Consider the following 230,686-nt stretch of genomic DNA (forward strand, 5'->3'; position numbering starts at 1 on the left):
CGTGTGCCGGCATCGGGCGGGCAATGGCATAGCCCTGGGCGCAGTCGCAACCGAGCTGGAGCAGCAGCTTGCCGTGTTCGACACTCTCGACGCCTTCTGCAATCACTTCGCGATGGAACGCCCGCGCCAGACCCAGTACGCCCTCGAGGATCGATAGATCGCCCGGGTCGTGCAGCATGTCGCGCACGAAACTCTGGTCGATTTTCAGCACGTTGACCGGGAGGCGTTTCAGGTAGGTGAGACTCGAATAACCGGTGCCGAAGTCGTCGAGCGCGAATCGAACGCCCAGATTCGCGCAGGCCGAGAGCACTGAGGACACGCGTTCGATGTCTTCGAGCGCGCTGGTTTCGAGCACTTCCAGTTCGAGTCGCTTCGGCGGTACGTCCGGGTGTGCCTTGAGCAGCGCGTCCAGACGGTCGACAAAATCAGCCTGCTGAAGATGGTTGGCACTGATGTTCACGCTCACAGGCAGATCCAGGCCGTGGGTTCGCCACTGGGCGATCTGGTTCAGGGCCGTATCGATGACCCAGTCCCCCAGTTCGCTGCCGGCACGATGATTCTCCACATCAGGCAAGAAGGTGCTCGGACCGAGCAGACCGAGTTCCGGATGTACCCAGCGGATCAGCGCCTCGGCGCCCACCAGGGTGCCATCGCGTAAATTGACCTTGGGTTGATAGTACAGAACGAGTTCCCCATGCCTGATGGCCCGGCGAATGCGTTCGATGTTTTCATGGCGACCACGCACCGCGCGGTCCTGCTCGGCATCGAACACGTGGAAACGGTTCTTGCCCGACTGCTTGGCCTGATACATGGCCTGGTCGGCCTGGCGGATCAGCTGATCCGAGTCCAGATCGGTCTCGCCCACGAAATGCACCAGCCCGATGCTGCCGGAGACCTGATAGGTGCTTTCCTCGAAGTGGATCGATTCGCTGATCACATCGAGCACACGCCGCACCAGCACCTGTTGCCGGTCGCCTCCAGGCGGGTCGAACAACACGATGACGAACTCGTCACCGCCGACACGGGCGACCGTATCTTCTTCGCGCAGAACCCGCTTGAGACGGTTGGCAATCTCGATCAGTACGCGGTCTCCCTCGTCGTGACCGTGAGTGTCGTTGATCTGCTTGAAGCCATCCAGGTCGAGGTAGGCGAGGCCGATCTGCAGGTTGCCGCGGCGCGCCCGGGCCATGGCCTGGCCAAGCCGGTCCACCAGCATGACCCGGTTGGGCAGGCCGGTGAGATCGTCGTAGTAGGCCAGGTGCTCAAGCTTGCGTTCGTATTCCTTTTGACGGCTGATGTCGGTGAACACCGCCACGAAGTGCGAGGTGTGACCATCCTCGTCCTGAACGCCAGCGGCAGTCAGCAGCTGCGGAAAGATGTCGCCATTCTTGCGGCGGTTGTACATCTCGCCTTCCCAGACGCCTTTTTCATGCAAAGCCTGCCAGAACGTGGTCAGGTTCAGGTCCGGGTTATGTTCGGTCTCGAGCAGTTGTGCCTTCTTGCCGATCGCTTCGGCCCGGGAATAGCCGGTGATGCGTGAGAACGCTGTGTTCACATTGACAATCTCGCCATCGGCGTTGGTGATGATGATCGCCTCGCGCGCGTTGGCAAATACGCTGGCCGTCAATTGGAGTTCGAACTGGCTTTCCTTGGTGGCGCTGATGTCGATCTGGATGCCGGAGATCTGTCGCGGCGTGCCGTCGGCCGCCCGTTCGATGATCTTGCCGCGCTGGAGTAACCAGACCCAGTGACCGGCCTTGTGGCGCATGCGGATTTCACAGGTGTAGTGGTCGACAGCGCCGTCCAGATGCGCCTTCATGAGCGCCCGGGCACGACGGAAGTCGCTTGAATGACTCAGGGCCCGGCAGCGTTTGAGATCGATGGGGGCCAACTCGTCGGGGCCATAGCCGAGCATGGCACTGAAGGTCGCGTTCGTGGTCAGGCGGCCGGTGACAAAGTCCCACTGCCAGGTGCCGGCCCGGGTGCCCTCGATGATGCCTTCCAGGCGCGCCTGATGCCGGGTGAGTTCGTCCGTCTTGCGTCGAACCACATACCGCAAGCGCATGTTGGAGAGCAGGATCAGGACCGTCAGTGCCAGGGCACCGAGCACATAGGGCCACAGGCTGAGCCAATGGATTCGCTGGGTCTGCAACGGCGCACCCAGCCACTTGGCACTGATGCGTTCAAGGGCGCCGCTGGCGCGCGCGCGCGCAATGCCCTTGTCGATGATCGACTGCAGCAGGTGGTTGCCTTCGATCACTGCCATCGAATTCTGGCCGACGTAGAGCGGCTCGCCGACCCGCTTCATCAGACTGTTGAGATTGTTGCGGTACAGAAAGTGGAGGACGATCTGCTCGTCGCCGATCAGCGCGTCGGCCCTGCCTTCCAGCACGGCCTGGCTGGCCTCCTCGAAACTGCTCGTGGGCACGAGCACAAAACCGACGCCCTTTTCCTTGAGGAAATGTTCGGCGTAATCGCCACGCTGGATGGCGATTCGCTTCCCGGCCAGATCGTCCAGCCCGGTAATGTCCGGTCGATCGGCAGCAACGAACAGGGTCGCGGGGATTTCATACACGGTTTGTGTGAAATCAAAGGTCCTGTCGCGGGCTTCACTGAAGAAGAAGCTGGTCAGGACGTGGGCCGAGCCGGCCTGGATGGCCTTTTGCGCATCCATGAAATTGGTGTCGCGAAACTCAGCGTGAAAGCCGAATTCGGTGCTGATCCAGCTGGCCAGTTCGACCATCATCCCGCTCCGGGCGCCGGTGACCGGGTCGATGAATTCGAAAGGGGGGTAAGAGGTCTGGCTGATGAAGACCACGGGGCCGCCCTCGGCCAGAAACTGCTGTTCCTGATCATTGAGTTCGGTGTCGATGCGCGAACGCGCCACGGCCCCAGTCGCGAGGCACAGGGTCGTGGCGGTGAGTATCAGGGCAACAAGAAAAGAACGAACGGAGTTGCGGCTAAGGTCCATCAGGGCAGGCGGTCAAAAGTGGGCGCCATTCGGCACGTCAGACTTTTGTAACGTCCGTTTGACCTAAGCCTTTAGTGAGATGACTGCGTTTGATTGCCGTTCTCTGCCTCCGGGTGTGACAAAGATCATCATTCAGCACGCGGTGGAGTCATGGAGCGCTCACTGCCGGTCAACGGCACTGGCGTCCTGACCGAACATGACCTTCTTGGCGTCTTCGTCCATGACCGGCTTCTGATTGATTTTGTCTGCCAGTGCGTAGGCCCGCCGGGTTGCCGGTCGGTCCGCAATGCTGTCGAACCACCGCTGCAGGTGCGGGAAGCGGGTCATGTCCTGCTGCTGTCGCTCGTGAGGCACGACCCAGGGGTAGCAGGCCATGTCGGCAATGGTGTAGGCGTCGCCAGCAAGAAATGCGCGGTCCGCGAGGCGCTTGTTCATGACCGCATAGAGGCGGGCGGTCTCTTTGACGTAGCGCTCCATGGCATACGGGATTCGTTCGGGCGCGTACTGAACGAAATGATGGTTCTGGCCGGCCATCGGGCCGAGCCCGCCCATCTGCCAGAACAGCCACTGGGAGGTTTCGGTGCGCCCGCGCACATCGCTGGGCAGGAACTGACCGGTCTTCTCGGCCAGATACATGAGGATGGCGCCCGATTCGAACACCGGGATCGGAGTGCCCCCATCGGCCGGGGCCTGATCCACGATGGCCGGAATTCGATTGTTGGGGGCAATCTTGAGAAATGCCGGATCGAACTGGTCACCCTTGCCGATGTTGATGGGGTGAATCTCGTAGGGCAGCCCCGTTTCTTCAAGAAAGAGGGTGATCTTGTGACCGTTCGGGGTGGTCCAGTAGTAAAGGTCAATCATGTCGGTGTCCTCGGTTGCGGGGCGATGAGGTTTCGATGGCGGATCGCGTTCGAGGTTCCGGAATGCCCCGATCATTCCAGTAATTTCTGAAACGACGCCGGCAGCATGAGTGTATGGAGACTGCGTTGTGTAAACAGGTAGCGCCCATCCACACGAAAGCCGAGCGCCTCCCATGGAACCGTTTCATTCAGCAGGCGGACAGCCTCATCAAGATTCATCCGCTCGGTGCGTGGAAACAGGGCGAGGATGGAACCGTCGTACGCGGTGGCCGGATGCGTGAAGAAGGGCTGTGCCCGGCGGGTGCGCGCATTCACGTAGATGCGTGGCGCGTCGGTTTGCGGGTAGTTGCGCCCCCAGGTCCACCAATTGCGTTCATCGAAGCGTTTGATGCGTCGGCCAAGCAGCGCGCGTTTGCTGGGCTCGAGTGCTTGATGGGGCACGTTGTAGAGCATGCGTCGGGTTGAACGGTTGTCGATCGTTTTGGAGTAGACGAATTCGACGTTGCCCTCGGGGTGTTCGAAAAGTCGATCGGCGCCCGAGACGGCCCCCACCTTGACATCGAAGAGTGATGCGAGCGGGATGGTGAGCGTGTCGGGAGCAAAGACGAGTTGTCCATCCATTTCCACGAAGCGTCGCTCGCACCATTGCTCGTCGTCGAGGTTGCGCAACCGCGTGATGCGGGAGTAATTGCCCCGCTCGAAGCGGAAGATGGCGCAATTGGGAACGGCACCGGCGAAAATGCGGGTGTCACCGGTTTCGATCCAGTGGGTGATGGTGCCCTGGTCGTAGATCCAGCGATTGAGTTTGCGCGCTGCCGTCAGCTTGATGAACTCGCGCGGCACGATGAAGATCAGTTCGCCTTCGTCGTCCAGATGCCGGATGGCCTTCTCGATGAAGAACAGAAACAGGTTGCTGCGCCCGTCAAAGTGGCGCATGTCGATGTGCTGGCGAGTTTCGGGCGGAATGTCCTGAAACCGGACATAGGGCGGATTGCCGATCACGGTCGAAAACCGTTCGGTGTCCGGGTAGGCGAAGAAGTCACCCACGTTCATGCTCTGGCGCGCCACTCGGGGGTCGAACTCGATGGCTACGCAGCCAGCGATGCGTTCGCTGAAGGCGCCGTCACCTGCCGAAGGTTCGAGCACGCGCCCCGTCTTCTGTCTCAGCGACAACATGAGGCGGACGATGTCCGGTGGGGTGAAGACCTGACCTAGATTGGCGACGTCGCGATGATTCACTGGAGTGGACGAAAAACGGGCAGTCGCCAAGTTAACCCAAGGCGCCGCCCGCATCAATGAACACGTTCAGTCGGCGCGGTGTTTTTCGAGAAAGGTGCGCAACTGCGGGTAGATCTGCTCGCGCCAGCGGCGTCCGCTGAAGATGCCATAGTGGCCGACCTTCGGGACCAGCAGGTTGTGGTGGCGCTCGGCAGGAATGCCGCTGCAGAGCTCATGCACCGCGGTGGTCTGGCCCGGTGAGCAGATGTCGTCGAGTTCGCCTTCGATACTCATCAGCGCTGTTCCGGTGATGGCAGCGGGCCTGACTCGTTCGCAATGGACCATGAGTTCGCCGTCGGGCAACTTGTGATGCAGGAACACGTTGTCGAGCGTTTCGAGATAGAAGGCGGCGTCCAGGTCCATCACGGCGTTGTATTCGTCGTAGAACTTGCGATGCGCCTCAGCCGAGTCGTCGTCACCTTCGATCAGGTGGTTGTAGAAATCACGGTGGGCCTGAAGATGGCGGTCAGGATTCATGGCCACGAAGCCGGAATGCTGCAGAAAGCCCGGATACACTCGGCGCATGAAGCCCGGGTACTTCGAGGGCACGCGCGTGATCATGCGGGTCTCGAACCAGCGCAGGGTGTGTGCCTTGGCGAAGTCGTTGACTGCCGTTGGACTCACGCGCGTGTCGATCGGGCCGCCCATGAGCACCATGGATGCGGGGGCGACGTTCTCCTCGTTCTGCGCCATGAGGGAGATGGCTGCCAGCACCGGTACCGTTGGTTGACACACTGCCACCACGTTGATGCCGCGGCCCAGGTATCGGATGAAGTCCTGAACGTGGGTGACGTAGTCGTCGAAATGAAAAGCGCCTTGTGCCATGGACACCAGGCGCGGGTCGATCCAGTCGGTCACATAGACTTCGAAATCTTCCACCAGCTTGCGCACCGTGTCTCGCAGCAAGGTGGCGTGATGCCCCGACATCGGGGCCACCAGCAATACTTTCTGCGCCTGCTCCGGCAATCGATCGCGGCGGAAGCGCACCAGATGACAGAAAGGCGTCTCGTAGGCCTTGACCTCAGACAGCGTATGGGACGTACCATCGACCGTGACCGCATCGATGCCCCAGGCCGGTTTTTCATAGGTGCGAATCGCCCGGGCGAGAAGCTCGGAGCCTGCCGCAATACGTTCGCTACCGGGCGCGTAGGACAGGGGGCTGAACGGGTTGGCAAAGAGGTTCTGGCTGAGGTTGGCCATGGCACCGATCGGAGCCATCATGGCTTTCTTCATTTCATGGATGTCGTACATCATGAGGTGTTTCTCCGTGGGGTGTTGCTGGGCAGGACCTGATACAGTGCCCTGTACGGGAGCCACCATCTTCTGGCGTCGTTACCTGTGACCGCCGGGTTCTGGTTCCGTTCGGTAGCGTATGGTGTTCTCACACGCAGGGTAAACGAAAAAACGCGGCTTGCGCCGCGTTTTAAATTGAATCCGGTGCTTTTTACAGCGGGCGGATCGCAGCAGCCTGCAGACCCTTGGGGCCGTTGCGGACTTCAAATTCCACGCGCTGGTTTTCGGCGAGGGAGCGGAATCCCTTGCCCTGGATCTCACTGAAATGGGCGAACAGATCGTCGCCACCCTCGTCAGGCGTAATAAAGCCGAAGCCTTTGGAGTCGTTGAACCATTTCACGGTGCCAGTTTGAGTGCTCATCTATGGTGTTCCATTCAATTACAAAGTACTGGGCGATTGCCCGCCTGCGAGTAGCATGAAGAATCGTGACAGGGAGTTTTCAAACGGGGCGGCTATTGCTGACACCGCAAGGAAGACACCACAAGACCAATGCTTGATGCGACTGCCCCGAAAAGATACACCTTTTTCGGCGCCTGTCCACCGCTTTTTCCAGTATGCGAATGTCACATTTTCGCCTCAAACGCATGTGGTGGGATAATCGCCCGCTGTAACTCTCTGATGGAACATTTGCAATGACGATCCAGTGGTTTCCGGGGCACATGAATTCGGCGCGCCGCAAGGCGGCCGAAACCATGGCCAAGATCGATGTGGTCATCGAGGTCGTCGACGCGCGTCTGCCAGCTGCGAGCAGCAATCCCATGATCGAGGAGTTGCGCAAGGCCCGCCAGCGGCCGTGCCTCAAGGTGTTGAACAAATCGGATCTGGCGGACCCCGACGCCACCCAGGCATGGCTTGACCACTTCAATGCACAGCCCGGCCTCAAGGCTGTTGCCAATTGTTGCAAGAAGCCGAATGAGGTGGCCCGCATCCCGCGACTGTGTCAGCAGCTGGCGCCACATCGTAACGACGGTACCAAGCCGCTGCGCATGTTGATCATGGGCATTCCCAACGTCGGCAAATCCACGCTCATGAATGCGCTGGGCAAGCGCAAAGTCGCCAAGGTAGGCGACGAACCTGCCGTGACGAAACAGCAGCAGCGGCTGGACCTGAGTCCGACCATGACGCTGACCGATACGCCGGGACTGTTGTGGCCGAAGATCGAATACGACCTGGATGGATTCATGCTGGCGGCGAGTCATGCCGTGGGTGTCAATGCCGTCTCGGAAGAGGAGGTCGCATACGAGCTCGGTGACCTGCTCCTGGCCCGGTACCCGGATCGCCTCAAAGTGCGCTACAAGCTCGCCACAACGGAGGTGGACGGGGTGGAACTGGTAGAGACCATCGGGCGCAAGCGCGGCTGTGTCGGTAAAGGGGGTGTTCTGGACGTCGAAAAGGCAGCGCTGATTCTGCTGGGGGAGTATCGCAGCGGCGCGCTTGGCCAGGTCAGCCTGGAAACGCCGGACACGCGCGCGGCCATGATCGCCGCTGCGGATGAGGCCCGTCGCGTCGAGGCGGCCGCAAGACTGGCAGGGCTGGAGCAGGACGATGCTTGAAACCCTGAGCTGTGGCCGCTTCCGTTTTGACAACGCCACCCCGCGCATCATGGCAATTCTGAATGTGACCCCGGATTCCTTTTCCGGCGATGGCATGCTCAAGGCGCGCGATGAGATCCGGCGAAGTGCTGAACGTGCAGTGGCCGCCGGCGCGGCCATGCTCGATGTGGGTGGAGAATCTTCCCGCCCGGGTGCAGAGCCTGTCTCCGAGGCCGAAGAACTCGATCGGGTCATCCCGGTCGTCGAGGCGCTCGCTGGCGGACGCGTGCCCGTCTCGGTCGATACCGTGAAGCCGGTGGTCATGCGTGAGGCCCTGCGCGCTGGCGCATCCATGATCAACGATATCAACGCGTTGCGCGCCGACGGGGCGGTCGAGGCGGTCGCGGCGTCGGACGCGGGGCTGTGCCTGATGCACATGCAGGGCGAGCCGCGCACCATGCAGCATGCGCCGCAGTACGACGACGTCACCCGGGACGTGCTGAGCATGCTCGATGGCCGGGTGGCCGAGGTCGAGCGTTCGGGTGTTGTGCCGGAGCGCATTTTGCTCGACCCCGGCTTCGGGTTTGGCAAGACACTTGAGCAGAATCTGTCCTTGTTCCGTTCGCTGCCGATGTTATGTGCCAAGTACCCCGTGCTGGTGGGCGTTTCTCGCAAGAGCATGATCGGGGCGATTACCGGGCAACCCGTCGATCGCAGGGTGGTCGCAAGTGCCGTGGCGGCCGCACTGGCAGTTCAGCTCGGCGCCAGCTGGGTGCGGGTGCACGATGTTGAGGAAACGCGAGATGCGCTTGCCATGCTGGCGGCAGTCAAAAGCGCATGAAGTGTGCGCCTCGGCACACCGTGATACGGGGAGGGCGGCGATAATTCCGTCGTGATTTTTCCAGACAATCAAGAATGAGATAACGGAAATGAGTAGAAAGTATTTCGGCACCGACGGTGTTCGAGGCAAGGTCGGTGACGCGCCCATCACGCCGGAATTCGTCATGCGCCTGGGTTATGCGGCAGGCGTGACACTGGTCGGACGGGAAAAGATGCCCGCGGGTGAAAGGCCTGCCGTGTTGATTGGCAAGGACACGCGCATTTCCGGTTACATGCTTGAGGCGGCGCTCGAAGCCGGATTTGCTGCAGCCGGGGTGGATGTCATGCTTGCCGGGCCTGTGCCGACGCCCGCGGTGGCCTACCTGACTCGCGCGCTGCGTCTGCAGGCGGGTGTGGTGCTCTCGGCCTCGCACAACCCGTACTACGATAACGGGATCAAGTTCTTTTCGGCCCGTGGCACCAAGCTGCCCGACGCGGTCGAGCTCGAGATCGAAAAACACCTGGATGAGCCCATGGGCTGTGCGCCGTCCGACAAACTGGGCAAAGCACGACGGGTTGAAGATGCGGCAGGGCGCTATATCGAGTTCTGCAAAAGCAGCTTTCCGAACGAACTCGACCTGCGTGGTCTCAAGATCGTCGTCGATTGCTCGCACGGTGCGGCCTATCACATTGCCCCGGCCGTTTTTCATGAACTTGGTGCCGAGGTCGTGGCGGTGGGTGCCAAGCCCAATGGTTTGAACATCAATGAGGGTGTGGGCGCGACGCACCCGGAGAATCTTCGTGCGGCAGTGCTCGCCGAGCAGGCGGATATCGGTATTGCTCTCGATGGCGATGGCGACCGACTGATGATGGCGGATGCCGCCGGCGAAATCTACGATGGCGACAAGCTCATCTATGTCATCGCGACCGCCATGCAGATTCAGGGCTGTCTGGATGGTGTGGTCGGGACGCTCATGAGCAATCTGGGTTTCGAACACGCGATCGGACGTCTCGGAGTGCCGTTCGCCCGTGCCAAGGTGGGTGATCGCTACGTGCTAGAACTCATGCACGAGAAGGGCTGGCGCGTCGGTGGTGAAAATTCCGGCCACATCATCTGCCTCGACTGGCACACGACGGGCGACGGCATTGTTTCTGCATTGCAGGTTCTCGCTTCCTTGAGGCGGCGCAATGTGACCCTGGCCCAAGCGTGTGAAGATCTGACGTTCTATCCCCAGCGACTGATCAATGTTCGCATTGAGCGCGGTTTCGACTGGGCGGCTGATCGCTCGATCTCTGACGCCTGTCGTCGTGTCGAGGCGGAATTGGGTGAGCGGGGCCGGGTGCTGTTGCGCCCTTCAGGCACCGAGCCACTGCTGCGTGTCATGGTCGAGGGGCAGGACGGCGACGAGGTCGAGCGGCACGCCAATGGACTCGCAGACGCTGTGCGTGCTGCGGTCGGAGAGATTCACTGAACCGGTAAAGCGAACGTCCTGCGCCGGCTCGGTGGCTGGCGCCGGTCGCGTTTGCTGTTCGGCCTTGGTCCGCGCCGGACGGCGATGTCTGTTTGCTGCTCGCGTCAGTCGGCGTTAGAATCGACCGATTTTTCGCGGGCAAATTCATGAGCAAGCCGGATAAACTCGTCGTTGGTAACTGGAAGATGAACGGTCGTCGTGACATGGCTGTGGCCCTGTCATCCGCCGTCGCCGGCCAATTGCCTTCCGGGATGGAAGCTGCGGTTTGTGTCCCGTTTCCGTTTCTTGGTCTCGTCGGCGAGGCTGTGGCTGCCAGTGCGCTGGCGCTCGGTGCACAGGACGTTTCTGACCAGGAAGAGGGCGCATTTACCGGCGAAGTCAGTGCCGGAATGCTCTCCGAATTTGGTTGTCGATTCGTCATCGTGGGGCACTCCGAACGGCGTGCCCGTCAGGCGGAAACCAGTGTGCTGGTGGCCGAAAAGGCGGCCAGGGCGCGTGCGGCAGGCCTGACGCCGATCGTATGCGTTGGCGAAACGCGCGACGAGCGGGAAAGCGGCCAGACGCTGTCCGTGATTGAAGCTCAGTTGGCACCGGTGCTGGCACTTGGTGGCGAGGCTGTCGGTTCGATGGTGATTGCCTATGAGCCGGTCTGGGCGATCGGTACCGGACTGTCGGCCAGTGTTGAGCAAGCGGTTGAAGTTCACCAGGCAATTCGTGCCGCGGTGGCAGGTTTGATCGGAGATCGGGCAGGTGATGTTCGCATTCTCTATGGGGGAAGCGTCAAGCCTGAAACCGCTGCAGAGCTGTTCTCGGCGCCGGATATCGACGGTGGGTTGATCGGTGGCGCCTCTCTGAAAGCGGAAGACTTCCTGGCCATTTGCCAGGCGGCTGTTTGATTTATTTGAATACTTGATTCGGGAATATCACAAAACATGGGCGGTTATCTTTTTTCCATCGTGTTGACAGTGCACGTGCTGGTGGGTCTTGGTGTGATCGGGCTCGTCTTGTTGCAACACGGCAAAGGGGCCGATGCAGGCGCTGCGTTCGGCAGTGGTGCATCGGGTAGCCTCTTTGGTGCATCGGGTTCGTCGAACTTCATGAGCCGCACCACGGGGGTGCTTGCGACGGTTTTCTTCATCACCAGCCTGAGCCTTGCTTACCTTGGTAGCCGCGAAGTTTCCGCGCCCGTCAACATCATGGAGCAGGGCGTTCCGGCGGCTCAGGATGCAATTCCGACGCCGGCTCAAGTGCCGGCTCAGCAGGGTGAATCCAAAGCGGATAACATTCCCAAATAAGGTGCAAAAGAGTTTGCGCGGCGCGTCAGAACGCGTATAATTCGCACCGCTGTAACGCAAGGCGTGCAGCGCAATAAAAAGCAGTTAAGAGCAGCAAAAAGCCGACGTGGTGGAATTGGTAGACACGCTATCTTGAGGGGGTAGTGACCATCGGTCGTGTGAGTTCGAGTCTCACCGTCGGCACCAGAATTCCAGCGCCCGCGAAAGCGGGCGTTTCCTTGCAGTAGAACCCAGGTAAACAGCGGGCATCATATGCTTGAAAATTACTTCCCCGTTCTTGTCTTCATCCTGGTGGGTCTGGCGTTTGGTGTAGCTCCGATCGTCCTTGGTCGCCTCGTTGCACCGTACCGTCCCGATAGCGAGAAACAGTCGCCGTACGAATGCGGTTTCGAACCCTTCGAAGACGCGCGCATGAAGTTCGATGTTCGCTATTACCTGCTGGCCATTCTCTTCATTCTCTTTGACCTCGAAATTGCCTTTCTGTTTCCGTGGGCCACAATTCTCCGTGAGATCGCGGGTGACGAGGCGCTCCGGCTGTTCGGCTTTTTCGAGATGTTCGTTTTCCTCGGCATTCTTCTGGTGGGTTACATCTGGGTCTGGAAGAAGGGCGCCCTGGAGTGGGAATGAGCGGTCGTGCGATTCGGCCCAATGAACAAAACTTGCGGTAAGGGGTGACATGAGTATCGAAGGCGTCTTCAAGGAAGGATTTGTCACCACGTCGCTGGATACGCTGATCAACTGGACGCGTACCGGCTCGATGTGGCCGATGACCTTTGGCTTGGCCTGTTGCGCGGTTGAAATGATTCACGCCGGTTGTTCGCGATATGACCTCGATCGCTTTGGTGTGGTGTTCCGTCCAAGTCCGCGTCAGTCGGACGTGATGATCGTGGCGGGTACGTTGTGCAACAAGATGGCGCCCGCGCTGCGCAAGGTTTATGACCAGATGACCGAGCCGCGCTGGGTCATTTCCATGGGCTCCTGTGCCAACGGTGGGGGCTACTATCACTATTCCTACTCGGTGGTGCGTGGCTGTGATCGCGTGGTGCCGGTTGATGTCTATGTGCCGGGGTGTCCGCCGACTGCGGAGGCGCTGCTGTACGGCATCATCCAGCTGCAACGCAAGATCCGTCGTACCAACACGATCGCGCGCTGACCGGGAGCTGACGAGATGAGTGCAAAATCAGAACGTCTCGCCGCGCTGCTGACCGAATGCTTCGGTGAGCGCGCCCTGTCCGTCGTTGAAGATCGCGACGAAGTCACCCTTGTGGTGGCGGCAGACGATTATCACAACGTGGCTGTCGAACTGCGTGACCGCCCGGAGTTCTCGTTTGAGCAGTTGATCGACGCCTCCGGCCTCGATTACTCCACATGGGAAAACAGCGAGTGGGCATCTGAGCGTTTTGCCGTCTCGAACCACCTGCTGTCCATCACGCATAACTGGCGCGTGCGTCTGCGGGCTTTTGCGCCGGATGACGGTTTCCCGGTGCTCGATTCCCTCTGTGATGTCTGGCCCAGTGCCAACTGGTACGAGCGTGAAGTCTTCGATCTTTACGGCATCATGTTCAACAACCATCCGGATTTGCGCCGCATTCTGACCGACTATGGTTTTGTTGGTCATCCGTTCCGCAAGGACTTCCCGGTTTCCGGTTTCGTCGAGATGCGTTATGACCCGGAGCAGGGTCGCGTGATCTATCAGCCGGTCACCATCGAGCCGCGCGAAAACGCGCCTCGTGTGGTGCGTGAAGAGAACTACGGAGATGTCGGCCATGGCTGAAATCAAGAACTACACGATCAACTTCGGCCCCCAGCATCCGTCGGCGCACGGCGTTCTTCGCCTCGTGCTCGAGCTCGACGGTGAGGTGGTCGAGCGCGCCGATCCTCATATCGGTCTGTTGCATCGCGGGACCGAGAAGCTCGCGGAAACCCGAACCTGGGTGCAATCCGTGCCTTACATGGACCGGCTCGACTACGTGTCGATGATGTGCAACGAGCACGCCTACTGCATGGCGATCGAGAAACTGCTCGGCGTGCAGGTCCCGGAGCGGGCCCAGTACATCCGCGTGATGTTCGATGAAATCACCCGGATCCTGAACCACCTCCTGAATATCGGTACGCACGCCCTCGATATCGGTGCCATGACAATGGTGCTATACACGTTCCGCGAACGCGAAGACCTGATGGACGTGTATGAGGCCGTGTCCGGTGCGCGAATGCACGCGGCGTACTACCGGCCGGGTGGTGTGTATCGCGACCTTCCGGACCAGATGCCGCAGTACGAAGTATCCAAGTGGAAGAATGCCAAGACTGTTCAGGAGCTCAACGAGAACCGTCAGGGTTCTCTGCTCGACTTCCTCGAAGACTTCACCAATCGCTTCCCGAAATACTGCGATGAATACGAAACCCTGCTGACCGACAACCGGATCTGGAAGCAGCGGACGGTCGGCATCGGAGTGGTGACCCCCGAGCAGGCCAAGGCCTGGGGCTTCACCGGGGCCATGTTGCGCGGTTCGGGCATCGCCTGGGATCTGCGCAAGAAGCAGCCCTACGAAGTCTACGACCGCATGGACTTTGATGTGCCGGTGGGTAAGACGGGCGATTGCTACGATCGCTATCTGGTCCGCATGGAAGAGATGCGTCAGTCAAACCGGATCATCAAGCAGTGTATTGACTGGCTGCGCAAGAACCCGGGCCCGGTCATTACCGATAACCACAAAGTGGCGCCGCCGTCCCGCGAGTCCATGAAAGCGAACATGGAAGAGCTGATCCACCACTTCAAGCTCTTCACTGAAGGCATGCATGTTCCCGCCGGCGAAGTTTACGCCGCGGTCGAGCATCCGAAGGGCGAGTTCGGCGTGTACGCCGTGTCCGACGGAGCCAACAAGCCCTATCGTCTCAAGTTGCGCGCACCGGGTTTTGCCCACCTTGCCGCCATGGACGAAATGTCGCGCGGTCATCTGATCGCCGATGTGGTTGCCATTATCGGCACCATGGATGTCGTGTTTGGCGAGATTGATCGCTGAATGCCAACGGAATTTCGAATCAATCGGGTGTGGCCATAAGATGCTGAGCCAGGAATCCTTGAAGAAAATCGACCAGGAGGTCGCGAAGTATCCTCCGGACCAGAAGCAGTCTGCCGTCATGGGTGCCTTGCGCATCGCCCAGATGGAGAAAGGCTGGCTGGCGAAGGAGACGATTGCTTTCGTGGCCGACTACCTGGAGATGCCCGCCATTGCAGCCTATGAGGTGGCGAGCTTCTACAACATGTACGACCTCGAGCCGGTCGGTGCGCACAAGATCACCGTGTGCACCAATCTGCCCTGTGCGTTGTCCGGTGGCGTCCACGCCGCTGAATACGTCAAGCAGAAGCTGGGCATCGATTTCAACGAGACGACACCTGACGGCAAATTCACGCTCAAAGAGGGTGAGTGCATGGGCGCCTGTGGCGACGCTCCGGTGTTGCTGTTGAACAACCACAAGATGTGCAGCTGGATGACGACTGAAAAGATCGACCAGATGCTGGCGGAGCTGGCTGAACAATGAGCGCAAGAAACCTCATTCTCGCCGACCTCGACGGCGATCGTACCTGGCGACTTCAGGACTACATCAAGCGCGGCGGATACGAAGCGCTCAAGCGCATCATCGCCGACAAGATGTCCCCGGCCGACGTGATTGCCGAGGTGAAGACCTCCGTGCTGCGCGGTCGCGGCGGTGCGGGCTTCCCGACGGGGCTGAAGTGGAGCTTCATGCCCAACTCCTTCCCGGGCGACAAGTATCTGGCCTGTAACTCGGATGAAGGCGAACCGGGTACCTTCAAGGATCGCGACATCCTGCGTTACAACCCGCACACCGTGATCGAAGGCATGACGATTGCCGCTTACGCGATGGGCTGTAGCCGCGGTTACAACTACATCCACGGCGAGATCTTCGAAGTCTATGAGCGCTTCGAAGAGGCCCTTGCAGAGGCGCGTGAAGCCGGGCTGCTGGGCAAGAACATTCTCGGTTCTGATTTCAGCTTCGATCTCTTCGCGCATCACGGCTACGGTGCCTACATCTGCGGTGAAGAGACTGCGCTGCTCGAATCCATCGAGGGCAAGAAAGGGCAGCCTCGATTCAAGCCGCCGTTCCCGGCGAGCTATGGTCTGTATGGCAAGCCCACCACCATCAACAACACCGAGACCTTTGCGTCCGTGCCCTTCATCATGAAGGATGGTGGCGAGACCTTCCTGAACTACGGCAAGCCCAACAACGGCGGTACCAAGATCTTCTCGATCTCCGGTCACGTGAACAAGCCGGGCAACTATGAAATCGAGATGGGAACACCGTTCTCGGAGTTGCTCGAGATGGCCGGCGGCATGCGCGGCGGTCGCAAGCTCAAGGCGGTGATTCCGGGGGGGTCCTCTGCGCCCGTGGTTCCTGCCGACATCATGATGGACTGCACCATGGATTACGACTCGATCTCCAAGGCGGGATCGATGCTCGGTTCAGGTGCCGTCATCGTCATGGACGAGACCACGTGCATGGTCAAGGCGCTTGAGCGTCTGTCCTACTTCTATTTCGAAGAATCCTGCGGTCAATGCACGCCGTGCCGGGAAGGTACCGGCTGGCTCTATCGCGTGGTGCACCGGATCGAACACGGCCTTGGCCGTCCGGACGACCTGGATCTGCTCAACAGCGTAACGACCAACATCATGGGCCGTACGATCTGCGCGCTGGGTGATGCCGCGTCCATGCCGGTTCAGAGTTTCGTGAAGCACTTCGGCGACGAATTCGCCTATCACATCGAACACAAGAAATGTCTCGTGCCTGAAGACGTCCAGTACGAAGGCAGCAAAATCTACGTAGGTCCGACATGCTAGAAATCGAGATCGACGGCAAGCTGATTGAGGTAGAAGACGGCAGCACCGTGATGGATGCGGCCGCGAAGGTGGGGGCCTACATCCCGCACTTCTGCTACCACAAGAAGCTTTCAATTGCCGCCAACTGCCGCATGTGTCTGGTTCAGGTCGAAAAAGCGCCCAAGCCGCTGCCCGCCTGTGCCACTCCGGTCACGGCCGGCATGAAGGTGTCCACGCACTCCGATATGGCCGTCAAGGCGCAGAAAGGGGTGATGGAGTTCCTGCTGATCAACCACCCGCTGGATTGCCCGATCTGCGATCAGGGCGGTGAGTGTCAGCTTCAGGATCTGGCGGTGGGCTACGGTTCGAGCGGCTCGCGCTACGAAGAAGAAAAGCGCGTCGTGTTCAACAAGAATCTCGGCCCGCTGGTGTCGACCGATATGACCCGGTGCATCAACTGCACTCGCTGTGTCCGCTTCACGAGTGAAATCGCTGGCGAGATGGAACTGGGGCAGGCCTTCCGGGGCGAGCATGCCGAAATCATGCCGTTCATCGAGAAGACCGTCGATTCGGAGCTTTCCGGCAACATCATCGATCTGTGTCCCGTCGGCGCGCTCACGTCCAAGCCGTTCCGCTTCGCGGCGCGTACTTGGGAGCTCTCCCGCCGCAAATCGGTCAGTCCGCATGATTCCCTTGGAAGCAACCTGATCGTTCAGGTCAAGCATGATCAGGTCAAGCGTGTTCTGCCCTTCGAAAACGAAGAGATCAACGAGTGCTGGCTCTCGGATCGTGACCGTTTCAGCTATGAAGGGCTGAATGTCTCGACCCGGCTGAAGCGACCGATGATTCGTCAGGGTGACGAATGGCGCGAAACGGACTGGCAGGCTGCCCTTGAATTTGTTGGAAACAAATTGAAGAGTGTTGTTGCCGGTGCGGGTGCGGACCAGATCGGCGCCTTGGCGTCTGCGGCCTCGACGGTGGAGGAACTGTTCCTTCTGCAAAAATTCATGCGGGCCCAGGGCTCCGACAACGTCGACTTCCGTCTCCGTCAAACCGACTTCTCTGCCGATGGCAGCACTCAGGGTGCGCCATGGCTCGGCATGCCGATTGCCGGTGTGTCAGATCTAAATCGCTTGCTGGTGGTGGGCTCCAATCTGCGCAAGGATCATCCCTTGCTGGCCCAGCGTGTTCGCCAGGCGGCCAAACGCGGTCTGAAGGTCATGAGTCTTCATCCCACGGCTGACGAATGGCTCTTGCCGGTCGCCGCCCGTCTGCAGCCCAAGCCCTCGGAGATGGTGGCAGCGCTGGCTTCCGTGGTGAAGGCGCTTGCTGATGCCAAAGGCCAGGCAGTGTCCAGCGATATCGCCGGTTTGATGCCGGCGCAGATCGGTGATCAGTCGAAGGCCATTGCAGAGCTCTTCATGTCAGGCCAAAAGGCAGCGGTCTGGATTGGTAACTACGGTTCGCAGCATCCGCAAGCTGCGGCGCTGCGCCGCCTTGCACAAGAGATTGCAAACCTGACGGGTGCCGCTCATGGTGTGATCGGTGAGGCCGCCAACAGTGTGGGTGGCTACCTGGCTAACGCGATTCCGTCCGGAGCAGGCAAGAACGCCGCTGCCATGATCGCCTCGCCACTGAAAGCGTACGTGTTGCTCGGTATGGAGCCTTCACTCGATTGCGCTCAGGGCAGTGCAGCGACGCAGGCGATCAGCTCAGCTGACTTCGTGGTCTCCATGACCTCGTTCGATACCCCCGAATTGCGCGCGATCAGTCACGTCATGCTCCCGGTTTCCCCGTTCTCGGAAACCTCCGGCACGTTCGTGAGCACGGAAGGACGCGCCCAGAGTTTCGTCGCTGTGGCCAAGCCGCTTGGTGACACGCGTCCGGCGTGGAAGGTACTGCGCGTCCTCGGCAACCTGCTCGGACTCGATGGTTTTGCGTACAACGATTCCGAGGCCGTTCGCCGAGAGGCCATCGGTGAAGCGAGTGATGTGGCCGGACGTCTGGGCAACGACATCGATGGCGTGAATTTCAGTGATGTAGCACCGCTTGAAGGTATCGAACGGGTAGCCGAAGTACCGATCTACGCCGGCGATGCTCTAGTCCGTCGCGCACCGGCCTTGCAGAAGACGGCGGATGCCAAGGCACCGAGCGTTCGTGCCAACGCTGAGACCCTTTCAATGCTTGGTCTTTCATCCGGTGACATGGTCGTTGTCAAGAGTGCGAACGGACAGACCAGCCTAAAGGCTGAACTCGACGAGACCGTCGCGGGCGGGTGTGTCCGTGTGGCGACGGCATCTGAATCCACGGCGGCCCTTGGAGTGCCGACTGGTGCTGTGACGGTGGAGCGCGCCTGATGGAATTTCTGACTTCATTCCCCGATAACTATCCCCAGACCTGGACCGCGGTCTACACGCTGATCAAGATCGTCGCGATCATTGCGCCGCTCATGATTGCGGTTGCGTACCTGACGCTCGCAGAGCGTAAGGTGATCGGCTGGATGCAGGTGCGTATCGGTCCGAACCGTGTGGGGCCGCTGGGTCTGCTGCAACCGATCGCCGATGGCGTCAAGCTGTTGCTCAAGGAGATCCTCTTCCCCTCCACGAGTAGCAAGGGCCTGTTCATCATCGGTCCGATCCTGGCCATCGCACCTTCTCTGGCCGCCTGGGCGGTGGTGCCGTTCTGGGACGGCGGTGTGCTCGCAGACGTTGATGCCGGTTTGCTTTTCCTGCTCGCGATCACCTCGCTTGAAGTGTACGGTGTGATCATCGCTGGATGGGCGTCCAACTCGAAATATCCGTTCCTGGGATCGCTGCGTGCAGCCGCTCAGATGGTGTCCTACGAAGTGTCGATGGGTTTCGCACTGGTGTGCGTGTTGATGATCTCCTCATCGCTCAATCTTTCCGACATCGTTCGGTCGCAGGGCACTGGCCAGTTCGCGGACATGGGGCTGGGCTTCCTGAGCTGGAACTGGTTGCCGCTGCTGCCGATGTTCATCGTCTACATCATTTCAGGTATCGCCGAGACAGGACGCGCACCGTTTGACGTGATCGAAGGCGAATCCGAAATCGTTGCCGGACACATGGTCGAATACTCAGGCATGAGCTTCGCACTCTTCTTCCTGGCGGAATACGCCAACATGTGGCTCGTGGCCGTGCTCACCTCGCTTCTGTTCCTGGGTGGCTGGCTCTCCCCGGTGGGCTTTCTCCCCGACGGTTTCTGGTGGCTGGCCATCAAGGCATCGGCGATCATCTTCATTTTCCTGTGGGCGCGTGCGACCTTTCCGCGCTTCCGCTACGACCACATCATGCGACTGGGCTGGAAAGTGTTCATTCCGGTGACGCTGGCGTGGGTCCTTGTAACCGCAGTGTGGATCATGTCCCCGCTGTCGATCTGGAAATAAGAGAGGCTCGAGATGGGTGCAAAGGATTTTCTCGGCAGCCTTCTTCTGAAGGAATTGTTCAAGGGTATGGCAGTGACCGGTCGTCATCTGTTTGCCCGCAAGATCACGGTTCAGTTTCCGGAAGAGAAAACACCGCAGAGCCCGCGTTTTCGTGGTCTCCACGCGCTGCGTCGCTATCCCAATGGTGAAGAACGTTGCATCGCGTGCAAATTGTGCGAGGCCGTCTGCCCGGCCATGGCGATCACGATCGAATCCGATCAGCGGGACGATGGCTCGCGTCGAACGACACGTTATGACATCGACCTGACCAAGTGCATTTTCTGTGGTTTCTGCGAAGAAGCCTGTCCGGTCGATGCCATCGTGGAAACGCGTGTCTTCGAATACCACGGCGAGAAGCGGGGCGATCTCTATTACACCAAGCAGATGCTGCTGGCAGTGGGTGATCGCTATGAAGATCAGATCGCCAAGGATCGCGCCGTCGAGGCGAAATTCAGGTAAGTACAAGGGGGCAGTAACGCCTCCGGAGACATCCGAACATGGAATTCAAGACTGTCGTTTTTTTCGTGCTGGCTACGGTAATGGTGCTTGCCGCGCTGCGCGTCATCACCGCCCGAAACCCGGTGCACGCAGCATTGTTTCTGGTGCTGACCTTCTTTAATGCAGGTGGTATCTGGCTGATTCTGCAGGCCGAGTTTCTGGCCATCATGCTGGTGATGGTGTATGTCGGCGCTGTCATGGTGCTGTTCCTTTTCGTGGTGATGATGCTCGACATCAACGTTGACCGATTGCGTGAAGGATTCTGGAGCTATCTGCCGGTGGGCGCCGTGGTCGGTGTCATCATGCTGGCCGAGATGGTGCTCGTGCTTTCAGGTCCCTATTTCGGGCTCGACAACATGCCGGAGCCGCCGGCTGCGGCAGGTGACTACAGCAACACGCGCGCACTGGGGCGAATTCTGTACACCGAGTACGTTTATCCGTTCGAACTGGCATCGCTGGTGCTGCTCGTTGCAATGATCGCCGCTGTTGCGCTCACTTTGCGCCAGCGCAAGGACAGCAAGTACGTGCAGCCGTCCGAGCAGATTGCCGTCAAGCGGGCCGACCGGATCGAGGTGATCTCGATGCCGGCGGAAAAAGAATAACGAAGCGGCCGACCGCTTAGGGAGTCATTTCAGATGCTTTCGCTTTCCCACTTTCTCATTCTGGGCGCGGTGCTGTTCGCGATCAGTGTGGTGGGTATCTTCCTGAACCGGAAGAACCTCATCGTGCTGCTGATGGCGATCGAGCTGATGCTGCTATCGGTCAATATGAACTTCGTGGCCTTCTCCCATTACCTGGGTGATCTGGCCGGTCAGATTTTCGTGTTCTTCATCCTCACCGTGGCCGCAGCGGAAGCTGCCATCGGCCTCGCCATCCTGGTGGTGCTGTTCCGCAATCTGCGCACCATTCATGTGGATGATCTGGATAGCCTCAAGGGTTAAGGAAGCGTCTCGATGTCGGAAATGCAGAGTCTCTATCTGGTCGTACCGTTGGCCCCTCTGGTCGGTGCGATTCTGGCCGGTCTGTTTGGCAAAGCCATCGGCCGTACCGGTGCACATATCGTGACGATCCTGGGGGTGGCGATTGCCTTCGTCGCTTCGTTCCTGATCTTCCAGGATGTGCAGGCGGGTAACACCTTCAATGGCACGGTCTACACTTGGGCGACCAGCGGCAGTCTGACTTTCGAAGTCGGTTTCCTGATCGACGAGCTCACCGTGATGATGATGCTCGTGGTGACCTTCGTGTCGCTCATGGTGCATATCTATACCATTGGCTACATGCATGAAGATCCGGGCTACCAGCGCTTCTTCAGCTACATCTCGCTCTTCACTTTCTCCATGCTGATGCTGGTGATGTCGAACAACTTCCTGCAGTTGTTCTTCGGCTGGGAAGCCGTGGGTCTGGTGTCCTACCTGCTGATTGGCTTCTGGTATACCAAGCCGACTGCCATCTTCGCCAACATGAAGGCCTTCCTGGTGAACCGTGTGGGTGACTTCGGTTTCCTCCTCGGGATCGGCCTGATCGCCGCCTACACCGGCAGCCTGAATTACGCCGAGGTATTCGCTCAGGCGGACGCTCTGTCTGCCAAGACCATTGAGCTGTTTCCGGGTTCGCCGTGGCTGCTGATCAGCGTGATCTGCATCTGCCTGTTCATCGGTGCCATGGGTAAATCCGCCCAGGTACCGCTGCACGTCTGGCTGCCGGATTCCATGGAAGGTCCGACCCCGATTTCGGCACTGATTCACGCAGCCACCATGGTGACGGCCGGTATCTTCATGGTCGCGCGCATGTCGCCGCTGTTCGAACTGTCCGAGACCGCACTGTCCTTCGTCCTTGTGATCGGCGCGACGACAGCTCTGTTCATGGGTTTCCTGGGCATCATCCAGAACGACATCAAACGTGTGGTGGCCTATTCCACGCTCTCACAGCTCGGCTACATGACGGTTGCACTCGGTGTGTCGGCCTATTCGGCTGCGGTGTTCCATCTGATGACGCACGCCTTCTTCAAAGCGCTGCTGTTCCTGGGCGCCGGCTCCGTGATCATTGGCATGCATCATGATCAGGACATGCGCAATATGGGTGGCCTTCGCAAGTACATGCCGATCACCTGGATCACGTCCTTGCTCGGCTCCCTTGCCCTGATCGGCTTCCCCTTCCTGTCCGGTTTCTACTCGAAAGACTCGATCATCGAAGCAGTGCATTTCTCCAGCATCCCGGGTGCCGGCTATGCCTACTTCTGTGTCATTGCGGGCGTGTTTGTGACCGCTTTCTACTCTTTCCGGATGTATTTCCTCGTGTTCCACGGTGAGGAGCGATTCGGCAAGGCGCATGACGATCACCATGCCCACGAGGATGCGCATGACGACCATGGCGACGATCATCATCATGGCTTGGCGCCGGGCCAGAAGCCCCATGAAAGCCCGATGGTGGTCTGGCTTCCGCTGGTCCTGCTCGCGATTCCGTCCGTTTTGGTGGGCTTCTTTACCATCGAACCGATGCTCTTCGGTGAATGGTTCAAGAATGCGATCTATATCGCTCCGGCGCATGACACCATCGGTGAGCTGGCCAACGAGTTTCATGGCCCGGTCGCCATGGCGGTCCATGGCCTGCAAACGCTGCCCTTCTGGCTGGCAATGGGTGGCGTAGCACTGTCCTATTTCTTCTACATGATCGCGCCGCAGATTCCGGCTGCCATCATGCGTACCTTCAAGCCGATCTACGTCTTGCTCGACAACAAGTACTACTTCGACAAGTTCAACGAGACTTTCTTCGCTGGTGGTGCCCGCTTGCTGGGCAAGGGGCTCTTCAAGGGCGGCGACCAGGGCCTCATCGATGGTCTGGTCATCAACGGCACGGCCCGGTCGGTCAGCCTGATCGCACAGCTGAGCCGACTGTTCCAGTCCGGCCATATTTACCAGTACGCCTTCTCGATGATCATCGGTGTGTGCATTCTCCTGTCGCTGTGGTTCAGCGTCATCTGAGTGCGTCATGCGAACGGTTTTTAACAAGAATCAAACGCGCCAGGCTGGCGCCATGAACGGATAGTAGCGATGACGGGTATGCCTTTCCTTAGCCTCGCGATTTGGGTGCCGATCATCGGTGGCCTGCTGGTGCTTGCCACTGGTTCCGATCGCAACGCGCCCATGGCGCGCTCACTGGCCCTGCTGGTCTCGGTGGTCGGATTCCTTGTCACGATCCCGCTCTATACCGGTTTCGATACCGCCACCTCGAACATGCAGTTCGTGGAACAGGCCAGCTGGATACCCGCCTTCAACATCAGTTACTACCTTGGTGTTGACGGGTTGTCCGTGCTGTTCGTCCTGCTCAACAGCTTCATCACCGTCCTTGTGGTCGTTGCCGGCTGGCAAGTGATCCAGAGCAAGGTGGGTCAGTACATGGCGGCCTTCCTGATCATGTCGGGTCTGCTCAACGGTATTTTCTCCGCACTCGACGGCGTGCTTTTCTATGTCTTCTTCGAAGCGTCGCTGATCCCGCTGTACCTCATCATCGGTGTCTGGGGTGGGCCGAACCGCGTGTATGCGGCTTTCAAGTTCTTCCTCTATACCCTGGCGGGTTCGTTGCTGATGCTGGTGGCACTGATCTATCTGTTCATGCAGAGCGGTAGCTTCAACATCCTCGAATGGCACGACCTGCGCATTGGTATGGAGGCGCAGAGCCTGATGTTCTGGGCATTCCTGATCGCATTCGCGGTGAAGGTGCCGATGTGGCCGGTGCACACATGGCTGCCGGATGCCCACGTGGAAGCGCCCACCGGCGGTTCCGTGGTGCTGGCCGCGATCGGTCTGAAGCTGGGTGCCTACGGTTTCCTGCGCTTTACGCTGCCGATCCTTCCGGACGCCTCCCAGGCAATGGCGCCGCTGATCATTACCCTGTCCCTGATCGCTGTCGTCTATATCGGTTTCGTGGCCCTGATCCAGACGGACATGAAAAAGCTGGTGGCGTACTCCTCGATCGCCCACATGGGTTTCGTGACGCTGGGCTTCTTCATTTTCAATCCGCTGGGAGTCGAAGGCGCGCTCGTGCAGATGATCTCCCACGGCTTCGTGTCGGGCGCCATGTTCCTTTGCATCGGTGTGCTTTACGACCGCATGCACTCACGCAAGATTGCGGACTATGGTGGCGTGGTCAATACCATGCCGAAGTTCGCGGCCTTCTTCATGCTCTTCGCCATGGCCAATGCAGGCCTGCCAGGCACCAGCGGCTTCGTGGGTGAATTCATGGTTGCCCTTGGCGCCGTGCAGTACAACTTCTGGGTGGCCTTTGTCGCCGCCACCACGCTGATCGTGGGCGCTGCCTACACGCTGTGGATGTACAAGCGGGTGGTGTTCGGTGCGGTGGCCAACGAAAACGTGGCCAAGCTCGAGGACATCAACAATCGCGAGTTCGCGTTCCTTGCCGTGCTCGCAGCCTGCACCTTGATCATGGGTATTTATCCGTTGCCGGTTACCGAAGTCATGCATGCCTCGGTCAATAACCTGCTGCAACACGTCGCGACGAGCAAGCTCTGAGCGTCCAGCTGAATAAGATACTGGGATTGGTCTGACGATGAACTTTGTAGTCCCCGATTTTGCGCCTGCCGCCACCGAACTGTTCGTGGCAGGAATGTCGCTGGTCATCTTGCTGCTGACCGTCTTTGCTCGCCAGTCGGCGCGTAACCTGGGTTACATGCTGACCCAGCTCACCCTGATCGTGGCTGCATTGATCACCATCTTCACCATGGATGGTCAGATCAAGACGACGCTCAGCGACATGTACGTCGATGATCTCTTCGGTGACGTGGTCAAAGTGCTGATCTGCTTTGCCGTCGTGACTGCACTCATCTACGGTCGAGGCTATGCGGCCGACCGTGGGTTCGACAAGCCCGAGTATCACCTGCTGGCGCTGTTCTCAACGCTGGGCATGATGGTGATGACGTCTGCGAATCACTTCCTGACCATCTACATCGGTCTCGAGATGCTGTCCCTTTCCCTTTACGCCATGGTGGCCCTTGACCGCGATTCGGCACGCAGTACCGAAGCAGCGATGAAGTATTTCATCCTCGGCGCGTTGGCATCGGGTCTGCTGCTCTACGGGATGTCGATGATCTACGGCGCGACCGGCAATCTGTCACTGGGTGGCATCAGCCAGGCCATCTACAACCAGTCGGCAGCACTCGATGGTGTCTCGAGCATGACGGTGCTGACGCTTGGTCTGGTATTCGTGGTCGCAGGTCTGGCCTTCAAGTTCGGTGTTGTGCCGTTCCACATGTGGGTTCCTGACGTCTATCACGGGGCGCCGACGTCGGTGACGCTGCTGATCGGCTCCGCACCCAAACTGGCTGCCTTTGCCATGGCGATTCGTTTGCTGGTCGGTGGCATGCTGGATCTGGCGGAGCACTGGCAGACGATGCTCATGATCATGGCGGTCGCCTCCCTAGTGCTCGGAAACATTGCGGCGATCGCGCAGAGCAACCTGAAGCGGATGCTGGCCTATTCGGGCATCTCTCACATGGGTTTCGTCTTCCTTGGCCTGCTTTCCGGCGTGGTCGACGGTAATCAGGATCTCATCCTGTCCGCATACAGCTCTGCGATGTTCTACGCTGTGGCTTATGTGGTCATGAGCCTGGCGTCATTCGGAATTCTGATCCTGTTGTCGCGGTCCGGGTTCGAGGCTGAAGAGATCGTCGATCTCAAAGGCCTGAACAAGCGCAGTTCGTGGTTTGCCGCCATGATGATGATCATCATGTTCTCGATGGCGGGTATTCCGTTCTTCGTGGGCTTCTTTGCCAAGATGTCGATTCTTCAATCACTTGTGGCCGCCGACATGGTCTGGCTCGCAGTGTTTGCAGTGCTCATGTCGTTGATCGGTGCCTTCTACTACCTGCGCGTGGTCAAGGTCATGTACTTTGACGATCCGGTCGATACGATGCCGATTCATTCTGCGCCGGATGTCCGCGTGCTGCTGTCGGTCAACTGTCTGGCAATTGCCGTGCTCGGTTTGCTGCCGCAGCAGCTGATTGCCCTGTGTCAGCAGGCGCTGGTGCTCAGCCTGCCGCTGTAAGCATCCAGGGTTAGAATCGACGCCGTGGAGCCGAGAGGCTTCACGGCGTTTTTGTTTGATTGCCTCAGAGGAGACTGTGGTCGTGCTCAAGACCAATGAAGATGCCCTGACCGAAACCCAGCTTGAGACCGAGCAGGTCTTTGACGGGGTCCTGTTGAACGTGCATCGTGACAAAGTCCGCCTGCCGGACGGCAAGACCGGGATCCGAGAATACATTACGCACCCGGGGGCCGTAGCGATCATCGCCATCTTGCCGGATGGGCGACTGATCTTTGAACGACAGTACCGCTATCCGCTGCATCGCGCCTTTCTGGAAATTCCCGCCGGCAAGATCGACGCGGGTGAGGCCATTGAAGCGTGCGCACGGCGCGAGCTGCGCGAAGAGACGGGCTACGAGGCGGCATCCTGGGAGCATGTGGGGGTCATGCATCCGTGCATTGGCTATTCAAATGAGCGCATCGAGGTTTTCATCGCGCGCGATCTGACCCATGTGGGTCACGCCTGGGATGAAGGTGAATTTCTGGAACTGTTGTCCTTGAGTCTTGATGAAGTCCGTGCGGCGGTCTCGGCGGGCGAAATCACCGACGGCAAGACCATGACCGCGCTATTCATGGCGCTGGATCGACTGGTCTGAAAATGCGTTCAGGCGGGCCGTGACGGTCCGCGGCCCACTCAGCAGGACGGCAGGTGAGTGGGGCGCATCAAGGAAAAAACCCGTGGCCTTGGCCACGGGTTTTTTACTTCGGCGTTGCTATGTTGCGGTCTTCAACCGCAGGTGCCGACCGCGCCGCAGGCCGTGCAGAAGTCGCAGCCATCCTTGCGGATCATGGAATAGTTGCCACACTCAGGACACAGGGAGCCTTGCATGAGCTTGGGCTCGTTGTCGTCGCGCGGCGCTTCGAGAATGCCCATTTCCTGCACCGGATAGCCTTTCTCGTCCAGCACGCCCAGCATGGCGTAACGGTGGATGATCAGCTGCGCCAGGTAGGCCACGGTCGAGGGGTAGTTCTGCTGCTTGCGCGAGCCCGGCACGAAGGCCATGAAGTCACCCAGCGGTTCCGGATAATCCACCAGCTTGCGCAGCTTCATGCCGATCCAGGCCGGATCCATGACACGCATGTCGAGCGACAGGATACGGGCCAGACCATCCAGGGCGCGCGGGTAGTTGCCCGACAGCCACATGGAGTAGGGGCGGGTGACGCCGTCCGGTAGGGTGATTTCCTTGATGCCGAGCACGAAGTCTTCGCCAGTAGCCGGGTTGTTGATATCCACGGTCCAGGACAGGGTGCCGTCGGTACCGGTCTTCGGCTCCTGCAGGCTGAACAGGGAGTCGAGCACCGGCGTGGGGCCCTCGACTTCCAGTGCACCGAGTTTCTCCGCACGGTAGTTCACCACCTGTGCGAACGCGGCCACCGCGCCGGGTACCAGCTTCTTCTCGCCATGCGGCGGGAAGGCCATTTCGAAGGACTTTTCGCCGATGGTACGGGACAGGGTCTCGAGCTTGAGCTTGAGCCAGCCACGGTCGTTGGCACGCATGTCCATGGACAGGGTCTTGGCGACCGCACCGAGGCCACGTGGCTGATCGGCACCGTTGACCCAGACTTCGAACGGGAAGGCACCCTGGCCGTTGTTCTCCATGTGGCCCACGAACAGGGCGAACTCCCCTTGCGGGGTGGAGAGCATGTAGGTCCAGGCGGAATTGCCGTCCGGGCATTCGGGGCGGCCCGGCCAGCGCAGGGATGAGAGCACCGGCGCCGGCAGATTCTTGATCGCCAGACGCTTGTTGGCATCGGTGATCTCGACGTCCTGCGGGGACTTGTTCTCTTCGCTGGTAGTGCTGGACGAGACAGACAGCACGGAACCGAGCACCGAGTTCGGCCGATAGGTGGCCAGACCCTTCAGGCCGGCTTTCCAGGCCGTCAGGTAGAGGTCTTCAAAGTCGGCATACGGGTAGTCGGCCGGCACATTCACCGTCTTGGAGATGGACGTGTCGATGTACGGAGCCACGGCAGCGACCATATCCTTGTGAGCTTGCGCGGAAATTTCCAGCGCAGTCACGAAGGACTCGGGCAGCTTGTCGACGTTGCCGCCCATATGGCGGAACAGACGCCACGCGTAATCCTCGACCGCGTACTCCTTGAAGGTACCGTCCGCCATACGCTTGCGGCGGGTGTAGGTATAGGAGAAGGGCGGTTCGATGCCGTTGGAGGCGTTATCCGCGAAGGCCAGCGAGATGGTGCCGGTCGGGGCGATGGACAGCAGGTGCGAGTTGCGGATGCCGTGCTTGCGGATCTCGTCCTTGACCTTGTTGGGCAGGCGCGAGGCAAAGTTGCCGCCGGACAGGTACATATCGGCGTTGAAAAGCTTGAAGGCGCCGCGCTCCTTGGCCAACTCGACGGAGGCGAGGTAGGACTGATCACGCATGAACTCGGAAATCTTGGTGGCCATCTCGCGGGCACGCTGGGTGTCATAACGCAGGCCGAGCATGGCCAGGGCATTGCCCAGGCCAGTGAAACCCAGACCCACGCGACGCTTGGACTGGGCTTCTTCGTGCTGCTGTTCGAGCGGCCAGTGCGTGGCTTCGAGCACGTTGTCGAGCATGCGGGTGGACGTTGCCACCACCTTGGCAAAACCGTCGAAGTCGAACTTGGCCTTGTCACTGAACGGTTCGCGCACGAACGGCGTCAGGTTGATCGAACCCAGGCAGCAGCAGCCATACGGCGGCAGCGGTTGTTCGGCGCACGGGTTGGTGGCCTCGATGGTTTCGCAGTAGTAGAGGTTGTTGTCGCGGTTGATGCGATCCAGGAACAGGATGCCCGGCTCGGCGTGGTCGTAGGTGGACTTCATCACCTGATCCCACAGTTCGCGAGCACGGACCTTGCGATACACCCACTGACCGTCGTCGCGCTGGAATGCGCCGGCTTCCTTGACTTCGTCCGTCGGCTCGGCCACGTGGGCCAGCTCGATCTCGGTATCGTCTTCGACGGCTTGCATGAAAGCGTCGGTGACCCCGAGAGAAATGTTGAAGTTGGTCAGGTCGCCTTCATCCTTGGCGTGGATGAATTCCTCGATGTCCGGGTGGTCACAGCGCAGCACACCCATCTGGGCGCCACGACGGGCGCCTGCGGACTCGACGGTCTCGCAGGAGCGGTCGAACACGCGCATGTAGGAGACCGGACCGGACGCGTTGGACTGGGTGCCCTTGACCAGCGCGCCCTTCGGGCGAATGGAGGAGAAATCGTAGCCAACACCACCACCGCGGCGCATGGTCTCGGCCGCTTGAGCCAGCGCGGTGTAGATGCCCGGACGGCCGTCGATGGATTCGGTCACGGAATCGCCGACCGGCTGCACGAAGCAGTTGATCAGCGTGGCCGCCAGTTTGGTGCCGGCAGCAGAGTTGATACGGCCTGCGGGAACGAAACCCTTTTCCTGGGCTTCGTAGAACTTGGCTTCCCAGTGGGCACGTTTGTCTTCAGTTTCGACGGCAGCCAGGGCATGGGCCACGCGACGGCGCACGGCTTCGATGCTCTGTTCGTCTCCCTTGGCGTACTTCTCGAGCAGCACCTCGCCGGAAATCTCCTGGGCTTCCAGCGTGCTGGCATCGGCAATCTTTTTCTGGTCTTGGGCGGCTTTGCTCATTGTCTGTGTCTCATCCCTCGATACGAATAGGCGACTTCATTGGAACGGCGACAAGGATAACCCCATGATCTGGGAAAAGCAAAAAATATAAAACATCAAAAAAACAATCACTTATCGTTATTTGTTGTAGTGTGCATTTTTTTGGTGCTACTAGATATAGTAGTGCGTTTTTTGCCGTTTTGCGCTGCAAAACGCAAGATAATCAGTCGCTTGGCGATGACTTCTGAGCTGGAAGTGCAGCTTTCGGACCTACTGCCGACCGTTCGTCGATGACATAAAGTTTTTCTTATCACCAAAACTGTGCGCGTCTAATCCATGCAATTGACATGGTTTTTGGCAATCACACGACGCATGCACTCAAGGCGGTCGTTGCCCGTGCCGTAATTCCTTCGAGTTCCCTGACTTGTGAGCCTGCGCGAGGCAATGACCACCGCCGATTCCCGTTACGTCACGCCGGATCAACTGAGATCCGGTCTCTTCGTTCATCTTGACCTGCCCTGGTTCAAGCATCCATTCACGTTCTCGAGCTTCCGCATTGTCAGCCAGAGCCAGATCACGGAAATTCGTGGCCTCGGGCTGAGTCGAGTGCGGATCGATCTGACGCAGTCCGACGATGCTGCACTCCAGGCCCTGGATGCCACCGAGGCAGCCGACGAGCCGGCAGTCGCTGAGGCTGGAGCCGACGAGCCGGTGCCCGAGGTGGCACCGGAAGTGGCTGAACGCATGGCGCGCCTGACCGAGCGGCGCAGGCGGGTTTCGGAAGTCGAGCGCGCCTTCATGAAGGCCGCCAATGTAATGCGCAACATCAACCAGAACCTGTTCGCACAGCCGCAGGTGTGCCTCGAAGAGGTGGGGGGGCTCGTGGGCGAGATGGTGGCAGCGTTGCTCGATTCGCCGGAGAGCACCCTGCATGTCATGAGCGAGAAGGCCGGTGGTGAGGATTCGTACTATCACGGCCTGAACACTTCGGTGCTGTGCATGATGCTGGCCAAGGACCTCGGCCTCAGCAACGAGGCAGGCCACATTCTCGGCGTCGGTGCCCTGCTGCATGATCTGGGGCATGTGGACATCCCCGACAAGGTGCTCAAGAAGCGCGACGCCCTCACACGAGCCGAGCAGGACTTGCGCAACATGCACTGCGAATACGGCGTCAAGCGCGGCGCTCAGATCGGGCTCTCGAAGCCGGTGCTGAAAATCATTGCCCAGCACCACGAATATGCGGACGGAACCGGTTTCCCCGCACGACTCAAAGGTGAGCAGATCGATCCGCTCGCGCGCATCGTGGCGCTGGTCAATCACTACGACAACCTGTGCAACCCGGTTGACCTCACCAAGGCACTCACACCCCATGAGGCCCTGTCGATGATGTTTGCGCAGCGGCGCCAGAAGTTCGACGCCAAGGTCTTGCAGCTGCTGGTGCGCCGCCTCGGGGTTTATCCGCCGGGCACGATCGTCGTGCTGTCGAATGACGTGATTGCCATGGTGTCCTCGGTCAACTCGCGCTCACCGCTTCGGCCTTGCGTCATTCTGCACGATCCGGACATCCCCAAGGACGAGGCTATGATTCTCGACCTGGAGCAGGAGTCGGGGATCAACATCAGCAAGTCCTTGCGACCGGTTCAACTGCCGGCGGATGTCTACGACTATCTGAGCCCGCGCAAGCGGGTGACCTATTTCTTCGACGCAGAACAGTCTGACCCGGCACGCTCATGAGTTCGCTTTCTGATCTCGCCCTCATGCTCGACGGTTCCCATGAGTTGCTCATGGTGGTGGAGGCGGCTGACCTGAGCATTCGTGACGCCAACCGGGCGGCCATGTCTGCACTGGGGCTCACTCGGGACGAACTTATCGGCAAGCCGATCACCGATCTGGAGTGTGCGCTCACCGATGTTTTCTATTGGGAAGAGGTGCGCGCGGGCGCCGCAGGTGACCTGCGCGATGCCGAAGGGCTCTATCAGCGCGCGGATGGCGGTCTCATCCCGGTGCGAAAGTGGGTGCGCCGCGTGGGCGATGCACTCGTGATTCGCGCCGAGGACGACAGCGAGCGCAAAGGGGCCGAAGAGGCCCTGGCCCATCTCACCTCACGCCTTCGGGCAACGCTCGAGGCCACCGCGGACGGGATTCTCATGCTCGACCACAGCGGCAAGATCGCGGGCATGAACCGGCGCTTTGCCCATATGTGGGCCTGCCCGGAAGAGACGCTCATCACCTCCGACGATGCTGCGGTCCTGGGCTGGATACAGCGTCAGGTGGCGCCGGTCGGTGCCGGCCGTTTTGCCGAACTGCTGGGCGATCCCACCGATGACACCGAAACCTTCGACACCTTTTTGCTGATCGACGGACGCAGTTTCGAGTGCAAGTCGCGCCCGGCACGGCATGCGGAACAGATCATCGGCCGCGTGTACTGCTTTACCGATGTGACCGAGCGTTTGCGTGCCGAGCAGGAGCTCATTGCCGCCAAGGACGCCGCCGATGCGGCCAACCGGGCGAAGGGCGACTTTCTGGCCATGATGTCCCACGAGATCCGGACCCCGATGAACGGGGTCATCGGCATGGCTGCGCTGCTCGAAGCCTCAGAGCTCGATGACGAGCAGCGCAGCTACTGCGAAACGATTCGCAGCAGTGGCGAAGCGCTGCTCTCGATCATCAACGACATCCTCGACTATTCCAAGATCGAAGCCAAGAAGCTTTCCCTTGAGATCATGCCCTTCGACCTCGGCGTGATGGTCGATAGTCTGGCCAGGCTGTTTTCCGCCCGGGTCAAGGAAACGGGTGTGGCACTGGTCTGCAATCTGGACCCGGCGATTCCCAAGACCCTGCTCGGAGACGAGGGGCGCCTGCGTCAGATTCTCATCAACCTGGTGGGCAATGCCTTCAAGTTCACGCATGCCGGCCAGGTCTCCGTGACCGTGCGTCTGGCTGCACCGCAGCCGGGAGACGAAGGCAACGATCTGCGCGTTCATGTGTCGGTGCGCGACACCGGCATCGGCATTGGCGAAGAACAGCGCGCGCGGATCTTTGCGCCGTTCGAACAAGCCGACATGTCCACCACGCGTCGCTATGGCGGCACCGGGCTGGGACTGTCAATCTGTCGCATGCTCACTGACCTGATGCAGGGTCAGATCGGGGTGGAAAGCGCGCCCGGGCAGGGCTCCGACTTCTGGTTCAACGTGCGTTTGCGCAAGTCGGGTGGCGTGACGCCCGAGCTGGTCGCTGGTGAAGGCCATGCGCGGCCGGTCTTGCGACGGGGCACGCGTGTGCTGCTGGTCGAGGACAATGCGGTCAACCGCAAGGTGCTGGGCAAATTTCTCGATCGTCTCGGCGTCAATGATGCGGTCGCGGTGGAAGATGGCATCGCCGCCATCGCCGCGTGCTGCGAGGAGACCTTCGATCTCATCTTCATGGACACCCACATGCCCGGGATGGATGGCCTGGAGACCACGCGCAAACTGCGCACTGCCGGTGTCGTTTCGCGCATTATCGGCGTCAGTGCCGATGTGCTGGATGAAGACCGCACAGCCGCCATTCGTGCCGGCATGGATGACTACCTGAGCAAGCCCATTTCATTGCCGGCGCTGGTCGGCGCGATCGAACGCTGGCGCACCAGTCTGGCCGAGGCGGGCGGCAGCGATCGGGATCGAGGTCGCTAGCAGGCTTGCGCTTGGTCAACATGTGCTCCGGTGTTGCCTGTCTAGAATGATGGCATCACAGGAGACAGCCTATGTCCGATTCTGCCTGCGCAGCGCGCGTCGAAAGCGTGATCTTGCGCCATGGCATGCGCCCCGAGGCCTTGCTGCAGATCCTCGTCGAGGTCCAGGCGAACGAAAACTGGATTCCGCCCGACATGCTCACCCTGATTGCGGCCCGCCTCGGTGTGCCGCGCTCACGGGTGGAAGGGGTGGCCGGTTTCTATAGTTTTCTGCACACCCGGCCCGTAGGGCGCTACCGCATTCTGTTCTCGGACAACATCATCGACCAGATGCTTGGCGCCCGTGAGTTGATGGCGCTGATGTGCAGCAAACTCATCGTCGAGCCCGGACGCCTGTCGGAAGACGCTCTGGTGAGCATCGATACAACGTCATGCACCGGCATGGGCGACCAGGGGCCGGCGGTTCTGATCAATGGCCGTGCCATTACGCGGCTCGATCACCAACGCGTGAACGAAGTCTGCGAACTGGTGCGCCAGCAACGCCCGCTCGACGCCTGGCCGCGGCATTACTTCGAGATCAAGGACAACATCCAGCGGCGGGACGATCTGCTGCACGGCGCATTCACCCCGGGGGAAGCCCTTGCACGCGCCATTGCGCTGGGCCGCGAGGCCTGGCTCGGTGAGGTCAAGGCGGCCAACCTGAGGGGGCATGGCGGCGCCGGTTTCACCACGGGCGTGAAGTGGCAGGCCTGTCGCGACGCGCCGGGCGCGCGAAAGGTCATCGTCTGCAATGCCGACGAAGGCGAACCCGGCACGTTCAAGGACCGCGTCCTGCTCGCCAGCTACGCGGATCAGGTCATCGAGGGCATGACACTCGCGGCCTACGCCGTTGGCGCGCAGGAGGGCTTCATCTACCTGCGTGGCGAATATCGTCATTTGCTCGACCATCTGCGTGCGGTGATCGACCGCCGCCGTCATCAGGGACTCCTGGGTTCCGATATTGGTGGGGTGCCCGGTTTCGATTTTGATGTGCTCATCCATCTGGGGGCCGGTGCCTACGTGTGCGGTGAGGAAACCGCACTGATCGAGTCGCTGGAGGGCAAGCGGGGCACGCCACGCATCCGTCCGCCATTCCCGGTGGTCGAGGGGTATCTGCGGCGGCCGACGGTGGTCAACAACGTGGAGACGCTGGCCAAGTGCTGTCTGATTGCCCAACAGGGGGGCGCCGCATTTGCGCACACCGGCACGGCTCAATCCACGGGCACCAAGCTGCTTTCCGTGTCGGGCGATTGCGCACGCCCCGGTGTGTATGAATATCCGTTCGGTGTCACCATCGAGCAGGTGCTCGAAGACGCTGGCGCGTCAGACGCGCAGGCCGTTCAGGTCGGCGGCGCCGCAGGCATCACAGTCGCGCCCTACGAGTTCCGGCGCCGCATTGCCTTTGAAGATGTGCCCACGGCCGGGGCGTTCATGATTTTCGACTCCACCCGCGACATGTTCGAGGTTGCACGCAACTTCGTGCATTTCTTTGCCCATGAATCCTGCGGATTCTGCACGCCGTGCCGGGTGGGGACGACCCTGCTGTGCAAGGCCCTCGACAAGCTGGCCAATGGCTACGGGAGTGCGGCCGACCTTACCGAGATCGATGATCTCGACCGTCTGCTCAAGAATGCCAGTCACTGCGGTCTGGGCAGTGCTGCACCCAATCCGGTCCTCGACGGGCTCAACAAGTTCCGGCCGGTCTATGAGCGGCGTATCGCCCATGCGGATTTCACGCCCGGGTTCGACCTCGACGGTGCGCTGGCGCGTGCGCGTCTGATGACCGGTCGTGACGACCCGGGGGCGCACCTGGACAACGCCATGGAGGACGAAGCATGAGCGAGCAGACCTTCCTCCTCGACGGTCAGCCGGTGCCTTTCGAGGACGGCCAGACCATTCTCGAGGCAGCGCGTGCGGCGGGCCATTACATTCCGCACCTGTGCTGGCATCCGGACTTTCCGCCTCATGGTAGCTGCAAGCTGTGCGTGGTGAAGGTGGCCGGCCGGCATGTGTCGTCCTGTGCCATGCCGGCCAAGGCCGGGTGGGAGGTCGAGAGCAATACGCCGGAAATCAACAACGAACGTCGCGCCCTGCTGCAGATGCTGTTCGTGGAGGGCAATCACTTCTGCCCGGCCTGTGAAAAGAGTGGCGACTGCCAGTTGCAGGCACTGGCCTACGATCTGGAAATGACCACGCCACGATTTGCACACCTGTTTCCGGACCGGCCGGTGGATGCCTCGCATCCGGACGTGCTGCTCGACTTCAATCGGTGCATCTACTGCGAGTTGTGCGTGCGGGCTTCAAGGGACCTGGATGGCAAGAGCGTGTTTGCGCTGACCCATCGCGGCGTGAGCAAGAAGCTTACGGTCAATGCCGAATCCGGGCGCCTGGGCGATACGGATTTTGCCGCCAGCGACCGGGCCGCCAACATCTGTCCGGTGGGGGTGATCCTGCACAAGGGCGTAGGGTTCAAGGTGCCCATTGGCGAGCGCACCTATGACAGCCAACCCATTCACGTGGTGGCCATGAAACAGGAGCCGGACCATGAATGAAGCGCGCAAGCTGAGGCTGGCCACGGTGTCGCTGGGCGGGTGCTTCGGTTGCCACATGTCCCTGATGGATATCGATGAGCATCTGATCGAGCTGGCTGGCAAGGTGGAGTTCGATCGCTCGCCGCTCACCGACATCAAGCACTGCGGCCCGTGCGACATCGGTCTCATCGAGGGGGGCGTGTGCAATGCCGAGAACGTGCACGTGTTGCGCGAGTTCCGCACGCACTGTCGCACCCTCGTCGCGCTGGGCGCCTGCGCCATCAATGGCGGGCTGCCGGCGCAGCGCAATCACCTCGACCTGGGGCAGTGCATGCGGGCAGTGTACGGGTCCCGGCCGGGCATGGACGCCGGCGGCATTCCCGACGATCCGGAGTTGCCCTTGCCGCTCGACAAGGTGCATCCCATTCATGAAGTGGTGCGGGTCGACTACTTTCTGCCGGGCTGCCCGCCCTCGGGGGAGGTCATCTGGGCCTTTCTCTCGGACCTGCTCGCCGGGCGCACGCCGCGCATCGAGCATCCGGCGCTGCGCTTTGACTGAGGAGAGCACATGACCCGGGATCTGGAAACTGCCGCCCAGCGCGATACCCTCAAACGTGTCGCCATCGACCCGGTCTCGCGGGTCGAAGGGCATGGCAAGGTCACCTTGCTGATCGATGACGATGGTCACGTTCACGAAGCGCGTCTGCATATTGTCGAATTTCGTGGTTTCGAGGCCTTCATCGAAGGGCGCCCCTACTGGGAGGTGCCGGTCATCGTCCAGCGGCTGTGCGGCATCTGCCCGGTGAGTCACCACCTGGCGGCGGCCAAGGCGCTCGATGCCGTGGTGGGCGCGCGCCCGATTACCGCCACCGCCGAGAAAATGCGTCGGCTGATGCACTACGGCCAGATTATGCAGTCGCATGCGCTGCATTTCTTCCATCTGTCGTCGCCCGATCTACTGTTCGGTTTCGAGTCCGAGGTGGGGCGCCGGAACATCGTCGGGGTGGCAGAAGCCTATCCGGAAGTGGCGCGGCAGGGCATCGGGCTGAGGCGCTACGGCCAGCAGGTCATCGAGGCCACGGCCGGCAAGCGCATTCATGGCACCTCGGCGGTGCCCGGTGGCATTCACAAACATCTGGCCCGTGATGATCGCGACCGCCTGCGCGCCGAGGCCGACACCATGGTGGCCTGGGCTCAGGAGGCGGTGCATCTGGTGCGCCGCCTGCATGAGGCCGCCCCCGGCCTGTACGACGTGTTCGGTCGCTTCGAGTCACCCATGCTCAGCCTGGTGCGGGCGGACGGCGCCATGGACCTTTACGATGGCAATCTGCGCCTGCGCGGTGCCGATGGGGCCATCCTGCATGACCAGGTGCCCGTTGATCGCTACATGGACTTCATCACCGAAGCGGTGAAGCCATGGAGCTACATGAAGTTTCCCTATGTCACCGAGATGGGGCCGGAGCAGGGCTGGTACAAAGTCGGTCCGCTGGCGCGCGTCCAGACCTGCGACTTCATTCCCTCGCCGCTGGCGGAGGCCGAGCGGGCGGCCTTCCTGGCCTATTCGGACGGAAAGATCCAGCACGCGCCGCTGGCCTTTCACTGGGCCCGCATGATCGAGATGCTGCACGCCATGGAAGTGATCCGCGATCTGCTCGACGACCCGGATCTGCTGTCCGGGGAACGGATGACGCAAGGCGTACGCGGCCAGAACGGCATTGGTGTCATCGAAGCGCCTCGGGGTACCTTGTTCCACCACTATGCGGTCAATGAGGACGATCTGGTGAGCTGGTGCAATCTGATCGTCTCGACCACGAGCAACAATCAGGCGATGAACACCGCCGTGCGTGAAGTGGCCCGGCGCTACCTGGATGGCAAGACACTCACCGAAGGCTTGCTCAATCACATCGAGGTTGCCATCCGCGCCTTCGACCCGTGCCTGTCCTGCGCGACCCATGCGCTGGGCAAGATGCCGCTGGTGCTCGAACTGTGCGATACCCACGGCGCGCTGCTCGACCGGCGCGTGCGCCAGGCATGACACGGGTGCTGGTGCTGGCCGCGGGCAACGAGATGCGCGGCGACGATGCAGCCGGACCCGCGCTGGCGTCGTATGTCGAGCGATTGGCCGTGCCGGGTGTGCGCACCGTGTTCGACTTTCAGTTTCAGGTGGAGCATGCGGTGGACGTCGCCGCGACCGACCTGGCGCTGTTCGTCGACGCCCATGTCAGTCAGCCAAGGCCTGTCGTATTTTCGTCGCTGGATGCGTGCGCGACGCCGTTGCCCGGCACCCACGCCCTGTCGCCGGCTGAGGTGCTCGGGGTGGCCCGCCAGCTGGGGCTGGCAGCACCCCCCGTGTTCGTGCTCTCGGTGGCCGGATCGACATTCGAACTGGGGGCGGACATGTCGGCCGCTACGCGACAGGCCTGCCGTCAGGCCGAAGCTCTGCTGGCAGCCTTGCTGGCATCACCGACGGTCGGTGCCTGGCAAGCGCATGTCCTTGAATCAGGAGCGCTCGAAGCCTGATGCTGAATGTGTGGTAGTTCACACAAAGACACGTTTCGGGTTTTAGTTGTCTTGGTGGGCGGTCGTTAAAACCGGCGTCGAAAAGCCCGAAATGGGCGACCTCAGAAGCCACGAATGACCGCAAAACTCAGTTCATTGCCGGGTGCGAACGATCCGACTCAGTCTGCCAGGACCGAGTCGGTGCCCGAGTTCGCGTCTGTGGCCTTGCGCTCGCTGGCCGCCGCGCTCGGCTACCGCCAGTTTGATCAGAGTGCCCGGGCGTTTCTGGCCGAGGTTGCCGGTGGGCTCGGTTGCGCGCGCGTGTCACTCGGATTCTTTGAAGACGGTGCCATACGGGTCAAGGCGGCTTCTCAGGATGTCGGCGACTTTCGGGTCGAACTGTATCGCGACATCGGTGATGCCATGGAAGAGGCGATCGATCAGCGGCGCGCCTTGCAGGTGCCCGAAACCGGTGTGGGCGCGCCGGCGATCGTGTTGGCCACCCAGCGCCTGCGCTCGCGGCTGGGCGGTGTCGTGCAGATCGTGCCCATTCGGGTCAAGGGCGAATGGATCGGCGCCATCTGCTGCGAGTGGGATGGCAAGACCACCATCACCCCGATTGCCCAGGAGCCGCTGACACACATCATCGATCTGGCCGGACCGGTGCTCTACCTGCTGTACCGCGATGCCCGTCCTGGCAGCGTTCAGCTGCGCGAGACGCTCTGGCGGGGCCTCAAACGGCTCGGCCAGGAGGAGGGGCGCTGGTGGCGCCGAGGTCTGCTGGCTTTACTGATGCTGGTGATGGCCGGGCTCATGGTGCCGGTTCAGCAGAGCGTGAGCGCTCGTGCCGCCCTCGAGGGGGCTGTCGAGCGTGCCGTGGTGGCGCCCATCGACGGCTTCATCGGGTTGGTGAAGGTCCGCCCGGGAGATCCGGTCAAGTACGGTCAGGTGGTGATCGAGCTGGCGGCACAGGATCTTGAACTCGAAGCGCGGCGCTGGGAGGCGGAGCTGTCACAGCATGAAAGCGCCTACATGGCCGCCCTGGCGCGCTCGGAGCGCGGCGACATGATGGTGAGCCTGTCAAAGGCTGAAGAGGCCCGCACGCGGCTCGATCTGGCCCGTCGCAGTCTCGAACGCATGCAGATCAAGGCGGGTATCGACGGTGTGGTCATCGATGGTGATGTGACCCGATTGCAGGGCGCACCGGTGGCGCGCGGCGATGTACTGCTGACGCTGGCTCCGGCCAATGGCTATCGGGTGGTGTTGAGTGTCGATGAATCCCGGATCGGCCGCATTCGCTCCGGCCAGATGGGCGAACTGTTGCTCGGCGCGATGCCCGACCGGGCCCTGCCGATCCAGATCACGCGCGTGACGCCCATGGCCCAGGTCATTGATGGATCGAACGTCTATCGCGTCGAAGCCACCCTGGAGGGGGCCGCACCGGTCCTTCGGCCGGGTCTCAATGGCGTGGCCGAGATCGAGACCGGGCGCGAACCCACCCTGAAGGCCGCCTGGCGCTGGCTGAGCGATCAGGCGCGAATGTTGTGGTGGCGCTGGGGTGGCTGAGAACGCGCGCGAATCCCTCTTCAGCGACCAGTGGTACCGGGTGGCGCAGCGAAAGCCGCGGCTTCGGTCCAACGTGCGCGTTCGTCGTCAGCCGCTGCGCGGGCAGATCTGGTATCTGCTGGTCGATGACGCCACGGACCGGACCTTCCGTATCGATGCTGCAGCCTATGCCTTCATCGGGCGGTGCAACGGCGCGCTGACCACGCAACATATCTGGGATGCGGTGACCCATGCGCTGGGTGACAATGCGCCCACGCAAGGCATGTTGCTGCGCCTGATGGTGCGCTTGCAGGGCGCCGGGCTGCTGAGCTTCGATCGCCAGGCCGATATCGGTAGCCTGTTCGCCGGTGGCAACGCGCCGGGCAAGTCTGCCAACAATTTCAACCCGCTGTCTTTCAAGGTGCGTCTGGGCGATCCGACGGGGGTGCTGCGCCGCCTCGAACCGCTGGGCAGATGGCTCTTCCACCCGGCGACGCTCTGGCTCTGGGGCGCCATTGTGCTGGCTGCTGCCGTGGTCAGCCTCATGGCGTTCGATCGCCTGTCGGCCCATGCGGGGCGACTGATGGGCGGGGCGGGTAACCTGTGGCTGCTGTGGTGGATCTACCCGCCGATCAAACTGGTCCACGAACTGGCTCACGGGCTGGCCGTGCGACGCTGGCACGGCGACGTGCGTGAATGGGGCGTGGCCATGCTGGTGCTGATGCCCGTGCCCTACGTGGACGCCTCGGCCGCGTCGGGCTTTCGTCACTGGCGCCGGCGCGCCGTGGTGTCTGCCGCCGGCATCATGGTTGAGTTGTTCATGGCCGCCATCGCATTGGTGGTCTGGCTGGCGGTGCAACCGGGCGTGGTGCGCGATATTGCCATGATCGTGATGGTGGTCTGTTCGGTGTCGACCCTGTTGGTCAATGGCAACCCCTTGCTGCGTTTCGACGGTTACTTCGTGTTTACCGACGTGGCCGGACTCCCCAATCTGGCCACGCGTTCGGCTCAATGGTGGCAGAGCCGTCTGGCGCGGCGGGTGCTCGACGCGCAGTCGGACGAACGCCTGCTGGTGTCGCGCGGAGAGACGTTCTGGCTGGTGATCTATCAGCCCTTGTCCTGGTTGTATCGGGTGGTGCTGTGTTTCGGTATCGCGGTGTGGCTCGGCGGCAAGTTTGCCTGGCTGGGTTATGCGGTGGGTCTGTGGTTTGCCTGGCTGCTGCTGTTGCGCCCGCTGTGGCAGGTGCTGCGGGCGCTGACTCATGAGCAGGTGGCCGAATCGGCCCGCCTGCGCGCCCGAACCGTTGCCGCGGGCCTTGTGATGGGCGTGCCCCTGGCCCTGTTTGCCGTGCCGGTTCCCGATGTGACCGTGGCGCGAGGAGTGGTGTGGTTGCCGGATGAGGCCCAGGTGCGCAATGAGACGGCGGGCTTTGTCTCCAGCGTGCTGCGTTTTGACGGAGAGCGGGTTGCCGCCGGCGAGGTGATTCTGCGTCTGGAAGACGACGAACTGCGTGCCGAGCACGAACGCCTCGAGCGTGAGCTGGAGGGGCTTCAGGCGGCCTTGTTCGACAATCTGCGTCGGGACCCGGTGACCGCAGGGCAGATGGCCAAGCGCGTTGAGCGGGTTCAGCGCGAACTGGCGCGCATGGACGAACGCATCGACGGGCTGTTGGTCCGTGCCAGCCAGGATGGCATTCTGCACTTGCCGGCAGGCACGGATCTGCCCGGGCGGTTCCTGCCTCAGGGGGAGTCGATCGGGGTGGTGCTTGACGGGAGCCCGACGCGCGTACGCGTCGCGGTGCCTGACAACGAGGGCATCCGTCTGAACACGCTGTCGGGCGTGTCGGTGCGCTTGTCCGAAGACGCCGCATTGGCGCATGCCGCCCGTGTTGATGGTGGGCTGCCCGAGTCGAAGCGACGTCTGCCGTCACCTGCGCTGGGCCGGCCGGCCGGTGGCAACTTCGACGTCGATCCAATGGACGAGCAGGGCACGGCCAGCCTCCAGCCCGTGGTGTGGGTGGACCTGGTGCTGCCCGAAGTGCCTCAAACGCTCAGTGGCGGCCGTGTATCTGCCCGTTTCGAGCACGGCGAGCGCTCGGTTGCAGCCCAGTTGCTGCGCAGCGCACGCCAGTTATTCCTCGGCCACTTCGACACGGATGGCGCCGCACTGCCATGATCCAGGCACTGACCGCCTCAAGCTGGACGCAACGCTCCTTCCATCGCAGTCTTCTGGCTCAAATGCCATGGCGGCCGATCGCCCGCTATCGCCGCCAGCTCGAACGTATTCGCCATGTGCCGCCGCAATTGATCGTCGAACCATCGACCCAGTGGCGGGCCATGCTGCAGCGGGCCGGTGTCGGCTCCGATATGTGGTTCGAGGCCTGTGCGCTGGTCGATCATGTGTGCCGTCGCGCGCTGGGCAAGGTGCCCTATGACACCCAATGGCTGGCCGCACTGGCCATGCTCGATGGCCGCCTGGCCGAGATGGCCACCGGCGAGGGCAAGACCCTGGCGCTGGGCCTGGCGGCGGCGGTGGCTGCGCTCTCGGGACGGCGGGTGCACGTGCTCACGGCCAACCCCTACCTGGTCGAGCGCGATGCCTTGCTCCTCGCGCCGCTCTACCTGGCACTTGGCCTCCGGGTGCGCAGTGTGGCTGAAGGGAATGATCTGGACGGCCGGCGGCAGGCTTACCGTGCCGACATCGTGTACGCCACTGCCAAGACCGTGGTGTTCGATGCCCTGCGGGACGAGGTGGTCGCCCGGGGCGAAACCGGCGAACTCATGATGGGGGCGCGGGTGCTGGTTGAAGGCGACGCCGCGGTGCCGGTCCTGCCGGCGCTGGACATGGTCCTGATCGACGAAGCGGACAGCATTCTGGTGGATGAGGCCTCCATGCCGCTGATCGTCTCGGCGCCGCAAAAGGATCCGGCAACCCGGGTACGTACCTGGACCGCCTGGAAGCACGCCACCGCGCTCGTGGCCGGGCGCGATTACACGCTTGACGAAGGGCGTCGTCAGATTCACCTGAAGTCGCCGCGGCTGCCTGCGCTGGAACGGGTCTGGATCAGTGAGGCGCATCGGGACGAATGGATCGAGACGGCGCTGCGAGCGCGTCATTTTCACCTCAAGGGCCGGGACTACGTGGTCCGCGATGGTCTCGTGTGCATCGTCGACCCGATCACAGGGCGTGTCGCTGAAGGTCGGCAGTGGGGCCGTGGCCTTCACGGCATGGTCGCGCTCAAGGAGAAACTCGTTCCGCCGCCGGAGCTGGTGACCGTGGCTCAGACGACGTATTCCTGCTTTTTCCCGCGTTACCGCGACATGGCCGGGATGAGCGGCACCTTGCGCGAACTGCGCTCAGAGCTGCGCAGCATCTATTCGCTTGATCTCGTGGCCATTCCGCTGCGTCGCCCCAGTCGTCGCTTGAACATGGGGTTTCGCGTGTTCGACGATGAATCCAGTCTGCATGCCTCGCTCGTCGACCGGATCGGGGGGCTGACCAAGGCGAATCGTGCCGTGCTGGTGGGCACCGATACGGTGGCTTGCTCCGAACGTGTCTCGCGGGCGCTCAGCGATGCAGGTGTGGCGCACCGTGTGCTCAATGCCGACCAGGGCGCTGAAGAGGCGTCCATTGTGGGCTCGGCGGGCGCGCCCGGCGCAGTGACCGTGGCGACACACATGGCTGGGCGGGGCACCGACATTGCCGTTGCCCCGGAGGTGCTCGCCCACGGCGGGCTGCACGTGCTGAGCCTGCAGCTGAACGTCACCGGCCGGCTCGACCGGCAGTTGATCGGGCGGTGTGCTCGACAGGGCGACCCGGGCAGTCATGAACACTGGGTGAGTCTGGAACTTATGAAACTGGAAAAAATGCCGTTAACGAAAATGACGACGCGGGTGTTTGAAGCCTTCGGCGAGCGTCTGGCTGCATCCGTGATGCCGGCCAGCCTGCGCCTGTTTCAACGTCAGCGTGCCCAGAAGGCACGCCGGCACCGTGCACGTCTGCATGCCAGCGCCCGGTATTGGGACCAGTCGCTGGCAACGGCATATCGAGCAAACGAAAAATGATGAAGAGAAGTATTCGATTGATTCTGCTGGCCCTGACGGGCGCGTGCGCTTCGGCCTCGGCGGCTCCGCTGGGCTGTTTGATCACGCCCAGGCAGGAGGCCGATATCGGCACGCCGGTGGTCGGCGTGGTCGAGTCGGTGGCGGTCGATCGGGGTGACCGGGTGCGGCAGGGCCAGGTGCTGGTTGTGCTGCAATCGCGCGTCGAAGCGGCCAACGTGGAAGTGGCCAGCCAGCGCGCTCGCGTGGCCGCCGAGTTGCGAGCCGCCAATGCCAACCTGGTCCTGGCGGACAGTCGCTACAAACGCTCGGTTGACCTGCATGGCAGGAATTTCATCTCGAAGCAGGCGCTCGATCAGGCCGAGTCCGAATTCGAAGTGGCGCGGCAGCGCGTTGCCCAGGCCCGCGAGCAGCTCCAGGTGCTGGGGAGCGAAGCCAATCTGGCCAAGGCTCAGCTGGGCCAGCGGACGCTCCGCGCGCCGTTCGACGGTGTGGTGGTCGATCGCATGGTGCAACCGGGCGAGCGGGTCGAAGACCGCCCGCTGCTTCAGGTCGCCGCAATTGATGAACTGCAGGTGGAAGTGGTCGTACCTGCCGCGCAGTTCGGGACCATCCGATCCGGCGAAGTCGCCACGGTGCGCCCGGATGTGCCCGGCGTCGCCCCGGTTCAGGCCCGGGTGAATGTGGTCGACCCCATGGTCGATGCGGCAAGCAACACCTTCCGGGTGCGGCTTGCGGTGGACAACCGTGAAGGACAGGTGCCCGCCGGGGTGCGCTGCCGGATTGATTTTGGCGGGATCGTTCCGGCCTCGACCCGATCCGCGTGGACCGCCTCAGGCGAGCTGGCCGGAGAGGATCGCCCTGTTGTCCGCGGCACGATGGCGCAGGAGAGGGCAGACAATGATCTGCCTGAATTACCCCACCCCGCCCGGCGTGGGCTGACGATGGATATGCGTCTGCCCTCGCTCAAGGTCGCGGAGTAACCCATGGCTAGACCGCTGCCTGCCCTGAGTTTCGAGGCGCTCGAAGCGCGCATCCTGTATTCGGCTGACCTGGCGCCAGTGACCGACGCGACCGTCGTCAAGGCGCAGGAAGACGAGCAGACGCATGCCGCCAATGAGCTGGTCTTCATTGACGCCTCGCTGCAGGACGTGGACAGCCTTGTCGCCAGCTTGCAGGAGGATATCGATCAGGGGCGGCAGCTCGAGATCATTTTTCTCGATCCGGACCGGGACGGGGTCGACCAGATTTCCGATGCCTTGGCAGGGCGTACCGACATTACTGCCGTTCATGTGATCACGCACGGTCAGGCGGGTGTCATCGAACTGGGCAGTACGCGACTGGACGGCGACAGTGTGCTGGCGCGCAGTGAAGACATTGCCGCCTGGTCCTCCGCGCTCACCCGCGATGCCGACCTGCTGTTCTATGGCTGTGAAGTGGCGGGAACGGACACCGGCGAAGCGCTGGTGCGCGATCTGGCGTTCCTGACCGGCGCCGATGTGGCGGCCTCCGATGATCTGACCGGTGACGCTCTGCTGGGGGGCGACTGGCAACTGGAATACCGCACGGGCCAGATCGAGACCACGACGCTTTACAGTTTTGGCCCCATCGAATGGAACGGTACGCTCGGCAGCGTCAGCTTTCAGGAAGGCACGGCAGGTTATACCGGGACGCAGGACACCTACCTTGACGATAGTTCGCCGAACTCGAGCTTTGGCAGCACGACGACCATCCTGATCGATAGCGGGGCCACCGAACAGCAGGGCCTGGTGCGTTTCGACAATATCTTCGGCAGCGATGCCGGAAAGATTCCGGTCGGCGCAACCATCACCGGCGTGACCCTGAAAATCTACGTGGTGGGTACGGACCCGGCCGACAAGGTCAATGTGCATCGCATGACCACTGCCTGGAACGAAACCACGACCTGGAACAACCTGGGTGGCATCGATGTCGGCGTCGATACCTTGTCCGGCTACGATTACCAGATCGATGCCGGCACCAGCGGCACCGTGTCGATGAGCAGTGCCGCCCTGATTGCGACGGTCCAGGCCTGGGCCAACGACCCCAACAGCAATTACGGCTGGGCGTTCATGAGTATCCAGGCCGACAACTATGCGTTCAATTCCTCGGAGAACGCCACCGTTGGCACGCGCCCGATTCTCGAGGTGACCTACACCGATCCGGTGGCGCCGTCACTCGATCTGGACGGTGACAACAGCAGTGGCGCGACAGACGGCGACTATTTCGGCGCCTGGACGGACGGCGGTGGTCCGGTGGCCATCGCGGACGCGGATGCAACGATCGTGGACAGCGATTCGTCCAACCTGACGTCATTGACGGTCACCATCAGCAACGCCATTGATGGCACGAACGAAGTGCTGGCCGCGGACACGACAGGGACGTCCATCGTGGCGAGCTACGATGCAAACCTGAACAAACTGACCCTCTCCGGCACGGATTCGGTGGCGAATTACCAGCAGGTCTTGCGGACGATTACTTACGACAATCTGGCCGGCACGCCCGACACCACCGCCCGGACCATCAACTTCGTTGCCAACGACGGGGCAGGCGACAGCAACACGGCGGTCGCCACGCTGAGCATGACCGGGGCCAACAGCGCGCCCGACGGCACCGACAAGACCATCGTGATTGCCGAGGACGACACCTACACCTTCAGTCTGGCCGATTTCGGCTTTTCGGATGTGGATGGCGACAACCTTCTTCGCGTCTGGATCGATACCCTGCCGGATCAGGGCTTCCTGCTCTGGAACGGCGCCACTTTTGCCGCGGGCAACTGGGTGGATGCCGGCGACATCGACGCCGGCCAGCTGAGCTATCGTCCACCCCCTGACGCCAATGGCACGCCACTGGCGACCTTCACCTTCCGCGTGCAGGATGACGGCGGCACTGTCGGTGGCGGCATCGATACCGACGCGGTCGCAAACACCATCACCCTGCAGGTCAATGCGGTCAATGATGCGCCGCTGGTGGCACTTGATGCCACGAACCTGGTGAGCAACGGCTCGTTCGAATCCGGCGCGACCGGCTGGACAGGCAATGGCGGGGTCGAGGCCGTCACCGGGAAGGAAGCCGAGTTCATGGTGTCGGCCGCACCGGATGGCAGTTACCTTGTGGAAGTTGAAGGCAGCGTAACCTCACCCGATCCTAGCTATATCGAACAGACCATCACCACCGAAGTCGGTAAGACCTACGTGCTCAGCCTGTGGGCGGTCACGCGCAATCAGCACAATGTCCAGGATATGGGCATGCTGAGTGTCAATGGGGTCGAGCTCGATCGCTTCACAACCAGTAGCACGTGGCACGAATATGCCGTGAGCTTCACCGCCACGAGTACCTCCAGCACGATACGGATCACGTCGCTGGGCTCCGATCTCGACTCCACTTACGCCGCCTCGGGTGACTCGGTGGGACTGTTGGTCGACGACGTGCGTGTGGTGGCGGCCAACAATGCCGCCAGCTACACCGAGAACGGGGCAGCCGTGGTGCTGTCCCCCACAGCCAGCCTGTTCGACCTCGAACACCAGAGCAGCGACGACTTCAGCGGCGCGACGTTGAGCCTTGCGCGTAACAGCAGCCCCAGCCCGGACGACCTGTTTGGTGCCACGGGTACGCTCAGCGCGCTTACCGAGGGCGCCGCGCTGGTGGTCAATGGCACCACCATCGGTACCGTGACCACCAACAGCGGCGGTGTGCTGACACTGACATTCTCTGCGGGCGCAACCACCGCGCTGGTGGATGAAATGGCCTCGCAGATCACCTATGCCAACAGCAGCGATGGCCCGCCGAGCAGCCTGCAGGTGGACTGGACGTTGACCGACAGCGACGGGGGCAGCGATACGGCCTATACCACGGTGTCGATTGCGACCAGCAATGACGCCCCCGTGGTCGGTTTCTCGGGCAGTTCCGCCAATTTCTACGAGGGCGATCCGGCCCTCTACGACACCGAATTCATCGTCACCGACGCCGATTCGACCAACTTCGACGGTGGTGTGCTGACATTGACAGTCGCATCGGGTGGTGGCGCGGGCGATGTGCTGTCACTGCGAAACGTGGGCACCGGTGCAGGCCAGATCGGCATCAGCGGCAGCAATGTCACCTATGGTGGCATTGTGATTGGCACCTGGAGTGGCAACGGTGACGGTAGTACGCCGGTGACGGTCACGTTCAATGCCAGTGCCGGCGTCGCTGCGGTGCAGGCGACTGCACGCGCGCTGACCTTTCAGAACACCATTGATGACCCGGCAGCCGGCGTGCGCCAGCTCTCCATGACCTTGACCGATGGTGACGGCGGCACCAGCACACCCACGACCATCGATATCAACGTGATTCCGGTGAACGATGCACCCACGATCTCGTCCAATGGAGGTGGGGCGTCGGCGGCTGTGAACGTGACCGAAAACCAGAGTGCTGTCACCACCGTCACCGCCACCGATCCAGAGGCCGCGGATGTGCTGACCTACACCCTGGCAGGTGGCGCCGATCAGTCACTGTTCTCGATCAACAGCAGCACGGGTGTGCTCACTTTCAACAGTGCGCCGAATTACGAATCTCCGGCCGACGCCGACACCAACAACGTCTATGAAGTGACCGTCCAGGTCTCTGACGGCAACGGCGGCACGGACACCCAGGCGATCAGCGTGACGGTTACGAATGTGAACGAGACGCCGACCCTGGTGAGCCTGTCCAACAGCACCGTGGCGGAGAACACCGACACCAGTGCCGGCTACAGCGTTGGCAGCCTGAGCACGACCGACCCGGATGCCGGCGACAGCTTCACCTACACGATCGTTGGCGGTGCCGATCAGGCCGTGTTCAGCATCGGCGGCGCCGGTTCGAACGAACTGATCCTCACCGACGGCACGCTCGACTTCGAAACCCAGTCGAGCTACAGCGTGATCGTACGCAGCACCGATGCCGGAGGCCTCACGCGTGACGAGACCTTCACCGTCACGGTGACTGACCTGAACGAAGCCCCGGGCTTCACCAGCAGCCCGGTGACCGGTGCCACAGAAGACGCCGCGTACAGCTACAGCATCACCACCACCGATCCGGACAGCGGCGCATCGCTGACGATCACGGCCACCACGCTGCCGAGCTGGCTGACGCTCACCGACAACGGGGACGGCACTGCCACCCTGAGCGGCACGCCGACGAACAGCGAAGTGGGTAACCACAACGTGGTGCTGCAGGTTTCGGACGGCTCGCTGACCGACAGCCAGAGCTACACCGTCACGGTATCCAACACCAACGATGCCCCGACGATCACCAGCGGTGCCACGACCAACGCGGCCGAGAATCAGACGGGCGCCACGACAGTCACCGCGTCCGATGTGGACGTGGGCGACACGCTCTCATACTCGATCATCGGCGGAGCCGATCAGGCGCTGTTCTCGATCAACAGCAGCGCGGGTGTGCTCACCTTCAACAGTGCCCCGAATTACGAATCTCCCTCCGACGCCGACACCAACAACGTCTATGAAGTGACCGTCCAGGTCTCTGACGGCAACGGCGGCACGGACACCCAGGCGATCAGCGTGACGGTTACGAATGTGAACGAGACGCCGACCCTGGTGAGCCTGTCTAACAGCTCCGTGGTTGAGAACACCGACACCAGTGCTGGCTACAGCGTTGGCAGCCCCAACACCACTGATCCGGACGCAGGCGACAGCTTCACCTACACCGTGGTCGGCGGCGCCGATCAGGCCGTGTTCAGCATCGGAGGGCCCGGTGCGAACGAACTGATCCTCACCGACGGCACACTCGACTTCGAAACCCAGTCGAGTTACCAGGTGATCGTACGCAGCACCGATGCCGGCGGCCTCACGCACGACGAAACCTTCACCGTCACGGTCAGCGACCTGAACGAAGCACCAAGCTTCACCAGTAGCCCGGTAACCGGCGCGACGGAAGAGGTCATTTACAGTCACACCTTGACCGCATCGGACCCGGACGCCGGAGCCAGTCTGAGCTACAGCGCCACGACACTGCCGGACTGGTTGTCCCTGACAGATCACGGTGACGGAACCGCCACGTTGTCAGGCACGCCGCAAAACGAAGATGTGGGCATCCACGATGTGGTCGTGGTGGTGTCCGATGGCAGCCTGACCGACACTCAGAGTTTTGCCATCACCGTGGCCAACACGAACGACGCGCCGCAGATTGTGTCTGTTACCGGTCCCGTCAATGGCAGCTTTACCGCCGGTCTGATTGGCTGGACAGCGACCGGGGATGTGGACAGCAATGCGGGCGAAGCGCGCTTCGGCCAACTGGGCGGTGCGCCAGGCGTGGTCTCCCAGAGTTTCAGCACCCAGGTCGGGCAGACCTATTACGTGGCTTTCGATTTTGGCGACCGCAGCCTGACCGAGTCGCAATCCATTCGCGTGCAGGTTGACGGTAGCGGGGCGCTCTTTGATGCCGAGTACGTCTCTGGCGTGGCAGACAACACAATGCAGACGTATGTCTTCAAGTTCGTCGCCGACAGTACGAGCACCACACTGAGCTTTACCGATACATCGAGCACACATGCCGGGGTGAGGGGCTATCTGGACAATGTCGTGCTCGCCAAGACCTCGGCGCCCGATGCGTATGCGATGGCGGCAGAGAACCAGACCGCCGTCACGACGATCAGCGCACTCGACGAGGATCTTGGCGATACCGTGGGCTACAGTATTGTCGGCGGAGCCGATCAGGCGTTGTTCTCGATCAACAGCAGCACGGGTGTGCTCACCTTCAACAGTGCCCCGAATTACGAATCTCCGGCCGACGCCGACACCAACAACGTCTATGAAGTGACGGTCCGGGTCTCCGACGGCAACGGCGGCACGGACACCCAGGCGATCAGCGTCACGGTCACCAACGTGAACGAGACGCCGACGCTGGTGAGCTTGTCGAACAGCACCGTGGCGGAGAACACCGACACCAGCGGTGGCTACAGCGTCGGCAGCCTCAGCACGACCGACCCGGATGCCGGCGACAGCTTCACCTACACCATCGTTGGCGGTGCCGATCAGGCCGTGTTCAGCATCGGCGGCGTCGGTTCGAACGAACTGATCCTCACCGACGGCACGCTCGACTTCGAAACCCAGTCCAGTTACAGCGTGATCGTCCGCAGCACCGATGCCGGTGGCCTCACGCGTGACGAGACCTTCACGATCACGGTCACCGACCTGAACGAAGCACCGAGCTTCACCAGCAGTCCGGTGACGGCTGCGACGGAAGACGCCGCGTACAGCTACAGCATCACCACCACCGATCCGGACAGCGGCGCATCGCTGACGATCACGGCCACCACGTTGCCGGGCTGGCTCACGCTCACCGATAACGGCGACGGCACCGCCACCCTCAGTGGCACGCCCACGAACAGTGAAGTGGGCGACCACAACGTGGTGCTGCAGGTTTCGGACGGATCACTGACCGACAGCCAGAGCTACACCATCACGGTATCCAACACCAACGACGCTCCGACCATCACCAGCGGTGCCACGGCCAACGCGGCCGAGAATCAGACGGGGGCCACGACGGTCACCGCGTCCGATGTGGATGTGGGCGACACGCTCACCTACTCGATCATCGGCGGGGCCGATCAGGCGTTGTTCTCGATCAACAGCAGCACGGGTGTGCTCACCTTCCAGAGCGCGCCTGATTTCGAAGCCCCGGCCGACGCCGACACCAACAACGTCTATGAAGTGACCGTCCAGGTCTCAGACGGCAACGGCGGCACCGACACCCAGGCGATCAGCGTGACGGTCACCAACGTGAACGAGACGCCGACCCTGGTGAGCCTGTCGAATGCCACTGTGGCGGAGAACACCGACACCAGTGCCGGTTACAGCGTCGGCACTCTGAGCACGACCGACCCGGACGCGAGCGACAGCTTCACCTATACTGTAGTGGGTGGCGCCGATCAGGCGGTGTTCAGCATCGGCGGTGCGGGTTCGAACGAACTGATCCTCACCGACGGCACACTCGACTTCGAAACCCAGTCGAGCTACAGCGTGATTGTGCGCAGCACCGATGCCGGCGGCCTCACGCTTGACGAAACCTTCACCGTCACGGTCACCGACCTGAACGAAGCGCCGAGCTTCACCAGCAGCCCAGTGACCGGTGCCACAGAAGACGCCGCGTACAGCTACAGCATCACCACCACCGATCCTGACAGCGGCGCAACGTTGACGATCACGGCCACCACGCTGCCAAGCTGGCTGACGTTCACCGACAACGGGGATGGCACCGCCACGCTGAGCGGTACGCCCACGAATAGCGAAGTGGGCAACCACAACGTGGTGCTACAGGTTTCGGACGGATCACTGGCCGACAGCCAGAGCTACACGATCACGGTCTCCAACACCAACGATGCCCCCGTCATTACCTCCAATGGGGGTGGTGATGCCGCCATTGTCCGCATTGGTGATCCGAGCCAGTCGATCACCACCGTGACCGCCACGGATGCGGATGCTGGCGACGTCTTGAGCTTCGAGATTCTGGGCGGTGCCGATGCCCGCCTGTTCGTGCTCGATCCCAGTTCAGGCGCGCTGCGTTTTACCGGTGGCGCCAGTATTCAGCCGGGGAGCGATGCCAATGGCGATAACGTCTTCGATGTAGTGGTCGGCGTGCGTGACACGGTCGGCAACACGGATACGCAAACACTGAGTATCCGGCTTGACGTCGTGCTTGCGCCCGAGCCGCCTGTCGCACCACCGACGGCCCTCCCGCCGCCAGTGGCGCCACCCACGGTGACCGTGCCGGAATCTCTTGAAGACGCTGCGTCCGACCAGACCGACGATGACGAGACTGCGCGCGAAGGCGGTGACGCCGAATCGAGCGATGGCGGCGTTGCCGAGTCGATGACGCCAAGGGGGGACGATCTCTCCGAAGAGCAGGCGATTCGTGTCGAAGTGTCGGCACCGAGGCCGGTACTGCGGATCGACGTGGCCGAAGTGAATCTCCCGGACCAGAGCGTTTCTCAGTACGACGTGCGTTTGCTCAACGTGTCGGTGGCGCCTCTGATGACGCCTGCAGGCGTGCTGAGCTTGCCTGATCAACAGGTGACCCTTGCCCCAGAAGTGCAGGCACAGATTGAGGCGTCGGGCGAGGATGCGCGCCTGTCGCTGGTTGAAGTGGGTGTGTCAGGTTCGGTGTTGACCGTCGGGGTGATCTGGTGGGCGACACGTGTGGGCAGTCTGGTGGGGGCCATGGTGGCGACCGTGCCGGCGTGGCGCAGCATCGACCCGATGCCGATCGTGCGTGATACTAAGGAGAGCGTTGCGGCTGCAGAAGATGACGATGAGCCCGCCGCCGAGACCGGGCAGGGCGAGAAAACGCCGGAGACGGACCTTTGAATTTCCGCCGTTTTCTCCCGGGGCCGGTCTTTCGCCTGGCATTGGGTGTCGTCACCCTGTTGCTGTGTCTGCTCATGGCGCTGGATCTGCTTGTCGGTCTGATGCCGGATCGTTATGACGAGGCGGTGAGAATCCGGACGCGTATTGCCGAATCACTGGCTATTCAGCTCACGGCCCTCATGCAGAACGAAAGTCCGCAGGCCATGACCTCCATGCTGCGTGAGCTGCTCGAACGGGATGATGAGCTGCAGTCGCTCGCCTTGCGGCGTGCCGACGGCAAACTGTTGGCCCAGGCAGGCCCTCACGACGAACTGTGGAATCTCGCCCCGGACGCGCCGTCGACCATCACCGATGTGCGCGTACCGCTGAACGCCAACCGTCTGCCGTGGGGGGATGTGGAACTGACGTTCTCACCCATACACCCGACCACCGTCGCCGGCTGGCTGCAGGATCCACTGGTGCGCGCGCTGGGTATCGTGGGTATCACCGGGGTGACGCTGATGTATCTCTATCTGCGTCGCGCACTTCAGTATCTCGACCCGGGTTCCGCGGTGCCGCCACGGGTTCGTGCCGCGTTCGATACCCTCCGCGAAGGGGTGATGCTACTTGATGCCGAGGACCGTGTGGTGCTGACCAACCGGGCATTCAGCCAGATCCATCCGGCGGCACAGAAGGTGGACATCGGGACGCCAGTCAAATCGCTTGCCTGGCTCACCAAGAACCTGGGGCCGAAAACCGAGGACTGGCCCTGGCGCCTGGTGGCACGAACACGCGAAAAGATGGACGAGACACTGTTCGAAATTCCCATGCCGGACGACGAGCCACCCCGGCGCGTGGTGCTCAATGCGTCGCCCATACTCGACGGTGACGGCCGCTACCGGGCGTGCATGGTGTCGCTTGCCGATGTGTCGATGCTTCACCAGGCCAATGAGCAATTGCTGCAAACCATTCAGGCGCTGGATGAGTCGAGCGAAAAAATCCGCCAGCAGAACGATGAACTCAAGCGCCTGGCGACCAGCGATCCACTGACCGGATGCATGAACCGTCGCGCCTTCTATGAGCATCTGTCGAGCGTCATGACCAAGGCGAACGCTACGGGCGCGCCGGTCGGTTGCATCATGACCGATATCGACCACTTCAAGAACTTCAACGATACCTATGGGCACGCGGTGGGCGATCAGGTGCTGGTCGGGGTTTCGAACGCGCTCAAACACGGCATCCGCGAACAGGACTTGCTGTGTCGTTATGGCGGCGAGGAGTTCTGCCTGATCATGCCGGGGCTTGATCTCGACGGCACGGCGGCAGTGGCGGAGCGGTTGCGCAAGTCGATCGAGGAGATGGCGGGCTCGAGTCTTCGCACGACGGGAAGGTTGAAGGTGACGTCCAGCTTCGGGGTGTCGCAATTGGCGGCCGGCAGCCTCGATGAGGGCGACATGATCCAGCGCGCCGACGCTGCGCTTTACGAGGCTAAGCGTGGCGGACGCAACAGGGTGGCGACCGAAGGTCAGGTGACGCCCGAGTCACTCGCCAAGTAGTCTGCCGCAGCAACAACGAAAAAGGCCGCTCAAGCGGCCATTTGTCTTTTTGATTCAGTCGGTTTAAGACCGCCTGAAGGGCTCAGCTGGCGTATTTAGGAAAGAACATGGCGGCGACAGCGGCCAGGTTGAGTTCGGCCTCTTCCCGGATCTGGACAATGCTCTCGGGTTCAATCTCCAGCTGCGCCCAGATGCCGGAGGGCACGCGGGGCAGAATGGCGTCGCTTGGTTCGCCCAGGCGCTCGACCTCTGCGATGCGGTTGGCCAGAAACAGGATGGCCGCTTCGAAACTGTATTCCCCTGCCAGCGGCGGGTGATGTTGACCGCCCGTGACTGAAGCGAAATTCGCGGGCAGGCGCCAGCGTTCGAGCAGGGCGCAGCACACTTCGGCATCGTCGGCGCCCACAGTCCGTTTCTCCACCTCATGGAGTGGCTCCCCGGTGTCGTCGGCAATCTTCTGCGCAGCCACGGCCAGTTTAGGCACGGTGAGATACATGATCATGTGGCCCAGCGATGCGAGCAGGCCGATCACGAACATGCGCTCGGCATCGAGCAGGCCGCAGCGACGGGCGATCACGCGGGCAGAGAGCCCGCGCAACACGCCAAGGCGCCAGAACATGCGCATGTTCATGTACTTGCTGTCGACCTCGTCGAAGATCTCGCTCACCGACATGGCCAGCACCAGGTCGTGCAGTTGCTGCATGCCCAGAAGCTGCACCGCGCGCATGACGTTGTCGATCCGCCCGCCAAAGCCGTACAGCGGACTGTTCACCACCTTGAGGACGCGACCGCTGATGGCCGCATCGTGCGAGACAAGGCGGGTCACTTCCGGCAAGGAACCGTCTTCTGATTCGAGCTGGTCGCGAATCTTGAGGTAGATCGCGGGCAGCGTGTTCAGATGGTCGTGGGAGGCAACGATTTCTTGAGCACTGTGCATGGGTGCGATTTCGTGTTCGGGCAATACCGTTCTATCGACCCGGGCGACACTGGACTTTAGGGGTGTCACAGACTTTTGCCCGAGGGGCCCTCGCGCAGCCTGCTCACCACTTTCGTTGAAATACCAGTGGCATGGTTTCCGGGGTCTCCGGTTGCAGGGTGCTGTGGTCGATGTCGAACTGTGCGTCGAGCATGTGCCTGACCTTCGGCAGGACCTGTGTCCAGTCGGCATCGGGGCGAATGACCAGATGTGCGGACAGGGCGATGCGGTTGTTGCCAAGGCTCCAGATATGCAGGTCATGAACCGACGCCACGCCATCGACCCCGGCCATGGCGGCGCCGACAGTCTCAAGCGAGTGGGAGTCGGGCACACCGTCGAGCAAGGTGGTGAACACCTGACGCAGCAGATTGCTCGTTGAGGCCAGAATGAGCCCGCAGATCAGCATGGAGAGCAGGGGGTCGATGGGCATCCAGCCGGTCCATTGAACCACCAGGCCGGAGGCCAGTGCAGCCACCGAACCGAGCAGATCACCGATGACATGAATCAGCGCGGCGCGGGTGTTGAGATCTTCACCACCACGGCTCAGCAGCCAGGCAGCCCCCAGGTTGATCACCAGACCGATGATCGCCACCACGGTGACCGTCTCGCCCGCAACCGCCTGGGGCTCGATCAATCGCTCCACCGCGTGCCAGCAGATCGCGACGATCACCACCAGCATCAGCACGCCATTGGCGAGCGCGGCCAACGCTTCGATACGCCCGAGGCCGTAACTGAGTCGCGCACTCGGCGGGCGCTTGGACAACCACGCAGCGACGGCCGCCAGACCAAGCGCGAAGCTGTCGGTGAGCATGTGACCGGCATCGCCCAGCAGCGCGAGCGAGCCGGCGAACCAGCCCGCAATGGCCTCGACGAAAGCAAAACCGAGAGTGAGGGTGAGGGCAAGCAGGAGGACGCGGCCGCGGGCATTGGCGCCGTGGGCGTGGGCGCCATGCGCATGACCGCCGTGAGAGTGAGCGTGGTGAGCCATCGAGAATGCGAATGTGTTGCGTAGCTGCCATCGTAGCGCGTGGCAGTGCGCAACGGCTACTGCGCCACTCAGGATTTGCGCAGGGGCAGGATTTCGAGTTCGCGTAGTTTTTCGACGGCAGCCCCCGTCTTGAGCGTGATGCGCTGGCCGAACTGGGCAAGAGTGATAAGCGTGCCAGGGGGGACGTCGTCGATGCTGGCAATCAGCCCGGGGCGTCCATCCAGCATGGGCAGGCGCGGGATCAGCAACACCGGCACCTGTCGTTTGCCGAGGCCGAAAGCGTCCGGCAGGCTCACCTCGGTGGGAATGCCCGATGCCGCAATCACTTCCAGTCCAAGATCGAAGTCGCTGCTGCCGCGGTTCACCGCGCGTCGCGCAACGCCCAGCAGGACGGCGGCCCGCTCGCGCGGGCGGACGGCCACCAGTTCTCCCACGCGCACGTGCTGCGCCTGCCCACTCAGGTAGCGCAGGCCGAAACCGCCGGGACTTTCGTCGAGGATGCCCCATTCGCTGGTGCGCTCATGCACCGGTTCCGGCAGGGCGTCTGGATTGGGGTCGTCGCGTCGCCGCAAGACCCGTCCGCTCAGGAACAGGCGAATCGCGCCGAAGCCGACAACGAGATCGGTGCGGGGCAGAAAGCGCGTACGGGCATGGCCGCGCGAACGCGGGTTGGACCAGTGCTCATGAAGGGTCTCGAGCAACGCGGTGTAGCGGCTCTGACGAGCCGCCATGGGCAAGCCAAGTCGGGCCGGCATGACGCCAAGACGCAGGCCGTCGATCTGTGTTTGCAGCTTTTCGAGCAGGTCTCTGGCATCGAGGAGCCATTGACCGGGTTCGAGTCGGGTGCGCAGTCGCGGCAAGGCGGTGGGCGGATGACCACTCAGCGCGATCACGAACAGGCCTGCAGCCTCTTGCTGAAGGCGCGGCGCATCGTCCCCGGCCTGAACCATTCGGGTTAGCGACACATGGCGCTGCAGATAGAAGCGCACCCGGTCCAGATCGCCAGGGGCGATACAGGTGGGGTCAGCGGCAGCGAGCAGCAGTGCGTGTGCGTAGCTTTGCTCGATGGTGAGCTGTCCCGGGGTGAGCGGGGGCTCGGTCGCCAGCCCGTTCTGTCGCGCCAGTTCGTAAAGGCTGTAGAGTTGCTTCCAGGACGAACTGCCGCCCGTGGTGTAGGCACGGTGCGCGAGCGCGAGCCGGCGGGTGGCGACGCGCACCCCGCGTTCGATGGCCTGGCGCATCGGGCGGGAAAAGCCGAAACTGACCCACTTGCGAGCGATTCGCTGTGCAATGTCCAGGTAGGCGGTGGTGAGCAGCTTGAGTGCCCCGAAAGTGGCGGCCAGAGGATTCTGGATCCGGCCAGGCAGCGGCAGGGTGGTCAGATCGAGTTTGGCTTCCAGATCCTTACCCAGCTCGTCCACCGCGTCGTCGATCATCTCGAGCAGCTTCAGATGCATGCGCACGTTGTATGAGACTTTCGACATGGCATCGAGCCGCGCCGCGAGCATGCGCGCCCGGGTCAGGGTGCCTCGGGGCGGCAGCCTGCCCAGCCACACCTCAAGTTCGGCAATGGGGTCGCCCGTGCCGAGGCCGCCGGACGCCGCGATCAAGCGCGGTGACGACGGGTTCTGTGAGGTGAGGGGGGGCGGCGGCATCTGAGGTTGGTGTGGTCTTTCGAGTGAATTCTACTGACACTGTTGTGCGACGATTGTGTCATGTGATTGCAAGGAATAATCGTGATCCGTTTCATCAGCTGGAACATTCAATGGGGGCGTGGCGCCGACGGCCTGGTGAAAATGTCACGGCTCATCGACGAAATACGACGTTTGGGCGATTTCGACGTGATTTGCCTGCAAGAGGTCGCCAGTCGTTTTCCCGGACTGAAAGGCGGTGTCGAGGAGGACGGTGTCCGCTGTCTGCAGGCCGCGTTTCCCGATTTCGAGTTGATTGAAGCGTTTCCCGTCGACCGACTGCACCCGGTGAGCGGGCGCAGTCGTTTCGGTAACGTTCTGCTCTCGCGTCTGCCCGTGCTGGCCGCGGCGCGCCACCGGCTGCCATGCCCCCCGGATGATCGATATCCGAGCATGGCGAGATCGGTCGTCGAAGTGGCGCTCAGTCTGCCGATGGGGGCGCCCTTGCGCGTGCTCACCACGCATCTGGAATACTACTCTGCACTGCAACGCTCGGCGCAGGTTGAACGCCTGTGCGAGCTGCAGCAGGAGGCGATCGACGGGTTGAAGGTGCCGATGCATCCTAAAGAGGCGACGGGGCCGTTCGCGCGTCCGCCCTGGCCGGCAGCCGCGCTTCTGTGCGGTGACTTCAACTTCAAGCCCGAGTCAGCCGATTGGCGCCGGATGCAGTCCGGAAACGCGGGCCAGTCAGGCGTGTGGCAGGACGCGTGGCGCGTCTGCCACGGCGCTCAGGATCATCCGCACAGTGTGGGGTTGCACGGCGCCGAGTGGCCCGATCACCCGTATTGCTGTGACTTCTTCTTCGCCTCGGCCGAGGCGGTGCCGGCCGTGAAGGCCGTTCGCTACGATGCGAGTTCAGCCGCGTCGGACCATCAGCCGGTGATGCTGGAAATGGAAGAGGCGGCCTTGCAGCCGCCTCTCTGATACACAGGCACGATAGAGCCGTTACTCTTCGAGTGGTTCAACCAGATCGCGGTAAGCATGCCAGGTGGCATGGCCGATGATCGGCATGAGGACCACGAGACCGATGTGGAAGGTCATGAACCCGATGATGGTCAGGCCGACGATGCCAACCGCCCACGCCATCATGGTGGCCGGGTTGCGAGCAAGCGCCCCCACGCTGGCCAGCATGGCCGTGATGGCGTCCTGGTTGCGGTCGAGCATCAGCGGAATGGACACCACGCTGACTGCGAACACGATGGTGGCGAAGAGCAATCCGACCATGAAATACACACTCAGGAATTCGAAGTTCTCAAACCGTAACACCTGCTCGAGAAATCCGGACAGGTTGGGCATCTCGTTGGTGTAGAAGAGCGCGAACACCACCAGAGAGGCGCGCGCCCAGACCAGAAAGATGACCCCGAGCACCACGGCGAACACGCCGATATTGCCGGCATTGCGCTTCCACACCACGAGCGTTGGCGCGAGCGAGCAGTTCTGCCCCTTTTCCCGGCGGCGACTGATTTCGTAGAGCCCCATGGACAGGAAGGGCCCAAGCAAGAGGAAGCCGGACGTGAGGCCCGACGTGTATTCATAGGCGTGCTCGAACACGAAGGTGATGAGCAGACCCATACCGGCAAAGCAGAACCCGTAGAACAGGCTGGGGATGGGGCATGACTTCATGTCCTGCCATCCGCGTGCGAACCACTTCAGCGGAGAAGTGGCCTTGATGTCCCTGATTGCCGGAAACGGCAAGTGTCCCGAATCCTCCAATACCTCATGCGGCTGCTGCATTCTTGTCTCCTGTTGGTTTGATTGTATGCAGCACACTCGGAGCGCTGGCGTGCTCGGCTCGGTGTGCGAGTCCGGCAGGCCTTTTTTTGCTTCTGATCGTGTTGGGTGCGAGTGGCTCCTGCAGTGCGTGTTTTGATGCCGTCAGCGCAGCCTTTGGGGGGAAGGCGATATCGCTGATCTGCCAATAATAAGCGTAATCAGCACGGCTTTGGCAAGGGCAACGCTCTGAAATGTCGAGTAATTTTTTGTACGGCGAGGGGAATGGTTCCCGCTGGCATTGATGCTGTGCAATAAGTGGTCGCATGTGAAATTCCTGTATTTCGCATCCAGAAAGGCATGCGTTTGAAATTCCGACCATGCGGCATTGCAAAAATTCTTTGGGCGCAAACTATCGACGCGATTGAGCGGATCAATCGCATTCTTCATGCATATTGACTAATCGGGTGTTACGCGGAGCGTGTCAGGCTGGTTCTGGCGGCTCGAGCAGCCGCTCGATGAAGGTGATGCGATCCTTGAGTACCAGCTTGCGCTTCTTGAGCCGGCGGATCATCAGTTGGTCGCCCACGGGGTTGGTGGCGAGCTGGTCAATGGCCATGTCCAGGTCGCGGTGCTCGGCCTTGAGCGTCATCAGTTCTTCGGACCAGTTGGCCTCGACGGTAAAGTCGTCTTGCATTTTTTACCTCTCCGGGGTCTCAAGCTGGTGAAAATGATGCCGTTATGTGACTCAACAGGCAGCTATGGTATGCGGTGACCCGGTCCATGACAACCGTCGTGACTTGATCTTTTCCGGTTGCACCCCACCTGTGCCATGAACAGGATCGTCACCTGACGATTCGTAACCGAATAAGGAGTCGCATCATGGAAGTGGTTTGCAACAACCCGGTCCTGTACGTGGTGGACTTTCCCGGCTTCGACGTGATCGAGGTCATCGACAAGCGCATTGGTCGCGGCACGGTGTTCCGTGATGCTGCTGCTCGCCGATTCAGGGCCGAGCTGGCGGAACTCTCCATGTCTGAAGAAACCTCTGATTTCGACGAGTTGATCGATCACTACCTGACCCTGCTCAATCAGCCAGCGGTCTATCACTAACCCATTGTCTCCCTTGTGACGGCCCGTCGCTTCGCTGGCGACGGGCCGCTTTCTGTTCTACCATCGAACGCCCATTCATGACTGAAACGTGACATGCAATGAGCAAGGCGTTTGTCAAAGCGTCCGAAGATGAGGACGACTCCCCAGAAATACCTGCCGGGCCCGCAGCCGGTGGTGCCATCTACATGACTCGACGTGGCTGGAACGCGCTGAAAGTCGAGCTGGACCAGCTCGTGCGTGACGAGCGCCCCAAGATGGTCGAAACCGTGGCCTGGGCGGCCAGCAATGGCGACCGCTCCGAGAATGGCGACTACATTTACGGCAAGAAGCGATTGCGCGAGATCGATCGGCGCATTCGTTTTCTCATCAAGCGTCTCGAAAACGCCAAGGTGGTTGATCCCGCCGATCAGCAGGAACTCGATCAGGTGTTCTTCGGCGCGACTGTCGTGATTACCGACGATGGCGGCGAGACCGAAAAGACCTACCAGATCGTCGGCGTTGACGAGGCCAATGCGACGTCGGGTCTGATCAGCTGGATTTCCCCGCTGGCCAAAGCCCTGCTCAAGGCGCGAGAGGGCGATGAAGTCCGCTTTCAGACACCCTCCGGACTGAAGGATATCGAGATACTCGAAGTCCGCTACGAGTAGATCGCAGTGACTCGAGTCAGTGTCGAAACGCCCTGCAAAAGGGCGTTTTTCATTTCCAGGGCTTGAAATCGCGCACGCCGCCCCCATCCACTAGCAACGTCACATAGCTTGAATGATGGAGACAGGAATGTCCGAGGCGACCCAAGCCACTGCTGAAAAAATGAATTTCCAGACCGAGGTGAAGCAGATGCTTCACCTCATGATCCACTCGCTGTACTCCAACCGCGAGATCTTCCTGAGAGAACTGATTTCCAACGCCTCTGATGCATGCGACAAGCTGCGTTTCGAAGCCCTGGACAAGTCAGATCTCTACGAAGGCGATGGCGAACTGAAGATTCGCCTCGACTACGATGCGGACGCCGGCACCATTACTGTGTCGGATAACGGTATCGGCATGAGTCGTGAAGAAGTGATCACCAACCTGGGCACGATTGCCAAATCTGGCACCAAGGAGTTCTTCAGCCAGCTCAGCGGCGACCAGAAGAAGGATGCCAACCTGATTGGCCAGTTCGGCGTCGGTTTTTACTCTGCCTTCATCGTGGCCGACAAGGTCAGCGTGCGCACTCGCCGTGCGGGTGCCGCAGCCAGCGACGCGGTGCTGTGGGAATGCAGCATGGGCGCCGAAGCTGCCGGTGAATACACCATCGACGCAACCGACAAGACCGATCGTGGCACCGAAATCACCCTGCACCTGCGCGACGACGCCAAGGATCTGGCCAATGGCTGGCAACTGCGTCAGTTGGTGCGCAAGTATTCCGATCACATCCTTCAGCCCATCGTGATGAAGAAGGAGGAGTGGGACGAAGAAGCCAAGGGGCAGGTGAAAAAGGATGAGGATGAAACGGTCAACCAGGCCAATGCCCTGTGGACCCGTTCCCGCAATGACATCACCGATGAAGAGTACAAGGCCTTTTACAAGCACGTGGGCCATGATTTCGGCGAACCGCTGTCATGGGTGCATGCCCGCGTTGAAGGCCGTCACGAGTACACGCAGCTGCTCTACGTGCCGGAGAATGCCCCGTTCGACCTATGGGACCGTAACGCCCGCCACGGTATCAAGCTGTACGTGCGACGCGTCTTCATAATGGACGATGCCGAAAAGCTGATGCCGTCCTACCTGCGTTTCGTGCGCGGGGTGGTCGATTCGGCCGATCTGCCGCTCAATGTGTCGCGCGAGATTCTTCAGGAGTCGAAAGATATCGACACCATTCGTGCCGGTTGCACGAAGAAAGTCCTGGGCATGCTCGAAGATCTGGCGAAGAACGAGGCTGAGAAGTACGCCAAGTTCTGGTCAGCCTTCGGTAACGTGCTCAAGGAAGGCATTGGCGAAGACATGTCCAACAAGGACAAGATCGCCGGCCTGCTGCGCTTTGCTTCGACGCACAACGACACGCCAGAACAGATCGTCTCTCTCGCCGATTACATCGGGCGGATGAAGGACGCTCAGGACAAGATCTACTTCGTGACTGCCGAAAGCTTCAACGCCGCCAAGAACAGCCCGCATCTCGAGGTGTTCCGCAAGAAGGGCATCGAGGTGCTCCTGTTGTCCGACCGGGTCGACGAATGGGTGATCGGTTATCTGACCGAGTTCGACGGCAAGGCACTTCAGTCGGTGGCCAAAGGTGGTCTGGATCTCGGCGAGCTTGAGGACGAAGAAGAGAAGAAGGCCGCCGAAGCCAAGGCGGACGAGTTCAAGGATCTCGTCGAGCGGATGAAATCCAGTCTGGGTGAGCGCGTGAAGGAAGTGCGCATCACGACGCGTCTGACGGATTCGCCCGCTTGCCTGGTGGCGGATGAACACGATATGGGCATGAATCTGGCGCGCATCCTCAAGGCGGCGGGCCAGGAAGCCCCCATGAGCAAGCCGATTCTCGAAATCAATCCTGAGCACCCGGTTGTCAAGCGACTGGAAAACGAGCAGACACGCTTTGACGACTGGGCGACCGTCCTGTTTGATCAAGCACTGTTGGCCGAAGGTGGCACGCTGGACGATCCGGCAACCTTCGTGAAGCAGATCAACGCACTCATGCTGGCCATGCAGTCCGAAGGCTGACGCGACCAGCGTTCAGCAACAAAAAAACCGCGGCTCTACAAGCCGCGGTTTTTTTGTGTGCGTTCAAGGACTCTTGTCTTGAGGCGTCTCGTCGGTTGAGCCCTTGGGGGCTTCCTCGGTCGTGCTGCCTTCGGCACTCTGTTCCGGCTTGGGCGGCCCCATGATCTCTTTCAACATGAGCTCGTGCGGATCGGGCATTTCGGTTTCAGGTGCCTCGGGTGGCTGATTGGACGCCTTCATCTTGCGTGTGATGTCACGCAGCATGCCGATCGCGAGCGCATCGTAAAGAGGCACCGGTGCAACGGATCGTGAGAAGCCCTGTGCGACGACGGCAGCCCCCATGAGCGGCAAGAGCATCTGGTGGTTCGCGGTCATCTCCATCACGATGACCAGCGAGGTGATGGGCGACTGCGTAATGCCGGCGAGAAACGCCACCATCCCCAGCACAAGGATTGCCGAACTGCTCTCGCCCGGAAGGAGCAGGGCGATATTGGCACCCAGTCCGGCTCCCACGGCAAGTGCGGGTGCGAACACGCCCCCGGGAATGCCACTGATGAACGCGAGCCAGATCACGAAGGCCTTGGCGAACATGAAATAGATCGGCAGGGCTTCCGTGCCTTCGAGGGCCGCCTTGGATTCCGCGTAACCCGTGCCCCAGGTCGTGCCGCCGGTGGCGACACCGATCAGCGCGGTCAGCAGGCCGCAGATGGCAGCAAACAGGACAGGCCTTGTCTTGGCGAAATCACCGACGCGGCCCGGCAGGCCTCGGGAGGAGGCAATGAGCAGCCGGGTCATCAGGCCGCCCGCGAGGCCACCTGCGGCACCACACATGAGCACTGGCCACAGGCCCGAGGGCCAACTGACGGCGGCTGGCGTGCGACCGAAATAGGTGTAGTTACCCAACGTCGCCAGCGACATGAGACCGGCAAAAATCACGGCGATGAGCGTGGTGCTGGAGGCCTTGAAAGCGCGATAGCGCGACAGTTCTTCAATGGCGAACATGATGCCGCCCAGCGGGGTGTTGAAGGCCGCTGCCACGCCGGCGCCCCCGCCCGCGACAATGAGGTCGCGTGTCGGCGCTATCCGTCCGTTCTTCTTGCCGCTGACCAGATTGAGGATCGACGCGCCCACCTGCACCGTGGGGCCCTCACGGCCGATTGATGCGCCCGATAGCAAGCCGACGATCGTCAGAAAGATCTTCGCGACCGCGATCTTGAACGAGAGCAGTCTGTTTCGGATCCGGCTGTCTTCGGTGAGCGAGGCCGCAATAGCCTGAGGAATGCCGCTGCCTTCCGAGCCCGGGAAGAAGCGTTTGGTCAGCCACACGACAAGCGCGAAACCGGCTGGGGCAATGAAAAGGGTGGACCACCAGAATTCGTCATAAATGAGGCGATGGATCTCGATGGCCAGATCCGCACCAATGGCGAATACGATGGCCGCAAGGCCAGCGAGAAGTGTGACACCCACAAGCAGCAGGCGTTTTCGCCAGCGACCGAGAGACAACCATGGCATCGCGTATCGTCGTCCTCCGCGCGCAATCTGTTTGAGCGCACGGGTGTGGGCGGAGATGTTCTCTCGCGATGTGCCGGATGGCGGCATGGGCGGTGCTCGACGGTCTCTGTGGTTGGGGATGTGTCTGACGCGCAGCGTAACACGCGTCGCGCCCTTGATTCATCAGGGCTTTCACGGATTCTGCCGGTTTTGGGCCGTGTTTTCGAGCGAAGGCCTCAAATGCCATTCGTTTTGTCTATCGGGCGTGGCATCTGCACAACAAATCGTGTTGTCGGGCGATGGTGATTGAGTTGCAGTGCACAAGCCGATAGGCTAAATTCTCCATACGCCTAAGTATGGATGCGTTCGCGCATGATCGGGTTTTGACAAAAATTATTCCCAGGAGAATCAGTAGTGACTATTCAGACCATCGGTGTGGTGGGTTCCGGCACCATGGGCAATGGCATTGCCCAGGCGTTTGCCGTTGCCGGGATCAACGTGGTGATGACGGACATCGCTGAAGATGCGCTTGAGCGTGCCGTGAAAACCATTGCAGGCAGCCTGGATCGGCTCATCAAGAAGGAAAAGGCGACCGAGGCCGACAAGGCAGCGGCGCTCAGTCGTATCTCGACAAGCACTTCCCTCGATGCTCTCGCCCAGTGCGATCTGGTGATCGAGGCCGCGACCGAGAATCTGGACATCAAGCTCAAGCTGTTTGCGCAACTCGATGGCATTCTGGCTCCCGAAGCTGTTCTGGCAAGCAACACCTCATCGATCTCGATTACCAAGCTGGCGGCTGCGACGGCACACCCGGATCGCGTGATCGGCATGCACTTTTTCAACCCGGTGCCGATGATGGCGCTGGTCGAACTGATCCGGGGCCTCCAGACCTCGGATGCGATCTATGAAAAGTCGCTGGCTGCGGCGGAAAAGATTGGCAAGACAGCGGTTCAGGTAAGGAACAACCCGGGGTTTGTGGTCAATCGTATTCTTTGCCCGATGATCAATGAGGCCATTTTCGCCTTGAGCGAGGGGCTTGCGACTGCAGAGCAGATCGATGAAGCGATGAAACTCGGTGCCAATCATCCGATCGGACCGCTCGCGCTTTGCGATCTGATCGGCCTCGATGTGCAGCTGGCAATCATGCAGGTGCTGTTCGACGGCTTCAAGGACCCCAAATATCGTCCGGCGCCCCTGCTCGTGGAGATGGTCGAAGCGGGCTACCTTGGACGCAAGAGTGGCAAAGGCTTCTTCGAATACAATTGATTGAGCTGTTCAGAAAGAAGGCCCGGGTGTTCTGGGCCTTTCTCATGCCTTGAAAAATCGTGCCGTGCTCTGTTCCGGAATGGCGCCCCCAGTGGATGCCGCTCGTTTCAGCAAGGTCCAGTAGTACCGGTACGATGCGCGATCGTGCAACTTGCCTTCATGACGGATCGGACCCCAGTGATTGTCCGCTGCCGCGTTGAGAATGGCATCCGCTTCGGCGACTTCGGAAAAGTCGGGTTGCATCGCTGCCAGTATCGGGTCGATCTGATTCGGGTGAATGCTCCACATCCGCAGGTAACCGAACTCCTTTCGCGCCCGCATGGCATCGTTGCGGATGTAGTCGACGTCATTCAACTCAGTGGTCACGTTGTGCGATGGGACTACGCCGTTGGCCAGCGCGGCCGCGGCAATATCGGTTTTGGCACGCGCAATCAGTGGATGATCGAACTGGCCAGGGCTGCGCATCGCGTCCCCCGGTATGGCGCCATGGTGGGCGCTGACGAAATCCATCAGGCCGAAGTCGAGGCTTTCGACGCCGTCGAGCGCCGCAATCTGCCACGCCTCACGCAAGGCACCGTGGGTCTCGATCAGAACGTGGATCGGCAGTTTCCGGTGTTGCCCGTTGAAGCGCTGCTGATCGCGGATAAAAGCGATCTGGATAGCCACGTCGTCGGCCGTGCGCGGCTTGGGCAGCGTCAGAAAGGCGAGCTTCTCTCCGGCGCCTTTGATCAGGATTTCCACATCTCGTTGCCAGGATGGATGTGTGATGTCGTGAATGCGCGCCCCGACACGACTGAATCGGTTCGTTTCCGAATGGATCATGTCGACGACCATGTGGGCATGGGCTTCCTCTTCGCCGGCACGGGCGCCATCTTCGCAATCGCAGGTGATGTCGAACACCGGCCCCTTGTCGTTTTGCAGGAGCAAGGCCTTGCCGATGAGCTTCTCGCTACCAGCGTAGTGGTCGACGGCGGGCATCTGGGTGAGGGTGCGCTCACCCTGGAAAAGAACCTGATCGGGATGCATTGTTAAGGTTTGGAGCTGGTGAGAACGAGTCAGGGAGCATAACAAAACGGAAGGCGGGTACAAAAAAACGGGAGCGTTTCCGCTCCCGTTTTTCTGGCTGCTGCCGATCTGCGAATTACAGCAGATCTTTCACGCCATCACGCTCTTCGAGCAGTTCGTTCAGCGTGTTGTCCATGCGGTCCTTGGAGAATTCGTCGATCTCCAGGCCCTGAACGATTTTGTACTCACCGTTTTCGGTGGTGCAGGGGAAGCCGTAGATGATGCCTTCCGGGATGCCATAGGAGCCGTCAGACGGCACGCCCATGGTGACCCATTCGCCATTGGAGCCCAGCACCCAGTCACGGATGTGATCGATCGCCGCGTTGGCAGCGGAGGCAGCGGAGGACAGGCCGCGTGCTTCGATGATGGCGGCGCCGCGCTTGCCCACGGTCGGCAGGAACACGTCGCGGTTCCAGGCTTCGTCGTTCACCAGACCCTTGACGTTGTCGCCGTTGGACTCGCAGAAGCGATAGTCGGCGTACATGGTCGGGGAGTGGTTGCCCCAGACGACCAGGCTCTTGAGGCTGGCAACGTCACGGCCGGTCTTGGAAGCGAGCTGGGACAGGGCGCGGTTGTGGTCCAGACGCAGCATGCCGGTGAAGTTCTTCGGATTGACGCGGCCGAATTTTTCGGCGGTCTTCATGGCAATGTAGGCGTTGGTGTTGCAGGGATTGCCAACAACCAGGATCTTGCAGTCCGGGTCGGCATACTGGCCAATGGCGGCGCCTTGCACAGTGAAGATCTTGGCGTTTTCGGTCAGCAGGTCCTTGCGCTCCATGCCGGGGCCGCGCGGACGGGCACCGACCAGCAGGGCGACCTGGGCATCCTTGAAGGCAACGTTCGGATCGTCAGTGGCGATCATGCCGGCGAGCAGCGGGAATGCGCAGTCTTCCAGCTCCATCATCACGCCCTTGACGGCTTTTTGCGCCTGCGGAAGATCCAGCAGTTGCAGAATGACCGGCTGGTCCTTGCCAAGCATTTCGCCGCTGGCGATACGGAACAAAAGGCTGTAACCGATTTGACCGGCAGCGCCGGTAACGGCGACGCGAACTGGGGCTTTGCTCATGACGACTCCCTCTCCAGGTGATTAAACGGCTGTTTGATGCCAATGCAATTCGCAGCCTTGAAAAACGGTGCTTTGCGGTATCATATTGCGACCGCACAAAACGCGCTGCATACTAAGGTAGTTCAAACAAAAAATCAATTCATGTCTAATATCTTATATAAGACATAAGACTGGTATTTACCTGACCTGAGTTTTGTGCTGAAATACGCGGATGGCACCTGCGTCCCCAACCTTCAGTCCGCTCTATCGTCAGATCAAGAGTCTGATGATGCATGCGCTCGAATCTGCCGAGTGGCAGCCGGGCCAGGCAATTCCAAGTGAGCAGGAACTTGCCCAGCGCTTCGGCGTGAGTCAAGGTACCGTCCGCAAGGCGATTGACGAAATGGCTGCCGAAAACCTGCTCATTCGCAAGCAGGGCAAGGGCACCTTTGTGGCGTCCCATAACGATCCTCGTGCTTTGTTCCGCTTTCTCCGGCTGGTGCCCGAGAATGGTGATCTTGCGCACCCGACCAGTGTTCCGCTCGAATGCTGGCGCGCCAAGGCGGGGCACGAGGCGTCTCGTGTCTTGCAGATCGAGCCGGGCGAGCCGATCATCATCGTTCGTCGACTTCTCAAATTTAGTTCAAAACCCGTGGTTGTCGACGAAATTTATCTGCCTGGAGAAATTTTTCAGGGGCTGACAATCGAAGTGCTGCAAGGGTGGAACGGTTCGCTCTACAGTCTTTTCGAATCCCGATTCGGGTTGCGGATGATACGCGCCGAAGAGCGCATCCGCGCAGTGGCTGCCGATCGCGGCACCGCCGACACGCTGAATGTGAAGGAAGGTGTTCCGCTGCTATCCGTCGAGCGCGTCACCTATACCTATGGAGACAGGCCGGTTGAATGGCGTCGCGGCCTGTATTCAACCGCCGAGCATTTTTATCTGAATGAATTGAATTAGATCGGGTCGCATGAGCCGGTCTTGGGAAACCGAGCGAAATTGGTGTTCGCTTGTTTTGGGAGTACGGCAGCGATAGCTGTCTTGCAATGAGGGGGAAGTGATGTCCGAAGTGACAGTCAGAAAACAGCGGCCAAAACACTTGGCGCTGAACGAGATCCGTTTGCCATTGCCTGGCATCGTATCCATTCTCCACCGGGTCAGTGGCGCAGGTTTGTTCCTGATGTTGCCGCTGCTCCTTTCCTTGTTTGGTGACAGTGTCGGTTCGCCTGAATCGTTCGCCGCCTACAAGGAAACGGTGTCCAACTGGTTCCTTAAGCTGATCCTCTTCGGTCTGCTGTGGGCCTACCTGCATCACTTCTGTGCCGGTATCCGCTTCCTGTTGCTGGATATGCACAAGGGGCTGGATCTTCAGACCGCGCGTCTGACCTCCAAGATCGTGCTGGGCGTGAGCCTGACGCTGACTGTGATTATCGGGGTGTGGCTATGGTAAAGCGTATTGTTGTCGGGGCTCACTACGGCCTGCGCGATTGGCTGGCGCAGCGTGTCACCGCCACTGTGATGGCGTTGTACACCGTCTTGTTCGCCTTCAAGGCGATTGCGCTGCCCGAAATGAATTACGAAAACTGGAGCGGCATGTTCGCCGGTGGCTTCATGCGTTTTGCCACTTTCCTGTTCTTCATGTCCCTGTTCTACCACGCCTGGGTGGGCGTCCGTGACATCTTCATGGACTACATCAAGCCGGTTGGTGTGCGCCTTGCGCTGCACGTGATCGTGCTGTTCCTGCTCGTTGGTTACGCCGGTTGGGCGGCCCAGATTCTGTGGAGGCTGTAAGCGTGAGTATCGCAAAACGTACTTTTGATGCAGTCATCGTCGGGGCCGGTGGTGCCGGTCTGCGCGCTGCACTGCAACTTTCTGAAGCCGGCCTGAAGACGGCCGTGCTTTCCAAAGTGTTCCCGACCCGTTCGCATACCGTTGCCGCCCAGGGTGGCGTGGCTGCTTCGCTCGGAAACTCGACCGAAGACAACTGGCACTGGCACATGTACGACACCGTCAAGGGGTCGGACTGGCTGGGCGACCAGGATGCCATCGAGTTCATGTGTCGCAAGGCCAATGAAGTGGTCATCGAACTTGAGCACTTCGGTATGCCGTTCGACCGTACCGACAACGGCAAGATCTACCAGCGGCCGTTCGGCGGTCATTCCCAGAACTATGGTCAGTCGCCGGTGATGCGTTCCTGTGCTGCCGCTGACCGTACCGGTCACGCCATGCTGCACGCGCTGTATCAGCGCAACGTGCGGGCAAACACACAGTTCTTCGTCGAGTGGATGGCGCTCGATCTGATCCGCGATGCCGACGGCGACGTGGTGGGCGTGACGGCCATGGAAATGGAAACCGGCGAGGTCACCATCTTCCACGCCAAGGCCACCGTGTTTGCCACGGGTGGTGCAGGGCGTATCTATTACAGCTCCACGAATGCCTTCATCAACACCGGTGACGGTGTCGGTATGGCGGCGCGTGCCGGCATTCCGCTCGAAGACATGGAGTTCTGGCAGTTCCACCCGACCGGCGTGGCCGGTGCTGGCGTGCTGATCACCGAGGGTGTTCGCGGCGAGGGCGGTATCCTGCGTAACTCCGATGGCGAGCGCTTCATGGAACGCTATGCCCCGACCCTGAAGGATCTGGCGTCGCGTGACGTGGTGTCGCGCTCAATGGTGACCGAGATCAACGAAGGTCGCGGTTGCGGTCCTGACAAGGATCACGTGATGCTGGACATCACCCACCTGTCGCCGGACACCATCATGAAGCGCCTGCCGGGTATCCGCGAGATCTCCATCCAGTTCGCGGGTGTTGATCCGATCAAGGCGCCGATTCCGGTCGTGCCGACCTGTCACTACCAGATGGGTGGTATCCCGACCAACTACAAGGGTCAGGTCGTGGTGCCGAAAGACGGCAACCCGAACACCCCGGTGACCGGCTTCTACGCAGCAGGCGAATGTGCCTGCGCATCGGTGCACGGCGCGAACCGTCTCGGTACCAACTCGCTGCTCGATCTGCTGGTGTTTGGCAAGTCAGCGGGCGAAACCGTGGTTGATGACATCCAGTCCGGCAATCTGCGTCTGAAGCCGCTGCCGGAAGATGCGGCCGACTTCGCGCTGGCACGCATGGCCCGTCTGGAAAACCAGACCAATGGCACCGATGTCCATGAAGTGCGCCTCGAAATGCAGCGCGTCATGCAGAAGCACGCCGGCGTGTTCCGCTTCAAGGACCTGCTCGAAGAAGGTGTCAGACAGATCCTCGACGTAGCCGAAAAAGCCAAGAGCACCGAGATCAAGGACAAGTCCAAGGTCTGGAACACCGCGCGCCTCGAAGCGCTGGAACTCGACAACCTGATCGAAGTGGCCAAGGCGACCATGATCTCTGCCGAGAACCGCAAGGAATCCCGTGGTGCCCATGTGCGTGATGACGCGCCGGACACCGAGGAATTCCCCAACGGCCGTAACGACGGTGAGTGGCTGAAGCACACGCTGTGGTTCAGCGAAGACAACCGTCTGGAATACAAGCCGGTTAACCTGGAGCCGATGAACGAAGGCACCAAGGCAATCGCGCTCGCCAAGCGTACCTACTGAGCGCCCGGGAGTCGAAACAATGAGCAAACGTACCGTTCAATTCAAGATCTACCGTTACGATCCGGATCGCGACGACAAGCCCTACATGCAGGACATCTCTGTCGAGCTCGAAGCTTCTGACAAGAAACTGCTGGACGCGCTGGTTCGCCTGAAGGCCAAGGACGACACCCTGTCGTTCCGACGTTCATGCCGTGAAGGTGTGTGTGGCTCCGACGCCATGAACATCAACGGCAAAAACGGCCTGGCCTGTCTGACCGACGTGGACAGTCTGCCGCAGCCGATCACGCTGCGCCCGCTGCCGGGTCTGCCGGTCATTCGCGACCTGATCGTGGACATGACCCAGTTCTTCAAGCAGTACCACTCGATCAAGCCCTACCTCGTGAACAACGAGCCGACGCCGGAGCGTGAGCGCCTGCAGACGCCGGAGGAACGCGAGGAACTCAACGGCCTGTACGAGTGCATCCTGTGTGCCTGCTGCTCGACCTCTTGCCCGTCGTTCTGGTGGAACCCGGACAAGTTCGTTGGCCCGGCTGGCCTGCTGGCTGCCTACCGCTTCCTGGCGGATACGCGCGATCAGGACACCACGGCCCGCCTCGATAACCTCGAGGATCCGTATCGCCTGTTCCGTTGTCACTCCATCATGAACTGTGTTGACGTCTGTCCGAAGAGTCTGAACCCGACCAAAGCGATCGGGAAGATCAAGGACATGATGGTCAGCCGCGCGGTATGACAATCAATCGGGGGCGCGTTCGGTGGCACTGTCGTCGGGCTCTTCTGGAGCTTGACCTGGTGTTTTCGCGCTTCCTCGATGACCAGTTTGACCACTTGAGCGATGCTCAGGTGGAAGATTTGCAGGAACTGCTGAACCTCGAAGATCACGACCTTTGGGCCATGGTCAACGGGAGCAAGGAATGCACCGAAAAGCGCTGGTCGCTGTTCATCGAGATGCTGCGCCACTCCAGTGACGCAGCCCGCTCGGGCGACGCGTAATAACTACGGGTAACACAGAGGACGAGTCATGAGCACTGAACGTAACGCAACTCTTACGATCGACGGGAATTCCTACGACTTTCCGATCATGTCCGGCACCCACGGCAACGATGTCATCGACATTCGCAAGCTGGGTGGCCAGACGGGTCTTTTCACTTACGATTCCGGTTTCCTTTCCACCGCAAGCTGCAAATCCACTGTCACCTTCATTGATGGCGACAAGGGCGAGCTGCTCTACCGCGGTTACCCGATCGAGCAACTGGCAGACAACTGCAACTTCCTGGAAGTCGCCTACCTGCTGAAGAATGGTGAGCTGCCGAATGCCGCCGAAAAGGAAGCATTCGAGACCACCATCAAGAACCACACCATGCTGCACGACCAGATGACCAAGTTCTACTCTGGTTTCCGTCGTGATGCGCACCCCATGGCTGTCATGGTCGGTGTCGTGGGTGCCCTGTCGGCCTTCTACCACGATGCGCTGGATCTGCAGGACGCCGAGCACCGCAATGTGTCGTTCAACCGCCTGGTCGCCAAGCTGCCGACCATCGTTGCCATGGCGTACAAGTACAACACCGGGCAACCGTTCATGTACCCGCGCAACGACCTGAGCTACACCGCCAACTTCATGCACATGATGTTCGGCACCCCGTGCGAGGAGTACAAGCCGAACCCGACGCTGGTGCACGCCCTTGACACCATCTTCACCCTGCACGCCGATCACGAGCAGAACGCGTCGACCTCGACCGTGCGTCTCGCAGGTTCCTCCGGGGCCAACCCGTTTGCGTGTATCTCCGCCGGCATCGCTTGCCTGTGGGGCCCCGCCCACGGCGGTGCGAACGAAGCCTGCCTGCAGATGCTCGAAGAGATCGGCGATGTCTCCAAGGTCGGTGAGTACATCAATCGCGCAAAAGACAAGAGCGATTCGTTCAAGCTGATGGGTTTCGGTCACCGGGTCTACAAGAACTTCGATCCGCGTGCCAAGCTGATGCGCAAGGTGTGCTACGACGTGCTGGGCGAGCTGGGTCTGGAAAACGACCGCCTCTTCAAGCTCGCCATGGAACTCGAGAAGATCGCTCTGGAAGACGAGTACTTCGTCGAGAAGAAGCTGTACCCGAACGTCGATTTCTACTCTGGCATCGTCCAGAAGGCGCTCGGTATCCCGACCTCCATGTTCACCTGCATCTTCGCGCTTGCGCGTACGGTGGGCTGGATGACTCAGTGGGAAGAAATGATGACCGATCCGGAGTACAAGATCGGCCGTCCGCGCCAGCTCTACGTCGGTGCGGCACGACGCGACGTCGTGCCCCTCGACAAGCGCGGTTAAAGAGCAATGAGGGAGGGGGCAAAACACAATAAATAAAGCAACTCGGGATGGTCAGGCTCGCGCGTGACCATCCCGTTTTTGCTATTTGCCCCAAGGTGTCGCTCCGGGCAGGCGGAGCAAAGTAATTCGGGTGAACCAACCATGATGAAACAACTGCGCGGCAATTCGATGCTTTTCGGTGCCAACGCACCGTTCGTTGAAGAGCTGTATGAAGCCTATCTCGCCGACCCCGACAGCGTGGCGGACGAATGGCGAACCTATTTCGACGGGCTGAAAGTCGGTGCCGCGGCAGCTGTCCGCGACGTCGCTCACACCCCGATCATCAATGCCTTCGAACAGATGGCCAAGCGCGGCCCGGTTCGTGTCGTCAAGGGCGGCGAGGGGAACAAGCGTCAGGTCAGCACGTTGCAGCTGATCAACGCTTATCGCTTTCTCGGTAACCGCTGGGCGAATCTCGATCCGCTCAAGCGCAACGAGCGCCCGCATGTTGCCGAGCTCGAGCCGTCCTACTACGGCTTCACCGAAGGCGACCTGAACGAGCAGTTCAACGTCGGCTCCTTTCACGCGTTTTCGACCGAGCAGGCGAGCCTGCGCGAGATTCTCGAAGCCGTGCGCCAGACCTACTGCGGTTCGATCGGCTCCGAGTACATGTACATCTCGGACATCGGTCAGAAGCGCTGGATCCAGGCCCGCCTCGAGAGCATCAAGGGAACCCCGACATATTCTGCCGAACAGAAAAAGCACATCCTCGGACGCGTCACCGCAGCCGAGACGCTCGAGAAGTACCTGCACACCCGGTACGTCGGCCAGAAGCGCTTTTCGCTTGAGGGTGGCGATTCCACCATTGTCGCGATGGACGAGCTGGTCAACGTGGCCGGTAGTCTCGGCGCGCAAGAAATCGTGATCGGCATGGCCCACCGTGGCCGTTTGAACGTGCTGGTCAATACCTTGGGCAAGTCGCCGTCCGAACTCTTTGCCGAGTTCGAAGGCAAGGCCGAAGTGGATCTGACCGCAGGTGACGTCAAGTACCACAAAGGCTTCTCGAGCGATGTGATGACCCCGGGTGGCCCGGTTCACCTCACCCTGGCGTTCAACCCGTCTCACCTGGAAATCATCAACCCGGTGGTTGAAGGTTCCGTATACGCCCGTCAGGTTCGACGCAACGACACCGACAAGACCCAAGTGCTGCCTGTGCTCATCCATGGTGATTCCGCCGTGGCTGGCCAGGGTGTGAACCAGGAGATGCTCAACTTCTCCCAGACCCGTGGCTATGGCACGGGTGGCACGGTGCACATCGTCATCAACAACCAGATCGGTTTCACCACCTCCGACCCACGTGATTATCGTTCGTCGCTGTATTGCACGGACATCTTCAAGATGGTCGAAGCGCCGATCTTCCACGTGAATGGTGATGATCCCGAGGCGGTTGCACTGGTGACCGCGCTTGCCGTCGAATTCCGCAACGAATTCAAGAAAGACGTGGTGATCGACCTGATCTGCTACCGCAAGCTCGGCCACAACGAGCAGGACGAGCCGATGGTCACCCAGCCGCTCATGTACCGAAAGGTCTCCCAGCATCCGGGCACTCGCAAGCTTTATGCGGACCGGCTTGTGGCCGAGGGTGTCTGCGCTGCAGACGAGCCCGAACAGATGATTCAGGACTACCGTGATCACCTCGACAAGGGTGAGTTGCTGGCAAATCCGTCGCTGTCGGGTCACAACCGAAAGTTCGCGGTGGACTGGGGTCCCTACCTGGGCAAGGCCTACACCGACGATTGCGATACCGGCGTGCCGGCGAGCGAACTGAAACGTCTTGCTGAGCGCCTGACGACTCTGCCCGAAGGCTTTACCCTGCATTCACGGGTCAAAAAGATCATCAACGATCGCGCCGCCATGGGTAAGGGCGAGCAGCCGATCGATTGGGGCATGGGTGAAAACCTCGCCTACGCTTCGCTGCTGGTTCAGGGTTTTGGTGTGCGCCTGTCAGGTGAAGACATCGGCCGTGGCACCTTCTTCCACCGTCACGCGGTGCTTCACGACCAGAAACGTGAGCGCTGGGACGAGGGCGCTTATGTGCCGCTCAAGCACATCCAGGAGGGCCAGGGCAACATGCAGGTCTTTGACTCGGTGCTGTCTGAAGAAGCCGTGCTTGCTTTCGAGTACGGCTATGCCACTGCCGAGCCGGATCATCTGCCCGTCTGGGAGGCCCAGTTCGGTGACTTCGCCAACGGCGCTCAGGTGGTGATCGATCAGTTCATCAGTTCCGGTGAAGCCAAGTGGGGCCGTCTTGCGGGTCTGACGCTGCTGCTGCCACATGGTTATGAAGGCCAGGGCCCGGAGCACTCGTCTGCGCGTCTCGAGCGTTACATGCAGTTGTGCGCCGAGAACAACATGCAGGTGTGCGTGCCGAGCACGCCGGCACAGATCTTCCACCTGCTGCGCCGTCAGATGGTGCGTCAGTTGCGCAAACCGCTCGTGGTCATCACGCCCAAGTCGCTGCTGCGCCACAAGGAAGCCGTGTCCGAACTCGACGAGCTTGCCAAGGGCCAGTTCAAGACCGTCATCGGCGAGATCGACAAGCTCGACGACAAGAAGGTCAAGCGTGTCGTGCTGTGCTCCGGCAAGCTGTATTACGAGCTGATGGCCTACCGGCGCGAGCAGAAGATCAAGGACATTGCTGTTGTCCGTATCGAACAACTCTATCCGTTCCCGGCAGAGAAGTTCACCGAGGAACTGAGCCGCTACCCGAATCTGAAGGAAGTGGTTTGGTGCCAGGAAGAGCCGCGTAACCAGGGTGCCTGGTACTGGTTCGCGTCGCGCCAGCATCTGGCCAAGGTGATGGGCGGCAAGCAACAACTGTATCTGGTGAGTCGTCCGGCATCTGCATCGCCGGCCGTCGGCTACTACGCCAAACACAACCAGCAGCAGAAAGAAGTCATCGAGAACGCCTTCGGGCCCATCTCCGAATAACCGAACAAATGCATGCACTAAGCATAAGAGGGAGCTAAATCCATGCTGATCGAAGTGAAAGTTCCGCAGCTGTCCGAGTCCGTGTCCGAAGCGACTCTGGTGAGCTGGCATAAAAAAGCAGGTGAAGCCGTTTCACGCGACGAAAACCTGATCGACATCGAGACCGACAAGGTCGTTCTCGAGACGCCGGCACCGGCGGATGGTGTTCTGGTCGAAATCATCATGGGCGATGGTGAGACCGTGACCAGTGGTGACCTGATCGCCAAGATCGACACCGAAGCAAAGGCCAGTGCCGGCGAGGAGAAGAAGCACGAGCCGGCACCGGAAGTGACGCCGCCGCCGGCCGCCAAGGCCTCCTCGGGTGGCTCTGCCAGCCCGTCCGCACGCAAGATCCTCGACGAGAAGGGCATTGCAGAAGGCGACGTCAAGGGTTCCGGCCGCGGCGGTCGCGTGACCAAGGCGGACGCCATGGGCGCAGGCAAGGGAAGCAGTGCCGCTGCTGCTCCGGTTCAGGTGGCTGATGGCGAGCGCCCGGAAGAGCGCGTGCCGATGACCCGCCTGCGCGCCCGTATTGCCGAGCGTCTGCTCCAGTCCAAGAATGAAAACGCCATCCTGACCACCTTCAACGAAGTCAACATGGGTCCGGTCATGGCGCTGCGTGCCGAGTACAAGGACAAGTTTGAGAAGGCTCACGGTGTGCGTCTGGGCTTCATGGGTTTCTTCGTCAAGGCCGCTGTGGCCGCCCTGAAGAAATTCCCGATCCTGAATGCCTCTGTCGATGGCAATGACATCGTCTATCACGGCTACTTCGACATCGGTATCGCCGTGGGTAGCCCGCGGGGTCTGGTGGTGCCGATCATTCGTGACGCAGACCAGATGTCGATCGCCGACATCGAGAAGAAGATTGCCGAGTACGGTCAGAAGGCAAAGGAAGGCAAGATCTCTCTCGAAGAGCTCACCGGCGGTACGTTCTCCATCTCCAACGGTGGCGTGTTCGGTTCCATGCTGTCCACCCCGATCATCAACCCGCCGCAGTCCGCGATCCTGGGCATTCACGCCACCAAGGACCGTCCGGTGGTCGAGAACGGCCAGATCGTGATCCGCCCGATCAACTACCTGGCCATGTCCTATGATCACCGCATCATCGACGGCCGCGAAGCCGTGCTGGGTCTGGTGACCATGAAGGAAGCACTCGAAGATCCGGCACGCCTGCTGCTGGACGTTTAAACCATGCTGGCGGGCGGGCCTGACGGTCCGCCCGATCTCACGAGGGAGAGATGAATGGCGAACAAAGAATTTGACGTCGTGGTCATCGGCGGTGGCCCTGGCGGCTACGTGGCGGCGATTCGCGCGGCTCAACTGGGTTTCAAGGCGGCATGCGCCGAATCCAATCCGTATGCCGATCCAAAGGGCGAGCCTCGCCTGGGCGGTACCTGCCTGAACGTGGGCTGCATCCCGTCCAAGGCGCTGCTGCACACCTCGCACCTGTTTGAGGAAGCGGGCCACAGTTTTGCCGATCAGGGCATCAAGGTAGGCAAGCCGAGCATCGACGTACCGACCATGATCGGTCGCAAGGCCAAGGTTGTCGATCAACTGACCGGTGGGATCAAGGGTCTGTTCAAGAAGAACAAGGTCACCATGCTCCCGGGCCATGGCAGCTTCGTGGCCAAGGCTGACGGCGGGTGGAAACTCAAGGTCGGTGACGAGGAAGTCCTGGCCAAGCAGGTGATCGTGGCGACGGGTTCCAAGGCCCGTCACCTGGACGGTATGCCCGTCGACAACAAACTCATCTGCGACAACATCGGTGCGCTTGAGATCGACGCCGTGCCGAAGAAACTCGGTTTGATCGGCTCGGGGGTGATCGGCCTGGAGATGGGCTCGGTCTGGCGTCGTCTCGGTGCTGAAGTCACCATCCTCGAAGCGATGGACAGTTTCCTGGCCGCTGCTGACAAGGATGTCGCCAAGGAAGCCCAGAAAGTCTTCACCAAGCAAGGCCTGGACATCAAGCTTGGCGTCAAGGTGGGTAAAGTCACCCCAGCCAAGAACGGCAAGTCGGTCACTGTCGAGTACGAAGACAAGGACGGCGCACAGAAGGACACCTTTGATCGTCTCATCGTCTCGGTGGGTCGTGTGCCGAACACGGACGGTCTCAACGCCGACGCCGTGGGTCTGAAGATCGACGAACGTGGGTTTGTCGAGGTCGACGATCACTGCAAGACCAACCTGGACGGTGTCTGGGCGGTCGGCGATGTGGTGCGAGGCCCGATGCTGGCGCACAAGGCGATGGAAGAAGCCGTGATGGTCGCCGAACTGATGGCGGGCCAGGCGGGTCATTGCAACTTCGACACCATCCCCTGGGTGATCTACACCTCGCCTGAAATTGCCTGGGTCGGCAAGACCGAGCAGCAGCTCAAGGAAGAAGGTACCAAGTATAGCGTTGGCAAGATCCCGTTCATGGCCAATGGCCGCGCGCTGGGCATGGGCGACACCACCGGTTTCGTGAAGATGCTCGCTTGCGAGGAAACCGATCGGGTGCTCGGTGTCCACATCATTGGTGCAAACGCCTCCGAGCTGATCGCCGAAGCCGTGGTGACCATGGAGTTCCATGGTGCTGCCGAGGATCTGGCGCGCATCTGCCACGCGCACCCGACCCTGTCGGAAGCCGTGCACGAAGCCGCCCTGGCGGTCGACAAGCGCCCGCTGCACTTCTAAGAAGGCGCGCTGTCAAAAAAGGAGGTGGGTCTCGGGCGGCAATGCCGCCCGGCACCTGCCTTTGTCGTTTGTTGAAGGTTATGAATCAAGATGCCCCATCGAGTCCTCAACGTTCCTGAGCACGGCATGGTCGACGCCTACAAGGCGCTTTTGGCCGAACGTGGCTACAAGCCGGATCCGGCGCAGGAGGCGGCCGTCAAGCGCCTTCAGGTGCTGTACACCGATCTGCTCGGTTTCAAGGTTGCCCGTCAGAGTTTCCTGAAGAAATACGTCTTCAAGCCCGATCAGCCCAAAAGCGTGTATTTCTGGGGCGGTGTGGGTCGCGGCAAGAGCTTTTTGATGGACTGTTTCTTTGAATCCGTCCCCTACAAGCGCAAGCGTCGCGTCCACTTCCACGCATTCATGCAGGAAGTCCAGAACGACCTCAAGTCACTCAATCATCTGCCCGACCCGCTGCAGACCGTGGCGGAACGCATCTCGGAGCAGACGCGCCTGCTGTGCTTCGACGAGTTTCACGTTTCCGACATTGCCGATGCCATGATCCTCGGTCGGCTGCTCGAAGCGCTGTTCGCGCGCGGGGTCATTTTCGTGATGACCTCCAACTATCCGCCCGACGGCCTGTATCCGAACGGCTTGCAGCGCATCAACTTCCTGCCGACCATCAAGATGCTCAAGGAACGCTGTGACGTTATCGAGGTTGATTACGGCACCGATTACCGACTGCGCACCATGGAGCAGCTGGAAAAGTATCTGGTGCCGGACGATGAGATCGCGCTCAAGCATCTGTCGGACGATTTCTTCACGGTGGCCGGTTTCGAAGGCAAGCCCGAAGAGATCGAGGTGCTGGGTCGAAAGCTCAAAACCGTGCGCTCTGCACCCGGCGTGATCTGGTTCGATTTCAAGGAGCTGTGCGGCGGGCCGCGCTCGCAGAACGACTACCTCGAGCTGGCACGTGAGCACCATACCTTGCTGCTCTCCGGGGTGCCCAAAATGAACGCCGGCATGTCGAATGAAGCACGCCGCTTCACCTGGCTCATCGACGTGCTCTATGATCATCGCGTCAAACTGATCATGAGTGCGCAGGTGGAGGCCGCCGAGTTGTACACCGATGGCAGCTTTGCCAACGAATTTGTCCGTACGGTCAGCCGTTTGCTTGAAATGCGCTCATCGGACTATCTGGCCGAGGCGCACCGAACCGAATAAGGCGAATGCTTCGATTTCCGCGTGAGTTCGTCCTGCTGTGTGTTTTCCTGCTTGCCTTGCTGGGCAGCGGGTTGGCGCGTGCCGATTTTCCGCTGACCATACTCAAGACCCGTCATCAGAGTGCCGAATTGCTCGCCCCAAAACTGGCGGAGATGGTGAGCCCGGGCGGGCGGGTCAGTGGCATCAACAACACCTTGCTCATTCGCACCGATCCGGAGAACCTGCGGGAACTTCAGGCAGTGCTGGCCGAGATTGATCAGGCGGCCAAGCGACTTCGAATTCGCGTTCGCTCTTCGCTCGACGCGGACAGCCGCCGGCGGGAACTGGGTGTCAGCGGTGATATTGGCAACGACGATGTACGCATCCGGTTGCCGGATTCGCCCAATCAACGCAACACCCGTATCGACATCGGCACGGTACGAATCGATGGCAGCGACAGTGCCGGGCAGCTGCGTCAAGGCGCAGAACAGTTCGTCGACACCATTGATGGTGGGCGCGCCAGCGTGTTTCTGGGTCAGTCGATTCCCATGCGGTTTCATCAGGTGTTCATCGAACCGGACGGCGCTCGTGTCGTTCGCGGCACCACATGGCGTGATATCGGCGCCGGGCTGGTGGCGACACCGCAAGTGCGTGGTCAACGCGTCACCGTCGCGCTCAGTCCGGAGCGCAGTCAGATGAACGAGCGTGGTCATGCCGACGTCTTCAGGCTTGAGACGACGGTTGAAGGGCGCCTGGGCGAGTGGATGCCTGTGGGCGGTGCCACCGAAGACAGTGGCAGCCGGGGAGGGGTCATTGGCCGGCGATCCACCGAGACCTCTTCGAGCAGCGCCCAGTTTTGGCTGCGTGTCGATCTGCTGGACTGATCATGACGCTTGATGACGTTTTCGCGCCAGACGGCGCTCTGGCCGAGACGGTCAACGGTTTCTCTCCCCGCATTCAGCAAAGGGAGATGGCTGAACGGATCGAAGCGGCCATCAAAAGCAATGGCGTGCTCATCGCCGAAGCCGGTACCGGTACGGGCAAAACCTTTGCCTACCTGGTGCCCGCGCTCATGTCCGGTGGCAAGGTGCTCATTTCCACCGGGACCAAAACCCTGCAGGACCAGCTCTACCGGCGTGATCTGCCCACGGTGCGCAAGGCGCTGAAGCTGCCGTTGACCACGGCATTGCTCAAGGGCCGTTCCAACTACGTCTGTCATTACCACCTGGCGCGTAACGCAAGCGAGGGGCGCTTCCGTTCACCTCAGGAAGTGGACCATCTACGCAAGATCGTGCGCTTCGCCGAAACCACCGGCACGGGTGACAAGGCCGATTGCACGGATGTACCGGAGGACAGTACAGCCTGGATGTCGGCGACCTCGAATCGGGATAACTGCCTGGGGCAGGAATGCCCCAACGTGAAGGAATGCTTCATCCTGCAAGCGCGTCGCAACGCCATGGAGGCTGACGTGGTGGTGGTCAATCACCATCTGTTTTTTGCCGACGTCGTGCTGCGCGATGAGGGGATGGGCGAACTTCTGCCGTCATGCAACACCGTGATTTTCGATGAGGCACACCAGTTGCCGGAAACGGCGACCATGTTCTTCGGGGAGTCCGTCTCGAGTGCACAGGTCATCGAGCTTGCACGCGACACACGAACGGAAACGCTCGCGGGTGCCGCCGACTGCCGGGACTTGGTGGAGGCCACCCGCAAGCTGGAGAAAGTCGCTCGCGACTGGCGCCTGTCCATTCCGGGCGAGAACCTGCGTATCGGCATGGAGCAACTGGAGCGCTATCCCGAGTTCCCGAAAGCGCTGGAAGAGCTCGGCAATGAGCTGCGCCGCTTCGGAAAGATTCTCGCTACCCAGGCCGAGCGCTCCGAAGGTCTGGCCAACTGCCTGAAGCGCATGGACGAGTTGGTGCTGCGTCTCGAGGCCTGGTCGGCTCCGGGGGACGCCCAGATCGTACGATGGGTCGAGGTGTTCACCCAGGCGATCCTCATCCATGCGACGCCACTGCAAGTCGGGTCCCTGTTCGTTCGCCAGCTGCAAGGCCACCCCCGTGCCTGGATCTTTACTTCGGCGACGCTCGCGGTCGGCCCGGAATTCGATCACTACATGCGCGAGCTTGGCCTTAATTTCCTTGAGAATCCGCCCGAATGCGCTGTTTGGGGCAGCCCCTTCGACTATGAATCGCGGGCACTTCTGTATGCACCATCGCCCATGCCGGATCCGAATGATCCGGCATACCCGGACGCGGTCGCCGATGTGGCCTATCCGCTGATCGAGGCGGCCCAGGGGCGCACCTTCGTGTTGTGTACCTCGTTGCGCGCCATGCGCCGTATCCATGAACGCCTTGAAGACAAGATGACCCGCGCCGGCCTCGACCTGCCGCTGCTTGTCCAGGGTGAGGATTCGCGCAGCAACCTGCTGGCGCGCTTCCGGGCACTCGGCAATGCGGTACTGGTGGCCAGCCAGAGCTTCTGGGAAGGGGTTGATGTGCCTGGCGATGCCTTGTCGGTGGTGGTGATCGACAAGCTGCCCTTCGCTCCGCCCGATGATCCGGTCCTCTCTGCGCGGATCGAACATTTGCGCAAGGCCGGTGTCAATCCATTCATGACTTACCAGTTGCCACGCACCGTCATCAACATGAAGCAGGGCGCCGGCCGTCTCATCCGCACGGAGCAGGACAAGGGCGTGCTGGTGGTGTGCGACCCGCGAATGGTGGACAAACCCTATGGCCGCCGCGTCTGGCGCAGCCTGCCGCCCATGGCCCGCACACGGGTTTCGGATGAGGTTGTCGCCTTTCTGAAGACCCTGCCACCAACCCGTCAGGCCACCGAAAAAGAATCGACGCCGGCCGATTGAGCGCGGCGCTAAACTGTCCGACTGACAAACCCAACGACAACAGGAAGGCGCATGAAGCTCATCGACGCCGTCATGGATCAGCACGCGGACCTCACAGCGGTTCGCCGAGACATTCACCAGCACCCTGAGCTGGCGTTTGAAGAACACCGTACCGCCGAACTCGTCGCCAAGCGACTCGAGGCCGCTGGCATCGAGACCCACCGCGGTATCGGCCGGACCGGCGTGGTGGGCGTGATCCGCAATGGCAATTCAAAGCGCAGCATCGGCCTGAGGGCCGACATGGATGCGTTGCCCATGCAGGAACGCAACGAATTCGCACACCACTCCCGGCACGAAGGTCGCATGCATGCGTGCGGCCATGACGGCCACACCACCATGCTGCTCGGTGCGGCCGAGTATCTGGCCAGACATCGCGACTTTGATGGCACCGTGGTGTTCATTTTTCAGCCAGCGGAAGAGGGCGACGGCGGCGGCCGGGAAATGATCGAAGACGGCATCTTCGACCGCTTTCCGATGCAGCAGGTCTTCGGCATGCACAACTGGCCGGGATTGCCCGCGGGGACATTTGCCGTGCACGCCGGGCCCGTGATGGCGTCTGCAGATCGATTCGATGTCGACATCAGTGGCCATGGTGCTCACGCCGCCATGCCACATCTCGGTGTCGATCCCGTGCCGGCCGCAGCCGCCATGATTCAGGCGCTGCAGACAGTGGTCAGCCGGGTGGTGGATCCGCTCGATGCCGCCGTTGTTTCCGTCACCAAGATGCAGGCAGGTGAAGCCTACAATGTCATTCCCGATCGGGCGCGGCTCACGGGCACCGTGCGCGCGTTCAGCCCCGATGTCCAGGCCCGCGTCGAGACCACCATGCAGCGTATCTGCCAGGGGATCGGGGCTGCTCATGGTGTCAATGTGAACTTCCAGTTCCGTCGCGGCTATCCGGCAACGATCAATACGGCGGCCGAAGCCGCGATCTGTGCTGATGTGGCGCGCTCGGTAGTGGGTGATGCGGCTGTGCTCACGGATCAGAAGTCAAGCATGGGCGCGGAGGATTTTGCCTACTTTCTGCAGGAGCGCCCGGGCGCCTACGTGTGGATCGGCAACGGGCCAGGCGAGGGCGGCTGCATGCTCCACAACCCCCGCTACGATTTCAACGATGCAGTCATCCCGACGGGCGTAACGTACTGGGTGCGGCTGGTGGAAAAGCTGCTCAACGGTTCAACGTGATCCGGACACGGAACCCGTCACCCGCTTCGGTAGTCCATCAGGGATGATTTCAATCCGCCTTGCCCTGAGGATGCTGGTCCGCGACCTGCGCGCCGGCGAATTGCACCTGCTCGCGCTTGCCTTGATCGTCGCCGTTGCCAGTCTGGTCAGCGTCGGCTTCCTCACGGATCGGGTCTCGCGCAGCCTCAACCGCGAGGCCACCCAGTTGCTGGGGGGCGATCTTCTGCTGAGCGCCGACAAAGCGTGGGACGATTCGGTGCGTCAGCGCGCGCGCGACACGGGGTTGAAGGTGGCCGATACGCTGACCTTTTCCAGCATGGTCAGCGCCGACGAGGCGTTTCAGCTCGTTGCAGTCAAAGCGGTTTCTGATGAGTACCCCTTGCGCGGTCAGGTCAAGACCGCTCCCGAGCGGAATGCGCCCGATCGTGTCATGCCCGGCGGCCCGCCAGCGGGGCAGATCTGGCCCGATGAGCGCGTGATGGCGGAGTTGGGCGTCGGCGTGGGTGATTCGGTTCAACTGGGCATGAAGACGTTTACCGTTGGTAGCGTACTCACTTTCGAGTCCGATCGCGGGGTGAATTTCTTCAGCATGCTGCCGCGGGTCATGGTCAATACCTCTGACCTGGCGGCGACCGGACTCATCCAGACAGGCTCTCGTGTTCGCTACCGGCTCCACCTGGCGGGAGACCGCCTGGATGTCGAACGGTTTCGTTCGGAGGTCGAACCGACCCTGACGCGTGGACAGGAGATCGAGTCCATCGACAACGCCCGGCCTGAAGTGCGTATTGCGCTGGATCGCGCGGAGCGTTTCTTGCGACTCGCGGCCACGCTTGCGGTTGTCCTCGCCGCCGTTGCGATCGGCTTGAGTGCGCGCCGGTTCATGAACCGGCATATCGACGGTTGTGCCGTCATGCGCTGCCTGGGGGCACAGCAGGCCCAGCTGATTCGAATTCATCTGATCCAGTTCGTTGCCTTCGGGCTGGTCGCTTCGGGGATTGGCGTCGCGCTGGCATTTGCGGTTCAGGGTACTTTGGCGGCGGGGCTCTCCGACATGATGCGTACGGCCTTGCCAGCGCCGAGCCTGACCCCGGTTCTGCATGGTCTGCTGGTCGGACTCGCCTTGCTTCTGGGGTTTGTCCTCCCGCATCTGATCGGGTTGTCCCGCGTGCCGACCTTGCGTGTGATTCGACGTGAGCTTGAATCGAGCCGTGGCCTCGCCATGCTGGCATGGGCGACCGGCCTTGCGACCCTGGTCGGTATTGTCACCTGGGTTGCCAATGACATGACCCTCGGCATCTGGGTCAGTCTGGGCTTTGTGCTCTCGCTCGGTGCCTTTGCCGCGGTCAGTGCGCTGGGTTTCAGTGCCGCGGCCCATGCAGGGGCCGGTGCGAGGGGAGGTTGGCGCTACGGCTTTCAGGCGTTGCGCCGACGTCTCGGCAGTCATGTGATCCAGGCAACGGCGCTCGGGCTCGGCCTGATGGCGCTCCTGGTTCTGACGCTGGTGCGTGCCGATTTGCTGGCGGCCTGGCGCGATACCGTGCCGGCCGACGCGCCGAACCGGTTCGTGATCAACCTTCAGGCAGAGCAACGCGATGATTTTCTCGCCTATTTCCGTGATGCCGGCCTGCCGGCGCCCGATGTCTCGCCCATGATCCGTGGTCGCCTGGTCGCGATCAATGGTGAGCGCGTTCGCCCCGAACAGTTTGAGCCAGGTCGGGCGCAGCGCCTGGCGGAACGCGAATTCAATCTGTCCTATGGGGCCCGATTGCCCAACGGGAATGAGATTGCCGGCGGGCGCTGGCACGGTCAGACCGATACGCCGGAGTTTTCCATCGAAAGTGGCGTGGCCGATACGTTGGGTATCTCGGTCGGCGACGAGGTGACCTTCGATGTCGCGGGTCAGCAGATCAGTGCACCGGTCACCAGTTCGCGCGATCTGCGCTGGGACTCGATGCAGGTCAATTTCTTCTTTATTGCGTCGCCGGGTGTGCTCAACGACTATCCGGCCAGTCTCATCACCAGTTTCCATCTGCCGGATGCGCAGCACGATTTCGGTCTCGGTCTGGCCAAGGCATTTCCGAATATCTCGTTGATCGACGTCGGTGCGGTCATGGGGCAGGTGGAAAGCATGATCGAGCGTCTGATCACTGTCGTGCAACTGGTCTTCGGCTTTGCCGTGGCAGCGGGTGTGGTCGTGCTGCTGGCCGCCTTGCAGTCGACGCAGGACGAGCGTGCCCGTGAGTTCGCGATCATGCGTGCGCTCGGCGCCCGGCAACAGCAGCTGCGACAGACGCTGGTGGTTGAATTTGCCCTGATGGGGCTGATCGCGGGCGCGCTGGCCGGAATCGGTGCCAGTCTGGTGGGCTGGTTGCTGGCGGTCAAGGTGTTCGACATGAGCTACATGCCCGCAATGTCGCCTGTGGTCATCGGTGCGGTGGTAGGCGCTTTCGGTGTTGTACTGGCCGGCTGGGGCGGGGCTCGACGGCTCATGCGTCAGGCACCATTGGCTTTGTTGCGCGATGCCGTTTGAGGTACGCCAGCGCTGATATACTCGGCCGGATTTGTGCTGCAGGGTATCTGTCTTGACCGACACTGAAATTCTTTACGGACTGGCCGCCGGGCTGGTTGTTCTCCTGCTTGCGGTGCTGTGGCTGGTCACGCGCTTGCGTGCAATACAGGCCGACCTGCCGTCCGCAATGAACGAGCACGTCAAGGGGTTGATGGAAGCGCAGCACCGGGGATTGCTCAATGATCTGCACGGTGGTCTCGCAGCCCAGAGCGAACGGCTCGCGTCGAATACCGAAGCGCAGACCGGTCGCCTGCGCGAGAAGGTTGAGACGGACCTGACGGCGACGCGAGAGGCCATGCATCAACTCACGCTCGCCATGCAGGTTCAGCTCGGTGAGCAACGTAGCGAAACCACCCTCAAGCTGTCCGAACTCAACAACACCTTTCAGAGCACCCAGGCAAAACTGCGCAGCGAGATGGTTGAGCAGACCCTGGCAAAGCTCACCGAGCATGCTCGCAAGGACCGAGAGCTTCTGGAAGTCGGCTTGCGTGCCGCATCCGAGCAGATGGCGCGCAGTAACGAGGCGCTCACGAAAACGGTAAACGAACGGCTCGAGAAGATCACCGGGCAGGTTCATGAGCGGCTCGATGAGGGCTTCAAGAAAACCAACGAAACCTTCACCAATGTCATGGCCCGTCTGGCCACCATTGACGAAGCACAGAAGAAGATCGACGGCCTGACCACCAACGTTGTCAGCCTGCAGGAGCTGCTCGGGGATAAACGGGCGCGAGGTGCCTTTGGTGAAGTTCAGCTCGAGGCGCTGGTACGCAACATCCTGCCGCCCGACGCGTACGAGTTTCAGGCCACACTTACCGGAAACGTTCGCGCCGACTGCGTGCTGAAGCTGCCGGAGCCCACCGGGTTGGTCGCGGTGGATTCAAAGTTTCCGCTCGAAAACTATCACCGCATGTTCGTCCCGGATGCGGGCGAGACTGATCGCCGTCTTGCGACCAGCGCGTTTCGAGCGGACGTCAAGCGTCACGTCGATGCCATTGCCGGCAAGTACATCATCCCTAACGAAACGTCAGACGGCGCGGTCATGTTCGTGCCGGCGGAAGCCGTTTTTGCCGAAATTCATGCCTACCATCCCGAACTGGTGAGTTATGCCCAGGAAAAGAAAGTCTGGGTGGTCTCGCCAACGACCTTGATGGCGGTGCTCAATACGGCCCGGGCTGTGCTTAAGGATGTGGAGACGCGCAAACAGATTCACGTCATCAAGGACGCACTGTCCAAGCTCGCGAAGGATTTCAACCGGTTTGACGACCGCATGCAGGCCTTGGCCAAGCACATCGAACAAGCCGGAAAAGACGTCAAGGACGTGCAGATCAGCTCGCGCAAGATCACGTCTCACTTCCGCAAGATCGAGTCGGCCAAAGTTGACGAGTTGCCGGAGCTGGACGAGGGCGTGGACATCGATGAGGACTGAGGCTCTTCTCGCTCAGCCGCCGATGTAGGACATTTCGATGCGCTTCATCGGGCGTGTGTTCGATGTGCGAATCTCTGAGTAGCGATCAGAGCGCTTCCGCCACAGCGTGCGAATCATGTCGATGAGTTCAGCGTCACTTGCACCGGCGCGCAATGGCGAGCGCAGATCGAACCCCTCGGTGGCGAACAGGCAGGTGAAGAGTTTGCCTTCGGTCGACAGGCGGATCCGGCTACAGTCTCGACAGAAGGCCTGAGTCACCGAAGAGATGACCCCGATCTCGCCATGGCCATCCACGTATTGCCAGCGCTCGGCGACTTCACCGGTGTAGTTGCGTTCGACCGGTTCGAGCGGGAACTTCACGTTGATGCGATCGATCACTTCCTGAGACGGCACCACGTCGTCCATGCGCCATCCGTTGCTGCTGCCCACATCCATGAATTCGATGAACCGGAGTATGTGCCCGGTGCCACGGAATCGCTCCGCCATGGCGACAATCTGATCATCGTTGACGCCACGCTTGACGACCATGTTGACCTTGACCGGCGCCAGACCGGCGTCGCGAGCCGCATCGATGCCTTTGATCACGTCTTCGACAGAGAGATCGACGTCGGCGATTTTCTTGAAGGTGGCGTCGTCCAGCGCGTCGAGACTCACTGTGACCCGGTGAAGTCCGGCCGCTGCGAGCTTCGGCGCCATGCGGGTCATCAAAACACCATTGCTGGTCAGCGTGAGTTCCAGACCCTCGATCTTGGCCAAAGCGCCAACCAGCTTGTCCACGTTTCGACGCAGCAACGGTTCGCCGCCGGTAATACGTACTTTCTGAACGCCCAGTTCGTTGAATATGCGAGCAACACGAACCAGCTCCTCAAAGCTCAGCAGCTCGGCACGTGAAAGAAACTGGTAGTCCTTATCGAAGACCGAGCGGGGCATGCAATATTCACAGCGAAAATTGCAGCGATCGGTCACGGAAATGCGCAAATCGCGAATCGGACGCCCGAGGGTGTCGACGAGGGGAGATTCGTTGTTCGCTGCCATGGGGTCTGAGTTTTGTCGTGTAGTCACGGGGCAAAACACCATCTTATAGCAGCTTGTCAAAAGGTGTCGGGAGTCGTGACACGCGAACCGGGCTCGACTAGGATGTCAGATGGTTCAAGATGGCGCCGAAAATGGCGATATACAAAGGAATCTGCCAAAGAGAAAGGGGTTGCCGTTGCCGACAACCCCTTTCAAATTCAGTTGGCTCCCCGACCTGGGCTCGAACCAGGGACCTGCGGATTAACAGTCCGTCGCTCTACCGACTGAGCTATCGGGGAACTGAAGAAGCGCGAATTATAGGAATCGATTTGGGGTGTGTCAACATTATTTGTGCGAAAATGCTATTCGCTTAGTTCGAGGATCGCGCTAGGGCGCTGGGGTTCTGAATGATCGAAGAAGAAGTCGTTTACGTGCGCACCGAAGAGGGTGAGGCCAAGGCTAAACAGCCTCGGTCGATCAGTTCGCACGAGTTGCGTGCGATGCTGCTTTTGATTGATGGGCGCCTCTCGGTCAGAGAGCTGCGCCGTCGATTCGGTAAATCCCTCGCCATCGATAAATCGATCGCTGAACTCACCAGGTTGGGCTGGGTGGTGCGCGATGCAGAGCATGATGCAGCGGAACTCGATCTCGTGGCACGAAAGGAAGCGCCGGAGGACGAAGCCGATGCCATCGAAGAGTCTCCCGATACGGCGTTGGCCGAAGTCAGCCGTGAGGCTCAGGCGCGTGCGGCTCATCGAAATCCTGAAGGGCAGTCTGTTGATCTTCCCCTCACCGTCGATCCTGATTTTGATGACCGAAAGAACGCGTCGATGGATGGGGCCGGCAAGGCACAGGACGACGCGGATGAATCCCCGGACTGGGATCCGGAGGCGACCGAGATCAACACGTACACCATCGACGCGGTCGAGTCTGTTGAGCCGGTTGAGGAGTACGATCAGACCGCGTACGAGCAGAGTGAAACGATGGAAGAGCATCGGGTCGACGAGCCGACTCGAATGCCGTCCGATGAGCGCGTTGACAATGCTGAGGCTGAGGTCAATGCGCTGAAATCGTCCGAGCCGCCCGTGCTCCAACTCGACGATGAACCTTCCCGCGCTGCGAGTGATACGCGGATCGAGCCGACGGCTGAGCGTGAGCCCCCTGCCGACGAACTGGACGACGCGCGTCCAGAGCCGGTCGAGAGCCAGAGTGCGAAGGTCGACGCCTCAGCCGCCGAAAGCGAACGACCCGGCGGCGATCGAGGCCCCACCATAGCGGACCGAACGCGTGGTTCCATGATCGCCGCACGTTTCTTCATTGAACGCCTGGGGCGGTTGATTCTTCCGCTCGCTGCCGTTGCGGCTGTGATCGCCCTGGTCGCGGGCGCATTCCTACTGCCTGAGCGGCACCGCGACGATATTGAAGCGGCTATCGTGGATCATCTAGGCCGACCGGTCACCATGTCGGAGTTGCGTTTGACCGAGGCTGGCGGTGGGAGTCTTGCGCTCGAACGCGTCGCGATTCCTGCCTTGCCGTCAGTCAATGCGAAGGCTGTCCTGCTCAAGCCCGACTGGAGCGCCACCTTGTCGAGCTTCGAATGGCGCTTTGTGGCTGTCATTGTCGGCCTCAATGGCCAGGCAGAAGAGCTGGGTCAGGTGATGCAGGCACCGCTCGATTACGGGCGGCTGACCGGGATTCAGCTTGTCGATGCTGGTGTGACTGTCGGTGTTGAACGCTGGGGCGGGCTGTCAGGCAGCATGGCGGTGATAGGGTCGAACGGTGAGCACGAAGCCGAGTTGTACAACGAGGACCGCAGCCTGACGATCAAGGTCCGTCCGGGAGCACATGGCCTGGCGCTGAATGTCGTGGGGATACAACGCCCCTTGGCGGTATTTCCTGCATTGAAGTTTGACAGCTACGAGATGCAGGCTGAACTTGAGGCTGAGCGATTGACGGTTTCGGCGTTCGGCGCAGCGGGTTTCGGCGGGAAGGTCACGGGGGAGGGCACGCTGCTGTCTGCCCCGATTGCGCAACTTGATGGCTCCGTTGGGTTCAGCAAGGTCGATATCGAGCGCTTCATTGCTGTTTTGGGGTGGCCGATTGCCCTGAGTGGCAGTGCGGATGCCAGCCTGGCCATCAAGGCAAGTGCCGAAACCCCATCGCTGATCAACCGAACCGATTCGCTGAACGGTAGCTTCAGCGTTGATTCGGGTGCGCTTGGGCGTATGGATTTTGGAGCGGCGCTCAGAGAGCGAGGCCGCGGCAAGATTCAGGGGGGCGAAACGCGGTTTGAACGTCTGGCCGGCGATTTGTCGTATCAGGATGGTGCCATCAATGTCACCATCAAGTCGCTGGATGCCGGGGCGCTGGATGCCAGTGGCCGGTTGTTGATGGCGGTGGACGGGGAGCTCTCCGGGCGTATGAGTGCCGTCGTTGCGTCCGCCGGGCGTCAGGTGCGCACGCCCATTACGGTGTCGGGTACGGTCACAGCGCCGGTGCTGGAGACGCCCAAACCCGTTGTGCCCGTGATAAAGGCTGAACCCGTTGTGCCCGCGCCATCTACGTCGTCTCCCGCCCTTGAGTCGAGTGTGCCTGGAGATGAGGTGCCGGTTGCACCCGGAGAACTCCGGCAATAAAAAACGGCGCCCTTGGGCGCCGTTTTTACTTGGGGGCTGAAACGCTCGTCAGGCTTTGATGACCGTGGCGATCGCCTTGGCAACGTAGTCGATATTGCCTGAGTTCAATGCAGCCAGGCAGATGCGGCCCGAAGAGACGGCGTAGATACCGAAATCCTGCTTGAGTTTCTCGACCTGATCGGCGGTGAGTCCAGTGAACGAGAACATGCCTCGTTGACGAACCACGAACGAGAAATCCTGTTCTGCGCCGGCTGCCTTGATCTTTTCAACGAGGGCAACGCGCATTTCGCGAATGCGATCACGCATGCCTGCCAGTTCATCTTCCCATTGCTGGCGCAGCGCAGGGCTGGACAACACCGCTGCGACAACCGCGCCGCCGTGTGTTGGCGGGTTGGAGTAGTTCGTGCGCACGACCCGCTTGACCTGGGAGAGCACCCGGGTGGAGGTTTCCTTGTTGTCGGTGACGATGGTCAGTGCGCCGACGCGCTCACCGTACAGAGAAAAGGACTTCGAGAACGAGCTGGCAACAAAAAATTCGAGGCCGGACTCGGCAAACAGACGCAGGGCGACGGCGTCGGGCTCAATGCCATCAGCAAAGCCTTGATAGGCCATGTCGATGAACGCGACGAGATTCTGGCTACGAACCACCTCGACAACTTGAGCCCATTGGTCGGCGCTCAGGTCCGCACCCGTGGGGTTATGGCAGCAGGCGTGGAGAACGACAATCGTGCCAGCGGCAGCACCACGCAGGCTGGTGAGCATGCCGTCGAAATTGACACCGCGAGTGGACGCGTCGTAATAGGCGTAGGTGCCAACCTCAAAGCCGGCGGCTTCGAACAGGGCGCGGTGGTTTTCCCAGCTCGGATTGGAAATCAGCACCTGAGCTTCGGGATTGACGCGCTTGAGGAAGTCGGCGCCGATCTTCAGGGCCCCGGTTCCGCCGAGGGCTTCGAACGTAATCGCGCGACCAGCTGCGACCAGCTCGGCGTTGGCGCCGAACAGGAGGCCCTGGACTGCCTTGTTGTAGGCCGCAGCACCTTCAATCGGCTGATAGCCCCGGGCCGGCGCTTCCTTGAGGCGAGCCTCTTCTGCGGACCGAACGGCTCCAAGCAAGGGGATCTTGCCTGCATCGTTGTAGTAGACGCCGACGCCCAGATTCACTTTCTCGGCTCGGGTGTCTGCCTGAAAGGCTTCGTTAAGGCCGAGGATCGGGTCGCGTGGTGCCATCTCCACCGCGGCAAAGATCGAAGTCATGTTCACTCCATCCGGTTGCGTCGCTGTCTGCGACGCGGAATAATCAAAAATTGTGTTTTTCGCGGGCCCATGTACATGGCTGCACCGCAAAAGTGAAAATTCTAGCATGTCGGACGCAGCAGAATCTGCACGGGTTGTGACGTATGAAGGCAGTCCGTTTCGTTTGCATCAGCCATTTCCGCCTGCAGGTGATCAGCCTGCGGCAATCGACAGTCTGGTCGAGGGCATCAATGATGGGTTGATGTATCAGACCCTGCTCGGCGTCACCGGGTCGGGCAAGACGTACACCATGGCTAATGTGATCGCCCGCTGTGGGCGCCCGGCACTGGTACTGGCGCATAACAAGACGCTGGCCGCCCAGTTGTATTCGGAGTTCCGGGAGTTCTTGCCCGAGAACGCAGTGGAGTACTTCGTCTCCTACTACGACTATTACCAGCCTGAAGCCTACGTGCCCTCGCGAGACCTTTTCATTGAAAAGGACTCGAGCATCAATGAACACATCGAACAGATGCGTCTGAGCGCCACCAAGAGTCTGATGGAGCGACGGGACGTGGTCATTGTTGCCACCGTCTCGTGCATCTACGGTATCGGTGACCCGGTCGACTATCACAGCATGGTGCTTCACCTGCGGGAGGGCGAGAAGGTGGCCCATCGCGATCTGGTGCGTCGCTTGGTCACGATGCAATACACCCGCGCCGATATCGATTTCCGTCGGGGAACCTTCCGTGTCAGGGGGGATGTCGTCGATATCTTTCCTGCGGAAAACGCGGAACTTGCCGTGAGAGTTGAAATGTTCGACGACGAGATCGAACACCTGACCCTGTTTGATCCTTTGACCGGCCATCTCAAACACAAGCTGGCTCGCTTTACCGTATACCCCTCCAGCCACTATGTGACGCCGCGTGCCACCGTCTTGCGTGCCATCGATGGCATCAAGGACGAGTTGCGTGATCGGGTTGCCCAGTTCCAGCAGTCCGGCAAACTGGTCGAGGCGCAGCGCATCGAGCAACGGACCCGGTTTGATCTGGAGATGCTCAACGAACTTGGTTTCTGCAAGGGCATCGAAAATTATTCACGACACCTGTCCGGACGCGCACCAGGCGAGCCGCCGCCCACGCTCATCGATTACCTGCCCAACGACGGGCTTCTGTTCGTGGATGAGTCACACGTGAGCATTCCGCAGGTGGGTGCCATGTACAAGGGTGACCGCTCGCGGAAAGAAAATCTGGTCGAGTACGGGTTCCGTCTGCCGTCTGCTGTCGACAACCGCCCCTTGAAATTCGAGGAGTTCGAACGCCTGATGCCGCAGACCGTCTTCATCTCGGCGACGCCATCTGATTATGAGGCGAGGCATCAGGGGCAGGTGGTTGAGCAGGTCGTGCGCCCGACGGGGCTGATTGATCCTGAGGTGCAGGTGCGTCCGGCGATTACGCAGGTTGACGATCTGCTATCCGAGATACACAGGCGGGTCGCGCTCGAAGAGCGCATTCTGGTAACGACGCTGACCAAGCGCATGTCCGAAGACCTTACGGACTATATGACCGAAAACGGCGTTCGTGTCCGCTACCTCCACTCGGACATCGATACGGTTGAACGTGTGGAAATCATTCGTGACCTTCGTCTGGGGCTCTTTGACGTGCTGGTTGGCATCAACCTGCTCAGAGAGGGGCTCGATATTCCGGAGGTTTCTCTGGTCGCCATTCTTGACGCAGACAAGGAAGGGTTTTTGCGTTCGGAACGTTCGCTGATTCAGACGATCGGGCGCGCGGCTCGGAATGTCAAAGGTACCGCCATTCTCTACGCGGACCGGATTACCGACTCCATGCGGCGAGCGATGGACGAAACCGATCGTCGCCGGACGAAGCAGATCGCTTTCAATGAAGAACACGGCATCACACCCAAGTCGGTCACAAAGAGGGTCAAGGACATCATCGACGGCGTCTACGGTACGCAAGAAAATGACGATGTTGCCCGCGCAACTGCGCCCCGTGCGGACTACACTGCAATGGACGAGAAGGCGCTATCCAAGGCCATTCGTCAGCTCGAAAAGAAAATGCAGGAAGCGGCGCGCAATCTTGAGTTTGAAGAAGCTGCCTCACTGCGTGACGAACTGTTCCGTCTGCGCGCCCAGGCATTTGGCGCTGATCAGCACGGACCCGATGAGCAGGAGACAAGGTGAAACGACGCATTCTTTTTGTGTGCACCGGAAACATCTGCCGGTCCCCCACAGCCGAGGCCGTTGCGCGACACTGGTTGCGCATGGTCGGGCTCGATGGCGAGGTGCAGGTGGATTCTGCCGGTATTGGCGGCTACCACGTCGGTGAAGCGCCAGATGCCAGGAGTCAGCAATTCGCCAGCAAACGCGGCTACGACATGAGCAAGCTGCGTGCTCGCAAGATCACGGCAGACGATTATGCGAAGTTCGATCTGATTCTGGCGATGGACCAGGGGCACTACCAGCACATGAAGCGCAAGTGTCCTGATCATCTCAGCCACAAGCTCAAGATGTTTCTTGAGTACGCTACCAATGTGGATGGACGTGAAGTGCCCGACCCGTATTACGGCGGGCTGTCAGGTTTTGATCACGTGCTCGATCTGTGCGAGGCGGGGGTGCACGGCATCATCGACAGCCTGAGGGAAGAATTGGTTTGATCCGATTCTTGACGCAATGAACAGAAAAGCCCGCATCAAGCGGGCTTTTCTGTATGCGGAACATGCTTACTTGCGTGTTTCGACCTGCTGGAGTTCACCCTCCGCGGCCGTTTCCGCGCGTTGCGGGCGCGGGCGCCCGAGTTGTACCGGCTCAGCAACTTCGGCAACAGGCGCCGCTTTGTCGGCATCGGTTTCGATCATGACCAGTCCGCTGTCCGCCAGGGCTTCGCTCAGATCGATCGGTTCTTCGGCTGCGGCTGGCGTCGGGGCTGCTGCAAGCACCTCCGCTTCGACAGGTGCTTCAGCGATCGGTTGTGCAGCCACTTCCGGGCTTTCTTCAACCACAGGAGTCACTTCAGCGCTCTCGGTCGCTTCGGCGACAGGCGTGGCTTCATTACCGGGTACATCGCTTGATGCCGCAGCGAAAAGGTCAGACTGGGCCTGAGCGGCTTCAGGTGCCTTCTCCTCAGCGTTCGAGGCTTCAGCGCTGATCGTTTCGGGCTGTGATACCTCAACGATGGTATCAACCGGGCTGTCAGCAGTTGCGGGCTCGGTGACCTCGGTCGTGTTGCCTTCGGAAACCGGAGGCTCGTCAGCTTGCATTTCAGGTGCAAGAGCAACGGTCTCGGTGACCTGTTCCGTCACTTCCGATGCGGCCTCTTCCGGTTCAGCGTCAGTGCTTACACTTGCGACGGCCGCCACACTGGCTGCTGCCACGGCAACAGCGTTCTGGTCTGCCGTCTCCGGAGAGGCATCAGTTGCGTCATTGTCAGAGGTGTCGTCGTTGTCCTGCTGCTGTGCATTGTCGCGATCGCGATTCTGGCGCGAACGGCGACGGCGGCGTGAGCGCGAGTTGCGGGTTTCACCGTTGTTCTCGCCATCATCGTTGGCATCGGTGTCGTCAGCCTTCGTTTCAGCATTCTCACCGGTGTCGGCGGCGAGTGACTGATCGACTTCCTTCTCTTCCGGATTGCCGTTTTCATCCGCGTTCTGACGTCCACGTCCGCGACGGCCACGGCGACGACCATTGGTCTTGCCGCTCTTGTTTGCTTCATCGTCGGCGACTGCGTCCGCGGCTGCAGCGGCGACAATGGCGCTGGTCTCGGTGACGACTTCCGCTTCTTTTGTCACGTCATCCTTTTTGGCACCGCGTCGGCCGCGACTGCGGCGGTTGGGGTTCTGTGCGTCCTTGTCTTCTTCCGGACGCTCGTCACGCGCGCGACGCTCGCCGTTATTCCGTCCGCGACCACGCCCGCCACGGCGGTTGTTGTCGTTGCGATCACTGCGCTCGCGGCGATTGTCGGACTTGGGTTTGGACTTTTCTTCCGTCTTGTTCTCTTCTTCAGCCACCGGTGCGGCACCGAAGATCCGGCGGACCCAGCCGAGGAAACCGCCGCTCTGGACAGTCGGCGTCGGAACGGCTGCTGCGGGTGGCGGCTCGGGCTGAGGCGGCATCGGCGGCGGAGCGATGGAACGAACGGCCGCTTCAGCGCGTGCCGGCTTCTTGGTCTCTTCGAGCAGCGTCTCGGTGTATGAGGGCTGCTGCGGCTGCTCAGCCATCTGGTAGCTGGGGACCGCGGTTTCATCCTGATTGAGCTGGTCGTGGCGCAGGCGAATGATTTCGCTGGCAGGCGTCTCGAGGTGGCGGTTCGGGATGATGACGATATTGACCTTGTGGCGCAGTTCGATGTGCGCAATGTCCACCCGCTTTTCGTTGAGCAGGAAGGTGGCCACATCGACCGGAACCTGACAATGCACGGCGCCGGTGTTCTCTTTCATTGCCTCTTCTTCGACGATGCGAAGGATCTGAAGCGCTGAAGACTCGGTGCTGCGAATGTGGCCGGTTCCGCTACAGCGCGGGCAGGGAATGTAGCTGGTCTCGGCCAGGGCCGGACGCAGGCGTTGGCGGGAAAGCTCGAGCAGGCCGAAACGACTGATCTTGCCCATCTGGACGCGCGCGCGGTCGTGGCGCAGGGCGTCGCGCAGACGGTTTTCCACCTCGCGCTGGTTCTTGCTGGACTCCATGTCGATGAAGTCGATCACCAGCAGACCACCGAGGTCGCGCAGGCGCAGCTGGCGAGCCACTTCGTCGGCAGCTTCCACGTTGGTGCGCAGAGCAGTGTCCTCGATGTCCTGGCCCTTGGTGGCACGGCCCGAGTTCACGTCAACCGACACCAGTGCTTCGGTGTGGTCGATCACGATGGCGCCTCCCGACGGCAGACTCACTTCACGTGAGTAGGCTGCATCGATCTGATGTTCGATCTGGAAGCGGGAAAACAGCGGCACATCGTCGTGATAGCGCTTCACGCGATTGACGTTCTGCGGCATGACGTGGGCCATGAACTGGCGTGCCTGCTCGAAGATGTCATCGGTGTCGATGAGGATCTCGCCAATGTCCGGCTGGAAATAGTCGCGGATTGCGCGAATGACCAGGCTGCCCTCCTGATAGATCAGGAACGCACCGGCCTGGGCATGAGCGGCGCCATCAATGGCGGCCCACAGCTGAAGCAGATAGTTCAGATCCCACTGGAGTTCTTCCGCGCTACGGCCAATGGCGGCGGTGCGCGCGATCAGGCTCATGCCCTTGGGCACTTCCAGTTGATCCATGACTTCACGCAACTCGGCGCGTTCGTCGCCTTCCACACGGCGGGAAACGCCACCGCCGCGGGGATTGTTCGGCATCAGGACCAGATAGCGGCCTGCCAGCGATACGTAGGTCGTCAGTGCGGCGCCTTTGTTGCCGCGCTCGTCCTTCTCGACCTGGACGATGAGCTCGTCACCTTCCTTGAGTACGTCTTGCGGACGCACGCGGCTGCCATCGCCATCTTTCTGAAGATAGGTCTTGCCGATTTCCTTGAATGGCAGGAAACCGTGGCGGTCAGCACCGTAATCCACAAAGGCGGCTTCGAGGCTGGGCTCGAGGCGGGTGATGACGGCCTTGTAGATGTTGCTCTTGCGCTGTTCTTTGGCGGCCGATTCGATGTCGAGGTCAATGAGTTTTTGACCATCAACGATCGCGACGCGGAGTTCCTCGGCCTGCGTCGCATTGAAAAGCATGCGCTTCATGTATTCGTTCTCCCGCGCTCTACACACGGGCAGGACGATCGCGCGCACCTACGTGCGAGACGGAGTCAGAGGAGTTTTATTCTTTGGAGAATGGGTCTCATCCGGTTGGTTCTAGTACGAGGTTCGGCTGTCGATGTCTTGAGCTCCCGCCAACTGGCCGGAGCCTTTGATTCCTGCGCGTGAGGACGCGAATAGCAAATAAACAAAATAGGGTTTGCTTGCGTTACCATCGCAGCCTTAATTTTTTGACTGGCTGCGAGCGGCGACTTGTGACCTGGCGGGAGCCGAACCTTAGGCTCTGAACGCTTGGACGACACTTGGCTTTTCCGCACAAGGCCGCGTTGCGCCGTACCGACACGGGTCAGTGCGCAAGTATATGGCAGGACCATGTCGCAAAGCAAAGCCGTTGAAGTCAGACACGTCGAAATCGATTCGGAAGCCGAGGGGCAGCGCATCGACAATTTTCTCGTGCGCGAGCTCAAGGGCGTTCCCAAAAGCCACATCTACCGACTGCTGCGAAGTGGTCAAGTGCGTGTCAACGGGAAGCGTGTCGCTCAAACATACCGCCTACTGGCCGGGGATACAGTGCGCATTCCGCCGGTCCGGACGAGTCAGCGAGCCAGTGAGGAAAAGCACGTGCCCGTCGGTAAACCGCTGCCTGTGGTCTTCGAAGACGATGCGCTGCTCATCATTGACAAGCCGGCCGGCCAGGCTGTTCACGGCGGCAGTGGTGTGAGTTACGGTGTGATCGAACAATTGAGGGTCCAGCGCCCGGATGTTCGCTTGCTCGAGTTGGCGCACCGGCTCGACCGGGAGACCTCGGGTCTGTTGATCGTGGCCAAAAAACGGTCGGCCCTTGCTGCCTTGCACGACATGATGCGCGAAGGCCGAGTCGACAAGCACTACATCACGATGGTGTCCGGTCACTGGCGCAACGAGCGACAGCACATTCGCCAGCCCCTGTTCAAATATCTGACGTCCGAGGGTGAGCGGCGCGTGCGTGTGCAGCCTGACGGTAAGGTCGCGCACAGTATCGTCACGCTGAGACGGCGATGGCCCTCGTTCAGCGAACTTGGCGTTGAACTGAAGACCGGTCGAACCCATCAGATTCGTGTGCATCTCACGCATGCCGGTTTTCCGCTGCTCGGCGACGACAAGTACGGTGATTTTTCCCTGAACAAGGCACTTGCGCGCGACGCCAATCTACAGCGGATGTTTCTGCATGCGGCACGGCTGTCATTCAATCATCCGCTCAGTGGCGAGTTGATCTCGGTCGAGGCACCGTTGCCGCCGGAACTGGTGGCCTTCAGGCAATGGGTTGGTGAACAAGAGGTGCAGGATTTTGGCGAAACGCTTTGATCTGATTGTTTTTGATTGGGATGGCACCTTGCTCGATTCTGCAGGGGCCATTGTTCGTTCGATTCAGGCGTCGTGCGTAGATCTGGGTTTGCCAGTGCCGGCAGACGAGCGCGCCCGGCACGTGATCGGCCTCGGCTTGCAGGATGCCTTGTCGCATGCGGTGCCGGAACTGGCGATTGATGACTATCCGAAGATGGTCGAGCGATATCGCCACCACTATCTGTCGCGCGATCATGAGTTGTCGCTGTTCGATGGCGCCGAGACGCTCGTGCAGTGGCTGGCGGCCGCTGGCTGGACGCTGGCGGTGGCCACCGGGAAAAGCCGCAAGGGGCTGGATCGCGCGCTCGCGCATTCTGGCCTGGGTGCCCATTTCGAGGCGACACGTTGTGCTGACGAGTGTTTTTCGAAGCCGCACCCGGCCATGCTCGAAGAGCTAATGGACGAATTGATGGTCGAACCCGATCGGACGCTGATGATCGGCGATACCACGCACGATCTTCAGATGGCGGCCAATGCCGGCGTGCATGCGGTGGGTGTGACCTACGGCGCGCATCCGGTGGCTCAACTCGAGACCGTCGCGTCGCTCGCGCGTGTCGATTCAGTGGAGGCGCTTGGCGTATGGTTGAAGCGGAACGCGTGATTTGCGAATCGTCGGTACTGGCAGATGGCGGCAACGGTGTTCGCTTCGAGATTCAGCGATATGGCGAAACCTTGCCCGCCTTCGTGATTCGCTTTGACGGGCGAGTTTTCGGCTATATCAATGCCTGTGCTCACGTTCCGGTCGAGCTTGACTGGATGGAGGGTGATTTCTTCGACGCAGATCAGCGCTATCTGGTGTGTGCGACGCACGGTGCCCGATATGAACCCGACACGGGGTATTGCGTCGCGGGCCCTTGCGCGGGCGCTCGACTGCGCCCGCTCAAGGTCCTGGAACGCGATGGTCAGGTTTTTCTGGTTGAACCGGTTGAGCGCTGAGGCTTAGTCGGCCAGCATCAGGAACACGGTCGGGATCCGGTCGAGGCTCGGTAACGCCATCTTCTTCCATTCCGCGGCGGTTCGGGTTTGAATCCATTCATCCGAGGTGGTGACGCCGCGTGCGACGCACAGACGCGTACCCGGCGACACCGTGCCCATCAGCGCCTGCAGCATTTGTTCGTTGCGATACGGTGTCTCGATGAATAGCTGCGTCTGGTGTTTCTGTCTGGACTCTTTTTCCAGTGCCCGAATGGCGCCACTGCGCTCGTGCTCCTTGACTGGCAGATAGCCGTGGAAAGCAAAGTGCTGCCCATCTAGTCCAGAGGCCATCAGGCTGAGCAGCAGGGACGAAGGACCCACCAGCGGCACGACACGAATCCCGAGTTGATGCGCCTCGCGGACAAGCAGGGCGCCCGGGTCTGCGACTGCCGGCACCCCCGCGTCAGACATGAGGCCCATGTCAAAGCCGTCCAGCGCGGGTTTCAGTAGCTGACGCAACACCGTGGCTTGCGCCTGTTTGGGTAGCGCTTCCAGGAAGAGTTCGCGGATGGGGTCGGGGTGTTCGATGCGCTTGAGTTCGGCGCGCGCCGCTTTTGCGTTTTCCACCACGAAATGCCGGATGCCGCGGACTTTTTCGGAGGCGCCGGTGGGCAGGGTGTATGAAAGTGGGCTTTCGCCCAGGCTAACCGGCACAAGGTAGAGCGTTCCCTTCGGCGGTTTGTTCATGGCAGGTCGAGTCCTTCGGCGCGCAGCATGTCGCATAAGGCGATCAAGGGAAGTCCGATCAACGCGGTCGGATCATCCCCCGAGAGTGCTTCGAGCAGGCTGATGCCCAGGCTTTCGACCTTGGCGGCGCCCGCGCAGTCGAGCGGCATTTCTCGTTCAACGTAGCGACTGATTTCCTGGTCGCTCAGCGACCGGAAGCGCACGTGCGTCGGAACGCCACGGATCTGGGTGTGTCCGGTGCGCGCATTGATGACGGCCAGACCTGTGTGGAAGGTCACCGTCTGTCCGCTCATCTGGCGGAGCTGCTCGATCGCGCGCTCGACGGTGCCAGGTTTGCCGAACTGCCGAGCGCCCATATACGCCACCTGATCGCTGCCAATGATCAGGGCGCTGGAGTGACGGGCGGCAATGACACGCGCCTTGTCGGCAGAGAGCCGCTCGGCTGTCTGGGCTGGATGCTCCCCGGCAAGGGGGGCTTCGTCGATATTGGGTGCGGCAGTATCGAACGGGAGCTGGAGTCGCTCGAGCAACATGGCCCGATAGGGTGAGGTGGAGGCAAGTATCAGCTGCATGAATCCTCAGAACGTTTTGACACCGAATGCCGAAAATACTATTATGCCCGGCTTATGTCGCGAGAGAGCTATACGATTGATTCCATGGCTTTTGCTCGTGAGGGCAGGGTGCTTACCGGAGAAATGCCGGTTGCCCGGTTCGAACGACTGGCAAAAGAGGTTGTGGCAGACTCGGGTGACTTGAAATTCGAAGTCACCGGTTTTCACGACCGCAATCTGGATCAGGACGAGTTCTTTATCGATATCGTGGCCAGCGGAACACTCATGCTTCGGTGTGAGCGTTGTCTGGAAGCGATGCCTTGGCCTTTCGAGGCCAATGGCCGGCTCCTTCTGGTGCCGCCAGGGCAAGCGCTGCCTGACGAGGAGCTGGATGAGGAGGACTTCGATCCCATTCATGCGAGTCGCACCCTAGAGGTGTTGCCGCTGATTGAGGACGAAGTGCTGCTCGCGCTGCCGTTTGCGCCGCGACACGAACAATGTGAGCCGCCCCGGCCGTTGGTTGGGTCGGAGAAAGAATCGCCATTTGCCGTGCTCAAGCAATTGAAAGGCGGTGAAGGCAACGAGAATTGACTGCTCCAAGGAGTTTTTACAATGGCTGTTCAGCAGAACAAAAAATCGCCGTCCAAGCGTGGCATGCGCCGTGCGCACGACGGTCTGAAGTCGGCTCCGATCGCGGTTGAGGCGACCACCGGTGAAGTTCACCTGCGTCACCACATCAGCCCGAACGGTTTCTACCGCGGCAAGAAGGTCGTCAAGACCAAGGGCGAGTAATTCCGCTCATCAAGACGGCGCGGCGCGTCATGCGTTCGCGCCGTTTTTTCGTCCTTAATTTCTGAATCAGGCCCCACGTCGATGGATCTCAGCGTTGCAATCGACTGCATGGGTGGCGATCATGGACCGTCCGTGACGGTCCCCGCTGCTTGTGCATTCCTCAAGCGTGATCCCGTCGCGCACGTGATTCTCGTCGGCGATCCTGCCGTGATCGAGCCCATGCTGGACAAGGTCGAACCATCGGTTCGGCAGCGTATCCGCGTCCAGATGGCCAGTCAGGTTGTGGGGATGGACGAACCGCCCGCCAATGCACTGCGCGGCAAGAAAGATTCATCCATGCGTGTGGCAATCAACCTGGTCAAATCCGGCGAAGCGAAAGCGGCCATCTCGGCGGGCAATACCGGGGCGCTGATGGCCATTTCACGTTTTGTGCTGAAAACGCTGCCAGGTATCGATCGCCCCGCGATCGCCACGATCTTGCCGTCCAAGCGTGGGCGCACCTACATGCTCGACCTTGGGGCCAATGTTGATTGCTCTGCGGAGCATCTGCTGCAGTTCGGCATCATGGGGGCCATGCTGGTGTCCGCCGTCGAGCACAAGGAGCGCCCGACAGTGGGTCTGCTCAACATCGGCGAAGAGGACATCAAGGGGAATGATGTCGTCAAGCAGGCCGGCGAGTTGCTCAAGACCAGTGGGCTGAACTTCCACGGAAACGTGGAAGGTGACGACATTTACAAGGGCACGACCGATGTGGTGGTGTGTGACGGCTTTGTCGGCAATGTCGCGCTGAAAACCTCCGAGGGGCTCGCGCAGATGCTGGCGACCTTTCTGCGTGAAGAGTTCAAGCGTAATCTCCTGACGAAACTAATGGCCCTCGTGGCCATGCCGGCGCTGTCACATTTCAAGCGCAGGGTCGATCATCGACAGTACAATGGCGCCGCGCTGCTCGGGTTGCGCGGCGTGGTTGTCAAAAGTCATGGCTCTGCCGACGCTTTCGCTTTCGAAAAGGCGATCGAGCGCGCAGTCGAGGCCGCCGGCAATCAACTCATTGAACGTATCAGTGACCGAATGTCGGTCCATGGGGAGGTGGCTTGATTTACGCGCGAATCGCAGGCACGGGAAGTTATCTGCCGGGAGAGCCGGTCACCAACGACGATCTGGTGGCGCGCGGCATTGAAACATCGGACGAATGGATTTCCTCCCGCACTGGCATTCGCGCCCGCCACCTTGCTCCCGAAGGGGTGTCCGCCAGCGATCTGGCCGAGCAGGCCTCCCTGCGCGCCATTGAAGCCGCTGGCTGCGAAGCGGGCGACATCGATTTGATCATCGTCGCCACCTCAACGCCGGACTTCATTTTCCCGAGCACTGCCGCCTTGTTGCAGTCCCGACTCGGCATTCGTAACGAAGGCGCAGCGTTTGATGTCCAGGCCGTATGCAGTGGATTCGCTTATGCCTTGACGGTCGCCGAAAAGTTCATCGCTTCGGGGAGCCACAAGCGCGCGCTGGTGGTCGGTGCGGAGACATTCTCGCGAATTCTGGACTGGAATGACCGGGGTACCTGTGTGCTGTTTGGTGATGGCGCAGGCGCAATCGTGCTTGAAGCCTCGGATCGGCCCGGTGTCCTCGCATCGGCGCTTCACGCCGACGGCTCTCATTCGCCCATTCTCTGTGTTCCGGGAACCGTCGCTGCGGGCCAGGTGCTGGGTGATCCGTTCCTGCGCATGGATGGTCAGGCGGTATTCAAGTTTGCCGTGAAGGTGCTCGCGGACGTGGCCAACGAGGTGGTTGATCGTGCGGGCCTTTCCATGGATGAGATCGATTGGCTGATCCCCCATCAGGCCAACATCCGCATCATCAATTCCACGGGCAAGAAGCTCGGTATTGATGCCGATAAGGTCATTGCCACTGTGTCAATGCATGGCAACACGTCGGCGGCTTCGATACCGCTCGCACTCGACCTTGCGGTGCGTGATGGACGTATCAAGCGGGGGCAGAAAGTGATTCTCGAAGGCGTCGGTGGCGGCTTCACCTGGGGTGCGGTGCTCATCGAGTACTGATCGAAATAGCAGGAGAAATCATGAAGTTTGCGTTGGTATTCCCGGGGCAGGGCTCCCAGTCCGTCGGGATGATGACCGCCTACGGCGACAATCCGGTAATTCGCGATACCTTTGCCGAAGCGTCGGATGCTCTTGGTGAAGACCTTTGGGCGATGGTCAATGAGGGGCCTGCCGAGCGCCTGGCCTTGACCGTCAATACGCAGCCGCTGATGCTGACCGCGGGTGTCGCCGTCTGGCGTGCCTGGCAGCAGGCGGGCGGTGCGACGCCCTCGTTCGTGGCTGGGCACAGTCTTGGCGAATATTCCGCGCTCGTGGCGGCCGGCGCGATTGCCTTTGCAGACGCGGTACCGCTCGTTCGGTTCCGTGCCGCCGCCATGCAGGATGCCGTGCCCGAAGGGCAGGGCGCCATGGCCGCTTTGCTTGGTCTGGATGTGGAAGTCGTCGAAGCCGTATGCGCCAAAGTGGCTCAGGGTGAGGTGGTTTCCGCAGCAAACATGAATGCGAACGGCCAGATCGTGATTGCCGGTTCAAGTGCCGCGGTGGAGCGGGCGATGGAAGAGGCCAAGGCACAAGGCGCGAAACGCGCCGTCAAACTGCCAGTCAGCGCCCCGTTCCATTGTGCGCTCATGAAGCCTGCGGCCGAAAAACTGGCTGGGCGACTCGCTGATATCGATATCACGACGCCGTCACTGCCTGTCATCAACAACGTAGATGTGTCGGTCTGTGATGATCCGGCGCTGATTCGGGAAGCGCTGGTACGACAGGCGTACTCCCCGGTGCGCTGGATCGAAACCATCGAGTCCCTGGACGAAATGGGGGTCGAGGCGGTGATCGAATGTGGTCCTGGAAAAATTCTCTCCGGTCTGACCAAGCGAATCGTGAAAACCATGCAGGGCGCAGCGGTGACGGATGCCGACTCGATGGCCCAGGCAATTGAACTGGCAGGAGGCAAGGTATGAGCGGAGTGCTCGAAGGTCAGATCGCATTGGTGACCGGTGCGTCGCGTGGCATTGGTCGCGCGGTGGCAATGGAGCTTGCGAGCATGGGGGCTTTCGTTGTTGGCACGGCGACTTCGGAAAGTGGTGCAACGTCGATTGGTGACGGGATCAAAGAGGCCGGTCTGAAAGGCGAAGGTGTTGCGCTTGACGTGACCAGCCCGGAAGCATGCGAAGCGACGGTCTCTGCCATCGAAAAGGCCCACGGTGCCGTTGGCATTCTGGTCAACAACGCCGGCATTACCCGAGACAACCTCGCCATGCGCATGAAGGACGAAGAGTGGGATGCGGTCATCGACACGAACCTGAAGGCTGTGTTCCGCATGTCCCGTCTGGTCATGCGCGGGATGATGAAAGCGCGCACCGGCCGCATCATCAATATCACTTCGGTTGTCGCCAGTTCCGGCAACCCCGGGCAGGCAAACTACGCTGCAGCCAAGGCGGGCGTCGGTGGCATGACGCGTGCGCTTGCGCGCGAACTCGGCAGTCGGAATATCACGGTTAACTGTGTGGCGCCCGGGTTTATCGATACCGACATGACCCGTGCGCTGCCGGATGCTGCGAAGGAAACCCTGCTGGGGCAGATCGCCGTCGGCAGACTTGGTCAGCCTGAAGAAATTGCAGCTGCAGTGGCCTTTTTGGCATCACCCGCCGCATCGTATGTCAGTGGCACGACACTGCATGTGAACGGTGGAATGTACATGGCGTAAACAACACCCGCCTGTCCGCCGCCTTTTTGGTAGAATACGGCGGCTTTAATCACATACCCGCACATTTCAGGGAAGGAGTTACTTCATGGAGAACATCGAACAGCGCGTCAAGAAGATCGTCGCGGAACAACTCGGTGTTAACGAGTCGGAAATCAAGAACGAATCTTCGTTCGTGGACGATCTGGGCGCAGATTCGCTGGACACCGTGGAACTCGTGATGGCACTCGAGGAAGAGTTCGAGTGCGAGATTCCGGATGAAGAAGCCGAGAAGATCACCACCGTTCAGCAGGCAATTGACTACGTCAACGCCCACCTGAACAAGTAATCAGACTACCGGAGCGAGCATTGACCCGTCGCAGAGTTGTTATTACCGGTCTGGGTATCGTATCCCCGGTCGGCAATTCCATCCCGGAGGCTTGGGACAGTATTGTCAATGGCCGCTCCGGTATCACTGAAGTTACGCGCTTCGACACCACTGACTTTCCCGTCAAGATTGCCGGGGAGGTCAAGGGCTTCAACGTCGGTGACTATCTGTCACCGAAGGAAGCGCGTCGCATGGATACCTTCATTCATTACGGTCTTGCCGCTGGCATTCAGGCCGTGAAGGATGCTGGCATCGAAGTGCCTGGCGAAAACGCCGAGCGTTTCGGTGTCAATATCGGTTCGGGCATCGGCGGTCTGCCGATGATCGAAGCGACGCATGACGATTTCAAACGGGGTGGTCCGCGCAAGATCTCTCCGTTCTTCATTCCGGGCACGATCATCAACATGATCTCCGGCCATTTGTCGATCATGTATGGCTTCAAGGGCCCGTGCATTGCCATGGTCACGGCATGTACGACGGCGACACACTGCATTGGCGAGTCGGCTCGCATGATCCAGTATGGTGATGCCGACGTCATGGTGGCTGGTGGCGCAGAGTCCACGATCACGCCTTTGGCGATTGGCGGTTTTGCCTCTGCAAAAGCGCTCTCCACACGCAATGATGACCCGGCGACGGCGAGCCGTCCCTGGGATACCGGGCGCGACGGGTTCGTGCTGGGTGAAGGCGCTGGCGTTGTCGTGCTCGAAGAGTATGAGCACGCCAAGGCTCGTGGGGCGAAGATCTACGCCGAGATCATCGGTTACGGCATGAGTGCCGATGCCTACCATATGACCGCCCCCTGCGAAGATGGCGATGGTGCTGCACGCAGCATGACGAACGCCATCAAGGATTCGGGTCTCGCGCTGACGGACTTCGACTATATCAATGCTCACGGGACATCGACGCCGCTGGGCGACGTTGCCGAGACCGTGGCCGTCAAACGCTGTTTTGGTGATCATGCCAAAGCGCTGGCGGTCAGTTCGACCAAGTCGATGACGGGGCATTTGCTCGGTGCCGCGGGCGGTGTTGAAGCCGTCTTTACGACGCTGGCCGTTCATCATCAGATCGCGCCGCCGACCATCAATATGGTCGAGCAGGACCCTGCTTGCGATCTTGATTTCGTGCCCAATCAGGCGCGCAAGATGGAAATCCATGCTGCGCTGTCGAATTCGTTCGGATTTGGCGGAACCAACGGCACATTGGCGATCGCCCGCATCTGAGCCTGCGCTCATCACACGAGCTAATCGTGTCCGGTGAGCTCAAGCTGAACCCGCCCTCGCACCTGTGGCTCCCTGTGAGTCTATTGGTTGCCGGGGCGGTTTTTCTTTTGATCTCTCGATCCGAAGCGGCAAGTCAGGTCCTTGCGCTTTTAGCGGTGGCCATGGCAGCAGCGCTCATCCGGCACTGGCGCGGGTTGCCCGCTCCGTTGGTGCTGGCGGAGGACGGTGTCTGGTACCACCCGCTCAAGCCGGACGAGGCATTGCGCATGTCGGGCTCAAGTGCGCGTCTGTCCGGGGTCTTCTGGTTGCATGGGCAGAGCGATCATAGCTCGAAAAACTATCTGATGGTGCTGCCCTCGATGCTCTCTGAGCCGGACTATCGACGTCTGTGCGTCTGGTATTCCGAAGCCGCTGGGCAGGGCGACGATGACGGGACTGTGTCCTGACTGAGTGTGGTCTCTGGCGAGCCGTCCCCAGGCTAGCCTCTGGGTTTCAGGAGCGTATTGCGTGCCTGAGGGAGGGTGTCGGGGTAATCCTGGCTGAAGTGAAGGCCGCGACTTTCTTTTCTTCTCAGGGCGCTACGAACGATCAGGTCAGCGGTGACAACCAGGTTTCGCAGTTCGATCAGATCGTTGGTTACCCGGAAGTTGGAGTAGTACTCATCGATTTCGCGACTCAGTAGCCGAATGCGGTGCTGGGCGCGCTGCAGGCGCTTGGTTGTTCGAACGATGCCGACATAGTCCCACATGGCACGGCGTAGCTCTTCCCAGTTATGGGAGATCACGATTTCCTCGTCCGCGTTGGTGACCCGACTTTCGTCCCAGTCGGGCAGGGGCATCGTAGACTGCCGTGCGTTTGCCTTGATTTCATCAGCGATGGCTTCGCTGAAGACAACACACTCGAGTAGCGAATTGCTTGCAAGCCGATTTGCGCCGTGCAGGCCGGTGCATGTGCTTTCACCCACGGCGAACAGTCCTGGCACGTTCGTTCGACCGCGAAGATCGGTCACGACACCACCGCAGGTGTAGTGTGCTGCGGGCACCACTGGGATCGGCTGTTGCGCAATGTCGATGCCAAGCTCGAGGCAGCGAGCCTGAATGGTCGGAAAGTGCTCCGCGAGAAAGTTGGCGGGCTTGTGGCTGATGTCCAGGAATACGCAATCGAGACCCCGTTTTTTCATTTCGAAGTCAATCGCGCGCGCCACGATGTCACGGGGTGCAAGCTCGGCGCGTTTGTCATGCCTGGGCATGAACCGTTCGCCATTGGGGAGTCTGAGCAGTCCGCCTTCACCACGCACGGCTTCCGAAATCAGGAAAGATTTCGCCTGCGGGTGATACAGACAAGTGGGGTGGAACTGGATGAATTCCATGTTGCCGACACGGCAGCCGGCGCGCCACGCCATGGCAATGCCGTCACCTGTCGCTGTGTCCGGATTGGTGGTGTAGACATACACCTTTCCCGCGCCGCCTGTCGCCAGCACGGTATGCCCGGCACTGATGGTTCGAACCCGGCCGGATTGCTTGTCAAGTACGTAGGCACCAAGGCAGCCCAGCTCGGGACGGTTGAGTTTTGTCCCGACAATCAGATCGATGCCAATGTGTTCTTCGAGAATCGTGATGTTCGAATGAGCCTTGACCTGCTCGGTCAGTGTCTCTTGAACCGCTGCGCCAGTGGCGTCGGCAGCATGAATGATGCGTCGATGACTATGGCCGCCCTCACGTGTGAGATGGTAGCCGGTCGGGGATCCCGGATCCCGGGTGAACGGCACGCCACGATCGATGAGCCACTGAATGGCACGAGCGCTGTTCTCGATGACGAAACGCGTTGCCTTGGGATCGCACAGGCCTGCACCAGCGTCAAAGGTGTCGGCGACGTGGGATGTCACACTGTCCGAAGGGTCCAGGACGGCTGCTATGCCGCCCTGTGCCCAGGCGCTGGCACTGTCGGTGAGTCTCCGCTTTGTGATCAGCGCGACTTTTTTATGATCGGCCAGGCGCAGCGCAAGCGATTGGCCGGCAAGGCCACTGCCGATGATGATGACGTCGAAGGAATCCACTATCGGGAGAGGGGAGGTGATTGATGCGAAACTATATCACCGGGCAATCAAACGCGTGAAAGACTCTCGCGGCCCGGATCGAAAACCGCGTGATCCGTGACGAAATTCTTGCGTTATCTCAAACGCGCGTTAAAAAACCCTCCTGCTACCTGAACTATTTTTTTTGCTGGCGGTCTTGCCTCATGAAACGAATTTGGGTGGCGGCGTCCTGCGTGGTTATACTTGCTCGGTTTAACCGCTCAAGCATCACTAGGCAAACTCCGACATCCAATGAGTGACCGAGAACTGGATCAACAACTGGTCGAACGCGTACAGCGGGGCGACAAGCAGGCGTTTGCCTTGCTCGTCTCCAAGTACCAGCGAAAATTGCTGCGCTTGTTATCGCGTCTGATTCGCGATCCGGCCGAGGTCGAGGACGTTGCCCAGGAGACGTTCATCAAGGCGTACCGGGCATTGCCTTCGTTTCGGGGAGATAGTGCGTTTTACACTTGGCTTTATCGCATTGGTGTAAACACGGCAAAAAATTATTTGGTCGCCCAGGGTCGCAGAGCCCCGACGACCACTGGATTTAACTCGGAGGAGGCGGAAACCTTCGACGACGGTGAGCAATTGCGTGACATCAATACGCCGGAACGTCTGATGATGACCCGGCAGATTGGTGACACGGTCGAGACAGCCATGCAGGCGCTGCCCGAAGAGCTTAAAACAGCCATTGTGCTGCGCGAGATCGAAGGGCTGAGCTATGAGGAAATTGCCTCGATCATGGATTGTCCGATTGGCACGGTGCGTTCGCGAATCTTTCGCGCACGGGAAGCCATTGCCGAGCGACTTCGTCCGTTGCTGGATACGACCCCTGACAAACGGTGGTAGGCATGAAAGAACATATTTCTTCACTGATTGATGGTCACGATGACTCAGCCGGATCCATGGGCGATGCGATAGCGTCGGTCGCCGGATCAGAGAGCGCGCGTCGGATGTGGGCTGAGTACCACTTGATTGGCGATGCTCTGCGTCGTGAGGGCTCGCTTGGCGTGGATCTGACCAGCGCTGTCATGGCGCAACTTGAAGAAGAGCCGACAGTGCTTGCACCGATTCGTGCGTTCGAGGAAGAGCCATCGGCGCCAATGTCCTGGCAACGCGTTCTTCCGATTGCGGCTTCAGTGATGGGTGTGGCCGCAGTGGGCTGGGTTGCCATGCAGATGAACCAGCAGGAGACGGTACCGATGCTTGCCGCGTCGGCACCTCAGGCGGCAGTCGTACAGCCGGTTGCTGTCAATGCGGCGGTGCCTGAGCCGCTGAGTCGTGATACCGCCTTGCGCGCCTATGTGATGGCTCATCAAGGAACTGCGGGCGGCGCCTTCCCTGGCGTTGCGCCTTATGTCCGAACGGTCGCTGAAATGCCTCAGGCGCGTCGATGATGCGTCGGGGGTTTGTCGCCGTTCTGGCGCTGATTTTCAGTGCCTTTGCGTTTGCCGCAGATCATGATTCAGACGCCCTGGCCTGGCTCCAGAAGATGGCTACCGCGGCCAAGTCGCTGAATTACACCGGGACGTTTACCTACCTGAGTGATCAGCGTTTCGAGACGATGCGAATTGCACATGCATTGCGTGCCGATGGCGAAGTCGAGCGTCTGGAAACACTCGATGGCAGTCCTCGAGAAGTGATACGTAGAGACGGCGAGGTGCGATGCATTTTGCCGGGCCTGAAAACCGTGATCATCGATCGTGAGGAGCGTCGGCGCGCTTTTCCGGGGCGTCTTCCGACTGCGGTCAGCCAGTTGTCCGAGCACTACCGGATCGTCAGCGGCGACATGGGGCGCGTCGCTGACCGTCCGGCTCAGATCATTCGTCTAGAACCGCTGGACAAGCTTCGCTTTGGTCACCATTTGTGGGCTGATGTCGAAACTGGACTGTTGCTCAAGGCGCGTATGGTCGATGAGCAGGACAAGGTGGTGGAGCAGTTTGTGTTCAACGATATTCACATCGGCGCAGAGGTGGGTCCGGAAGCGCTGAAGGCTCGCTACCAGACGGGGGACGACTGGCACGTCGTCAATGCCCATGGCAGCGATGCGGTTCAGGCAGATGTTCATTGGAGCCTGAGCGATGTATTGCCGGGTTACCAGTTGATTTCGACGGTCAAGCGTACTGTCGCGAAAGGCGGCGCCGACGTGCTCCATATGGTCTATTCGGACGGTCTTGCACATATCTCGGTGTTTATCGAGCCCCAGGCGGCAGACGAGGACGACGCAGCGGGCTTTGTCGCTGCTGGCAGCATCGGTGTCTATGCGCGCAACCACGATGGTTATCGCCTGACCGTTCTGGGTGAAGCGCCACGTGAGGCACTGCGCCGGGTTGGTGACGGGATGGTGTTGAACGGTGATTGAGGCCCCGGGGGTCGTTGAGCGTATCGATGGCGATTCGGCATGGGTTCGCCTCACCGAGATTCAGGGCGGGTGTGGACGGTGTCATGAGCCGGGTGGTTGTGGCGGTGCGCGAATAGCGCATGCCTTCGGATCCCCGAACGATGTGTTCGAAGTGCGTACAGCGTCATCGGTCAATGTTGGGCAGTCCGTCCTTCTGGTCGCAGACGAGGGTGCAGCGCTCAGTGCTGCCGTATTAAGCTACGGAGTGCCGACCATGGCTGTTCTCGCCTGTGTTGGCGTGGGTACATGGGTCGCGGGTGAAGCGGGTGCTCTGGTCGGGCTTGTGTCCTCTTTGATTGCTTCTGCTGTTGTGGTCCGCCGAATCTCTCGGCACCGAGGCTGGACACGGCGGCTTGACGTGAGCATGCGTCCACTTGTTTCATGCGACGTCACACAAGTGAAATGAAGTTGATCCATCGCCGTTTCTTACTGGTTGTCATCTGGTTTGCTGGCCTGTTTTCGGCTGCTGGATTTACGCAGCCTGCGTCATTGCCGGACTTTCGGGGACTCGTTCGCAATGAAGGCGCAACCGTGGTCAATATTCAGGCCGAGCGAGCCTCATTGCCCGTCGGCGCTGGGGAGGGGGCAGAGCTTCCGGATTGGCTCAAGCGTCTTCAGCCTGATCACCCTGGCGTTCCGGATTTTCCATCGGACGATTCGCCAGCGGTGGGTTCCGGCTTCATTCTGTCCAGCGACGGCTACATTCTTACGAACGCGCATGTGATCGACGGCGCCAGTGCAATCAGGGTGCGCCTGAACGATAAGCGTGATTTCAGCGCACAGCTCATTGGTGCTGATGTCGATTCGGACGTTGCGCTCATCAAGATTCCCGTCAATGACTTGCCTGCTGCTCGGCTGGGTGATCCGGATGCGCTTGAAGTCGGCGAATGGGTTGTTGCCATTGGCTCCCCGTTCGGTTTTGAGCAGAGCGTGACTGCCGGTATCGTGAGTGCGCGTGGTCGTGTGTTCGCCCAGGAAAGTTATGTGCCGTTCATCCAGACGGATGTTGCGATCAATCCCGGGAACTCCGGCGGACCGCTATTCAATCTGAGGGGTGAAGTGGTTGGAATCAACTCCCAGATATACAGTCGTACGGGCGGTTTCATGGGCGTGTCCTTTGCGATCCCGATCGATCTGGCCATGCGGATTGCCGACCAGCTCAAATCGTCAGGGCAGGTCCGGCGCGGGCGTATTGGGGTCTCCATTCAGGAGGTGACCCCTCCCATCGCGCGGGCTTTCTCGCTTGATCGGCTCGAAGGTGCTCTCGTCGGTGTCGTTGAGCCGGATAGTCCTGCCGCGAGGGCTGGCGTGATTTCCGGAGATGTCATTTCACGATTCGATGGCGTGCTGGTGCGCGGGTCGGATGATCTGCCCAGAATCGTCGGTGCTGTCGAACCCGGAAAAACGGTTGTCATGGATGTATGGCGCACAGGTGAGCGGCTTGAGTTACCCGTCACGGTGGGTGCCTGGGTACAGAATACGACCCTGGATCAACCGCAGACGATGCCCAAGGCCGTTCCACCGAGGCTTGGTCTCGATGTGACCGAGCCGGGTCGTGGCGAGCTGGTTGGTCTGGGTGCCAGGTCCGGTTTGCTCGTCGCACGAGCCATCGGGCCCGCAGCACGTGCCAAACTTGCGGCGGGTGATCTGCTTGTTGCAGTCGTGCGCAATGCGCAGCGGTTGCCGTTGAAGAGCGTGGACGCCCTTGATGAAGCGATTGCCGTGCTGGATGACGGCGAGGCGCTTGTGCTGCTGGTTCAGCGCGGCGCGGGTCGAAGCTACGTCAGCGTCGAGCCGCGTTGACAGCTCGTCTCACCGTCCTGAGTCGGCGCTGGTGCCACCTGTGCGACGACATGGTGGATTTGCTCATGGCCGTGGCTGTCACTGCCGACGTGCTGATCGACATTGAAGATGTCGATGATGACGAGGCGCTCCTGGCATCGTGGGATGAACTTGTTCCCGTGCTGCTCGATGACGAGGGCCAAGCGCTCTGCCATTACCATCTGGATGTCCCGGCGGTATATGCCTATCTCGCCCGATTTCCGATAAAATCCACAGATTAACTTTGCCGGACATCAGGGGTGCCGAGTGGCACCTTTTTTTGTTGTGATCTATGCGCCAGATTCGTAATTTTTCCATCATCGCCCACATTGACCATGGCAAGTCGACGCTCGCAGATCGCTTGATCCAGCGTTGCGGCGGCCTTGACGAGCGGGAAATGGATAAACAGGTCCTCGATTCGATGGATCTTGAGCGTGAGCGCGGTATTACCATCAAGGCGCAAACGGCAAGCCTGCTCTACAAGGCGAAGGATGGGCAGGAGTATCAGTTAAACCTGATCGACACGCCGGGGCACGTGGACTTCAGCTATGAGGTGTCGCGTTCTCTGTCTGCGTGTGAAGGTGCCTTGCTCGTGGTCGATGCCTCGCAGGGGGTTGAGGCACAAACCGTGGCCAACTGCTACACAGCCATCGAACAGGATGTGGAGGTCGTGCCTGTTCTGAACAAGATCGACCTTCCTGCCGCGAATCCCGAACAGGCCCGCGAAGAGATCGAAGACGTGATCGGCGTCGATGCTTCGCAGGCCATTCTGTGTTCGGCCAAGTCGGGACTCGGGGTCGATGATGTCCTTGAGGCTGTGGTCGCGCGTATTCCGGCGCCGAAAGGCGATCCGGATGCACCGCTCAAGGCATTGATCATCGATTCGTGGTTCGACACCTACGTGGGTGTCGTGATTCTGGTTCGGATCGTGGACGGGACGATCAAGGCCAAGGATCGCATGCGACTGATGGCAACAAACGCGGAATATCCTGTTGATCAGGTGGGTGTATTTACGCCCAAATCCCTCGTTCGCGATCAGTTGTCGGCGGGTGACGTCGGTTTCATCATCAGCGGCATCAAGGTGCTCGCTGACGCGAAGGTGGGCGATACGGTGACCTTGGCGTCGCGTCCTGCCGATAAGCCGCTTCCCGGATTCAAAGAGATCAAGTCCCAGGTGTTTGCCGGTCTCTATCCTGTCGAATCGAACGAGTATGAGCAACTGCGCGAGTCGCTCGAAAAGCTTCAGTTGAACGATGCCGCGCTGCGCTTTGAACCCGAGGTGTCAGAGGCGCTCGGCTTCGGTTTCCGTTGTGGCTTTCTTGGCTTGCTTCACATGGATGTTGTCCAGGAGCGGCTTGAGCGCGAGTTCGACATCAATCTGATCACCACGGCACCCACGGTGGTGTATGAGGTGCTCATGAAGGATGGTGCGACCGTCAAGGTGGAAAACCCGGCCAAACTTCCCGATCTGTCGAAGATTGACGAGATTCGCGAGCCCATCATCCGCGCAACGATCTATGTGCCGCAGGAGTATGTCGGTTCGGTGATCACGTTGTGCACGCAGAAACGGGGCGTGCAGGTGGATATGAATTATCATGGCCGCCAGGTCCAACTGATCTATGACATGCCAATGAACGAGGTGGTCATGGATTTCTTCGATCGGCTCAAGTCGGCGACACGTGGTTATGCATCGCTCGACTACGAGTTCAAGGAATATCAGCCGGCCGATCTCGTCAAGCTCGACATGCTCGTCAATGGCGAGAAAGTAGATGCACTGTCGATCATCGTGCATCGTGCGACCTCTCAGTACCGTGGGCGCGAACTGGCTTCAAAACTTCGCGGAATCATCCCTCGCCAGATGTTTGATGTGGCGGTGCAGGCAGCGATCGGTTCACATATCGTTGCGCGTGAAACGATCAAGGCCTTGCGTAAGAACGTGCTGGCGAAGTGTTACGGCGGTGACATCACGCGAAAGCGCAAACTGCTCGAGAAGCAAAAAGAAGGCAAGCGCCGCATGAAGCAGGTCGGCAATGTGGAAATTCCGCAGGAAGCCTTTCTTGCCGTCCTTCGAACCGACGAGAGTTGAGATGCGTCATGCTTAATAATATGGAGTCTGCGTGAATTTCGCCCTGATCCTTTTTTTGCTGCTCGTGGCTACGGGTATTCTCTGGCTGGCGGACAAGTTATATGCGAAGAAACATCGCCAGCCCGATGCGCCGGATCCGTGGTGGGTGGAGTACGGGGCGAGTTTTTTCCCCGTCATTCTCGCCGTATTCTTCCTGCGATCCTTCCTGGTCGAGCCCTTCAAGATTCCTTCTGGCTCGATGATTCCGACCTTGCTGGTGGGCGATTACATTCTGGTGAATAAATTCACCTACGGAATTCGTCTTCCCGTCATCAACAAGAAGATCGTCGACATGAACGAACCGCAGCGTGGCGATGTCATGGTCTTCAGATATCCAGAGAACCCTGATCTCGACTACATCAAGCGCGTCGTGGGACTACCCGGCGATACCATTGAATATTTCGGGAAACGGCTGAAAATCAATGGCCAGGAAGTTCCGACCACGCCAGACGGAAAGTACGTGCATGCTGATCGGCTCTACAGTAGCGAGCGCCTCAAGGAAGAATTGGGGCGGGTAACGCATTCAATCCTCAATGACGAAGACAAGCCGGTATTCGTGCCTCAGGTGAAGGCGTTCCCCATGCGTGATCACTGTACCTATACTAATAGCGGCGTGCGCTGCACTGTCCCTGATGGGCACTATTTCATGATGGGAGACAACCGGGACGACAGTAGCGACAGTCGGGTCTGGGGATTCGTGCCTGAAGAAAACATTGTCGGCAAGGCGTTTTTCATCTGGTTCAATTTCAACGATCTGAGCCGGGTTGGCTCGTTCAAGTGAGGACGTTTTTATGACCAAGCACCAGACTGGTTTGTCGTTGATTTCAATGTTGCTTGTTGCTGCGTTGTTGGGTTTCGTTCTAATCCTGGGAATGCGTACGATTCCTGTGTACAGCGAATACTTTTCGGTCAAGAAGCTCTTGAACCTGATCGTTGATGGTAAGCCTGGCGTTGACGTAACGCCTGCTGATATTCGTCGGGATTTTGATAAAAGGGCGAAGGCGGACTACATCGACACAATCAGCGGGAAGGACCTTACCATCATCAAACAGGGGAATAATTTCGATCTTTCTGTCCAATACGAACGAGTGGTGCCCATTGCCGGCAACGTGAGCTTGTTGATTGAATTCAACGCGCAGGCATCCAGCACGGGCGGTATCTGAACGTTGGTTTGTGACAGTCTCTTGAGGTCAATCGATTATCGGTTCTCCGATTCGAAGCTCCTTTCCCAAGCATTGACTCACCGGAGCTACGGCCAGCCGAATAACGAGCGCCTGGAGTTTCTGGGGGATAGTGTGGTGAATCACGTCGTCGCACTGTCGTTGTTTGAGCGATTCCCTGGCTTGAACGAAGGCGAGCTCTCGCGGCTTCGCGCGCATCTGGTTTGCCAGGGAACCTTGTTTGAACTTGCGCAGGAGGTTGGGTTAGGCGAGCACTTGTTGCTTGGAGAGGGCGAGCGAAAGAGTGGTGGTCATCGACGGCCTTCAATTCTCTCCGACGCGTTTGAGGCGTTGATTGCAGCCATTTTTCTCGATGGCGGTTACGCCGCAGCAAAGACTTTTGTGGATCAGATGTTTGCTACCCGCCTGGACCGTCTGGACCCGGAAACGAGTCTCAAAGATCCCAAGACGCGACTGCAGGAATGGCTGCAAGCCCGCAAGCGTCCGCTGCCGAAGTACGAAATGGTGGACGTACAGGGAGAGGCCCACGCACAGGCCTTTCAGGTGGATTGCGTCATCAATTCAAATCTCAAGACGCGCGGTAGCGGCACGAGCCGTCGAAATGCCGAACAAGCCTCAGCGGCGGCCGCGCTCGACATCCTTGAATCAGGACCCGCCAAGTGACGGACGCCAATAGCCCCTTCCGAACCGGTTTCATCGCCATTGTGGGTCGCCCGAATGTCGGCAAATCGACCCTCATGAACCGGATGGTAGGCGTAAAAGTCAGTATTGTTTCAAACAAGGCTCAGACCACGCGCCATCGCGTCTCCGGTATCTATACGGACGAGACAGCCCAGTTCGTCTTTGTTGATACGCCTGGGTTTCAGACAAAACATCTGAACGCACTGAACCGGACCATGAACCGGACTGTGACGCAGTCTCTGGCGGAAGTGGATCTGGTGTTCTTTGTCGTGGAGGCAGGGCGCTTCTCGGAGGAGGACGAGCAGGTCATCAAACTCTTGCCTAGGGACGCCAAGGTCATTCTTGTGATCAACAAGGTCGATGCAATGGCGGACAAAAATCAGTTGCTGCCGTTTATCGAGACCCTAAGCGCAAAATTCAATTTTGCAGAAATCGTTCCCCTGTCGGCAGAAAAGGGCCACAACGTCGATCGACTGCTCGAGACGGCGCGAGGCTATCTGCCTGAGGGCGAGCCCATGTATTCGGCCGACGACATCACCGATCGAAGCGAGCGATTTCTCGCGGCTGAATTCCTGCGGGAAAAGCTGTTTCGCCTGCTTGGCGATGAGTTGCCGTACGGGATGACCGTCGAAATCGAGAAATACGAAACCGAAGGAAATCTCCGGCGAATCTTTGCTGCCGTGATCGTCGACAAGGCGGGCCATAAGGGCATCGTGATCGGCAAGAAGGGCGAGCGACTCAAGCGTATTTCGACCGAGGCACGCAAGGCCATGGAAGATCTGTTCGAGTCTCGTGTCTATCTCGAGGTCTGGGTGAAAGTGAAGTCGGGTTGGGCGGACGACGAGCGTGCGCTCAAGAGTCTCGGCTACGATTGATCACATAATGCCGTGGCTCAGAAGCAGCGCGTCGATCAACAACCCGGGTTTATTCTTCACACCCATCCTTACCGGGAGACCAGTCTCATCGTTGAGGCCTTCTCTCGTGACCACGGGCGAATCGGCCTGGTGGCCAAAGGTGCGCGCCGCCCCATGTCCGCGCTCCGTGGTGTCTTGCTTGCCTATCAACCGCTACTGATCGACTGGTCTGGTGGCGGCGAAGTCAAGACGCTCGTCCGGGCAGAATGGCAGGGTGGCCAGCCGATGCTGACGGGCAAGGCACTGATGTGTGGCTACTATCTCAACGAACTCCTGATGCGCTTTTTGCCCAGAGAGGACCCGCATCCTGAACTCTACGAATGTTACGCGCAGGTGATTGCTGCCTTGCCGGGTGGGCGTCATTTCGAGCCCCTGTTGCGACGCTTCGAGCTGACCCTGCTCGAGCAGATGGGTTATGGCGTGCCACTCACTGAAAGGGCCGATCTCCCGGAGGCCGTCCAAGCGGATGTCAATTACCGCTATATAATCGAGCGTGGTCCGGTCGTCGACAATGACGACGAGATCGGCGCTCCTCAGGTCATGGGGCAGACCTTGATCGACATGGCTGAGGGTCGCTTCGAATCGGCGAACACACTGCTCCAAAGCAAACAGTTACTCAGACACCTCATCAGTCACCATCTGGGCGGGCAGCCTCTTCAGTCCCGTCGCATGTTCAAGGAGTTGCAATCACTGTGATCGAATTGGGCGTGAATATCGACCATGTAGCCACCTTGCGTCAGGCACGTCGCACCTGGGAGCCCGATCCCGTCTGGGCAGCCGTTGAGGCGCATCTTGGTGGTGCGGATGGCATCACCGTGCATCTGCGGGAAGATCGTCGGCACATCAATGATGAGGATGTCCGTAAGCTTCGGGAACTTACGCAGATCAAGCTCAATCTCGAGATGGCTGCGACCGACGAGATGCTTGGCATTGCGACTCGCATTCGTCCTGAAATGGCCATGTTTGTCCCTGAGGGACGCCAGGAGATCACCACCGAAGGTGGTCTTGATGTTCTGGCCAACGAGGCTGAACTGAAGAGTGCCGTTGCGCGGCTGGCCGACGCCGGCATCATGGTCAGTGTCTTCATTGATGCAATTCCTGAACAGATCGACGCGGCTGCGCGAATCGGTGCCAAGGTGTGCGAGGTCCACACCGGGCCGTACGCGCACATGTTCCATCACGCAGGACGGGACGCGGAGAGTCCGGCGGTGTTGGCCGAGATTGCCAGGATCCGCGCGGCCGGGGAGCAGATTCAGTCACTCGGCATGCGCTTCAATGCCGGTCATGCGCTAAACTATTACAACGTCCAGCCCATTGCCCGTCTGCCCGGTATTCGCGAGCTTCATATTGGTCATTCCATTATCTCGCGCGCGATATTCAGCGGAATACGCGAGGCCGTCAGTGAAATGAAGCGGCTCATGCGCGAAGCGGCCGCTGGCGCCGGGCAGGGCGGATGATCTACGGCGTCGGTACCGATATCGTCACGGTGGCGCGGGTCGAAAAGGCGCTCGCGCGTAGCGGTCCGGGTTTTGCCGACCGGATTCTGGCGCCAGGTGAGCGCGAGGCGTTCACCGCGGCAACACAGCCGGCGCGCTTGCTTGCCAAGCGCTTTGCGGCCAAAGAGGCCTTCGCCAAGGCATTCGGCACGGGTATCGCCGTGCCTGCGACGCTCCACTCCATCGAGATCGTGCGCGATGAGCGGGGCAAGCCACATTTTCAATATCATGGCGAGCTGGCGCGCATCATGATGGAAGACAGGCTGCGCGCGCACCTGAGCATCAGCGACGAGCTTGAACACGTGATCGCTTTTGCCGTCATAGAGCAACTGCCATGAATGCACCTACCCAACTTCCGCTCGGCCCGGTCATGCTCGATGTCGTCGGGCTCGAACTCACGGAGCACGAGCGCCGCCAATTGCGTCATCCGCTTGTCGGTGGTGTCATCCTGTTCGCACGCAATTTCGAATCGCCGGCGCAGCTCGCCGCCTTGACGGCCGACATCAAGGCTCAGCGCAGCCCCGCCTTGCTGATCAGTGTCGATCATGAGGGTGGCCGGGTTCAGCGCTTTCGTGACGGATTTTGCCGCTTGCCATGTATGCGAGCGCTCGGGCGTCTATGGGACGAGCAGCCAGAAGATGCATGCCGGCTGGCGCGTGAAACGGGTTACGTGCTGGCGGCTGAACTTGCTGACGCGGGGGTTGATCTGAGCTATACCCCTGTACTCGATCTGGACTATGGCGTCAGCCGTGTCGTTGGAGATCGCGCTTTTCATTCCGACCCTGCAGTCGTCACTCAACTTGCCGGCGCGCTGATCGATGGGCTCGCGAACGGTGGAATGGGCTGCGTCGGGAAACACTTTCCCGGGCACGGATTTGTCGAGGCTGACTCGCATGTCGACATGCCCCGTGACCGACGTGCTTTCGATGCCATATGGCAGGCGGACATGCTTCCGTTCCGGGAACTTGCCAACCGGCTATCGGGCGTCATGCCGGCCCATGTCATCTATGAGGCCAATGACAGTCGGCCGGCCGGTTTTTCGCGGTTCTGGCTGCAGGAAATTCTGCGTGCCCGGCTGGGATTCACGGGCATCATCTTCAGTGACGATCTGACCATGGAAGCAGCGACCGAGGCCGGCGGCATTGTCGCCAGGGCATCGGCGGCGCGTGATGCCGGCTGTGACGTTGTGCTGGTCTGTAACCGGCCTGATCTCAATGAAGAGTTATTGGCTAACTGGGTGGTGCAGCCCGATGCGGGTCTTCATGCACGCCTCGATGCCCTGCGAGCTCGTCGCGTCACCGGCTCGCCCCCGGATCTGGCACTGGCCCGATCCCGGGTGGCGGCTTTGTCTTCCGCGGACAATCAACGAGCCTGAACGGCGCACGCGTAGATGAGTGAATTCGACGCCAAAGCCTTTCTGAAAGGCGTACCGGACGATCCCGGCGTTTATCGCATGATCGGCCCGGACGATGTTGTCCTTTACGTGGGTAAGGCGAAGAACCTGAAAAAACGCGTTTCTTCGTATTTTCGAGACAAGGTATCGAGCCCTCGAATCGCGATGATGGTGTCCCAGATTGTGCGTGTCGAGATCACCACCACGCGCTCCGAAGCTGAGGCACTGATTCTTGAAAACAACCTGATCAAGTCACTCGCGCCGCGTTACAACATTCTTTTTCGCGACGACAAGAGCTATCCGTACATTACGCTGACCGCCCACGAGTTTCCGCGTCTGGCGTTTCACCGCGGCGGCTTTGCGAAAGGGGCCAAGTATTTTGGGCCTTTTCCTGGCAGTGTCGCGGTGCGCGAAAGCATTCATCTGCTTCAAAAAGTCTTCAAGCTGCGCACGTGCGAAAACGCTGTCTTCAACAACCGCTCTCGTCCGTGTCTGCTCCATCAGATCAACCGCTGTACTGCGCCCTGTGTGGATGAAATATCCAAATCGGACTACGACGCCGACGTGCGTTTGGCTACGCTTTTTCTGCAGGGGCGGACGTCCGAAGTTGTCAATGATCTGACCCGAAAGATGCATGCCGCCTCCGATGCGCTTGCATTCGAAGCAGCGGGGGCGTTCAGGGATCAGATACGGGCTGTGCAGCAAGTCTTGCATCGGCAGTACGTCGACAGCGGCAAGGAAGAGGATGTCGATATTCTCATCGCTGTGGCCGAGGCAGGGCAGGTGTGTGTCAATCTCGCCATGGTGCGTGGCGGTCGGCATCTGGGGGATCGTCCTCAACTACCTTCGGGGGCGAACGATTGCCCCGTTGAAGATGCTTTGCTCGCCTTCGTCGAACAGCACTATGCCAATTTGCCAATGCCGTCGCGGATTGTCACCACCATCTCGCCGGCCAAGGTGCGGGCTGTGCTGGAAGAGCTGGGCAAGCATGCCACGGTCGTCGCACCGCGCGTCGAGATAGAGAAGGGCTGGGTTGAAATGGCGGAGCGCAACGCCGAGGTGACGATTCGCGCACGTCTCGCGGCTTCGGATCGCAGCCAGAATCGCCTCGATGCGTTGCAGCTGGCCCTTGAGCTGCCCGAGCCACCGGCGCGAATCGAGTGTTTCGACATCAGCCACACCATGGGTGAGGCCACCGTGGCCTCATGTGTTGTGTGCGAAAACGGGGTCATGAAACGTAGCGAGTATCGACGCTACAACATCAAGGACATCACTCCGGGCGACGACTACGCCGCAATGCGCCAGGTGCTGACACGGCGTTACGAAAAGGTCGCCAGCGGCGAAGGGGTAAGGCCTGATCTGGTGCTTATCGACGGTGGACGCGGGCAGTTGGCCATGGGCGTTGACGTGTTTGCCGAACTGGGCCTGGAAGATCTTCCCAGTGTGGGTGTGGCGAAAGGGGAAGGGCGCAAGCCGGGTCTGGAATCCCTGATTTTCGCCGACGGTCGTCCGCCGCTGCATCTCGACCCCACGTCTGCAGCATTGCACCTCGTGCAGGAGATTCGCGACGAAGCGCACCGCTTCGCGATTACCGGGCATCGCGCAAAGCGGGGCAAGGCGCGAATCGGGTCCAAACTCGAGCATATTCCCGGTGTCGGTCCGGCCCGGCGCCGCAAGCTGCTGGCCTCGTTTGGCGGGCTGGATGGCGTCAAGGCTGCAACGATCGAAGACTTGTGTCGTGTCGATGGCATCAGTCGAACCCTGGCCGAACTGATTCACGCAGAACTGTCACGCGGCTGAGGCGCGTCTCGTTTGGCGCGCCATGACATGAATGAGTCCAAACCGCTACACTTGCCGGCTTGAAGTCCCCCAGTTTCAGAGCGCTTTTCCGAACTCGAACCGATCTAAATGTCACTGAACATCCCCAACACCCTCACGTGGGCGCGCATCCTCCTCATTCCGGTGATCGTTGGCGCCTACTACATGCCCGATTCGATCCTGCCGGTCGTTGACAAGAACCTGTTGGCGACATCGGTTTTCATTGTGGCGGCGGTCACCGACTGGTTTGACGGGTATCTCGCGCGCAGGCTCGGTCAAACGTCTGCCTTTGGCGCTTTTCTCGATCCGGTCGCTGACAAGCTGATGGTGGCAGCGGCGCTGATCATGCTGGTGCAGTTGGGGCGGGTCGATGCCATCGTTGCCGTCATCATCATCGGTCGCGAAATCACCATCTCGGCGCTGCGGGAATGGATGGCACGCGTCGGCGCGTCGGCCAGCGTGGCCGTGGCGTTCATTGGAAAACTGAAAACCGCAGCTCAGATGACAGCCATTCCGCTCCTTCTGTATAATGCGCCCCTTCTTTCGGTCGATACCCGGCCGGCGGGACTTGTGCTGATCTATGTGGCAGCTGCCTTGACTCTGTGGTCCATGGGCTACTATTTGAGGAAAGCATTGCCACTTCTTCAGGAACGAGAAACACGGTAAAAACTGGCTTGACAGGAAGAAAATGCCGTCTATAATGGCGGTCTGTTCAGCGGGAGTAGCTCAGTTGGTAGAGCGCAACCTTGCCAAGGTTGAGGTCGCGAGTTCGAGACTCGTCTCCCGCTCCAGAATTCCTGGGGAAAGCAGATAAGGCTTTCCCTTTTTCATTCCCGAGGCGTCGGGAATGAACACTGATCATCTGATCAGCGGCGCGATGGCAGAGTGGTGATGCAGAGGACTGCAAATCCTTGTACCTCGGTTCGATTCCGGGTCGCGCCTCCAGAAGAATACGCGGGAGTAGCTCAGTTGGTAGAGCGCAACCTTGCCAAGGTTGAGGTCGCGAGTTCGAGACTCGTCTCCCGCTCCAAACTCGAAGGGAAGCCAGTCGGCTTCCCTTTTTTCTTTGCAAAATTCATCAGGTGTTGAGTTCGCCGGACGGCATGCGCATCCGCTTGCGCTTATCATTTGCCTCCAAGGATGTTTTCCCCCGAGCTCATGACCGACTCTTTCCTGAATCTACCCGGCACGGTAGCGCCCGATTACCAAGGCAACAGCCTGTTGAATCTGGTCATTTCGCTGGCCACCACGGTTGGCAGAGCAAGGAACAGTTTGTTCGCGGCGCCATCGTGTGAAGATCTCGGTGATCTGAAGCAGGCCAGGAACACTGTTTTTCTCATCATCGATGGCATGGGGGCCATGGATGTTGCAAGACGTGGTTCGGGCAGTTTCATGGCTGATCATGGCAAAGGGCGGCTCACATCGGTCTTTCCTTCCACCACGGCCTGCGCCGTCACCACTTCACTGTGCGGGCTTGCGCCAGCGGCTCACGGCCTGACTGGCTGGTATGTGCGCGATGATCGTTTCGGGGGCATTCTGGCGCCACTGCCCATGCAGCGGCGTGACGGCCTGCCCCTGTCGGGCTGGTGGAAAATGCAACGGCTGTTCGCCTATCCGAGCATCTTCCAGCTGATGAAGTGCCGCTCCGTGATGGTCAGTCACGAACATATTCTTGGTTCGCCGTTCAATATGCGTCACTCGCGGGGTGTGGCTCGTCGCTACGGTTATCGCTCGGTCGATGAAATGGTAGCGACTATCGTGACGGCGGTCCGAGATCTCGGAAGCAGAGGCGGCTTTGTGCATGCGTATCATGCCGACTACGATGCGCTGGCTCACACGCATGGCATCGGGTCGCTCCAGTGCACTGAACACTTCGAGCGCCTGAACGAGGCGCTGAATCGAATCTCCAGGGCGTTGGCGGGGAGCGATACAGCCTTGGTGGTGACGGCAGATCACGGATTCATTGATTCACCACCTGAGCAGCAGGTTTGTCTCAACGACTATCCCCAATTGATGATGCACCTCGATGGTCCCTTGTGGGGCGAACGGCGCGTTGCGTATGCGCTTGTCAGAGCGGGGCGTGAAGCGTCGTTTGCTCAAGATTTCGCGCAAGCACTGGGGGATCGATTCTTTCTGCTGCATTCAAACGACATCGTGGATGCTGGGCTTTTCGGACCAGCCAGCAAGCCAAATCCACGCCTGCGTGAGCGCGTTGGGGATTTCACCATTTTGGGTAAGGGCGACTGGTCGATTCATGATCGTGTCGAGAACGAACGAAGCCATGCCATGATCGGCATGCACGCGGGCGTGTCCGCTGATGAAATGCTGATCCCGAGAGTCGTGGCGTACTGCTAGACGGCTCTAATGCAGATCTTCCTTGTCTGGAAGCACGGGCAGAACGTTGATGCCCTCGTCAATCAAGTCGCCTATTTCGTCACCGGATGCCTGCCCGCGGATACTGCGGTCAGGCGCGTCGCCGTAATGAATCTTGCGCGCTTCCTGGGCGAACGAGGCGCCCACATCCTCCGCCTTGCTCGCTGCTTCGCGCAGATGGGATACGAACTGCGCGACCAAGGCTCGCGGGTCGTGCTGAGGCTGGGCCGGGCCCGGTTTGCTGCGCGCCACATAGGGCGCGCTCGGCGTTCGATGAATCAGCGTGCTGCCGCACACCGGGCATTCAACGAGTCCGCGTTCCTGTTGCGAAGCGAACGCGTCCGATGAGGCAAACCAGCCCTCGAAAGGATGTGATGCTTCGCATTGGAGATTCAGCACGATCACGCGTCAGGCTCCGTTTAGTTCAGATCAAGGATGGCAGTTGCTTCGACACGGCGCGATTCTATGCGTTCCGGGGTACGGTGGATATCGCGGGTCGCGATGCACAATGAAAAGAGCCGGCGGTGCCGGCTCTTGTTCTGTGGTGCCCGGGACGGGACTCGAACCCGTAAGGCCGAAGCCGGCGGATTTTAAGTCCGCTATGGTTACCAATTTCATCACCCGGGCCAGTAGCGCAGATGGCTTACTTGTCCTGGTCCGCGAGCACGATATTGACTTCGAGCACTTCGTAGTTGTCCTGCTTCTCGAGCTGGACCTTGATGTCCTCGGGATTGACCTTCACGTACTTGGAGATGACCTGAATCAGCTCCTGCTGGAGCGCGGGCAGGAAATCAGGGCCGCTGTCATCGCCGTGCTCACGGGCAATGATGAGCTGCAGGCGCTCCTTGGCCATGGAGGCTGTCTTGGGTTTGCTGCCGAACAGCATGCTGAGCAGCGACATCTCAATTTCCTCCAAACAGACGCTTCAGGATGCCAGGCTTCTCGTAAGAGACGAAGCGAAGCGGCCGGTCTTCACCGAGGAAGCGGGCAACCACATCCTGGTAGGCGTCGGAGACGTCGGAGCCCTTGATATGAATGGCCGGCATGCCCTGGTTGGATGCATGAAGCACGGATTCGGATTCAGGAATGACGCCCAGCAGGTTGACGCGAAGCAGCTCCTGAACGTCTTTGTACGACAGCATTTCGCCTTCCTCGACACGCTTGGCGGAGTAGCGGGTAATGAGTAGATGCTCTTTCACCGGCTCACCGCCCTCACGGGCGCGTTTTGATTTCGATTGCAGAATACCGAGAATGCGGTCCGAGTCACGCACCGAAGACACTTCCGGGTTGGTCGTGACAATGGCTTCGTCGGCGAAGGTAAGGGCCATGACGGCGCCACGTTCGATACCGGCGGGGGAGTCGCAGACGATGTAGTCGAAACCCTGGTGTTCGAGCTCCTTGAGCACGGTTTCAACGCCTTCTTCGGTCAGTGCGTCCTTGTCACGGGTCTGGGAGGCCGGCAGCACGTAGAGGTTTTCGCAGTGCTTGTCCTTGATCAGCGCCTGGGTCAGCTTGGCGTCGCCCTGGATCACGTTGATCAGGTCGTACACCACGCGGCGCTCACAGCCCATGATGAGGTCCAGATTGCGAAGACCGACGTCAAAGTCGATCACGGCCGTCTTGAAGCCGCGCAGCGCAAGGCCGGAGGCAAATGCTGCGCTGGTGGTGGTCTTGCCGACGCCGCCCTTGCCGGACGTTACAACGATGACTCGGGTCACGTGAAATCCCTTCCTAAATGTTCGTTACGCTGTTTGCAGCGCATTCATGGTCAATGATTGATTGTCGCCTTCACCGCTCAGGCGGGCCTGCGCCGCCTTGCCGGCGACCGATTCAGGAATGCCTTTTTCGAAGGTGCGGAACACCCCCGCGATGGCGATCAGTTCCGGGCCGAAATCGGTCGAGATGATGCGGGCTTGCGTGTTGCCTTGAGCACCGGCGATGGCACGGCCACGCAGCGGGCCGTAGCAATGCACATTGCCGTCTGCAATCACTTCAGCGCCATGGCTGACACCGCCGAGCAGGATCAGGTCGCCGCCTTTGGCATAGACCTGCTGGCCGGAGCGCAACGGGCGGTCGACGATCATCGTGCCCGCCTGGATCGGTGTAGTCGGTGGTGCGGCGACGGGGGCGGGCTCGGGCGCCGGGACAGGTGCAGCCGGTGGCGTCTGGCGCGGTGCGGCTGCGAGGGCGTCGTCATCGAGGACGGCCAGCCCAATGCGCTTGGCGCCGTCGACGAGATGGTCGGGCACATGGGTTGCGGCCACTGGCTGCAGACGATAGCGTCGCAGCAGGCTGGCGAGCGAGGCCCAGTCCACGCTGTCCGGCGGGGTGGTCAGGCCGGAAAAGTCGAGTATGGTGGCTTCGAGATTGAAGAAGTCGGGCATGCCACCGAGCATGGTGTGCATGGCATCGGCCAGACGCATCGGGTCGATATCGCGCAGTCGCGCGGTCATGACCCCCAGGGTCGCACCCTTGAATTCTATGGGTCTGGTGTTCGCGGCGTCCTTCATTCAGCTCTGGGCCCTGTCAAATCCTTCGAGTCTAATGTGCCCGGCTACCCGGGGCAATACTCGTTGGAAATTCGTTTCGAATTTGTGCGTTGGTGCGCCCGACGACTAGTGCCGGGTCGGCGGGATGTGACCTTGAAAGAGCGCCTCGATGTCGTCGGCGTCGTAGCGGTAGGTGTGGTTCGACAGGTCGTCATGTATCTCGATCATGCCCTGTTCGTCGAGGATGGACTGCACTTCATCGCGTCCGAGGCTCAACAGCATGCTTTCGATCTTTTCAGGGTCCATCGGCCAGTGGTGAATGACCGGGCGCGGCTCGAAAACACGAACCTGTTCTTCATGAAAGAGCCGGGTCAGCAGGGTTTCGGTGTCGAGGGAAAGCAGTTCGTCCGGCTTGACCGTACCGGCAAGCTGAGTGATGCGTGCCCAGCCGTCTTCGTCGCGTTTGTCGGCGTCAGGAAGCTTTTGCAGAAAGAGCCCGGCGGCAGCGTCGCCATTGCAGGCGAGGGCGAGCACGGCCGGCTGCTGTTCCGACAGGGCCAGATAGTGCTCGAAGACGGCGGCAATGGTTTCGCCCTCGACCGGCACATAACTCTGATACGGCTGCTGCTGGTCATTGACCTCGTAGGTGAGCAGCAAGCGACCGTCGCCGACCATGGCGGGCAGCGCGCCATCGCTGGGGACGTCCTCACCCTTGGCGTAGCCGCGGATGTTGAGCGTCTCCGTGCAATCGACAACCAGCAGGCTCAGCGGCCCATGGCCCTGCATCTGGAAGGTCAATCGCCCTGGTTGTTTGAGATTGCCGGTCATGATGCTCGCGACGGCGGCCATTTCACCCAGCACCGTACGCACCGGTCGCGCGTACTGACGGCCTTCGACCATCTTGCGCCAGGCGTCGTTGAGCTGAACGAAAGCGCCGCGGATGTCGAGGTCATCGAACAGGAAACGTTGTACGAAGCTGTCTTCCTTGAGCATCGCTCAGACTCCGAAATGTTCGGCATACGCGTCGGCCTTGAAACCAACGAGCAGCCCTTTGGCGGTGGCAAGCACCGGACGCTTGATCAGGCTGGGATTTGCGACCATCAGCGCAATGGCAGCTTCATCAGTATCGATGTTCTGCTCGGCTGGTGGCAGCTTTCGCCAGGTTGTGCCACGGGTGTTGACCAGTACGGTGCGCTCGGTCTGATCGAGCCAGCGATGAATCGTATCCGCGTCGATGCCTTGTTTCTTGTAGTCATGAAACACGTAGTCGACGCCGTGGGTGTCCAGCCAGCCGAGCGCTTTTTTCATGGTGTCGCAATTGCGGATGCCGTAGATCTTGACCATGGTTTCTCCAGACATGGCGTTACTTCCTGAGGGCTCTGGACAGTGCGGCGGCCATGCTGCCTGCGGGCTCGCGGCCCTTGCTACGATCATCGCCACGTTTCTGTCGTGCGGCTGGAGCACCGTTGTCGCGGCGCGCTTCGTTGCGTTTGCGCTCGGGCGTGGCATCCATACGCATGGTGAGTGAAATGCGCTTGCGTTGCACGTCGACTTCAAGCACTTTCACTTTCACCACGTCGCCTGCCTTGACGACAGTGTGCGGGTCTTTCACAAAGCGGTCAGCCAGCATGGATACATGGACCAGACCGTCCTGGTGGACGCCCACGTCCACGAAGGCACCGAAGTTGGTGACGTTGGTCACCACACCTTCGAGCATCATGCCTTCGGCCAGGTCGGTCAGTTTGTCGACGCCGTCCTTGAAACTGGCGGTCTTGAAGGCCGGGCGCGGATCGCGGCCGGGCTTGTCGAGTTCCTGGAGAATGTCCCTCACCGTCGGCTCGCCGAAGGTTTCGTCCGCATAACGACGCGGGTCGAGGGCCTTGATGGCCTTCGAGTCGCCCATGATCTCACGCACGTTACGTTTGAGGTCGGCAAGAATGCGTTCGACAACCGGGTAGGCCTCGGGGTGAACCGCCGAGGCGTCCAGCGGGTTGCTGCCGTTCATGACCCGCAAAAAGCCCGCTGCCTGTTCGAATGTCTTGTCACCCAGACGGGGAACGGCCTTGAGCGCTTTCCGGTCGGCGAACGCGCCATGGGCATCCCGATGGGCAACGATGTTCTCGGCCAGCGTGCGGTTCAGACCGGAAATCCGGGTGAGCAGGGCGGCGGAGGCCGTATTGACGTCGACACCGACAGCATTGACGCAATCTTCGACGACGGCGTCGAGCATGCGCGCCAGGCGACTTTGATTGACGTCGTGCTGGTACTGACCAACGCCGATGGATTTGGGGTCGATCTTGACCAGCTCCGCCAACGGGTCCTGAAGTCGGCGGGCAATGGAAACGGCGCCACGAAGGCTCACGTCCAGGTCCGGAAATTCGTCGGCTGCCAGTTGCGAGGCGGAATACACCGACGCCCCCGCCTCAGAGACCATGACCTTGGTCAGCCGTGCGTCGGCCATATGGCCGACCAGTTCGGCGGCGAGTTTGTCTGTTTCGCGAGACGCGGTGCCATTGCCGATCGCAATCAGGTCGACACCATGCGTCTTGACGAGTCTGGCGAGGGTCGCGAGGCTACCGTCCCAGTCGCGACGGGGTTCATGCGGATAGATGGTGGCGGTCTCGAGCAACTTGCCGGTGTTGTCGACGACGGCAACTTTCACCCCTGTGCGCAGCCCGGGATCGAGACCGAGCGTTGCCCGGGGGCCGGCAGGTGCAGCGAGCAACAGGTCCTTGAGGTTGCGGGCAAAGACGGCGATGGCCTCTTCTTCTGCCCGCTCGCGGGCGGCGTTCATCAATTCAAGCTCAAGATGGACGGAGAGCTTCACGGTCCACGCCCATCGGGCCGTGTCGAGCAGCCATCGATCCGCCGGCCGCCCTTCGTTGCGGATGCCGAAATGACGGGCGATGCGCCCCTCGCACGGCCCCAGCTGACCGGGTTCGGGCACCTCGGGAAGTTCGATCGACAGTCTCAGCACGCCTTCGTTGCGCCCTCGAAGCAGTGCGAGAAAGCGATGTGAGGGGATGGCATTGAGCGCTTCGGCAAAGTCGAACCAGTCGCGGAATTTCGCGCCGGCCGTTTCCTGCCCGTCGACGACCTTGGAGACAACGCGACCATGATCGGACAGGTAGGCGCGAAGGGTGTCGAGCAACTGTGCGTCTTCGCTGAACTGTTCGACCAGAATCTGGCGGGCACCGTCGAGGGCCGCCTTGGTGTCCTCGATCCCGGCGTCCGGGTTGAGGTAGTCCTTGGCCACGGCCTCGGGATCGAGGCCTGGGTCGCTCAACAAGGCATCGGCGAGCGGGGCCAGGCCTGCTTCCCGGGCGATCTGAGCCTTGGTGCGGCGCTTGGGTTTGTAGGGCAGATAGAGGTCTTCAAGGCGTTGCTTGGTGTCAGCGGCCTCGATCTGGGCTCTGAGCGCGGGATCGAGCTTTCCCTGGCTGTCGATGGATTCGAGGATGCTTGCGCGTCGATCGTCAAGTTCGCGCATGTAGCCCAGGCGATCGTCGAGATGACGCAACTGGGTGTCGTCGAGTCCGCCGGTGACTTCCTTCCGATAACGGGCAATGAAGGGGACCGTCGCGCCTTCGTCAATCAGGCGGATCGCTGCGGCGACCTGGCGTTCGGCCACATTCAGTTCGGTGGCAATGCGGTGTTCAAGGCTGGCTGGCATGGTGTTTTGCTACGGGGTTGGACTGCCCAAGAAGCGGCGCAGTTTGCTACAGGGGCGGGTGACCCGCAAGTCTTGCGCCGATAAACCGTTTAGACTGGTGGGATATATTCACTTACATACGGAGAGGCTGGATGCTGGCGGGCAGGGCGCTTTACACATTGTTGCTGAACGGCGTGGTGATCGGGGCCGTGTGTTCAACACCCGCTCACGCGGCGGATAGCGCCGCCCTTGGGGTCGTCAGGCTTGCGCCCCAGCAGGAACGGGCGGCACCGCCGCCGCCGAAGCGACCGTATGCGATCAATGGTGAGAGCTTCTACTACGAAGGGACGAAAATCATCATTGAGGGTCTGGTGTTGCCACGCCCGGATAGTGAATTGGCCAAGCAGCGCCTGCAACGCAGGCTCGATTCGGGTGAAATCACCTACGCGCCGATTGGCGAGCCGAACGGAGGTGTCGTTCGTGCTCGTGTGAGCATCGACGGGCAGGCTCTCAACAATTGAGGGTTGAAGACAGCGCGCTGCGGAAGCGGCGTACCAGCGACGGATCGACCTCGGGTAGCGCGAAGATCTGAATCATCTTCTTGCGGGCGGCTTCGTCCTTGAACTGTCGATCCTTCTGAACCACCCACAGTAACTGCCCCAGGGCTTGCTCCCAGCGGTGACGTGCAATGCAGGCATCGGCCAGTTCCAGTCGCGCGTCCAGATCGTCCGGGTTGGCTTCGAGCTTCGTGGCCAGTGCTGCCAGGTCTTCCTCGGAGGTGGCACTGCCCCGGGCCATGTCCAGCCGGGCGCGCAAGGCAGCAATCTGCGCCTTGTCGTCCACCTTGGGCTCGATCGCCGGAATGAGTTGTTCGGCATCTTCCAGGTGGCCTTCGCCAATGAGGACCTCAATGAGCATGAGCCAGGCATTGACATCGTCGGGCGCGACCTTGACGGCTTCCTTGAGGTAGTCGAGTGCTCTGGCGCCGTCGTTGGCGTTCAGGCATTCGACAGCCGCCTGGAGTTGCTGTGCCGCCGGGGAGGGTGCCAAGCGATCGATGAAGGCCCGCACCTGGCCTTCGGGCAGCGCACCGGTGAAGCCATCGACCATCTGGCCGCCGACGAAAGCTCGGACATCCGGAATGCCGCGGACGCCGTACTGGGCAGCCAGCTCCGGTTCCGCTTCGGTGTCGACTTTGGCGAGAAGGAACGCACCCCCCATTTCATCGGCCAGTTTTTCAAGAATTGGTTTCAGATTTCGGCAGGGGCCGCACCACGATGCCCAGAAATCGACCAGCACGGGTTGCTGATGGGAGGCGGCAACGACTTTCTCGTCGAAATCGATGGCCGAAACGTCGAAGCTGAATGCAGACATGGCGTACTCTGAAGAATTCTGTTCCGGTTAACTGAGGGCGCTCGGGGGAAACTCAAGCCTCCACGAACGTGGACGCCCGCTGGGGGCTCACTCGTCGATGAGACTCTGGCGACCCCACCATGTGTTTTCCGCCTCGAGCTCGATGCGCTGACTGGCCACCGCCGCTTCGACACACAGCATGCGGCGAAAATCCCGGTCAGGCATGTCAGCCAGGGCCTTGGTGGCCTCTTCCCACGGGTTCCACACCACCACGTCCGGAAACTGCTCGTGTACGATCTGAAGGCTTCGGTCGCCGTCGATCAGACGCAGGGGTTTAGTGGCATCGGCATAGATGCGGTCAACAGCGTCTTCAACAACAAGTGCTTCATGCGCCTCGGTCTTGATGGCGTCGCCATCGAGCTTGTCCTTGTACTTCTTGCCCTTGAGCCCTTCGAGCCGTGCCAGCTCTACTTCATCCACGTGCAGATAGGTGTGCAGGGCCGTGGTGAATGCAAAGCTGCTGTAGCCGTTGTTGGTGATGGCAAGCTCCACGTCAAGCCGGCTACCGCCCACGCTGATGGTGAGTTCCAGGTCGAAGCTGTGTGGCCACAATGCTTCAGTCTCGGGGTTGTTGGCGATACCGAAGGTGAGCATGACGTGATCCTTGTCGTCACGCTGTTCGATGAAGGTCCACATGCGTGTGCGCACAAGGCCGTGTTTCGGCAGACTGCCCTGATTGGCGAACTGCGGGAAGCACACGGGGATGCCGCCGCGGATGGAGACACTTCCGTCCAGCACGGCGTTGTCGCTCAGATAGAGCCACGGGCGGCCACCGGCCGGCTTCCAGTGAAGCACCTGGCCACCCAGCAGGCTGATGGTCGCCTGTGCGCCGTCTTTGGTGGTGACGGCGAGCACGGGTGTGCCCTTGAGTTCGGTTTCGGTGATGCTTGCGTACATAGGTGATGCGCCTTTGGTGTCAGCTGGCCTGTGACGGGTGGCAGTGACAGCTGATGATGTGGTCGTTGACCATGCCGGTCGCCTGCATGAAGGCGTAGCAAATGGTGCTGCCGACGAACTTGAAGCCCTGTTTTTTCAGCGCGCGGCTCATGGCATCCGACTCCGGCGTATTGCCCGGCACTGCGGACAGGGTGTCGAAACGGTTGATGCGCGGTTCTCCGCCGACGAACTGCCAGATCCATTCGGAAAAGCCGCCGTCGAGCTCCATCAGTTTGAGCCAGGCGCGTGCATTACCGATGGTCGCCCGGATCTTGCCCTGGTGCCGAACAATGCCGGTATCGTTAAGGAGTCGGCTCACGTCGGCTTCATCGAAGGCGGCGATCTTGACAGGGTCAAACCCCGCAAACGCGGTGCGATAGCCTTCTCGTCTCCGGAGAATGGTGATCCACGACAGGCCGGCCTGGGCGCCTTCAAGCGTGAGCATTTCGAACAACTTGACGGGGTCGCGCTCGGGGACACCCCATTCCGTGTCGTGATAGGCCACGTACAGCGGATCGTCGCCGCACCACGGGCATCGATGTAAACCGGATGTCATGAAAAGGCGGCCTCGGGCAGTGCCAAAACGGCATTCTATCCCGAGGCTCGCCTGTCGGGGAGGTCAGTCCTGCAGGGACAGGACGCCGAGCTTGATGGAATTGTCTTCCGGATCGTTCGAGAGCACGAAACCGAGGCTTTGCACGAAGCGCAGCATACGGTCGTTGTTCGAGAGGAAAACCCCGTTCATATAGGCCAGGCCGCGATCGCGGGCGGTCTCGATCAACACGCCCATGAGCCGTCGGGCCAGCCCGCGATGCTGCCAGTCGTCCGAGACGACAATGGCGAATTCGCAGGACTCGCCGTCCGGATTGACCGCATAGCGAGCGACGCCAATCTCGGTTTCCTTGCCTTCCACCTCCACGGTGGCGACGAAAGCCATCTCACGGTCGTAGTCGATCTGTGTGAGGCGCACCACCATGGCCGGTGGCAGCTCGCGCATGGTGTTCATGAAACGGAAGTATTTCGACTCGGCCGACAGATTGCGGACGAACTCGGCCTCGATTTCCGCGTCTTCCGGTCGAATCGGACGGATCGTGATCTTCGTGCCGTCGGGCACCGTCCAGTGCGAGATGAGGTGCTGCGGATACGGGTGAATCGCCATGTGGTCGTAGCGATCGGCCGTTGGCGAGACGTTGTCGGCGTGGATACGCGCGTCGACAACCACTGCGCCGTCCTCGTCGATGATGAGCGGATTGATATCCAGCTCCTTCATCCAAGGCAATTCGCACACCATCTCCGAGACACGCAGGAGAACGAGTTCGAGCGCCTCCATGTTCACCGGCGGCATGTTGCGGAACTCGTCCAGGTAGCTGCTGACGCGTGAGGAGCGAATCAGGTCGCGGGCGAGATAGGTGTTGAGCGGTGGCAGGGCAATGGCGCGGTCCTTGTCAGCTTCGACACGGGTGCCGCCTTCGCCGAAGGTGATGATCGGCCCGAAGACCGGGTCGCGTCGCACGCCGACCATGAGCTCGCGGCCGTTGGGCTTGCGAATCATGGGCTCGATGGCCAGGCCGTTGATATGGGCTTCGGGGTGTGCCTTGCGAACGCCTTCCAGGATCTCCTGATAGGCCGTGCGGACGGCGGCCAGACTGGTCAGATTGAGGCGAACGCCACCCACGTCCGACTTGTGTTTGACGTCGGGCGAATCAATCTTCATGGCCACCGGCAGACCGATCTCCTCGGCCAGCACCATGGCTTCAGTGGCGGAGCGGGCGACAACGGTTTGCGCAATGGGAATCCGGAAGGCGGCCAGAATGGCCTTGGATTCCATTTCGTTCAGCACCTTGCGGCGCTCGTTGAGTGCCGTCTCTATGACCAGGCGTGCGCTTTCGATCGAAGGCGGGTTGAGTTCGGTCAGCGATGCCGGCGTCTGAGCGAGCAGCTTCTGGTTGCGGTAGTAGGCCGAGATGTGACTGAACAACTCGACCGCAGGCTCAGGGGTGCGGAAGGTCGGGATACCGGCGCCATCGAAGAGCTTGCGGGCTTCGGTGACGATCTCTTCGCCCATGAAGCAGGTGACGACCGGCTTGTCGGCGTTGCGCTCTTCCTCGATCAGTGCCTTGGCCACTTCGGTCGGATTGGCCATGGCCTGCGGCGTCAGCATGACCATGACACCGTCTACATTCGGCCCCTCAAGCACCGCCTTGATGGCTGCGCGATACCGCTCGACATTGGCGTCGCCGAGCACATCCACCGGGTTGCCGTGCGACCAGGTAGCGGGCAGGGCCGCGTTGAGTTTTTCCAGCGTACTTTCGGCGAAATCTGCAAGCGGGATGCCAAGGTCCGCGGCCCGGTCGGCCGCCATGATGCCGGGGCCACCACCGTTGGTGATGATGGCAAGGCGGTTGCCACGGGGGCGGAAGTGCGAGAACAGGGCGTTGGCGGCGGCGAAGAGCTGGCCCAGGTTGTAGAGGCGGATGACGCCGGCACGGCGCACTGCGGCGTCGAAAACCGAGTCTTCGCCCACTTCGGCGCCCGTGTGACTGAGCACGGCGCGCGAGGCTTCGGGGTGGCGACCCACCTTGATGAGCAGCACCGGTTTGACACGGGCGGCGCTGCGCAGCGCACTCATGAAGCGGCGCGCATCGCGAACCCCTTCGACGTAAAGAAAGATGCTCTCGGTGCGCGGGTCAGAAATCATGAACTCCAGGGCTTCGCCGAAGTCGATGTCGCTCGACGAGCCCAAGGAGATGACGGAGGAGAATCCCACGTTGTTCGGGCGTGCCCAGTCGAGAATCGCGGTACACAGCGCACCGGACTGGGAGATGAAACCGATGGAGCCGGGTAGCGCACGGCCATGGGCAAAAGTGGCGTTCAGGCCCAGCTCGGGGCGCATGATGCCCAGGCAGTTGGGGCCGAGGATGCGAATACGGTGACGACGCGCCGTCTCCAGCATGGATCGCTCAAGCGCTGCGCCGCGACGGCCGGTTTCCGAAAAGCCGGCCGACATGATGATGGCGGCCTTGGCGCCGGCACGGCCACAGGCATCGATGACCGAAGGGATCTTCTGCGCGGCAATGGCGATGACGACCAGATCCAGGCGCTGTGGCACGTCTTCAACCGAGGCATAGCAAGGGACACCCTGGACTTCTTGGTGCTTGGGATTGATGGCGAACAGGCGGCCCTTGAACCCACCGTCTTTCATGTTGCGCAGAACGACAGTGCCGATGGCGTCTTCACGCTCGCTGGCACCGACGATGGCGACGGATTTGGGCTCGAACAGCGGGGTTAGATAGTGCTTTTCTTTCATGTCTCGTCCCTTTTCAGGACTGCCGTTTTGGCTCGGTCACAGCACCGAGCGATCGATGGATATTGCATTGCAGCAAACAAGAGCATAGTGCAATGCATCATTTCGAGGGATGACACAGATCAGATTTGTTGTAGCAAATGTCGAAAGGTGTGGCAGTTCGCACACACCGCTATCGACATCAGTGCCCGATACTGAAGCTGAAGCGAGCGCCTTCACCGGGGACCGAATGGGCTGAAATCCTGCCACCATGACGCGCGATGATGCGCTGAACGGTCGCCAGCCCGATGCCCGACCCTTCAAACTGGCTGTTCGGGTGCAGCCGATGGAAGGGGACGAATAGCTTGCTGGCGTACTCCATATCGAAGCCGACGCCATTGTCCTCCACACAGAACTGCACCTCGTCATCCGTGCGGGTGGCAAAGAAGGAAATGCGCGACACCGGCTTGCCTTTGCTGAACTTCCAGGCATTGCGAACCAGATTTTCAACGACAACGCGCATGAGTGTGGGGTCTGCATTGGCCGTGAGCCCGGGAACGATGTCGGTCACCAGCGTGCGGTCGGGGTCCGTGATGCGGATTTCATTGATGACGTCGGTGACCATCTGGCTCAGGTCAATGTTGTTTCTGCGCAGCGGCTGGCGCGTGAGGCGAGCCAGTTCGATCAGGTCATCGATCAGTTGGGCCATGCGCCCGGTGGCCGTGCGAATACGTTGCAGATAGGTTCGGGCGGTGTTGTCGAGCTGCGGGTCGAGGTCTTCCTGAAGAATCACCGAAAAACCATCGATGGCACGCAGTGGTGCGCGCAGGTCGTGCGACACCGAGTAGGAGAAGGCCTCAAGCTCGCGGTTCGATGTTTCGAGTTCCGCCGTTCTTGCACGCACGCGGGCCTCGAGTTCCATATTCACGTTGCGCAGGGTCAATTCGGCGACCTTGCGTTCCGTGATGTCGTCGAGAGAGCCGGTGGCGCCGGTTACGGTGCCCACCTCGTCATAGACCGGCCGGGCGTGGACTTCGAGCCATCGCAGTTCGCCCGCCATGTTGCGGATACGCAATTCGCATTCGCATTCCTTGTCGAGCGAGGCCAGCACCGCTTCGAGCTTGACGCGGCCAAAATCGCGATCGTCGGGATGCACGTAGTCGGTGAGCGGCTGGCCGATGCTCTCTTCGACCGGAAAGCCGGTGGTTCGCGTCCATGCCGGGTTCAGGAAGATGAAGCACCCGTTCAGATCCGTCTGGAAGATCACCTCGTTGATCGAATCGACCACTTCCTTGTAGCGCGTCCGGCTTTGCTGGAGCGCAAGCTGGGCGGCCTTGCGATCACTGACGTCGCGCACCAGCGAGAGGATGGCCGGGCCGTCGTCGAACTGGGTGACGACGCTCGTGATCTCCACGTCTCTGCAATCGCCGCCGGGCTGCACGATCTGGCGGTGACGAATCGGCAGCTGGGCGCCGTGGATCGCCTCGGTTGGCACGGTCAGCGGGTTGGTGGTGTCCACATAGAAACGATCGAGCGGCTCGCCCACCAGCTCATTGACGTCGTCGATACCGAAAATCGTCAAGGCGGCTCGGTTGCCAAAGATGATGCGGGCATCGCGATGCACGATGATGCCGTCGGGCGAGACGTCAACCAGCCGGCGGTAGCGTTCTTCAACCGCATGGCGCTGGCGTTCTGCGTGTACCCGGGCCGTGATGTCCTGGGTGATGCCGATACAGGTGCGCAGGTCGCCGGCCTCATCACGCAGCGCACTCACGGCGACCGTGGCCCAGACATCCTGCCCCGATAGATGGACGAAGCGCTTTTCCCGGGTGTAGGCGTTGATCCGGCCATCCTTGAGCGCGCTGAAGAACTTGATGTCCTCATCCCGATCGGCCGGATGCGTCAGCTCCTTCAACGTCCGACCGATGAGTGAGGCCGGATCCCCGCCGAGCATCTGGGCAAAGGCGTGGTTGGCGCTCTCGATGCAGCCCTCGGGATTGGCGTTGGTGATGCCGACCGGCGCCTGTTCGAAGGTGGTGCGGTAGCGCGCTTCGCTCTCGATCAGCGCATGCCGGGTCTCGTGCTCCTGCGTCACATCCCGGGTGACGCCCCGATACCCTGAGAACCGCCCGGATGAATCGAAGGTCGGGCGGCCCGTGATCGAGAACCACACACGACGTCCATTGGGGAGCGTGCGTTGATAAATGAAGTTGTCGAACGGTTCATGCGCGTGCAGTGTGGCGATGTGCTCTGCCCATTCCGGTGCCGTTTCGCTCGCGCCGACCAGTTGCCATCGGGTCTGCCCGAGAGTCTCCGATTCACCCAGCTGGATCGGGTTGTTCGGGCTGGTGAGGACACGGGTGAAGCGAAACTGCGCGTCCTGTTCCCAATACCAGTCAAAGAAGGTTTCGATCAGGGTGCGGAAACGGCTTTCGCTGGTACGCAGGTCGCGCTCGGCGTCGATTCGCTGGGTGATGTCCCGCCCGATGCCGCGGTAGCCGATGAACAGTTCGCCATCGAAGAGCGGCTTGCCGATGAACTCGAGATGGCGCACTTCATCGCTCAGGTCGCGACGGCTGACAAGCACACTGATGTTCTGGTGGCCTGCCATGCGCAGCTTCAGATTGCGCCAGGTGTTGGCGTCGGTTTCATCGCCGGGGAGCTCCCACGGCGCCTGACCGACCAGTGTGTCCGGGTCCATGTTGGCAACGCTGCGGATGCCGCTGCTGATGAGCGTGAAATGGTGCTCGCGGTCGGTCTCCCAGAGCCAGTCGCTGGATTGTTCGACGAAATCGAGAAGCCGGGTCTGGTTGAACTCGGCCACCTTGGTGGCACGCTTGGCGAACTCGGAGGCAAAGTGATACGTACGCAGGTAGCGAAATCCGAGCAGAACCAGCGCCGCGAGCACGGCTGCACCAAAAATGGCAGCCGTCAGCCAGGGAATGGCTGTCAAGGTGGCAGAGGCAGACGGATCGCTACTGGCGACCGCTGCCACCGGGCCCGAGATGCCTACGCCGTGATGTTGCCACCAGCGAACCAGCAAGGCCGCAACACCGGTGGCACCGACAGCGGCGAGCAGAATCGACACCGTCAGCACGGGGCGAAAGGCGTGATCACTCTGAGATTGGCCCGGTTCCGGGTGTCGACTGGAAGGCAAGGTTCTTCTACTGCCTGTCGCGCCGCGTGCGGAGCACCAGCGGACGGGCGCATGATTCAATGGAATTTATCCCGCGTCTGCGCATCATAACGTGAGAATGCCAGAGCATTGATCCTATGGCCTCGGCTGAAAAGACGACGTGACTTTTTGCGCTGGCACAAGAATATTCCGAAGAATTTCAGGAGACCCGTCAAGCATGCAAGACAAGCTACAAGTACCGGGCCTGTTCAAACAGGCGGCTTATATCGATGGGCGCTGGTGTGACAGCGCCGACACGGTGGATGTGTTCAATCCGGCCAATGGTGAGCGACTCGGTGGCGTACCGAGACTCGGGGCAGACGAAACAAGAGAGGCCATCGCGGCGGCCGAGAAGGCGTTCCCGGCCTGGCGGGACCGGCTCGCCAAGGAGCGCTCGCAGATCCTTCGCAAGTGGTTCGACCTCATCAACGAGCACGCGGACGATCTGGCGCGAATGATGACGCTGGAGCAGGGCAAACCGCTGAGTGAATCCAGGGGTGAAGTGGCGTACGCCGCCTCGTTCGTTGAATGGTTCGCCGAGGAGGCCAAGCGGGTCTATGGAGACACCATACCCACACTTGGCAAGGACCGCCGCCTGATGGTGATTCGCCAGCCGGTCGGCGTCTGCGCGGCGATCACACCCTGGAACTTCCCCGCGGCCATGATCACGCGCAAAGTGGCGCCGGCCCTCGCGGCCGGGTGCACCGCCGTTGTCAAACCCGCCACACAGACGCCGTTCACCGCGCTGGCGCTCGCCGAACTGGCCGACCGTGCGGGTTTTCCGCCGGGCGTGTTCAACGTGGTGACCGGCGACACGAAGGCCATCGGTGGCGAGCTGACGGGCAACCCCACGGTGCGAAAGCTGTCATTCACCGGGTCGACCGAGGTCGGGCGTGTGTTGATGGAGCAGTGTGCGCCGACCATCAAGAAACTGTCGCTGGAACTGGGTGGCAACGCGCCGTTCATCGTGTTCGACGATGCCGACCTTGACGCCGCGGTCGAAGGCGCCATGGCGTCCAAATACCGGAATACCGGCCAGACCTGCGTGTGCGCCAACCGCATTCTGGTTCAGTCATCCGTCTATGACGCATTCGCCGAGAAACTGGCCGCCCGGGTCGGCGAGCTGAAAGTCGGTTTCGGGCTGGACGAGGGCGTGACCCAGGGCCCGCTGATCGATGAGAGTGCCGTCGAGAAGGTCGAATCCCACATTAGCGATGCACTCGAGAAGGGCGCCCGCGTGCTGACCGGCGGAAAGCGGCATGAGAAGGGCGGCACCTATTTCCAGCCCACCGTATTGGCCGATGTGACGACCGAGATGAAGGTGTGCCGGGAGGAAACGTTCGGCCCGGTGGCGCCGCTGTTCCGATTCGATGACGAGGCCCAGGGCATCCGCATGGCCAATGACACCATCTTCGGGTTGGCGGCGTACTTCTATTCCCGTGATGTCGGGCGTATCGTAAGGGTCTCGGAAGCACTGGAGTACGGCATGGTCGGGATCAATACGGGCGTGATGTCGAACGAGGTGGCGCCCTTTGGTGGCGTGAAGCAGTCGGGGCTTGGGCGCGAGGGCTCTCGGTACGGCATTGATGAGTATCTTGAGATGAAGTACCTGTGCCTGGCGGGTGTGGATCAATGAGCGGCCATGGCGACCTCTCTCCGTCGCCATGGGTGGTGCGATTTGCTCCCCTGATTCTCGACGGCGGTCGCGTTCTTGATCTGGCGTGTGGTCGGGGGCGTCACGCGCGTCACCTGGCCGACCGAGGCTTGCATGTCATTGCCGCCGATCGAGACGAAGCCGCGCTTGAAGTCGTGTCTGAAGTGCCGGGGGTGGTGACCTGCCACCTTGATCTCGAAGACGGATCGCCGTGGCCGTGGGAGGCCGAGGCTTTCGACGCGATTGTCGTCGCCAACTATCTCTACCGGCCGGCTTTCCAGGCCATGCTCGACTGCCTGAAACCGGGCGGTGTTCTGATCTACGAAACCTTCATGGTCGGGAACGAAGCCTTCGGGCGGCCACGCAGCCCGGAGTTTCTGCTGGAGGCCGGCGAGCTATTGCTGCGGTTGAGGGACGAGTTCTGTCCGGTGGCCTTCGAGCAAGGCATCGTCGGCGACCCTCCGCGCGCGGTGGTTCAGCGTGTCTGTGCCGTCAAGGACACACAGCCTTATCAATTACCCGAAACCACGCCAGCCTGAAGCGGTACACACTCACTGCTTGAGGATGGCGGCGGCGACAGCATCAATGCCGCCCTCCGACAGATCGCTGCTTTCGACGCGTCGGGCATTCGCATAACCCTGATAGTTGCTGTTCTGGGAGCGCCGATAGAGCGGATCGTAATGCTGATCAATCAACTCGGTAAACAGCCGGGGCAGATCATGCGCGTCCGCATAGTCGTTCCAGCGGTCGAGTGTCTCGTTGGGCAGGATGCGGCGCAGGCAGCCGAGCTTGAACTTGAGGTCTTCCGCATCGTCGCCCAGGTACGCGTAGTCCCGGAGCAGAAACTCGATACGTGCCTCACGACTGGCGTCGATCATGACGCACTCGCTCTCGCGCATGCGCTCGATCAACGCGCCAGGTAAATGGATGCGGCCGATCTTGCGGCTTTCCGCTTCGACAAAGACCGGCTGTTCTGGCGTGAATCGGCTCAGTTGCTGATACAGCAGGGTTTCAAAGAACTTCTGGCTCGGTTGTGCGGTGCCGGGCAGGGCGCCGAGCACCGAACCCTTGTGCGCCGCCAGGCCTTCCAGATCAAGTACCTGGGCACCCTTGCGCTCCAGTGCTTCGAGCACGCGTGTCTTGGCGCTGCCGGTCGGACCGCTGACCACCTGGAATTCGAAGGTTCGGGGCAGGGTTTCGAGCGCGCTGACCACCTCACGGCGGTACTGTTTGTATCCACCCACGAGCTGGCAGGCGTCCCAACCGATCATGCGCAGCCAGGTGGTAAACGCACCGCTTCGCTGGCCACCACGCCAACAGTAGATCAGCGGACGCCAGTGGCGGGGCTTGTCCTGAAAGTGGGTGAGCAGGTGGTTGGCAAGATTCTGTGCGACCAGCGCACCGCCAAGCCGTCGGGCGTCGAACGGAGAGACCTGCTTGTACATGGTGCCCACCTGGGCTCGCTGCTCGTTGTCGAGCACCGGCATGCTGACGGCACCGGGCAAGTGATCGTCAGCGAACTCCGCGGGTGAGCGAACATCGATAATCTCGTCAAATTCCGGGAGCTGTGCTACGGTCGCGCTGCCTTTTGTCATCACCTGTCCAGTCGCGCCGATCCGGCGCCAGAAACGTCACATGTCTTCTATTCGATTGACCGAATTCTCCCACGGCGGCGGCTGCGGCTGCAAAATCGCACCGGCCGTGCTCTCCGATATCCTTGCGCGCTCGCCGCTGGGGGTCATGCCCAAGGAACTGCTGGTGGGGAATGCCTCGGCAGACGATGCCGCGGTCTATCAGCTCAACGAGTCCCAGGCCATCGTCGCGACGACCGACTTCTTCACGCCGATCGTCGATGATCCGACCGACTTCGGGCGCATCGCTGCGACCAATGCCATCAGCGACGTCTATGCCATGGGCGCGACGCCCATCATGGCGCTGGCCATCGTCGGCATGCCGCTCGACAAGCTGCCGGTCGAGGTGATTGGGCAGATCCTGGAAGGCGGTGCGAGCGTCTGCGCCGAGGCGGGTATTCCGGTCGCTGGCGGGCATTCCATCGACGTGCTCGAACCCATCTACGGTCTTGTGGCTCTGGGGGTGGTTGATCCGGCGCGCTTGCTGCGCAACGACAGGGCACGGGTCGGCGATGTGCTCGTTCTGGGCAAACGGCTGGGGGTTGGTGTGCTGTCGGCTGCGCTCAAGAAGGGGCAGCTGTCCAGTCAGGGTTACGCGCAGATGATCGCCAGCACCACGCAGCTCAACACCCCGGGACCACGCCTGGCCATGATCGACGGTGTGAATGCGGTCACCGACGTGACCGGCTTCGGGCTGGCCGGCCATTTGCTGGAAATGTGTCGTGGCGCCGGGCTACGGGCCGAGGTGGGCTTCGACACCTTGCCGCTCATCGACGAAGCGGTGCACTTCGCCAGACAGGGCGTGGCCACCGGCGCTTCGAATCGAAACTGGAATGGCTACGGCGCATCTGTCGAACTGGATCCGTCGATTGCGCCCTGGCAGCAAACCTTGCTGACGGACCCCCAGACCAGTGGCGGTTTGCTGGTCAGCTGTGCGCCGCAGGCCGTGGACGCAGTGCTTGCCTGTTTCCACGACGCGGGGTTTGACGGTGCTTGCGTGATCGGTGAAATGGCTCAGGGCGAGGCGCGCGTCAGCGTTCGCTGAGCTTGACGCCGGCGCGGACCATGGGTTCGATGGCCGGCCACACATTGTCCAGAATTGCGGGCTGGGCCTCCGCGGTCGGATGCAGGCCGTCGGGCTGAAACCATTCACGCCGGTCGGCAAAGCCCGCCAGCAAGAAGGGCACAAAGGCCGTGTTCCGTTCTGAGGCCACGGTTTCGAAGGTTTGACGGAACTTGTTGGCATACGCGGGGCCATAGTTCGGTGGCAACTGCATGCCCACCAGCACCACTTGGGCACCGGCTCGACGGCTGTGGTCGATCATGGCTTCCAGATTCGATTTCATGCGTTCGAGCGGTAATCCACGCAGTCCATCGTTGGCCCCCAGTTCGATGACCACCACGTCTGGCTGGTGCGTCTCGAGGGCGTGGGGCAGACGGGCGCGCCCGCCGGCGGTGGTCTCGCCACTGACGCTGGCATTGACGACGGTGTGTGTGCCCTCAATGCCTTCGAGGCGGCGGGCCAGATGTGCTGGCCAGGACTGCTCGGCGCGCAAGCCATAGCCGGCAGACAGGCTGTCGCCCAGCACAAGAATCGTGGCTGCGCCCACCAGCGGGCTGGCGAGGATGAATAACAGGACAACAATGGATCGAACCATGGATCGAGGCGTCATTCCTAACTCCGAAACAGTCATTCTGGTCTCCGGGCTGAGCAAATCCGTGGCCACTCGGGACGATAGCGGTGTGCCGCTGCAGATTCTGCATGAGGTCGATTTTGCCGTCAGCGCCGGGGAGACCGTCGCCATTGTCGGTGCCTCCGGTTCAGGTAAATCGACCTTGCTCGGTCTGATCGCAGGGTTGGACGCGCCCACCGCGGGCTCGGTTCAATTGTGCGGTCATTCACTTTTCGATCTGGACGAGGACGGTCGTGCCCGGCTCCGTGGGGAACAGATGGGGTTCGTCTTCCAGTCCTTCCAGTTGTTGCCGGCACTTACCGCGCTGGATAACGTGATGCTTCCCCTTGAACTGGCCGGTGCGGCCGACGCCGAGGCACGCGCACGCAAGTGGCTTGAACGCGTCGGGCTGGCACAGCGAGTCAAACATTATCCGAAGCATCTGTCGGGGGGAGAGCAACAGCGGGTGGCGCTCGCACGTGCCTTTGCGCCGGACCCCGCGGTACTGCTTGCCGATGAACCGACGGGGAATCTCGATGCCGAGACCGGCGCCGCCGTGATCGAGCTGATGTTCGAACTGAACCGGGAGCGGGGCACCACCCTGATTCTGGTCACTCACGACAATGCACTGGCCGATCGATGTGACCGGGTCTTTCACATGCAGGGTGGCCGGCTTGAGGAGCAGGTGACGGCGTGATCAGCGTGCGGGCATGATGGCGCGCGCGCAGGCCACACCGGAACGCACGGCTGACTCGATAGTGGCCGGATACGGGCTGTCCACATAGTCGCCGGCAAGCCAGAGACCGCGTTCAGCAGTTCTTACCCCGGGGCGCTTGACTCCCGGACGGCAGGCAAAGGTGGCACGTTTTTCCACGATGGTCAGAATCTCGTCGGGCTTGGGCAGCTGGTGCCCGACGATGCGTTCAAGCTGGTTGTGCATGGCCAGTTCGATTTCATGCTTCGGCAATGCAAGATGCGGCCCGCGGGCGCTGACGACGCCGGCGATGAGCCCCTCATTGCCGCCAAACTGCCCGCGATCGAAGAACCATTCTGCCGGGCCTTCAACGTCACCGATCATGGCGCTCGACAAGCGGACGCTGTGATCGTACTGCAGGTAAGTGGTCAGGATGGGTTCGTATTCGAAGGCGTCGAGGGTCTGTTGCAGATCGCTCAATGCCGGAAAGTTGTCGATCAGGTCGGTGGCGTGATACGGCGCTGTCGCAACGACCACATGATCGAAACCACGTGAGGTGGAAGGATCGCCTTCGAGTGCAAATTGATCGCCATCGCGCACGATCCGCGCAATCGGCTCGGTGACATAGACCTGACCGCCATTCATCGCGATCCAGCGTGCTGCGGGCACCGGGAACAGCTCGGAGAGGTCCACGCGCGATAGCAGCATTTCGCTGGCCGCCGCACCCGAAGCCAGCGAGTCGCGCAGCACGTTGGCAAACACGCGCGCCGAGGCCTCCTGCGCCGGGGTGTTGAGTGCAGCGACGCAGAGCGGTTGCCAGAGATAGCGATTCAGACGCTCGGGCTGGGCTGCTCGATCGAGCAACTCAGCGACCGTCATCTGCGCCGGCAGGCGAAAACGATGTTTCTTGAGGTGCTGGATGAAGCGCAGGCAGGCACGACGCTCGCCCCAGTTCATACCCTCCGCGCGCAACAATCCGACAGCAAGATGCAGCGGCGCCGGGAGACGTGCGGCGCGCAAGCGCAGCTGGCCGGGGAAGTTGAGGTCGAGTGGACGCGTGTTGAAGACGCCGGGTCTGACCCCGACCAGGCGCAGCAGGCGCAGTGTTTCCGAATAGGCGCCCAGCAGCATGTGCTGGCCGTTATCGACACGCAGCTCGCCTTTTTCGACAACGCGGGCCCGGCCACCCATGACGCGGGAGCTTTCAAATACGGCGACCTGTGCTCCGCGCTTGACCAGCTCAACGGCGCAGGCCAGGCCCGCGTAGCCGCCACCGATCACGCCAACGCGCGGAGCGTCCGGGGAGGCGAAAGCCATGGATCAGCCCTTGAACCAGGTACGTGTCGCGATCCACAGTTTGCGGACCGGGGTGAGGGATGTGCGTCGGTCCAGCACCAGAAAGTTGTCCTGGGCAATCTCTTCGAGCAATGTGCGGTAGATGGCCGCCATGATCAGCCCGGGGCGCTGCGCCTTGCGATCCTGCGCGGGGAGATGTGCCATGGCTGACTCGTAGAAACCGACCGCCCGCTCGTACTGGAAACGCATGAGTGACACGAAGGCGTCCGAGTGTTTCGCGTCGAGAATGTCCTTGGCCGGCACGTTGAACCGCTGCAGGTCTTCGACGGGCAGATAGATGCGCCCCCGGCGGGCGTCTTCACCCACGTCCCGGATGATGTTGGTCATCTGGAAGGCGAGGCCCAGGTCGTGCGCGTACTTGAGGGTCTGACGATCTTCGTAGCCGAAGATCTCGGCGGCAAGCAGGCCCACCACCGAAGCGACGCGATAGCAGTAAAGCCGCAGGCCCTTGAAGTCGAGATAGCGCGTCTGGGTGAGATCCATCTGCATGCCGTCGATGATCTCGAGTAGCTGCTCTGGCGCGAGATTGAAGCGCTTTCGGACATCGATCAGGGCGTGCCCGACCGGATGGGTGGCTTCATCGGCCGCAACGCGCCCGATCTCGGCACGCCACCAGTCCAGCTTGTTGGCGGCGATGGTCGGGTCCTGGCATTCATCGACCACGTCGTCGACTTCCCGGCAAAAGGCGTAGAGGGCCATGATGGCCTGTTTGCGCTCGGGTGGCAGGAACAGAAAGCTGTAGTAGAAGCTCGAGCCGCTGGCGGCTGCCTTTTGCTGGCAATAATCGTGGGGGTTCATCGTGTCGAGTGTCTGTAGTTCGCGGCCTGCAGTGCCATGCGCAATGCATCCGTCTTGCCCAGCTTGGGGCGATGTCGGAAGACGTCGTAGCCGACCGACTCGATGCGTCCGAGAATACGCAGCCCGCCGAGTACGATCAACCGTAATTCCCACCCCACGCGACCGGGCAAGGACGGGGGCAGATCGGCGCCGCTGAGCATGAGTGCACGCGCCCGGTCCACCTGAAACGCCATCATCGAGCGCCAGGCGTCGTCGACCCGCTGTTCAGCGATGTGCGATTCGCTCACGCCGAACCGGTCGAGGTCTTCCTGCGGCAGATAGACGCGACCCTTGGCCCAGTCAATGCCCACGTCCTGCCAGAAGTTGATGTATTGCAGCGCCGAGCAGATCGCGTCGGACTGCGTCAGGAGCGGTTCGCGATGAGCGTTGAACAGGCACAGCAACAGGCGACCGACCGGGTCTGCCGAACGGCGGCTGTAGTCCTTGAGTTCGGTGTAGGTCGCATAGCGGGTTTTGCCCACGTCCTGACTGAAGGCGTCGAGCAGATCGCGAAAATACTGAATGGGGAGCCGGTGGCGGGCGATGGTGTCCGCCAGTGGTGCGAACAGGCCGATGGTGGTTGGCTTGCCCTGCTCGATGAGATGCAGTTCGCGGCGGTAGTCATTCAGCCCGGCGAGGCGCTCGACGGGGCTGGCATCGCCTTCGTCAGCGATATCGTCCGCGCTGCGGGCAAACGCGTATATGTGCTCGATGGGCTGGCGCAGTCTCGCGGGCAGCAGGAGCGATGCGACGGGAAAATTCTCGTAGTGATCGACCGGCATGGGCGCGGGGGCGCTGGGAAAATTCGGGTGGTGCGAGAGGAGGGACTCGAACCCTCACGCCGTAAGGCGCTGGAACCTAAATCCAGTGCGTCTACCAATTCCGCCACCCTCGCAAGGTGGTTTCTCCGCAGGCTCGCCTTCGAAGAAGTGGCGGATTATACACGGGGCGCCGGTCGTGGGATCACCCCGTGCGAGCAGAATCAGCCTCTGAGCACCGACAGCAGGCTGTCACGGGTTTCGCGCGCGGACTCACGCAGCTCTTCGAGCTGATCGGGCTCGATGTCGCGCGTGGCAGCCTGAAGCAGCGTGGAACGCATCTCGGGGCTGAACTGCAGGAAGGGGTTGGGGGTGTCGGCACACAGACAGGCGACGAAATAGATGTCGCGCAGCTGTTTCGGTGGCCAGGCGCCGCCGTAGGGGTCGCGATCATCGAAGACGCTGCTGACGATGTCGGGTACATCAAGCGCGTTGATGATGGCGCGGGCCACCGGTTCGTGCCACAGGGCCACGAATTCCCCGAAGCGGTTCATGTCATGTTCGAGCGCTTCATGTTTCGTGGCACGGGCGAGCAGGTAGAACTGACCGATGGTGCTGAGCATGCCGGCGAACATGGCCGTGTCGGCATTGCCGCTACGAAGGTGCTTGGAGATACCCCATGACCAGGAGGCGACATCAATGGTGTGCATCCACAACCCGGATGCGATCAGCCGTGCGTCGGCACTGCGTGTTTCTGCTGCGAGCTGTTCAGTGGCGACGGCAAAGGCGAGCGATCGCACGTTGACCAGCCCGACGCGCGAGACGGCGTCACCGATGGACGTGATTTCCTTTCCGTACGGATTGAGCGCGGTGGAGTTGGCGAGGCGAATGATGCGGGCACTCAACAGTGCATCCGGGCGGATGACGTTGACCACTTCATCCGTGGAACTGTTGGGGTCGTCGCACACCCGCTTGATCCGGACCGTGAGATCCAGAAAGGTCGGGAAGGTGAGCTGGCGCGTGGCCAGGTCATGCTCGACGGTTCTGGAAAACGCCTCAAGGGCTTCTTCAAACGGGTCTTCGTTGTGAATTTCCAGGGGTGAAGTTGACATACCGCCTCCAAGCGATCACTCGTGCCCGGTCATGAATGCGGGCAACAGGGGTCCTTATCACTGGATATAACGGCAACGGCGCGGCGCGCTTTAGGTCAAGCGCGCAGACTGAATCAATATGCCTTGAGACACAACAGACGTACGTGAAAAGCCCGTCGAGCTGATCAGGGAAAGACAGGAACGCCACGCAACCGGGGCGTGGCGTTCCTGTTGTTTTTGCCGAGAATCACGCTTGGGCTGCGGGCTCGTGTTGATGCCGTTTCTCGCGTCTGCACTCGTAAGTGAGTTGGGTGGACCCGTCGGGCTGAACGGTTTCGAGCCTGACGGTGAAACCCCAGAGACGTGCGATGTGCTTCATGACCTCGCTGCCCGAATCGGCCAAGGGACGACGGTTGTAGGGCTGGTATCGAAGGGTCAGCGACCGGTCGCCACGCACATCGACATCCCACACCTGGATATTGGGTTCGCGACAGCCCAGGTTGTACTGGTTCGACATTCGCTCACGCAGCGCACGGAAACCACGCTCTTCGTGAATGGCAGTGACTTCCAGGTTGTCCTTGTTGTCGTCATCTTCAATGGCGAACAGCTTGAAGTCGCGCATGAGCTTGGGCGAGAGGAACTGGGCGATAAAGCTTTCGTCCTTGAAGTTGCGCATGGCGAAATCGAAGGTTTCTTTCCAGTCAGAGCCCGCAATTTCGGGGAACCAGTCCCGGTCCTCGTCGGTCGGGTGCTCGCAGATCCGCTTGATGTCCTGCCACATGGCAAAACCCAGAGCGTAGGGATTGATGCCGTTGTACCAGGGGTCGTTGTAGTTCGGCTGATAGAGCACGCTGGAGTGACTGTGCAGAAACTCCATCATGAAACTGTCCGAAAGCAGACCTTCGTCGTACAGCGTGTTGAGCAGGGTGTAGTGCCAGAAACTTGCCCAGCCCTCGTTCATGACCTGGGTCTGGCGCTGCGGGAAGAAGTACTGCGCGATCTTGCGAACGATCCGGACAACCTCGCGTTGCCACGGTTCGAGCAGCGGGGCGTGCTTTTCAATGAAGTAGAGCAGGTTTTCCTGCGGCTCCGACGGAAAGCGCGGCCGTTCGTTGGGGGTGCCGGTCGCGTCGTGACTGGGCAGAGTGCGCCACAATTCATTGACCTGGCTCTGGAGGTAGGCCTCGCGCTCTTCCTGGCGCTCGCGTTCCTTGGCGAGCGAGAGTTTGGGCGGGCGCTTGTATCGATCCACGCCGAGGTTCATCAAGGCATGGCACGAGTCGAGCAGGTCTTCGACGGCTTCCTCTCCGTAGCGCTGCTCGCACTGGCCGATATAGTTTCTCGCGAACAGCAGGTAGTCGACGATCGCGTCCGGGCTGGTCCAGGTGCGGAACAGATAGTTGCCCTTGAAGAAGGAGTTGTGTCCGTAGGCAGCATGGGCGATCACCAGCGCCTGCATGGTGAGGGTGTTTTCCTCCATCAGATAGGCGATGCACGGATCGGAATTGATCACGATCTCGTAGGCCAGGCCCATCTGCCCGCGCTTGTACTGCCGCTCGGTGGCGAGGAACTGCTTGCCGAAGGTCCAGTGGTGATAATTGACCGGCATGCCGACGGAGGCGTACGCGTCCATCATCTGCTCTGAGGTGATCATCTCGATCTGGACCGGGTAGGTGTCGAGGCCATACTCGCTCGCCACCCGCGAGATTTCATCGTGGTACGCGTCGATGGCCTCGAAGCTCCACTCGGCGCCCGTGGGCAGTTTCTTGCGTTCGAGAATGATGTCGCTCATGCCGGCTCCTTCTTGAACAATTCACGGAAGACAGGGTAGATGTCTTCGAGTGTTTCGATGCGTTGCATGGCGAAGTTCTTATGCGTCGCGTCGAGGTTCAGGTACGTGCGCCAGAGGTTTTGCGGCTCGCCGGTGGTGATTTCGATATAGGCGAAATACCGCACCAGCTGCAGCAATTCGGTATCCAGGATCTGATGGCATATGGGCGAATCATTGTCCCAGTTGTCGCCGTCGGAGGCTTGTGCGCCGTAGATGTTCCACTGGCTCGGGCTGTAACGCTCCTTGACGATGTCGGTCATCATCCGCAGCGCACTGGAGACCACCGTGCCACCCGATTCGCGCGAGTAGAAGAAATCCTGCTCATCCACTTCTTTGGCGATGGTGTGGTGGCGTATGAACACCACCTCGATGTGCTCGTAATTGCGCTTGAGAAAGAGGTAGAGCAGCATGAAGAAGCGTTTGGCCGTGGACTTCTTGTATTCGTCCATCGAGCCGGACACATCCATGAGGCAGAACATCACGGCCTGGGTGACCGGCTGCGGTTCCTTCACTCGATTGTTGTACCGCAGATCGAACTGATCGATGAAGGGAATGGCCTCCTGGCGCACCCTGAGGGTGCTTCTTTCTTCCTTCAGCGCCTGGATGCGCTCCAGATTGGTGCCTTCGTCCTTTTCGAGTTCTTCAAGCTCTTCGTTGATCTCGCGGATGCGTCGCGCCATCGGGCCGCCCAGGGCCATGCGACGCCCGAGGGCACCGCGCAGTGAGCGAACCACATTGATGTTGCTCGGCACGCCGGTGGAGGTAAAACCTGCTCTCCGGGATTTGAACTCGGTGATCTTGGCCAGCTGGGTGCGAACCAGGTTGGGCAGGGCAAGGTCCTCGAAGAACAGGTCGAGGAACTCCTCGCGCGATAGCTGGAAAACGAAATCGTCCTCGCCTTCGCCCTCGTTGCTCGCCTTGCTGCCACCGCCGCCGCCTTCACCACCGGGTGGCCGCTCGATGGCGTCTCCGGCCGTGAAACGGTCGTTGCCGGAAAACACCTGTTCCCAGACCCCCTCGCGCCCCTGGCGAAACGAAGGTTCGGACAGGTCCTTGGCCGGGATCGAGATCTGCTCTCCGCTGTCCAGATCCTTGATCGAACGCCCTTCAATCGCGTCGGAGACGGCTCTGCGAATCTGATGCTTGAAGCGGCGCATGAAGCGCTGCCGGTTAACAGTGCTCTTTTTCTTGCTGTCGAAACGTCGGTCGATGATTCGAACCATTGGAGCTCCCTGGCGTATGGGCCGGTCGGGCAGGGCCGCAAGGGCCTGCCCGCCATGTTGCTACCGTCGCGCGATGCTTACGACGACTTGCGCACGCGCAGATACCACTCGCACAGCAGGCGGACCTGCTTCTCGGTATAGCCTTTTTCGATCATTCGATTCACGAAGTCCTGATGCTTTCGCTGCTCGTCGGCACTGGACTTGGTGTTGAAGCTGATCACCGGCAACAGGTCTTCCGTGTTGGAGAACATCTTCTTCTCGATCACGGCGCGCAGCTTCTCGTAGCTCGTCCAGCTCGGGTTCTTGCCGCTGTTCTGAGCTCGTGCGCGCAAGACGAAGTTGACCACCTCGTTCCGGAAGTCCTTCGGGTTGCTGATGCCGGCCGGCTTCTCGATTTTCTCCAGTTCATCGTTGAGCGCATTGCGATCGAGAATTTCGCCCGTGTTTGTGTCGCGATATTCCTGATCCTGAATCCAGAAGTCAGCGTAGGTGACGTAGCGATCGAAGATATTCTGGCCGTACTCGGAGTAGCTTTCCAGATACGCGGTCTGGATCTCCTTGCCGATGAATTCGGCGTAGTGCGGGGACAGATACTCCTTGATGAAGGCACGGTAGCGGCCTTCCGTCTCCGGCGGGAACTGCTCCTGCTCGATCTGCTGCTCAAGCACGTACATCAGGTGCACCGGGTTGGCGGCGACCTCTCGGTGGTCGAAGTTGAACACGCGGGAGAGCACCTTGAAGGCGAAACGGGTCGAGAGGCCGTCCATACCCTCATCGACGCCCGCGTAGTCACGGTACTCCTGGTATGACTTGGCCTTGGGATCCGTGTCTTTCAGGCTCTCGCCGTCATAGATGCGCATCTTGGAGAAGATGCTGGAGTTCTCCGGATCCTTGAGACGCGAGAGCACGGCAAACTGAGCCATCATGCTGAGCGTGTCCGGCGCGCACGGTGCTTCGTTGAGCGAACTCTCGCGCAGCAGTTTGTCGTAGATGCGAATCTCGTCCGAGACACGCAGGCAGTACGGGACCTTGACGGTGTAGATCCGGTCCAGGAAGGCTTCATTGTTCTTGTTGTTCTTGAAAGCAGCCCATTCGGACTCGTTCGAGTGCGCCATGATGACGCCATCGAACGGAATCGCGCCGAAGCCTTCGGTGCCCTTGTAGTTACCTTCCTGAGTGGCGGTCAGCAGGGGGTGGAGCACCTTGATCGGCGCCTTGAACATCTCCACGAACTCGAGCATCCCCCGGTTCGCCAGGCACAAGCCGCCCGAGTAGCTGTAGGCATCCGGATCGTCCTGAGAGAAGGACTCGAGCTTGCGGATATCGACCTTGCCCACCAGTGACGAGATGTCCTGGTTGTTCTCGTCACCCGGTTCCGTCTTTGCGACGCCGACTTGTCGCAAAACCGACGGGCGCAGCTTCACCACTCGGAATTTGGTGATATCGCCACCAAATTCATGCAGGCGTTTGACTGCCCACGGGCTCATGATGGTGTTGAGGTACCGGCGCGGGATACCGTAGTCGTCCTCGAGCAACTGGCCGTCTTCCTCCGGGTTGAACAGCCCGAGAGGCGACTCGTTGATGGGAGAATCCTTGATGGCGTAGAAAGGAACATGCTCGATGAGCTTCTTCAGTTTCTCCGCTAGCGAGCTCTTGCCACCGCCCACCGGGCCAAGCAGGTACAGAACCTGCTTCTTCTCTTCCAGACCCTGGGATGCGTGTCTGAAGTACGACACGATGTTCTCGATGGCTTCCTCCATACCGTAGAACTCGCGGAAGGCGGGATAGCGTTTGAGGATCTTGTTGGAAAAGATGCGGGAGAGTCTCGGGTCTTCGCGGGTGTCGATCAGTTCCGGTTCGCCGATGGCCATCAGCATGCGTTCAGCTGCCGTGGCATAAGCGCTCTGATCGGTCTTGCACAGATCGAGATATTCCTGGAGCGACATCTCCTCTTCGCGTGTCGCTTCGAAGCGGGCTTGATAGGCGTTAAAGATGCTCATGACTCGTCTCCTGGAAATTGCTTTGAAAGCGGGCTCGTCGACGAAAGCGTGTCGGCCTGACTGCTTGATACCGTCATTGCGGACGGGTCAACCATACAACGGTGTGCTAACGATTTGCTTGAAGTCATTTTCGTCCCCGAGATGTTCATTGTGCTCAACCGTAGGAGGCAGGAAGGTCGTTACTGGTTCCCGCTCCACACCGATCTTTTGCAAGAACTGTGCAAGCTCCTATCGCAGGTCCGGCACCGATCGACGGAGAACAGAATGGAAGGGTGTGCTGTGTTAAGATTCTCGTTTGCCTTTACTTAACGTAGAGCCAACCTTGGGCCTGTGCCAGCGAGGTCGGCAGTCATTTATTTCGGGAACTTTCATGGAAACCAATCAGGAAACCACCAACGCACTTGAGCGCCGTATCGATCTGTCCATCTCTGTCGAGACCATCGAGGCGCAAGTGCAGGCTCGTCTGAAGCACCTGGCACGCACCGTGAAGATGCCGGGCTTCCGTCCGGGCAAGGTGCCCCTCAAGATGGTTGAGCAGACCCACGGCGGTCAGGCTCGTTCCGAAGCCCTTGGCGCAGCCATCGAGCAGGCCTTCGGCGAAAAGATCCAGGAAGAAAAGCTTCGCGTGGCGGGCCAGCCGCGTATCGAGCCGAAAGAGGGCAGCCCCGAAGGCGCCATGGAATTCACCGCCGTTTTCGAGGTGTATCCGGAAGTGACCATTGGCGAGATGGGCGACAAGCAGATCGAGCGTCCGACTCTGGAAGTGAGTGATGCCGAAGTCGACAAGACGATCGACGTGCTGCGCAAGCAACGCACCACCTATGACGCCGTTGAACGCGAAGCCAAGGCTGACGACCGCGTGACCGTCGACTTCACCGGTCGCAAGGACGGCGAAGTGTTCCAGGGCGGCGAAGCCACCGATTTCCCCTTCGTGATCGGCGCGGGCAGCATGCTCAAGGAATTCGAAGAAGCCGCCATCGGCATGAAGACCGGCGACACCAAGAAATTCAACATGACCTTCCCGGAGGACTATCACGCCAAGGAACTGGCGGGCCAGGAAGTCGAGTTCGAGATCACCATCAAGGAAGTCGGCGAGGCCAAGCTGCCTGAGGTTGACGAAGAGTTCGCCAAGAGCCTTGGCGTTGAAAACGGTGATGTCGCCAAGATGCGCGAGGAAGTCAAAGCCAATCTCGAGCGTGAAGTCTCCCGTCGGATCAAGGCCCGCGTCAAAGAACAGGCCATGGACGCACTGCTCGAAGCCAATCCCATCGACGTGCCCCAGGCGCTGGTTGGTCGCGAGGCCGAAGCCATGGCGCAGAATGCCCGTCAGGACATGGCTCAGCGTGGCATGCAGGTCAAGGACCTGCCGATCTCTGCCGATTGGTTCATGGACCAGGCAGTTCGTCGCGTGAAGCTGGGTCTGGTGCTGGCCGAACTGGTCAAGACCAAGGAACTCTTCGCCAAGCCCGAACAGGTGCGCGCCCTGGTCGAAGATTTTGCCCAGAGCTACGAAGACCCGCAGGAAGTCATCGACTGGTACTACACCCAGCCGGATCGCCTGCAGCAAGCTGAAGCCCTGGTGATCGAAGACAACGCCGTTGAGTGGGTGCTCGCCAACGCCAAGACCGAAGACAAGGCCGTGGACTTTGACGAGCTCATGGGCTCTGCGGCATGATCGAAACACACCAGTAACATTTGATCCAAAGAGCGTGGAAGATGATGAGTGAATGGAACCCCGAGGCACTTGGCCTCGTCCCTATCGTGGTTGAACAGAGCGGTCGTGGTGAGCGCTCATATGACATTTACTCGCGTCTTCTGCGCGAAAACGTCATCTTTCTCGTGGGCCCCGTCAATGACGCGACCGCCAACCTGATCGTCGCCCAGATGCTGTTCCTTGAGTCCGAAAATCCGGACAAGGACATCTACTTCTACGTCAACTCGCCGGGTGGTTCCGTTACGGCAGGCATGGCGATCTACGACACCATGCAGTTCATCAAGAACGATGTGAGCACCCTGTGCATCGGCCAGGCGGCCAGCATGGGCGCGTTCCTGCTGGCTGCAGGCGCCAAGGGCAAGCGTTTCTGCCTGCCGAACTCGCGTGTGATGATTCACCAGCCACTGGGCGGTTTCCAGGGCCAGGCTTCTGACATCGAGATCCACGCCAAGGAAATCCTGACCTTGCGCGAGAAGCTCAACGGCATGCTTGCTCACCACACCGGTCAGCCGATCGAGCAGATCGAAAAGGACACGGATAGGGACAATTTCATGTCCTCCGAGCAGGCAATGAACTACGGTATTGTTGACAAGGTACTCAGCTCGCGTGCTGATGTGGCCTGAAGACTGAACGAGAGGAAGTCATGACAGAGAAGAAAACGGGTGGCGAAAAGCTGCTGTACTGCTCGTTTTGCGGCAAGAGCCAGCATGAAGTGCGCAAGCTGATTGCAGGCCCGTCTGTCTTCATTTGTGATGAGTGCATCGAGCTGTGCAACGACATCATCCGTGATGAACTCGCGGTGGAGCAGGCAGGTGGTGAAAGCGGAGGCGATCTGCCGACGCCGAAGGAAATCTTCGACATCCTGAATCAGTACGTGATCGGCCAGGCCCAGGCCAAGCGGATCCTGGCGGTGGCGGTTTACAACCACTACAAACGCCTGCGACACATTGATGGCACCAAGGACGAAGTCGAACTGGCGAAGAGCAACATTCTGCTCGTAGGTCCGACCGGCTCCGGCAAGACCTTGCTCGCCCAGACGCTTGCGCGTTTGCTCAATGTCCCGTTCGTGATGGCGGACGCGACCACGCTGACCGAAGCCGGTTATGTGGGTGAGGATGTCGAGAACATCATCCAGAAGTTGCTGCAAAAGTGCGACTACGATGTAGAGAAGGCCCAGCAGGGCATCGTTTACATTGACGAGATTGACAAGATCTCGCGCAAGTCCGACAACCCGTCGATCACGCGTGACGTATCGGGTGAGGGCGTTCAGCAGGCGCTGCTCAAGCTGATCGAAGGCACCGTAGCCTCGGTGCCGCCGCAAGGTGGGCGCAAGCATCCCAACCAGGACTTCGTCCAGATCGACACCACGAACATTCTGTTCATCTGCGGTGGTGCGTTCGACGGGCTTGAGAAGGTCATTCGTGACCGGACCGAACAGTCCGGTATCGGTTTCGGCGCCGAAGTGCGCAGCAAGAAGGAAAAGTCCGTTTCCGAGACGTTCCGACAGGTGGAGCCCGAGGATCTGGTCAAGTTCGGCCTGATCCCCGAATTCGTCGGTCGTCTGCCGGTCGTTGCCACCTTGCAGGAACTTGACGAGGAAGCGCTCGTCACAATCCTGACTGAACCGAAGAACGCGCTGGTCAAGCAGTACGGCAAGCTGTTCTCGATGGAAGGGGTTGAACTCGAATTCCGTGAAGCTGCCTTGCGTGCAATTGCGCGCAAAGCGCTCAAGCGCCGTACTGGCGCACGTGGCCTGCGCTCGATCCTGGAGGGCACGCTGCTGGACGTCATGTACGATTTGCCGGGTATGGAAAACGTGGAGAAAGTCGTGATCGACGATGGCGCGATCGATGGCTCCTCGCAACCCGTGATCGTCTTTGCCGATCAGCAAAAGGTCGCTGGATCGAACTGATCGGGGTGCGCCGTCGGTACAAGGCGGCCTTGAAAACCAATCATGAGCCCATATATGGGCTCATGACCCCAATCAAAGGAACAAAACATGTCTGGCATCCAGGAATTGCCGCAAGGGCAGACGGAGCTCCCGCTGCTGCCGTTGCGCGATGTGGTGGTATTCCCCCATATGGTGATCCCACTGTTCGTGGGTCGTCCCAAATCCATCAAGGCGCTCGAAAACGCCATGGACGATGGAAAGAGCATCCTGCTGGTGGCGCAAAAGTCTGCCGCTCAGGATGAGCCGACTGCCGAAGATCTCTATACGACCGGCTGTATCGCCAACATTCTTCAAATGCTGAAACTGCCTGATGGCACCATCAAGGTGCTGGTTGAGGGCGTTCAGCGTGCCCAGATCGATGAGGTGATCGATCACGGCGCGGTTTTTTCCGCCAAGGCGACGCCAGTACCGGTTGAAGATGGCGGCACGCATGAAGTCGAAGCCATGCGTCGCGCGATCATCGCGCAGTTCGATCAGTACGTGAAACTCAACAAGAAGATTCCGCCCGAGATCCTCACCTCCCTGGGTGGCATCGAAGAGCCGGGTCGTCTCGCCGATACCATCGCCGCGCACCTGCCGCTCAAGCTCGAGCAGAAGCAGGACGTGCTGGAAATGACCGATGCGGTCGAGCGCCTTGAAAAGCTGCTCTCCCAGCTCGAATCCGAACTCGATATCCTGCAGGTGGAAAAGCGTATCCGCGGTCGCGTCAAGCGCCAGATGGAGAAGAGCCAGCGCGAGTACTACCTCAACGAGCAGGTCAAAGCCATCCAGAAAGAACTGGGTGAGGGCGAAGACGGTGCCGATCTTGAAGAGCTCGAACGCAAGGTCAAGGCGTCGGGCATGAGCAAGGAGGCACTGGGCAAGGCGAATGCCGAGCTCAAGAAGCTGCGTCTCATGTCGCCGATGTCAGCGGAAGCCACCGTGGTCCGGAATTTCATCGAGACCCTGGTTGGCCTGCCCTGGAAAAAGCGCTCGCGTATCCACAAGGATCTGAAAGAAGCTCAGAAGGTGCTCGATACCGAGCACTACGGTCTTGATCGAGTCAAGGAAAGGATCCTCGAGTATCTTGCCGTGCAGCAGCGTGTCGACAAGCTCAAGGGTCCGATTCTGTGCCTTGTTGGCCCTCCGGGTGTCGGCAAGACTTCGCTTGGACAGTCCATCGCGCGTGCCACAAACCGCAAGTTTGTCCGCATGTCTCTGGGTGGCGTGCGTGACGAAGCCGAGATCCGTGGCCACCGCCGTACCTACATTGGTTCGATGCCGGGCAAGATCCTGCAAAACATGACCAAGGTCGCGGTCAAGAACCCGTTGTTCCTCCTCGATGAGGTCGACAAGATGGGGCAGGATTTCCGCGGAGATCCGTCCTCAGCCTTGCTTGAAGTGCTCGATCCCGAGCAAAACACCACGTTTGTCGATCATTACGTCGAAGTGGAGTTCGATCTGTCGGATGTGATGTTCGTGGCCACCGCCAACACACTGAACATCCCGGCTCCGCTGCTCGACCGCATGGAAGTCATTCGCCTGTCCGGTTACACGGAAGACGAAAAAGTCAGCATTGCCGAGCGCTATCTGGTGCCCAAGCAGATGAAGAACAACGGTCTCAAGAAGACCGAGATGACCATCACTGACGACGCCATGCGCGACATCGTGCGCTACTACACCCGCGAAGCCGGTGTGCGTAGTCTCGAGCGGGAAATCTCGAAGGTGTGCCGCAAGGTCGTGCGTAACCTGCTGCTGCGGTCCCGCAAGAGCAAGGTCGTGGTCAACGCCAAGAACCTGGACAAATACCTGGGTGTCCGTCGTTACACCTTCGGTGTGGCGGAAAAGGAAAACCAGGTGGGGCAGGTGACTGGGCTGGCCTGGACCGAAGTCGGTGGCGAGTTGCTCACTGTCGAGGCGGTCGCGTTGCCGGGCAAGGGCAAGATCATCAACACCGGCAAGCTCGGTGAGGTGATGCAGGAGTCCATCCAGGCCGCACTGTCGGTCGTGCGCCGTCGTGCCGCTTCACTCGGGATTGAAGAAGACTTCTATCAGAAGAAGGATATTCACATCCACTTGCCGGAAGGCGCCATCCCCAAAGATGGCCCGTCGGCAGGCAGTGCGATCACGACATCACTTGTTTCGATTCTCACGGGTATTCCGGTGCGTTGCGATGTGGCGATGACGGGTGAAATCACGCTTCGTGGCGAGGTCCTTGCCATCGGCGGCCTGAAAGAGAAGCTGCTCGCAGCGGTTCGTGGTGGCATCACCAAGGCCCTGATCCCTGAAGAAAACGTCAAGGATCTGGTGGATATCCCGGAAAACATCAAGAACGCACTCGAGATCGTACCGGTTCGCTGGATCGATCAGGTGTTGAGTCATGCGCTTGAGCGTGAGCCGGAGCCCTTGCCGCCAAAAGCGGATGAGGGCGCCCCGGTCGCCAGCAACGACAAGGGTGATCCCGACCACAGTGTGACTGCACACTGAAACAGAAAAGAACGGCCGCATTTGCGGCCGTTTTTTTGTGCCTTGATCACGCTGCACCGCGCCTTGACACCAATAAAAAGCGCGGGCTATAACCGTCATGCACCTGAGGCTGAAACTTCTCTGTCATCTTTGTCAGAGCCTACCTTGATGTGTAACCACACCAAATAGAAAAGGGGACATTCTGTGAACAAATCCGAGTTGATCGACCAAATTGCCGAAGACGCCGATATCTCCAAGGCGGCGGCCGGACGTGCGCTGGACGCTGCCATGGGGGCCGTTACAAAAGCGTTGAAAAAAGGTGGCACCGTCACCCTCGTCGGCTTTGGTACCTTCTATGTCGGCAAGCGCGCTGCACGCACCGGCCGTAATCCGCAGACCGGCGCAGCCATCAAGATCAAGTCGGCTAAAGTTCCCAAGTTTCGCGCTGGCAAAGCGCTCAAAGATGCAGTAAACTAGCGCGCTTTCGGGCCTGAGGCCCGATGCGCGGGTGCTTAGCTCAGTTGGTAGAGCGTCGCCCTTACAAGGCGAATGTCGGCGGTTCGAACCCGTCAGCACCCACCAGCGCGACTCAGTCAAAACGCGCAGGAGTGGTAGTTCAGTTGGTCAGAATACCGGCCTGTCACGCCGGGGGTCGCGGGTTCGAGCCCCGTCCACTCCGCCAACAGAAAGAAAAGGCGAGCTAGAAAGTTCGCCTTTTTTTTGATCTAGCGCCTTCCGGGTTAAACTCCCGTCTTTCTTTCATTCCCAAGCAATCTGGCCGATTCCATGTTCGACGCAGTTCGCAACAACAAACGTGTCGCGCAAGTGGTTCTTGCGCTCATCTCGATCACCTTTGCCTTCTGGGGCGTCGAGTCTTACTTGAATGACCGCGCGACGGCAGGCGAAGTCGCCTCGGTCGGTGGCACCAAGATCACCATGGGTGAGTTCCAGCGCGCCTTGCGCGAGCAGCAGGATCGCATGCGTGCCCAAAGTGACCAGCCGATCGATTCCAGTACGTTCCAGTCGCCGTTGTTCAAGCGCGCCGTGCTCGACAATACGATCAACCAGCGTGTTCTCGCCCTCTACGCCGCGGAAAGCGGTCTTGCTGTCCCGGACGAATTGTTGCGTCAGACGATTGCGGGCATTCCCGCATTCCAGGAGGACGGTCAGTTCTCCATGGAGCGGTATGAGCGTGCTGTTCGTTCCCAGGGGATGACCGTACAGGGTTTCCAGGAGCGTTTGAGAGCGGATCTCGCCAACCAACAAGTCATTGACGCGGTTAGTGGTGGCGTGATCGTGCCAACGTCGGTGGCTTCCCGCTTTCTTGAGACACAGTTGGAAGAACGCACTGTCCACATGGTTCAGTTCAACGCTGAAGACTACAAGCAGAAGGTGTCAGTGGATGAGGCGGAACTGAAGGCGTACTACGACGAAAATATCAGCGAATTTTCAGTCCCCGCGCGACTCAAGGCGGCCTACGTGGTATTGACGCCCGAGGCAATCAAGGCACAGATCTCCATTTCGGACGAAGAGCTTCAAGCGGCTTACGACGCGCGCAAGGCGGCACTCGAAGTTCCCGAGGAACGCAAAGCCAGTCACATTCTGATCGAGGTGCCGGCCGGTGCCAGCGATGAGCAGGTGGCAGCGGCGAAAGCCCGCGCGCAAGGTCTGCTGGATAAACTCAAGGCCGACCCCGCTTCATTTGCTGCACTGGCCAAGGCTGAATCTGATGACCCGGGTTCGAAGAGCGACGGCGGCAACCTCGGCTTTTTTGGGCGGGGCGCCATGCTGCCCGAGTTCGAAGACGCGGTCTTTTCGGCCAAAGCGCCGGGTCTGATCCCCGAGATCGTGAAAACCGAGTTCGGATTTCACGTAATTCAGCTGGATGAGATTCGCGCTGCATCTACACCCGGGTTCGCGGATTCGAAGGACCGGATCCGTGATGAACTGGTCGAAGAGGCAGCCGGCCGGCGCTTTGCCGAGGTGGCCGAGCAATTTGCAAACATGGTCTATGAGCAGCCTGACAGCCTCGCGCCGGTCGCCGAGAGCTTTGGGCTCGAGATCAAGACCACCTCGGAGTGGATTGTGGCCGACGATACCAAGGTCGGCGACTTCGAGAGCGCGGCATTGGTCAAGGCATTGTTTTCGGACGATGTCTTCAATGACAAGCACAATACCGACGCCATCGACCTGGGCGACAACCGTCTGATCGCTGCCCGTGTGGCAGAAGAAGAGCCGGCGCATCAGCGCAGCTTCGACGAGGCCAAGACCGAAATCGAAAAGCTCGTCCGCACGCGTAAAGCCGCCGCGCTTGCCGTACAGGAAGGTGAAGAGAAGTTGGCCAAACTCCAGGCGGGTGATGCGGTTGAACTCGATTGGGGTGCCGATTTCACGATTCAGCGTGGCGTGCCCAGTCTTCCCCCGATTCTGATGCAGCCGATCTTTGCCGCCGATGCGCAAAAACTGCCGGCGTATACCGGGGTGGCGATGTCCGGGGCCGGATATGCCTTGTTCCGAGTGGATGCCGTCAAAGCGGCTGAAGTCACGAAGGACGATGAACGTATCAAAGCCATTCAGGAACAGTACGGCCAGATGCTGGGCAACCAGGACCTGCGGGCTTTCCTGAACGCACTGCGTTCCAAATACGACGTGAAGATCAACGCTGCCGCGCTGGCGGAAGGCGAAAGTTGATCGCGTGGTTCGTGCCAACAAAAAGCCCGGCGAATTGGCCGGGCTTTTTGTTGCACACCGTCCGCCGAATCAGGACTGTTCGGCGTTACCCAGGGCGGTGGTGTTGAACCCGGCATCCACGTACATGATCTCGCCGGTGATACCGCTGGCCAGATCGGAACACATGAAGGCGGCAGCATTACCGACTTCATCAATGGTGACGTTCCGGCGCAGCGGCGCATTGCGTTCGTTGAAGGCCAGCAATTTGCCAAAGCTGCCGATGCCTGACGCCGCCAGGGTCTTGATCGGACCGGCGGAAATGCCGTTAACCCGCGTCCCTTCGGGGCCGAGACAGACCGCCATGTAGCGCACGGAGGCTTCCAGACTCGCCTTGGCCAGACCCATGATGTTGTAGTTGGGCATGGTGCGCACCGCGCCCAGATAGGACAGGGTGAGCAGGGAACCGTTGCGGCCTTGCATCAGCGGGCGCGCCGCCTTGGCCAGCGCGGGGAAGCTGTAGGCGCTGATTTCCTGGGAAATGCGGAAAGCGTCGCGAGACAGGCCGTTGAGGAAGTCCCCCTCAAGGGCGTCGGTCGGCGCAAAAGCGATCGAGTGGACCACGCTGTCAACGCCGCCCCAGGTATCGCCCAGCTGCGAGAACAGGTCGTCGATCTGTTTGTCTTCCTGAACGTCCAGCGGCAGGATGAGTTCGCTTCCAAAATCCGCGGCCATCTTGCTGACGCGATCACGGAAACGGTCATTCTGATAGGTGAAAGCCAGTTCAGCGCCCTCGCGGTGCATGGCTTTCGCAATGCCATAGGCGATCGAGCGGTTGCTGAGCAAGCCGGTGATCAGGATCCGTTTGCCGGATAGAAACCCCATTTTTCTTCGTCTCCATTGAGCAGATCGGCGGATTATAGCTGATACCCAACCCGTGACGGCAGACCCGAAACGCCTTGATGCCTCAATTGGCACGCTTCAGATACACTCATGTGCATGCTTCGACTGCACGACCTGCTCATCCGGCTGCCTGCGCTTGTCCTGATTCCAGCCCTGGTGGTCGGCTGCGTTCAGGTGTGGAATGACCCCTATCCGTCGGACGAGTCGGCGGAAAACATCCTCTATTCGGCCTTCACCAACAGGCCTAAACACCTTGACCCGGTGCAGTCCTATTCGTCGGATGAAGCCACCTTCCTGTACCAGATCTACGAGCCGCCGCTCCAGTACCACTATCTCAAAAGACCCTACGCGCTGATTCCGGGGACGGCAAGCAGCATGCCCAAGGTGCTGCGTTTCGGTGCTGATGGACAGCCGCTAGCCGCGTCCGCGCCGAATTCGGCGGTCGATTATTCGATTTACGAAGTGTCGATCAAGCCGGGGATTCTGTTTCAACCGCATCCGGCGTTCGCCACGACACCGTCGGGTGCTCCAGCCTATTTTCCGATCGATGAGACGACACTGGCTTCGGCGGACAGTCTGGGCGATTTTCAGCACACCGGAACGCGTGAGCTCGTCGCGGACGATTACATCTACCAGCTCAAGCGCCTGGCGCACCCCGGGCTCCATTCACCGATCCTCGAGTTGATGAGCGGATACATTCCGGGGCTCAAGCGCTTGCACGAAAGCCTGGCCGAAGTGGCCAAGGCGAACCCGGATGGCTGGCTGGATCTTCGCGAGTATGAGTTACCCGGGGTCGAGCGGGTCGATCGGTATACCTATCGCATCCGGGTCGAGGGCGCGTATCCACAGTTGCTGTACTGGATGAGTATGCCGTTCTTTGCGCCGATCCCCTGGGAAGTGGATCGCTTCTTCGCCCAGTCTGGCATGGCGGAGAAGAACTTCACGCTGGACTGGTGGCCGGTCGGCACAGGCCCCTTCATGCTGGTGGAGAACGACCCGAACGCGCGCATGGTGCTGGCGCGTAATCCGAATTTCCGTGGCGAGACGTATCCCTGTGAAGGCGACCCCGAAGATGTCGCCGCCGGGTTGGTCAAGGACTGCGGCAAGGCGATTCCCTTCATTGATCGCGCGGTATTCACCCGCGAGAAAGAGAGCATCCCCTACTGGACGAAATTTCTGCAGGGTTACTACGACGCATCGGGTGTCTCGTCCGACAATTTTGATCAGGCGGTTCAAATGGGGGCCGAGGGCGAAATCGGGCTGTCGGACGACATGAAAGACAAGGGCATCGAGCTCATGACCTCGGTTGCGCCCTCGACCATGTACATGGGTTTCAACATGCTGGACCCGGTGGTGGGGGGCTCGAGCGAGGCTGCGCGCAAGCTGCGTCTTGCCATTTCCATTGCCATCGACCAGGAAGAGTTCATCTCGGTGTTCCTCAATGGGCGCGGTACTGCGGGGATGAATCCGATTCCGCCGGGCATCTTCGGTGCCGAAACGGGTGAGGCCGGGATCAATCCGTATGTGTATGACTGGAAGGACGGCCAGGCGGTGCGCAAGCCGGTCTCCGAAGCCAAGCAACTGCTGCGCGAAGCGGGCTACCCGAACGGCCGTGACGCCAAGACCGGCGAGCCCCTTGTGGTCTATCTCGACACCACCACCGGTGGGTTTGGGGAAAAGGCGTACTCCGACTGGCTCCTAAAGCAGTTCCGAAAGATCGATGTCCAGCTGGTGGTGCGGTCGACTGACTGGAACCGGTTTCAGGACAAGTTGCGCAAAGGCAGCGCACAGCTGTTCTTCCTGGGTTGGAACGCCGACTATCCGGACCCGGAGAACTTCATGTTCCTGCTCCATGGGCCCCAAAGCCGTGTCGAGACGCAGGGCGAGAACGCGGCAAACTACAAGAACGACCGTTTCGACGCCTTGTTCGAGCAGATGAAGGCCATGCGCGACGGGCCTGAGCGGTTGGCCATCCTGCGGGAAATGAACCGGATCATTCAACATGACGCGCCCTGGGTGTATGCCTTTCATCCCAAGTCTTACGTGCTGCAGCACGCCTGGGTCGAGAACCGGAAGCCGGGTCAGATTATCCGTAATACCCTGAAATACCAGCGAATCGATGTCGAAGAGCGCGCCCGTATGCGGGCCCAATGGAATCAGCCCGCGATGTGGCCGCTGGTGCTTCTGGGGGCTCTGGTGCTGCTGTTCGCCTGGCCCGCGTGGCGACGCTACCGCGCGCATGAAACGGCGACTGCCCACACCCCGGGAGGCCTGCGCTGATGTTTGCCTATCTGTTTCGTCGTTTGCTCTACGCGCTGCCTATTCTGCTGGGCGTCAACATCATCACCTTTGCGCTGTTCTTCGTGGTCAACACGCCCGATGACATGGCGCGCATGCAGCTTGGTACCAAACGCGTCACGCCCGAAGCCATCGAGCGCTGGAAAGCGGACCGCGGCTACGACAAACCCTTGTTCTTCAACGAGAGCGCTTCCGGGGCCCAGGCGCTGACCGACACGGTTTTCTTCGACAAGTCGATTCGGATGTTTGCATTCGATTTCGGACGTGCGGAAGACGGGCGAGACATTGCGCGTGAAATCAGGATGCGCATGGGGCCATCCCTGGCGATCGCCATCCCGACATTCATTCTCGGGCTGGTGGCATCTGTCAGTTTCGCGCTGATGCTGGTTTTCTTTCGTGCCACACCGCTCGATTTCTGGGGCGTGGTGATCTGCGTCGCCATGATGTCCATATCCAGTCTGTTCTACATCATTGGCGGCCAGTGGCTGATCTCCAAGGTGTGGCATCTGGTGCCGATCAGCGGCTACGACGGCGGGCTCGATGCCCCTCGTTTCCTGATTCTGCCGGTGCTGCTCGGTGTGATTTCGGGCATCGGGAGCAGTACGCGCTGGTACCGCACGATTTTCCTTGAAGAAATCTCCCGCGATTACGTGCGCACCGCGCGGGCCAAGGGGCTGTCGGAGCGCGTGGTGCTGTTCCGTCATGTGCTCAAGAACGCCATGATTCCGATTCTCACTGGGGTGGTGGTGGTCATTCCCATGCTGTTCATGGGGAGTCTGATCATCGAGTCCTTTTTCGGCATTCCCGGTCTGGGCAGCTATACCATCGATGCGATTCAGTCCCAGGATTTCGCCGTCGTGCGCGCCATGGTGTTCATCGGGTCGGTGCTGTACATCATCGGTCTCATGGCGACGGATGTTTCCTATACCTTCGTCGATCCTCGGGTGCGGCTGCAATGATCGAGCACGGCTTCGACCCCGTCCTGTTGTGGACCGACGCACTGTTCTTCATGCTGCTGCTGGCCTTTGCGGCCGGATTGACGCATGCCTGGCGCAGTCCGCCGCTGCGCGTGCAGTGGCAAAAGGTGACGCGACGGGCCACAGGCATGTCGTCGATCGTCATTTTGAGTGCATTTTTGCTGATCGCGGTGCTCGACAGCCTGCATTTCCGGGCCGCTTTACCGCCTGCTGAGGGCGCGACCGACGTCGTGTACTCCACCGAAGTGAGCAGCGTGCTCGATCTGGTGCTCGCACGCCAGAGAGCCGAAGCCGAACGCACCTATTCGGCGCCGCTCGCCACCCACGCCTACGTCAAGGAAACGGTCGAGCTGCCCGATGGCACTCAGACGCGCTCATACCCGCGGCTCAAATACGGTGGTGAATATCTTGATGATACGGATGCCCACCACACGGGCGACATCCTGGCCAAACTGCTCGATGGCATTGGCTACGGGGCCATGATTTCGGCTGCCGCCCTGGTGATCGTCGGCTGGGGCGTCGGGGGGCCGGGGAAGTTGTTGCGCGGTCAGACACGCAATGCCTGGCGTGCGGCGTGGGTCACCTTGTCAGTCCTGGCCTTTGCCGGCGGCGTTCTGTTCTCGCTGGCCCAGGGTTACCACGTGTTCGGCACCGACAAGGTGGGTCAGGATGTACTCATGCTCACCCTCAAGAGTGTGCGTACCGCCATCATGATCGGCACCCTGACCACCCTGGTCACCATGCCACTGGCCATTGCGCTGGGCATTCTGGCCGGCTATTTCGGTGGCTGGGTGGATGATGTCATTCAGTACATCTACACGGTGCTCAATTCCATTCCGGGCGTGTTGCTCATTGCCGCAGCGGTGCTCATGATGCAGGTGTTCATCGAACTGCATCCGGAGTGGTTTTCTACGGCGGCCGAGCGTTCCGACGCTCGCCTGCTGGCCTTGTGCATCATTCTGGGCATGACCAGCTGGACGGGTCTTTGTCGATTGCTGCGCGGTGAAACACTCAAGCTCCGGGAACTCGAGTATGTGCAGGCGGCCCGGGCCTTCGGCGTGCCGACAGTCAAGGTGTTGATGCGGCACATCCTGCCCAACCTCATGCACATCGTCCTGATTGCGATGGTGATGGATTTTTCCGGGCTGGTGCTGGCCGAAGCCGTGCTCTCGTACGTGGGTATTGGCGTCGATCCGAACATGGCCAGTTTTGGCACCATGATCAACGCCGCCCGCATGGAGCTGGCGAGAGACCCCATGGTGTGGTGGTCGCTGGCCGCCGCCTTTGTCTTCATGTTCGTGCTGGTGCTGGCCGCAAACCTGCTGGCTGATGTGGTCCGGGATGCCTTCGATCCGCGCGGGTAAGTGCGAGGCCGTGCTCAGGCGAACAGATTGACGCTCGGCGCGCTTTCGTTGATCTTGGTGTAAGCGTTGATGGCTGCGCTCAGCTGACTGGTGGCGCCGTCTGCACCGTTGGCCGCATTGCCTTGTCGAGCCAGCTCCTGCTGCGCCTGTGCCTGCATCTGTGCCGCCTGGGCTGCAACCCGGTAGTCCTGGGCTGATGGGTCGACCGGTGCCATGGCGGCACGTCGAATCTGGTCGGCTTTTCGAATCGTCTCCTCAGGCGTCCGACCGGGCGAGACATCGATCTGCACTTCGCCACCAACGGCATACATCTTGCCATCGGGGCCTTTCACCATATCGAAGTTGGCGCCGCTCTGGGCCAGACCGCCGGATGCTGCCAGATGGGCCGCCTCGTGGGCACGCACCCGGGTGTCGGTGGCGGCCAGTTCTTCGACTGAGGGCCCGCTCGACATCGCCTTGTCTGCGTCCTCGTCCGCCTGGCGGGCACTGCGCGCGGGTGCCGCCGCCCGATCAAGGTCGGGGCGGCTGGCGGCAACCTGAAAACTCGCAGCAGAAGCAGTGAGGCTCGAAATCATCACACACCCACGTGGCGCAACGGCACTTGTAGTGAGTCTAGTGACTGATTTTCACCAAAAATAGGGTCAGAGAGGCTTCGATGCGGGAGAAGCTTCAGTCGGATTGCTATCCGCTGCCTTGGCAGGACGGGGTGGAGGCAGAACCTCGCAGAACCATTTGGCGGCCAGGGTCGTGACGGTCTCCAGGGTGCCGGGCTGGCTGAAGCTCTCGTCGGCGCCGCCCACGTCCTGCCAGTGCTTGCTCGCCCTGATGAGGTCAAAGGCGCGACGCACCATGTCGCGCCCCGGGTCGTTGCGACCGACGACCACATGAACCGGCACGGTCACGTTGCCGAGTGGGCCCGCACCGGCCAGATCAAGTCGACCGCCGCGGCAAAACAGGGCATCAAAACCTTCTTCGAGTCGAGCGGCCGCGCGCACGGCAGCGCCGCTACCGGTGCCGCTGCAGAACAGTCCGCGCGCGAGACCGTCGAGCGGCGGTTGATGGTCGACCCAGTCCAGTGCCGATTCGAGGCGTGTGGCAAGCAGTGGCGTATTGAATCGAATGTCCGGGTCGCGCGCTTCTTCGTGCACGGTGAGCAGATCGACGAGGAGTGTGGCGAAACCCGCCGCCTGCATCTGGTGGGTCACATAGGCCTCGCGCGATGTCTCATGACGGCCCGCCGAGGTCTGGGTGACGATGATGAGACCACGCACGTCGGGTGCGTGGGCAAGGAGGGCGCCCAACCAGACGGGGCCAGCGGGCAGGCTCAGTTCGATATTGCGCAACTTCATGCTCATGAGCGGATACGTTACACCTTATCGATTCATGGTGCATGAGCCGAGATTCGAACGGGGATGCGCCGATTGCCGAAGTCCCCCGCGTGTCGATCGAAATGGCCGGCAATGGCATGCCCGCAGTTGCTGCAATGGCCCTCGGGTGTTAAGGCGTAGTGCATGATCTGGTAGCCGTCGCGCACGATGAGCGCGGTGTGGCAGGCAGGGCAAAGGGTCGTGCTGCCTTCGGTGTCGCGAACGTTGCCTGTGTAGACGTAGTGGGCGCCCGCATCCATCGCGATCTGGCGGGCACGCCGGACCGTGGCCAATGGCGTGGCCGGATGGCGATCGAGTTTGTAATCCGGATGAAACGCAGTGAAATGGAGCGGTACATCCGGCCCCAGTTCCCGAACCACCCAGTCGGACAGGGCGCGCAGTTCATCATCGCTGTCGTTTTCACCGGGGATGAGCAGCGTCGTGATCTCGAGCCAGACCTTCGTCTCATGTCTGAGCCAGTACAGCGTGTCGAGCACGGGCGCCAGATGCGCCCCGGTCAGCTTGAAATAGAACGCTTCCGAGAAGGCCTTGAGGTCGACGTTCGCAGCGTCGACATGGCGAAAGAAGTCGTCTCGTCCCTGACCATGGATGTAGCCTGCCGTGACTGCAACCGTCTTGATGCCGCGTTGGTGACACGCGTCGGCCGTGTCGATGGCGTATTCGGCAAAGATCACCGGGTCGTTATACGTAAAGGCAACACTGCGACAGTCGTGGTGGGCAGCGGCGCTCGCAATGGCGTCCGGGGTGGCGGTGTCCATGAGGCGGTCCATGTCGCGCGATTTGCTGATATCCCAGTTCTGACAGAACTTGCAGGCAAGATTGCACCCCGCCGTGCCGAAGGACAGCACCTTGCTGCCCGGATGGAAATGGTTGAGCGGCTTCTTTTCGATGGGGTCGATGCAGAAACCGGAACTGCGGCCCCAGGTCGTCAGCACCATTTCGCCCCGGTCCATCTGACGGACGAAACAGGCGGCGCGCTGACCTTCATGCAGGCGACAGGTGCGCGGACACAGATCGCACTCGATCCGGCCGTCGTCGAGTCGATGCCAGTAGCGGGCCGGGTGACGGGTTTCAGGCGCAGTCATACGACACCTCCTAAACCACAGATGGCGGCGGGCCAGCCCAAATCAAGCCTGAGGGCGTGCCGCTGAACGCTCGCTCTCCTTCCATTTGCGCACTGGATAGGTGGCGATCATGATGCTGCTGGACCAGAAGTCGGGCGGGAGCCCGGCCTTCTGCTTGAGTGCCGCGAGAAAGTCGCCCGGTGCCGGTATCTGTTCCCAGACCTGAGGCAGGAAGGTGGCCTGGCCACGGCAACCGTTGAAAAGGATCACGCCGTCTTCGCCGGGGCGCAGCCGGGCAATGACGTCCGATTCGCTCGTGGCCTCAAGAAAAGTCGACGCACCGATGAGCGAGACTTCGATGCGGATGTCCGGCCACTCAGCGGCACTCACCGGCGGGAAGCGCGGATCGCGAAAGGCGGCGTTGCAGGCATTGATCGCGACGTCATCGGCCAGGGAACGGGTGGGCTTCAGGCTGCCGATGCACCCCCGCAACTGCCCGTGCTCGGTCAGTGTCACAAAGGTCGCGCCGCGTTCGCTCATGTCTTCATCCGCACACGGTGCCGAGGCAAGCCGGAGCTCGTGTTCAATGGCCCGGCGTGCGCGTGCGAGCAGGCGATCACCCAGGGCGTCCTCAGTGTGAGACATGCGGGCGCTCCTGGCAGAAGGCAATACTGGTGTATCCGACCACGCGATTGCGGTCACCCGAGGTATCGCCCGAATTGCGATGATCGAGCAGCGTCGGGACCAGATGATGTCGCTGGGCCGCGAGCAGCAGGCCGTTGACCGGCAGCGCGCCACAGGCCTGTTCGAAATTCAGCTGCGGCTGGAGCCGGAGGATTTCCTCCACCGTGGCCTGATCGCGCCAGTTGGCCTGGTGATAGGGCAGGTAGTGCGACAGGTCCGACGAGATGACGATCAGCGTTTCTTCCTGCCCCCAAAGCGTCTCGAGCACATCGGCAACGCGACCGGCCGTGGTCCGCCCCACCAGCAGCGGCACCACAGTGATGTGTTCGAGCACGGTCTGAAGGAACGGCAGCTGCACCTCCAGTGAATGTTCGAGGGCGTGGGCCGCTTCATCCACGTGGATGTCAGGCGCGAGTTGAAGTTGCTCCCAGGCCGTTCTGTCGAGGCTGATTTCGCCCAGCGGCGTTGCAAAGGTCTGGGAGGCGGGCAGGGCAAAACCGTCGACCGGCTGGCGGTGCGCAGGACCGAGCAGCACGACGCGACGATAGAACGGCGCGGCGCCGCGCAAGGACGCGTAGGCACTGGCGGCGATGGGGCCGGAGTAGATGTAGCCCGCATGTGGCACGATCACCGCCTTGGGCCAGTGGACCTTTTCCAGCGGCATGGCTGCATTGAGCAGATCGCCGATCATGGTGTTGAGCGCACGCGGATCGGCGGGATAGAAGGCGCCGGCGACGGCCGGGCGGCGGATGGATGCGTTCGCCATGAATCCCCCTGAGCGACTGCGGGAAATGATGATTGAAGTATACGCCTATGGGCCAAGCCCGACCCAGGCGAGACCGCCCGCGATGCCGAGTCCGACCGGTGCCATTCCGAGCATCACCCGCTTGGTCAGCGGGCGCCCGCCAATGAAGCTGGCCATGCCGGCCTTGAACGCCAGATTCGAGATCATGGCCAGTCCGGCGGCGGTCACCGTGGGGTGGGCTGCCAGGCGCTCTAGCGAAAAGAGCCGCAGGCTCGAGAGCGTGATCGCATCGACATCGGTCAGGCCGGACGCGAGTGCCACCAGATAGAGCCCCTTGTTGCCGACGGCTTCGGAGAGCCAGGCGGATATGAAAAGCACGACACCGTAAAGGCCACCGAAGGTGAGGGCGGCGCGCAGCTCCATCGGGTTCTTGGTGTCCGGGACCGGGCTGTCGCTCTTCTGGCGCAGGTCGCGCCAGTTCAGTGCCAGCGGGATGACGCCAAGCGCGAGCCCGGGTGCCACCACGCGGACGATCAGCGGCAAGAGTTCCGGCGCCAGTACCGCCGCTACGATGGCGACCCGGATCACCATGACCAGGTTTGCCTGAAGGATCACCAGCGCAGCGGTCGGACTGAACTCCGGCCGTTCTTTCGCATCCCGGGCAAAGACCAGCGTGGTGGCCGTGCTCGACACGAGGCCGCCAAAGATGCCCACGATCGGGGCGCCGTAACGATTGCCCACGAGTTTGAGTGCCGCATAGCCAGCCAGGCTCACACCGGCAATGAGCACGACCATCAACCAGACCTGATAGGGATTGAGTGCGCCGTAGGGGCCGAAATCCTCATTGGGCAGCACGGGCAGGATCACCAGCGAGAGCACGCAGAACTGGAGGATGGAGGTCCAGTCCCGGGGGGTGAGCTTCGCGGCCCATCCGCGCAAGGTGGTCTTGAAGTACAGCAGTACGGTGGTGCCCACCGCGATCATGATCGCCAATTGCTGATAGCCGGACCACACCATGAAACCGAGCAGGTGACACAGAAGCAGGGCCACCACGGTGGTGGTACCGGGGTCGAGCGGATCGGGGCGTCGCATGTAGGCCGCGATGATCATGACCCCGACCAGCAGTGTGCCGACCAGCAGCGGCCAGACAGAGTCCGTCACACTGGCGAGCAGCCCGTTGAGGGCACCATACAGGCCGACCAGGGCAAAGGTGCGCAGGCCGGCGCGTGCCGACGGGCGTTGTTCGCGCTCAAGGCCCATGAGCAGGCCGATACCGACGGCCACGGCGATGGCCTTGATCTGAGCCGGGTCGATGGAAAGCTCGGGATTCATGCCTGTATTCTACGCCGCCGAGATCTCCGCCATGCGAGGCGCGCCAAGCAGGTAGAATCGCACTCCATCATGCAAAGCAAACGTCACCGTCACTACGCGCTGGTTCCGGCGGCAGGAGCCGGCAGCCGCATGGGCAAGGAGATACCCAAGCAGTATCTCGATCTGCTCGGCGAGCCCCTGTTGCGCCACACCTTGCGCACCCTGTGTCAGGCCCCGATGATCGACCGGGTCTATGTCGTGCTCTCGGTGGGCGACCCGATCTGGAACGAGCGCGACTGGAGCGATCTGGGCGAGAAGCTTCACCCGCTCTACGTGGGCGGGGCGACTCGCGCCGACAGTGTGCTCAATGGTTTGCGTGCGATTCGTGGCGATGCAGGTGACGGCGACTGGATTCTGGTGCACGACGCAGCGCGTCCGTGCCTGGCGCAGTGGCATATCGACGCGCTGATTTCGACGCTCGATGACGATGAAGTGGGGGGCATTCTCGCCGTGCCGGTCGCCGACACGCTCAAGCGCAGCAATGGTCATGGCCGTGTTGAAAAGACGGTGCCACGAGACAGCCTCTGGCAGGCACAGACGCCGCAGATGTTCCGGTACATCATGCTACGCCGCGCCCTCGAAACCGCGCGAGAAGTCACTGACGAGGCCAGCGCCATCGAAGCTGCCGGATTGCATCCAAGGCTCGTTCAGGGCGATACCACCAACTTGAAAGTCACCTATCCGCTTGACCTCCATCTGGCTGAGTGGATCTTGAAGAATCGGGAGGCATAGGCCGTGTCATCGGGATTTCGAATCGGGCAGGGGTTTGACGTGCACGCCCTGGTCAGCGGCAGGCCGCTCATCATCGGCGGTGTGACCATTCCTTACGAGAAGGGTCTGCTCGGGCACTCGGACGCCGATGTGCTGCTCCACGCCATCACCGACGCCTTGCTCGGCGCGGCCGGGTTGGGTGATATCGGTCGGCATTTTCCGGATACCGATCCTGCCCATGCCGGGGCCGACAGTCGCAAGCTCTTGCGCGAAGCCATGGTCAGTGTGCGGCAGGCGGGTTTCAGAGTGGGCAATGTCGACGCGACCGTGATCGCCCAGGCGCCCAAGCTGTTGCCGCATGTGCCGGCCATGGTCGCGAACATCGCCGCCGATCTCGACGTGACCGAGGAGTGCGTCAACATCAAGGGAAAAACGACCGAGCGCCTCGGCTTTACCGGACGCGGAGAGGGCATTGCCGCGCAGGCTGTGGCGCTGTTGGTGCGCGACGACATCGCCGATGAGCGAGGCGCCTGAGCGGGTTCGGGTTTTCTTTGCGCTGTGGCCCGACGCAGCTACGGCTGATGCGCTGGCCGCGCTGACCGAGCTGGCGGCACCGCCTTCGGCGCGTCGCATGCGGCCCGATACGCTCCACATGACACTCGCCTTCGTGGGCGACATCGAGGCGACGCGACTGCCAGCGGTACTGTCAGCGGGGGATGCCGTCGCCTGGCCGGCCTTCGACATGACCGTCGATCGCCTGGCCCTGTGGGCACACAACCACATTTTCTGGGCGGGGCTCTCGCACGTTCCCGATGCCCTGGTTGATCTTTCCAGCGCGCTCGGACATGCCCTGAGCGCACATGGTATTGCCCTGCCGGATCGTCCCTTCATGCCCCATGTGACGCTGGCGCGCAAAGCCGATTCGCTGTCGGGATCGGGCGCGATCGAGCCGATTGACTGGCATGTCGACCGCGGCGTGCTGGTGCGTTCGATGCGTACCGCCTCGGGAGCCTGCTATCGGGTGCTCAAGCAATGGGGATCTGCCGGCTGAGCCTGGCGAAAAAAAGGGCGCCCGAAGGCGCCCGAGTGCTGGGTTGCGGGGGAATCAAAGGCAGATGCAGTTGCCCAGGCGTTCTGCCAGGAGCGGTTCTGCTGCCTTCGTATAGTCTTTTTCCACTCGTGCGCTGACGAGCTTCTCTGTGCCTCCGTCCATTTGCGCGTTCAGCATGCCCATGAAGTTAGGCGGTGCCACCAGAATCGCGCGACCGAATTTTTGCTTCGTGCGGCCCTTGTAGAACTCTTGAGCGAGTTCCTGGGCGAATGCGCGAGCAGCCTGTTCCTTGGGCAGCCGGTGAGACTCGTATCCTCCACCTGGAGACGACTGGATGGCGCCGGGACGGTCGGTGACCAGGTCCCGGTTCATCTGACGACTTTCGGGGTGAATCAGCTCTTTGACCAGCTTCAGCCCCTTGTTGGGGCCGTAGTTCGCGTAGAGCTTTGCCAGGCTGGCATTTGCAACAAGGATCCAGGTAATAGCCATTCTTGTTCCTCCGATACGGATTGGAGTGGGATGCCGTCGACACACGCCTCCCGGACCCGGGGGACGAGCGACAGCCTTTCCAGCGTAGGATGCCCCTGCTCGAGGTGCCAAATCGACGAAGGGGATTTCGGTCGGCCCGACCGGGTCTATGGTGCTGCTGCGTTGCAGCAAGTTCAGTCCTGACGCAAGCTGCGACGGCGCACGCCGTTCGTCAGATGAAATGTAACGACCCTGTCATGTTGCTCGATCTCCACGGCACTCAGAAGATCCCGAGCGCGAGACCTTCGGCCATTGCCTGGCCCAACTGGCGACAGGCATCGAGATCGTCTTCCGTGAGCGTGCCACGCGAGATGAAAGCGGGGCTGATTTCCTTCCAGCCGTAGCCGTTGGCGATGCGGCCGATTTCGCGCACGGCGTTGGTCCCGTCGTTTCCGGCGCTCACAAAGACCGCGTAGGGCAGGCCATTGAGCTTGTTTTCAAGCGGGTAGTAGGTCCGGTCGAAAAAATCCTTGAGCGCGCCGGACATGTAGCCGAAGTTCTCGGGGGTACCCAGCAGCAGCGCGTCACAACCGGCCAGATCATCTACGCCAGCGTCAAAGGCACGCAGACACCGCAGGTCGATTGCGTCGACTTCGCTTGCGCCCGCGACCACGGCATCCGCCAGGCGCGCCGTGTTGCCGCTTTGCGAATGGAACACGATGAGCAGCGTGCGTCGCTCACTCATGAGAACACGCTTGTGCCCCGCGCAGGATCAACACCATAGAACGCAGCGAGTTGCCGATAGACCTCGGGATACGCGTCGAGCAGTTGCTGCGGCCGTTCGAAGAAGACTTCACTGGCCACCGCGAAGAACTCTGCCGGATGCTCACTCGCATAGGGGTCGAGTGCGGTGGGGTGATCGTGATCCACCCGATGGCATAGATCGTCATAGGCGGCGCTGAAAGCGCTGGCCCATGCTTCGCGCGACATGTCGCCGGGCAGCGGTGGGTAACCGTCCGCCTGGCCGTTGAGCATGTCGAGGGTATGGGCGAATTCATGGATGAGCACGTTCACGCCGTCAGCGGCGCCATCGCCATTCCAGCTGACCACGACCGGGCCACCGTGCCAGGCTTCGCCCAGCAGGGGGGTTGCCTGGTCGTGCACGATGCCATCCTCGTCCATGACCTCACGTTCAACCACGAAATCGCCCGGATAGACGACGATCCCGACCCAGTGTCGATAGCCGTCCAGGCCCAGACGCAGAATCGGCAGGGACGCCTGAAGCGCAATGGAGAGCATGATCTCGTCGCTGAGCGCCATGTCATGGGCGCCATGGAACTGTTTCTCATGCAGGAATTCGCGTGCCAGTTCGCGCAGGCGCGCACGCGCCGGACCGGGCAGGTAAGACAGCCATGGCAAGGACGACTCCACGCGCTCGAACAGCGCGGGTGTCAGCGCAGCCGAGTCCGTGTCGTCGTGCCCGCCAAACCAGCGTTGGAAGGTGTCGAGCATGTGTTTTCTCAGGCGGTGTGCTTCACCCGGGTGGTCATCCAGATGCCGCACATGATCAGGCCGATGCCCACCGCGTGGAAGGCCTTGGGGTTTTCGCTCAGGAAGATCATGGACAACACGGTACCAAAGGCCGGCATCAGATGGATGAACAGTGAGCCACGGTTGGGGCCCACCATGACCACGCCGCGGTTGTAGAACACGTAGCCGAGAAAGCCGGGAAATATCGCGGTGTAGGCAATGGCGGCAAAGTTGGTCGCGCCCGGCTGGATGAACTTGCCCTGGCTCATCTCCCACGCCCAGAGGGGCCCGAGAATCATCACGCCGACCACGGTCATGGCGCACAGCATCAACATGGGATCGACACCTTTGGGGCGCCAGTGGAGCGCCACCGTGTACAGCCCCCAGTCGAGCACGGCCAGCAACATCCAGAAGTCGCCCGGATTGAGCTGAAGACCCAGCAGGGTTTCGAGGTGCCCGCGGGAGACGATCACACTCACGCCCAGAAGCGATACGACCACGCCAAGGCCTTCGAGCCGATGCATGCGTCGCCCGATCATGAACCGGGCCAGCAAAATGGTGGCGACCGGAATCAGCGAGTTGAGCATGGTGGCGTTGATGGCCGTGGTGTACTGGAGCGCCAGATACGCGAAGGTGTTGTACCCGCCCACCCCTAGCGCGCCGAGAAAGACCACCGGCTTCCAGCCGGCCCGAAGTGCTCGCCACTGGGTGCGCCAGTGCGGCAGCGCGAACGGGAGAATCAGGAGAAACGCCAGCGACCATCGCCAGAAGGCCAGGCCGATGGGCGGAACCCCCTCCCTGACACTGCGGCCAATGACCATGTTGCCCGCCCAGAATAATGCCGTTAGGGTGAGAAGCAGGTATGGTCGATCGAAGAGGCGGCGCATTGGGGCTCACTGGAAAACGTGGATTTTTCTGCGCGGCGCACAATGTGTCACGGCGCAGCTTTGACGAAGCGCGATTATCATGTGTCTGGTGAGAGTGGAACAGTAGGAAAACCCCCAGCATGGTCTCGGTGACACACGCGCTTGCCAGCGACGAAGACGCCCAGTTGGTGATTGACCGCCTCTGCGAGGGGCTCGGCTCGGACGACGCGGTTCGTGTCGCTCGAGCCGTTGAGGCGATGCGCACGCACTATGGCGACTCGACACTGGGCACGGGGGAAGAGACGTTTCAGCACGCCTTGGGCGTGGCCCTGATCACCGTGTCGCTCAAGATGGACGCCGAGGCGCGGATCGCTGCATTGGCCTTTGCGCTGCACGCCGAGATGGACAACGCCACCGAATACCTCGAAAAACACTTCGGTTCCCGGGTGGCACGGCTGGTCAATGGCATGCATCGGCTCAACGGCCTGCGGGTGATCACCCGCCGCACGGCAACGGCCATGGCACCCGAAATGCGCTCCCAGGCAGAGACGCTGCGCAAGATGCTGCTTGCCATGGTCGAAGACATTCGTGTGGTGCTGCTCCGCCTGGCCTCGCGTACCCAGACGCTGCGCTTCTACGCCAACAACGACTGCGATGCCCGCCGCGATGTTGCGCGCGAGAGCCTGGATATCTACGCACCGCTGGCCAACCGGCTCGGGGTGTGGCAGCTCAAATGGGAGCTGGAGGACCTGTCATTCCGCTTCCTGGAGCCCGACACGTACAAGCGCGTGGCAAAGATGCTCGACGAGCGTCGGGTGGAGCGCGAACAGTTCATCTCCGACGCCATCCGCACGCTGGGTGAAGAGACCCGCAAGGCCGGTATCGTGGCCGAGGTGTACGGTCGCCCGAAGCACATCTACAGCATCTACAACAAGATGCGCTCGAAGAAGCTCGACTTCTCGCAGCTCTACGATGTTCGTGCCCTGCGCGTACTGGTGCCGGAGGTCAAGGATTGCTATACGGTTCTTGGTATCGTGCATCAGATGTGGACGCCGATCGCCAACGAATACGACGACTACATCCTCAAGCCCAAGGGCAACAATTACCAGTCCCTGCACACGGCGGTCATGGCCGGCGACGGCCGCGCACTCGAGGTGCAGATCCGCACGCATGACATGCACCGGCATGCCGAATACGGCATCGCCGCTCACTGGCGCTACAAGGAAGGCTCCGGTGCAGGCGGCAGCGCCTACGACGAGAAGATTGCGCTGCTGCGCTCGCTGCTGTCGTGGCGCGACGAAGTGACCGACGCCGATCAGTGGGAAGAGAAGTACCGCAGCGCGTCCATGGACGACACCATCTACGTGATCACCCCGCAGGGGCGCGTGGTGGATCTGCCGCGTGGCGCGACCCCCATCGATTTTGCCTACACGCTGCACACCGAACTGGGGCATCGCTGCCGGGGGGCCAAGGCGGACGGTCACCTCGTACAACTGAACAAGCCACTCGAAAGCGGCCAGACCGTGGAAATCACGGTGGCCAAAGAGGGCGGGCCGTCACGAGACTGGCTCAATCCCAATCAGAACTACGTCGCCACCGGCCGTGCGCGACGCAAGATCAAGCAGTACTTCAGCCAGATGGAGCAGGGCGAGCTGCTCGAACGCGGTCGCCATGTCATCCATAAAGAGCTGCAGCGCGAAGGGCAGACGCAGACTAATATCGAAGGCCTTGCCACGCGTATGGGTTTCAAGACCGTCGACGCCATGTACATGGCCGCCGCGCGTGGTGATGTCGGCCCGCGCGCGGTCCAGGTCGCCTTGCAGGGGCCCGAGACGGTTGAAGCGCCATCGGATGACGAGGTGGTCATCGGGCGCGCACGCAGCGGCAAGGGAGATGAAGACATTCTCGTGGTCGGGGTGGGCAAGCTCATGACCTCGCTGGCGCGCTGTTGCAAGCCGGCACCCCCGGACTGCATCGAGGGCTTCGTCACGCGCGGGCGCGGCATCTCGGTCCACCGGGTCGATTGCCACGACTTCAAGATCATGTCCCGGCGACACCCGGAACGGGTCATTCCCGCGGCCTGGGGCGGGCAGGCATCTGCGCCGTCTCACCGCTATCCGATTGATCTCGTGGTCCACGCAACCGACCGTCAGGGTCTGCTGCGCGATATCACCGATGTCCTCTCCAGAGAACATCTGAACGTCATCGCGGTGAACACACTGACGAAAAAAGGAAAAGCGAAGATGCGCTTTACCGTCGAGGTGGGCGGGTCGGAACAGATCCAGCGAGCGATCGCCCTGATCTCGGAAGTCGTCGGCGTAGAGCAGGCCCAGCGGGCCTGAATGCGCGTGGGTTGCCCGGGTTCTTGAGACCCGGGTTCGACCAACAAAAAACCCGCAGAGCCAGTAGCCATGCGGGTTTTCATGCTTCTCGAAAGTGGTGGGCGGTACTGGGATCGAACCAGTGACCCCTGCCGTGTGAAGGCAGTGCTCTACCGCTGAGCTAACCGCCCACTCGAGAAGAGCGCGCATTGTAGGTGGCATCGTGGGGCGCGTCAAGGGGGATTGGGGATCTTTTGGCGTAGAATACGCGCTCGATTTTCTGAGTCCGGATTCCAAGCACCATGACTTCCGCCAAGCCCTCGACCATTCGCACCCGGTTTGCCCCGAGCCCGACGGGATACCTCCATATCGGTGGCGCACGCACTGCGCTGTTCTCCTGGGCCTTCGCCCGCCACCACGGGGGACAGTTCGTACTGCGTATCGAGGATACCGACCTGGAACGGTCAACGCCGGAAGCGGTGCAGGCCATTCTCGACGGCATGGCCTGGCTCGATCTGGACCATGATGAGGGTCCCTTCTATCAGATGCAGCGCATGGATCGCTATCGCGAAGTGATTGGCGAGCTGCTCGACAAAGGCCTGGCATACAAGTGCTACGCCTCGCCGGAGGAACTTGACGCCATGCGTGAAGAGCAGCGGGCACGTGGCGAGAAGCCGCGCTACGACGGTCGCTGGCGTCCGGCACCCGGCAAGACCTTGCCGGACGTCCCCGCGGGTGTGGATCCGGTCATCCGTTTCTGCAACCCGACCGAGGGCAGCGTGGCGTGGGACGACCTGGTCAAGGGGCGGATCGAGATTTCGAACGCAGAAATGGACGACCTGATCATTGCGCGCCCGGACGGTACTCCGACCTACAACTTCTGTGTGGTGGTGGACGATTGGGACATGGGCATCACGCACGTGATCCGAGGTGACGATCATGTGAACAACACCCCGCGCCAGATCAACATCCTCAGAGCGCTGGGTGCCGAGGTGCCGCAGTACGCGCATCTGTCGATGATCCTGGGAGATGATGGTCAGAAGCTCTCCAAGCGCCATGGTGCCGTCAGCGTCACCCAGTATCACGACGACGGATATCTGCCCGAAGCGGTGATCAACTATCTGGCCCGTCTGGGCTGGAGCCACGGCGACGACGAAGTCTTCTCCCGTGAGCAGTTCATCGACTGGTTCGATCTGACCAACATCACGCCGTCGGCGGCCCAGTTCAATACCGAGAAACTCAACTGGCTCAATGGCCTGTACATCAAGCAGTCCAGCGATGCGGCGCTGGCGGCGGACGTATCGAGCCGTCTGGCGCGGCGACAGGTCAATCCGGAAGACGGCCCGTCGCTCGACGCATTGATGGGGCTGTACAAGGATCGCGTGGCCACGCTCAACGAACTGGCCGATGCGGTTGAGGCGTTCTACGTCGATGTGCATCCCGCGCAGGATCTACTCGACAAGCACGTCACCGACGAAGCCCGGGCAGCGTTGCGTGACCTGTGCGAGGCCTTCAGGTCGATCGAATGGGTCAAGGAAAGTCTGAGCGCCGCCATCAAGGAGGCCATGAAGAGCCACGGGCTCAAGATGCCGCAAGTGGCCATCCCCTTGCGTGTGTTGCTGGTGGGGCAGCCGCAGACCCCATCGATCGATGCGGTGCTCGAGGCCATGGGGCGCGACCGGGTGCTCGCCAGGCTGACGCCTTACCTGGCGTGACAGAAAGGGGCGCAACGCGCCCCTTTTTCATGACCTCGGCCAGAGTGCCTCAGCTGCGGTCCGTGGCTGCCTTGCGTGCCTTGCGTAGCACAAAGCGCCCCGGGTCGATGCTGTCCCGCAGGTCGGTTTCCAGCGCCCAGGGATCACCATTCAATTCGCTTGCCAGCTGGTCGGCCACGATGGCGGACCAGACAATGCCGCGCGCGCCAAAGCCGGAGAGTGCATACAGCCCGGGCATTCGCTCGATCACATCGAGCGTGGCGTCTGATGCATAGTCGCCGGGCACCGGTACGCCGCCTGCGATGGGCAGACGATCGGGCGAAACCGGCCTGAACCCGACGCGCCCGGCGCCATCGGTCGGTGGCAGCGTATCGCCAAAACCCGGGAGCATGTACTCAAGCTTCTCCATGTTTTCGGCATGTTCATCTGCCCGCAGCTCGGTGCCGTCGTCGTCGACGATGAAGGTGGCGCCAGCGCACCGCATGCCGTTGAAGGCGGGTGTGACATAACCCTGCCGACAGACCACCACGTGGGGCGGGCTGGATGCGGCGGCGGGCAGGTGGCTGACCTGGCCGCGCGCGGCACGCACCGGCAAGGAGGCTGAGTCCGGAAAGCTTCGGATACCGACGCCGTTGGCGAGGATCAAGACCGGGGCATGGGCGATGCGCACGCCATCCTCAGCCATGAGCACCCATTGGTCGTGCTCGCGGACAATGTCGTGGATGTGCATGTCAAAACGGCACTGTATGTTGGCCTGGTGCAGGTTGGCCCGGCATACGCTGGGCGGATTGACCCAAGCCCCGGACGGAAACCACCAACCGCCGGCCGGCAGTGGCCAGCCGGCAATGTCGCTGGCCCGGGATGCACTGATGAATTGCTGATACGCCACCGGGGCCTGGTGTGCCTCGACGACCGCTTTCTGCCGTTCGGCGTGCGCTGCGTCGACGGCCAGATGCAGGACGCCCGTTGCGCCCCAGTGGGCCGATACGGCCTGCGCATCGAGCCACTCCAGATGACGGCGGCCCGCCAGACTGCCGGCCCGGGTCAAGCGGGAGATGCGGTTGTCGTCCAGACTGGGCAGCGGGCGCAAGACGCCGGCGTGATTGCCCGATGCGCCGTGCCCGGGGCCTTCGGCCTGGTCCACGACGGTGACCTTCCAGTCGAGCCGTGCCAGCCGGTTGGCAATGCTCGTTCCGGCAATACCTGCGCCCACAACAATCGCACTTCGCTCGGCCGGCGCAGGCGCCGGTGTGGCCTGACCAACGAATCGTCCCACGAGCATTTCACGCTTGCCCGCGTAGCCGGGGGCTTTTTCGAGATCGAAATGCGCGTAGGCCAGGTGTCGGCGTACCTGACCGGACACGGACCAGGTAGCGAGCGTTGCGTCGGGCGCGGCAAGTGCTGCGAGTTGGTGGCAGACCCGCTCGGACCACAGGTCCGGGTTCTTCGCAGGCGAAAAGCCGTCGAGGTAGAAGGCGTCTGCGCGTGCATGTACGCGCCCAAGGCCATCGACTGCATCGCCAAGGTAGAGACTCAGGATGACGCGGTCAGCATCAAGGGAGAGACGGTGCAGGCCCGGTGTCGCCAACGGCCATTGGCTGCACAGTTGATCCGACAAAGGCTTCAGCGCAGGAAACGCCTGGTGCGCGCGTGCCAGATCTGCCGCACTGAAGGGGTGCTTTTCAAACGAGACGAAGTGCAGCCTGTGGGGGCGCGCCGGATCGTGGCGCCACGTCTGCCAGGTGGCGAGAAAGTTGAGTCCGAGCCCGAAGCCCGTTTCCACGATGACGAAGCGGTCGCGGCCTTGCCAGCGCCCCGGCAGGCCATTGCCCGCCAGAAATACGTGGGCGGCCTGTCCGAGTGCGCCCTGATCGGTGTGGTAGACATCGCCGAACCGTGACGACCAGGGGGTGCCGTCTTCGGCGAATTCGAGAACCGCAGGTTCGATACGCTCGAACATGTTGGCGCCTCAGTGCAGGGTCGGCGTGGCGTCCGGTGCGCCCTCGGTGCTCTCGTTCACCGCGAGGGCGTCGAGGTCGAGGTCCCATCCCGCTTTGTCCACCGTGGCGCGGATCATGGCGCAGAAGGCCTGCATCAGGTCCTTGTCGCAATCGAAGCTGACCTTGCGAGCCTTGATTTCACCCAGCGAGATACGACAGGCAGGACCATCGATGGGCTGGAGACGACTTTCCATGGCCAACACGGGTGCCAGCCCCAGCGGATGAGACAGATCGTCACCCTGATAGGGCTCGGTGAAGCTGCCGGCGCCCAGATCCTGAGGCGGCGCGGCATTCGATGGGGCCGGGGAGGCCACGATCGGTTTCGGCGCGTCGGCACCACCCAGATGCCCATTGAGCATTTTCTGGAGATAGGGCCAGAGGGCCTTGATCAGGCGTCGCGTGAGTGCGACAAGAATCTCTTCCCGTTCGGCTGTCGAGATGCGTAGGAGGAGCCGGTCCTCCCGCGCGTCGAACGAGACCTGCAGCTGTTGAATCTGCATTGCGTTGCGGCTTACTCCGGACGCATCTGCGGGAACAGGATCACGTCCCGAATGGCAGGGCTGTCGGTCAACAACATGACCAGACGGTCGATACCGATGCCGCAACCGCCGGTCGGGGGCATACCGTACTCCAGCGCGCGGATATAGTCGGCGTCGTAGAACATGGCTTCTTCGTCGCCCGCATCCTTGGCTTCGACCTGGGCACGGAAACGTGCGGCCTGATCTTCCGGGTCGTTCAGCTCCGAGAAACCGTTGGCGATTTCGCGCCCGACGATGAACAGCTCGAAGCGCTCGGTGATTTCCGGGTTGGTGTCCGAGGCACGTGCCAAGGGGCTGACTTCAACCGGATAGTCGATGATGAAGGTCGGCTCCCAGGTCTCAGCCTCTGCGCATGCTTCGAACAGTTGCAGTTGCAGGCTGCCCAGGCCACCCGGCTTGATGCTCTCGCCGAAGTCCTTGATCTTCTGCTTGAGGAAGTCGGTGTCCTTGAGCTGCTCTTCGGTAAAGCCGGGGTGATGCTTGCGGATGGCCTCGACGATCGTCAGACGATGGAAGGGCTTCGACAGGTCGAGCACGCGTCCCTGGTATTCGAACACTTCGGTGCCGAGGGCCTCGCGGGCAGAGTGACGGATCAGGCCTTCGGTGAAGTCCATGAGGGTGTGGTAGTTCGCATACGCCTCGTAGAACTCCATCATGGTGAATTCGGGATTGTGGCGCGGCGAGAGGCCTTCGTTGCGGAAGTTGCGGTTGACCTCGAAGACCTTCTCGAAACCGCCCACCACCAGACGCTTGAGATAGAGCTCCGGCGCAATGCGCAGGAACAGTTCCATGTCGAGTGCGTTGTGGTGGGTTGTGAACGGCTTGGCTGCCGCACCGCCGGGAATCGGGTGCATCATCGGTGTTTCGACTTCCAGGAAGCCGGCGTGCACCATGTAGTTGCGGATCGATTGCACCATGCGCGAACGGGCCACGAAGGTGAAGCGTGACTCCTCGTTCATGATCAGATCGAGGTAGCGTTGGCGGTACTTGGTTTCCTGATCGGTCAGGCCGTGGAACTTCTCCGGCAGCGGGCGCAGGTTCTTCGAGAGCAGACGGATTTCCGAACAGTTGATGGTCAGCTCGCCGGTCTTGGTCTTGAAGAGCGTACCGACGGCGCCGACGATGTCACCGATGTCCCAATGCTTGAAGTCGCCATGCACGTCTTCACCGACGCCCTGGTTGCTCACATAGAGCTGGATGCGGCCGGACAGATCCTGGATGGTGGCAAAGCTGGCCTTGCCCATGACGCGCTTGAGCATGATGCGACCGGCCACGCGGACTTCCACCGGCGTGCCTTCGAGCTCCTCACGGCTCTTGTCAGCGTAGAGTTCATCGAGCTTGCGTGCGATGTTTTCGCGGGAGAAATCGTTGGGATAGGCCTTGCCGCTCTCACGCCAGGCGCGCAGCTTTTCGCGGCGTTCGGCGATCAGGTGGTTTTCATTCTGGGCGGGGGTTGAATTGGTCTCGGACATGAAGTGCTCTTGTACGTCGAAAATTGATACGCAGCCCGTTGGCCGCGAGAAACGCGTAATTTTCGCATATCGTGGCGCCAAGGGTGAAAAAGCCTCTATTTATTGGCACAAACGCCGATAACTCAGAAGTCATACTCAGTATACGAGCCCATGAATCTCAACCAGACGCGTGTCATTCTTGATTTGCTCAGCGCCGCCGAACAGATGTCGGCCCGCCGGGACCGGAGTGATCTTTTTCGCGAACTCTGTATCTGGGTGAGGGCGGCGCTGGGTGCCAGCGCCACGCTGCTGTATTCGGTTCGGCCATCGGTCGACGCGCACAGTCTGGTGCCGGTGGGTTGGTCGATCCACGAGGATCAGGGCGGAATGTGGCGCGACAATGTGGCTGAAGGCGCATTGCCTGCCGATCCGTTTCTGGCCTGTGCCATCGATTCGAAAGCCCCCTGGTATCGCGGTACGGGCGTCCATGCGGACCGGGTCGTGCTGCCCGTGTCCAACGGTGAGCGGGTCAGCTGGCTGCTCGAAATCCGCACACTGGTCTCCCCCAGCACCCGCGTTCTGCAAGCCCTGGTGACGCTGGTCAGAACCTTCGAACATCTGATCGCCCTGTGGGAATACGCGAACCTCGACACGCTCACCGGGCTGCTCAATCGCAAGACCTTCGATGACCAGTTCGAGCGCCTGCTGATGCTGGCCGAAAGTCAGCGGAACACCAATCAGGACCGTCGGCGCCGGGAAACCAAGAATCCATGCTGGCTTGCCATTGTCGACATCGACCATTTCAAGCAGATCAACGACAACTTCGGTCACCTGTTCGGCGATGAGGTGCTCATTCGCCTCGCCGATTGCATGCGCAAGGCCTTTCGCACCGAAGACACGCTGTTCCGCTTCGGTGGGGAGGAGTTCGTGGTGATGCTCCGGCATGCGCCCGAGGACGCGGCCGAGTCGATCTTCGAGCGTTTCCGCGCTTCAGTCGAGAATTACGAGTTTCCGCAGGTCGGTCGCGTGACCTGTTCGATCGGCTTGGCCTTCGTGGACGACCGTCTCACGCCCGCTGAACTGCTCGGGCGCGCAGACGAAGCGCTCTATTACGCCAAAGACCACGGCCGCAATCAGGTGTGCAGCTTTGACCAGCTGGTGATGGAAGGCGCACTGAAAATACTGCCCAAGACCACTGCGCAGCAGGACGCCGACATTTTCTTCTGAGCCCGGCGCTCAATCAATCAATCGATCTGACGCTGCAAGACCCCGATGGGCGGTGCCCAGTCGGTGGCTGGCGGCTTCTTGCGCGTCACCAGCGTGAGCTGCGCCGGTGCGAACACGTTGGCGTTGTGCGTCACCGGGGTGGTGATCAGGTACTGGGCACGCGTGGCGCGCAGGAAGGTGCCGACCCGGTCGATGTTGGCCACATCCAGATGGGCGAACGGTTCGTCGATGAAGACGAAGCCCCCCGGACGGGCTTCGTCCATGAGCAGGGCAATGAGCAGGATGAGCGATTTCATCACCTGCTGCCCGCCCGAGGCTTCTCCATCGTTCAGGCCGACGGCCCCCTTGCGGTCGAAATCGAAGCGCACCTCAAGACCGGCGCGTGATAGCGAGGCGTCGTCGTTGTCCAGAATGGGGGCCGGACAATCGACACCGACATGGGCCAGCTCGCCGAGGGCCTTGAGGTTCTTGCCGTACTGACGGACGGTGGCGCGCAGCTTGGCGATGTAGGCAGCGCGGGCTTCGTCAGAATGGCGGCGCGCGGTGGCGCAGTAGCCCTGACGCGTCAGGTAGTCGCGTTCGCGCTGATCGAGATCGTCGAGCAGGCGGTCGCGCAGGGTCAGCACCGTCGCATCGACGACCCATTCTCCGTGCTCCAGCCGCTGGCGCAGTCGCTCGGCCTCGGCACGAGCGCCACGGGCGTCACCGTACCGTTCGCTGAGCGCTTCGATGCCTTCACCTCGCTTCCAGGCCAGCGGCATGCCACGTCGCAGACGACGGTAACGGACGATGCGATTGGCCTGGGCCTGACGGCGGGGTGCGTGGTCGGCGGACAACTCGTTGATGCGCTGTTCATGGGTGGTCAGTTCGCGCTGACGGCGCTCCAGTTCGATCTGGATGCCGCTCAGGCGCTCGCCGACGGCATCGAGTTCGCCCTGAAGATTCGTGCGCGCCTCGATGGCCTCGGTCAACGCGCGTTTGGCGCCGGGCAGGGCATTCTCGGCATCGGCGAAAGCTTCAGCCCGCGCCGCGAGCTGTGGTGCGGCACTCAGGCCGAGCAACTGACTGCGCAAGCCGTTGAGCTGTTCGCGCAGGGCATCCATCTGCGGGCGGATGGGCGAGAGCGCCTTGTCCAGTTCGGCCACTTCGGCTTCGAGTTGCTCGATGCGCACCTGTCGGGCCAGCTCGCCGAAATGGAATTCGCGCGGTCGGCCCAGGTGACGGGCACCGCGACGCTCCCGATGATAGCCGTCGCGGGTGATCCATTCGGCGTCACGAGAGAGGGCGCTGCCTTCGGCGGCGTCTTCGACCCGCTGGATGCGGTTGAGGACATCGGGCAACCAGCGTGGTGCATCATCGGCAAAGCGCACCACTTCAGCCAGCGAGCCACGCTCTGCCGGCGGTGGCGGTTCGCAGTCGGCCACAACGAAGTGGCGGAAGCGCTCGCGCTCGCCCAGGGCCCAGGCCTGATGCCGGTCGCCCGGGTTTTCGAGCAGGATCACGAAACGATAGGGGCGCAGGACCGCCTCGATGGCGGCCTGCCATTTCACGTCGGTCACTTCGATGATTTCCGACAGGGCGCGGTGGGCAATGCCCTCACGCGTCAGCAGCTCGCGAAACGCGCGCACTTCCGGGTCCGTGGGTGCGCCGCGACGCTCGCGCGCGGTGACCAGGGCATCCTTGGCCGTTTCGAACCGGGCGATCAGCTCGCGTTCCTGAGCGCGCAGGGCGGACAGTGCCGCTTCGGCCTGCTCGTGCTCGGCCTCGAGCTTGACAGCGTCGGCGCCGTCTTCACGGGCCAGCAACTCGCGCAGGCGATCGCGCTCGGCAAGCACGCGCTCGATGTCGCGGACCCGGTCGTGGGCTTCCAGATGCGCCTTTTCGACATCGAGAAACCGACTCCGGGCGCGGTTGCGCGCGGATTCTTCATGGGCGCGTTCCGCTTCGACCTGGGTGATCCGGCTTCTGGCCTCGGCCAAACCGCGCTGGCGGTCGCGGCGTTCGCCGTCCATGCTGCGAAGTTGTGTGCGCTCGGCGCTGATGTCGCGACGTAGCTCGTGCGCTTCAAGGCGCGGAATGATCTCGCTATCGAGTGCAGAGACTTCGTCGTTGAGCTGTTTCCACTCCAGAAAACGATCGGCCTCAAGCCGTTTGGCCTCGGCCTGGGCGCGCAGGCGGTCGAGATCGACCCCGAGGCTTTCGAGTTCGCGCTCGGCGTTCTGCTGCTCTTCGCGGGCGATGTCGTAGTTGTCCAGCACTTCCTTGTCGCCGAACACATCGAAGACCAGTTCGAGCAGCGCCTTTGGGGAGTACTCGCACAGCTTGTCGGTGTCGCCTTGCTCCAGCGCCAGCACTTTGGAGATCGCGGGCGTGAGTCCGCCAGCGGCCAGCCGGCTCTGATAGTCGCGCAGGCCGATCCAGTCATTGTCCTGCTCAAGCGCTTCGATGGGCATGTCGCCATCGACGATGGTGTAGTCACGGGTCCATTCCCCGCTGCCCTTGCGAATGCGGCAGGCGAGGGTGACCACGTCGTCCATGCACGGAAAGAACGGTCGTCGGCCGGTGGCGCCGGGCTGGTTGTCGACAGTGGCACGAATCCAGGCAAAGCTGCGGTCGGCGCGGCGCACATAGCGGCGGAAATCGCGCTTGCCGGAACAGCGCAGGGCAAAGAGCGTTCGCAGCGCATCGAGCAGGGTGGTCTTGCCCGAACCGTTGGGGCCCACGATCGTGATGATCTGGGCGTCCAGCGGCAGGGTGAAACGGCGCCAGTAGTCCCAGTGGACCAGTTCAATCTGTTTGATGTGAAACATCGTGTCTCTGTCTCAGCTCGGATGCCAATGAGGGGCGTTCAGTACGCGCCCTCGTCGTCGGCCAGTTCTTCGTCTTCGAGTTCTTCTGCCTGCACCTTGCTGAAGGCGTCATCTTCGGGCACCGGATGGCCGGCATCGGCCAGCACTTCGGCCAGGGTGCCGTGAATGATGCGGTCCGCCATGAGGCGATAGTCCAGCGCCACATCGAGCAAGGGGCCTTCAAGAATCATGTTGTTGCGCCGCTCGATGAAGCCCAGGCGCGCGAGCTTGCCGAGCATGAAGTTGCGCACCTTGGTCTTGCCGCCCAGGCGTGGGCCGAAATCAGCAATGATCGACGCCTCCGACACTGCGGCAGAGACTTCCGCGCCATGTGCAACCGGTTGCTCGGTGGCGAACAGTTCCTCCTGACCTTCGTTGGCCAGGTTCTGCCGGGTGACCTGACGCTCCCGCTTGGGCAGGATGATCAGCGCCCACAGCACCACGAGCAGGGCCACTTCGTCTCGTGTCAGCCCCATGTTGCTGGCCTGGTACTCGCGGCCGGCGCCGAAGGTGGGTTCGAGCGCTTCCGGTGTCAGGCCGACGGCCACATGCGCGGCATACGGGTTGTCGAGCAGATGCAGGCCGACGCTCGCCAGGCGGCTTTCGAGCTCGGCACGGAAGGTTTCGTCCACCAGTGCGCGGCGCACCATCGGGTCTTTGCGCGGCAACCAGCGCTGGGCGATGAGGCGGGCGGTGAGGGCGCGGATTTCGTGTTCCATGGATCGGACTCGACTCGCAGTCAATCGTTAATGTTGGAGGTGCGTGGGCGCACGATGCCACGGGTCATGCGGGCAATCTCGTCGGCGCCCACATCGACCAGCGTGTCCTCGAAGATCACGTCCATCGGGATCTTGAGGAACTCGCCCACCGGGCCTTCTTCGGACGTGCCCGAGGCATCGGCCAGCATGGCCAGCAGCGACATGCGATAGGCCGCATGGTGAAAACCGCCGCCGCCGATCAGGTCGTGCAGCGGGGCGTCTTCCCGCAAGGTGTTCAGACGGCCGGTGAAGTGGGTGAGCAGTCGCAGGTCTTCCTCCTCGGGGCGATCAGCCGCGGGCGCGGCATCGGGCGGCGGCATTTCGACGGACTGCGCCTGGCTGCGTTCGATATCGCACAGGGCGACCTCGGCGCGGTCGAGCAATTCGTGACCACCGGCCAGCAGACGAAGATCGGCCGTGTCGGTGATGGCGTCCTGCGCCATGGCGAGCAGCGTGTCGGCATTCTGCCGGCGCAGCCACAGGCCGACGTCACTGGACGAAATGCCCGAACTTCCGAGCGTGACCCGCTGGGTTTCGATCTTGTTGAGGGCGCGTTGAAACGCAGCATCAACCCGGGCCAGCCGCGATTGCGCCAGACCAATGCGCTGGGCGATACGGGCCACATCGAACGGGGCCTCCGGATCGGCCAGCAACTGGCGCAGGATCTCGGTACCGCGATCGAGCCACTTGCCGTTGGCCGACAGGCGCTGGCGCGATTCGACAATGCGAAACTCCGAGCCGGAGGCGATGGCGTCTTCGAAATGCAGGGTCAGGTCATTGAGCTTGGAGAGCAGGTGTCCGAGCGCTTCGGCATTGACCGAGCCGGTGGCCTGCAGGCCCGCGAGCTGTGCGGTGAGGAAGCCCAGCTCGGCGTCTTCGGTATCGTCGAAGCGCAGCAGCATGCCCAGCGCCGCCACCGCATTCCGGCCCGGGTCGGAGAGGTGGTAGTGACCGTCGTCGCCGAAGCTCAGCAGGTTGTGCTCGCGCAGTCGCTTGAGCACGGTCTCGAGCTTGACCGCATCCAGGTAGGCGAAGCGCCGGCGCAGGGCGTCGGGCGACCAGCGCGGGCTGTCGGTGTCATGGCCGATTTCCCGCAACACCAGCAGGCGCAACAGCACCTCCGCCTCGGTGCCGCGGAAGAGGGAAATGAAGGTGCCGACCACCGGGCGCGCGGCGGCGAGTGCCGACAGTTCCGGCACGTCGTCAGCCACATAACCCGGGGCCAGATAGTCGGCGAAATCCTGATCGGTCATTGCCGAGCGGACGATCAGACGCCTTGCTTCAGGCTGGCTTCGATGAAGCCGTCCAGATCGCCGTCGAGCACGCTCTGGGTGTTGCCGACCTCATGACTGGTGCGCAGATCCTTGATGCGGGATTGGTCCAGCACATAGGAGCGGATCTGGTGACCCCAGCCGATGTCACTCTTGGCGTCTTCCACTGCCTGCTGCTCGGTCTGGCGCTTGCGCAGTTCGAGTTCATACAGGCGTGCCTTGAGCATCTTCCAGGCTTCGTCGCGGTTGCGGTGCTGGGAGCGGTCGTTCTGACACTGCACGACAATGCCGGTCGGCTCGTGCGTCAGACGCACGGCGGAGTCGGTCTTGTTGATGTGCTGACCACCCGCACCGGAGGCACGGTAGGTGTCGGTGCGCACGTCGGACGGGTTGATGTCGATCTCGATCGAGTCATCCACTTCCGGATAGATCACCACAGAGCAGAAGCTGGTGTGACGACGGGCGTTTGAGTCGAACGGCGATTTGCGCACGAGGCGGTGAATGCCCGTCTCCGTGCGCAGGAAGCCGTAGGCGTACTCGCCCGTCACCTTGATGGTCGCGCCCTTGATGCCGGCCACTTCGCCCTCGGATTCTTCGAGCAGTTCGGTCGTGAAGCCCTTGCGCTCGCAGTAGCGCAGGTACATGCGCTCGAGCATGCCGGCCCAGTCCTGCGCCTCGGTACCACCGGCGCCCGCCTGGATCTCGATGAAGCAGGCGTTTTCGTCCATGGGGTTGGAGAACATGCGGCGGAATTCGAGTTCGCCGACCAGTTCCTGCAACTTGGCCATGTCGCCCTCGATCGACTCGAGGGTGTCGTCGTCGTCTTCGGCCTCGGCCATCTCGAACAGTTCGAGCAGATCGTTCGACTGTTGCTCGACTTCATCCAGCGTCAGCACGACGCCTTCGAGCATTTTCTTTTCCTTGCCCAGATCCTGGGCGCGTTGGGCGTCGTTCCAGACCTCAGGGTCTTCTAGCGCGACGTTGACTTCTTCGAGCTTCGATGACTTTTCATCGTAGTCAAAGATACCTCCGTAGTTCCTGCCCGCGACGCTTGAGGTCGCGCAGCGTGTCGGCGATATCGTTGATGCGTTCTGCGTCCATGATTTGGGCTCCGTGAAATCGGCAAAAGCCTTGGATTGTACCCGAAGCAATGCCCCGGCAGGCGCCTCGTCGACGCCGCGGTCCCTATTTGGCGAGGGCGTCGTAGGCGAGCACGTTACCTGCCCCGTCACGGATCGAAGCCAAGGCCTTGTACGCCTTGGCCTGTACTGGATCGGGCAGACGCACAAAGTCGGCTTCGGCTGCCAGCGCATCCCCGTTCATGAACGCCCACAGGAAGAAACGCACGATGTCGCGCCCGGCTTCATGCTCGCCGATCGTGCGCGGCAACAGCACAAAGGTACCCATGGTGATCGGCCAGCTCTCGGCGCCCGGCATGTCGGTGAGGGTCTGGCTGAAATCGCCGGCGGTCTGCCAGGGGCTGTTCATCAGCGCACTGCGAAACGTCTCGGTTGCCGGGGCGACGAAACGACCGTCCTTGTTGCGCATGGTGACGGGCGTCAGATCATGCTTGAGCACGTAACTGTGGTCCACGTAGGTGATGCCACCCGGTGTGCGCTGGAGCGCAGACACCACGCCACCGCTCCCCTTGGCAGTGGCGACGCCCTCGGCCCAGAGGATCTGTTTCCCCGTGCCGAAAGCGTCGCGCCACTGAGGACTGACCTTGGACAGGTAGTCGGTGAAGTTATGTGTTGTGCCGGAGCCATCGGCGCGTGCGACGGGGTGAATCGGCAAGGCTGGCAGCTGGATGTCCGTATTCAGGGCTGCGATGCCCGGCGCATCCCAACGAACGATGTCCCCACTGAAGATGGCGGCGAGCGTCGGGCCATCGAGCTTCAGGCGCACGCCGGTCAGATCGGGAAGATTCACCACCGGCACTGCGCCGGTCACCACAGTGGGCACGAGCACGAGCGACTGTTGATCGAGGACGGTCTGATCCGGCGCGACATCGCTGGCACCGAATTGCACCTTGCGGTCGATGATCCGACGGATGCCTTCCGAGGAGCCCACGGCCTCGTATTCAAGGGCGATGCCGGTCTGCGCCAGAAAGCGCTGGCCCCAGGCCTGATAAACGTATTTCGCTGCAGAAGATCCGGCGCCCCGGATCGGCGCGTCCGAGGCGAACACGATCGCAGGGACTGAAATCAGACAGGTCAGACAAAGCAGGAAACGGAGAGATCTGGGCATACGCGCTGTTTGAGTCACATGAATCGGGGCGCGAAGCTTACATATCATTTATTACAACGAAAGTCTTACAAGCCCGAAGTGCTGACATGGGCGCGACTTGTGCTGCACGGGCCGGCAAGCGATGATCGCGGCAACAATGACTTTACAAGTGCATCAAGTGACTGAACCTGCAGCCCAGACGGTAACCGCTGTCGACCCCGATAACCTGCGCCTGCGTTGCGATCCGGCAGCGCTCGGGGTGACGTCTTCCGGCGCGCTGACGCCCGTCCATCTGGTCCCGGGGCAGGGGCGCGCGACAGAAGCGCTGGATTTCGGTCTTTCTATGCGCCAGCCCGGCTACAACGTGTTCGTGATGGGAGAGCCGGGCACCGGGCGTCATGTGACCGTCTCCCAGATGCTGAACCGGGTCGCTGCGACCCAGCCGGTACCCCCCGATCTGTGCTACGTGCACAACTTTGATGATGTGTTCTCGCCCAGGTTGCTGAGCGTGCCGGCGGGTGTGGCGTCCCGCTTGCGTAGTGATATGGCCGCCTTGCTGCGGGCCATCGGCCCGGCCGTGGATGCCGCGCTGGGCGCGGAGAACTACACGGGCCGTGTCGAGGCCCTGGAGGCGGCGAACAAAACGCGCGAAGACGCTGCCTTGCGCGACCTGGGCCACGCCAGCGAGAGCGAGGGGCTGTCGCTGCTGCGCACCGCGGAGGGGTTCGTTTTTGCGCCGGTTCAGCAGGGGCGTCCGCTGGAGCCGGAAGCCTATGACGCACTGGATGACGCTGAAAAAGCGCAGATCGAACGCAAGGTGGCCGAATTCACCGCCCAGTTGCAGACCTTGCTCGAGACATTTCCGCAATGGCGCGCCGAGTTGCAGGCCGGGATCGACCGATCCACGCGCGACGCCCTGAGTCCGGCGGTGGATAACCTTCTCAAGCCCCTGATGGCGGCCTACGCCGGCTTGGAGAACGTCCTCGCTTTCCTGCGCGCCGTGCGCGATGACCTGGTCGTGCGTGGTGACGAATGGGTCGACGGCGTGCCGGGTGCCGACGATGGCGAAGAGGATGAGGTGGCACTGCGCTATCACCGCTATCAGGTGAACGTGCTGGTCGATCACTCGGGCCAAACCGGGGCACCCGTGGTCTTCGAGGACAATCCGGGATTTGGCCATCTGATCGGTCGTATCGAGCACGTTTCACGCCTCGGCGGGTCGGTCAGCAATTTCAACCTGATCCGAGCCGGGGCACTGCATCAGGCCAATGGGGGATATCTGGTGCTCGATGCCAACCGCCTGTTTGCCCAGCCCTACGCATGGGAAGGGCTCAAGCGCGCCTTGCGCAGTCGCGAAATCCGGATCGAGCCACCGGCCGAATCGCAAAGCTGGAGCGGCGCGGTCACGCTCAGCCCGGAACCGATTCCCTGCGAGCTCAAGGTGGTGCTGGTGGGCGATCGGGACAGCTTTCACATGCTCCATGAGTTCGATGGGGACTTCCCGGATCTGTTCAAGGTCGTCGCCGACTTCGATGACGACATGCCGCGCAGCCCCGAGAACGAGCACCACTACGTCCGCCTGCTCACGGCCCTGGCGCAGGCTGCCGTTCTGATGCCGCTGACGGCCGATGCACTGGCCCGGATGGTGGAAGAGGGCGCACGGCTGGCGGAAGATGCGCACAGGCTGTCGCTTCAGACCCGTGTGCTGGCCGATCTGCTGCGCGAGGCTGACTACCACGCGCGTCGCGCCGGTGCCGACATGATCGATGCTGAGCATGTGACCGCGGCACTGGCGGCACGCCGCCGACGTTTCGACCGCTATCCGGGGAACGTGCTCGAGTCCATGCTGGATGGCACGGTGCTCATTGCCACCGAGGGGCGGCGCGTGGGGCAGATCAATGCCCTGGTCGTCATCGAGCTGGCCGGCGAGCGCTTCGGGCAGCCTGCCCGCATCACCGCAACGGCCCGGGTCGGCGAGGGTGATGTGGTCGATATCGAGCGCGAAACCGAACTGGGCGGGGCAATCCACTCGAAAGGCGTGTTCATTCTGTCGGCGTTTCTGGCCTCCCGGTTCTCACGCCACCAGCCCCTGTCACTGAACGCCAGCCTTGTTTTCGAGCAGTCCTACGCACCGGTCGAGGGCGACTCCGCTTCGCTGGCCGAGCTGTGCGCGCTCATGTCAGCCCTGGCCGATGTGCCCATTTCCCAGGCCTTGGGGGTGACCGGTTCGGTCAATCAGTTCGGCACGGTGCAGGCCATTGGCGGCGTCAATGAAAAGATCGAGGGCTTCTTCGATCTTTGCGTTGCCCGCGGCCTGACTGGCGAGCAAGGCGTGGTGATCCCGAAGGCGAACATGCGCCATCTGATGTTACGCCCCGATGTGGTCGAGGCCGCGCGCGAAGGTCGGTTCTCGGTGTATGCGGCCGAGACGGCTGACGAAGCCCTGAGCATTCTGACCGGCATGCCGGCCGGGGTGCCCGACATCAAGGGGGTCATCCCGGTACAGACGATCAATCACCGTGTGGCGACCGCATTGGCACGCATGTCGGCAACCCGCCATGGGGAAGGCAGCGAACGTAGCCGCCGGCATCACCACCTGGCGCGCATTCGCTCGTGAGTGACGCGAGCGGCCGGGCGCGCCTGGCTGTTTTTTAAGGATATGGCGCATCACCCGGCCAGGCATCGCATCGCGTCCGATGACGGTCAGGTTCTGACTTGCAGGGCATGGCGGAACACCGAATGGGCCGGTCGATCTCATTGACCGCATGCAGATGCATGCCCGGGTCAGTCTTCGGTGTGTTCGCGCAACAGGGGTTGAATCCGGGCGTAACCGTCCGCAGCAGCTTCCCTGACCCGGGCCTGCATCTCCCGATACACCGAGAGCATCTGCCGGCCCTCGTCGGTGACCCGTGCACCGCCCCCGTGCTTGCCACCGCTGGCGGTGATCACCAACGGGGTCTTGAAGCAGCGGTTCATGTCGTCGACCAGACGCCAGGCGCGTGCATAGGACATGCCCATGGCACGGGCGGCAGCGGAAATGGAACCGTTGTCTGCAATGGATTCGAGCAGCGAGAGCTTGCCCGGCCCCAGGGCGATCGTGTCGTCGACGAATACGCGGACCGAGAGTTTGAGCGTCTGGGTCATGCAGGCTCCAGATGTTCGAGCATCAGCTGGACGGACGACACGCCGTTGTATTCGTTGATCGACAGGCGATACGCAGCGCGTACGGTCGCGGGCGCGGGCTCGGCATGGTTGAAGAAGATGGCATCGAAGCGGGCGTTGCCTTTGCGCAGTGCCAGCTTGAGGTGCTTGTCCTTGAGCAGACGCTGGTTTTCAACGGTGAAGACATCGTCAAAGACGGGCGCCGGGAAACCCTGTCCCCAGATGGACTGCTCCAGCTGGCGGGCCATCTCGAGCGTCATGTAGCCGGACTCAAGCGCGCCGTCGGTTTCGATCCGGCGCGTCAGATCTGCCGGATCGATCAGCGCGGTGACCACCGCGTCGAAGGTCGCCTTGAAACGCTCGAAGTCTTCTTCGCGAATGGTCAGGCCGGCGGCCATGGCATGGCCACCGAACTTGAGAATCAGATCGGGCATCTGCTTGCTGACCAGATCGAGTGCGTCGCGCAGATGCAGGCCGGGGATCGACCGTCCCGAACCCTTGATCTGGCCATCGTCACCGGGCGCGAATGCGATGGTGGGGCGGTGGAAGCGCTCCTTGATGCGACCGGCGACGATACCGATCACCCCCTGGTGCCAGTCGCTTTCGAACAGGCAGATGCTGGCGTGTTCGCCGGGGGTGAACGACTCGAGGCTGAGCAGGGCATCTTCCTGCATCTCGCCTTCGATCGAGCGCCGTTCCCGGTTGAGGCGATCGAGCTCCTGGGCAATATTGAGCGCATGGGCCATGTCGTCCGACACCAGGCATTCGATGCCCAGATGCATGTCGGCCAGTCGGCCGGCGGCATTGAGACGTGGCCCCAACCCGAAACCCATATCGAAGGTGCTGGCACGCGACGGCTCGCGACCGGCAGCGGCGAACAGCGCCTTGACGCCGGCACACATGCGTCCGGCCCGCATGCGCGCAAGCCCCTGGGAGACGAGGATGCGGTTGTTGCGATCGAGGGGCACCACGTCGGCGACCGTGCCCAGTGCGACCAGATCCAGCAGATCCGCCAGATTCGGGCCCTTGCCATCGGCGAAGGCGCCACGTTCGCGCAGTTCGGCGCGCAGGGCGAGCAGCGTGTAGAACATGACGCCGACGCCCGCGAGTGCCTTGCTCGGGAAGGTGCAGCCTGGCTGGTTGGGATTGACGATCACGTCTGCTTCGGGCAACTCGTCACCGGGCAGGTGGTGGTCGGTGACCAGCACACCGATGCCGAGCATCTGCGCTGCGGCAACACCGTCGACGCTGGCGATCCCGTTGTCGACGGTGATGATGAGCTCCGGCTGGCGGGCGGCCGCCAGTTCGACGATAGCCGGGGTCAGGCCATAGCCGTATTCGAAACGATTCGGCACGAGGTAATCGACGGTGGCGCCCATGGCGCGCAGGCCCCGCACACCGACAGCGCACGCGGTGGCGCCATCGCAATCGTAGTCGGCCACGATCAGCATGCGCGAACCGGCCTCGATGGCATCGGCCAGCATGATGGCAGCCTCGTCGGTGCCGAGCAGTCGGTCGGGCGGGATCAGGCCGGTGACCGCGTCATCAAGTTCTTGTGACTGGCGGATGCCCCGGGCGGCATAGATGCGGGCAAGCGCTGGGTGGATGCCCTCGTTGGCGAGACGGCGCGCACATTGGGCGTCGACCGCACGTGGCTCGATACGGATCATAGGTACTGCAGGATGGTGAAAGCTTCGAGGGACTCGACTTTACGCCAGAACTGGAGCAAACGGGTGGGTGTGAGGTTCAGTTCCCGGCTGCCGCGCTCATCGGGCAAGGTGATGACCAGGCGACTGATCCGGCGTGACCTCAGTGCGTCGAGCACGGGGGCGCACCAGTCGGTCTCCAGTCGGTGCAGCGCATCGTGCCAGCGGCTGATATCCATATAGCGGCTGGGTCCCAGCAGCATGTCGAGTTCGAGCAATACACTGTCGGCGGGGGGCAGGTCGGACCAGCGGGCCGCTTCGACGGGCTCGAGGCCGGCGGCACGGGCCAGACCTCGGCCATGAGTGGAACTCATGACCAGCAGCTGAGCCGGCGCCTCGAGCATGCCGGGCAAACAGCCAAGCCCCCAGAACCACACACTGTTGATGGCACGCAGCCCCCGGCGCTCGCGCTCGGCATTGATGGCGTGATTGTGCAGGAACACCTGAATTTCGTTGGCGGTGCGCTCCCAGAGCCTGGCGTCATCGCCTTCGGGCATGAAAAAGGCCACCGGACGGCTGGTGGCATCGCCAAGGCTGGCAAAGCGGACCTGAGGGTTGCCTTTTGGGGCCAGGTACCAATGAGTTGGCGTGACGCCCTCGAAGTGGCCGACGTCGGCAAAGGTGTCGTTCAGCGCAGCGACCAGTGCCGCGGCCTCGTCCGGGTGGATCTCCAGTTCGCTGGCGTCGGCAAGCAGGAGGTGATCACGTGAAAAGTGCAGGTGGGTGGGGTCGGCACACAGCAGGGGCTCGGTGGTGCGTAAGCCGTCTTCTTCGCCAAGCCGTCGCAGGGGGGCGTCTGCGAAGGTGCTGCTGTCCAGTCCGAACACACTCGAAAGACACCGCTCGGGACTTGCCGGCGCGTTTCGCGTGACGCTGGCGCGGCCAAGAAGCGTCGTGAGTGCCGGCAGATGCAGGGCATCGGCGTAGCCACGTGCTTGCTCGCTGGGCCACATCAAACCGGGAATGACAAGCTGAACTTGCATGATGTTCGGGTATCTGGTGGATCGCCGAGTTTAGCACGGGCCTGTTTCGCCGAACGTAAGCGTCCGTGTCGTGAAACTCGGTCGTGGGTTGGCCGGTGGGGCGTTCTTCCATGCATCGCGTCGCGTGCACAGCCGACTTTGGGCACAATGGCGCTTTTGCTCTTCGGGCAAGGCTCAATGCCATACGAAACACTCATCGGATTGCGATACACGCGGTCCAGAAAACGGGCGCAGGGGCGCAACCGTTTCATTTCCTTCATCTCGCTGGTCTCCATGCTGGGCATCGCACTCGGTGTGGCTGCACTCATTACCGTCTTGTCGGTCATGAACGGCTTTCAGGAGGAGTTGCGCACACGCATTCTAGGTGTGGCCTCGCACGCCCAGATTACCGGCGTCAGCGGTCAGCTTCCCAACTGGCAGCAGGCGGCCGAAGTGGCGCAGCGCAACGAGCACGTGATCGCCACTGCGCCTTTTGTTCAGGCGCAGAGCATGCTCAGTTTCGACCAGAATGTGCGAGGTGCGCTGATTCGCGGCATTCTGCCCACCGAAGAAGAGAAGGTGGCCGATTTTGCGCGGAACATGAAGTACGGTTCGCTCGACGACCTGGTGCCGGGCAGTTTCAACATCATTCTCGGTCAGGAGCTTGCACAGGCACTGAGGGTCGGCGTGGGCGACAAGGTGACCCTGATTGCGCCTCAGGGGCTGGTGACGCCGGCGGCGGTCTTGCCGCGGGTTAAGCAGTTCACCGTCAGCGGTATCTTTGAAGCTGGCATGTTCGAGTTCGACTCGGGCCTGGCGCTCATTCACATGCGCGATGCCCAGGTAATGTTCCGTACTGGAGACGATGTCACCGGCGTGCGTCTCAAGCTCGACGATCTGTTCAACGCACCGCGGGTGATCCGTCAGTTGGCCGTCGATTACGGTCCCGATACGCTGCTCAACGACTGGACTCGAACGCACGCCAACTTCTTCCGTGCCGTGGCGCTGGAAAAGAAGATGATGGCGATCATCCTGTTCCTGATCGTGGCGGTGGCGGCTTTCAACATCGTGTCGACCCTGGTGATGGCGGTGCAGGAAAAGTATGCCGATATCGCCATTCTCCGGACGCTGGGCGCCAGCCCGGGCTCGATCATGTCGATCTTCATCCTTCAGGGCGCCATCATCGGACTCGTGGGCTTGCTTGCCGGCGTGATCGGCGGGATTGCACTGGCATCCAATCTGGACGTGGTCATTCCCGCGCTCGAATCCGTGCTCGGCACCACCTTGTGGAACAAAGAGATCTACTACATCAACGAGATGCCCTCCAAAGTGCTTTCTTCCGATGTCATCACCATCACCACGGTGTCCTTCGTGCTGACGCTTGTGGCCACCCTGTATCCGAGCTGGCGCGCGTCGCGCGTCAATCCGGCGGAGGCACTGCGTTATGAGTGACAGGAATTCGGTCGTACTTGCCTGCAAGGGCCTGAGCAAACGTTTTCGTGAAGGCGAGGACGCCGTACCCGTGCTGCAGGACATCACGCTGGAGGTCAAACACGGTGAGCGGCTGGCCATCGTGGGCGCCTCGGGTTCGGGCAAAAGCACCTTGCTGCATTTGCTCGGCGGGCTCGACGTGCCGTCATCCGGCACGGTGTCCCTGGCCGGGCGGGACTTTTCGAGTCTGTCCGAGGCGGCGCGCGGACGATTGCGCAACGAGCACCTGGGTTTCGTCTACCAGTTCCACCACCTGCTTCCCGAATTCACCGCGCTCGAGAACGTCGCCATGCCCTTGATGATCCGGCGGCAGAGCCGGGCCGAAGCCGAAACGAGTGCGCAGGCGATGCTCGAACGGGTCGGGCTGGGGCACCGGCTCGATCACACGCCCGGCGAGCTGTCCGGGGGGGAGCGCCAACGCGCAGCAATTGCCCGGGCGCTGGTGACTTCACCTGCCTGCGTGCTGGCGGACGAACCGACCGGCAATCTCGACAGCAAGACGGCGGCGGCCATTTTCGACCTCATGCTCGAACTCAATGCATCGCAATCGACCAGTTTCGTCATCGTCACCCATGACGCAGAACTGGCGGGTAGAACTGGGCGCACCCTCAGCCTGGACGATGGTCGTCTGTCGCTCCGGGAATAATTCAAACGTTATACGCCGAACGTCTATGACAACCAGATCTGATGAAGGATGCAGCGTAAAACGCGCTCAAGTCCTAGCCGGATCGGGTCGTTGATTCTCCCGAATCAGGGGCACCGCAACGGGCGCCCGGCGGTTTTCGGGAGAAAATTGATGAAAATGCTGTTCATGCCTGCAGTCGCGATGCTCAATCGCCTCAGGTACACCACCAAGTTCATGCTTATCTGCGTCATCACCACGCTGGTGTGTTCGGTCTTGCTGGCTCAGATCTATATCCAGGGTAGTGCCGAGATCTCGCGCGGCAAGAATGAAATCGTCGGCGTCGCCGCTTTGAAGGACGTCATGGGCGTGCTGGGCCTGATGCAGCAACACCGGGGCATGACCTCCGGCATGAAAGGTGGTGATGCGGCGCTTGCACCCAAGGTGGCCGCCAAGGCTGAAGCGGTCGATGCTGCGATTGCGAAGATCGACGCAACGCTTGCCGGCGATGCGGCTCAATTTGGCCTGGATGAAAGCTGGGCACAGATCAAGCGGGAATGGACGCCGTTGAAGGCCGGCCAGCCCGACGCGCTCAAGGCAAACTTCGACGCGCACAGCAGCATGATCACCAAGGTCATCAAGCTGATGGTCGATATCAGCGACGCGTCCTATCTATCGGCGGACAGCAACGTGAGTTCGTCCAACATGATCGACGTACTTGCCGTTCAGGCCCCGCAGATGACCGAACGACTTGGCCGCTTGCGGGGCTATGGCACCGGGCTGGTTGCAAAGGGCGTGCTCGACGATGGCGATTACGACCGACTTCACGACCAGCTGTCAAAGCTTGAACTGACCAAAGACACGCTGCTGGCCCGTCTGAAGCACGCCGCCAATGCCGCGCCCGGGCTCTCGGTGTCCTTGACGAAGGCCGTCGAAGATGTGGAAGACGGCTACGTGAAGCTGCGCACGATGGCAGACGAACAGATTCTCCAGCGTCGGTTCTCGGTCGAGCCGTCAGCTTTCTTTGCGGTCGGGACAGAGGCCATCTCGGGTCTTGTCAAACATCTGGACGATACGGTTCGGCCCGGGCTGGTCGACCTGATCAGTGAGCGTCAGCGTGCCGAGCAGATCAACCTCATGATCCTGATGACCGTCTCCGCGATTTCCGCGATGGCTGTGATTTATCTGATGGTGGGTATGTACTATTCGATCGTCGGTTCGGTGCAGGAACTGTCTGCGGGGGCTCAGCGCCTGGCCAGTGGCGACTACACCAGCCGAGTCGAGTTTTCCGCGCAGGATGAGCTGGCCGAAGTGGCCAATCAATTCAACGACATGGCCGGGAGCCTTCGCAACATCATTGCGCAGGTCAAGCACACCTCGACCGATCTGAGCAAAGCCGCGGCCCAGATGTCCAAATCGGCAGACGAGGTGGCAACGGCATCGGAGCGGCAAAGTGATTCCGCCTCGGGTATGGCAGCAGCTGTTGAAGAGATGACGGTGGGCATCGATGAGATTTCCCGTAACGCCAGTGCCGCGGCCGAGCACAGCGAGCGATCCGGCACGCTGGCCTCCGAGGGCGGCAACGTGGTGCGTCAATCGGTCCAGGAGATGGAGCGGATCGCCGATTCGGTCAATCAGACGGCGAGCGTGATTCGTGCCCTGGGCGAACAGTCGGGCAGGATTTCGACCATCGTTAACGCCATCAGCGAGATTGCCGAGCAGACCAATCTGCTCGCCCTCAATGCCGCTATCGAGGCAGCCAGGGCGGGCGAGAGCGGCCGCGGCTTCGCCGTGGTGGCGGACGAAGTGCGCAAACTGGCCGAGCGCACGGCCACGGCAACCCATGAAATCACCGACATGGTCGAAGCCATCCAGACCGGCACCGAAAAGGCCGTGGTCACGATGGAGAGCGGGGTCGAGCAGGTGCGTGAAGGGGTGGATCTGACCAAGCGTGCCGGACAGTCCATGGACGAAATCAACAACGGTGCCCGCAGCGTGGTGGATTTCGTGTCAGATATCTCCCATGCTTTGCGTGAGCAAAGCTCAGCGAGTACGGACATTGCCCGGAACGTGGAAGCCATTGCCCAGATGGCCGAGAGCAACAGCCATGCGGTGCGCGGCGCGGCACGAACGGCAGCCGAACTCGAACGCATGTCGGCAACCCTGCGAGACGAGGTCTCCCGCTTCAGGGTGTAAGCCGGATCACATCCGGTGTTTGCACGGTCGGCGTGGCTCAGGCTACGCCGATTTGTTTTGGGCGCGCGCTTCGGATCGGGCTCGCCACGAGCGAACGAGATGCCAGCGCCACACGGCGCGCACCAGAAAGTAGCCGGTGATGGCCAAGGCGGTGGCCAGAAGCAGCAGGCCGAGGGCCAGGGGCGCACCGAGCCCGATCATCCATTGGGTGATGGCGTCGAGCCACGCCATGAATCCGGCGTCCCCCAGCGCGGGTGGCGGTGTGAACACTTCGCCGTTACCCACAAACACATGCCCGATGGAAAACGCCAGCAGATACAGCGGGACGATGGTCAGTGGATTGGTGTAGAGCGTGGCAACCAGCGCCAACGGGAGATTGACCCGGAAAAGCACACACGCCAGTGCTGCGCCGATCATCTGGAAGGGGCCGGGAATCAGGCCGCAGAAAAGCCCCACGGCGATCGCCCCGGCCGCGGAGTGGCGGTTGAGGTGCCAAAGGCGGGGGTGGAGCAGGGTACGCGACAAGGGGCGTAGCCATCGATTGTTCTGGATGGATTCGGGGTTGGGCAGGCGATGTTTGAGTAACTTGCGCATGGTTCTGGCGATTCTATCCAAAGGCGCAGAAACAGCGTGCGCGAGTGAAATATGACGAATACGTTTATCGGGGCAATGGATATGATGGCTCGCGATGGTAAGCGTCGGCCTGGGATTCGTGTTGGGCGTCTTGTGCGTGCAGCAGTCGACCTCGCTGCTGCCGCTGCCGATGTACGCCGGGGCCCTGTTGCTTGTCGGCCTCATCATGATGCGGGTATCGCGATGGCACGTTGGCCTCTGTCTGCTGGCAGGGCTCTTGATTGGCGCAGGCTACGCTACCGGTCGCGCGCACATCCGGCTCGAGGCACGCGTGCTCGATGCGCTGGACCGGACAACGGTCACCTGGCAAGGCACCGTCACAGGCTTGCCGGAACGCGCCGACGGCGGGGTGCGCTTCGTCTTCAAACCCGATGCGACAACTGACGGCGCAGGATCAATCGGCCCACTCGCACTGAGCTGGTATTCGGACGACGGTTTCGACGAATCGATGACACGCGTTCGCCCCGGCGCCCGATTCAGTCTCACGATCCGCTTGCGCCAGGCCAGCAGCCTGTTCAACCCGGGGGGTTTCGATCACGCCGGCTGGTACCTCGCAAAAGGGATTGGGGGCCTCGGATACGTCAAGAATGGCGTGCTTATTGCGACCTCAGGCCCTTCGGTTGACGCCACGCGAGATCGCCTGAGAACCTGGATCGAAGGCGAAATATCCCCGCCCGTGGCGGGTCCCTTGCTGGCGATGGCGCTTGGCGACCAGAGCCGCATCAGTGACACCCAGTGGGACACCTTCCGGGTGACCGGCACCGCACATCTGGTCGCGATATCCGGCTTGCACGTGGGCATCGTGGCGGGCCTCGTTGCGGCGTGCGTGGGCGCCATCTGGCGGCGCGTACCATGGTTGGTCTGTCGCATCCCGGCACGGCACACGGCCTTGTGTTGTGCCGTTGTTGCCGCACTGGCCTACGCCGCGCTGGCAGGGTTCGGCATTCCGGTCGTTCGGGCGGTGATCATGCTGAGTGTGGCGGCAATCGCCCTGATCGGTGGTCGTCAGTCGGCGCCATTCAGGGTCTTGCTGCTTGCCATGGTGGCGGTGCTCGTGTTCGATCCGTGGGCGGTTCTTTCCGCGGGCTTCTGGCTCTCGTTTTCGGCCGTCGCGGCCCTGATGCTGGTGCTGTCGGGGCGCCTGGCCCGGCAGCCTCGATGGCGTCAGTTCCTGCTCGCTCAAGCGGCCATATCATGGATGAGCCTGCCGATTGTGCTGGGCGTGTTCGGCGCCCCGTCGCTGATCTCGCCCCTTGCCAATGCGTTGGCCATCCCGGTGGTGAGTATTGTCCTCGTACCCGTACTGCTGCTGGCCGTGGTCAGCGGCTCGTCCTCACTGCTCAGCCTGGCGGCCTGGGTGCTCGAGCATCTGATGACTGCGCTCAGTGCGATGGCCGGGTGGTCGATCGAATTGAGCTGGACAAGTCCGCCGCCATGGCTGGTCATGATCACGTGTGCCGCGCTTGTGGTTTCACTCCTGCCTCGTGGCACGCCGACGCGTCGCGTGGCGGCCCTGTGTGTGTTGCCCCTCATGCTCTGGCGGCCTGAGGGGCCGTCGACTGGTGCGGTGTGGGCCACGGTCATCGATGTCGGGCAAGGCCTGTCGGTGCTGGTCAGGACTGCGAGCCACAGCCTGCTCTATGACACCGGTCGCGCCTACTATCGCGGGGGCGACGCCGGCCGGTCCGTGGTGCTGCCTGCTCTGTCGAAAGCGGGCGTCCACCAGCTCGACATGCTGGTGCTCTCGCACGACGATAACGACCATGTCGGTGGTGCCGAAAGTGTCATGAGCGGTGTTCGTGTCCAGCAGGTTGTTGGCGGTGTCGGCGTTGAACTGAAGGACAGAACGGTCGATCCCTGTGTGGCCGGGGTGTCATGGCGCTGGGATGGGGTGGCGTTTGACTGGCTCTATCCAGACCACGGGCCTGCCGCAGCAGCGGACAACGACCGCTCATGCGTACTTCGCATTCGTGCGTCGGGACATGCCTTGCTGCTCACTGGTGACATTACGCGGGATGGGGAAGCCCGATTGATCAGTGGCACCGATCTGTCGGACGTCTGGGCGGTGGTGGCGCCTCATCATGGCAGCAAGTCGTCATCCAGCCCTGCATTCGTCAACGCGGTCAACGCCGAGCATGTGATCTTCTCGGCCGGGTACAAGAACCCGTATCACCATCCTGCCCGTGTTGTTGTCGAGCGCTGGGAAGCGCACGGCACCCGGTCTTGGAATACCGCGACAGTCGGCGCGGTGACCGCAGCGCTGGGTCAAGGCGGTCCGCATATCGAGGGGCGAGTCACAAACGGGCGACGCTACTGGCACCGGCATTGATGCACGGCAGTGTATGCTCTGTGCTGTCAGTGACTTCCGGATTTACGTTCATGTCATTTCTTGCCCGCCTCGGGAGTTGGCTCACCGAAAAGCCGTCTTATGAAATGCGCCAGCGTCGTGTGCAATGCGTGAGTGCGCACGGCTTGCACCATATGGCGTACACCGAGTGGGGCGACCCGCGCAATTCAAAGGTGCTGGTGTGCGTCCACGGGCTGACGCGCAATGGACGTGACTTCGATTTTCTGGCGCGTGCGCTCGCGGACGAGTATCGGGTGGTGTGTCCGGATATCGTGGGCCGCGGCAAGAGCGACTGGCTGGCCAACAAGGCTGACTACGGCTTTCCGCTCTATGTGGCCGACATGGTGACCTTGCTTGCACGGCTCGACGTCGAAGAGGTGCATTGGGTGGGCACCTCCATGGGCGGTCTGATCGGTATGCTGGTCGCTTCCATGCCCGGCAACCCGATCAAGCGTCTGGTGCTCAATGACGTGGGGCCGATGATCACGGTCGAGTCGATTCGACGCATCGCCGAATACGTGGGCAATGCCCCTGTCTTCGTCGACAAGGCGGCCGCCATTGCCTACATCCGCGAGGTAAGCGCACCGTTTGGACCGCTGACCGATGCCCAGTGGGGGCACTTGACCGAATACGCCATCAAGCCCACCGATGGGGGCTTTTCGATGATCTACGATCCGGACATTGCCGTGCCGTTCAGGACCACGCCATTGGTCGCGAACGTCGATCTATGGGCCACCTACGACGCGATCCAGTGCCCGACCATGGTCATTCGTGGGGCCGACTCCGATCTGTTGCTCCACGAGACGGCGCTCGAAATGGCGTCGCGAGGGCCGAAAGCCAAGCTGGCGGAGATTCCGGGCGTCGGGCACGCGCCCATGCTGCTCGATGACGCGCAGATCGGTATCGTGCGCCAGTTTCTTCTCGCCGATACCTGATCTGCGGGTGCCCGCCTCGCTGACGCCGGATTATCTGAGCAGTTCGCCGTTCTTGTTCAGGATCGAAATGTCGGTGTAGGTCGAGCCATCATGGTTTTGCGGCGTGTAGGTCACGGTCAGGCCGCCAGCATCAAAGCTACCCAGTTCGTTGAGTGCTTTCAGGATCGAGGCTCGATCCGAGGTCTCCGCCTTGCGAATCCCCGCAACCAGCACCCGGGCCATGAGGTAGCCTTCGAGAATCGTGTGGTCGGGGGTGGCCTTGGGGTCGATCTGGGCGAGATCTTCCTGAAGCTCTCGACTTATCTTGATGGCCTGGCTCTCCGGCTTGGGCACGACCTGGACAATGCCCAGCCCGTGGGCAAGCTCATTGCCGATGCGTGACGCCACCTGCGGTCCTGCGGTCACGGAGACGGTGATCATCAGGGCAAAGCTGCCGGCGGCACGACTTTCCTTCACGAATTCGGAGCTGGCGGCCGTGTTCGATACCATGATGATGCCGTTCGGATCCGCCGCGTGAATCGTCTTCACTGCCCCGGACACTTCGGTCGTTCCCTTCTTGTACTTACCAACCGCGACCAGCTCCATGCCGGCTTCTTCGAGGCCCTTTCGGGCTGCGCTCAGTCCATCCTCTCCGAAGGGGTCATCCTGGTGAAAGACGGCGATGCGCTTGAGGCCCATGCTTTTCATTTGCGCGATGATGCGCAGCACCTCTGCCGCGTAACTGGCGCGCGTATGGAAGATGTGGGCCGGGACGGGCTGACGTAATGCCATGGCGCCGGACCGAACGCCGACCAGCGCGATGCCGGCCTGGTCGAGCAGGCCTTCCTTGTTCAGGGCTACGGCGTTGCCCGTGCCGACGAAGCCTGCCAGGGCAGCAGGTTTCTCCTGCGCCAGCAGTTCACGGGTCATGGCCAGTGTCTGTTCAACCTTGTACGCATCGTCGCGTGTCACGAGTTTCAGCATGTCGCCCCGGATCCCGCCGGCACGATTAACTCTTTCGAAGTAGGCTCTAAGCCCCAGGTTGACCCCTTTCCCGGTCGGGGCGAGCGTGCCCGAGAAGGGGGCGACCTGACCAATCACGATATTGCCGGCATGGACTGCCGGGCTGATCAGGCTTAAACCGAATGCGGCGACACACGCCGCAGCGGCGTGAACGATGGTGCGGTATTTCATTGGACTCTCCACCTTTTCGGCGCTCTGGGCGCCTTGTCGTTGTTGTGACGTTCGTCTGAGCTGGCTGTCACTAAACGCGTTACTGCCATCAGGCTGCAATACGTGAAACCACGTATGCCGTCGTCAACGAGCGACGAGGACGGTGGGGCAGAGGCGAGCCATGCGGGATGTCAGTGCAGGTGGCGCGGAATCTGCACTGCGTCTTCTTCAGGCAGTTCCGCGTGGACAGCTTCACCCTCGGGTGAGGGGTAGAGTGGCGATCCGCAGTCGTCGCAGAATTCGAGCGGGAAATGATGATCGAGCATCATGATGTCGCTCACACCGCATTCGCGCAGGCTGGCCTCAATCTGTCCGGGGACATCGCCGTTTTCGTCTTCAATGCCCAGAATCGGCCAGACGATCCCGTGGACGACCGTGTCGTCGTCCCGCAAGGTCAGGCCAATGCGGTATTCCTCGAGCTTGCGGTCATGAAAGGGCGCCACCACGGCCCGCAGCTGGCTCGCGGGCACGGCCAGGGTCGTGCCGAGGAAGGCCACGGAGGCTCGCACTGAATAGGCGCGGCTGGCACGGTCGGCGCGACGCGATGCGGCAAAGTAGGCATCCGGCAGAACAACCTCGGTCGCACAGCCGGGGAGCAATGGCATGAGGCAGGCGCCGCCCTGCGTGCGCCACTGGGTCAGGGCGGTTTCCCGATCACCGCCCGGCTCCTGCCAGCGGAACATGGGCGCGCCACGCGACACGGCCACGGCGAACAGCAGGTAGCGCGTGTCGGAGAGAAAGTGTGCCGTCTCTGGAAGGTCGGTCGTTTCGATGTCCATGTCGCGGTCGCGTCTCGCGGCTGCGCCGATGGCATCGGCGAATCGTGCCGTGTTGCAATAACCGACCGGCAAATGATCCGGGCTGAAAAGAAAGTCCGCCATCGACAGCTTCACGTTGGCCGCCAGCACGTGCGCCTGGAGGTGCACACGCAGATTCGCCAGCACGGCAGGCGGAATCTTTGTTGCGGGAATCCGGTAGCGGGACCAGGCCAGCAAGGGCGCCGCGATGAGAATGACATCTTCGTCCTTGCTGCGCCGGCTTGCACATTCGGCCCTGGACTCGACAAAGTCGGCCAGCTCGTCGTAAGCCGTCGTGTTGCCGTTGAAGAGGAAATCGAGGGCGTCGTTGATGGCCGCTTCGTTGCCTTCATCGAGCAGCTCATCGACGATGACTGTCAGGTGCTGGTCCCAGAAGCGGTCTTCGGCCCGGTTGCCGGACTCGGCCAGGCCGTTGGCAAGCCAGACGAGTCGTTCGGCTTCGGCGCTGAGCCCCTCACGGCGGCTGGGTCTGGATCGCTTCATGGTCTATGGTCGTGATATTGCGTTGGGCCGCGGATTCTACAACGGATCGGAATCAGTAGTAGCGCTTGTCCAGATGGATGTCCTGGATGATCTTGGTGGATATTTCTTCGATCGAGCGCGCGGTGGAATCGAGCCACGCGATGTGTTCGCGCTTCATCAGGCGCGTTGCCGCCTCGATTTCGAAACGACAGTTGTCCAGTGAGGCGTAATGGCTGTCGGGGCGTCGCTCCTGACGGATTTTCGACAAGCGTTCCGGGCTGATGGTCAGGCCAAAGAGCTTGCGACGGTGTTTGTGCAACTCGGTGGGCAGCTTGTTGCGCTCGAAGTCTTCTGGAATGAGCGGGTAATTGGCGGCTTTGACCCCGAATTGCATCGCAAGGTAGAGGCTGGTCGGCGTCTTGCCGGAGCGGGATACGCCCACCAGAATTACATCGGCAGCATCGAGCTCGGCATGCGATACGCCGTCGTCATGCGCCAGCGTAAAATTGATGGCCTCGATGCGATCCTTGTAGTCCAGGCTTTCGGCAATGCCGTGAAAGCGGCCGACAGTATGGGTGGACTGGATGCCGAGTTCCTTCTCGAGCGGATCGATGAATCGTTCGAGCAAATCGAGAAAGAGTGCATCCGCCTGTCGGACCGTCGCCAGGACGTCGTCTCCGACCAGCGAGGCGAACACGATGGGGCGGGCGCCATCGTTGCGCGCCGCATCGCGGATACGTCTGGCGCAGTCGTGCGCCTTGTCGACCGTATCGACAAACGGCATGCGCACCTGCTTGAAGCGCATTTCCGGAAAGTGGGCAAGCAGGCTGTGGCCCATGGTCTCGGCGGTGATGCCGGTGCTGTCCGAGATAAAAAAGACCGTCCGTGTATTGTTGTCGTTCATCGTGAAGTGCGTTGTGCGATCATTGGGTTAACCCTGCTTTGCGGCATAGCAGCATTTTGGCTATAAAGCTGAGTTTTAGTTTTTATAACATTCCGGAAGAACAGCATATGACTCGTTATGTCATCCCGTTTCAAGAACTGAGAATGTCCGACGTCGAGAGCGTGGGCGGTAAAAACGCCTCGCTGGGCGAAATGATCAGTCAGTTGCCCTCCAGTGTACGCGTCCCCGGCGGTTTTGCCACGACTGCGGACGCCTATCGCGAATTCCTCGCACATCAGGGCCTTGCCGACAAGATCAACGCTGCGCTCGACGCGCTGGATGTGGATGATGTGGACGCCCTGGCCAGGACCGGTGCCGAGATTCGTCAATGGATCATCGACCTGCCTTTCCCGGCCAAGCTCGAAGAAGAAATCAAGTCCGCCTACGAGGCGATCACCGCAGAAGGCGAGGGCAGCTTCGCCGTGCGTTCGTCGGCGACCGCAGAGGATCTTCCGGATGCCTCGTTTGCCGGCCAGCAGGAAACCTTCCTGAACATCCATGGCTACGAGAACATTCTGCACGCCATGAAAGAGGTGTTTGCCTCCCTGTACAACGACCGCGCCATTGCGTACCGCGTGCACAAGGGCTTCGCCCATGCCGACGTGGCTTTGTCTGCCGGCGTGCAGCGCATGGTGCGTTCCGATACCGGCGCCTCCGGCGTGATGTTCTCCCTCGATACCGAATCGGGCTTCAAGGATGTGGTGTTCATCACCGCCTCCTACGGCCTGGGTGAGACCGTGGTGCAGGGTGCCGTGAACCCGGACGAGTTCTACGTTCACAAGCCGATGCTCGCCGACGGCCGCCCGGCTGTGGTGCGCCGTAACCTCGGCTCCAAGATGATCAAGATGGAATTCACCACCGACAAGAGCGCTGGCAAATCGGTGCGCACGGTGGATGTGGCCGAAGCGGATCGCAACAGGTTCTCCCTCGCTGATGAAGACGTGCTCGAGCTGGCTCGTTACGCAGTCATCATCGAGAAACACTATGGTCGCCCGATGGACATCGAGTGGGGCAAGGATGGCGTGGATGGCAAGCTGTACATCCTCCAGGCTCGTCCCGAGACGGTGAAGAGCCAGCAGTCCGGCCATGTGATGGAGAAATACCGCCTCAAACAATACGGCAAGTCGCTGGCCCACGGCCGTGCCATCGGCCAGAAGATCGGCCAGGGTCCGGTGCGTGTCATTTCCGATGCATCGGAAATGAACCGCGTTCTGCCCGGTGATGTGCTCGTCACCGACATGACCGACCCGAACTGGGAGCCGGTCATGAAGCGCGCCAGCGCCATCGTCACCAACCGCGGTGGCCGTACCTGCCACGCGGCCATCATCGCGCGCGAACTGGGCATTCCCGCCATCGTTGGCTGCGGCAATGCGACCGAGGTGCTCGAAGAGGGCGATTCGGTGACCGTTTCGTGCGCCGAGGGCGACACCGGTTATGTGTACCGCGGCAAGCTGGAATTTGAAGTCATCACGACCGATACCGGCAATCTGCCGGAAATCCCGGTCAAGGTGATGATGAACGTGGGCAACCCCGAGCTGGCCTTCGAGTTCGCGCAGATTCCGAACGGCGGTGTCGGCCTGGCCCGTCTCGAGTTCGTGATCAACAACATGATCGGCATTCATCCGAAGGCCATCCTTGAGCTCGAGCAGGTGCCTGCCAGCCTGCGCAACGAGATTCTGCGTCGCTCCCGGGGTTATGAGTCACCGCGCGAGTTCTTCATCGAGAAGCTGGTCGAGGGCGTGGCCACCATTGCATGCGCGTTCTATCCGCAACCGGTCATCGTGCGTCTGTCGGACTTCAAGTCCAACGAGTATCGCAAACTGCTGGGCGGCGACATCTACGAGCCGGAAGAAGAAAACCCGATGCTGGGCTTCCGTGGCGCGTCGCGCTACATCGCTCACAGCTTCCGTGACTGCTTCGAGCTCGAATGTGCCGCCATGCGCAAGGTACGCGACGTGCTCGGCCTGACCAACGTTCAGTTGATGGTCCCGTTCGTTCGCAACGTGGAAGAGGGTCAGGAAGTGGTCGATCTTCTCGCGCACCACGGCCTGCGCCGCGGCGAGAACGATCTCAAGCTGATCATGATGTGCGAGTTGCCGTCAAACGCACTGCTGGCCGACGACTTCCTGGATATCTTCGACGGATTCTCCATCGGCTCGAACGATCTGACCCAGCTGACGCTCGGACTGGATCGCGATTCCGGTCTGGTGGCTCATGCCTTCGATGAGCGGGACCCGGCGGTCAAGAAGCTGCTTTCCATGGCCATTCAGTCGGCCAACGCGAAGGGCAAATACGTTGGCATCTGCGGGCAGGGGCCCTCGGATCACGCCGATTTCGCCGAGTGGCTCATGGACGAGGGCATCCAGACCATCTCGCTGAACCCGGATACCGTGGTTGATACCTGGCTCAAGCTGGCAGCGCACGAGAAGCAATAAGCTATTGTTTCTGAAATGTAAGAAACGGCAGGGCGCACTCAAGGTGAGTGGTGCCCTGCCGTTTTTTACTTTTAGTCCGCAAGTGATACACTCCAACGGATTTTTTTCGTCGGGCTTGCGCTAGCGCAAGGTATTTCCGGCGTACTGAGACATACTCGCGGTTTGGATTGCTGCGCCCTGTGGCGCGCGCCGAGCCATATAACAAGAGACGAGACGGAGCGAACGGATGGCCTTTGTCATTCACTCCGCCAAGGCACTGACACAATCGAAGGTGCGTGCGATTGATTTTCGCACGCTGATTGCCGGTGTTTCGGCTACGCTGTTGCTGACGTTGGGCGGAGGTATCTGGATCGGTTACGGTCTGGCTCCCGCGAACCCGGAGGTGTCGACTTCCGTGCTGCCCGTGGTGGTGGCCAGTGAAGGAGAGACGTCTGCGCCAGAAGAACGCTTCCTGATCGATCGACTGGGTGAGCTTTCCGGTCGTCTGTTTCGCCTGGAGTCCGAGGCGGAAACCCTCGCCGAACGCATCGGTGTCATCAATACCTTCGAGCAACGACTCAAGAAAAGCGTTCCGGTGATCAAACCGGTCAATGCCAAGGATGGCTCCGTGGGCGGTCCGATGATGCCGCCGGTCGGCGCGCGACTCTCACGCACCGACCCCGACGCTGAGACCGACGCGCCTGAGATCACCATCGCTTCCATCGAAAAACAGCTCGAGGCTCTGGACGCTGCCCTTGAGTCAATTGACGCCGCGGCCTCGCGCAGAAAACTCTCCCACATGCTGTTTCCCAGCCGCGAGCCGGTTCGCGAGGCCCGTCGCAGTTCCAACTTCGGCAATCGCTACGATCCATTCACGGGGCGTCGCGCGTTCCACAGCGGCATGGATTTCCCGGCACCACAGGGCACCCCCATTTACGCCAGTGCAGGCGGCAAGGTGGTCGTGGCCGGTTGGCATCGCGAGTATGGCAACAAGATCGAAATCGATCACGGCAATGGTCTTGTGAGCCGCTATGCGCACGCATACAAGCTCCTGGTCAAAGAGGGTGATGTGGTCAGCCCGGGCCAGAAAATCGCACTCGTGGGCACCACGGGCCGTTCGACCGGCCCTCATCTGCATTTCGAAATCCTCGAAAACGGTCAGTTCGTCAATCCGGCGCATTACCTGATCGGCTCCTGACCGGACTGCCTGCATGTTCGGCAAACGCCCCGATACGACCGAGTTGTCGACCCAGGCCATCGTCCTGTCCGATGCCCGAAAGGGTCGCCAATGGCTCATCGCCATTTTCATGATTGGATCCCTGGCTGCCCTTGGCTACATGGGGCTGAGCTACCTGGAGCGCATGTATTCACCTGCCGCCCGGGTTGAAGAGCTCGAACAGGAAAACGCTCGTCTCTCGACCCAGCTCGAAAGCACGCAGAACGAGCTCGAGAAGCTCAGGCTCAACGGCGACATGGAGCGGGCGACACAGACCGAACTGCAGAACCAGATCAAGTCCCTCGACGCGGAGTTGTCCAAACTGCGCGAAGAGCTTAATTTTTTCAAGAAAACGAAGCCCAAGCCGTCATCATGATGATGGTATGGTCACCGCGTTCGCCTGATTGGAGGATTGAAGATGTTTGGTCGAAAGAAAGCCAAGGTGCCGGGCGCATCGATCGAGATCAACAAGCTGTCGAGCCTGATTGCAGATAACGTAGAGATCGTTGGTGACGTCATCTTTTCCGGCGGCTTGCGCGTGGACGGATGCGTCAAGGGCAACGTGATCAACAAGGACGAGGAGCGCGCGCTGCTCGTGCTCAGTGAGCAGGGCCGGATCGAGGGGAGTGTGAAGACCCATGATGCCGTGGTCAATGGCACCATCGTCGGTGACCTGACCGTCAATCACTTTCTGGAGCTACAGGCAAACGCTCGCGTCACCGGCAACATTACCTATCGTCAGCTGCAGATGGATTGCGGTGCGTCGGTGGATGGCAAGCTGGAAAAGACCGGTACCGACGTGGAAGAAAAGCGCAACGTCGTGGAGTTCGGCGACGTGTCTTCGGGTACCAAGGGCTGACTAGATGATCGAACCGCTCTGGTGGCACTGGGTCGTCGGTGGTATTGCGCTCGTCTTGCTCGAGCTGGCCGTGCCCGCCTTTTTCGTTATCTGGTTCGGACTGGGCGCCTTGCTGGTGGGCGGGCTGCTCATGATCGCGCCATCACTGTCATTCACCACCCAGATCGTGATCTGGACACTGACATCGGTCGGCATGACCGTGCTTTGGTTCAAGGTCTTCCGCAGTGACAAACACACGACGACCTCTGGCCAGGCGGCGTCGGTCGTCGGTGAAGTCGGCATGCTGGTGACGGCTGTGGCCCCTTATCAGCCCGGGCAGGTCCGTTTTCAGAAACCGGTGCTCGGTGCTGAACTGTGGGAATGCCGGACCGAGGCGGAAATCGCCGCCGGTGAGCGCGTGAAGGTGCTCTCGGTGGAAGGTAGCTACGTGCGCGTTGCGCCGCTTCACTGATCTCTTCCAAAAAACTCATTTCAAGGAATCAAACTGATGACTGATGCGCTGATCGTCATGATCGCCGTTTTCATTTTTGTGGCCGTTACCATCGCGAAGGGCGTGCGCCTGGTCCCGCAGGGCCAGGAATGGGTGGTCGAGCGACTGGGTAAATACCACAGCACCTTGTTGCCCGGCCTCAATATCGTCATTCCGTATTTCGACCAGATCGCCTACAAACTGATCACGAAGGACATCATCCTCGACGTTCAGGAACAGGAGGTGATTACCCGTGACAATGCGGTGATTCGTGCCAATGCGGTGGCCTTCATCAAGGTGACCGATCCGGTCAAGGCGGCGTACGGCGTCACGGATTTTGCCGAGGCCATTCGCAATCTCATCATGACCACGCTGCGTTCGATCATCGGCGAGATGGATCTGGATGAAGCCCTGTCCTCTCGCGACAAGATCAAGGCCCGCCTGCGTGAGAGCATTGCCGACGAGGCTGTCGATTGGGGGCTGAGCGTCAAATCCGTTGAAATCCAGGATATCAATCCGTCACCGTCGATGCAGCAGGCAATGGAAATGCAGGCTGCCGCAGAACGCTCTCGCAAGGCCATGGTGACTAAGGCGGAAGGTGAGAAGCAGGCCGCGGTGCTCGAGGCTGAAGCCCGCCTAGAAGCGGCCAAGCGCGACGCCAGTGCCCAGGTGATGCTGGCCGAGGCATCGGCCGAAGCCATTCGCCGTGTCGCCACGGCCATCGGCGACAATACGGCCCCGGTTCAGTACGTGCTTGGTGAAAAATACGTGTCCGCCTTGCAGCATCTGAGCGCGTCCGACAACAGCAAGATCGTTGTCTTGCCGGCCGATCTCAACGAAGCGATTCGTGGTTTCTTCAGCAAGAAGTAGCCACCAGTCGCATTCAGAAAAAGGGCGTCCGATCGGACGCCCTTTTTATTTGTAGCCCTTGAAGCCTTCGAGCAGGAAGAGATGACGGGTTCGGGTCAGATCGGGATATACCGGCACCTCCGCAACGCCCAGATAGGTTGAGCGGTCGAAGTGCTCGGCAATCCGAGTGACATCGGGGGCCTCCGAGACGAACAGGAAAGGGCCTGGTGTGTCGTCGGTCAACGGCGCAGTCAGTTCGTACTGATCCATGACGTGATCGCTCGGGTGCCAGGCCGCCCAGCGTTTGGGCTGAAGATAGTAGATAAGCTGGGCAAGTGATTCGCGTTCTGTGGCAAGAATGGCAGCGTCCGGATACTGGTTGGTATAGGGTCGCACCTGTTCCGCCAGCGCGGCCCAGCCCCTGGCACGCTTGTACGGATCCTTCTTGGCGGTGAGGGTATGACCAGACAGCGCGTAGATCTGTGGCCAGTGGTAGATCGCCACTGAAAGCAGGACGTTGATGCCCACGGCCCAGGCCAGCATACGCTTGAGATCGTTCATCAGAAAATAGGCGGGCACCAGCAGGCAGGCCCCCACAAAACTCGGAGCAGCCCAGTTTCCGTTGGCCCGCCCGGTGAGGGCCTGGACACTGACCAGGATGATCAGGGGCAAGGTCATCAGGACAAGTGCTCGCGACTGTTCATGCTCCCAGAGCCGCGAGCTTCTGATCAGGACCATGACGAGTGCAATACCGAGAAATGGTCCGATGGAGGCCCATTGAGCGCCCATGAACTCGAGGAATTCCCCCGGCGCAAACGCGCGAGACTCAAGGCGCGTAATTTCAGCGGTATGCACAAAGGTCGGAAACCCGTGGTCTGCGTTCCAGACGATGTTCGGGATGAACAGCGCCACCCCCACGAGAAAACCTGTCCATGGCTTCAGACTGGCCAGCTGGCGGCGGCCGGCAGGACTGAAGATCATCACCAGAAACGCCGATCCGGCGAATGCGGCCATGGTGTACTTCGTCATCATCCCCAGACCGAAGCAGAATCCCACCAACAACCAGTATCGCCAGGACGCTGTGTCGAGGGCTCTGAGCAACGCGTACAGCCCGAGTGACCACAGGAACAGCAAGGGCGCGTCGGTCGACACGAACAGCCCCAGTGCCGCCACGAGCGGCATGGTCATGAATGTCACGCCCGACCAGAAGCCGGCCCGTGCCGAAAAATAGCGTCTGCCAATGGCGAAGAGCACGAGTGCGGTGCCAGGGTAACTGAGTAGTGCGGGAAGCTTGAGGGCAACGAGCGTGTGGCCGAAGACCGATTCACTGAGGGCAATCAGGGCCGCGATCATGGGCGGCTTGGAGTAATAGCCCCAGTCGAGGTGCTGCGACCAGCCCCAGTAATAGGCTTCATCAACGTATGTGTCGATGCCCAGCAGATGGATCACCCAGATCCTGTAGGCGGTCAGGCCGATACAGACAGCGACCAGCCCGGCGAAATACTGACGATCTGACGCCATCGTGATCAAGGTTCGAGGCGACGAATCACCACCACGCCACCGTCCTCGAAGACTGTCTCGTAACCGGCGGGAGGCACTCGATCAATGCGCGTCACCGCCAGATGCCCGGGTTCAGGTTCACGCCGGGGGGTCTCGTGTTGTGCATAGACGCTGAAACTGGGGGTGTCGAAACGGATACGCGTGGCACTTTCACCCAGGGCATTCACGAACAACCCAGCCGCCTTCACGGGCCCCTGCGCGACTTCACCAAGATACGGAGTAACAACCGTCGATAGCACCACAATCTGGACCAGAGCAGCGCCGGCAAGCCTGACCCAGATTTTCTGGACCGAGAAAACGGCAAAGGCAATCCACAGCGCCAGCCCGAGCAGCGTGACAAGGTAGTAGGTGGGAGAAACGACATCCAGAGCCCGGGCGAACTGAGCACGTTGGTAAGCGTCACCCGCATCCGTTGTGGACAGATATCCCAGCACGCTGGGGATCAGCGGCAACATGGCCAGAAACAGACCGGCCGGGACAAGGTGCGGCCAGCCGCGTTTGAGTTCGTCGCGGTGCGCGGCGATCAGCAGGAACAGGGGCGTTGCGCCATACAGTGCGTAGTGCGGCAGTTTGGTGCCGGAGAGGCTGAAGAATATGACGACGAAAGCGGCCCAGATCCAGAGAAAACGCCTCACGCCCGTGTCACGGTCGCTGAACACCCGGCGCATGGCCGCGAACAGCGGCCCGCTCCAGGGAAGCAGCAACACCGGCACGATCAGCACGTAATAGAACATGCTGCCTGCATGTCCTTCCAGCGTTCCGGTAAAGCGTTTGACGTTGTGCTTGAGGAAAAAGCCGTCAATGAAGAGCTGGCCATGGACGCCCAGGGTATAGGCGTACCAGGGGACGACCAGGACAAGCAAAAGCACCCAGCCGACGGGGTTGAATACCGATTTGAGCCAGCGACGCCACTGGCCGCGACTGAGGCAGTAAAGCAATGTCACCGCGGCTGGAACAATGATGGCGATCGGCCCCTTGGTGAGCACCCCAAGACCCATCCACAAGTAGCTGCGCAACAGAGGCGCTCTTTTTCCGGTTTCGAGATGGCGCCAGGCGTCGAACAGCGTCAGGGCGAGCAGCAGGTTGAGCAAGGCATCCGCGGTTGCCGCGCGACCGATGATGAATGGGCCCAGCGCGGTACTGGCGATCACTAGCGCCGCCGTCGCGACCTGCGGGCCGAAACGCTCGCGGGCAAATTGCCAGGTGGCATAGCTCCAGATGGCAGCGGCGACGGCCGAGGGCAGCCGAAAGGCCCATTCGGTCGGCCCGAACATCAGATAACCGATCGCCTGCAGCCAGTAGACGAGAATCGGTTTGTCGAAACGATGTTCGCCATCCATGTAGGTGGACAGGAAGTCGCCGCGGGCGAACATCTCGCGCGTGGCCTCCGAAAAGGCGCCTTCATCCACATCGAACAGGGGCGCCGAGCCCAGACACAGGAAAAACGAGACAAGCGGCAACAGAAAGGCGAGGGCGCTCAGCGCTCTCGGCACGTTGCGCCCATGCTCAGTGGTCATGCGCAACCTCGGCTTGTGCCCAGCCCTCGTTATCCGCGAGGGCTTTCATGGGTTGCGCGAGATAGGGCCGGGTGTCGCCGGATTCGAAATAGACGCGCGCCAACAGCTCCGCCAACACACCCGAGGTGACCATCTGGATACCCGCAATCACCAGGAAGAATCCGCCGAACAACAAGGGGCGCGTGCCGATGCTTTCACCAAGAAACAGCTTGAGCGCGGCCAGATAGGCGAGTATCACCCCGCCCAGAGCGCCAAGCCCGATGCCGATGCCCCCGAAGAAATGCCCCGGCCGCGTGCGATAGCGCATGAAGAAGTAGACGAACACCAGGTCCAGCACGACGCGGAAGGTGCGCGAAATACCGTACTTCGATTCGCCGAACACCCGGGCGTGATGGGTCACGACCTCCTGTGCGATGCGCTTCGGTGTGGTCACCGTGGCAAGCCAGGCAGGAATGAAGCGATGCATTTCGCCATACAGCCGGACGTTCTTGATGGCGCTTCCGCGGAAGATCTTCAGGCTGCAACCATAGTCGCGCAGATGGACGCCCGTCAGGCGAGCAATCAGCCGGTTGGCGATACGTGACGGAATCTTGCGCAGCCACAAGCCATCCTGCCGATTCTTGCGCCAGCCGGCCACCAGGTCGAGCTCCTCCTTCAGCAAGCGCGAAACCATGCGTGGAATATCGATCGGGTCGTTCTGGAGGTCGCCGTCCATGGTGGCGATCACGCTGCCACGGGCTGCATCCAGTCCGGCCTGCATGGCGGCGGTCTGCTTGAAGTTGCGCATCAACTCGACCACGCGCACATGCGGGCCATAGGCTTCGGCGCAGCGCTTGAGTTCGGCCGGCGTCGCGTCCGAGCTGCCGTCATCGACGAGCACGACTTCCCACGGCCACGGGTAGGGGCCCAGGGCCAGATGGATGCGCTCGAGCAAGGGTTCGACATTTTCCGCCTCGTTGTACATGGGCACCACGACAGACAGCGAGTGCTCGGGCAGATCAGCCGGGATGTCGGGTTGAGCAGGGGGCAGCGGATTCTTCGTCATTTGTATTCTTGACCGGATGAATGGGTGGCGTTGGCGCTATTGTCGCTCAAATGCCCGGCAAGCCAGGCGAGAAAACCTGCGGTACAGGCACAGGCGATGACAAACAGGTGGAGTGCGAGTGCGGCTTGCAGCCCGGCTTGAAGCGTAACACCGTGGGGCGTCATTGCGGCGGCCGCGCCCGCCTCGTAGGTGCCGAAACCCGCAACCCCCTGTATGGGGAGTATGGCGGCCAGCTCGGCCCCAAGAGCGCCGGCGGCCCCCACGGCGATATCGGCAGGCAGCACGGTGGCGAGCAACCACGCCTGTGCAGCCAGCTTGACCGACCAGTTGGCGATGGTCCAGAGCCAGCCGTAGCGGGCATGCTGGGTGGACGCGGCAAACGCATCGCGTACTTTGGCCAGTTTGGACAAGGGGCCGCTTCGGGTCAGCCAATCGTGAGGACGACGCGCCCAGCGTGGCAGGGTAAATGCCGTGATCAGCAGGCAGGCGAGGCCGACGACCCTGACCCAGAGTGGCAGCCCCGGCCACACACCGATGGCCAGTGCGAACACGACAAACGCATCCTGAAGCCGGAACCAGAACAGCGAGGCCACCGCGCGCCCCAATGGCGTGCCGAAGAGGCGTCCGAGCAAAATCGGAAAGGCCGCCTCGCCGCCGCGAAACGGAATGATATTGACCATGGCGTTGTGAATCAGAACGATACGCAGGCAGGCACCGAACCGACCTGGCTGTTCATGGCGGAATTCGTCCCACACGCGCAGGGCGCGGAGCAGATAGCTTTTTGCAAACGCCGCTGCGGCGATGGCGATCACGCCTGGATCGAGGCGACCGAGCACCGACACGAACGCCATGCCTTGATCACTAGAGAGCAGCCACAGCAAGAGGGCGAGCGTCACTGCAACGGCAAGGATGCGCTTGATCATCTTGTGCCTCTCAGCCCATCCGCGACGATGAGGGCCGCCACGGCAACGGCGCAGATTCCCAGCGCGCGCCCGAAGATCTCGACACTCGGGTAGCCGCTGTCGAGCAGGGTTCTTGCAATGCCCGCAGTCATGCCGATCACGGCCAGAGTGAGCATGCCGTTCGGCCTTTGCCACAGCGGCCAGCGACGGGCCGCGAACACGCCGGTCAGGCCCACGCACCACCCGATGGCCGCGCCAGCAAGCACATCCACCGGCCAGTGAGCCCCCACCGCAAGACGTGAGAGTCCGACCAGGGCTGCCAGGGCAATGATGGGTGCGGCCCAGCGTTTTCGCAGGACGGCCGGAAGCATGTACAGCGCCGCGCTGGCGGCGGTAAAGGCTGCAGCCGTGTGCCCGGACGGAAAACTCAGCGAGCTCAGTTCGCGGCCAATCACGTGAATCGTGTCTGAGGAGAGCAATTGCTGAGGGCGATCGGCGGCAATCAGGTGCTTCAGCCCACGGACGAAGACCAGGCCCGCCGGGCAGGCCAGCAAGACGGCGGTCGAGATGGCCGGGCGAAACATCAGCAGAATCGTGGCCCATGCGGCCAGGGAGAGGAGCCCTGCCTGGTCGGTGACGAACGCCCAGAACGCATCCGGCACAGCGCGGGTGAGCGGCTGGACGGCGAGAAACAGCGGCTGACTCAGATCGCTCAACCACACCAGCACGGCGGATATTCCGCAGACCAGCGGCAACACCAGCGCACCCGGACCGGGGCGTTGGGGCAGGGCGACTTCCTCTCTGTGCGTTGGCATGAACCTGAGCATGGTGCAAAGCCCGGATTCTATCTCATGCACCTGTTTTACGGCGCCGACCGGGGCGCCCCCGACCCCGCTGCTCGGGTATAATTCCGCCTTCGTTTTTTCGTCTCTTCCCCCGCTCGGGAGGAACGGACTCCCACTGCTTGGCTGTCGATTACATGTCCGAAATTCTTATGTTGCGCGGCGCGTCCGCACTCACGGCACCCCGTCTGGCTCGCCTGGGCAAGACCATCGCGGATATCGTGCCGCGTTTTCAGGGCGTGCATGCTGAATTCCAGTATTTCGTCGAACTCAAGGCACCGCTCGATGGTGCCGCGCGCAGCCGGCTTGTGGACCTGCTCGGTGCCCACCCGCAATCGGAAAACGTGCCCGACGGATTGCTGGTCCTGGTCACGCCGCGTCTGGGGACCATTTCGCCCTGGTCCTCCAAGGCGACCGATATTGCACATCAGTGCGGCTTTGAAGATGTCGTCAGGGTCGAGCGGGGCATCGCGTATTACGTTGCCGCGAAGGGCGACCCGGCATCGCGCTACGACGCGCTGAGCGCTGCGCTGCACGACCGCATGACCGAGTCAGTGCTCGATTCGCACGCCAGGGCTGCCGATCTGTTCAAGCACTACGCGCCACAACCGCTGACGACTGTTGACGTCCTGGCCTCGGGGCGCGAAGCGCTGGTCAAAGCCAATGCGGAACTCGGCCTGGCGCTGTCAGACGACGAGATTGACTACCTTGTCGACAACTTCACCCGTATCGAGCGCAATCCGACCGATGTCGAGTTGATGATGTTCGCGCAGGCGAACTCCGAGCATTGCCGACACAAGATTTTCAACGCGGACTGGGTCATCGATCACCGAACCATGGACAAGAGCCTGTTCGGGATGATTCGCGAGACGCACAAGGCTCAGCCCGAGGGCACGATCGTTGCCTACTCGGACAATGCCTCCGTGATTGAAGGCGCAGCCGTCGATACCCTCTACCCGGAAGCGGATGGTCGCTGGGCCTACCGGAACGAGCTGACCCACATTCTCGCCAAGGTGGAAACCCATAACCACCCCACGGCCATTTCGCCCTTCCCGGGCGCAGCGACCGGTTCGGGCGGTGAGATCCGTGATGAAGGCGCCACCGGGCGCGGGTCACGTCCCAAGGCCGGTCTTGCCGGCTTCTCGGTTTCCAATCTTGAAATTCCCGGGTTTTCGCAGCCGTGGGAGCGGGGCTACGGCAAGCCCGAGCGTATCGCCTCGGCGCTCGACATCATGATCGAAGGCCCCATCGGTGCTGCCGCGTTCAACAATGAATTCGGCCGCCCGAACCTGGCCGGCTATTTCCGAACCTTCGAGCAGGAAGTGCAGGGCGATGTGCGGGGCTATCACAAGCCCATCATGATTGCTGGTGGTCTGGGCAATATCCAGGCGCAGCAATCGCACAAGATCAAGTTCGCGCCCGGCACCCTGCTGATCCAGCTTGGCGGCCCGGGAATGCTCATCGGCCTGGGTGGCGGTGCGGCCTCGAGCATGACCACCGGAACCAATACGGCCGATCTCGATTTCGCCTCCGTTCAGCGCGGCAACCCCGAGATTCAGCGCCGCTGCCAGGAAGTCATCGATCGTTGCTGGCAGCAGGGTGAGGCAAACCCGATCCTGTCGATCCACGACGTGGGCGCCGGCGGTCTGTCCAACGCCATGCCTGAGCTGGCGGAATCGGCCGACCTCGGCGCGTTGTTCGAACTGCGGGAGATCCACATCGAAGAGCCGGGCATGAGCCCGCGCGAGATCTGGTGCAACGAGTCGCAAGAGCGCTACGTGCTTGCCATTGCACCCGAGAGCCTCGACTCCTTCCGCGCCATCTGCGAGCGCGAGCGCTGCCCGTTCGCGGTCGTCGGTCACGCGACGGACGATGGCCAGCTCACGGTGACGGACCGTCAGTTCGACAACAAGCCGGTGGATATGGAAATGCAGGTCCTTCTGGGCAAACCGCCCAAGATGACCCGCAACGTGTCACGCCGTGCGGTTCACCTGCCGCCGTTTGCGGTCACCGACATCGACATCGAAGACGCCTGCCGTCGGGTGCTCAGGATGCCCTCGGTGGCCTCCAAGAACTTCCTCATCACCATCGGCGACCGCAGTGTCGGCGGCCTGACCGCACGCGACCAGATGGTCGGGCCATGGCAGGTGCCGGTGGCCGATGTGGCAGTGACCTCGATGAGTTTTCACGGCGAAAAGGGTGAAGCCTTCGCCATGGGGGAGCGCACACCGGTCGCCTGCCTCAACGCCCCCGCCAGTGGCCGTATGGCCGTTGGCGAAGCAATCACGAACCTGGCCGCGGCAGACGTCGCCGACATCAAGCAGGTCAAGCTCTCGGCCAACTGGATGGCAGCGGCGGGTCATCGCGGGGAAGACGCCAACCTGTTCGACACCGTCAGTGCCGTGTCCGAATTCTGCCAGGCGTCCGGGCTGTCGATTCCCGTCGGCAAGGACTCGCTCTCCATGAAGACGGCCTGGGAGGTCGATGGCGAGCAGAAACAGGTGGTCTCG

At 61.0% G+C, this 230,686-nt stretch carries 193 protein-coding genes and 10 tRNA genes (2 of these 203 only partly in view); 126 read left to right on the top strand and 77 right to left on the bottom strand.

All coding sequences use genetic code 11. The annotated features are described in order from the left end of the window. The 5 genes from J0W34_RS09750 to J0W34_RS09770 form a co-directional block, all read right to left on the bottom strand. A protein-coding gene (locus J0W34_RS09750) for an EAL domain-containing protein (RefSeq protein ID WP_227814715.1) crosses the window boundary here: on the bottom strand, nt 1–2,887 show its 5' portion. 440 nt of this gene lie to the left of the window's left edge; only the first 2,887 of its 3,327 coding nucleotides appear in the window; its start codon is at nt 2,885–2,887; its stop codon lies off the left edge, out of view. Between the two features lie 243 nt (nt 2,888–3,130). Further along, nucleotides 3,131–3,835 (bottom strand): glutathione binding-like protein, encoded by a 705-nt coding sequence (locus J0W34_RS09755; RefSeq protein ID WP_230971535.1) that lies wholly within the window; start codon nt 3,833–3,835, stop codon nt 3,131–3,133. 71 nt (nt 3,836–3,906) lie between these two features. Beyond that, on the bottom strand, nt 3,907–5,010 hold the full coding sequence (locus J0W34_RS09760) for an Eco57I restriction-modification methylase domain-containing protein (protein WP_230971536.1): 1,104 nt from the start codon (nt 5,008–5,010) through the stop codon (nt 3,907–3,909). A gap of 129 nt (nt 5,011–5,139) precedes the next feature. Continuing rightward, nucleotides 5,140–6,366, bottom strand: a complete 1,227-nt coding sequence (locus J0W34_RS09765) for a polyhydroxyalkanoate depolymerase (RefSeq protein WP_230971537.1) — start codon at nt 6,364–6,366, stop codon at nt 5,140–5,142. A 190-nt stretch (nt 6,367–6,556) separates the two neighbouring features. Next, nucleotides 6,557–6,766, bottom strand: a complete 210-nt coding sequence (locus J0W34_RS09770; RefSeq protein WP_227814711.1) for a cold-shock protein — start codon at nt 6,764–6,766, stop codon at nt 6,557–6,559. A 272-nt stretch (nt 6,767–7,038) separates the two neighbouring features. On the opposite strand from J0W34_RS09770, the gene ylqF reads away from it, so the two are divergent. The 21 genes from ylqF (at nt 7,039) to J0W34_RS09875 (ending at nt 26,993) form a co-directional block, all read left to right on the top strand. Further along, entirely contained in the window at nt 7,039–7,959 is a 921-nt protein-coding gene (gene ylqF / locus J0W34_RS09775) for a ribosome biogenesis GTPase YlqF (protein ID WP_230971538.1), read from the top strand. Further along, complete coding sequence (gene folP / locus J0W34_RS09780; protein WP_230971539.1) at nt 7,952–8,779, top strand: dihydropteroate synthase; 828 nt, start codon at nt 7,952–7,954, stop codon at nt 8,777–8,779. Before ylqF ends, folP begins: the two co-directional genes overlap by 8 nt. 88 nt (nt 8,780–8,867) lie before the next feature. Then, nucleotides 8,868–10,229, top strand: a complete 1,362-nt coding sequence (gene glmM, locus J0W34_RS09785; protein WP_230971540.1) for a phosphoglucosamine mutase — start codon at nt 8,868–8,870, stop codon at nt 10,227–10,229. Between the two features lie 146 nt (nt 10,230–10,375). Next, nucleotides 10,376–11,125: a triose-phosphate isomerase gene (gene tpiA / locus J0W34_RS09790; protein WP_230971541.1), complete on the top strand. Its 750-nt coding sequence runs from the start codon at nt 10,376–10,378 to the stop codon at nt 11,123–11,125. Between the two features lie 36 nt (nt 11,126–11,161). Continuing rightward, nucleotides 11,162–11,524, top strand: a complete 363-nt coding sequence (gene secG / locus J0W34_RS09795) for a preprotein translocase subunit SecG (RefSeq protein ID WP_227814706.1) — start codon at nt 11,162–11,164, stop codon at nt 11,522–11,524. Nucleotides 11,525–11,624: 100 nt separating this feature from the next. Beyond that, nucleotides 11,625–11,710: transfer RNA gene (locus J0W34_RS09800), tRNA-Leu, on the top strand. Between the two features lie 66 nt (nt 11,711–11,776). Further along, nucleotides 11,777–12,151 carry an NADH-quinone oxidoreductase subunit A gene (locus J0W34_RS09805; protein ID WP_227814705.1) on the top strand — a complete coding sequence of 125 codons (375 nt, stop codon included), beginning with the start codon at nt 11,777–11,779 and terminating at the stop codon, nt 12,149–12,151. A 49-nt stretch (nt 12,152–12,200) separates the two neighbouring features. Further along, the gene (locus tag J0W34_RS09810; RefSeq protein ID WP_227814704.1) at nt 12,201–12,677 is read left to right on the top strand and encodes a NuoB/complex I 20 kDa subunit family protein; all 477 of its coding nucleotides are present in this window, start codon (nt 12,201–12,203) and stop codon (nt 12,675–12,677) included. A gap of 15 nt (nt 12,678–12,692) precedes the next feature. Next, on the top strand, nt 12,693–13,298 hold the full coding sequence (locus tag J0W34_RS09815) for an NADH-quinone oxidoreductase subunit C (protein WP_227814703.1): 606 nt from the start codon (nt 12,693–12,695) through the stop codon (nt 13,296–13,298). Next, nucleotides 13,291–14,544, top strand: coding sequence for an NADH-quinone oxidoreductase subunit D (locus tag J0W34_RS09820; RefSeq protein ID WP_227814702.1), 1,254 nt, complete (start codon nt 13,291–13,293; stop codon nt 14,542–14,544). The genes J0W34_RS09815 and J0W34_RS09820 overlap by 8 nt, the downstream gene beginning before the upstream one ends. A 40-nt stretch (nt 14,545–14,584) precedes the next feature. Further along, nucleotides 14,585–15,064 carry an NADH-quinone oxidoreductase subunit NuoE gene (gene nuoE, locus J0W34_RS09825; RefSeq protein WP_227814701.1) on the top strand — a complete coding sequence of 160 codons (480 nt, stop codon included), beginning with the start codon at nt 14,585–14,587 and terminating at the stop codon, nt 15,062–15,064. After that, nucleotides 15,061–16,380, top strand: coding sequence for an NADH-quinone oxidoreductase subunit NuoF (nuoF, locus tag J0W34_RS09830; protein WP_227814700.1), 1,320 nt, complete (start codon nt 15,061–15,063; stop codon nt 16,378–16,380). Before nuoE ends, nuoF begins: the two co-directional genes overlap by 4 nt. After that, a complete protein-coding gene (nuoG, locus tag J0W34_RS09835) occupies nt 16,374–18,716 on the top strand; it encodes an NADH-quinone oxidoreductase subunit NuoG (RefSeq protein ID WP_227814699.1) in 2,343 nt (780 codons plus the stop codon). Before nuoF ends, nuoG begins: the two co-directional genes overlap by 7 nt. Beyond that, a complete protein-coding gene (gene nuoH / locus J0W34_RS09840; protein WP_227814698.1) occupies nt 18,716–19,762 on the top strand; it encodes an NADH-quinone oxidoreductase subunit NuoH in 1,047 nt (348 codons plus the stop codon). Before nuoG ends, nuoH begins: the two co-directional genes overlap by 1 nt. A gap of 12 nt (nt 19,763–19,774) precedes the next feature. Then, entirely contained in the window at nt 19,775–20,260 is a 486-nt protein-coding gene (gene nuoI / locus J0W34_RS09845) for an NADH-quinone oxidoreductase subunit NuoI (protein WP_227814697.1), read from the top strand. A gap of 38 nt (nt 20,261–20,298) precedes the next feature. Then, nucleotides 20,299–20,901, top strand: coding sequence for an NADH-quinone oxidoreductase subunit J (locus J0W34_RS09850; RefSeq protein ID WP_227814696.1), 603 nt, complete (start codon nt 20,299–20,301; stop codon nt 20,899–20,901). A 33-nt stretch (nt 20,902–20,934) separates the two neighbouring features. After that, complete coding sequence (gene nuoK, locus J0W34_RS09855; RefSeq protein WP_227814695.1) at nt 20,935–21,240, top strand: NADH-quinone oxidoreductase subunit NuoK; 306 nt, start codon at nt 20,935–20,937, stop codon at nt 21,238–21,240. Nucleotides 21,241–21,252: 12 nt separating this feature from the next. Then, nucleotides 21,253–23,280: an NADH-quinone oxidoreductase subunit L gene (gene nuoL, locus J0W34_RS09860; protein ID WP_230971542.1), complete on the top strand. Its 2,028-nt coding sequence runs from the start codon at nt 21,253–21,255 to the stop codon at nt 23,278–23,280. 69 nt (nt 23,281–23,349) lie between these two features. After that, nucleotides 23,350–24,828, top strand: coding sequence for an NADH-quinone oxidoreductase subunit M (locus J0W34_RS09865; protein ID WP_227814693.1), 1,479 nt, complete (start codon nt 23,350–23,352; stop codon nt 24,826–24,828). A gap of 37 nt (nt 24,829–24,865) precedes the next feature. Then, nucleotides 24,866–26,359 (top strand): NADH-quinone oxidoreductase subunit NuoN, encoded by a 1,494-nt coding sequence (gene nuoN / locus J0W34_RS09870; RefSeq protein WP_230971543.1) that lies wholly within the window; start codon nt 24,866–24,868, stop codon nt 26,357–26,359. An 82-nt stretch (nt 26,360–26,441) separates the two neighbouring features. After that, complete coding sequence (locus J0W34_RS09875) at nt 26,442–26,993, top strand: NUDIX domain-containing protein (RefSeq protein ID WP_230971544.1); 552 nt, start codon at nt 26,442–26,444, stop codon at nt 26,991–26,993. Between the two features lie 131 nt (nt 26,994–27,124). Here the strand turns inward: J0W34_RS09875 and J0W34_RS09880 are convergent, their stop codons facing one another. Continuing rightward, nucleotides 27,125–29,998, bottom strand: coding sequence for an adenosylcobalamin-dependent ribonucleoside-diphosphate reductase (locus tag J0W34_RS09880; protein WP_227814690.1), 2,874 nt, complete (start codon nt 29,996–29,998; stop codon nt 27,125–27,127). A 423-nt stretch (nt 29,999–30,421) separates the two neighbouring features. Here J0W34_RS09880 and J0W34_RS09885 point away from each other — a divergent pair, with 423 nt between their 5' ends. From J0W34_RS09885 to J0W34_RS09945, 13 genes are all read left to right on the top strand, one after another. Further along, the gene (locus J0W34_RS09885) at nt 30,422–31,711 is read left to right on the top strand and encodes an HD-GYP domain-containing protein (RefSeq protein ID WP_230971545.1); all 1,290 of its coding nucleotides are present in this window, start codon (nt 30,422–30,424) and stop codon (nt 31,709–31,711) included. Next, nucleotides 31,708–33,648 (top strand): PAS domain-containing hybrid sensor histidine kinase/response regulator, encoded by a 1,941-nt coding sequence (locus J0W34_RS09890; protein ID WP_227814688.1) that lies wholly within the window; start codon nt 31,708–31,710, stop codon nt 33,646–33,648. Before J0W34_RS09885 ends, J0W34_RS09890 begins: the two co-directional genes overlap by 4 nt. Before the next feature lie 71 nt (nt 33,649–33,719). Further along, nucleotides 33,720–35,525 carry an NAD(P)H-dependent oxidoreductase subunit E gene (locus tag J0W34_RS09895; RefSeq protein WP_230971546.1) on the top strand — a complete coding sequence of 602 codons (1,806 nt, stop codon included), beginning with the start codon at nt 33,720–33,722 and terminating at the stop codon, nt 35,523–35,525. Continuing rightward, nucleotides 35,522–36,238: a 2Fe-2S iron-sulfur cluster-binding protein gene (locus tag J0W34_RS09900; protein ID WP_227814686.1), complete on the top strand. Its 717-nt coding sequence runs from the start codon at nt 35,522–35,524 to the stop codon at nt 36,236–36,238. Before J0W34_RS09895 ends, J0W34_RS09900 begins: the two co-directional genes overlap by 4 nt. Then, the gene (locus J0W34_RS09905; RefSeq protein ID WP_230971547.1) at nt 36,231–36,776 is read left to right on the top strand and encodes an NADH-quinone oxidoreductase subunit B family protein; all 546 of its coding nucleotides are present in this window, start codon (nt 36,231–36,233) and stop codon (nt 36,774–36,776) included. The genes J0W34_RS09900 and J0W34_RS09905 overlap by 8 nt, the downstream gene beginning before the upstream one ends. Nucleotides 36,777–36,785: 9 nt before the next feature. Then, entirely contained in the window at nt 36,786–38,252 is a 1,467-nt protein-coding gene (locus tag J0W34_RS09910) for a Ni/Fe hydrogenase subunit alpha (protein ID WP_230971548.1), read from the top strand. Then, nucleotides 38,249–38,737, top strand: a complete 489-nt coding sequence (locus tag J0W34_RS09915; protein WP_230971549.1) for a hydrogenase maturation protease — start codon at nt 38,249–38,251, stop codon at nt 38,735–38,737. The genes J0W34_RS09910 and J0W34_RS09915 overlap by 4 nt, the downstream gene beginning before the upstream one ends. 114 nt (nt 38,738–38,851) lie before the next feature. Further along, nucleotides 38,852–40,282 (top strand): efflux RND transporter periplasmic adaptor subunit, encoded by a 1,431-nt coding sequence (locus J0W34_RS09920; protein ID WP_230971550.1) that lies wholly within the window; start codon nt 38,852–38,854, stop codon nt 40,280–40,282. After that, nucleotides 40,275–42,437 (top strand): hypothetical protein, encoded by a 2,163-nt coding sequence (locus J0W34_RS09925; protein ID WP_230971551.1) that lies wholly within the window; start codon nt 40,275–40,277, stop codon nt 42,435–42,437. Before J0W34_RS09920 ends, J0W34_RS09925 begins: the two co-directional genes overlap by 8 nt. After that, the gene (locus J0W34_RS09930; protein ID WP_230971552.1) at nt 42,434–44,326 is read left to right on the top strand and encodes a preprotein translocase subunit SecA; all 1,893 of its coding nucleotides are present in this window, start codon (nt 42,434–42,436) and stop codon (nt 44,324–44,326) included. Before J0W34_RS09925 ends, J0W34_RS09930 begins: the two co-directional genes overlap by 4 nt. Then, nucleotides 44,323–45,306 carry an efflux RND transporter periplasmic adaptor subunit gene (locus J0W34_RS09935; RefSeq protein WP_230971553.1) on the top strand — a complete coding sequence of 328 codons (984 nt, stop codon included), beginning with the start codon at nt 44,323–44,325 and terminating at the stop codon, nt 45,304–45,306. Before J0W34_RS09930 ends, J0W34_RS09935 begins: the two co-directional genes overlap by 4 nt. Nucleotides 45,307–45,309: 3 nt before the next feature. Further along, a complete protein-coding gene (locus J0W34_RS09940; protein ID WP_230971554.1) occupies nt 45,310–53,682 on the top strand; it encodes a cadherin domain-containing protein in 8,373 nt (2,790 codons plus the stop codon). Continuing rightward, the gene (locus J0W34_RS09945; protein WP_230971555.1) at nt 53,679–55,217 is read left to right on the top strand and encodes a diguanylate cyclase; all 1,539 of its coding nucleotides are present in this window, start codon (nt 53,679–53,681) and stop codon (nt 55,215–55,217) included. The genes J0W34_RS09940 and J0W34_RS09945 overlap by 4 nt, the downstream gene beginning before the upstream one ends. 82 nt (nt 55,218–55,299) lie before the next feature. Here J0W34_RS09945 and J0W34_RS09950 read toward each other — a convergent pair whose 3' ends face one another. The 3 genes from J0W34_RS09950 to J0W34_RS09960 form a co-directional block, all read right to left on the bottom strand. Further along, nucleotides 55,300–56,154, bottom strand: a complete 855-nt coding sequence (locus tag J0W34_RS09950) for an HDOD domain-containing protein (protein ID WP_227814676.1) — start codon at nt 56,152–56,154, stop codon at nt 55,300–55,302. A 103-nt stretch (nt 56,155–56,257) separates the two neighbouring features. Continuing rightward, nucleotides 56,258–57,181, bottom strand: a complete 924-nt coding sequence (locus tag J0W34_RS09955; protein WP_230971556.1) for a cation diffusion facilitator family transporter — start codon at nt 57,179–57,181, stop codon at nt 56,258–56,260. A 68-nt stretch (nt 57,182–57,249) separates the two neighbouring features. After that, complete coding sequence (locus J0W34_RS09960) at nt 57,250–58,836, bottom strand: hypothetical protein (RefSeq protein ID WP_227814674.1); 1,587 nt, start codon at nt 58,834–58,836, stop codon at nt 57,250–57,252. Nucleotides 58,837–58,917: 81 nt separating this feature from the next. Between J0W34_RS09960 and J0W34_RS09965 the strand changes: the two genes are divergently transcribed. Beyond that, nucleotides 58,918–59,796 carry an endonuclease/exonuclease/phosphatase family protein gene (locus tag J0W34_RS09965; protein WP_230971557.1) on the top strand — a complete coding sequence of 293 codons (879 nt, stop codon included), beginning with the start codon at nt 58,918–58,920 and terminating at the stop codon, nt 59,794–59,796. A gap of 21 nt (nt 59,797–59,817) precedes the next feature. Here J0W34_RS09965 and J0W34_RS09970 read toward each other — a convergent pair whose 3' ends face one another. The 3 genes from J0W34_RS09970 to J0W34_RS09980 form a co-directional block, all read right to left on the bottom strand. Beyond that, nucleotides 59,818–60,495: a DUF2189 domain-containing protein gene (locus J0W34_RS09970; RefSeq protein ID WP_227814673.1), complete on the bottom strand. Its 678-nt coding sequence runs from the start codon at nt 60,493–60,495 to the stop codon at nt 59,818–59,820. 94 nt (nt 60,496–60,589) lie between these two features. Continuing rightward, nucleotides 60,590–60,910, bottom strand: coding sequence for a hypothetical protein (locus J0W34_RS09975; RefSeq protein WP_230971558.1), 321 nt, complete (start codon nt 60,908–60,910; stop codon nt 60,590–60,592). Nucleotides 60,911–61,066: 156 nt separating this feature from the next. After that, entirely contained in the window at nt 61,067–61,279 is a 213-nt protein-coding gene (locus J0W34_RS09980; RefSeq protein ID WP_227814672.1) for a YdcH family protein, read from the bottom strand. A gap of 185 nt (nt 61,280–61,464) precedes the next feature. Here J0W34_RS09980 and J0W34_RS09985 point away from each other — a divergent pair, with 185 nt between their 5' ends. From J0W34_RS09985 to htpG, 3 genes are all read left to right on the top strand, one after another. Continuing rightward, a complete protein-coding gene (locus J0W34_RS09985; protein WP_227814671.1) occupies nt 61,465–61,695 on the top strand; it encodes a DUF3567 family protein in 231 nt (76 codons plus the stop codon). Between the two features lie 98 nt (nt 61,696–61,793). Next, the gene (greB, locus tag J0W34_RS09990; protein WP_227814670.1) at nt 61,794–62,342 is read left to right on the top strand and encodes a transcription elongation factor GreB; all 549 of its coding nucleotides are present in this window, start codon (nt 61,794–61,796) and stop codon (nt 62,340–62,342) included. Between the two features lie 127 nt (nt 62,343–62,469). Next, entirely contained in the window at nt 62,470–64,395 is a 1,926-nt protein-coding gene (htpG, locus tag J0W34_RS09995; protein ID WP_230971559.1) for a molecular chaperone HtpG, read from the top strand. 63 nt (nt 64,396–64,458) lie between these two features. Here the strand turns inward: htpG and J0W34_RS10000 are convergent, their stop codons facing one another. Further along, nucleotides 64,459–65,907 carry a chloride channel protein gene (locus J0W34_RS10000; RefSeq protein ID WP_227814668.1) on the bottom strand — a complete coding sequence of 483 codons (1,449 nt, stop codon included), beginning with the start codon at nt 65,905–65,907 and terminating at the stop codon, nt 64,459–64,461. A 393-nt stretch (nt 65,908–66,300) separates the two neighbouring features. Here J0W34_RS10000 and J0W34_RS10005 point away from each other — a divergent pair, with 393 nt between their 5' ends. Further along, a complete protein-coding gene (locus tag J0W34_RS10005) occupies nt 66,301–67,152 on the top strand; it encodes a 3-hydroxybutyryl-CoA dehydrogenase (protein ID WP_230971560.1) in 852 nt (283 codons plus the stop codon). Nucleotides 67,153–67,194: 42 nt separating this feature from the next. Here J0W34_RS10005 and J0W34_RS10010 read toward each other — a convergent pair whose 3' ends face one another. Continuing rightward, the gene (locus tag J0W34_RS10010) at nt 67,195–68,178 is read right to left on the bottom strand and encodes an HpcH/HpaI aldolase/citrate lyase family protein (RefSeq protein WP_230971660.1); all 984 of its coding nucleotides are present in this window, start codon (nt 68,176–68,178) and stop codon (nt 67,195–67,197) included. Between the two features lie 115 nt (nt 68,179–68,293). Further along, nucleotides 68,294–69,283: a malate dehydrogenase gene (locus J0W34_RS10015; RefSeq protein WP_227814666.1), complete on the bottom strand. Its 990-nt coding sequence runs from the start codon at nt 69,281–69,283 to the stop codon at nt 68,294–68,296. 211 nt (nt 69,284–69,494) lie between these two features. Here J0W34_RS10015 and J0W34_RS10020 point away from each other — a divergent pair, with 211 nt between their 5' ends. The 16 genes from J0W34_RS10020 to rmuC all read left to right on the top strand — a co-directional run bounded on the left by J0W34_RS10020 (nt 69,495) and on the right by rmuC (nt 90,113). Then, on the top strand, nt 69,495–70,223 hold the full coding sequence (locus J0W34_RS10020; RefSeq protein WP_227814665.1) for a GntR family transcriptional regulator: 729 nt from the start codon (nt 69,495–69,497) through the stop codon (nt 70,221–70,223). A 100-nt stretch (nt 70,224–70,323) separates the two neighbouring features. Further along, entirely contained in the window at nt 70,324–70,713 is a 390-nt protein-coding gene (sdhC, locus tag J0W34_RS10025; protein ID WP_227814664.1) for a succinate dehydrogenase, cytochrome b556 subunit, read from the top strand. Continuing rightward, on the top strand, nt 70,707–71,054 hold the full coding sequence (gene sdhD, locus J0W34_RS10030) for a succinate dehydrogenase, hydrophobic membrane anchor protein (RefSeq protein WP_227814663.1): 348 nt from the start codon (nt 70,707–70,709) through the stop codon (nt 71,052–71,054). The genes sdhC and sdhD overlap by 7 nt, the downstream gene beginning before the upstream one ends. Nucleotides 71,055–71,056: 2 nt before the next feature. After that, entirely contained in the window at nt 71,057–72,850 is a 1,794-nt protein-coding gene (gene sdhA / locus J0W34_RS10035; protein ID WP_227814662.1) for a succinate dehydrogenase flavoprotein subunit, read from the top strand. A gap of 19 nt (nt 72,851–72,869) precedes the next feature. After that, nucleotides 72,870–73,580, top strand: coding sequence for a succinate dehydrogenase iron-sulfur subunit (locus tag J0W34_RS10040; RefSeq protein WP_227814661.1), 711 nt, complete (start codon nt 72,870–72,872; stop codon nt 73,578–73,580). After that, complete coding sequence (locus J0W34_RS10045) at nt 73,577–73,840, top strand: FAD assembly factor SdhE (RefSeq protein ID WP_230971561.1); 264 nt, start codon at nt 73,577–73,579, stop codon at nt 73,838–73,840. Before J0W34_RS10040 ends, J0W34_RS10045 begins: the two co-directional genes overlap by 4 nt. 28 nt (nt 73,841–73,868) lie before the next feature. Next, complete coding sequence (gene gltA, locus J0W34_RS10050; RefSeq protein WP_227814659.1) at nt 73,869–75,164, top strand: citrate synthase; 1,296 nt, start codon at nt 73,869–73,871, stop codon at nt 75,162–75,164. Between the two features lie 141 nt (nt 75,165–75,305). Further along, on the top strand, nt 75,306–78,134 hold the full coding sequence (locus tag J0W34_RS10055; protein WP_227814658.1) for a 2-oxoglutarate dehydrogenase E1 component: 2,829 nt from the start codon (nt 75,306–75,308) through the stop codon (nt 78,132–78,134). 42 nt (nt 78,135–78,176) lie between these two features. Then, nucleotides 78,177–79,361 (top strand): 2-oxoglutarate dehydrogenase complex dihydrolipoyllysine-residue succinyltransferase, encoded by a 1,185-nt coding sequence (odhB, locus tag J0W34_RS10060; protein ID WP_230971562.1) that lies wholly within the window; start codon nt 78,177–78,179, stop codon nt 79,359–79,361. A 54-nt stretch (nt 79,362–79,415) separates the two neighbouring features. Next, the gene (lpdA, locus tag J0W34_RS10065; RefSeq protein WP_230971563.1) at nt 79,416–80,846 is read left to right on the top strand and encodes a dihydrolipoyl dehydrogenase; all 1,431 of its coding nucleotides are present in this window, start codon (nt 79,416–79,418) and stop codon (nt 80,844–80,846) included. 90 nt (nt 80,847–80,936) lie between these two features. Beyond that, nucleotides 80,937–82,049 (top strand): cell division protein ZapE, encoded by a 1,113-nt coding sequence (zapE, locus tag J0W34_RS10070; protein WP_227814655.1) that lies wholly within the window; start codon nt 80,937–80,939, stop codon nt 82,047–82,049. Nucleotides 82,050–82,054: 5 nt separating this feature from the next. Next, nucleotides 82,055–82,912: a hypothetical protein gene (locus J0W34_RS10075; protein ID WP_230971564.1), complete on the top strand. Its 858-nt coding sequence runs from the start codon at nt 82,055–82,057 to the stop codon at nt 82,910–82,912. Between the two features lie 2 nt (nt 82,913–82,914). Continuing rightward, nucleotides 82,915–84,894: an ATP-dependent DNA helicase gene (locus tag J0W34_RS10080; protein WP_230971565.1), complete on the top strand. Its 1,980-nt coding sequence runs from the start codon at nt 82,915–82,917 to the stop codon at nt 84,892–84,894. A gap of 51 nt (nt 84,895–84,945) precedes the next feature. Continuing rightward, nucleotides 84,946–86,118 (top strand): M20 aminoacylase family protein, encoded by a 1,173-nt coding sequence (locus J0W34_RS10085; protein WP_230971566.1) that lies wholly within the window; start codon nt 84,946–84,948, stop codon nt 86,116–86,118. 43 nt (nt 86,119–86,161) lie between these two features. Then, entirely contained in the window at nt 86,162–88,648 is a 2,487-nt protein-coding gene (locus J0W34_RS10090) for an ABC transporter permease (protein WP_230971567.1), read from the top strand. 52 nt (nt 88,649–88,700) lie between these two features. Next, nucleotides 88,701–90,113 carry a DNA recombination protein RmuC gene (gene rmuC, locus J0W34_RS10095; RefSeq protein WP_230971568.1) on the top strand — a complete coding sequence of 471 codons (1,413 nt, stop codon included), beginning with the start codon at nt 88,701–88,703 and terminating at the stop codon, nt 90,111–90,113. A gap of 12 nt (nt 90,114–90,125) precedes the next feature. Here the strand turns inward: rmuC and moaA are convergent, their stop codons facing one another. Further along, entirely contained in the window at nt 90,126–91,190 is a 1,065-nt protein-coding gene (gene moaA / locus J0W34_RS10100) for a GTP 3',8-cyclase MoaA (RefSeq protein WP_331001538.1), read from the bottom strand. Between the two features lie 160 nt (nt 91,191–91,350). Beyond that, nucleotides 91,351–91,426 (bottom strand) — tRNA-Asn (locus tag J0W34_RS10105). A gap of 108 nt (nt 91,427–91,534) precedes the next feature. On the opposite strand from J0W34_RS10105, the gene J0W34_RS10110 reads away from it, so the two are divergent. Beyond that, nucleotides 91,535–93,763: an AsmA family protein gene (locus J0W34_RS10110; protein WP_230971570.1), complete on the top strand. Its 2,229-nt coding sequence runs from the start codon at nt 91,535–91,537 to the stop codon at nt 93,761–93,763. 48 nt (nt 93,764–93,811) lie between these two features. On the opposite strand, the gene J0W34_RS10115 is transcribed toward J0W34_RS10110, so the two are convergent. Then, nucleotides 93,812–95,017 (bottom strand): amino acid aminotransferase, encoded by a 1,206-nt coding sequence (locus J0W34_RS10115; protein ID WP_227814647.1) that lies wholly within the window; start codon nt 95,015–95,017, stop codon nt 93,812–93,814. Nucleotides 95,018–95,123: 106 nt separating this feature from the next. On the opposite strand from J0W34_RS10115, the gene uvrB reads away from it, so the two are divergent. Beyond that, a complete protein-coding gene (gene uvrB, locus J0W34_RS10120; protein WP_230971571.1) occupies nt 95,124–97,196 on the top strand; it encodes an excinuclease ABC subunit UvrB in 2,073 nt (690 codons plus the stop codon). Next, on the top strand, nt 97,193–97,669 hold the full coding sequence (locus J0W34_RS10125; RefSeq protein WP_227814645.1) for a low molecular weight protein-tyrosine-phosphatase: 477 nt from the start codon (nt 97,193–97,195) through the stop codon (nt 97,667–97,669). The genes uvrB and J0W34_RS10125 overlap by 4 nt, the downstream gene beginning before the upstream one ends. A 66-nt stretch (nt 97,670–97,735) precedes the next feature. Here J0W34_RS10125 and J0W34_RS10130 read toward each other — a convergent pair whose 3' ends face one another. Beyond that, complete coding sequence (locus J0W34_RS10130) at nt 97,736–100,735, bottom strand: Rne/Rng family ribonuclease (protein WP_230971572.1); 3,000 nt, start codon at nt 100,733–100,735, stop codon at nt 97,736–97,738. 387 nt (nt 100,736–101,122) lie between these two features. On the opposite strand from J0W34_RS10130, the gene J0W34_RS10135 reads away from it, so the two are divergent. Genes J0W34_RS10135 through J0W34_RS10145 form a run of 3 tightly spaced genes read left to right on the top strand, consistent with a single transcriptional unit; the run spans nt 101,123 to nt 103,069 of the window. Then, a complete protein-coding gene (locus J0W34_RS10135; protein WP_230971661.1) occupies nt 101,123–102,094 on the top strand; it encodes an RluA family pseudouridine synthase in 972 nt (323 codons plus the stop codon). After that, the gene (locus tag J0W34_RS10140; RefSeq protein ID WP_227814642.1) at nt 102,078–102,734 is read left to right on the top strand and encodes an HAD-IA family hydrolase; all 657 of its coding nucleotides are present in this window, start codon (nt 102,078–102,080) and stop codon (nt 102,732–102,734) included. Before J0W34_RS10135 ends, J0W34_RS10140 begins: the two co-directional genes overlap by 17 nt. Then, nucleotides 102,713–103,069 (top strand): Rieske (2Fe-2S) protein, encoded by a 357-nt coding sequence (locus tag J0W34_RS10145; protein WP_230971573.1) that lies wholly within the window; start codon nt 102,713–102,715, stop codon nt 103,067–103,069. Before J0W34_RS10140 ends, J0W34_RS10145 begins: the two co-directional genes overlap by 22 nt. A 3-nt stretch (nt 103,070–103,072) precedes the next feature. Here J0W34_RS10145 and J0W34_RS10150 read toward each other — a convergent pair whose 3' ends face one another. Together J0W34_RS10150 and J0W34_RS10155 are read right to left on the bottom strand one after the other, a co-directional pair. Beyond that, on the bottom strand, nt 103,073–103,795 hold the full coding sequence (locus J0W34_RS10150; protein WP_230971574.1) for an SAM-dependent methyltransferase: 723 nt from the start codon (nt 103,793–103,795) through the stop codon (nt 103,073–103,075). Continuing rightward, nucleotides 103,792–104,367: a Maf family protein gene (locus J0W34_RS10155; RefSeq protein WP_230971575.1), complete on the bottom strand. Its 576-nt coding sequence runs from the start codon at nt 104,365–104,367 to the stop codon at nt 103,792–103,794. Before J0W34_RS10155 ends, J0W34_RS10150 begins: the two co-directional genes overlap by 4 nt. 84 nt (nt 104,368–104,451) lie before the next feature. Between J0W34_RS10155 and J0W34_RS10160 the strand changes: the two genes are divergently transcribed. The 9 genes from J0W34_RS10160 (at nt 104,452) to J0W34_RS10200 (ending at nt 110,930) form a co-directional block, all read left to right on the top strand. After that, nucleotides 104,452–104,937, top strand: coding sequence for a YceD family protein (locus tag J0W34_RS10160; RefSeq protein WP_227814638.1), 486 nt, complete (start codon nt 104,452–104,454; stop codon nt 104,935–104,937). Nucleotides 104,938–104,958: 21 nt separating this feature from the next. Next, on the top strand, nt 104,959–105,138 hold the full coding sequence (gene rpmF, locus J0W34_RS10165) for a 50S ribosomal protein L32 (RefSeq protein WP_227814637.1): 180 nt from the start codon (nt 104,959–104,961) through the stop codon (nt 105,136–105,138). A gap of 81 nt (nt 105,139–105,219) precedes the next feature. Then, nucleotides 105,220–106,233 (top strand): phosphate acyltransferase PlsX, encoded by a 1,014-nt coding sequence (gene plsX / locus J0W34_RS10170; RefSeq protein ID WP_227814636.1) that lies wholly within the window; start codon nt 105,220–105,222, stop codon nt 106,231–106,233. Further along, on the top strand, nt 106,230–107,195 hold the full coding sequence (locus tag J0W34_RS10175) for a beta-ketoacyl-ACP synthase III (protein WP_227814635.1): 966 nt from the start codon (nt 106,230–106,232) through the stop codon (nt 107,193–107,195). The genes plsX and J0W34_RS10175 overlap by 4 nt, the downstream gene beginning before the upstream one ends. A gap of 20 nt (nt 107,196–107,215) precedes the next feature. Then, complete coding sequence (fabD, locus tag J0W34_RS10180; protein WP_331001539.1) at nt 107,216–108,154, top strand: ACP S-malonyltransferase; 939 nt, start codon at nt 107,216–107,218, stop codon at nt 108,152–108,154. After that, nucleotides 108,151–108,900: a 3-oxoacyl-ACP reductase FabG gene (fabG, locus tag J0W34_RS10185; RefSeq protein WP_230971576.1), complete on the top strand. Its 750-nt coding sequence runs from the start codon at nt 108,151–108,153 to the stop codon at nt 108,898–108,900. The genes fabD and fabG overlap by 4 nt, the downstream gene beginning before the upstream one ends. Nucleotides 108,901–108,985: 85 nt before the next feature. Continuing rightward, nucleotides 108,986–109,225 (top strand): acyl carrier protein, encoded by a 240-nt coding sequence (gene acpP / locus J0W34_RS10190; protein ID WP_173764923.1) that lies wholly within the window; start codon nt 108,986–108,988, stop codon nt 109,223–109,225. A 20-nt stretch (nt 109,226–109,245) separates the two neighbouring features. Then, nucleotides 109,246–110,484, top strand: a complete 1,239-nt coding sequence (gene fabF / locus J0W34_RS10195) for a beta-ketoacyl-ACP synthase II (protein ID WP_227814633.1) — start codon at nt 109,246–109,248, stop codon at nt 110,482–110,484. Between the two features lie 161 nt (nt 110,485–110,645). Further along, complete coding sequence (locus J0W34_RS10200; RefSeq protein ID WP_227814632.1) at nt 110,646–110,930, top strand: hypothetical protein; 285 nt, start codon at nt 110,646–110,648, stop codon at nt 110,928–110,930. A 32-nt stretch (nt 110,931–110,962) separates the two neighbouring features. Here the strand turns inward: J0W34_RS10200 and nadB are convergent, their stop codons facing one another. Further along, nucleotides 110,963–112,543 carry an L-aspartate oxidase gene (nadB, locus tag J0W34_RS10205; RefSeq protein ID WP_227815100.1) on the bottom strand — a complete coding sequence of 527 codons (1,581 nt, stop codon included), beginning with the start codon at nt 112,541–112,543 and terminating at the stop codon, nt 110,963–110,965. A 267-nt stretch (nt 112,544–112,810) separates the two neighbouring features. On the opposite strand from nadB, the gene rpoE reads away from it, so the two are divergent. The 21 genes from rpoE (at nt 112,811) to J0W34_RS10305 (ending at nt 128,746) form a co-directional block, all read left to right on the top strand. Then, a complete protein-coding gene (rpoE, locus tag J0W34_RS10210) occupies nt 112,811–113,410 on the top strand; it encodes an RNA polymerase sigma factor RpoE (RefSeq protein WP_227814631.1) in 600 nt (199 codons plus the stop codon). A gap of 2 nt (nt 113,411–113,412) precedes the next feature. Next, nucleotides 113,413–113,958, top strand: a complete 546-nt coding sequence (locus tag J0W34_RS10215; RefSeq protein ID WP_230971577.1) for a sigma-E factor negative regulatory protein — start codon at nt 113,413–113,415, stop codon at nt 113,956–113,958. Beyond that, the gene (locus J0W34_RS10220; protein WP_227815099.1) at nt 113,958–114,923 is read left to right on the top strand and encodes a MucB/RseB C-terminal domain-containing protein; all 966 of its coding nucleotides are present in this window, start codon (nt 113,958–113,960) and stop codon (nt 114,921–114,923) included. Before J0W34_RS10215 ends, J0W34_RS10220 begins: the two co-directional genes overlap by 1 nt. Further along, nucleotides 114,916–115,368 (top strand): SoxR reducing system RseC family protein, encoded by a 453-nt coding sequence (locus J0W34_RS22320; RefSeq protein WP_227814629.1) that lies wholly within the window; start codon nt 114,916–114,918, stop codon nt 115,366–115,368. Before J0W34_RS10220 ends, J0W34_RS22320 begins: the two co-directional genes overlap by 8 nt. Beyond that, the gene (locus J0W34_RS10225; RefSeq protein WP_230971579.1) at nt 115,365–116,765 is read left to right on the top strand and encodes a Do family serine endopeptidase; all 1,401 of its coding nucleotides are present in this window, start codon (nt 115,365–115,367) and stop codon (nt 116,763–116,765) included. The genes J0W34_RS22320 and J0W34_RS10225 overlap by 4 nt, the downstream gene beginning before the upstream one ends. Beyond that, nucleotides 116,762–117,025, top strand: coding sequence for a glutaredoxin family protein (locus tag J0W34_RS10230; RefSeq protein WP_227814627.1), 264 nt, complete (start codon nt 116,762–116,764; stop codon nt 117,023–117,025). Before J0W34_RS10225 ends, J0W34_RS10230 begins: the two co-directional genes overlap by 4 nt. 50 nt (nt 117,026–117,075) lie before the next feature. Then, the gene (gene lepA / locus J0W34_RS10235) at nt 117,076–118,869 is read left to right on the top strand and encodes a translation elongation factor 4 (RefSeq protein ID WP_227814626.1); all 1,794 of its coding nucleotides are present in this window, start codon (nt 117,076–117,078) and stop codon (nt 118,867–118,869) included. 31 nt (nt 118,870–118,900) lie between these two features. Continuing rightward, complete coding sequence (gene lepB, locus J0W34_RS10240) at nt 118,901–119,689, top strand: signal peptidase I (RefSeq protein ID WP_230971581.1); 789 nt, start codon at nt 118,901–118,903, stop codon at nt 119,687–119,689. Between the two features lie 10 nt (nt 119,690–119,699). Then, the gene (locus tag J0W34_RS10245) at nt 119,700–120,071 is read left to right on the top strand and encodes a DUF4845 domain-containing protein (RefSeq protein WP_230971582.1); all 372 of its coding nucleotides are present in this window, start codon (nt 119,700–119,702) and stop codon (nt 120,069–120,071) included. Nucleotides 120,072–120,074: 3 nt separating this feature from the next. Continuing rightward, nucleotides 120,075–120,752: a ribonuclease III gene (rnc, locus tag J0W34_RS10250; protein WP_230971583.1), complete on the top strand. Its 678-nt coding sequence runs from the start codon at nt 120,075–120,077 to the stop codon at nt 120,750–120,752. Next, nucleotides 120,749–121,645: a GTPase Era gene (gene era / locus J0W34_RS10255; RefSeq protein ID WP_230971584.1), complete on the top strand. Its 897-nt coding sequence runs from the start codon at nt 120,749–120,751 to the stop codon at nt 121,643–121,645. Before rnc ends, era begins: the two co-directional genes overlap by 4 nt. A 12-nt stretch (nt 121,646–121,657) precedes the next feature. Continuing rightward, entirely contained in the window at nt 121,658–122,380 is a 723-nt protein-coding gene (recO, locus tag J0W34_RS10260; protein WP_230971585.1) for a DNA repair protein RecO, read from the top strand. Beyond that, a complete protein-coding gene (locus J0W34_RS10265; RefSeq protein WP_230971586.1) occupies nt 122,377–123,141 on the top strand; it encodes a pyridoxine 5'-phosphate synthase in 765 nt (254 codons plus the stop codon). Before recO ends, J0W34_RS10265 begins: the two co-directional genes overlap by 4 nt. Continuing rightward, nucleotides 123,138–123,518: a holo-ACP synthase gene (gene acpS / locus J0W34_RS10270; protein WP_227814619.1), complete on the top strand. Its 381-nt coding sequence runs from the start codon at nt 123,138–123,140 to the stop codon at nt 123,516–123,518. The genes J0W34_RS10265 and acpS overlap by 4 nt, the downstream gene beginning before the upstream one ends. Beyond that, nucleotides 123,515–124,555 carry a beta-N-acetylhexosaminidase gene (gene nagZ / locus J0W34_RS10275; protein WP_230971587.1) on the top strand — a complete coding sequence of 347 codons (1,041 nt, stop codon included), beginning with the start codon at nt 123,515–123,517 and terminating at the stop codon, nt 124,553–124,555. Before acpS ends, nagZ begins: the two co-directional genes overlap by 4 nt. A 15-nt stretch (nt 124,556–124,570) precedes the next feature. After that, nucleotides 124,571–126,373 (top strand): excinuclease ABC subunit UvrC, encoded by a 1,803-nt coding sequence (gene uvrC / locus J0W34_RS10280; protein ID WP_230971588.1) that lies wholly within the window; start codon nt 124,571–124,573, stop codon nt 126,371–126,373. A 108-nt stretch (nt 126,374–126,481) separates the two neighbouring features. Then, a complete protein-coding gene (gene pgsA / locus J0W34_RS10285; RefSeq protein ID WP_227814616.1) occupies nt 126,482–127,057 on the top strand; it encodes a CDP-diacylglycerol--glycerol-3-phosphate 3-phosphatidyltransferase in 576 nt (191 codons plus the stop codon). A gap of 49 nt (nt 127,058–127,106) precedes the next feature. Beyond that, a tRNA-Gly gene (locus J0W34_RS10290) sits at nt 127,107–127,182 on the top strand. A gap of 80 nt (nt 127,183–127,262) precedes the next feature. Next, nucleotides 127,263–127,336 (top strand) — tRNA-Cys (locus tag J0W34_RS10295). 9 nt (nt 127,337–127,345) lie between these two features. Further along, nucleotides 127,346–127,421 (top strand) — tRNA-Gly (locus J0W34_RS10300). A 128-nt stretch (nt 127,422–127,549) separates the two neighbouring features. Continuing rightward, nucleotides 127,550–128,746, top strand: coding sequence for an alkaline phosphatase family protein (locus J0W34_RS10305; protein WP_230971589.1), 1,197 nt, complete (start codon nt 127,550–127,552; stop codon nt 128,744–128,746). 6 nt (nt 128,747–128,752) lie between these two features. Here the strand turns inward: J0W34_RS10305 and J0W34_RS10310 are convergent, their stop codons facing one another. The 8 genes from J0W34_RS10310 to J0W34_RS10345 form a co-directional block, all read right to left on the bottom strand. Beyond that, nucleotides 128,753–129,169 (bottom strand): DUF1178 family protein, encoded by a 417-nt coding sequence (locus tag J0W34_RS10310; protein WP_230971590.1) that lies wholly within the window; start codon nt 129,167–129,169, stop codon nt 128,753–128,755. A 137-nt stretch (nt 129,170–129,306) separates the two neighbouring features. Continuing rightward, nucleotides 129,307–129,391 (bottom strand) — tRNA-Leu (locus J0W34_RS10315). Nucleotides 129,392–129,407: 16 nt separating this feature from the next. Next, the gene (gene minE / locus J0W34_RS10320; protein ID WP_227814613.1) at nt 129,408–129,665 is read right to left on the bottom strand and encodes a cell division topological specificity factor MinE; all 258 of its coding nucleotides are present in this window, start codon (nt 129,663–129,665) and stop codon (nt 129,408–129,410) included. A 1-nt stretch (nt 129,666) separates the two neighbouring features. Further along, a complete protein-coding gene (minD, locus tag J0W34_RS10325) occupies nt 129,667–130,482 on the bottom strand; it encodes a septum site-determining protein MinD (protein ID WP_227814612.1) in 816 nt (271 codons plus the stop codon). A gap of 24 nt (nt 130,483–130,506) precedes the next feature. Beyond that, nucleotides 130,507–131,274, bottom strand: coding sequence for a septum site-determining protein MinC (gene minC, locus J0W34_RS10330; protein WP_230971591.1), 768 nt, complete (start codon nt 131,272–131,274; stop codon nt 130,507–130,509). A gap of 105 nt (nt 131,275–131,379) precedes the next feature. Then, the gene (gene hslO / locus J0W34_RS10335; RefSeq protein WP_227814610.1) at nt 131,380–132,246 is read right to left on the bottom strand and encodes an Hsp33 family molecular chaperone HslO; all 867 of its coding nucleotides are present in this window, start codon (nt 132,244–132,246) and stop codon (nt 131,380–131,382) included. Between the two features lie 3 nt (nt 132,247–132,249). Further along, on the bottom strand, nt 132,250–132,612 hold the full coding sequence (locus J0W34_RS10340) for an ArsC family reductase (protein ID WP_230971592.1): 363 nt from the start codon (nt 132,610–132,612) through the stop codon (nt 132,250–132,252). A gap of 4 nt (nt 132,613–132,616) precedes the next feature. Continuing rightward, nucleotides 132,617–134,926, bottom strand: coding sequence for a Tex family protein (locus J0W34_RS10345; RefSeq protein ID WP_230971593.1), 2,310 nt, complete (start codon nt 134,924–134,926; stop codon nt 132,617–132,619). A 131-nt stretch (nt 134,927–135,057) separates the two neighbouring features. On the opposite strand from J0W34_RS10345, the gene J0W34_RS10350 reads away from it, so the two are divergent. Further along, nucleotides 135,058–135,426 (top strand): hypothetical protein, encoded by a 369-nt coding sequence (locus tag J0W34_RS10350; protein WP_230971594.1) that lies wholly within the window; start codon nt 135,058–135,060, stop codon nt 135,424–135,426. Here the strand turns inward: J0W34_RS10350 and J0W34_RS10355 are convergent. From J0W34_RS10355 to J0W34_RS10375, 5 genes are all read right to left on the bottom strand, one after another. Next, nucleotides 135,416–136,279: a tetratricopeptide repeat protein gene (locus tag J0W34_RS10355; RefSeq protein WP_227814606.1), complete on the bottom strand. Its 864-nt coding sequence runs from the start codon at nt 136,277–136,279 to the stop codon at nt 135,416–135,418. The two genes, J0W34_RS10350 and J0W34_RS10355, sit on opposite strands and share 11 nt — an antisense overlap. 87 nt (nt 136,280–136,366) lie before the next feature. Further along, a complete protein-coding gene (locus J0W34_RS10360) occupies nt 136,367–137,215 on the bottom strand; it encodes a D-hexose-6-phosphate mutarotase (RefSeq protein WP_227814605.1) in 849 nt (282 codons plus the stop codon). Between the two features lie 19 nt (nt 137,216–137,234). After that, complete coding sequence (locus J0W34_RS10365) at nt 137,235–137,810, bottom strand: DNA-3-methyladenine glycosylase I (protein WP_230971595.1); 576 nt, start codon at nt 137,808–137,810, stop codon at nt 137,235–137,237. A gap of 63 nt (nt 137,811–137,873) precedes the next feature. Next, nucleotides 137,874–140,561 (bottom strand): bifunctional acetate--CoA ligase family protein/GNAT family N-acetyltransferase, encoded by a 2,688-nt coding sequence (locus J0W34_RS10370; RefSeq protein WP_227814603.1) that lies wholly within the window; start codon nt 140,559–140,561, stop codon nt 137,874–137,876. A gap of 178 nt (nt 140,562–140,739) precedes the next feature. Beyond that, nucleotides 140,740–143,625, bottom strand: a complete 2,886-nt coding sequence (locus J0W34_RS10375; RefSeq protein WP_230971596.1) for a PAS domain S-box protein — start codon at nt 143,623–143,625, stop codon at nt 140,740–140,742. 265 nt (nt 143,626–143,890) lie between these two features. Between J0W34_RS10375 and gabD the strand changes: the two genes are divergently transcribed. Further along, on the top strand, nt 143,891–145,348 hold the full coding sequence (gene gabD / locus J0W34_RS10380) for an NADP-dependent succinate-semialdehyde dehydrogenase (RefSeq protein ID WP_230971597.1): 1,458 nt from the start codon (nt 143,891–143,893) through the stop codon (nt 145,346–145,348). Next, entirely contained in the window at nt 145,345–145,905 is a 561-nt protein-coding gene (locus J0W34_RS10385; protein ID WP_230971598.1) for a class I SAM-dependent methyltransferase, read from the top strand. The genes gabD and J0W34_RS10385 overlap by 4 nt, the downstream gene beginning before the upstream one ends. Nucleotides 145,906–145,917: 12 nt before the next feature. Here the strand turns inward: J0W34_RS10385 and mnmH are convergent, their stop codons facing one another. Then, entirely contained in the window at nt 145,918–146,961 is a 1,044-nt protein-coding gene (gene mnmH, locus J0W34_RS10390) for a tRNA 2-selenouridine(34) synthase MnmH (RefSeq protein ID WP_230971599.1), read from the bottom strand. Between the two features lie 40 nt (nt 146,962–147,001). Between mnmH and selD the strand changes: the two genes are divergently transcribed. Then, a complete protein-coding gene (gene selD, locus J0W34_RS10395) occupies nt 147,002–148,042 on the top strand; it encodes a selenide, water dikinase SelD (RefSeq protein ID WP_230971600.1) in 1,041 nt (346 codons plus the stop codon). On the opposite strand, the gene J0W34_RS10400 is transcribed toward selD, so the two are convergent. Further along, nucleotides 148,029–148,670 (bottom strand): arylesterase, encoded by a 642-nt coding sequence (locus J0W34_RS10400; protein ID WP_230971601.1) that lies wholly within the window; start codon nt 148,668–148,670, stop codon nt 148,029–148,031. The two genes, selD and J0W34_RS10400, sit on opposite strands and share 14 nt — an antisense overlap. Between J0W34_RS10400 and J0W34_RS10405 the strand changes: the two genes are divergently transcribed. Further along, on the top strand, nt 148,654–149,367 hold the full coding sequence (locus J0W34_RS10405; protein WP_230971602.1) for an ABC transporter ATP-binding protein: 714 nt from the start codon (nt 148,654–148,656) through the stop codon (nt 149,365–149,367). The two genes, J0W34_RS10400 and J0W34_RS10405, sit on opposite strands and share 17 nt — an antisense overlap. Here the strand turns inward: J0W34_RS10405 and hpnE are convergent, their stop codons facing one another. The 8 genes from hpnE to J0W34_RS10445 all read right to left on the bottom strand — a co-directional run bounded on the left by hpnE (nt 149,368) and on the right by J0W34_RS10445 (nt 158,460). Beyond that, entirely contained in the window at nt 149,368–150,681 is a 1,314-nt protein-coding gene (hpnE, locus tag J0W34_RS10410) for a hydroxysqualene dehydroxylase HpnE (protein ID WP_230971603.1), read from the bottom strand. A gap of 3 nt (nt 150,682–150,684) precedes the next feature. Beyond that, complete coding sequence (gene hpnD, locus J0W34_RS10415; protein ID WP_230971604.1) at nt 150,685–151,518, bottom strand: presqualene diphosphate synthase HpnD; 834 nt, start codon at nt 151,516–151,518, stop codon at nt 150,685–150,687. Further along, entirely contained in the window at nt 151,515–152,339 is an 825-nt protein-coding gene (gene hpnC, locus J0W34_RS10420; protein WP_230971605.1) for a squalene synthase HpnC, read from the bottom strand. Before hpnC ends, hpnD begins: the two co-directional genes overlap by 4 nt. A gap of 28 nt (nt 152,340–152,367) precedes the next feature. After that, nucleotides 152,368–152,452: transfer RNA gene (locus J0W34_RS10425), tRNA-Leu, on the bottom strand. Between the two features lie 87 nt (nt 152,453–152,539). Continuing rightward, nucleotides 152,540–153,427: an HDOD domain-containing protein gene (locus tag J0W34_RS10430; protein WP_227814592.1), complete on the bottom strand. Its 888-nt coding sequence runs from the start codon at nt 153,425–153,427 to the stop codon at nt 152,540–152,542. 226 nt (nt 153,428–153,653) lie between these two features. Continuing rightward, a complete protein-coding gene (locus tag J0W34_RS10435) occupies nt 153,654–155,198 on the bottom strand; it encodes a SpoVR family protein (RefSeq protein WP_230971606.1) in 1,545 nt (514 codons plus the stop codon). Continuing rightward, entirely contained in the window at nt 155,195–156,460 is a 1,266-nt protein-coding gene (locus J0W34_RS10440; RefSeq protein ID WP_227814590.1) for a YeaH/YhbH family protein, read from the bottom strand. The genes J0W34_RS10435 and J0W34_RS10440 overlap by 4 nt, the downstream gene beginning before the upstream one ends. Nucleotides 156,461–156,537: 77 nt before the next feature. Then, nucleotides 156,538–158,460, bottom strand: a complete 1,923-nt coding sequence (locus J0W34_RS10445; RefSeq protein WP_227814589.1) for a PrkA family serine protein kinase — start codon at nt 158,458–158,460, stop codon at nt 156,538–156,540. A gap of 370 nt (nt 158,461–158,830) precedes the next feature. Between J0W34_RS10445 and tig the strand changes: the two genes are divergently transcribed. The 8 genes from tig (at nt 158,831) to J0W34_RS10485 (ending at nt 167,261) form a co-directional block, all read left to right on the top strand. Then, nucleotides 158,831–160,135 carry a trigger factor gene (tig, locus tag J0W34_RS10450; protein WP_227814588.1) on the top strand — a complete coding sequence of 435 codons (1,305 nt, stop codon included), beginning with the start codon at nt 158,831–158,833 and terminating at the stop codon, nt 160,133–160,135. Between the two features lie 41 nt (nt 160,136–160,176). After that, nucleotides 160,177–160,797, top strand: a complete 621-nt coding sequence (gene clpP, locus J0W34_RS10455; RefSeq protein ID WP_227814587.1) for an ATP-dependent Clp endopeptidase proteolytic subunit ClpP — start codon at nt 160,177–160,179, stop codon at nt 160,795–160,797. Between the two features lie 20 nt (nt 160,798–160,817). Then, nucleotides 160,818–162,086: an ATP-dependent Clp protease ATP-binding subunit ClpX gene (clpX, locus tag J0W34_RS10460; protein ID WP_227814586.1), complete on the top strand. Its 1,269-nt coding sequence runs from the start codon at nt 160,818–160,820 to the stop codon at nt 162,084–162,086. Nucleotides 162,087–162,173: 87 nt separating this feature from the next. Next, the gene (gene lon / locus J0W34_RS10465; protein ID WP_227814585.1) at nt 162,174–164,591 is read left to right on the top strand and encodes an endopeptidase La; all 2,418 of its coding nucleotides are present in this window, start codon (nt 162,174–162,176) and stop codon (nt 164,589–164,591) included. A 183-nt stretch (nt 164,592–164,774) separates the two neighbouring features. Continuing rightward, complete coding sequence (locus tag J0W34_RS10470; protein ID WP_227814584.1) at nt 164,775–165,047, top strand: HU family DNA-binding protein; 273 nt, start codon at nt 164,775–164,777, stop codon at nt 165,045–165,047. 29 nt (nt 165,048–165,076) lie between these two features. After that, nucleotides 165,077–165,152, top strand: a tRNA-Val gene (locus J0W34_RS10475). A gap of 23 nt (nt 165,153–165,175) precedes the next feature. Beyond that, nucleotides 165,176–165,252, top strand: a tRNA-Asp gene (locus tag J0W34_RS10480). A gap of 104 nt (nt 165,253–165,356) precedes the next feature. After that, complete coding sequence (locus J0W34_RS10485) at nt 165,357–167,261, top strand: SurA N-terminal domain-containing protein (RefSeq protein ID WP_230971607.1); 1,905 nt, start codon at nt 165,357–165,359, stop codon at nt 167,259–167,261. A 69-nt stretch (nt 167,262–167,330) separates the two neighbouring features. Here J0W34_RS10485 and fabI read toward each other — a convergent pair whose 3' ends face one another. Then, complete coding sequence (gene fabI, locus J0W34_RS10490) at nt 167,331–168,122, bottom strand: enoyl-ACP reductase FabI (RefSeq protein WP_227814582.1); 792 nt, start codon at nt 168,120–168,122, stop codon at nt 167,331–167,333. A gap of 114 nt (nt 168,123–168,236) precedes the next feature. Between fabI and J0W34_RS10495 the strand changes: the two genes are divergently transcribed. Genes J0W34_RS10495 through J0W34_RS10505 form a run of 3 tightly spaced genes read left to right on the top strand, consistent with a single transcriptional unit; the run spans nt 168,237 to nt 172,779 of the window. Next, complete coding sequence (locus J0W34_RS10495; protein ID WP_230971663.1) at nt 168,237–170,420, top strand: ABC transporter substrate-binding protein; 2,184 nt, start codon at nt 168,237–168,239, stop codon at nt 170,418–170,420. Further along, a complete protein-coding gene (locus tag J0W34_RS10500) occupies nt 170,420–171,397 on the top strand; it encodes an ABC transporter permease (RefSeq protein WP_230971608.1) in 978 nt (325 codons plus the stop codon). Before J0W34_RS10495 ends, J0W34_RS10500 begins: the two co-directional genes overlap by 1 nt. Next, nucleotides 171,394–172,779, top strand: a complete 1,386-nt coding sequence (locus J0W34_RS10505; protein WP_230971609.1) for an ABC transporter permease subunit — start codon at nt 171,394–171,396, stop codon at nt 172,777–172,779. Before J0W34_RS10500 ends, J0W34_RS10505 begins: the two co-directional genes overlap by 4 nt. A gap of 14 nt (nt 172,780–172,793) precedes the next feature. Here the strand turns inward: J0W34_RS10505 and J0W34_RS10510 are convergent, their stop codons facing one another. The 6 genes from J0W34_RS10510 to J0W34_RS10535 all read right to left on the bottom strand — a co-directional run bounded on the left by J0W34_RS10510 (nt 172,794) and on the right by J0W34_RS10535 (nt 177,992). After that, nucleotides 172,794–173,354, bottom strand: a complete 561-nt coding sequence (locus tag J0W34_RS10510) for a putative metalloprotease CJM1_0395 family protein (RefSeq protein ID WP_230971610.1) — start codon at nt 173,352–173,354, stop codon at nt 172,794–172,796. A gap of 66 nt (nt 173,355–173,420) precedes the next feature. Further along, a complete protein-coding gene (locus J0W34_RS10515; protein WP_230971611.1) occupies nt 173,421–174,134 on the bottom strand; it encodes a dienelactone hydrolase family protein in 714 nt (237 codons plus the stop codon). A gap of 26 nt (nt 174,135–174,160) precedes the next feature. Continuing rightward, nucleotides 174,161–175,252: an AmmeMemoRadiSam system radical SAM enzyme gene (gene amrS / locus J0W34_RS10520; RefSeq protein ID WP_230971612.1), complete on the bottom strand. Its 1,092-nt coding sequence runs from the start codon at nt 175,250–175,252 to the stop codon at nt 174,161–174,163. Nucleotides 175,253–175,294: 42 nt separating this feature from the next. Continuing rightward, the gene (gene amrA / locus J0W34_RS10525) at nt 175,295–175,876 is read right to left on the bottom strand and encodes an AmmeMemoRadiSam system protein A (protein WP_230971613.1); all 582 of its coding nucleotides are present in this window, start codon (nt 175,874–175,876) and stop codon (nt 175,295–175,297) included. After that, on the bottom strand, nt 175,863–176,681 hold the full coding sequence (amrB, locus tag J0W34_RS10530; RefSeq protein ID WP_230971614.1) for an AmmeMemoRadiSam system protein B: 819 nt from the start codon (nt 176,679–176,681) through the stop codon (nt 175,863–175,865). The genes amrA and amrB overlap by 14 nt, the downstream gene beginning before the upstream one ends. Nucleotides 176,682–176,726: 45 nt before the next feature. After that, nucleotides 176,727–177,992 (bottom strand): MgtC/SapB family protein, encoded by a 1,266-nt coding sequence (locus tag J0W34_RS10535; RefSeq protein WP_230971615.1) that lies wholly within the window; start codon nt 177,990–177,992, stop codon nt 176,727–176,729. A 69-nt stretch (nt 177,993–178,061) separates the two neighbouring features. On the opposite strand from J0W34_RS10535, the gene ispD reads away from it, so the two are divergent. Genes ispD through thpR form a run of 3 tightly spaced genes read left to right on the top strand, consistent with a single transcriptional unit; the run spans nt 178,062 to nt 179,793 of the window. After that, the gene (ispD, locus tag J0W34_RS10540) at nt 178,062–178,763 is read left to right on the top strand and encodes a 2-C-methyl-D-erythritol 4-phosphate cytidylyltransferase (protein WP_230971616.1); all 702 of its coding nucleotides are present in this window, start codon (nt 178,062–178,064) and stop codon (nt 178,761–178,763) included. Between the two features lie 3 nt (nt 178,764–178,766). Then, nucleotides 178,767–179,276 carry a 2-C-methyl-D-erythritol 2,4-cyclodiphosphate synthase gene (ispF, locus tag J0W34_RS10545; RefSeq protein ID WP_230971617.1) on the top strand — a complete coding sequence of 170 codons (510 nt, stop codon included), beginning with the start codon at nt 178,767–178,769 and terminating at the stop codon, nt 179,274–179,276. Next, nucleotides 179,260–179,793: an RNA 2',3'-cyclic phosphodiesterase gene (gene thpR / locus J0W34_RS10550; protein ID WP_230971618.1), complete on the top strand. Its 534-nt coding sequence runs from the start codon at nt 179,260–179,262 to the stop codon at nt 179,791–179,793. The genes ispF and thpR overlap by 17 nt, the downstream gene beginning before the upstream one ends. 54 nt (nt 179,794–179,847) lie before the next feature. Here thpR and J0W34_RS10555 read toward each other — a convergent pair whose 3' ends face one another. From J0W34_RS10555 to J0W34_RS10570, 4 genes are all read right to left on the bottom strand, one after another. Further along, nucleotides 179,848–180,282 carry a host attachment protein gene (locus tag J0W34_RS10555; RefSeq protein WP_227814570.1) on the bottom strand — a complete coding sequence of 145 codons (435 nt, stop codon included), beginning with the start codon at nt 180,280–180,282 and terminating at the stop codon, nt 179,848–179,850. 259 nt (nt 180,283–180,541) lie between these two features. Next, nucleotides 180,542–181,006, bottom strand: a complete 465-nt coding sequence (locus J0W34_RS10560; RefSeq protein ID WP_230971619.1) for a flavodoxin family protein — start codon at nt 181,004–181,006, stop codon at nt 180,542–180,544. Continuing rightward, nucleotides 181,003–181,773 carry a M90 family metallopeptidase gene (locus tag J0W34_RS10565; protein ID WP_230971620.1) on the bottom strand — a complete coding sequence of 257 codons (771 nt, stop codon included), beginning with the start codon at nt 181,771–181,773 and terminating at the stop codon, nt 181,003–181,005. Before J0W34_RS10565 ends, J0W34_RS10560 begins: the two co-directional genes overlap by 4 nt. A gap of 8 nt (nt 181,774–181,781) precedes the next feature. After that, nucleotides 181,782–182,612 carry a DMT family transporter gene (locus tag J0W34_RS10570; protein ID WP_407941163.1) on the bottom strand — a complete coding sequence of 277 codons (831 nt, stop codon included), beginning with the start codon at nt 182,610–182,612 and terminating at the stop codon, nt 181,782–181,784. Between the two features lie 185 nt (nt 182,613–182,797). On the opposite strand from J0W34_RS10570, the gene J0W34_RS10575 reads away from it, so the two are divergent. Beyond that, complete coding sequence (locus J0W34_RS10575; RefSeq protein ID WP_227814566.1) at nt 182,798–184,999, top strand: RelA/SpoT family protein; 2,202 nt, start codon at nt 182,798–182,800, stop codon at nt 184,997–184,999. A gap of 95 nt (nt 185,000–185,094) precedes the next feature. Here the strand turns inward: J0W34_RS10575 and J0W34_RS10580 are convergent. Continuing rightward, nucleotides 185,095–185,169, bottom strand: a tRNA-Val gene (locus tag J0W34_RS10580). 111 nt (nt 185,170–185,280) lie between these two features. Here J0W34_RS10580 and gltX point away from each other — a divergent pair. Beyond that, nucleotides 185,281–186,693 carry a glutamate--tRNA ligase gene (gltX, locus tag J0W34_RS10585; RefSeq protein WP_230971622.1) on the top strand — a complete coding sequence of 471 codons (1,413 nt, stop codon included), beginning with the start codon at nt 185,281–185,283 and terminating at the stop codon, nt 186,691–186,693. 49 nt (nt 186,694–186,742) lie between these two features. Here the strand turns inward: gltX and mnmC are convergent, their stop codons facing one another. Genes mnmC through lysS form a run of 3 tightly spaced genes read right to left on the bottom strand, consistent with a single transcriptional unit; the run spans nt 186,743 to nt 190,704 of the window. After that, complete coding sequence (mnmC, locus tag J0W34_RS10590) at nt 186,743–188,653, bottom strand: bifunctional tRNA (5-methylaminomethyl-2-thiouridine)(34)-methyltransferase MnmD/FAD-dependent 5-carboxymethylaminomethyl-2-thiouridine(34) oxidoreductase MnmC (RefSeq protein WP_230971623.1); 1,911 nt, start codon at nt 188,651–188,653, stop codon at nt 186,743–186,745. Between the two features lie 9 nt (nt 188,654–188,662). Further along, on the bottom strand, nt 188,663–189,193 hold the full coding sequence (locus J0W34_RS10595) for a hypothetical protein (RefSeq protein WP_230971624.1): 531 nt from the start codon (nt 189,191–189,193) through the stop codon (nt 188,663–188,665). Nucleotides 189,194–189,204: 11 nt separating this feature from the next. Continuing rightward, on the bottom strand, nt 189,205–190,704 hold the full coding sequence (gene lysS, locus J0W34_RS10600) for a lysine--tRNA ligase (protein ID WP_230971625.1): 1,500 nt from the start codon (nt 190,702–190,704) through the stop codon (nt 189,205–189,207). 150 nt (nt 190,705–190,854) lie between these two features. On the opposite strand from lysS, the gene J0W34_RS10605 reads away from it, so the two are divergent. Further along, nucleotides 190,855–191,910: a GGDEF domain-containing protein gene (locus J0W34_RS10605; RefSeq protein WP_227814561.1), complete on the top strand. Its 1,056-nt coding sequence runs from the start codon at nt 190,855–190,857 to the stop codon at nt 191,908–191,910. Between the two features lie 17 nt (nt 191,911–191,927). Here J0W34_RS10605 and J0W34_RS10610 read toward each other — a convergent pair whose 3' ends face one another. The 5 genes from J0W34_RS10610 to pstS all read right to left on the bottom strand — a co-directional run bounded on the left by J0W34_RS10610 (nt 191,928) and on the right by pstS (nt 199,035). Next, on the bottom strand, nt 191,928–194,720 hold the full coding sequence (locus tag J0W34_RS10610) for an AAA family ATPase (RefSeq protein ID WP_227814560.1): 2,793 nt from the start codon (nt 194,718–194,720) through the stop codon (nt 191,928–191,930). 38 nt (nt 194,721–194,758) lie between these two features. Next, nucleotides 194,759–195,478 carry a hypothetical protein gene (locus J0W34_RS10615; protein ID WP_227814559.1) on the bottom strand — a complete coding sequence of 240 codons (720 nt, stop codon included), beginning with the start codon at nt 195,476–195,478 and terminating at the stop codon, nt 194,759–194,761. A gap of 20 nt (nt 195,479–195,498) precedes the next feature. Further along, entirely contained in the window at nt 195,499–196,770 is a 1,272-nt protein-coding gene (locus J0W34_RS10620) for a hypothetical protein (RefSeq protein ID WP_227814558.1), read from the bottom strand. Between the two features lie 14 nt (nt 196,771–196,784). Further along, nucleotides 196,785–197,889 (bottom strand): peptide chain release factor 2 gene (gene prfB, locus J0W34_RS10625; protein WP_227814557.1). Its coding sequence is split into 2 segments (ribosomal slippage): nt 196,785–197,807 and nt 197,809–197,889, totalling 1,104 coding nucleotides; the frame shifts between segments, so codons are not numbered across the junction. An 84-nt stretch (nt 197,890–197,973) separates the two neighbouring features. Further along, a complete protein-coding gene (gene pstS / locus J0W34_RS10630) occupies nt 197,974–199,035 on the bottom strand; it encodes a phosphate ABC transporter substrate-binding protein PstS (protein WP_230971626.1) in 1,062 nt (353 codons plus the stop codon). 157 nt (nt 199,036–199,192) lie between these two features. Between pstS and J0W34_RS10635 the strand changes: the two genes are divergently transcribed. Further along, nucleotides 199,193–201,631, top strand: coding sequence for a Lon protease family protein (locus tag J0W34_RS10635; protein ID WP_230971627.1), 2,439 nt, complete (start codon nt 199,193–199,195; stop codon nt 201,629–201,631). 167 nt (nt 201,632–201,798) lie between these two features. On the opposite strand, the gene J0W34_RS10640 is transcribed toward J0W34_RS10635, so the two are convergent. Genes J0W34_RS10640 through J0W34_RS10650 form a run of 3 tightly spaced genes read right to left on the bottom strand, consistent with a single transcriptional unit; the run spans nt 201,799 to nt 204,865 of the window. Continuing rightward, entirely contained in the window at nt 201,799–202,158 is a 360-nt protein-coding gene (locus J0W34_RS10640; protein WP_230971628.1) for a winged helix-turn-helix domain-containing protein, read from the bottom strand. Then, nucleotides 202,155–203,846: a single-stranded-DNA-specific exonuclease RecJ gene (recJ, locus tag J0W34_RS10645; RefSeq protein ID WP_230971629.1), complete on the bottom strand. Its 1,692-nt coding sequence runs from the start codon at nt 203,844–203,846 to the stop codon at nt 202,155–202,157. The genes J0W34_RS10640 and recJ overlap by 4 nt, the downstream gene beginning before the upstream one ends. Beyond that, a complete protein-coding gene (locus J0W34_RS10650; protein WP_230971630.1) occupies nt 203,843–204,865 on the bottom strand; it encodes a hypothetical protein in 1,023 nt (340 codons plus the stop codon). The genes recJ and J0W34_RS10650 overlap by 4 nt, the downstream gene beginning before the upstream one ends. 177 nt (nt 204,866–205,042) lie before the next feature. Here J0W34_RS10650 and J0W34_RS10655 point away from each other — a divergent pair, with 177 nt between their 5' ends. From J0W34_RS10655 to J0W34_RS10665, 3 genes are all read left to right on the top strand, one after another. Continuing rightward, a complete protein-coding gene (locus J0W34_RS10655; RefSeq protein WP_230971631.1) occupies nt 205,043–206,296 on the top strand; it encodes a lipoprotein-releasing ABC transporter permease subunit in 1,254 nt (417 codons plus the stop codon). After that, nucleotides 206,289–206,981, top strand: a complete 693-nt coding sequence (gene lolD, locus J0W34_RS10660) for a lipoprotein-releasing ABC transporter ATP-binding protein LolD (protein WP_227814550.1) — start codon at nt 206,289–206,291, stop codon at nt 206,979–206,981. Before J0W34_RS10655 ends, lolD begins: the two co-directional genes overlap by 8 nt. A gap of 150 nt (nt 206,982–207,131) precedes the next feature. Further along, nucleotides 207,132–209,153, top strand: a complete 2,022-nt coding sequence (locus tag J0W34_RS10665; protein WP_230971632.1) for a methyl-accepting chemotaxis protein — start codon at nt 207,132–207,134, stop codon at nt 209,151–209,153. 42 nt (nt 209,154–209,195) lie between these two features. Here the strand turns inward: J0W34_RS10665 and J0W34_RS10670 are convergent, their stop codons facing one another. Next, entirely contained in the window at nt 209,196–209,747 is a 552-nt protein-coding gene (locus J0W34_RS10670) for a DUF2062 domain-containing protein (protein WP_227814548.1), read from the bottom strand. A 136-nt stretch (nt 209,748–209,883) separates the two neighbouring features. Here J0W34_RS10670 and J0W34_RS10675 point away from each other — a divergent pair, with 136 nt between their 5' ends. Both J0W34_RS10675 and J0W34_RS10680 read left to right on the top strand, forming a co-directional pair. Next, on the top strand, nt 209,884–212,115 hold the full coding sequence (locus tag J0W34_RS10675; protein ID WP_230971633.1) for a DNA internalization-related competence protein ComEC/Rec2: 2,232 nt from the start codon (nt 209,884–209,886) through the stop codon (nt 212,113–212,115). Nucleotides 212,116–212,165: 50 nt separating this feature from the next. Continuing rightward, nucleotides 212,166–213,068, top strand: coding sequence for an alpha/beta fold hydrolase (locus J0W34_RS10680; RefSeq protein ID WP_407941164.1), 903 nt, complete (start codon nt 212,166–212,168; stop codon nt 213,066–213,068). A gap of 30 nt (nt 213,069–213,098) precedes the next feature. Here the strand turns inward: J0W34_RS10680 and J0W34_RS10685 are convergent, their stop codons facing one another. The 3 genes from J0W34_RS10685 to ppsR form a co-directional block, all read right to left on the bottom strand. Further along, on the bottom strand, nt 213,099–214,241 hold the full coding sequence (locus tag J0W34_RS10685) for an ABC transporter substrate-binding protein (RefSeq protein WP_227814546.1): 1,143 nt from the start codon (nt 214,239–214,241) through the stop codon (nt 213,099–213,101). A 170-nt stretch (nt 214,242–214,411) separates the two neighbouring features. Next, nucleotides 214,412–215,581: a DUF2863 family protein gene (locus J0W34_RS10690; protein WP_230971634.1), complete on the bottom strand. Its 1,170-nt coding sequence runs from the start codon at nt 215,579–215,581 to the stop codon at nt 214,412–214,414. Between the two features lie 52 nt (nt 215,582–215,633). Continuing rightward, nucleotides 215,634–216,464, bottom strand: coding sequence for a posphoenolpyruvate synthetase regulatory kinase/phosphorylase PpsR (gene ppsR / locus J0W34_RS10695; RefSeq protein WP_227814544.1), 831 nt, complete (start codon nt 216,462–216,464; stop codon nt 215,634–215,636). A gap of 107 nt (nt 216,465–216,571) precedes the next feature. Here ppsR and ppsA point away from each other — a divergent pair, with 107 nt between their 5' ends. From ppsA to J0W34_RS10725, 6 genes are all read left to right on the top strand, one after another. Then, nucleotides 216,572–218,938, top strand: a complete 2,367-nt coding sequence (ppsA, locus tag J0W34_RS10700; protein WP_230971635.1) for a phosphoenolpyruvate synthase — start codon at nt 216,572–216,574, stop codon at nt 218,936–218,938. A gap of 226 nt (nt 218,939–219,164) precedes the next feature. After that, the gene (locus tag J0W34_RS10705) at nt 219,165–220,115 is read left to right on the top strand and encodes a M23 family metallopeptidase (protein ID WP_230968790.1); all 951 of its coding nucleotides are present in this window, start codon (nt 219,165–219,167) and stop codon (nt 220,113–220,115) included. 13 nt (nt 220,116–220,128) lie between these two features. Beyond that, complete coding sequence (locus tag J0W34_RS10710; RefSeq protein WP_227814541.1) at nt 220,129–220,509, top strand: coiled-coil domain-containing protein; 381 nt, start codon at nt 220,129–220,131, stop codon at nt 220,507–220,509. A gap of 42 nt (nt 220,510–220,551) precedes the next feature. Then, nucleotides 220,552–220,992 (top strand): bactofilin family protein, encoded by a 441-nt coding sequence (locus J0W34_RS10715; protein ID WP_227814540.1) that lies wholly within the window; start codon nt 220,552–220,554, stop codon nt 220,990–220,992. 4 nt (nt 220,993–220,996) lie between these two features. Further along, nucleotides 220,997–221,443: an NfeD family protein gene (locus J0W34_RS10720; RefSeq protein WP_230968791.1), complete on the top strand. Its 447-nt coding sequence runs from the start codon at nt 220,997–220,999 to the stop codon at nt 221,441–221,443. Between the two features lie 36 nt (nt 221,444–221,479). Continuing rightward, entirely contained in the window at nt 221,480–222,331 is an 852-nt protein-coding gene (locus tag J0W34_RS10725) for an SPFH domain-containing protein (protein ID WP_227814538.1), read from the top strand. A 45-nt stretch (nt 222,332–222,376) separates the two neighbouring features. On the opposite strand, the gene J0W34_RS10730 is transcribed toward J0W34_RS10725, so the two are convergent. The 5 genes from J0W34_RS10730 to J0W34_RS10750 are packed head-to-tail and all read right to left on the bottom strand — an operon-like array spanning nt 222,377 to nt 228,149. Beyond that, complete coding sequence (locus J0W34_RS10730; RefSeq protein WP_230968792.1) at nt 222,377–223,831, bottom strand: ArnT family glycosyltransferase; 1,455 nt, start codon at nt 223,829–223,831, stop codon at nt 222,377–222,379. A 5-nt stretch (nt 223,832–223,836) separates the two neighbouring features. Then, a complete protein-coding gene (locus J0W34_RS10735) occupies nt 223,837–225,387 on the bottom strand; it encodes an ArnT family glycosyltransferase (protein WP_230968793.1) in 1,551 nt (516 codons plus the stop codon). Further along, on the bottom strand, nt 225,377–226,432 hold the full coding sequence (locus tag J0W34_RS10740; protein ID WP_230968794.1) for a glycosyltransferase family 2 protein: 1,056 nt from the start codon (nt 226,430–226,432) through the stop codon (nt 225,377–225,379). Before J0W34_RS10740 ends, J0W34_RS10735 begins: the two co-directional genes overlap by 11 nt. Beyond that, nucleotides 226,429–227,355 (bottom strand): lysylphosphatidylglycerol synthase domain-containing protein, encoded by a 927-nt coding sequence (locus tag J0W34_RS10745; protein ID WP_230968795.1) that lies wholly within the window; start codon nt 227,353–227,355, stop codon nt 226,429–226,431. The genes J0W34_RS10740 and J0W34_RS10745 overlap by 4 nt, the downstream gene beginning before the upstream one ends. Continuing rightward, nucleotides 227,352–228,149: a phosphatase PAP2 family protein gene (locus J0W34_RS10750; protein WP_230968796.1), complete on the bottom strand. Its 798-nt coding sequence runs from the start codon at nt 228,147–228,149 to the stop codon at nt 227,352–227,354. The genes J0W34_RS10745 and J0W34_RS10750 overlap by 4 nt, the downstream gene beginning before the upstream one ends. Nucleotides 228,150–228,313: 164 nt before the next feature. Between J0W34_RS10750 and purL the strand changes: the two genes are divergently transcribed. Further along, a protein-coding gene (gene purL / locus J0W34_RS10755) for a phosphoribosylformylglycinamidine synthase (protein WP_230968797.1) crosses the window boundary here: on the top strand, nt 228,314–230,686 show its 5' portion. The gene runs 1,551 nt beyond the window's last position; only the first 2,373 of its 3,924 coding nucleotides appear in the window; it begins with the start codon at nt 228,314–228,316; the stop codon falls past the right edge of the window.

Origin of the sequence: Nitrogeniibacter aestuarii (genome assembly GCF_017309585.1) — a bacterium.
GTDB classification, from domain to species: domain Bacteria; phylum Pseudomonadota; class Gammaproteobacteria; order Burkholderiales; family Rhodocyclaceae; genus Nitrogeniibacter; species Nitrogeniibacter aestuarii.

Excerpts from the sequence above, each read along its gene's own strand:
- J0W34_RS09755 (WP_230971535.1), bottom strand. The coding sequence starts at position 3,835 with ATGATTGACCTTTACTACTGGACCACCCCGAACGGTCACAAGATCACC.
- J0W34_RS09760 (WP_230971536.1), bottom strand. The coding sequence starts at position 5,010 with ATGTTGTCGCTGAGACAGAAGACGGGGCGCGTGCTCGAACCTTCGGCA.
- J0W34_RS09765 (WP_230971537.1), bottom strand. The coding sequence starts at position 6,366 with ATGATGTACGACATCCATGAAATGAAGAAAGCCATGATGGCTCCGATC.
- J0W34_RS09770 (WP_227814711.1), bottom strand. The coding sequence starts at position 6,766 with ATGAGCACTCAAACTGGCACCGTGAAATGGTTCAACGACTCCAAAGGC.
- ylqF (WP_230971538.1), top strand. The coding sequence starts at position 7,039 with ATGACGATCCAGTGGTTTCCGGGGCACATGAATTCGGCGCGCCGCAAG.
- folP (WP_230971539.1), top strand. The coding sequence starts at position 7,952 with ATGCTTGAAACCCTGAGCTGTGGCCGCTTCCGTTTTGACAACGCCACC.
- glmM (WP_230971540.1), top strand. The coding sequence starts at position 8,868 with ATGAGTAGAAAGTATTTCGGCACCGACGGTGTTCGAGGCAAGGTCGGT.
- tpiA (WP_230971541.1), top strand. The coding sequence starts at position 10,376 with ATGAGCAAGCCGGATAAACTCGTCGTTGGTAACTGGAAGATGAACGGT.
- secG (WP_227814706.1), top strand. The coding sequence starts at position 11,162 with ATGGGCGGTTATCTTTTTTCCATCGTGTTGACAGTGCACGTGCTGGTG.
- J0W34_RS09805 (WP_227814705.1), top strand. The coding sequence starts at position 11,777 with ATGCTTGAAAATTACTTCCCCGTTCTTGTCTTCATCCTGGTGGGTCTG.
- J0W34_RS09810 (WP_227814704.1), top strand. The coding sequence starts at position 12,201 with ATGAGTATCGAAGGCGTCTTCAAGGAAGGATTTGTCACCACGTCGCTG.
- J0W34_RS09815 (WP_227814703.1), top strand. The coding sequence starts at position 12,693 with ATGAGTGCAAAATCAGAACGTCTCGCCGCGCTGCTGACCGAATGCTTC.
- J0W34_RS09820 (WP_227814702.1), top strand. The coding sequence starts at position 13,291 with ATGGCTGAAATCAAGAACTACACGATCAACTTCGGCCCCCAGCATCCG.
- nuoE (WP_227814701.1), top strand. The coding sequence starts at position 14,585 with ATGCTGAGCCAGGAATCCTTGAAGAAAATCGACCAGGAGGTCGCGAAG.
- nuoF (WP_227814700.1), top strand. The coding sequence starts at position 15,061 with ATGAGCGCAAGAAACCTCATTCTCGCCGACCTCGACGGCGATCGTACC.
- nuoG (WP_227814699.1), top strand. The coding sequence starts at position 16,374 with ATGCTAGAAATCGAGATCGACGGCAAGCTGATTGAGGTAGAAGACGGC.
- nuoH (WP_227814698.1), top strand. The coding sequence starts at position 18,716 with ATGGAATTTCTGACTTCATTCCCCGATAACTATCCCCAGACCTGGACC.
- nuoI (WP_227814697.1), top strand. The coding sequence starts at position 19,775 with ATGGGTGCAAAGGATTTTCTCGGCAGCCTTCTTCTGAAGGAATTGTTC.
- J0W34_RS09850 (WP_227814696.1), top strand. The coding sequence starts at position 20,299 with ATGGAATTCAAGACTGTCGTTTTTTTCGTGCTGGCTACGGTAATGGTG.
- nuoK (WP_227814695.1), top strand. The coding sequence starts at position 20,935 with ATGCTTTCGCTTTCCCACTTTCTCATTCTGGGCGCGGTGCTGTTCGCG.
- nuoL (WP_230971542.1), top strand. The coding sequence starts at position 21,253 with ATGTCGGAAATGCAGAGTCTCTATCTGGTCGTACCGTTGGCCCCTCTG.
- J0W34_RS09865 (WP_227814693.1), top strand. The coding sequence starts at position 23,350 with ATGACGGGTATGCCTTTCCTTAGCCTCGCGATTTGGGTGCCGATCATC.
- nuoN (WP_230971543.1), top strand. The coding sequence starts at position 24,866 with ATGAACTTTGTAGTCCCCGATTTTGCGCCTGCCGCCACCGAACTGTTC.
- J0W34_RS09880 (WP_227814690.1), bottom strand. The coding sequence starts at position 29,998 with ATGAGCAAAGCCGCCCAAGACCAGAAAAAGATTGCCGATGCCAGCACG.
- J0W34_RS09885 (WP_230971545.1), top strand. The coding sequence starts at position 30,422 with ATGACCACCGCCGATTCCCGTTACGTCACGCCGGATCAACTGAGATCC.
- J0W34_RS09890 (WP_227814688.1), top strand. The coding sequence starts at position 31,708 with ATGAGTTCGCTTTCTGATCTCGCCCTCATGCTCGACGGTTCCCATGAG.
- J0W34_RS09895 (WP_230971546.1), top strand. The coding sequence starts at position 33,720 with ATGTCCGATTCTGCCTGCGCAGCGCGCGTCGAAAGCGTGATCTTGCGC.
- J0W34_RS09900 (WP_227814686.1), top strand. The coding sequence starts at position 35,522 with ATGAGCGAGCAGACCTTCCTCCTCGACGGTCAGCCGGTGCCTTTCGAG.
- J0W34_RS09905 (WP_230971547.1), top strand. The coding sequence starts at position 36,231 with ATGAATGAAGCGCGCAAGCTGAGGCTGGCCACGGTGTCGCTGGGCGGG.
- J0W34_RS09910 (WP_230971548.1), top strand. The coding sequence starts at position 36,786 with ATGACCCGGGATCTGGAAACTGCCGCCCAGCGCGATACCCTCAAACGT.
- J0W34_RS09915 (WP_230971549.1), top strand. The coding sequence starts at position 38,249 with ATGACACGGGTGCTGGTGCTGGCCGCGGGCAACGAGATGCGCGGCGAC.
- J0W34_RS09920 (WP_230971550.1), top strand. The coding sequence starts at position 38,852 with ATGACCGCAAAACTCAGTTCATTGCCGGGTGCGAACGATCCGACTCAG.
- J0W34_RS09930 (WP_230971552.1), top strand. The coding sequence starts at position 42,434 with ATGATCCAGGCACTGACCGCCTCAAGCTGGACGCAACGCTCCTTCCAT.
- J0W34_RS09935 (WP_230971553.1), top strand. The coding sequence starts at position 44,323 with ATGATGAAGAGAAGTATTCGATTGATTCTGCTGGCCCTGACGGGCGCG.
- J0W34_RS09940 (WP_230971554.1), top strand. The coding sequence starts at position 45,310 with ATGGCTAGACCGCTGCCTGCCCTGAGTTTCGAGGCGCTCGAAGCGCGC.
- J0W34_RS09950 (WP_227814676.1), bottom strand. The coding sequence starts at position 56,154 with ATGCACAGTGCTCAAGAAATCGTTGCCTCCCACGACCATCTGAACACG.
- J0W34_RS09955 (WP_230971556.1), bottom strand. The coding sequence starts at position 57,181 with ATGGCTCACCACGCTCACTCTCACGGCGGTCATGCGCATGGCGCCCAC.
- J0W34_RS09960 (WP_227814674.1), bottom strand. The coding sequence starts at position 58,836 with ATGCCGCCGCCCCCCCTCACCTCACAGAACCCGTCGTCACCGCGCTTG.
- J0W34_RS09970 (WP_227814673.1), bottom strand. The coding sequence starts at position 60,495 with ATGAAGTCATGCCCCATCCCCAGCCTGTTCTACGGGTTCTGCTTTGCC.
- J0W34_RS09975 (WP_230971558.1), bottom strand. The coding sequence starts at position 60,910 with ATGCGACCACTTATTGCACAGCATCAATGCCAGCGGGAACCATTCCCC.
- J0W34_RS09980 (WP_227814672.1), bottom strand. The coding sequence starts at position 61,279 with ATGCAAGACGACTTTACCGTCGAGGCCAACTGGTCCGAAGAACTGATG.
- J0W34_RS09985 (WP_227814671.1), top strand. The coding sequence starts at position 61,465 with ATGGAAGTGGTTTGCAACAACCCGGTCCTGTACGTGGTGGACTTTCCC.
- greB (WP_227814670.1), top strand. The coding sequence starts at position 61,794 with ATGAGCAAGGCGTTTGTCAAAGCGTCCGAAGATGAGGACGACTCCCCA.
- htpG (WP_230971559.1), top strand. The coding sequence starts at position 62,470 with ATGTCCGAGGCGACCCAAGCCACTGCTGAAAAAATGAATTTCCAGACC.
- J0W34_RS10000 (WP_227814668.1), bottom strand. The coding sequence starts at position 65,907 with ATGCCATGGTTGTCTCTCGGTCGCTGGCGAAAACGCCTGCTGCTTGTG.
- J0W34_RS10010 (WP_230971660.1), bottom strand. The coding sequence starts at position 68,178 with ATGCATCCCGATCAGGTTCTTTTCCAGGGTGAGCGCACCCTCACCCAG.
- J0W34_RS10015 (WP_227814666.1), bottom strand. The coding sequence starts at position 69,283 with ATGAGCAAAGCCCCAGTTCGCGTCGCCGTTACCGGCGCTGCCGGTCAA.
- J0W34_RS10020 (WP_227814665.1), top strand. The coding sequence starts at position 69,495 with ATGGCACCTGCGTCCCCAACCTTCAGTCCGCTCTATCGTCAGATCAAG.
- sdhC (WP_227814664.1), top strand. The coding sequence starts at position 70,324 with ATGTCCGAAGTGACAGTCAGAAAACAGCGGCCAAAACACTTGGCGCTG.
- sdhD (WP_227814663.1), top strand. The coding sequence starts at position 70,707 with ATGGTAAAGCGTATTGTTGTCGGGGCTCACTACGGCCTGCGCGATTGG.
- J0W34_RS10040 (WP_227814661.1), top strand. The coding sequence starts at position 72,870 with ATGAGCAAACGTACCGTTCAATTCAAGATCTACCGTTACGATCCGGAT.
- J0W34_RS10045 (WP_230971561.1), top strand. The coding sequence starts at position 73,577 with ATGACAATCAATCGGGGGCGCGTTCGGTGGCACTGTCGTCGGGCTCTT.
- gltA (WP_227814659.1), top strand. The coding sequence starts at position 73,869 with ATGAGCACTGAACGTAACGCAACTCTTACGATCGACGGGAATTCCTAC.
- J0W34_RS10055 (WP_227814658.1), top strand. The coding sequence starts at position 75,306 with ATGATGAAACAACTGCGCGGCAATTCGATGCTTTTCGGTGCCAACGCA.
- odhB (WP_230971562.1), top strand. The coding sequence starts at position 78,177 with ATGCTGATCGAAGTGAAAGTTCCGCAGCTGTCCGAGTCCGTGTCCGAA.
- lpdA (WP_230971563.1), top strand. The coding sequence starts at position 79,416 with ATGGCGAACAAAGAATTTGACGTCGTGGTCATCGGCGGTGGCCCTGGC.
- zapE (WP_227814655.1), top strand. The coding sequence starts at position 80,937 with ATGCCCCATCGAGTCCTCAACGTTCCTGAGCACGGCATGGTCGACGCC.
- J0W34_RS10075 (WP_230971564.1), top strand. The coding sequence starts at position 82,055 with ATGCTTCGATTTCCGCGTGAGTTCGTCCTGCTGTGTGTTTTCCTGCTT.
- J0W34_RS10080 (WP_230971565.1), top strand. The coding sequence starts at position 82,915 with ATGACGCTTGATGACGTTTTCGCGCCAGACGGCGCTCTGGCCGAGACG.
- J0W34_RS10085 (WP_230971566.1), top strand. The coding sequence starts at position 84,946 with ATGAAGCTCATCGACGCCGTCATGGATCAGCACGCGGACCTCACAGCG.
- J0W34_RS10090 (WP_230971567.1), top strand. The coding sequence starts at position 86,162 with ATGATTTCAATCCGCCTTGCCCTGAGGATGCTGGTCCGCGACCTGCGC.
- moaA (WP_331001538.1), bottom strand. The coding sequence starts at position 91,190 with ATGGTGTTTTGCCCCGTGACTACACGACAAAACTCAGACCCCATGGCA.
- J0W34_RS10110 (WP_230971570.1), top strand. The coding sequence starts at position 91,535 with ATGATCGAAGAAGAAGTCGTTTACGTGCGCACCGAAGAGGGTGAGGCC.
- J0W34_RS10115 (WP_227814647.1), bottom strand. The coding sequence starts at position 95,017 with ATGACTTCGATCTTTGCCGCGGTGGAGATGGCACCACGCGACCCGATC.
- uvrB (WP_230971571.1), top strand. The coding sequence starts at position 95,124 with ATGTCGGACGCAGCAGAATCTGCACGGGTTGTGACGTATGAAGGCAGT.
- J0W34_RS10130 (WP_230971572.1), bottom strand. The coding sequence starts at position 100,735 with ATGAAGCGCATGCTTTTCAATGCGACGCAGGCCGAGGAACTCCGCGTC.
- J0W34_RS10135 (WP_230971661.1), top strand. The coding sequence starts at position 101,123 with ATGTCGCAAAGCAAAGCCGTTGAAGTCAGACACGTCGAAATCGATTCG.
- J0W34_RS10145 (WP_230971573.1), top strand. The coding sequence starts at position 102,713 with ATGGTTGAAGCGGAACGCGTGATTTGCGAATCGTCGGTACTGGCAGAT.
- J0W34_RS10150 (WP_230971574.1), bottom strand. The coding sequence starts at position 103,795 with ATGAACAAACCGCCGAAGGGAACGCTCTACCTTGTGCCGGTTAGCCTG.
- J0W34_RS10155 (WP_230971575.1), bottom strand. The coding sequence starts at position 104,367 with ATGCAGCTGATACTTGCCTCCACCTCACCCTATCGGGCCATGTTGCTC.
- J0W34_RS10160 (WP_227814638.1), top strand. The coding sequence starts at position 104,452 with ATGGCTTTTGCTCGTGAGGGCAGGGTGCTTACCGGAGAAATGCCGGTT.
- rpmF (WP_227814637.1), top strand. The coding sequence starts at position 104,959 with ATGGCTGTTCAGCAGAACAAAAAATCGCCGTCCAAGCGTGGCATGCGC.
- plsX (WP_227814636.1), top strand. The coding sequence starts at position 105,220 with ATGGATCTCAGCGTTGCAATCGACTGCATGGGTGGCGATCATGGACCG.
- fabD (WP_331001539.1), top strand. The coding sequence starts at position 107,216 with ATGAAGTTTGCGTTGGTATTCCCGGGGCAGGGCTCCCAGTCCGTCGGG.
- fabG (WP_230971576.1), top strand. The coding sequence starts at position 108,151 with ATGAGCGGAGTGCTCGAAGGTCAGATCGCATTGGTGACCGGTGCGTCG.
- acpP (WP_173764923.1), top strand. The coding sequence starts at position 108,986 with ATGGAGAACATCGAACAGCGCGTCAAGAAGATCGTCGCGGAACAACTC.
- J0W34_RS10200 (WP_227814632.1), top strand. The coding sequence starts at position 110,646 with ATGGCAGCAGCGCTCATCCGGCACTGGCGCGGGTTGCCCGCTCCGTTG.
- rpoE (WP_227814631.1), top strand. The coding sequence starts at position 112,811 with ATGAGTGACCGAGAACTGGATCAACAACTGGTCGAACGCGTACAGCGG.
- J0W34_RS10215 (WP_230971577.1), top strand. The coding sequence starts at position 113,413 with ATGAAAGAACATATTTCTTCACTGATTGATGGTCACGATGACTCAGCC.
- J0W34_RS10220 (WP_227815099.1), top strand. The coding sequence starts at position 113,958 with ATGCGTCGGGGGTTTGTCGCCGTTCTGGCGCTGATTTTCAGTGCCTTT.
- J0W34_RS10225 (WP_230971579.1), top strand. The coding sequence starts at position 115,365 with ATGAAGTTGATCCATCGCCGTTTCTTACTGGTTGTCATCTGGTTTGCT.
- lepA (WP_227814626.1), top strand. The coding sequence starts at position 117,076 with ATGCGCCAGATTCGTAATTTTTCCATCATCGCCCACATTGACCATGGC.
- J0W34_RS10245 (WP_230971582.1), top strand. The coding sequence starts at position 119,700 with ATGACCAAGCACCAGACTGGTTTGTCGTTGATTTCAATGTTGCTTGTT.
- acpS (WP_227814619.1), top strand. The coding sequence starts at position 123,138 with ATGATCTACGGCGTCGGTACCGATATCGTCACGGTGGCGCGGGTCGAA.
- nagZ (WP_230971587.1), top strand. The coding sequence starts at position 123,515 with ATGAATGCACCTACCCAACTTCCGCTCGGCCCGGTCATGCTCGATGTC.
- uvrC (WP_230971588.1), top strand. The coding sequence starts at position 124,571 with ATGAGTGAATTCGACGCCAAAGCCTTTCTGAAAGGCGTACCGGACGAT.
- pgsA (WP_227814616.1), top strand. The coding sequence starts at position 126,482 with ATGTCACTGAACATCCCCAACACCCTCACGTGGGCGCGCATCCTCCTC.
- J0W34_RS10305 (WP_230971589.1), top strand. The coding sequence starts at position 127,550 with ATGACCGACTCTTTCCTGAATCTACCCGGCACGGTAGCGCCCGATTAC.
- minE (WP_227814613.1), bottom strand. The coding sequence starts at position 129,665 with ATGTCGCTGCTCAGCATGCTGTTCGGCAGCAAACCCAAGACAGCCTCC.
- minC (WP_230971591.1), bottom strand. The coding sequence starts at position 131,274 with ATGAAGGACGCCGCGAACACCAGACCCATAGAATTCAAGGGTGCGACC.
- hslO (WP_227814610.1), bottom strand. The coding sequence starts at position 132,246 with ATGCTCAAGGAAGACAGCTTCGTACAACGTTTCCTGTTCGATGACCTC.
- J0W34_RS10340 (WP_230971592.1), bottom strand. The coding sequence starts at position 132,612 with ATGTCTGGAGAAACCATGGTCAAGATCTACGGCATCCGCAATTGCGAC.
- J0W34_RS10345 (WP_230971593.1), bottom strand. The coding sequence starts at position 134,926 with ATGCCAGCCAGCCTTGAACACCGCATTGCCACCGAACTGAATGTGGCC.
- J0W34_RS10350 (WP_230971594.1), top strand. The coding sequence starts at position 135,058 with ATGCTGGCGGGCAGGGCGCTTTACACATTGTTGCTGAACGGCGTGGTG.
- J0W34_RS10355 (WP_227814606.1), bottom strand. The coding sequence starts at position 136,279 with ATGTCTGCATTCAGCTTCGACGTTTCGGCCATCGATTTCGACGAGAAA.
- J0W34_RS10360 (WP_227814605.1), bottom strand. The coding sequence starts at position 137,215 with ATGTACGCAAGCATCACCGAAACCGAACTCAAGGGCACACCCGTGCTC.
- J0W34_RS10365 (WP_230971595.1), bottom strand. The coding sequence starts at position 137,810 with ATGACATCCGGTTTACATCGATGCCCGTGGTGCGGCGACGATCCGCTG.
- J0W34_RS10370 (WP_227814603.1), bottom strand. The coding sequence starts at position 140,561 with ATGAAAGAAAAGCACTATCTAACCCCGCTGTTCGAGCCCAAATCCGTC.
- gabD (WP_230971597.1), top strand. The coding sequence starts at position 143,891 with ATGCAAGACAAGCTACAAGTACCGGGCCTGTTCAAACAGGCGGCTTAT.
- J0W34_RS10385 (WP_230971598.1), top strand. The coding sequence starts at position 145,345 with ATGAGCGGCCATGGCGACCTCTCTCCGTCGCCATGGGTGGTGCGATTT.
- mnmH (WP_230971599.1), bottom strand. The coding sequence starts at position 146,961 with ATGACAAAAGGCAGCGCGACCGTAGCACAGCTCCCGGAATTTGACGAG.
- selD (WP_230971600.1), top strand. The coding sequence starts at position 147,002 with ATGTCTTCTATTCGATTGACCGAATTCTCCCACGGCGGCGGCTGCGGC.
- J0W34_RS10405 (WP_230971602.1), top strand. The coding sequence starts at position 148,654 with ATGGATCGAGGCGTCATTCCTAACTCCGAAACAGTCATTCTGGTCTCC.
- J0W34_RS10400 (WP_230971601.1), bottom strand. The coding sequence starts at position 148,670 with ATGACGCCTCGATCCATGGTTCGATCCATTGTTGTCCTGTTATTCATC.
- hpnE (WP_230971603.1), bottom strand. The coding sequence starts at position 150,681 with ATGGCTTTCGCCTCCCCGGACGCTCCGCGCGTTGGCGTGATCGGTGGC.
- hpnD (WP_230971604.1), bottom strand. The coding sequence starts at position 151,518 with ATGAACCCCCACGATTATTGCCAGCAAAAGGCAGCCGCCAGCGGCTCG.
- hpnC (WP_230971605.1), bottom strand. The coding sequence starts at position 152,339 with ATGCCGGTCGATCACTACGAGAATTTTCCCGTCGCATCGCTCCTGCTG.
- J0W34_RS10430 (WP_227814592.1), bottom strand. The coding sequence starts at position 153,427 with ATGTCAACTTCACCCCTGGAAATTCACAACGAAGACCCGTTTGAAGAA.
- J0W34_RS10435 (WP_230971606.1), bottom strand. The coding sequence starts at position 155,198 with ATGAGCGACATCATTCTCGAACGCAAGAAACTGCCCACGGGCGCCGAG.
- J0W34_RS10440 (WP_227814590.1), bottom strand. The coding sequence starts at position 156,460 with ATGGTTCGAATCATCGACCGACGTTTCGACAGCAAGAAAAAGAGCACT.
- J0W34_RS10445 (WP_227814589.1), bottom strand. The coding sequence starts at position 158,460 with ATGAGCATCTTTAACGCCTATCAAGCCCGCTTCGAAGCGACACGCGAA.
- tig (WP_227814588.1), top strand. The coding sequence starts at position 158,831 with ATGGAAACCAATCAGGAAACCACCAACGCACTTGAGCGCCGTATCGAT.
- clpP (WP_227814587.1), top strand. The coding sequence starts at position 160,177 with ATGATGAGTGAATGGAACCCCGAGGCACTTGGCCTCGTCCCTATCGTG.
- clpX (WP_227814586.1), top strand. The coding sequence starts at position 160,818 with ATGACAGAGAAGAAAACGGGTGGCGAAAAGCTGCTGTACTGCTCGTTT.
- lon (WP_227814585.1), top strand. The coding sequence starts at position 162,174 with ATGTCTGGCATCCAGGAATTGCCGCAAGGGCAGACGGAGCTCCCGCTG.
- J0W34_RS10485 (WP_230971607.1), top strand. The coding sequence starts at position 165,357 with ATGTTCGACGCAGTTCGCAACAACAAACGTGTCGCGCAAGTGGTTCTT.
- fabI (WP_227814582.1), bottom strand. The coding sequence starts at position 168,122 with ATGGGGTTTCTATCCGGCAAACGGATCCTGATCACCGGCTTGCTCAGC.
- J0W34_RS10495 (WP_230971663.1), top strand. The coding sequence starts at position 168,237 with ATGCTTCGACTGCACGACCTGCTCATCCGGCTGCCTGCGCTTGTCCTG.
- J0W34_RS10500 (WP_230971608.1), top strand. The coding sequence starts at position 170,420 with ATGTTTGCCTATCTGTTTCGTCGTTTGCTCTACGCGCTGCCTATTCTG.
- J0W34_RS10505 (WP_230971609.1), top strand. The coding sequence starts at position 171,394 with ATGATCGAGCACGGCTTCGACCCCGTCCTGTTGTGGACCGACGCACTG.
- J0W34_RS10510 (WP_230971610.1), bottom strand. The coding sequence starts at position 173,354 with ATGATTTCGAGCCTCACTGCTTCTGCTGCGAGTTTTCAGGTTGCCGCC.
- J0W34_RS10515 (WP_230971611.1), bottom strand. The coding sequence starts at position 174,134 with ATGAGCATGAAGTTGCGCAATATCGAACTGAGCCTGCCCGCTGGCCCC.
- amrS (WP_230971612.1), bottom strand. The coding sequence starts at position 175,252 with ATGACTGCGCCTGAAACCCGTCACCCGGCCCGCTACTGGCATCGACTC.
- amrA (WP_230971613.1), bottom strand. The coding sequence starts at position 175,876 with ATGTCTCACACTGAGGACGCCCTGGGTGATCGCCTGCTCGCACGCGCA.
- amrB (WP_230971614.1), bottom strand. The coding sequence starts at position 176,681 with ATGGCGAACGCATCCATCCGCCGCCCGGCCGTCGCCGGCGCCTTCTAT.
- J0W34_RS10535 (WP_230971615.1), bottom strand. The coding sequence starts at position 177,992 with ATGAATCCCGAGCTTTCCATCGACCCGGCTCAGATCAAGGCCATCGCC.
- ispD (WP_230971616.1), top strand. The coding sequence starts at position 178,062 with ATGCAAAGCAAACGTCACCGTCACTACGCGCTGGTTCCGGCGGCAGGA.
- thpR (WP_230971618.1), top strand. The coding sequence starts at position 179,260 with ATGAGCGAGGCGCCTGAGCGGGTTCGGGTTTTCTTTGCGCTGTGGCCC.
- J0W34_RS10555 (WP_227814570.1), bottom strand. The coding sequence starts at position 180,282 with ATGGCTATTACCTGGATCCTTGTTGCAAATGCCAGCCTGGCAAAGCTC.
- J0W34_RS10560 (WP_230971619.1), bottom strand. The coding sequence starts at position 181,006 with ATGAGTGAGCGACGCACGCTGCTCATCGTGTTCCATTCGCAAAGCGGC.
- J0W34_RS10565 (WP_230971620.1), bottom strand. The coding sequence starts at position 181,773 with ATGCTCGACACCTTCCAACGCTGGTTTGGCGGGCACGACGACACGGAC.
- J0W34_RS10570 (WP_407941163.1), bottom strand. The coding sequence starts at position 182,612 with ATGGTCATTGGCCGCAGTGTCAGGGAGGGGGTTCCGCCCATCGGCCTG.
- J0W34_RS10575 (WP_227814566.1), top strand. The coding sequence starts at position 182,798 with ATGGTCTCGGTGACACACGCGCTTGCCAGCGACGAAGACGCCCAGTTG.
- gltX (WP_230971622.1), top strand. The coding sequence starts at position 185,281 with ATGACTTCCGCCAAGCCCTCGACCATTCGCACCCGGTTTGCCCCGAGC.
- mnmC (WP_230971623.1), bottom strand. The coding sequence starts at position 188,653 with ATGTTCGAGCGTATCGAACCTGCGGTTCTCGAATTCGCCGAAGACGGC.
- J0W34_RS10595 (WP_230971624.1), bottom strand. The coding sequence starts at position 189,193 with ATGCAGATTCAACAGCTGCAGGTCTCGTTCGACGCGCGGGAGGACCGG.
- lysS (WP_230971625.1), bottom strand. The coding sequence starts at position 190,704 with ATGTCCGAGACCAATTCAACCCCCGCCCAGAATGAAAACCACCTGATC.
- J0W34_RS10605 (WP_227814561.1), top strand. The coding sequence starts at position 190,855 with ATGAATCTCAACCAGACGCGTGTCATTCTTGATTTGCTCAGCGCCGCC.
- J0W34_RS10610 (WP_227814560.1), bottom strand. The coding sequence starts at position 194,720 with ATGTTTCACATCAAACAGATTGAACTGGTCCACTGGGACTACTGGCGC.
- J0W34_RS10615 (WP_227814559.1), bottom strand. The coding sequence starts at position 195,478 with ATGGAACACGAAATCCGCGCCCTCACCGCCCGCCTCATCGCCCAGCGC.
- J0W34_RS10620 (WP_227814558.1), bottom strand. The coding sequence starts at position 196,770 with ATGACCGATCAGGATTTCGCCGACTATCTGGCCCCGGGTTATGTGGCT.
- pstS (WP_230971626.1), bottom strand. The coding sequence starts at position 199,035 with ATGCCCAGATCTCTCCGTTTCCTGCTTTGTCTGACCTGTCTGATTTCA.
- J0W34_RS10640 (WP_230971628.1), bottom strand. The coding sequence starts at position 202,158 with ATGACCCAGACGCTCAAACTCTCGGTCCGCGTATTCGTCGACGACACG.
- recJ (WP_230971629.1), bottom strand. The coding sequence starts at position 203,846 with ATGATCCGTATCGAGCCACGTGCGGTCGACGCCCAATGTGCGCGCCGT.
- J0W34_RS10650 (WP_230971630.1), bottom strand. The coding sequence starts at position 204,865 with ATGCAAGTTCAGCTTGTCATTCCCGGTTTGATGTGGCCCAGCGAGCAA.
- J0W34_RS10655 (WP_230971631.1), top strand. The coding sequence starts at position 205,043 with ATGCCATACGAAACACTCATCGGATTGCGATACACGCGGTCCAGAAAA.
- lolD (WP_227814550.1), top strand. The coding sequence starts at position 206,289 with ATGAGTGACAGGAATTCGGTCGTACTTGCCTGCAAGGGCCTGAGCAAA.
- J0W34_RS10665 (WP_230971632.1), top strand. The coding sequence starts at position 207,132 with ATGAAAATGCTGTTCATGCCTGCAGTCGCGATGCTCAATCGCCTCAGG.
- J0W34_RS10670 (WP_227814548.1), bottom strand. The coding sequence starts at position 209,747 with ATGCGCAAGTTACTCAAACATCGCCTGCCCAACCCCGAATCCATCCAG.
- J0W34_RS10680 (WP_407941164.1), top strand. The coding sequence starts at position 212,166 with ATGTCATTTCTTGCCCGCCTCGGGAGTTGGCTCACCGAAAAGCCGTCT.
- J0W34_RS10685 (WP_227814546.1), bottom strand. The coding sequence starts at position 214,241 with ATGAAATACCGCACCATCGTTCACGCCGCTGCGGCGTGTGTCGCCGCA.
- J0W34_RS10690 (WP_230971634.1), bottom strand. The coding sequence starts at position 215,581 with ATGAAGCGATCCAGACCCAGCCGCCGTGAGGGGCTCAGCGCCGAAGCC.
- ppsR (WP_227814544.1), bottom strand. The coding sequence starts at position 216,464 with ATGAACGACAACAATACACGGACGGTCTTTTTTATCTCGGACAGCACC.
- ppsA (WP_230971635.1), top strand. The coding sequence starts at position 216,572 with ATGACTCGTTATGTCATCCCGTTTCAAGAACTGAGAATGTCCGACGTC.
- J0W34_RS10705 (WP_230968790.1), top strand. The coding sequence starts at position 219,165 with ATGGCCTTTGTCATTCACTCCGCCAAGGCACTGACACAATCGAAGGTG.
- J0W34_RS10710 (WP_227814541.1), top strand. The coding sequence starts at position 220,129 with ATGTTCGGCAAACGCCCCGATACGACCGAGTTGTCGACCCAGGCCATC.
- J0W34_RS10715 (WP_227814540.1), top strand. The coding sequence starts at position 220,552 with ATGTTTGGTCGAAAGAAAGCCAAGGTGCCGGGCGCATCGATCGAGATC.
- J0W34_RS10720 (WP_230968791.1), top strand. The coding sequence starts at position 220,997 with ATGATCGAACCGCTCTGGTGGCACTGGGTCGTCGGTGGTATTGCGCTC.
- J0W34_RS10725 (WP_227814538.1), top strand. The coding sequence starts at position 221,480 with ATGACTGATGCGCTGATCGTCATGATCGCCGTTTTCATTTTTGTGGCC.
- J0W34_RS10730 (WP_230968792.1), bottom strand. The coding sequence starts at position 223,831 with ATGGCGTCAGATCGTCAGTATTTCGCCGGGCTGGTCGCTGTCTGTATC.
- J0W34_RS10735 (WP_230968793.1), bottom strand. The coding sequence starts at position 225,387 with ATGACCACTGAGCATGGGCGCAACGTGCCGAGAGCGCTGAGCGCCCTC.
- J0W34_RS10740 (WP_230968794.1), bottom strand. The coding sequence starts at position 226,432 with ATGACGAAGAATCCGCTGCCCCCTGCTCAACCCGACATCCCGGCTGAT.
- J0W34_RS10745 (WP_230968795.1), bottom strand. The coding sequence starts at position 227,355 with ATGATCAAGCGCATCCTTGCCGTTGCAGTGACGCTCGCCCTCTTGCTG.
- J0W34_RS10750 (WP_230968796.1), bottom strand. The coding sequence starts at position 228,149 with ATGCCAACGCACAGAGAGGAAGTCGCCCTGCCCCAACGCCCCGGTCCG.